The sequence below is a fragment of the Vibrio xiamenensis genome (assembly GCF_900100015.1).
GTDB lineage: Bacteria > Pseudomonadota > Gammaproteobacteria > Enterobacterales > Vibrionaceae > Vibrio > Vibrio xiamenensis.
On sequence record NZ_FNDD01000003.1, the window covers coordinates 1 to 230,686 of the forward strand.

Annotated in this window: 193 protein-coding genes, 2 pseudogenes and 1 riboswitch (1 of these 196 cut by a window edge); of the genes and pseudogenes, 96 read left to right on the forward strand and 99 right to left on the reverse strand. The window is 46.0% G+C overall.

Features of this window, described 5'->3' with window-relative positions; all coding sequences use genetic code 11:
• Window positions 1–363: 363 nt before the first annotated feature.
• On the reverse strand, window positions 364–1,365 hold the full coding sequence (locus tag BLS03_RS03240) for a hypothetical protein (protein WP_093269623.1): 1,002 nt from the start codon (window positions 1,363–1,365) through the stop codon (window positions 364–366).
• Window positions 1,366–1,755: 390 nt separating this feature from the next.
• Between BLS03_RS03240 and BLS03_RS03245 the strand changes: the two genes are divergently transcribed.
• From BLS03_RS03245 to BLS03_RS03260, 4 genes are all read left to right on the forward strand, one after another.
• Window positions 1,756–2,055, forward strand: coding sequence for a hypothetical protein (locus tag BLS03_RS03245; RefSeq protein WP_245696560.1), 300 nt, complete (start codon window positions 1,756–1,758; stop codon window positions 2,053–2,055).
• 204 nt (window positions 2,056–2,259) lie between these two features.
• Window positions 2,260–3,957, forward strand: coding sequence for an RluA family pseudouridine synthase (locus BLS03_RS03250; RefSeq protein WP_093269626.1), 1,698 nt, complete (start codon window positions 2,260–2,262; stop codon window positions 3,955–3,957).
• A gap of 88 nt (window positions 3,958–4,045) precedes the next feature.
• Window positions 4,046–5,449: a sensor histidine kinase gene (locus BLS03_RS03255; protein ID WP_093269629.1), complete on the forward strand. Its 1,404-nt coding sequence runs from the start codon at window positions 4,046–4,048 to the stop codon at window positions 5,447–5,449.
• Window positions 5,446–6,078 (forward strand): response regulator, encoded by a 633-nt coding sequence (locus BLS03_RS03260; RefSeq protein WP_093269631.1) that lies wholly within the window; start codon window positions 5,446–5,448, stop codon window positions 6,076–6,078. Before BLS03_RS03255 ends, BLS03_RS03260 begins: the two co-directional genes overlap by 4 nt.
• A 225-nt stretch (window positions 6,079–6,303) precedes the next feature.
• Here BLS03_RS03260 and BLS03_RS03265 read toward each other — a convergent pair whose 3' ends face one another.
• From BLS03_RS03265 to BLS03_RS03305, 9 genes are read right to left on the reverse strand one after another with little or no spacing between them, the layout of a single operon-like run.
• Window positions 6,304–6,744 carry a F0F1 ATP synthase subunit epsilon gene (locus tag BLS03_RS03265; RefSeq protein ID WP_093269634.1) on the reverse strand — a complete coding sequence of 147 codons (441 nt, stop codon included), beginning with the start codon at window positions 6,742–6,744 and terminating at the stop codon, window positions 6,304–6,306.
• A gap of 15 nt (window positions 6,745–6,759) precedes the next feature.
• Window positions 6,760–8,142, reverse strand: a complete 1,383-nt coding sequence (gene atpD / locus BLS03_RS03270) for a F0F1 ATP synthase subunit beta (RefSeq protein ID WP_093269637.1) — start codon at window positions 8,140–8,142, stop codon at window positions 6,760–6,762.
• A 23-nt stretch (window positions 8,143–8,165) separates the two neighbouring features.
• Window positions 8,166–9,026, reverse strand: coding sequence for a F0F1 ATP synthase subunit gamma (atpG, locus tag BLS03_RS03275; RefSeq protein WP_093269641.1), 861 nt, complete (start codon window positions 9,024–9,026; stop codon window positions 8,166–8,168).
• 32 nt (window positions 9,027–9,058) lie between these two features.
• A complete protein-coding gene (gene atpA / locus BLS03_RS03280; protein ID WP_093269643.1) occupies window positions 9,059–10,597 on the reverse strand; it encodes a F0F1 ATP synthase subunit alpha in 1,539 nt (512 codons plus the stop codon).
• A 12-nt stretch (window positions 10,598–10,609) separates the two neighbouring features.
• Window positions 10,610–11,152 (reverse strand): F0F1 ATP synthase subunit delta, encoded by a 543-nt coding sequence (locus BLS03_RS03285; protein WP_093269645.1) that lies wholly within the window; start codon window positions 11,150–11,152, stop codon window positions 10,610–10,612.
• An 11-nt stretch (window positions 11,153–11,163) separates the two neighbouring features.
• Window positions 11,164–11,634 carry a F0F1 ATP synthase subunit B gene (locus tag BLS03_RS03290; RefSeq protein ID WP_093269647.1) on the reverse strand — a complete coding sequence of 157 codons (471 nt, stop codon included), beginning with the start codon at window positions 11,632–11,634 and terminating at the stop codon, window positions 11,164–11,166.
• Window positions 11,635–11,677: 43 nt separating this feature from the next.
• Window positions 11,678–11,914, reverse strand: a complete 237-nt coding sequence (gene atpE / locus BLS03_RS03295; protein WP_004727739.1) for a F0F1 ATP synthase subunit C — start codon at window positions 11,912–11,914, stop codon at window positions 11,678–11,680.
• 47 nt (window positions 11,915–11,961) lie between these two features.
• Window positions 11,962–12,732 (reverse strand): F0F1 ATP synthase subunit A, encoded by a 771-nt coding sequence (atpB, locus tag BLS03_RS03300; protein WP_093269650.1) that lies wholly within the window; start codon window positions 12,730–12,732, stop codon window positions 11,962–11,964.
• Window positions 12,733–13,131, reverse strand: a complete 399-nt coding sequence (locus BLS03_RS03305) for a hypothetical protein (protein ID WP_093269653.1) — start codon at window positions 13,129–13,131, stop codon at window positions 12,733–12,735.
• Window positions 13,132–14,365: 1,234 nt separating this feature from the next.
• On the opposite strand from BLS03_RS03305, the gene cyoA reads away from it, so the two are divergent.
• Genes cyoA through cyoE form a run of 5 tightly spaced genes read left to right on the forward strand, consistent with a single transcriptional unit; the run spans window position 14,366 to window position 19,083 of the window.
• Complete coding sequence (cyoA, locus tag BLS03_RS03310; protein ID WP_093269656.1) at window positions 14,366–15,265, forward strand: ubiquinol oxidase subunit II; 900 nt, start codon at window positions 14,366–14,368, stop codon at window positions 15,263–15,265.
• Between the two features lie 4 nt (window positions 15,266–15,269).
• A complete protein-coding gene (gene cyoB / locus BLS03_RS03315; protein ID WP_093269658.1) occupies window positions 15,270–17,306 on the forward strand; it encodes a cytochrome o ubiquinol oxidase subunit I in 2,037 nt (678 codons plus the stop codon).
• Window positions 17,296–17,889 (forward strand): cytochrome o ubiquinol oxidase subunit III, encoded by a 594-nt coding sequence (cyoC, locus tag BLS03_RS03320; RefSeq protein WP_093269661.1) that lies wholly within the window; start codon window positions 17,296–17,298, stop codon window positions 17,887–17,889. The genes cyoB and cyoC overlap by 11 nt, the downstream gene beginning before the upstream one ends.
• Window positions 17,889–18,209, forward strand: a complete 321-nt coding sequence (cyoD, locus tag BLS03_RS03325; RefSeq protein WP_093269663.1) for a cytochrome o ubiquinol oxidase subunit IV — start codon at window positions 17,889–17,891, stop codon at window positions 18,207–18,209. The genes cyoC and cyoD overlap by 1 nt, the downstream gene beginning before the upstream one ends.
• A gap of 7 nt (window positions 18,210–18,216) precedes the next feature.
• Window positions 18,217–19,083: a heme o synthase gene (gene cyoE / locus BLS03_RS03330; protein ID WP_093269666.1), complete on the forward strand. Its 867-nt coding sequence runs from the start codon at window positions 18,217–18,219 to the stop codon at window positions 19,081–19,083.
• 71 nt (window positions 19,084–19,154) lie between these two features.
• Here cyoE and BLS03_RS03335 read toward each other — a convergent pair whose 3' ends face one another.
• Complete coding sequence (locus tag BLS03_RS03335) at window positions 19,155–19,766, reverse strand: HAD family hydrolase (protein ID WP_093269668.1); 612 nt, start codon at window positions 19,764–19,766, stop codon at window positions 19,155–19,157.
• A gap of 261 nt (window positions 19,767–20,027) precedes the next feature.
• Here BLS03_RS03335 and BLS03_RS03340 point away from each other — a divergent pair, with 261 nt between their 5' ends.
• From BLS03_RS03340 to BLS03_RS03350, 3 genes are all read left to right on the forward strand, one after another.
• Window positions 20,028–20,615: a TetR/AcrR family transcriptional regulator gene (locus BLS03_RS03340; RefSeq protein WP_093269671.1), complete on the forward strand. Its 588-nt coding sequence runs from the start codon at window positions 20,028–20,030 to the stop codon at window positions 20,613–20,615.
• A 98-nt stretch (window positions 20,616–20,713) separates the two neighbouring features.
• On the forward strand, window positions 20,714–21,739 hold the full coding sequence (locus tag BLS03_RS03345; RefSeq protein ID WP_093269673.1) for an NADP-dependent oxidoreductase: 1,026 nt from the start codon (window positions 20,714–20,716) through the stop codon (window positions 21,737–21,739).
• 9 nt (window positions 21,740–21,748) lie between these two features.
• On the forward strand, window positions 21,749–22,366 hold the full coding sequence (locus tag BLS03_RS03350; protein ID WP_093269676.1) for a glutathione S-transferase family protein: 618 nt from the start codon (window positions 21,749–21,751) through the stop codon (window positions 22,364–22,366).
• A gap of 66 nt (window positions 22,367–22,432) precedes the next feature.
• Here BLS03_RS03350 and BLS03_RS03355 read toward each other — a convergent pair whose 3' ends face one another.
• Window positions 22,433–23,317: an NAD(P)-dependent oxidoreductase gene (locus BLS03_RS03355; RefSeq protein WP_093269678.1), complete on the reverse strand. Its 885-nt coding sequence runs from the start codon at window positions 23,315–23,317 to the stop codon at window positions 22,433–22,435.
• A 103-nt stretch (window positions 23,318–23,420) separates the two neighbouring features.
• A complete protein-coding gene (locus BLS03_RS03360) occupies window positions 23,421–23,888 on the reverse strand; it encodes a 2TM domain-containing protein (RefSeq protein ID WP_093269681.1) in 468 nt (155 codons plus the stop codon).
• A gap of 221 nt (window positions 23,889–24,109) precedes the next feature.
• Between BLS03_RS03360 and BLS03_RS03365 the strand changes: the two genes are divergently transcribed.
• The 3 genes from BLS03_RS03365 to BLS03_RS03375 all read left to right on the forward strand — a co-directional run bounded on the left by BLS03_RS03365 (window position 24,110) and on the right by BLS03_RS03375 (window position 26,765).
• The gene (locus BLS03_RS03365; RefSeq protein WP_093269684.1) at window positions 24,110–24,760 is read left to right on the forward strand and encodes an HAD family hydrolase; all 651 of its coding nucleotides are present in this window, start codon (window positions 24,110–24,112) and stop codon (window positions 24,758–24,760) included.
• Window positions 24,761–24,961: 201 nt separating this feature from the next.
• Window positions 24,962–25,342 carry a hypothetical protein gene (locus BLS03_RS03370; RefSeq protein WP_093269687.1) on the forward strand — a complete coding sequence of 127 codons (381 nt, stop codon included), beginning with the start codon at window positions 24,962–24,964 and terminating at the stop codon, window positions 25,340–25,342.
• A gap of 28 nt (window positions 25,343–25,370) precedes the next feature.
• A complete protein-coding gene (locus BLS03_RS03375; RefSeq protein WP_093269690.1) occupies window positions 25,371–26,765 on the forward strand; it encodes a class II fumarate hydratase in 1,395 nt (464 codons plus the stop codon).
• A 17-nt stretch (window positions 26,766–26,782) separates the two neighbouring features.
• Here BLS03_RS03375 and BLS03_RS03380 read toward each other — a convergent pair whose 3' ends face one another.
• Complete coding sequence (locus BLS03_RS03380; RefSeq protein WP_143015589.1) at window positions 26,783–27,712, reverse strand: hypothetical protein; 930 nt, start codon at window positions 27,710–27,712, stop codon at window positions 26,783–26,785.
• 837 nt (window positions 27,713–28,549) lie between these two features.
• Between BLS03_RS03380 and BLS03_RS03385 the strand changes: the two genes are divergently transcribed.
• From BLS03_RS03385 to BLS03_RS03395, 3 genes are all read left to right on the forward strand, one after another.
• Window positions 28,550–29,845: a GGDEF domain-containing protein gene (locus BLS03_RS03385; RefSeq protein WP_176765508.1), complete on the forward strand. Its 1,296-nt coding sequence runs from the start codon at window positions 28,550–28,552 to the stop codon at window positions 29,843–29,845.
• 69 nt (window positions 29,846–29,914) lie between these two features.
• Window positions 29,915–30,493 (forward strand): mechanosensitive ion channel family protein, encoded by a 579-nt coding sequence (locus BLS03_RS03390; protein WP_093269697.1) that lies wholly within the window; start codon window positions 29,915–29,917, stop codon window positions 30,491–30,493.
• 519 nt (window positions 30,494–31,012) lie between these two features.
• The gene (locus BLS03_RS03395) at window positions 31,013–31,906 is read left to right on the forward strand and encodes a hypothetical protein (protein ID WP_093269701.1); all 894 of its coding nucleotides are present in this window, start codon (window positions 31,013–31,015) and stop codon (window positions 31,904–31,906) included.
• 68 nt (window positions 31,907–31,974) lie between these two features.
• On the opposite strand, the gene BLS03_RS03400 is transcribed toward BLS03_RS03395, so the two are convergent.
• The 3 genes from BLS03_RS03400 to BLS03_RS03410 form a co-directional block, all read right to left on the reverse strand.
• Window positions 31,975–32,532 carry a hypothetical protein gene (locus tag BLS03_RS03400; protein ID WP_093269704.1) on the reverse strand — a complete coding sequence of 186 codons (558 nt, stop codon included), beginning with the start codon at window positions 32,530–32,532 and terminating at the stop codon, window positions 31,975–31,977.
• A gap of 342 nt (window positions 32,533–32,874) precedes the next feature.
• Entirely contained in the window at window positions 32,875–33,999 is a 1,125-nt protein-coding gene (locus BLS03_RS03405) for a M14 family metallopeptidase (protein ID WP_093269707.1), read from the reverse strand.
• Between the two features lie 102 nt (window positions 34,000–34,101).
• On the reverse strand, window positions 34,102–35,007 hold the full coding sequence (locus BLS03_RS03410) for a LysR family transcriptional regulator (RefSeq protein WP_093269709.1): 906 nt from the start codon (window positions 35,005–35,007) through the stop codon (window positions 34,102–34,104).
• A gap of 152 nt (window positions 35,008–35,159) precedes the next feature.
• Between BLS03_RS03410 and BLS03_RS03415 the strand changes: the two genes are divergently transcribed.
• From BLS03_RS03415 to BLS03_RS03430, 4 genes are all read left to right on the forward strand, one after another.
• Entirely contained in the window at window positions 35,160–35,954 is a 795-nt protein-coding gene (locus tag BLS03_RS03415; RefSeq protein WP_093269712.1) for an SDR family NAD(P)-dependent oxidoreductase, read from the forward strand.
• A gap of 102 nt (window positions 35,955–36,056) precedes the next feature.
• Window positions 36,057–37,013, forward strand: a complete 957-nt coding sequence (locus tag BLS03_RS03420) for an aldo/keto reductase (RefSeq protein ID WP_093269715.1) — start codon at window positions 36,057–36,059, stop codon at window positions 37,011–37,013.
• Window positions 37,010–38,419 carry a DHA2 family efflux MFS transporter permease subunit gene (locus BLS03_RS03425; RefSeq protein WP_218121991.1) on the forward strand — a complete coding sequence of 470 codons (1,410 nt, stop codon included), beginning with the start codon at window positions 37,010–37,012 and terminating at the stop codon, window positions 38,417–38,419. The genes BLS03_RS03420 and BLS03_RS03425 overlap by 4 nt, the downstream gene beginning before the upstream one ends.
• 272 nt (window positions 38,420–38,691) lie before the next feature.
• On the forward strand, window positions 38,692–41,049 hold the full coding sequence (locus BLS03_RS03430) for a membrane-bound PQQ-dependent dehydrogenase, glucose/quinate/shikimate family (protein ID WP_093269722.1): 2,358 nt from the start codon (window positions 38,692–38,694) through the stop codon (window positions 41,047–41,049).
• 112 nt (window positions 41,050–41,161) lie between these two features.
• Here BLS03_RS03430 and BLS03_RS03435 read toward each other — a convergent pair whose 3' ends face one another.
• Both BLS03_RS03435 and BLS03_RS03440 read right to left on the reverse strand, forming a co-directional pair.
• On the reverse strand, window positions 41,162–41,536 hold the full coding sequence (locus tag BLS03_RS03435) for a hypothetical protein (protein ID WP_093269725.1): 375 nt from the start codon (window positions 41,534–41,536) through the stop codon (window positions 41,162–41,164).
• A 195-nt stretch (window positions 41,537–41,731) separates the two neighbouring features.
• The gene (locus tag BLS03_RS03440; RefSeq protein WP_245696562.1) at window positions 41,732–42,802 is read right to left on the reverse strand and encodes a glycerophosphodiester phosphodiesterase; all 1,071 of its coding nucleotides are present in this window, start codon (window positions 42,800–42,802) and stop codon (window positions 41,732–41,734) included.
• A gap of 342 nt (window positions 42,803–43,144) precedes the next feature.
• Here BLS03_RS03440 and BLS03_RS03445 point away from each other — a divergent pair, with 342 nt between their 5' ends.
• Window positions 43,145–44,095 (forward strand): SPFH domain-containing protein, encoded by a 951-nt coding sequence (locus tag BLS03_RS03445; RefSeq protein ID WP_093269731.1) that lies wholly within the window; start codon window positions 43,145–43,147, stop codon window positions 44,093–44,095.
• Between the two features lie 2 nt (window positions 44,096–44,097).
• Entirely contained in the window at window positions 44,098–44,556 is a 459-nt protein-coding gene (locus tag BLS03_RS03450) for an NfeD family protein (protein ID WP_093269734.1), read from the forward strand.
• Window positions 44,557–44,775: 219 nt separating this feature from the next.
• Here BLS03_RS03450 and BLS03_RS03455 read toward each other — a convergent pair whose 3' ends face one another.
• Window positions 44,776–46,545 carry a family 43 glycosylhydrolase gene (locus BLS03_RS03455; protein WP_093269736.1) on the reverse strand — a complete coding sequence of 590 codons (1,770 nt, stop codon included), beginning with the start codon at window positions 46,543–46,545 and terminating at the stop codon, window positions 44,776–44,778.
• A 778-nt stretch (window positions 46,546–47,323) separates the two neighbouring features.
• On the opposite strand from BLS03_RS03455, the gene BLS03_RS03460 reads away from it, so the two are divergent.
• A complete protein-coding gene (locus BLS03_RS03460) occupies window positions 47,324–48,439 on the forward strand; it encodes a hypothetical protein (RefSeq protein WP_143015590.1) in 1,116 nt (371 codons plus the stop codon).
• Between the two features lie 48 nt (window positions 48,440–48,487).
• On the opposite strand, the gene BLS03_RS03465 is transcribed toward BLS03_RS03460, so the two are convergent.
• The gene (locus BLS03_RS03465) at window positions 48,488–49,096 is read right to left on the reverse strand and encodes a TetR/AcrR family transcriptional regulator (protein ID WP_093269740.1); all 609 of its coding nucleotides are present in this window, start codon (window positions 49,094–49,096) and stop codon (window positions 48,488–48,490) included.
• 111 nt (window positions 49,097–49,207) lie between these two features.
• Here BLS03_RS03465 and BLS03_RS03470 point away from each other — a divergent pair, with 111 nt between their 5' ends.
• The gene (locus BLS03_RS03470; protein WP_093269743.1) at window positions 49,208–50,410 is read left to right on the forward strand and encodes an MBL fold metallo-hydrolase; all 1,203 of its coding nucleotides are present in this window, start codon (window positions 49,208–49,210) and stop codon (window positions 50,408–50,410) included.
• Window positions 50,411–50,500: 90 nt separating this feature from the next.
• Here the strand turns inward: BLS03_RS03470 and BLS03_RS03475 are convergent, their stop codons facing one another.
• Together BLS03_RS03475 and BLS03_RS03480 are read right to left on the reverse strand one after the other, a co-directional pair.
• On the reverse strand, window positions 50,501–51,868 hold the full coding sequence (locus BLS03_RS03475) for an 8-oxoguanine deaminase (protein ID WP_093269746.1): 1,368 nt from the start codon (window positions 51,866–51,868) through the stop codon (window positions 50,501–50,503).
• A 215-nt stretch (window positions 51,869–52,083) separates the two neighbouring features.
• The gene (locus BLS03_RS03480) at window positions 52,084–52,290 is read right to left on the reverse strand and encodes a hypothetical protein (protein ID WP_093269749.1); all 207 of its coding nucleotides are present in this window, start codon (window positions 52,288–52,290) and stop codon (window positions 52,084–52,086) included.
• A 355-nt stretch (window positions 52,291–52,645) separates the two neighbouring features.
• Between BLS03_RS03480 and BLS03_RS03485 the strand changes: the two genes are divergently transcribed.
• Complete coding sequence (locus BLS03_RS03485; RefSeq protein WP_093269751.1) at window positions 52,646–54,196, forward strand: sensor domain-containing diguanylate cyclase; 1,551 nt, start codon at window positions 52,646–52,648, stop codon at window positions 54,194–54,196.
• 38 nt (window positions 54,197–54,234) lie between these two features.
• On the opposite strand, the gene BLS03_RS03490 is transcribed toward BLS03_RS03485, so the two are convergent.
• The 3 genes from BLS03_RS03490 to BLS03_RS03505 form a co-directional block, all read right to left on the reverse strand.
• Window positions 54,235–56,892, reverse strand: a complete 2,658-nt coding sequence (locus BLS03_RS03490) for an alpha-amylase family glycosyl hydrolase (protein WP_218121992.1) — start codon at window positions 56,890–56,892, stop codon at window positions 54,235–54,237.
• A 712-nt stretch (window positions 56,893–57,604) separates the two neighbouring features.
• Window positions 57,605–58,291 carry a response regulator gene (locus BLS03_RS03500; RefSeq protein ID WP_176765509.1) on the reverse strand — a complete coding sequence of 229 codons (687 nt, stop codon included), beginning with the start codon at window positions 58,289–58,291 and terminating at the stop codon, window positions 57,605–57,607.
• The gene (locus tag BLS03_RS03505; RefSeq protein WP_093269757.1) at window positions 58,284–59,909 is read right to left on the reverse strand and encodes an ATP-binding protein; all 1,626 of its coding nucleotides are present in this window, start codon (window positions 59,907–59,909) and stop codon (window positions 58,284–58,286) included. The genes BLS03_RS03500 and BLS03_RS03505 overlap by 8 nt, the downstream gene beginning before the upstream one ends.
• 259 nt (window positions 59,910–60,168) lie before the next feature.
• Between BLS03_RS03505 and BLS03_RS03510 the strand changes: the two genes are divergently transcribed.
• Together BLS03_RS03510 and maeA are read left to right on the forward strand one after the other, a co-directional pair.
• Window positions 60,169–61,413: a 2-hydroxycarboxylate transporter family protein gene (locus BLS03_RS03510; protein WP_245696565.1), complete on the forward strand. Its 1,245-nt coding sequence runs from the start codon at window positions 60,169–60,171 to the stop codon at window positions 61,411–61,413.
• A gap of 9 nt (window positions 61,414–61,422) precedes the next feature.
• Window positions 61,423–63,003: an oxaloacetate-decarboxylating malate dehydrogenase gene (gene maeA / locus BLS03_RS03515; protein ID WP_093269762.1), complete on the forward strand. Its 1,581-nt coding sequence runs from the start codon at window positions 61,423–61,425 to the stop codon at window positions 63,001–63,003.
• 128 nt (window positions 63,004–63,131) lie between these two features.
• Here maeA and BLS03_RS03520 read toward each other — a convergent pair whose 3' ends face one another.
• Entirely contained in the window at window positions 63,132–64,682 is a 1,551-nt protein-coding gene (locus BLS03_RS03520) for a methyl-accepting chemotaxis protein (protein WP_093269765.1), read from the reverse strand.
• Window positions 64,683–64,934: 252 nt separating this feature from the next.
• Entirely contained in the window at window positions 64,935–66,413 is a 1,479-nt protein-coding gene (locus BLS03_RS03525) for an MAC/perforin domain-containing protein (RefSeq protein WP_093269767.1), read from the reverse strand.
• Window positions 66,414–67,239: 826 nt separating this feature from the next.
• Here BLS03_RS03525 and BLS03_RS26010 point away from each other — a divergent pair.
• Window positions 67,240–68,649, forward strand: coding sequence for a family 43 glycosylhydrolase (locus BLS03_RS26010; protein WP_093269771.1), 1,410 nt, complete (start codon window positions 67,240–67,242; stop codon window positions 68,647–68,649).
• An 81-nt stretch (window positions 68,650–68,730) separates the two neighbouring features.
• Here BLS03_RS26010 and BLS03_RS03535 read toward each other — a convergent pair whose 3' ends face one another.
• Genes BLS03_RS03535 through BLS03_RS03545 form a run of 3 tightly spaced genes read right to left on the reverse strand, consistent with a single transcriptional unit; the run spans window position 68,731 to window position 78,512 of the window.
• Window positions 68,731–69,018 carry a hypothetical protein gene (locus BLS03_RS03535; RefSeq protein WP_093269774.1) on the reverse strand — a complete coding sequence of 96 codons (288 nt, stop codon included), beginning with the start codon at window positions 69,016–69,018 and terminating at the stop codon, window positions 68,731–68,733.
• On the reverse strand, window positions 69,015–76,868 hold the full coding sequence (locus tag BLS03_RS03540) for a two-partner secretion domain-containing protein (RefSeq protein WP_093269777.1): 7,854 nt from the start codon (window positions 76,866–76,868) through the stop codon (window positions 69,015–69,017). The genes BLS03_RS03535 and BLS03_RS03540 overlap by 4 nt, the downstream gene beginning before the upstream one ends.
• A gap of 18 nt (window positions 76,869–76,886) precedes the next feature.
• Complete coding sequence (locus BLS03_RS03545; RefSeq protein WP_176765510.1) at window positions 76,887–78,512, reverse strand: ShlB/FhaC/HecB family hemolysin secretion/activation protein; 1,626 nt, start codon at window positions 78,510–78,512, stop codon at window positions 76,887–76,889.
• 379 nt (window positions 78,513–78,891) lie between these two features.
• Here BLS03_RS03545 and BLS03_RS03550 point away from each other — a divergent pair, with 379 nt between their 5' ends.
• The 3 genes from BLS03_RS03550 (at window position 78,892) to BLS03_RS03560 (ending at window position 82,516) form a co-directional block, all read left to right on the forward strand.
• Complete coding sequence (locus tag BLS03_RS03550; RefSeq protein WP_093269782.1) at window positions 78,892–79,782, forward strand: tetratricopeptide repeat protein; 891 nt, start codon at window positions 78,892–78,894, stop codon at window positions 79,780–79,782.
• 373 nt (window positions 79,783–80,155) lie between these two features.
• Window positions 80,156–82,141: an LTA synthase family protein gene (locus BLS03_RS03555; protein ID WP_093269785.1), complete on the forward strand. Its 1,986-nt coding sequence runs from the start codon at window positions 80,156–80,158 to the stop codon at window positions 82,139–82,141.
• A gap of 18 nt (window positions 82,142–82,159) precedes the next feature.
• Window positions 82,160–82,516, forward strand: a complete 357-nt coding sequence (locus BLS03_RS03560; RefSeq protein ID WP_093269788.1) for a diacylglycerol kinase — start codon at window positions 82,160–82,162, stop codon at window positions 82,514–82,516.
• Between the two features lie 60 nt (window positions 82,517–82,576).
• On the opposite strand, the gene soxR is transcribed toward BLS03_RS03560, so the two are convergent.
• On the reverse strand, window positions 82,577–83,014 hold the full coding sequence (gene soxR / locus BLS03_RS03565; protein ID WP_093269791.1) for a redox-sensitive transcriptional activator SoxR: 438 nt from the start codon (window positions 83,012–83,014) through the stop codon (window positions 82,577–82,579).
• A 92-nt stretch (window positions 83,015–83,106) separates the two neighbouring features.
• Here soxR and BLS03_RS03570 point away from each other — a divergent pair, with 92 nt between their 5' ends.
• Window positions 83,107–84,300: an MFS transporter gene (locus tag BLS03_RS03570; protein WP_093269794.1), complete on the forward strand. Its 1,194-nt coding sequence runs from the start codon at window positions 83,107–83,109 to the stop codon at window positions 84,298–84,300.
• Between the two features lie 151 nt (window positions 84,301–84,451).
• On the opposite strand, the gene BLS03_RS03575 is transcribed toward BLS03_RS03570, so the two are convergent.
• The 3 genes from BLS03_RS03575 to BLS03_RS03585 all read right to left on the reverse strand — a co-directional run bounded on the left by BLS03_RS03575 (window position 84,452) and on the right by BLS03_RS03585 (window position 86,091).
• On the reverse strand, window positions 84,452–84,646 hold the full coding sequence (locus BLS03_RS03575) for a hypothetical protein (protein WP_093269796.1): 195 nt from the start codon (window positions 84,644–84,646) through the stop codon (window positions 84,452–84,454).
• A 155-nt stretch (window positions 84,647–84,801) separates the two neighbouring features.
• Window positions 84,802–85,257: a GNAT family N-acetyltransferase gene (locus BLS03_RS03580; RefSeq protein WP_093269799.1), complete on the reverse strand. Its 456-nt coding sequence runs from the start codon at window positions 85,255–85,257 to the stop codon at window positions 84,802–84,804.
• Between the two features lie 72 nt (window positions 85,258–85,329).
• Entirely contained in the window at window positions 85,330–86,091 is a 762-nt protein-coding gene (locus tag BLS03_RS03585; RefSeq protein WP_093269801.1) for a ferredoxin--NADP reductase, read from the reverse strand.
• Window positions 86,092–86,263: 172 nt separating this feature from the next.
• Here BLS03_RS03585 and BLS03_RS03590 point away from each other — a divergent pair, with 172 nt between their 5' ends.
• The 5 genes from BLS03_RS03590 to BLS03_RS03610 all read left to right on the forward strand — a co-directional run bounded on the left by BLS03_RS03590 (window position 86,264) and on the right by BLS03_RS03610 (window position 91,444).
• On the forward strand, window positions 86,264–86,707 hold the full coding sequence (locus BLS03_RS03590; protein ID WP_093269805.1) for an acyl-CoA thioesterase: 444 nt from the start codon (window positions 86,264–86,266) through the stop codon (window positions 86,705–86,707).
• Window positions 86,708–86,865: 158 nt separating this feature from the next.
• Window positions 86,866–88,167 carry an alpha/beta fold hydrolase gene (locus BLS03_RS03595; protein ID WP_093269807.1) on the forward strand — a complete coding sequence of 434 codons (1,302 nt, stop codon included), beginning with the start codon at window positions 86,866–86,868 and terminating at the stop codon, window positions 88,165–88,167.
• A 162-nt stretch (window positions 88,168–88,329) separates the two neighbouring features.
• Window positions 88,330–89,310, forward strand: coding sequence for an oxygen-dependent tRNA uridine(34) hydroxylase TrhO (gene trhO, locus BLS03_RS03600; RefSeq protein ID WP_093269810.1), 981 nt, complete (start codon window positions 88,330–88,332; stop codon window positions 89,308–89,310).
• 147 nt (window positions 89,311–89,457) lie between these two features.
• Window positions 89,458–90,003: a glutathione peroxidase gene (locus BLS03_RS03605; RefSeq protein WP_093269813.1), complete on the forward strand. Its 546-nt coding sequence runs from the start codon at window positions 89,458–89,460 to the stop codon at window positions 90,001–90,003.
• A 250-nt stretch (window positions 90,004–90,253) separates the two neighbouring features.
• Window positions 90,254–91,444: a sugar transporter gene (locus BLS03_RS03610; protein ID WP_093269816.1), complete on the forward strand. Its 1,191-nt coding sequence runs from the start codon at window positions 90,254–90,256 to the stop codon at window positions 91,442–91,444.
• Window positions 91,445–91,542: 98 nt separating this feature from the next.
• On the opposite strand, the gene BLS03_RS03615 is transcribed toward BLS03_RS03610, so the two are convergent.
• The 4 genes from BLS03_RS03615 to BLS03_RS03630 form a co-directional block, all read right to left on the reverse strand.
• On the reverse strand, window positions 91,543–92,550 hold the full coding sequence (locus BLS03_RS03615) for a LacI family DNA-binding transcriptional regulator (RefSeq protein WP_093269818.1): 1,008 nt from the start codon (window positions 92,548–92,550) through the stop codon (window positions 91,543–91,545).
• 110 nt (window positions 92,551–92,660) lie between these two features.
• Window positions 92,661–94,097 carry a 6-phospho-beta-glucosidase gene (locus tag BLS03_RS03620; protein WP_093269821.1) on the reverse strand — a complete coding sequence of 479 codons (1,437 nt, stop codon included), beginning with the start codon at window positions 94,095–94,097 and terminating at the stop codon, window positions 92,661–92,663.
• A 151-nt stretch (window positions 94,098–94,248) separates the two neighbouring features.
• Window positions 94,249–94,551: a YrhK family protein gene (locus tag BLS03_RS03625; RefSeq protein ID WP_245696567.1), complete on the reverse strand. Its 303-nt coding sequence runs from the start codon at window positions 94,549–94,551 to the stop codon at window positions 94,249–94,251.
• Window positions 94,552–94,669: 118 nt separating this feature from the next.
• Entirely contained in the window at window positions 94,670–95,209 is a 540-nt protein-coding gene (locus BLS03_RS03630; protein WP_093269823.1) for an isochorismatase family protein, read from the reverse strand.
• A gap of 347 nt (window positions 95,210–95,556) precedes the next feature.
• On the opposite strand from BLS03_RS03630, the gene BLS03_RS03635 reads away from it, so the two are divergent.
• A complete protein-coding gene (locus BLS03_RS03635; protein ID WP_093269826.1) occupies window positions 95,557–98,154 on the forward strand; it encodes a pectinesterase family protein in 2,598 nt (865 codons plus the stop codon).
• A gap of 88 nt (window positions 98,155–98,242) precedes the next feature.
• Here the strand turns inward: BLS03_RS03635 and yqfB are convergent, their stop codons facing one another.
• A complete protein-coding gene (gene yqfB, locus BLS03_RS03640; protein WP_093269829.1) occupies window positions 98,243–98,587 on the reverse strand; it encodes a N(4)-acetylcytidine aminohydrolase in 345 nt (114 codons plus the stop codon).
• A gap of 369 nt (window positions 98,588–98,956) precedes the next feature.
• On the opposite strand from yqfB, the gene BLS03_RS03645 reads away from it, so the two are divergent.
• Both BLS03_RS03645 and nhaD read left to right on the forward strand, forming a co-directional pair.
• A complete protein-coding gene (locus BLS03_RS03645; RefSeq protein WP_093269832.1) occupies window positions 98,957–100,261 on the forward strand; it encodes a dicarboxylate/amino acid:cation symporter in 1,305 nt (434 codons plus the stop codon).
• A 289-nt stretch (window positions 100,262–100,550) separates the two neighbouring features.
• Window positions 100,551–101,957, forward strand: coding sequence for a sodium:proton antiporter NhaD (nhaD, locus tag BLS03_RS03650; RefSeq protein ID WP_342720190.1), 1,407 nt, complete (start codon window positions 100,551–100,553; stop codon window positions 101,955–101,957).
• 18 nt (window positions 101,958–101,975) lie between these two features.
• Here nhaD and BLS03_RS03655 read toward each other — a convergent pair whose 3' ends face one another.
• Entirely contained in the window at window positions 101,976–102,461 is a 486-nt protein-coding gene (locus tag BLS03_RS03655; protein WP_093269837.1) for a methylated-DNA--[protein]-cysteine S-methyltransferase, read from the reverse strand.
• Window positions 102,458–103,831, reverse strand: coding sequence for a DNA-3-methyladenine glycosylase 2 family protein (locus BLS03_RS03660; protein WP_093269840.1), 1,374 nt, complete (start codon window positions 103,829–103,831; stop codon window positions 102,458–102,460). Before BLS03_RS03660 ends, BLS03_RS03655 begins: the two co-directional genes overlap by 4 nt.
• A 161-nt stretch (window positions 103,832–103,992) precedes the next feature.
• Here BLS03_RS03660 and BLS03_RS03665 point away from each other — a divergent pair, with 161 nt between their 5' ends.
• From BLS03_RS03665 to BLS03_RS03675, 3 genes are all read left to right on the forward strand, one after another.
• A complete protein-coding gene (locus tag BLS03_RS03665) occupies window positions 103,993–104,193 on the forward strand; it encodes a hypothetical protein (protein ID WP_093269842.1) in 201 nt (66 codons plus the stop codon).
• A 211-nt stretch (window positions 104,194–104,404) separates the two neighbouring features.
• Entirely contained in the window at window positions 104,405–104,986 is a 582-nt protein-coding gene (locus tag BLS03_RS03670; protein ID WP_093269845.1) for an FMN-dependent NADH-azoreductase, read from the forward strand.
• Between the two features lie 341 nt (window positions 104,987–105,327).
• Entirely contained in the window at window positions 105,328–105,762 is a 435-nt protein-coding gene (locus BLS03_RS03675; protein ID WP_093269847.1) for a DoxX family protein, read from the forward strand.
• 104 nt (window positions 105,763–105,866) lie between these two features.
• Here BLS03_RS03675 and BLS03_RS03680 read toward each other — a convergent pair whose 3' ends face one another.
• Entirely contained in the window at window positions 105,867–106,760 is an 894-nt protein-coding gene (locus tag BLS03_RS03680) for a LysR family transcriptional regulator (RefSeq protein ID WP_093269850.1), read from the reverse strand.
• A 139-nt stretch (window positions 106,761–106,899) separates the two neighbouring features.
• On the opposite strand from BLS03_RS03680, the gene BLS03_RS03685 reads away from it, so the two are divergent.
• Window positions 106,900–107,256, forward strand: a complete 357-nt coding sequence (locus BLS03_RS03685; RefSeq protein ID WP_093269853.1) for a MaoP family protein — start codon at window positions 106,900–106,902, stop codon at window positions 107,254–107,256.
• A 95-nt stretch (window positions 107,257–107,351) separates the two neighbouring features.
• Here BLS03_RS03685 and BLS03_RS03690 read toward each other — a convergent pair whose 3' ends face one another.
• The 6 genes and pseudogenes from BLS03_RS03690 to BLS03_RS03715 form a co-directional block, all read right to left on the reverse strand.
• The gene (locus tag BLS03_RS03690; protein WP_093269855.1) at window positions 107,352–107,612 is read right to left on the reverse strand and encodes a DUF3081 domain-containing protein; all 261 of its coding nucleotides are present in this window, start codon (window positions 107,610–107,612) and stop codon (window positions 107,352–107,354) included.
• 537 nt (window positions 107,613–108,149) lie between these two features.
• Window positions 108,150–108,461, reverse strand: a pseudogene (locus BLS03_RS26070) (bactofilin family protein); the annotation flags it as partial.
• Between the two features lie 14 nt (window positions 108,462–108,475).
• The gene (locus tag BLS03_RS03700; RefSeq protein ID WP_093269862.1) at window positions 108,476–109,420 is read right to left on the reverse strand and encodes a M23 family metallopeptidase; all 945 of its coding nucleotides are present in this window, start codon (window positions 109,418–109,420) and stop codon (window positions 108,476–108,478) included.
• A 168-nt stretch (window positions 109,421–109,588) separates the two neighbouring features.
• On the reverse strand, window positions 109,589–110,977 hold the full coding sequence (locus BLS03_RS03705) for an SLC13 family permease (RefSeq protein WP_093269865.1): 1,389 nt from the start codon (window positions 110,975–110,977) through the stop codon (window positions 109,589–109,591).
• 184 nt (window positions 110,978–111,161) lie between these two features.
• On the reverse strand, window positions 111,162–112,013 hold the full coding sequence (locus tag BLS03_RS03710; RefSeq protein WP_093269867.1) for an alpha/beta hydrolase: 852 nt from the start codon (window positions 112,011–112,013) through the stop codon (window positions 111,162–111,164).
• A 101-nt stretch (window positions 112,014–112,114) separates the two neighbouring features.
• Window positions 112,115–112,723 (reverse strand): TetR/AcrR family transcriptional regulator, encoded by a 609-nt coding sequence (locus tag BLS03_RS03715; protein WP_093269869.1) that lies wholly within the window; start codon window positions 112,721–112,723, stop codon window positions 112,115–112,117.
• A gap of 135 nt (window positions 112,724–112,858) precedes the next feature.
• Here BLS03_RS03715 and BLS03_RS03720 point away from each other — a divergent pair, with 135 nt between their 5' ends.
• Window positions 112,859–113,815: an AEC family transporter gene (locus BLS03_RS03720; RefSeq protein ID WP_093269872.1), complete on the forward strand. Its 957-nt coding sequence runs from the start codon at window positions 112,859–112,861 to the stop codon at window positions 113,813–113,815.
• 70 nt (window positions 113,816–113,885) lie between these two features.
• Here BLS03_RS03720 and BLS03_RS03725 read toward each other — a convergent pair whose 3' ends face one another.
• From BLS03_RS03725 to BLS03_RS03750, 6 genes are all read right to left on the reverse strand, one after another.
• Window positions 113,886–114,272, reverse strand: a complete 387-nt coding sequence (locus BLS03_RS03725) for an MAPEG family protein (RefSeq protein WP_093269874.1) — start codon at window positions 114,270–114,272, stop codon at window positions 113,886–113,888.
• A gap of 209 nt (window positions 114,273–114,481) precedes the next feature.
• Window positions 114,482–116,320 carry an acyltransferase family protein gene (locus BLS03_RS03730; RefSeq protein ID WP_093269877.1) on the reverse strand — a complete coding sequence of 613 codons (1,839 nt, stop codon included), beginning with the start codon at window positions 116,318–116,320 and terminating at the stop codon, window positions 114,482–114,484.
• Window positions 116,321–116,325: 5 nt separating this feature from the next.
• The gene (locus tag BLS03_RS03735) at window positions 116,326–117,045 is read right to left on the reverse strand and encodes a GDSL-type esterase/lipase family protein (protein ID WP_093269880.1); all 720 of its coding nucleotides are present in this window, start codon (window positions 117,043–117,045) and stop codon (window positions 116,326–116,328) included.
• A 539-nt stretch (window positions 117,046–117,584) separates the two neighbouring features.
• Window positions 117,585–119,765 carry a 1,4-alpha-glucan branching protein GlgB gene (gene glgB / locus BLS03_RS03740; protein WP_093269881.1) on the reverse strand — a complete coding sequence of 727 codons (2,181 nt, stop codon included), beginning with the start codon at window positions 119,763–119,765 and terminating at the stop codon, window positions 117,585–117,587.
• 150 nt (window positions 119,766–119,915) lie between these two features.
• Window positions 119,916–122,096: a 4-alpha-glucanotransferase gene (malQ, locus tag BLS03_RS03745; protein WP_093269883.1), complete on the reverse strand. Its 2,181-nt coding sequence runs from the start codon at window positions 122,094–122,096 to the stop codon at window positions 119,916–119,918.
• Between the two features lie 102 nt (window positions 122,097–122,198).
• A complete protein-coding gene (locus tag BLS03_RS03750; RefSeq protein ID WP_093269886.1) occupies window positions 122,199–124,652 on the reverse strand; it encodes a glycogen/starch/alpha-glucan phosphorylase in 2,454 nt (817 codons plus the stop codon).
• 520 nt (window positions 124,653–125,172) lie between these two features.
• Here BLS03_RS03750 and malT point away from each other — a divergent pair.
• Entirely contained in the window at window positions 125,173–127,881 is a 2,709-nt protein-coding gene (gene malT / locus BLS03_RS03755) for an HTH-type transcriptional regulator MalT (protein WP_093269889.1), read from the forward strand.
• A 71-nt stretch (window positions 127,882–127,952) separates the two neighbouring features.
• On the opposite strand, the gene BLS03_RS03760 is transcribed toward malT, so the two are convergent.
• Entirely contained in the window at window positions 127,953–128,309 is a 357-nt protein-coding gene (locus BLS03_RS03760) for a YibL family ribosome-associated protein (RefSeq protein ID WP_093269892.1), read from the reverse strand.
• Between the two features lie 154 nt (window positions 128,310–128,463).
• Between BLS03_RS03760 and BLS03_RS03765 the strand changes: the two genes are divergently transcribed.
• Complete coding sequence (locus tag BLS03_RS03765) at window positions 128,464–128,850, forward strand: thiol-disulfide oxidoreductase DCC family protein (RefSeq protein WP_093269894.1); 387 nt, start codon at window positions 128,464–128,466, stop codon at window positions 128,848–128,850.
• A 223-nt stretch (window positions 128,851–129,073) separates the two neighbouring features.
• Here BLS03_RS03765 and BLS03_RS03770 read toward each other — a convergent pair whose 3' ends face one another.
• From BLS03_RS03770 to BLS03_RS03785, 4 genes are all read right to left on the reverse strand, one after another.
• A complete protein-coding gene (locus BLS03_RS03770) occupies window positions 129,074–129,790 on the reverse strand; it encodes a YebC/PmpR family DNA-binding transcriptional regulator (protein ID WP_093269897.1) in 717 nt (238 codons plus the stop codon).
• Window positions 129,791–129,869: 79 nt separating this feature from the next.
• Complete coding sequence (locus BLS03_RS03775; RefSeq protein WP_093269900.1) at window positions 129,870–130,079, reverse strand: DUF3283 family protein; 210 nt, start codon at window positions 130,077–130,079, stop codon at window positions 129,870–129,872.
• A gap of 163 nt (window positions 130,080–130,242) precedes the next feature.
• Complete coding sequence (locus BLS03_RS03780; RefSeq protein ID WP_093270307.1) at window positions 130,243–130,443, reverse strand: hypothetical protein; 201 nt, start codon at window positions 130,441–130,443, stop codon at window positions 130,243–130,245.
• Window positions 130,444–131,062: 619 nt separating this feature from the next.
• A complete protein-coding gene (locus BLS03_RS03785; RefSeq protein WP_093269901.1) occupies window positions 131,063–133,033 on the reverse strand; it encodes a replication initiator protein RctB domain-containing protein in 1,971 nt (656 codons plus the stop codon).
• Window positions 133,034–134,288: 1,255 nt separating this feature from the next.
• Here BLS03_RS03785 and BLS03_RS03790 point away from each other — a divergent pair.
• The 20 genes from BLS03_RS03790 to BLS03_RS03885 all read left to right on the forward strand — a co-directional run bounded on the left by BLS03_RS03790 (window position 134,289) and on the right by BLS03_RS03885 (window position 158,587).
• Complete coding sequence (locus BLS03_RS03790) at window positions 134,289–135,506, forward strand: ParA family protein (protein WP_093269903.1); 1,218 nt, start codon at window positions 134,289–134,291, stop codon at window positions 135,504–135,506.
• A 7-nt stretch (window positions 135,507–135,513) separates the two neighbouring features.
• Window positions 135,514–136,485, forward strand: coding sequence for a ParB/RepB/Spo0J family partition protein (locus tag BLS03_RS03795; RefSeq protein WP_093269906.1), 972 nt, complete (start codon window positions 135,514–135,516; stop codon window positions 136,483–136,485).
• Window positions 136,486–136,603: 118 nt separating this feature from the next.
• Complete coding sequence (locus BLS03_RS03800) at window positions 136,604–138,637, forward strand: GNAT family N-acetyltransferase (RefSeq protein ID WP_093269909.1); 2,034 nt, start codon at window positions 136,604–136,606, stop codon at window positions 138,635–138,637.
• 336 nt (window positions 138,638–138,973) lie between these two features.
• Window positions 138,974–139,246, forward strand: a complete 273-nt coding sequence (locus tag BLS03_RS03805; RefSeq protein ID WP_093269910.1) for an STAS domain-containing protein — start codon at window positions 138,974–138,976, stop codon at window positions 139,244–139,246.
• A gap of 16 nt (window positions 139,247–139,262) precedes the next feature.
• Window positions 139,263–139,625: a response regulator gene (locus tag BLS03_RS03810; protein ID WP_093269913.1), complete on the forward strand. Its 363-nt coding sequence runs from the start codon at window positions 139,263–139,265 to the stop codon at window positions 139,623–139,625.
• 45 nt (window positions 139,626–139,670) lie between these two features.
• Complete coding sequence (locus BLS03_RS03815) at window positions 139,671–141,758, forward strand: chemotaxis protein CheA (RefSeq protein WP_093269916.1); 2,088 nt, start codon at window positions 139,671–139,673, stop codon at window positions 141,756–141,758.
• Window positions 141,759–141,768: 10 nt separating this feature from the next.
• Window positions 141,769–142,302 carry a chemotaxis protein CheW gene (locus BLS03_RS03820; RefSeq protein ID WP_093269918.1) on the forward strand — a complete coding sequence of 178 codons (534 nt, stop codon included), beginning with the start codon at window positions 141,769–141,771 and terminating at the stop codon, window positions 142,300–142,302.
• Window positions 142,295–142,768 carry a chemotaxis protein CheW gene (locus BLS03_RS03825; protein WP_093269920.1) on the forward strand — a complete coding sequence of 158 codons (474 nt, stop codon included), beginning with the start codon at window positions 142,295–142,297 and terminating at the stop codon, window positions 142,766–142,768. The genes BLS03_RS03820 and BLS03_RS03825 overlap by 8 nt, the downstream gene beginning before the upstream one ends.
• 7 nt (window positions 142,769–142,775) lie before the next feature.
• A complete protein-coding gene (aer2, locus tag BLS03_RS03830; protein WP_093269922.1) occupies window positions 142,776–145,169 on the forward strand; it encodes an aerotaxis transducer Aer2 in 2,394 nt (797 codons plus the stop codon).
• Window positions 145,154–146,014, forward strand: coding sequence for a CheR family methyltransferase (locus BLS03_RS03835; RefSeq protein WP_093269925.1), 861 nt, complete (start codon window positions 145,154–145,156; stop codon window positions 146,012–146,014). The genes aer2 and BLS03_RS03835 overlap by 16 nt, the downstream gene beginning before the upstream one ends.
• Window positions 146,015–146,027: 13 nt before the next feature.
• A complete protein-coding gene (locus BLS03_RS03840) occupies window positions 146,028–146,669 on the forward strand; it encodes a chemotaxis protein CheD (RefSeq protein WP_093270310.1) in 642 nt (213 codons plus the stop codon).
• The gene (locus tag BLS03_RS03845; RefSeq protein ID WP_093269927.1) at window positions 146,669–147,739 is read left to right on the forward strand and encodes a protein-glutamate methylesterase/protein-glutamine glutaminase; all 1,071 of its coding nucleotides are present in this window, start codon (window positions 146,669–146,671) and stop codon (window positions 147,737–147,739) included. The genes BLS03_RS03840 and BLS03_RS03845 overlap by 1 nt, the downstream gene beginning before the upstream one ends.
• Before the next feature lie 13 nt (window positions 147,740–147,752).
• Window positions 147,753–148,934 (forward strand): methyl-accepting chemotaxis protein, encoded by a 1,182-nt coding sequence (locus BLS03_RS03850; protein ID WP_093269930.1) that lies wholly within the window; start codon window positions 147,753–147,755, stop codon window positions 148,932–148,934.
• 8 nt (window positions 148,935–148,942) lie between these two features.
• Window positions 148,943–149,242 (forward strand): STAS domain-containing protein, encoded by a 300-nt coding sequence (locus BLS03_RS03855; RefSeq protein ID WP_093269933.1) that lies wholly within the window; start codon window positions 148,943–148,945, stop codon window positions 149,240–149,242.
• Window positions 149,243–149,251: 9 nt separating this feature from the next.
• The gene (locus tag BLS03_RS03860; RefSeq protein WP_093269937.1) at window positions 149,252–150,946 is read left to right on the forward strand and encodes an ATP-binding SpoIIE family protein phosphatase; all 1,695 of its coding nucleotides are present in this window, start codon (window positions 149,252–149,254) and stop codon (window positions 150,944–150,946) included.
• A 311-nt stretch (window positions 150,947–151,257) separates the two neighbouring features.
• Entirely contained in the window at window positions 151,258–152,937 is a 1,680-nt protein-coding gene (locus tag BLS03_RS03865; RefSeq protein ID WP_093269940.1) for a flagellar assembly protein A, read from the forward strand.
• Window positions 152,938–153,219: 282 nt separating this feature from the next.
• Complete coding sequence (locus BLS03_RS03870) at window positions 153,220–155,103, forward strand: methyl-accepting chemotaxis protein (RefSeq protein WP_093269943.1); 1,884 nt, start codon at window positions 153,220–153,222, stop codon at window positions 155,101–155,103.
• Window positions 155,104–155,341: 238 nt separating this feature from the next.
• Window positions 155,342–156,076: an IclR family transcriptional regulator gene (locus tag BLS03_RS03875; RefSeq protein WP_093269946.1), complete on the forward strand. Its 735-nt coding sequence runs from the start codon at window positions 155,342–155,344 to the stop codon at window positions 156,074–156,076.
• A 5-nt stretch (window positions 156,077–156,081) separates the two neighbouring features.
• Window positions 156,082–156,924, forward strand: a complete 843-nt coding sequence (locus BLS03_RS03880; protein ID WP_093269949.1) for an arginase family protein — start codon at window positions 156,082–156,084, stop codon at window positions 156,922–156,924.
• A 736-nt stretch (window positions 156,925–157,660) separates the two neighbouring features.
• Window positions 157,661–158,587, forward strand: a complete 927-nt coding sequence (locus BLS03_RS03885) for a hypothetical protein (RefSeq protein ID WP_093269952.1) — start codon at window positions 157,661–157,663, stop codon at window positions 158,585–158,587.
• A gap of 93 nt (window positions 158,588–158,680) precedes the next feature.
• Here the strand turns inward: BLS03_RS03885 and BLS03_RS03890 are convergent, their stop codons facing one another.
• The 4 genes from BLS03_RS03890 to BLS03_RS03905 all read right to left on the reverse strand — a co-directional run bounded on the left by BLS03_RS03890 (window position 158,681) and on the right by BLS03_RS03905 (window position 161,967).
• Window positions 158,681–159,511 carry an HDOD domain-containing protein gene (locus BLS03_RS03890; RefSeq protein ID WP_093269955.1) on the reverse strand — a complete coding sequence of 277 codons (831 nt, stop codon included), beginning with the start codon at window positions 159,509–159,511 and terminating at the stop codon, window positions 158,681–158,683.
• A 206-nt stretch (window positions 159,512–159,717) separates the two neighbouring features.
• On the reverse strand, window positions 159,718–160,632 hold the full coding sequence (gene folE2, locus BLS03_RS03895; RefSeq protein WP_093269958.1) for a GTP cyclohydrolase FolE2: 915 nt from the start codon (window positions 160,630–160,632) through the stop codon (window positions 159,718–159,720).
• Window positions 160,633–160,720: 88 nt separating this feature from the next.
• Entirely contained in the window at window positions 160,721–161,203 is a 483-nt protein-coding gene (locus BLS03_RS03900; protein ID WP_093269963.1) for a Fur family transcriptional regulator, read from the reverse strand.
• Between the two features lie 44 nt (window positions 161,204–161,247).
• On the reverse strand, window positions 161,248–161,967 hold the full coding sequence (locus tag BLS03_RS03905) for a DUF1826 domain-containing protein (protein ID WP_176765511.1): 720 nt from the start codon (window positions 161,965–161,967) through the stop codon (window positions 161,248–161,250).
• A gap of 397 nt (window positions 161,968–162,364) precedes the next feature.
• Here BLS03_RS03905 and BLS03_RS03910 point away from each other — a divergent pair, with 397 nt between their 5' ends.
• Window positions 162,365–163,153 (forward strand): phosphatase PAP2 family protein, encoded by a 789-nt coding sequence (locus tag BLS03_RS03910; protein WP_093269969.1) that lies wholly within the window; start codon window positions 162,365–162,367, stop codon window positions 163,151–163,153.
• A gap of 86 nt (window positions 163,154–163,239) precedes the next feature.
• Here BLS03_RS03910 and BLS03_RS03915 read toward each other — a convergent pair whose 3' ends face one another.
• The 7 genes from BLS03_RS03915 to BLS03_RS03945 all read right to left on the reverse strand — a co-directional run bounded on the left by BLS03_RS03915 (window position 163,240) and on the right by BLS03_RS03945 (window position 173,512).
• Window positions 163,240–163,788 (reverse strand): GrpB family protein, encoded by a 549-nt coding sequence (locus BLS03_RS03915; protein ID WP_176765512.1) that lies wholly within the window; start codon window positions 163,786–163,788, stop codon window positions 163,240–163,242.
• Between the two features lie 90 nt (window positions 163,789–163,878).
• The gene (locus BLS03_RS03920) at window positions 163,879–165,045 is read right to left on the reverse strand and encodes an oligogalacturonate lyase family protein (protein ID WP_093269976.1); all 1,167 of its coding nucleotides are present in this window, start codon (window positions 165,043–165,045) and stop codon (window positions 163,879–163,881) included.
• A gap of 65 nt (window positions 165,046–165,110) precedes the next feature.
• Window positions 165,111–166,877: a sodium:solute symporter family transporter gene (locus BLS03_RS03925; protein WP_093269979.1), complete on the reverse strand. Its 1,767-nt coding sequence runs from the start codon at window positions 166,875–166,877 to the stop codon at window positions 165,111–165,113.
• Window positions 166,878–167,104: 227 nt separating this feature from the next.
• Complete coding sequence (locus BLS03_RS03930) at window positions 167,105–168,556, reverse strand: pectinesterase family protein (protein ID WP_093269982.1); 1,452 nt, start codon at window positions 168,554–168,556, stop codon at window positions 167,105–167,107.
• A gap of 185 nt (window positions 168,557–168,741) precedes the next feature.
• Complete coding sequence (locus BLS03_RS03935; protein ID WP_093269984.1) at window positions 168,742–170,394, reverse strand: pectate lyase family protein; 1,653 nt, start codon at window positions 170,392–170,394, stop codon at window positions 168,742–168,744.
• A 92-nt stretch (window positions 170,395–170,486) separates the two neighbouring features.
• The gene (locus tag BLS03_RS03940; RefSeq protein WP_093269987.1) at window positions 170,487–172,718 is read right to left on the reverse strand and encodes a right-handed parallel beta-helix repeat-containing protein; all 2,232 of its coding nucleotides are present in this window, start codon (window positions 172,716–172,718) and stop codon (window positions 170,487–170,489) included.
• A gap of 86 nt (window positions 172,719–172,804) precedes the next feature.
• Window positions 172,805–173,512 (reverse strand): oligogalacturonate-specific porin KdgM family protein, encoded by a 708-nt coding sequence (locus tag BLS03_RS03945; protein ID WP_093269990.1) that lies wholly within the window; start codon window positions 173,510–173,512, stop codon window positions 172,805–172,807.
• 848 nt (window positions 173,513–174,360) lie between these two features.
• Here BLS03_RS03945 and BLS03_RS03950 point away from each other — a divergent pair.
• The 6 genes from BLS03_RS03950 (at window position 174,361) to BLS03_RS03975 (ending at window position 181,688) form a co-directional block, all read left to right on the forward strand.
• Entirely contained in the window at window positions 174,361–175,050 is a 690-nt protein-coding gene (locus BLS03_RS03950; protein WP_245696570.1) for a carbohydrate ABC transporter permease, read from the forward strand.
• Window positions 175,051–175,052: 2 nt separating this feature from the next.
• Window positions 175,053–175,964 carry a carbohydrate ABC transporter permease gene (locus tag BLS03_RS03955; protein WP_093269996.1) on the forward strand — a complete coding sequence of 304 codons (912 nt, stop codon included), beginning with the start codon at window positions 175,053–175,055 and terminating at the stop codon, window positions 175,962–175,964.
• 18 nt (window positions 175,965–175,982) lie between these two features.
• Entirely contained in the window at window positions 175,983–177,119 is a 1,137-nt protein-coding gene (locus BLS03_RS03960; protein WP_093269999.1) for an ABC transporter ATP-binding protein, read from the forward strand.
• 19 nt (window positions 177,120–177,138) lie between these two features.
• On the forward strand, window positions 177,139–178,422 hold the full coding sequence (locus BLS03_RS03965) for an ABC transporter substrate-binding protein (RefSeq protein WP_093270002.1): 1,284 nt from the start codon (window positions 177,139–177,141) through the stop codon (window positions 178,420–178,422).
• A 134-nt stretch (window positions 178,423–178,556) separates the two neighbouring features.
• Entirely contained in the window at window positions 178,557–180,212 is a 1,656-nt protein-coding gene (locus BLS03_RS03970; protein ID WP_093270005.1) for a pectate lyase, read from the forward strand.
• Between the two features lie 18 nt (window positions 180,213–180,230).
• Window positions 180,231–181,688 (forward strand): EmmdR/YeeO family multidrug/toxin efflux MATE transporter, encoded by a 1,458-nt coding sequence (locus BLS03_RS03975; protein WP_143015591.1) that lies wholly within the window; start codon window positions 180,231–180,233, stop codon window positions 181,686–181,688.
• Window positions 181,689–181,777: 89 nt separating this feature from the next.
• Here the strand turns inward: BLS03_RS03975 and BLS03_RS03980 are convergent, their stop codons facing one another.
• A complete protein-coding gene (locus tag BLS03_RS03980; protein ID WP_176765513.1) occupies window positions 181,778–182,251 on the reverse strand; it encodes a DUF2798 domain-containing protein in 474 nt (157 codons plus the stop codon).
• Window positions 182,252–182,411: 160 nt separating this feature from the next.
• On the opposite strand from BLS03_RS03980, the gene BLS03_RS03985 reads away from it, so the two are divergent.
• From BLS03_RS03985 to BLS03_RS03995, 3 genes are all read left to right on the forward strand, one after another.
• A complete protein-coding gene (locus BLS03_RS03985) occupies window positions 182,412–182,849 on the forward strand; it encodes a MarR family winged helix-turn-helix transcriptional regulator (protein WP_093270013.1) in 438 nt (145 codons plus the stop codon).
• Between the two features lie 108 nt (window positions 182,850–182,957).
• Entirely contained in the window at window positions 182,958–183,593 is a 636-nt protein-coding gene (locus tag BLS03_RS03990) for a TetR/AcrR family transcriptional regulator (protein ID WP_093270016.1), read from the forward strand.
• A 123-nt stretch (window positions 183,594–183,716) separates the two neighbouring features.
• On the forward strand, window positions 183,717–185,264 hold the full coding sequence (locus BLS03_RS03995; protein WP_143015592.1) for a carboxylesterase/lipase family protein: 1,548 nt from the start codon (window positions 183,717–183,719) through the stop codon (window positions 185,262–185,264).
• A 548-nt stretch (window positions 185,265–185,812) separates the two neighbouring features.
• Here the strand turns inward: BLS03_RS03995 and BLS03_RS04000 are convergent.
• From BLS03_RS04000 to BLS03_RS04015, 4 genes are all read right to left on the reverse strand, one after another.
• The gene (locus BLS03_RS04000; protein ID WP_093270022.1) at window positions 185,813–186,691 is read right to left on the reverse strand and encodes an arginase family protein; all 879 of its coding nucleotides are present in this window, start codon (window positions 186,689–186,691) and stop codon (window positions 185,813–185,815) included.
• 72 nt (window positions 186,692–186,763) lie between these two features.
• Window positions 186,764–187,744 carry a quinone oxidoreductase family protein gene (locus BLS03_RS04005; protein WP_093270024.1) on the reverse strand — a complete coding sequence of 327 codons (981 nt, stop codon included), beginning with the start codon at window positions 187,742–187,744 and terminating at the stop codon, window positions 186,764–186,766.
• 124 nt (window positions 187,745–187,868) lie between these two features.
• A complete protein-coding gene (locus tag BLS03_RS04010) occupies window positions 187,869–188,801 on the reverse strand; it encodes a helix-turn-helix domain-containing protein (RefSeq protein ID WP_093270027.1) in 933 nt (310 codons plus the stop codon).
• Between the two features lie 612 nt (window positions 188,802–189,413).
• Window positions 189,414–189,893 (reverse strand): YehS family protein, encoded by a 480-nt coding sequence (locus BLS03_RS04015; RefSeq protein WP_093270029.1) that lies wholly within the window; start codon window positions 189,891–189,893, stop codon window positions 189,414–189,416.
• 389 nt (window positions 189,894–190,282) lie between these two features.
• On the opposite strand from BLS03_RS04015, the gene BLS03_RS04020 reads away from it, so the two are divergent.
• Window positions 190,283–190,492, forward strand: coding sequence for a cold-shock protein (locus BLS03_RS04020; protein WP_093270032.1), 210 nt, complete (start codon window positions 190,283–190,285; stop codon window positions 190,490–190,492).
• Between the two features lie 203 nt (window positions 190,493–190,695).
• The gene (locus BLS03_RS25610) at window positions 190,696–190,851 is read left to right on the forward strand and encodes a hypothetical protein (protein ID WP_176765514.1); all 156 of its coding nucleotides are present in this window, start codon (window positions 190,696–190,698) and stop codon (window positions 190,849–190,851) included.
• Between the two features lie 472 nt (window positions 190,852–191,323).
• Here the strand turns inward: BLS03_RS25610 and BLS03_RS04025 are convergent, their stop codons facing one another.
• Both BLS03_RS04025 and BLS03_RS04030 read right to left on the reverse strand, forming a co-directional pair.
• Window positions 191,324–191,815, reverse strand: a complete 492-nt coding sequence (locus BLS03_RS04025; protein WP_093270035.1) for a DMT family transporter — start codon at window positions 191,813–191,815, stop codon at window positions 191,324–191,326.
• A gap of 364 nt (window positions 191,816–192,179) precedes the next feature.
• Window positions 192,180–192,950, reverse strand: coding sequence for a helix-turn-helix domain-containing protein (locus tag BLS03_RS04030; RefSeq protein ID WP_093270037.1), 771 nt, complete (start codon window positions 192,948–192,950; stop codon window positions 192,180–192,182).
• Between the two features lie 94 nt (window positions 192,951–193,044).
• Here BLS03_RS04030 and BLS03_RS04035 point away from each other — a divergent pair, with 94 nt between their 5' ends.
• A complete protein-coding gene (locus tag BLS03_RS04035) occupies window positions 193,045–194,322 on the forward strand; it encodes an MFS transporter (protein WP_245696573.1) in 1,278 nt (425 codons plus the stop codon).
• A gap of 344 nt (window positions 194,323–194,666) precedes the next feature.
• Here BLS03_RS04035 and BLS03_RS04040 read toward each other — a convergent pair whose 3' ends face one another.
• The 7 genes from BLS03_RS04040 to kduD form a co-directional block, all read right to left on the reverse strand.
• Complete coding sequence (locus BLS03_RS04040) at window positions 194,667–195,290, reverse strand: bifunctional 4-hydroxy-2-oxoglutarate aldolase/2-dehydro-3-deoxy-phosphogluconate aldolase (protein WP_093270042.1); 624 nt, start codon at window positions 195,288–195,290, stop codon at window positions 194,667–194,669.
• A 10-nt stretch (window positions 195,291–195,300) separates the two neighbouring features.
• Window positions 195,301–196,230 carry a 2-dehydro-3-deoxygluconokinase gene (gene kdgK, locus BLS03_RS04045; RefSeq protein WP_093270043.1) on the reverse strand — a complete coding sequence of 310 codons (930 nt, stop codon included), beginning with the start codon at window positions 196,228–196,230 and terminating at the stop codon, window positions 195,301–195,303.
• Between the two features lie 158 nt (window positions 196,231–196,388).
• On the reverse strand, window positions 196,389–197,300 hold the full coding sequence (locus tag BLS03_RS04050) for an alpha/beta hydrolase (protein ID WP_093270046.1): 912 nt from the start codon (window positions 197,298–197,300) through the stop codon (window positions 196,389–196,391).
• A 132-nt stretch (window positions 197,301–197,432) separates the two neighbouring features.
• Entirely contained in the window at window positions 197,433–198,068 is a 636-nt protein-coding gene (locus tag BLS03_RS04055) for an RpiB/LacA/LacB family sugar-phosphate isomerase (protein ID WP_093270048.1), read from the reverse strand.
• A 104-nt stretch (window positions 198,069–198,172) separates the two neighbouring features.
• On the reverse strand, window positions 198,173–198,496 hold the full coding sequence (locus BLS03_RS04060) for a cupin domain-containing protein (RefSeq protein WP_093270051.1): 324 nt from the start codon (window positions 198,494–198,496) through the stop codon (window positions 198,173–198,175).
• 13 nt (window positions 198,497–198,509) lie between these two features.
• Complete coding sequence (locus BLS03_RS04065) at window positions 198,510–199,031, reverse strand: YgjV family protein (RefSeq protein WP_176765515.1); 522 nt, start codon at window positions 199,029–199,031, stop codon at window positions 198,510–198,512.
• A gap of 33 nt (window positions 199,032–199,064) precedes the next feature.
• A complete protein-coding gene (gene kduD, locus BLS03_RS04070) occupies window positions 199,065–199,826 on the reverse strand; it encodes a 2-dehydro-3-deoxy-D-gluconate 5-dehydrogenase KduD (RefSeq protein WP_093270056.1) in 762 nt (253 codons plus the stop codon).
• A 250-nt stretch (window positions 199,827–200,076) separates the two neighbouring features.
• On the opposite strand from kduD, the gene kdgR reads away from it, so the two are divergent.
• The 3 genes from kdgR (at window position 200,077) to BLS03_RS04085 (ending at window position 203,528) form a co-directional block, all read left to right on the forward strand.
• Window positions 200,077–200,859 carry a DNA-binding transcriptional regulator KdgR gene (gene kdgR / locus BLS03_RS04075; RefSeq protein WP_093270057.1) on the forward strand — a complete coding sequence of 261 codons (783 nt, stop codon included), beginning with the start codon at window positions 200,077–200,079 and terminating at the stop codon, window positions 200,857–200,859.
• A gap of 89 nt (window positions 200,860–200,948) precedes the next feature.
• On the forward strand, window positions 200,949–202,814 hold the full coding sequence (locus BLS03_RS04080; RefSeq protein ID WP_093270061.1) for a DUF294 nucleotidyltransferase-like domain-containing protein: 1,866 nt from the start codon (window positions 200,949–200,951) through the stop codon (window positions 202,812–202,814).
• 3 nt (window positions 202,815–202,817) lie between these two features.
• Complete coding sequence (locus BLS03_RS04085) at window positions 202,818–203,528, forward strand: exonuclease domain-containing protein (protein ID WP_093270064.1); 711 nt, start codon at window positions 202,818–202,820, stop codon at window positions 203,526–203,528.
• Here BLS03_RS04085 and BLS03_RS04090 read toward each other — a convergent pair whose 3' ends face one another.
• The 8 genes and pseudogenes from BLS03_RS04090 to BLS03_RS04120 form a co-directional block, all read right to left on the reverse strand.
• Window positions 203,529–204,932 carry a sensor histidine kinase gene (locus tag BLS03_RS04090; protein WP_093270067.1) on the reverse strand — a complete coding sequence of 468 codons (1,404 nt, stop codon included), beginning with the start codon at window positions 204,930–204,932 and terminating at the stop codon, window positions 203,529–203,531.
• On the reverse strand, window positions 204,922–205,578 hold the full coding sequence (locus BLS03_RS04095; protein ID WP_093270069.1) for a response regulator: 657 nt from the start codon (window positions 205,576–205,578) through the stop codon (window positions 204,922–204,924). The genes BLS03_RS04090 and BLS03_RS04095 overlap by 11 nt, the downstream gene beginning before the upstream one ends.
• A gap of 3 nt (window positions 205,579–205,581) precedes the next feature.
• Entirely contained in the window at window positions 205,582–206,268 is a 687-nt protein-coding gene (locus tag BLS03_RS04100) for a tetratricopeptide repeat protein (RefSeq protein WP_245696576.1), read from the reverse strand.
• Between the two features lie 10 nt (window positions 206,269–206,278).
• On the reverse strand, window positions 206,279–207,139 hold the full coding sequence (locus BLS03_RS04105) for an SDR family oxidoreductase (RefSeq protein WP_093270072.1): 861 nt from the start codon (window positions 207,137–207,139) through the stop codon (window positions 206,279–206,281).
• Between the two features lie 11 nt (window positions 207,140–207,150).
• The gene (locus BLS03_RS25880) at window positions 207,151–207,831 is read right to left on the reverse strand and encodes an iron-containing redox enzyme family protein (RefSeq protein WP_245696584.1); all 681 of its coding nucleotides are present in this window, start codon (window positions 207,829–207,831) and stop codon (window positions 207,151–207,153) included.
• A gap of 552 nt (window positions 207,832–208,383) precedes the next feature.
• Window positions 208,384–209,364: pseudogene (locus BLS03_RS25885) on the reverse strand (AMP-binding protein); the annotation flags it as partial.
• Entirely contained in the window at window positions 209,361–209,981 is a 621-nt protein-coding gene (locus tag BLS03_RS04115; RefSeq protein WP_093270078.1) for a thermostable hemolysin, read from the reverse strand. The pseudogene BLS03_RS25885 and the gene BLS03_RS04115, both read right to left, overlap by 4 nt.
• Window positions 209,982–210,378: 397 nt before the next feature.
• Window positions 210,379–212,106 carry an amidohydrolase gene (locus BLS03_RS04120; RefSeq protein WP_093270081.1) on the reverse strand — a complete coding sequence of 576 codons (1,728 nt, stop codon included), beginning with the start codon at window positions 212,104–212,106 and terminating at the stop codon, window positions 210,379–210,381.
• Window positions 212,107–212,296: 190 nt separating this feature from the next.
• Here BLS03_RS04120 and BLS03_RS04125 point away from each other — a divergent pair, with 190 nt between their 5' ends.
• Window positions 212,297–213,724: a coniferyl aldehyde dehydrogenase gene (locus BLS03_RS04125; protein ID WP_093270084.1), complete on the forward strand. Its 1,428-nt coding sequence runs from the start codon at window positions 212,297–212,299 to the stop codon at window positions 213,722–213,724.
• A gap of 160 nt (window positions 213,725–213,884) precedes the next feature.
• Window positions 213,885–214,050, forward strand: a riboswitch (FMN riboswitch).
• 94 nt (window positions 214,051–214,144) lie between these two features.
• Window positions 214,145–214,801: a 3,4-dihydroxy-2-butanone-4-phosphate synthase gene (gene ribB / locus BLS03_RS04130; RefSeq protein ID WP_093270087.1), complete on the forward strand. Its 657-nt coding sequence runs from the start codon at window positions 214,145–214,147 to the stop codon at window positions 214,799–214,801.
• An 85-nt stretch (window positions 214,802–214,886) separates the two neighbouring features.
• Here ribB and BLS03_RS04135 read toward each other — a convergent pair whose 3' ends face one another.
• From BLS03_RS04135 to ectA, 4 genes are all read right to left on the reverse strand, one after another.
• Complete coding sequence (locus tag BLS03_RS04135) at window positions 214,887–216,314, reverse strand: aspartate kinase (RefSeq protein WP_093270090.1); 1,428 nt, start codon at window positions 216,312–216,314, stop codon at window positions 214,887–214,889.
• 128 nt (window positions 216,315–216,442) lie between these two features.
• Window positions 216,443–216,829 (reverse strand): ectoine synthase, encoded by a 387-nt coding sequence (locus BLS03_RS04140; protein ID WP_093270094.1) that lies wholly within the window; start codon window positions 216,827–216,829, stop codon window positions 216,443–216,445.
• Window positions 216,830–216,839: 10 nt separating this feature from the next.
• Entirely contained in the window at window positions 216,840–218,105 is a 1,266-nt protein-coding gene (gene ectB, locus BLS03_RS04145; RefSeq protein WP_093270098.1) for a diaminobutyrate--2-oxoglutarate transaminase, read from the reverse strand.
• A gap of 68 nt (window positions 218,106–218,173) precedes the next feature.
• Window positions 218,174–218,713, reverse strand: a complete 540-nt coding sequence (ectA, locus tag BLS03_RS04150; protein WP_093270102.1) for a diaminobutyrate acetyltransferase — start codon at window positions 218,711–218,713, stop codon at window positions 218,174–218,176.
• A gap of 489 nt (window positions 218,714–219,202) precedes the next feature.
• Here ectA and proV point away from each other — a divergent pair, with 489 nt between their 5' ends.
• The 7 genes from proV (at window position 219,203) to BLS03_RS04185 (ending at window position 225,560) form a co-directional block, all read left to right on the forward strand.
• On the forward strand, window positions 219,203–220,390 hold the full coding sequence (gene proV, locus BLS03_RS04155; RefSeq protein ID WP_093270105.1) for a glycine betaine/L-proline ABC transporter ATP-binding protein ProV: 1,188 nt from the start codon (window positions 219,203–219,205) through the stop codon (window positions 220,388–220,390).
• 2 nt (window positions 220,391–220,392) lie between these two features.
• Window positions 220,393–221,496 (forward strand): glycine betaine/L-proline ABC transporter permease ProW, encoded by a 1,104-nt coding sequence (proW, locus tag BLS03_RS04160; RefSeq protein WP_093270108.1) that lies wholly within the window; start codon window positions 220,393–220,395, stop codon window positions 221,494–221,496.
• The gene (proX, locus tag BLS03_RS04165; RefSeq protein WP_093270110.1) at window positions 221,496–222,503 is read left to right on the forward strand and encodes a glycine betaine/L-proline ABC transporter substrate-binding protein ProX; all 1,008 of its coding nucleotides are present in this window, start codon (window positions 221,496–221,498) and stop codon (window positions 222,501–222,503) included. The genes proW and proX overlap by 1 nt, the downstream gene beginning before the upstream one ends.
• A 53-nt stretch (window positions 222,504–222,556) precedes the next feature.
• A complete protein-coding gene (locus BLS03_RS04170; protein ID WP_093270113.1) occupies window positions 222,557–223,054 on the forward strand; it encodes a MarR family winged helix-turn-helix transcriptional regulator in 498 nt (165 codons plus the stop codon).
• Between the two features lie 169 nt (window positions 223,055–223,223).
• Complete coding sequence (locus BLS03_RS04175; protein ID WP_093270116.1) at window positions 223,224–224,153, forward strand: Gfo/Idh/MocA family protein; 930 nt, start codon at window positions 223,224–223,226, stop codon at window positions 224,151–224,153.
• A 182-nt stretch (window positions 224,154–224,335) separates the two neighbouring features.
• Window positions 224,336–225,031 carry a sulfite exporter TauE/SafE family protein gene (locus BLS03_RS04180; protein WP_093270316.1) on the forward strand — a complete coding sequence of 232 codons (696 nt, stop codon included), beginning with the start codon at window positions 224,336–224,338 and terminating at the stop codon, window positions 225,029–225,031.
• A 100-nt stretch (window positions 225,032–225,131) separates the two neighbouring features.
• Window positions 225,132–225,560 carry a YccF domain-containing protein gene (locus tag BLS03_RS04185; RefSeq protein ID WP_093270118.1) on the forward strand — a complete coding sequence of 143 codons (429 nt, stop codon included), beginning with the start codon at window positions 225,132–225,134 and terminating at the stop codon, window positions 225,558–225,560.
• A gap of 20 nt (window positions 225,561–225,580) precedes the next feature.
• On the opposite strand, the gene BLS03_RS04190 is transcribed toward BLS03_RS04185, so the two are convergent.
• Both BLS03_RS04190 and glgX read right to left on the reverse strand, forming a co-directional pair.
• Window positions 225,581–226,444, reverse strand: coding sequence for a glycerol kinase (locus BLS03_RS04190; RefSeq protein ID WP_093270121.1), 864 nt, complete (start codon window positions 226,442–226,444; stop codon window positions 225,581–225,583).
• Window positions 226,445–226,564: 120 nt separating this feature from the next.
• On the reverse strand, window positions 226,565–228,541 hold the full coding sequence (gene glgX, locus BLS03_RS04195; RefSeq protein ID WP_093270124.1) for a glycogen debranching protein GlgX: 1,977 nt from the start codon (window positions 228,539–228,541) through the stop codon (window positions 226,565–226,567).
• A 460-nt stretch (window positions 228,542–229,001) separates the two neighbouring features.
• On the opposite strand from glgX, the gene BLS03_RS04200 reads away from it, so the two are divergent.
• Entirely contained in the window at window positions 229,002–230,348 is a 1,347-nt protein-coding gene (locus BLS03_RS04200; RefSeq protein WP_093270127.1) for a carbohydrate porin, read from the forward strand.
• A 79-nt stretch (window positions 230,349–230,427) separates the two neighbouring features.
• A protein-coding gene (locus BLS03_RS04205; RefSeq protein WP_176765516.1) for a MalM family protein crosses the window boundary here: on the forward strand, window positions 230,428–230,686 show its beginning. It continues 569 nt past the right edge of the window; 259 of the gene's 828 nt are visible here — the first part of the coding sequence; its start codon is at window positions 230,428–230,430; its stop codon lies off the right edge, out of view.

Consider the following 230,686-nt stretch of genomic DNA (forward strand, 5'->3'; position numbering starts at 1 on the left):
CGCTCAGTTCGTGGTGGACCAAAATTATCGTCGGCATTTTGCTGTTTGGCTTTATCGGCCTGCAACGTTTGCTCTTGGTGATGGGCGAGCGGCGCAAACAAGTCGCCAGCGCCAGTATGATGAAATCCGTACCAGGTTGATAACCCTTGGCTCAAAGCAATCAAAACTTAAGATCAACAAAGGCTTCCCGCGGGAAGCCTTTTTACTCACTTTAAAAGCATCAGCGATATATACCCAAAGTACTTGGAGTTGCAGGTAGGCGGCAAGTGAGTGAGGCCCCATGAGCATAGATAACTATGTGATTGGGGTGAACAAACGTAGCCAACACCGCTGCAGCTTCAAGTAAGACGGGTATAACTTGGATTAACTCCAAGCATCGCTCACTTCATTAGTCAGCAGCGTATAGCTTTCATCGCCGTAAGTGACCGTCACCGCAGCAAACTCGCTGCTATCAAGGTCATGCTCGCTAAGGTAATTGCTTTGCGCTTGGCTTAAATCGGCCACTTCGATGCTGGTGTAGTCATCGCTAAATTGCGCGCTGACATCATCGAGAATGAAACCGAGCTCGCTTGCATTTTCAGCCAGAAGATCGCTATCAACGCTCAGTGACACGCCAGAGTTCGAGGTGCAGGTGACAAGTTCGAAATCGCTAAAGCTTAAATCGTCGGTATCGGTGCTGAGTGTCAGCGTGTCAAAACCCTCACCGCCTTCAACCAGGCGCTTTGCGCCAGCGAGTTCAGCATCGGTTAATGCGTAGTAGAAGGTATCATCGCCACTGCCCAAGTTAACGTCGAATTCGGTCCAACGTGAAGTGCTGGCAGCTAAGCGATTTGGATTGATAAAGGCATCAAAAGAAATGTGATCGTCGCCTTCGCCAGTTGCAACACTGAAGGTGTTACTCCAGCCTTCACCGTTGCTGTATGGGGTAATTTCGATATGCACATCATTGGTCACACCCGTAACATCAATCGCGCCGCGTTTGGCCTCATAAACGCTGATATCAAGCACTTCATAATCAGGTAGCCATTCGATCATATCGCTGCTATCAATATGTACGTCGACAAAGCCGCTGATATTGATTTGGCTAAATTCACCATCGTTTTGCAATTGACCATCGGTTACCGACACCTCTTTCAAACCAGTTTGATTCCACTCAGCATTATTGGTGACATCCAGTGCAAAGGTCAGATCAACATTTTGGATTGACGCGTAAATATTCTCTCCTTCATAAACAAAGTTATCGTGAAGAAAATAAGCAATGCTGTCGAACTGCCAGTCAAGCAGGCCGATGCTCTCGCCATTCGTCTCGCTAAGATTCGCCGCTGAACCTGTGCCATCGGTATTCGTCTCACCAAAAACAACCATCTTTGTGTCCTTTATTGCCATACATAAAAAGTCATTCATCCATCAACACCACGAATGAGAATATCTGTGACGATGATGAATGGCCTCAATATGCATCAGAACACCTTTCATGTGCAGGCAATCGACAAAGATTGGTACTTTTCTCCACCTTTAAACTAAATGACTAATGAATTTTTGAGCGCAAAAAATTGCTTATAAAAGCTTATATTTGCAGCAAAATTGATAAGCTGATCCAAGCTTTGAATGCATGAATATTCAGCGCTTATCTGCCGATTTATTGGTTTCAGAACCCATGTCACATCGCAAACAATACGTTGTTTAATCCTTGAGGATCTTTGCCGCATAGTAACAACCAAAGGACCAAATAATAACAATAGAAATTCATCAGTTATGGCAAAGAAAACACATCAGTTAGACCGAATTATTATTCAGTTGCTGCAGTTTCAAGGTTTAATCAGAAAGGAAGCTGAAGCGCAGATCCAATCCGAAGTCTATCAACTTAATCACGCAGAGATCACTCAGGTTAAGCAGCATGCGCTCCATTTCGGCGAAGGTGCTAAAGAGCGGCTGATAGAAAACTTGCTTGAAAAGCGCCGCGAAGCGTTTTTCTTTAAAGTGCAAAACCAGCTAAACAACCCGTTGTTTGCTCTTGATGCGCGCCAAGCACCTCAGCCAGCGATGGCGATGTGACAAGGCATTAAAACGCGCGATTACGGGACACTTTGGGCGGCGCGGAATCTTCTTCTCCCCCTTTCTTTGAAGGTTCCGCCCCCCATTTCATCGTGTTAAGTGATGGTGGTACAAAGACGCTGCGGACCAAATACGGCAAGCCAATAGCAATTCGGCGCGATTTATGTACAATCGCCGCCTAAGCTCACTTGACGTTATTTTGCTATGCCACACACAGACCCTTGCTTTATTTCCTTTCAAGCGGATATCAACGCGATTGATCTGCCCGAGCAGTTCACTTTCCCGTTTTATTATCAGCCACATCCATTGTGTGAATTGGCCGCCAAGCAGCTACAAGAACATCTCATCAGCCAAACGGATTGGCAGCATGATTTCGGTGTTGACGCTTTGCAAAGCGGTCAGCCCAATTCGGCGGCGATCGGCAAAATGTTTGGTGTTCTGGTGGTGAAGAATACGCAAGGCGAACTGGGTTATTTAGCGGCATTTTCTGGCAAAATTGCCGATCAAAATTTGCTGCCCGGATTTGTGCCCCCCGTCTTTGATATGTTGGCAAAAGACAGCTTTTTTCGCACTGAACTGAGCGAAATCACCGAAATTAACCACCAAGTGACCACTCTTAGCCAAAGCCAACGGTTTGTCGAACTCACAGAGCAGCTTGCCACTCTAAATGCAGATTATCAGCAAGCAGAAGCGACTCAGCGCGAACAGATGATTGCCGCGCGCGCTGCGCGCAAGCTGGAGCGCAGCCAAGCCGAGCAAACCCTTAGCGGCGAGGCGCTGAATGCAGCGCTAGATTCGCTCGCTAAAGCCAGTGTCGCCGATAAAAATACCCTCAAATATTTAAAACTTGAGTGGCAAGACAAAATCACCGCCGTAACTGAGCAACTTAGCGAACTGCAACGCCAATTAGAAACCCTGAAGGCAACACGTAAACAGCTTTCTCATGCGCTGCAGAAAAAGCTCTTTGATCAATACCAGTTTCTCAACGGACTGGGTCAAACCCGCGGCTTAAACGCTATTTTTGCCCAGACCGGTCTTAACGTGCCACCCGCTGGCGCTGGTGAATGCGCAGCGCCGAAAATGCTCCAGTACGCCTTTGCCCATCACTATACGCCAATCGCAATGGCGGAGTTTTGGTGGGGTGTGTCGCCCAAATCGGAAGTGCGCAAACATGGCCAGTTCTACCCTTCGTGTCACAGTAAATGCCACCCGATCCTCAGCCATATGCTTAACGGCTTGAATGTCGAAGCCAACCCGCTTGAAAAGCCTTGGGCTGAGAACATTGAAATGGCGCTGCTGTATCAAGATGATGCGATGGTGGTGGTCAACAAGCCATCCGGATTATTGTCGGTGCCGGGCAAGACCATCAGCGATTCAGCGTTCACGCGCTTGCAGCAGCAATTTTCAGACGTTGAAGGCCCGTTTGTTATCCATCGCCTTGATATGGCGACCTCTGGACTGCTGGTGTTTGCATTAACTCGCCGCGCCAATAAAAGTTTGCAAAAACAGTTCATCAGCCGCACGGTGAAAAAACGCTACGTTGCCCTGCTTGATGGCGAAGTCCCGTCGCCAAGCGGTGAAATCAACCTGCCAATGCGCGGCGACCCAGATGACAGACCGCGCCAACTGGTGTGTTTTGAACACGGCAAACCCGCGCGTACCGAGTGGCAAGAGATCGAAACCAAACACGGCCAAAGTAAGGTGTTTTTGTACCCACATACCGGGCGCACTCATCAACTACGCGTGCACTGCGCCCATCACCTTGGGCTGAATATGGCGATGGTTGGCGATGGCCTGTATGGCACCCGTGATAAGCGCTTGCATCTGCACGCAGAAACTCTTGAATTCGACCATCCTTACACCAAACAACACATGATTTTTCAACAGGATGCTGACTTCTAAATTCAGCCTTCATTTTTGGAAAATTACTGTGAGCGAATGGCAGTGAAATCTCATTGCTCGGTATTGTGCACTGGCATAGACTGAGCCGATGGACATGCTGATTATTTTTAAGTTTTATCTATTTCATGGCTTAGCACTTTTTGCTATCTCCTTTGCCATATTGTTTAGAAAACTGCAAATCAGTCGCATTGCCATCGCCAAGGTTTTACCGTTTTTAGCACTGTTCTGTTTGCTGCGTGGCTTTCACGAATGGTTTGAGCTCTACACTGTGATGTACGCTCAGCAAGCCGAGCCTCAGCGCTGGCTGGAAACCATTCATACCATTGAACTGTGCGCTTCGATGCTGGCACTGACGCTGTTTTGCTGGCATATGCTGCCGCTAACACGCTGGCGCTTAATGCGCCGTTTGCGACAAGGCGTTTTGGCGCTGACCGCGGTGTTTTTTATCGGCGCGGCCTATCACTACAATGCACTGGAGTATTTTGCGTACCTCAACCAAGTCACATTGCACATGCAGTGGATATTTGGTTTGGTGTGCGGAGTGCTAAGCGGTATTGCCATAATCCGTTACGGCGCCACCATCAGCCGTCAGGGATATAGCAAAGCACTGCCTTTTACTTTAATGGGGCTGGCGGTGGTGCTGTATAGCTTGAGTATTGGTGGCTTGAACACCGCTTGGGGCTCGTCAATTATCGCATTGCGCTGCGGTTTCGCTGTGGTGCTGGCGGTGGCGACTTGGTCTGTGCTGCGGGTGTTTGATGAAGAGCACTCACAACTGATTGAAGAAGCACTGGCGCTATCGCTGCAAAACCAAAAACTTCGAGAACTGGGCGAACTCACTTCTGCCATCGCCCATGAGATTAAAACTCCGCTCAGTAGCGCGTTGATGAGCTGCGATATTCTCAGCCATCACCTGCACCTTCAAGCGGATGAACAACAAAGACAGACCAGCGAACGCCAACTTGATCGCATTCGCCTTGGCCTGTCGCGTGCGGCTGAAATTAGCCAAGAAGTGCTCAATTACGCGCACCAGAGTAACCTTAAACGCGATACCGTGATTTTGTCTGATGTGATTAGATCCGCGTTATCGCTTAATCAATTTCGCTTAAGCGACTTTACCGTGGAGACCGATCTCGACGCAGAGCTTACTATCGATGGCGACGCTGGCCTTATCGAACAGGTGCTGACCAATATTATTGGCAATGCCATCGATGCCAGTACCAACACCAGCGATAAGCTTATTTCGATTCACTCTTTCCAAGCGAAAAAAAACGCGGTCATTCAAATCGCCGACTATGCCGGCGGTGTATCAAACGCGATTTTGGATAAGATGATGACGCCGTTTTTCACCACCAAAGCGGTCGGTGAAGGAACGGGAATGGGGCTAGCTATCTGCAAAAAAATTGTCCTGCAACATGGCGGTGAGATCGTAATCAACAATAATCCTCATGGTTTAACGGTTGAAGTCCAATTGCCGAGGAAACGGTCATGAATTTAAAACTTTTGCTTGCTGAAGACGATCAACAGCTGCGTGAAGCCTTAGTAGAAGCGCTAACCCTCGAATCGTTTGATGTGACCGCCTGTCACTGCGCCGAAGACGCGCTGGACGCCGCTGCCGAGCAAACCTATGATCTGGCCCTGTTTGATGTGGTGATGTCTGGTATTACTGGCATTGACGCCCTCACCTCGCTGCGCCGCTTACAACCTAATATCGGTATTATCATCACCACTGCCTTTGCCACCGTCGATTTGGCGGTCGATGCGATGAAAAAAGGCGCCGATGAGTTCCTCACTAAGCCATTCAACTTACCTTCGTTATCGATAACGCTGAAACGCGTTCACGCTGAACACGCACCAAAAGTAATCATGGATGATGAAGACCGCGATGTGATTTTCAGTTCGCTATCGAACCCGATTCGCCGCATGGTGGTGAAGCAGTTAAAAGTGCATCACAAGCTTAAATTCATGGATTTATGCCGTGTGGTAGGCATTCAAGATCACACCAAATTCAACTTTCACCTTAAACATCTGGTCAATAGCAAACTGGTTGAGAAAGAGGAAGGTCGAGTGTATTCACTCACCGAGCGCGGCTTGCAAGTCTACGCCAATATGCTGCAGTAACGCGATATTCTTCAGTCACGCTATGTGATTCAGTCACGCTAAGACGCGATTTCTACACCATCAATCAATGAAACCAAGCAAGTAAACGCTCACTTCGGTGGGCGTTTTTTATTGCGGCTTAACCGACATATCAACGCCAATACAACAAGTTAGCTCGCCAGATTGCAGACATAAAAAAACCACCCTAAGGTGGTTTTTAGCAGCCGTTTGAGTATCACAACTCGATTAACGACGGGTTTTCATGCTCAATTCAAACGCTTTAAGCTGGGCCAAAGCTTTGGACAACTCGAGCTGAGCCTGAGCAAAGCTAAGGTTGTCATCGTGGTGACGAATGTTCTCTTCTGCCGCTTTACGCGCCGCTTCCGCGCGAGAACTGTCGATGTCTTTACCATGCAAAGCGGTATCCGCCAGCACAGTCACCACATCAGCTTGAACTTCCACCAAGCCACCAGAAACATACAAAATCTCTTCTGGCTTTTGCAGGTCGCCCTGAATACGGGCGACCCCAGGTTTGAGTTTACTGATCAGCGGAGAGTGACCCGGACGAATGCCGAGTTCACCGTCTTGGCCTGCAACAGCAAGGGCATGAGCCGGGCCGGAATACAAATTTCCCTCTGCACTGACCACGTTCAATTGAAACGTATTTTGTGAAACCCCTATTGCCATGATGCCTCCCGCGCGTTACAGCGTTTTCGCTTTTTCAAGCACTTCGTTGATGGTACCGCAGTACAGGAATGCCTGCTCTGGGATGTCATCGTACTTACCTTCTAGCAGCTCTTTAAAGCCAGAGATGGTGTCTTTAAGTGGTACAAATACACCTGGTTGGCCAGTAAAGACTTCCGCTACGTGGTAAGGCTGAGTCAAGAAACGCTCCACTTTACGTGCGCGAGATACCAAACGCTTGTCGTCTTCAGACAGCTCGTCCATACCTAGGATGGCGATGATGTCTTTTAGCTCTTTGTAGCGTTGCAGTGTCATTTGCACTTGTTGGGCAACGTCGTAGTGCTCTTGACCAACAACCAAAGGATCAAGCTGGCGAGACGTTGAGTCAAGTGGGTCGATCGCTGGGTACAAACCTAGCGCTGCGATGTTACGAGACAATACAACCGTTGCATCCAAGTGGGCGAACGTAGTCGCTGGCGATGGGTCGGTCAAGTCATCCGCGGGTACGTATACCGCTTGGATAGAAGTGATCGAACCAGACTTGGTTGACGTGATACGCTCTTGCAGAACACCCATCTCTTCCGCCAGTGTTGGCTGGTAACCTACCGCTGATGGCATACGGCCAAGCAGTGCAGATACTTCGGTACCCGCAAGGGTGTAACGGTAGATGTTATCAACGAACAACAGTACGTCACGACCTTCGTCACGGAAACGTTCTGCGATAGTCAAACCGGTCAATGCAACGCGAAGACGGTTACCCGGTGGCTCGTTCATCTGACCGTAAACCATGGCTACTTTGTCCAGTACGCCCGCTTCTTTCATCTCGTAGTAGAAGTCGTTACCCTCACGAGTACGTTCCCCTACACCGGTAAATACAGATAGACCAGAGTGCGCTTTCGCGATGTTATTGATAAGCTCCATCATGTTAACGGTCTTACCTACACCCGCACCACCGAACAGACCGATTTTACCACCTTTCGCAAAAGGACAGATAAGGTCGATAACTTTTACGCCGGTTTCCAAAAGGTCAGTACTGTTTGCCTGATCTTCGTAGCTTGGCGCTTCACGGTGAATCTCGTAAGACATTTTTTCACCGATTGGGCCACATTCATCGATTGGCTCACCAAGCACGTTCATGATACGGCCAAGTGTTTCTTCGCCGACAGGAACGGTAATTGGGTGACCAGTTGACTCAACAGATAAGCCACGTCGTAGACCATCTGATGTACCCATTGCGATACAACGTACAACACCACCACCTAGCTGTTGTTGTACTTCTAGCATCAATGTTTGATCGCCAGCAGCGACTTGTAGCGCGTCGTAGACTTTCGGACCTTGATTTTGCTCGAACTCTACGTCGACCACCGCACCGATGACTTTGACGATTTTGCCAGTACTCATAATTAAAACCTCAAATTCTTTTCTTAAACCGCTTGAGCGCCTGAAACGATTTCACTCAGTTCTTGAGTGATGGCGGCCTGACGAGCTTTGTTGTAAACCAGCTGCAGATCTTCGATCAGTTGGCCAGCGTTATCGGTTGCGGCTTGCATGGACATCATGCGCGCTGCTTGCTCACAGGCGATACTCTCAACCACACCTTGGTACACCAAAGATTCCACGTAACGTTGAATCAAGTGATCAAGAATGTCGCGAGGCGCTTGTTCGTAGATGTAGTCCCATCGAGCGTCTTTATCGCGTTCGATATCTTCTTTCGGGAACGGCAACATCTGAATCACACGCGGTTGTTGCACCATGGTATTGACGAATTGGTTACACACTAGGTACAGACGGTCGATATTCCCTTCTGAGTAGTGCTCCATCATCGCATTCACGGTGCCGAGCAGATCTTCGACTCGCGGCTTATCGCCTAAACCAGACGTTTGCGCAATCACCTTGCCAAAAGAGCGGAAAAAGCCAATCGCTTTAGAGCCGATTAAGGTGGTATCCACCTCAACGCCTTTTTCCTGCCACTCTTGCATGTCAGCCATCACCTTTTTGAACAAGTTACTGTTCAAACCACCACATAAACCACGGTCAGAGGAGATGATGATGTAGGCCACACGCTTAATTTCGCGCTCTTGAAGCAACGGATGGCTATATTCCAACGTACCCGAAGATACGTGGCCAATTACCTTACGCATGTTGCGCGCGTAAGGTCTGGATGCCTCCATGTTGTCCTGCACTTTGCGCATTTTACTGGCGGCGACCATTTGCATTGCACTGGTGATCTTTTGCGTATTCGCTACGCTGGCGATCTTGGTGCGAATCTCTTTGGTATTTGCCATAACGGACTCCTACTAATGACGCGATGATTGCTCTACGAATGCACTGCGACGAATTTCTCTAGCAGACTTTGCAATTCGCGCTCAATCTCATCGTTGTAATCACCCGTTTGGTTGATCTTGTCGAGTAGCGGCTGAACGTTTTGACGCGCATAAGACAGCAGATCTTCTTCAAACTTAGCGATATCGCTGAGTTCTATATCACCAAGGAAACCTTTCTCAGCTGAGAAGATTGCCAGAGCTTGCTCTGCCACTGTCATTGGTGAGTACTGTTTCTGTTTCATCAGTTCAGTTACTTTTTCACCATGGTCTAACTGGCGACGAGTGGTTTCGTCAAGGTCAGACGAGAACTGGGCAAATGCCGCAAGTTCGCGGTACTGAGCCAGTGCGGTACGAATACCACCAGACAGTTTCTTGATGATCTTGGTTTGCGCAGCGCCGCCCACACGAGATACCGAGATACCTGGGTCAACCGCTGGACGTAAGCCTGAGTTAAATAGCTGAGTCTGCAAGAAGATTTGACCGTCGGTAATCGAGATTACGTTGGTTGGTACGAACGCTGATACGTCACCCGCTTGGGTTTCGATAATCGGCAACGCAGTTAAAGAACCGGTTTTGCCTTTCACTTCACCGTTAGTGAAGCGCTCTACGTAGTCTTCGTTAACGCGCGCAGCACGCTCTAGAAGGCGAGAGTGTAAGTAGAATACGTCGCCAGGGAAGGCTTCACGACCCGGTGGACGTTTCAACAATAGTGAAATTTGACGATACGCAACCGCTTGTTTAGACAAGTCATCGTACACGATTAGGGCATCTTCACCGCGGTCGCGGAAGTATTCACCCATGGTACAGCCTGCGTATGGTGCTAGATATTGTAGCGCTGCTGCTTCAGATGCTGACGCCACCACAACGATAGTGTTTTCAAGTGCGCCGTGCTCTTCTAGCTTGCGAACCACGTTAGCGATGGTTGACGCTTTTTGGCCGATAGCAACGTAAATCGCTTTTACGCCAAGAGATTTCTGGTTGATGATCGCATCGATCGCCATCGCGGTTTTACCGGTTTGACGGTCACCGATGATAAGCTCACGCTGACCACGGCCGATTGGCACCATAGAGTCAACGGCTTTATAACCGGTTTGGATTGGCGTATCTACCGATTTACGGTCGATTACACCCGGTGCGATAACTTCAACAGGATCCATTTGCACGTAATCAACTGCGCCTTTACCGTCGATAGGTTGACCAAGCGTGTTTACTACACGACCAAGCAAACCAGGACCAACAGGCACTTCAAGAATACGGCCGGTGCCTTTTACTTTCATGCCTTCAGACAAGTCAGCGTAAGGACCCATGACTACCGCACCCACAGAGTGGCGCTCTAAGTTAAGCGCTAGGGCATAACGGTTGTCTGGCAGTTCAAGCATCTCACCTTGCATCACGTCCGCTAGGCCGTGAATGGTAATGATACCGTCACTTACCGATACGATCGTACCTTCATTTTGAGCCTCAGTTTGAAGGTCAAAATTGACGATACGGTCTCTGATTAGTTCACTAATTTCATTAGAATTTAATTGCATTTCTATACCCCATTAAACATGCAGGTCAGTGGAGAGTCGGTCAATATTGGCTTGGATACTGCCGTCGTAAACGGTCTCTCCGGCCTTAATCACCACGCCACCTACAAGGGATGGATCCAGCTGCTGTTCCAGTGTGATCGATTTACCGTGTTTGCGTTTTAACGCCTCAGTAAGCCGCTCTAGCTGTTCCTGATCAAGAGGCTCGGAAGCCCACACTGTCACTGTCATCACTTGTTCGTAATCCGCTTTCATTTTGCGGAACTGATCGATTACGTCACTCAGCGCTTTTAAACGTTGATTTTCCGCCATCACTTTAAGGAAGTTCTCAAAGTACTTGTCGAGCCATTCGCCTGCGGCAGATAGGATCAAATCAAGTAGCGGTTGCTCAGAACCATTCTCATCGAGGTCATCAAGAACCATCGCCGCTTTAGGCTGTTCCAGTACCATTTCGATGATGGCAAACATACGTTGCCAATCGTCTAAGCAGTTGCTTTCCTTTGCGAAATCAAACGCCGCTTTGGCATAAGGCTGAGCTACTTCTGTCATCTCAGACATGCGCTGCCCCCTTAAATTTCACTGATGAATTGGTTCACCAGCTCGCGGTTTGAAGCACTGTCTAAGTTGTGACGAATCAGCTTGCTGGCACTTTCAATTACCAGGTCAGCCATCTCTTCTTTCAGCTCTTGACGAATGCGGTTGCGCTCATTGTCGACGTTCGCTTTACCTTCTTCGATGATGCGCGCTTTTTCTTGGTTAGCCAGCTCCACTGCGTCTGCAACCAGTTGGTCTTGACGCTGTTTACCTTGCTCGATTAAGGCTTGAGCCTTTTTGCGCGCGTCAGCAATGATTTGATCGCTGTTCGCTTGCGCAAGCGACAATTCTTTCGCCGCTTTTTCAGTATGTTCAAGGCCTTGCGCAATTTCAGCTCGGCGCTCGTCGAGAAGTTTTACGAGTGGTGGCCAGACGTATTTCATGCATAACCAGACAAAAATCACAAACGAGATTGCTTGGCCTAACATTGAAGCATTTATGTTCATAGCACCCTCACATCTATAACGTGTTGAAAATTAAGTATTCGAATTACGCTACAGCGAAGATGATGTACAAACCGATACCAACACCGATCATAGGTACCGCGTCCACAAGACCCATCATGATGAAGAACTGAGTACGCAACATTGGGGTTAAATCTGGTTGGCGAGCAACGCCTTCTAGGTATTTACCAGCAAGATTACCGATACCTGCTGCAGCACCTGCTGCGCCAAGACCGATCAGTAGTGCACCTGCTACGTATAGAACTGCGCTAACGATATCCATAACAACTCCTAAAAATACAAATTAATTCAAGTATTAAGATTAAAAAATTAATGATGTTCTTCGACTGCCATACCGAGGTAAACCACGGTCAATACCATAAAGATAAAGGCTTGAAGAATTACGATTAGAATATGGAACAATGCCCACGGCACACTGAGTGCCCACTGCATCCACCAAGGCATTAATGCAATCAGGATGAAGATCATTTCCCCTGCATACATATTTCCGAAAAGTCGTAGACCTAATGAAATTGGTTTAGAAATCAGTGTTACGAGTTCTAAAATAAAATTCACTGGGTACAAAAATGGAGTGTCAAAAGGCTGTGTCGTTAGCTCTTTGATAAAACCCATCAAACCTTTGGTTTTTAATGTATAACCGATAACTAAAATAAATACGCCCAATGCCATCGACATGGTGACATTTACGTCAGCTGACGGTAAATCGCGGAAGTGACTAATTCCCATTGCTTTTGTTAATGCCGGAACGAAGTCTATTGGTAACAAATCGATAGAGTTCATTAACAATACCCACACAAAAATGGTTAGTGCTAATGGGCCTATTAATTTGTCTTTTGATTGAAATATTTCTTTGACGAGGTCATCGACAAATTCAAATATCAGTTCAATCAAACACTGGAATCGACCGGGAACACCTTTTGTTCCTTTGCTCACCGCAAAACGGAACGCAAGAATAAAAATAATCCCGAACAACCACACCATAATCATGGAGTCGAGGTTGATTCCGAACCAGCCTTCGCCAACAGTGAGAAAGGTCAGATGGTGCTCGATGTATTCATGAGCAGTTTGAACGTTCGCCATTTAAGCCTTCCTTTCATCCTGGTCTTTAAACAACGGCGTCAAGAAATGACCTAGCATAGTCACACAAAACGCAATCAAGACCACAATGTTACGAAGAGCCATGAATCTAAACGTCAACACAAACATGATAATTGTATATATCAGTTTGATATTTCTACTTAAATTCATTAAGTCTCGCAGACTCTCCGAGGGTTTCATCTTCGACTTCATAGAAGCGAACATCATGCCGATCATCGAAGGAACAATCGCAATCACAACGCCAGTCAAAGCAGATTCAACCCCAATCGCACCGTTAGAGAAGAGTTCATAAACAACAAACGCTAGGCCTAAACCCAGTTGAGTGATCAGAATCCTCTTTCCTGCCAGCATGATTGAATCACTTGTGCTGTTAGCTTCCATAAAATCACCTTACAGTTTCAATTTCTAAATGGTGAATTGAGAAGTTAACTTCACTACTGAAATGTTCCGTCAGATGAAATTTCCCAAGATGAGAAGAAAAATTCACAGAAATATTTCAGCCATGATAATTAATTTTCACGACTTACCTTTAGAAGAGATAAAATAATTTTTATCCGAAAACGCTTTGAAATATACACCCATAAATAAACGATTCGGAATCGGAAAACTTGAAAATTATCATTCCATTTTTGATAGCGTTATTCATTTGTATTTTTTTAATGCCATCTATAAAGTGGACGTTAGTCTTTATCAGCATTTAGACTAAAAAGCTCAGTCACAGGGACGTGGACTCACCTTTCAAGGAATGAAAGTTATTGTCTTCACTTCATTATTTAATGCCATACTTATTAAATAAAAAGTTTGAACCCTATTATCACTTTTAGGCTATGGAATTTAATTTCCATGGCCTAATTGTCGTGTCTTAAATTAATTTAAATTTGGATAAATTTTCTTATTAAATAATTGTAAATAATTTCACAACTATATTTGTGTCATTTTTATTAGCTATATTTTGGTGCAATTGCCGATTTTATGAACGCACATCACAATTGAGATCCCCATCACTTTTTGTAGCCCTAACGAGCAAAAACGTGACACATGCGCCAAGTTCGCCGCTATTCCCTACTAAGTTCAAGGTTTTTGATCCAGTTAACATATTTCCCCAGTTCCAAAATCATCTTTGACAAAATTCATGCCAACTTATCCAATTATTTTTTCAACTTGGTAAAACCGTTAACTAGAATGGTATTCCCCACATGAATGTTAACGAGTGGTTAATTGGCAAAGCCAGAAGTAACACATCCGTAACGTGCCTATATGCCACTAGGGCTGCGGAGGTTTTGCGATAGTCATTCCAAATCAAATACAAGGAAACAGATCACCATACTATTAACCATTATTGAAATCTAAGTTTTCAATTTTAAGTGGTGAGGTTCGTTTACGATCTAAGCATAATTGCAGGATTGTAACATTGCATTCTCAGTTGTAACATTTTGACCATATAAAAAGCAGGGTTTTAACCAGATTTCATATGTGAGAAAGGGATTGCGATTGAAAGTGCGACATTACAATACGCTCAACACATACATATTCTAATGACGATAACGACCTTAGTTTAGACAGCGATGCCCACGCAGGGCTTCTGGACTAGGTCCATAAGACATCGAGAAAGTTAATGGAAGCCTCAAGATATAAAAGCATCTTGCCGCGGGCTGGTCTGGCGTTAGCCGTTCTTATGCTCTCGGGATGCGATTCTGCATTGCTTAATCCGAAAGGCGCTATTGGTGTTCAAGAAAAAGAACTGATTATCACATCACTACTGTTGATGCTCATTGTAGTTATCCCAGTAATTTTGATGACTATCTACTTCTCTTTTAAATACCGCGCGTCAAATACGGATCAAGAGTATGCGCCAGAATGGTCGCACTCAACTAAAATCGAAGTGATTGTTTGGACGATTCCAATCATCATCATCGCGATTTTGGGAACCATCACTTGGCACTCTACTCACGAGTTGGAACCCTCCAAGCCGTTAGTGAGTGATGTCGAACCCATGACGATCGAAGTGGTCTCTTTAGACTGGAAATGGTTATTCATTTATCCAGACCAAAAGATTGCAACGGTGAACTACGTGGCGTTCCCGAAAGATGTACCAGTTCAATTCAAACTGACATCTGACAACATCATGAACTCATTCTTTATCCCTCGTTTAGGTAGTCAGATTTACGCCATGCCTGGCATGGTGACGCGTCTACACTTGATTGCAAATCACGAAGGCGATTTCAAAGGCGTTGCAGCCAGCTACAGTGGTGAAGGTTTCTCTCACATGAAATTCACTGCCACCGCGCTGCCTGACCAAGCCAGCTTCGACAACTGGGTACAACAGGTGAAAGCCAGCCCAGATACCCTTGAAGACCTTGCTGCTTATAAATCATTGGCTAAGCCATCTATCGATGCGCCAGTGACGTATTACTCTAAAGTCGTTCCAGAACTGTTTACTAACGTAGTGACTCAGTATCCAGGTTCGATGAACGCAAGCTTTGACGCAGCATGCCTAGTCTCAGAGGAAGGATAATCCTATGTTCGGAAGATTAACTCTCGAATCGGTTCCATATCATGAGCCAATTATCATGGTCACTCTGACCGTGATCGCGCTAGTGGGTATTGCTGTAGTTGCAGCCATCACCAAAGCGGGCAAATGGCAATACTTATGGAATGAATGGTTTACTTCAGTAGACCACAAAAAATTAGGCTTCATGTACATCGCAGTTGCGATGGTCATGTTGCTCCGCGGTTTTGCCGATGCGGTCATGATGCGTAGCCAACAGCTGTTATCATCGGCTGGCGAAGCTGGCTACTTACCGCAACACCACTATGACCAAATCTTCACCGCCCACGGCGTGATCATGATTTTCTTTGTCGCGATGCCATTGGTTATCGGTCTGATGAACATCATCGTGCCACTGCAAATTGGTGCGCGTGACGTGGCATTCCCATACCTCAACAACTTGAGCTTCTGGCTATTCGTTGTTGGTGTGATCCTAACCAACATGTCGTTAGGCTTGGGTGAATTCGGTCGTACTGGTTGGCTTGCTTACCCACCACTATCAGGTATTGCTGCCAGTCCAGGGGTCGGGGTCGACTATTGGATATGGGCACTACAGATATCCGGTGTCGGTACTACGCTTACCGGTGTGAACTTCTTTGTCACCATCTTCCGTATGCGTACACCAAGCATGCCAATGATGAAGATGCCAGTGTTCACTTGGGCATCACTATGTGCCAACATTCTGATCATCATCTCGTTCCCAATCCTAACCGTGACCATCGCACTGTTAACGCTTGACCGTTATTTAGGTATGCACTTCTTTACCAATGACATGGGCGGCAACATGATGATGTATGTCAACCTGATTTGGGCATGGGGTCACCCTGAAGTGTACATTCTGATTCTGCCAATCTTTGGTGTGTTCTCAGAAGTTACCGCGACATACTCACGTAAGAAACTGTTTGGTTACACCTCACTGGTGTGGGCAACGATTGTTATCACAGTCCTAGCCTTCGTAGTATGGCTACACCACTTCTTTACCATGGGTTCTGGTGCCAACGTTAACGCCTTCTTTGGTATTGCCACCATGATCATCTCGATTCCGACCGGGGTTAAGATTTTCAACTGGCTATTTACCATGTACAAAGGCCGCATTCGTTTCACCACGCCAATGCTGTGGACGGTGGGTTTCCTTATCACCTTCAGTGTCGGCGGTATGACTGGCGTACTGATGGCGGTACCAGGTGCTGACTTCGTTCTACACAACTCAGTATTCCTGATCGCACACTTCCACAACGTTATCATCGGCGGTGTTGTATTCGGCTGTTTTGCGGCAATCACTTACTGGTTCCCGAAAGCAACAGGCTATACACTGAACGAAACTTGGGGTAAACGTGCATTTGTATGTTGGATCGTAGGCTTCCTAATGGCCTTCCTACCACTATACGCACTTGGCTTTATGGGTATGACTCGTCGTATCAGCCAAAACATCGACCCAGACTTCTTCCCACTGCTTGCTGTTGCAGCATCGGGTACTGTGGTTATCGCTCTAGGCGTATTGTGTCAGTTCATTCAGTTCTACGTGAGCTTCCGTGACCGTGCACAAAACCGTGACCTAACGGGTGACCCGTGGGATGGCCGTACTCTTGAGTGGGCAACCTCATCTCCACCACCGTTCTACAACTTCGCTAAGATTCCAAAAGGCGACGAACTTGATGCGTTCTGGTACCAAAAAGAGCGTGGCGAATTCAAACCAATGGAAGAAGAAGAATACGAACCAATTCACATGCCGAAAAATACCCCAACAGGTATGTATGTGTCAGCTTGGGCAACCGTATTTGGTTTTGCGATGATTTGGTACATCTGGTGGTTAGCAGCAATCAGCTTCATCGGTATCGTGGTGACATGTATTCGTCACAGCTACAACGATGACGTCGATTACTACGTAACTGTCGAAGAAATTAAAGCTATTGAAGCGGCACGTCGTGCTCAACTCGCGGAAGCGGCAAAAGCGTCTAGCAAAGACAACGACAGCGAAGACGATATGGAGGCGAACTATGCACGCTGATACTCACGCTCATGAACATCATCACGATGCAGGTGCCAACAAACTGTTCGGCTTCTGGATCTACCTGATGAGTGACTGTATTTTGTTTGCGACTCTGTTCGCGACCTATGCAGTACTTTCTGGCGCCAACGCTGGCGGCCCAATTGGTAAAGACATCTTCGAAATTCCATTCGTATTTGTTGAAACCATGCTGCTACTGTTCAGTAGTATCACGTTTGGCTTTGGCATGATTTCGATGAAGCGCCAAGATCTTGCTGGCATGAAACGCTGGATGATCGTGACCTTCCTATTAGGTCTGGGCTTTATCGGCATGGAAATTTACGAGTTCCATCATCTGATTGAAGAAGGCTTTGGTCCGCAGCGCAGCGCGTTCCTATCTGCATTCTTTACTCTAGTTGGTACTCACGGTCTGCACGTGACTTTCGGTCTTATTTGGCTTGCGGTTGCTTACCAGCAGCTAAGCAGCAAAGGCTTGACCGACACTGTGAAGACACGTTTCCAATGTCTAAGTTTGTTCTGGCACTTCCTTGATATCGTTTGGATCTGTGTCTTCACCATTGTTTACTTGCTAGGAGTGATGTAATGAGTAATCAACACGACACTGCAGACACTGGTAGCCGCGATTATGTGAAAGGCTTTGTCCTTTCACTTATCCTAACCATCATTCCGTTCTACTTTGCTTACACGCAAAGCTTGCCGGAGACCACAACCTACGCAATTCTGTTTGGTTGTGCGATTGTTCAGGTGATTGTGCACTTTACTTACTTCCTGCATATGGAAGTGAAGTCAGAGCAAGGCCAATGGAACATGATTTCCTTGGTATTTAGTGCCATCGTTGTCCTCATTTTGATTGCCGGTTCCCTGTGGATCATGTGGAACCTGCACTCAAACATGATGTTGTAGGTGCAAGATGCTGAAAAGCTACCTGTCTATTACGAAACCCGGCATCATCATCGGCAATCTGATTTCAGCAGCGGCGGGGTTCTTCCTCGCTGCTAAATCGGAAGCCGTAAGTTTTAGTTTGATGCTACCGACCCTTGCAGGCGTTGCGCTTGTGATTGCGTCGGGTTGTGTGGTCAATAATATTTTTGACCGCGATATCGATATCAAAATGGCGCGTACCGCTAAACGTGAAATGGTGATCGGTTCGATAAGCGTTGATCACGCGTTTATCTATGCGCTGGTGTTGTTGGTGCTTGGCACGGTGACGCTCTATCAATTGGTGAACCCGCTGGCGACGGTTGTCGTGCTGCTCGGTTACATCTTTTATGTGTTCTTCTACACCATGTGGTACAAGCGTACTTCGGTGTATGGCACTTTGATTGGCAGTATTTCCGGTGCAGTGCCCCCTCTTGTGGGCTATTTAGCGGTGACTAACTACATCAATATCGATGCCGTATTGCTGTTTGTGCTGTTCTGTTTGTGGCAGATGCCGCACTCATACGCAATCGCAATGTTCCGTATGCAGGATTACCGCGACGCAGGCATTCCTGTGCTGCCGGTAAAAGAAGGCATCAGCAAAGCACATCGTCACATGAAAGCGTATGTGGTGGCTTTTGCAGTAGTGGCTTTTGCCCTATTCGCACTTGGCCAAGCCAGTTACGCTTATCTTGCGGTGTCGTCACTGGTCAGTTTCTACTGGCTAAAAGTGACGTTCCGTTCAGTGGACGATAACAACTACGAAGCGTGGGCAAAATCCGTATTCAAAATATCTTTGGTTGCGGTGATGAGCATTAGCGGTGTACTCGGTTTTGAGCTACTCCCATTTGCTATCTAACTCAAATCAAACCGGCGCTAGCGCCGGTTTTTTATTATCCAAACCTTTTCCTAACATTGGCAAAATCGTCTTTAAGCTTTGACGCCCAAACCCTGTAACGCTTCGTACGCCTGCGCGGCATTTTCAAACACCACCCCTTGCATACCAACTCTCTTTGCACCAGCGACATTACTCGCCACATCATCTAAAAAGACACTTTGACTCGGGTCGAGATCATAACGCTCAAGCAATATCGAAAAAATCGCCTCACTCGGCTTCATGCAGCCCTCTTCAGCTGACACCACTGCGCCCTCAAACAGCGGCCAGAAATCGTATTGCTGCTTTAGAAAAGCCACAATTTCATGCAAATTGTCGGTCAGTGCAAACACCTGATAACCCGCAAGCTTGAGGCGTTTAACTAATTCGACTGAACCATAGAGCGGGCATTGGGTATGTTTTACGTAATAAAACACAGCGTCGGTTTGCGCGGCGCTAAAGCCTAACTCGGCTTGAAACTGCAACGCCGCTTGCGCTTCATTAATCTCACCACAATTGAGTTGACGCCAGGTTTCACCAAGGAAAATATCGCGGCTAAGACGGGGAATATCAGCGTTAGCCCCAAAAGTCAGTTTGATGATTTCCTGCGGTGACCAGCGCACTAACACGTTTCCAATATCAAACACCACATGACGGATCATAGCCATCACTCCTTTATTCTTGGTTAACCAACCTTAACGCGGTTTACGCTATCACAGCGCAATGGTTTGAACATTTGATGGCAGTTTCTTTACGCTAAGACATTCCACAGCGGCTAAAACGCTTTATTTTCGGTTATAAACCTTTATTTGCCGTTACCAACCTTCGCTACGGTTACAAAACCAGCATTCAAACACATTGTTTGTTTGCCTAACCAGCTGATGAATAAATCACTAGACGACTGGTCTAATCTTTTTTATAGTGGCGCCATGAATACAAAACTTCACGATACTCGGCAACACATTTTGGATGTTGGCTACCAATTGGTGGTCAGCAAAGGCTTTACCAGTGTGGGGCTCGCCCAGTTGCTCAACACCGCCCACGTTCCTAAGGGATCGTTTTACCACTACTTTAAATCCAAAGAGCAGTTTGGTGAGGCGTTGATCCAAGACTACTTTTGCAACTATCTGCAAAAACTTGACGAGCTATTTAACGACACTTCGCAAAGCGCCTATCAGCGTTTACTTACCTATTTTACTCGCTGGCAAGAGACGGAAAACGGCACCTGCAATGCTAATCGCTGCTTGGTGGTGAAACTCAGCGCCGAAGTGTCTGACCTGTCTGAATCCATGCGCCTAGCCCTTGCTGATGGTGCCCGTAAAATCACCACAGCGATGGCTCAAGTTATCGAACAAGGCATCAAAGACGGTTCAATCCAAGTTGAAAACAGTCACGACTGCGCCATAGATATCTACAATATGTGGATTGGCGCCAGCGTACTGCACAAACTTTATCAAGATGCACAAGGTTTAGAGCGCTGCCTTAACAGCACCAAAGCGCGCCTTGGCCAAAAATAATTAACACGCGGCAACGTCGCTTAACATTACGCTATTGTGATAGACAATGGCTTTTTTCATCCAAAAACTAGACGACTGGTCTAATGAAGGTAATCACAATGACAACACCAGATAACAATCGACGTATCGTATTGGCTTCTCGCCCAGTGGGCGCACCGACAGCCGACAACTTTCGCTTAGAATCTGTCGCCAAACCGACGATTGCCGATGGCGAAGTGCTGCTACACACCGAATATCTGTCACTCGACCCATACATGCGTGGTCGCATGAGCGATGCCAAATCCTACGCCGAGCCAGTCGCCATCGATGCCGTAATGGTGGGCGGCACCGTCAGCCGCGTTGTGGAATCCAAACACGCCGATTTCGCGGTTGGTGAGTGGGTACTCTCTTACGCGGGTTGGCAAGACTATGCGGTATCGAAAGGCGAAGGGTTACTTAAACTCGGCCAAAATCCACAAAACCCATCTCATGCTCTTGGCGTGTTAGGTATGCCTGGTTTTACCGCTTATATGGGGCTTTTGGATATCGGTCAGCCGCAAGCAGGCGAAACGGTTGTCGTCGCAGCCGCCACTGGCGCAGTAGGCTCTATGGTCGGACAAATCGCTAAAATTAAAGGCTGCAAAGTGGTCGGCATTGCGGGCGGCGCTGACAAATGTGAGTTTGCCAAACAAACGCTTGGCTTTGATGAATGTATCGATCACCGCGCGGCGGATTTCGCCGATCAATTGGCAAATGCCTGTGATAGCGGCATAGATGTCTACTTTGAAAACGTGGGCGGCAAAGTGTTTGACGCGGTATTGCCGCTCTTAAACAGCAAAGCACGTGTGCCGTTGTGCGGATTAATTTCACAATACAACAACACCTCCCTACCTGACGGGCCAGATCGAATGGCAATGTTGATGGGACAATTGCTGATTAAGCGCATCAAAATGCAAGGCTTTATTATCTTTGACGATTACGGTCACCGCTATAACGAGTTTGCCCAAGATATGTCACAATGGGTTGCACAAGGAAAGATTCATTACCGCGAGCACGTCGTCGAAGGGCTAGAAAATGCACCGCAAGCCTTTATCGGGCTGCTAGAAGGGCAAAACTTCGGCAAGTTAGTGGTTAAAACTCAATAAGGAATTCGCATGATCAAACTTCACCATCTAAATCAATCTCGCTCCAAGCGCATCATCTGGCTGCTAGAAGAGCTCGGCGTTGAGTACCAAGTCGTGCCTTATCAGCGTGATAGTGTCACCTTTCTCGCGCCGCCAGAGCTGAAATCGGTTCATCCTCTGGGTAAATCACCGGTAATTGAAGATGGTGAAGAAGTGATCGCCGAATCCGGCGCTATCACCGAATACCTCATCAATCGCTATGGCGCCGATAAACTGGCACCCAAACCCGGCAGCAAAGCGCACCTTGATTATATTCAATGGCTACACTTTGCTGAAAGTTCAGCGATGCTGCCGCTACTGCTGAAGATGTTTGTCGCAAAAGACGGCGCCAAAACCAATTTTCTAAGTGACTATGCGAACGCCGAATGCGTCAAAGTGATCGGCTATTTTGACCAGCGCCTCGAAGGTAAAACCTACTTAGTAGAAGAGCGTTTGACTGGTGCCGACATCATGATGTCGTTTGTGGTTGAAATCGTTGCACGCTTTGGCTTAATTGAACGTTTCCCCAATATTCAGCGTTACGCTAAAACGCTGTCAGAGCATGAGAAGTTCCGCGCCGCCGAGCAGCTTGAAAGCTTATACGGCTAATACCTAAAACCAAAAACCGCTCAGCTGAGCGGTTTTTTTATCACGGTTAGGCATGTTCTGAACGCGTTATTTCTCGCTTTGTTGCTTCACCGCTTTAAACAGTACCGACGTATCCATGCGGCCAAGCCCTTGTTGCTGCAAACTGGCGTATTCTGCATCAACTTGCTCTGTCATCGGTAAACGAATGCCAACTCGTTTGGCTTCTTCAAGACAAAAGCCCAAATCTTTACGCATCCAATCAATGGCGAAACCAAAATCAAATTGATCTTTCGCCATAGTTACAGAGCGATTTTCCATCTGCCACGACCCAGCCGCGCCGTGTTTGAGCACGTTGACCACTTGTTCGATGTCGAGGTTTGACTGCTGTGCCAGCATCAAAGCTTCGCTTAGGCCCTGAAGCACACCAGCAATACAAATCTGGTTAACCATCTTACAGCGTTGGCCTTGACCATTTTCACCTAGTAAATCCGCTTGCTTCGCATAGGCTGCAATCACCGGTTTGATGATATCAAACGCGCTCTGTTGACCGCCGCACATCACGGTTAAAGCGCCATTTTCTGCGCCAGCTTGACCACCGGACACCGGCGCATCGACAAACTGATGACCTGTTTCTTGGCAAATTTGTGCCAGTTCAACGGCAAGCTCCGCGGAAGTCGTGGTGTGATCAACCAAAATCGCATCAGTTTTCAGACCAGCTAAAATTCCGTCTTCTCCGTACACCACGCTGCGCACGTCATCGTCATTGCCAACACATATAAAGACAATATCGCACTCTTGTGCTGCCTCTTTTGGCGTTTTAAATGCTTGGCCGTGGAATTGTTTCGCCCATTGCTGAGCTTTTGGCTCGGTGCGGTTGTATACCGAAGTATGATAACCGGCGTTTTGCAAATGCCCAGCCATCGGATATCCCATGACTCCTAAACCGATAAAAGCGACGCGTATCTGTTCCATGCTCAGTCCTTTTGCTAGCGGGTAGAGCTCACAGTCTCACAATTTATATTCGTAAAATCAATGAGTTTAAGAACTGATGTACGCAAAGTGTCTCATAAATGATTCACTGGCGTGAATTTTTGTCTGCCAAACGCTTTTCGACCTGTTTACGTTCCCAATCGGCGCCAAACAAGTTCATCACTTCAAAGGTATTTAAACCATGAATGGTTAGGCCAATCCCCCACCCCAACATCGGCCAAATCGCCCAAATATAACCTGGCGAAACAATTAAGTTGATGACGAACAACATAGCAATCACCGCCACATAAGAGATCAAATGGGAGTAAAATCCTTTGATCTCTTTAACCTGTTCGTAAACTTGCTGCTCTTCCAGTGACCACGACGATGACGATTCGCCGTGTTTGAGCTGTTCGATATCGACTTCAAATACCGCCGCAAGTGCATTTAGAGACTCTAATCCCGGAGTGGCACCGCGTTCAATGCGTTGAATGGTTCGTACACTTAAGCCACTTAATGTCGCCAACTGATCTTGCGACCAGCCGCGTTCTAAACGAAGTTTTCTTATTAACATTTCAAATTCCTTATCAATGAGCCTGATTATTGTGCGCTAAAATCGCCAATATGTTCACGTCATATACCCGACACCAAAGTGACACTTGTTAGTTTTCAAAGCATTAGAAAAGATGACATGGGCTTTGTTCCAATATTCATTTCGCCAATACTAGCCAACGCTAGATCTCACAACTGGATTTATGTCACAATTTGTCTTTGACCAGCAAATAAGTTGTACCGATGAATTTTCAAGCCGCGATTTTTGATATGGACGGGCTGCTACTCGACACCGAGCGCGTCTGTATGGATGTTTTCGAACAAGCTTGCCTTGCGCAAGGTGTGCCTTTTATTAAAGAGCTTTACTTACAAGTGATCGGTCGTAACGCCGCGGGGATCGAAGAAACCCTGCGTCAAGGCTATGGCCCTGAACTTGACTACCCTTCCCTGCACCAAGAGTGGCGAAAGCGCTATGACGCAGTGGTAAAACACCATGCCATTCCGGTTAAAGAAGGGGTCATCGAACTGCTCGAGTGGCTGAAAAGTCATAAAATCCCAGCCGCAGTCGCCACTTCAACCGCGCGTGAAACCGCGCAAATTAAACTCAAACTTGCTGGTCTTGATGGCTATTTTTCTGGTTTAACCACGGGCTGCGAAGTCAAAAATGGTAAGCCAGATCCAGAGATTTACCTGTTGGCGGCAAGTCGCTTAGGCATTGAGCCGAGCGCATGTGTCGCCTTTGAAGATTCCAACAATGGTGTCAAAGCGTCAATGGCGGCGCAAATGGCCACCTACCAAATTCCCGATTTGGTTGAGCCAAGCCATGAAGTGTTGGCACTGGGTCATCGCGTCGTGCCTTCGATGCATCACGTTCTTGCCGAACTGAGCGCTTAATCCCCAAGCCGATAATCGCTAATAGCGTATAAAAGTGGTCATTGATATGACCACTTTTTATTATTAAGCCCTCAAACACCAGCGTAAATTCGCTCACAACAGCCATTGAGCACAGAATCATTTATAAAATATCACAGAGTAGGGTTTGAATTTCACACTCTTTAATGATAATAATTATCATTACTTATAAAGGAGTGTGCCGTGTCTCCATCAAACTATCTTTACAGTGCTTACTTTGCTGCCCAAGACCGCTTTCGTAACACCCACTCACTGAGCGGTTTTGAACCGGATGTCATCTACGATTACATTCATAGCGCGCACGCTTTAGCGTTTTACTACGAACCGCATACCAAACATGAAAACTGCTTATTGTGTGAGCTGTTTTTACGCCAAGTCTACTTTCATCTGCTCGAAGCGATTCAAGATCCTAATCGCAGCCGCACGTTTCGCCGTGTCTGCCTCGATTCTATTCATGCTCCGCTACTGGCGTTAAAACGCTACTACGCTTACTACGATAACGGCGATATTCAGTTTCTCAGCCTCAAGCACCAACTGCTGCGCATTCAGGCTCCGTTCGATTAATCGATTGTTTATATTAAGGATCTCACATATGACTCAACAATTTCGTATCGAAAAAGACAGCATGGGTGAAGTAAAAGTGCCACGAGATGCTCTCTATCAAGCTCAAACTCAGCGGGCAGTCGACAATTTCCAGCTTAGTAACATCACAATGCCAAGCGCATTTATTCAAGCCGTAGCGTACATCAAACAAGCGGCAGCACTGAGTAATTCACAACTCGGTTTGCTGGAAGGTGATATTGCCGTTGCCATTGCGGACGCCGCGCAAAGCATCGTTGAAGGCCAGCATCACGATCAATTCCCAATTGACGTTTTTCAAACAGGCTCAGGAACTAGCACCAACATGAATGCTAATGAAGTGATCGCCACGCTAGCAGGCCGTCAACTGCACACCGATATCAGCCCCAATGATCACGTCAATATGGGACAGAGCAGTAATGATGTGATTCCAACCGCAATCCAAGTCAGTTGCGCGCTGACGATTGAGAGCCAACTGCAGCCGGCACTTGATCACCTGATTAACGTGATGAACAGTAAACAGCAGCAACTGCAAAATGTGGTCAAAACGGGTCGAACTCACCTGATGGATGCGATGCCGATCACGTTCGGCCAAGAGATCAGCGGCTGGCAGCAGCAGATCCAGCACGCAAAAGCGGCAATTCAGCACAGCTTAAGCGCCGTTAAAAAGCTTGCTCAAGGAGGGACGGCTGTCGGAACCGGTATTAACGCGGATCCACGCTTTGCTAGCACGTTCGCCGCCACCCTATCCCAAGAGACACGTATCAAATTCTCGCCAAGCGACAACCCATTTTTTAATTTGAGTAGCCAAGATGCTATCGTCGCTTTGTCGGGGCAACTTAAAACTCTGGCAGTGGCAATAATGAAGATTTCAAATGATTTACGCTGGATGAATTCCGGCCCGTTGGCTGGGCTTGGCGAGATTGAGCTGCCTGCCCTGCAACCAGGATCGTCAATCATGCCGGGTAAAGTAAACCCCGTGATTCCAGAAGCGGCGGCGATGGTCGCAGCTCAAGTCATTGGCAACGATGCGACGATAACGGTTGCGGGTCAAGCGGGGAATTTTCAGCTTAATGTGATGCTGCCAATCATCGCGCACAATATCTTGCAAAGTATTGAGCTGCTCAGTAACAGTGCTATGGCACTGGCCGACAAAGCAATACAAGATTTTCGTGTGCAACCGAACAATATTGAGGCTGCGCTGGCAAAGAATCCGATTCTGGTCACCGCGCTCAACCCGGTTATTGGCTACGCCAAAGCAGCGCAGATTGCCAAGCAGGCTTATCAGCAAGGCCGGGCAATTATTGATGTCGCAGAGCAAGAGACGGAGCTAGACCGAGAAACCCTGCAAAACCTATTAGACCCAGCGCGCTTAACTCAAGGTGGTATTGTTGCTAGTAAGTCGTAAACAGCAGCATGGTTTGATTACTGAAAGCCAATCACCGTCTTCACTAAGCGATGCAGTTGATCGGCAAACAATGGCTGAGAACTGCGCATGCAGATTCTTCGCCCCGATTGCAACGATTTCAACCATACATGATCAAGGCTCAACATCATAAAATACGGCAGTGGTAAACGACCCAAATGGGTTGGCCAACTCGCCACCGGCGCAGTTTCAAAGCCCGGGAACAACCGGGCAAATCGTGAATTCGTCGCCGAAATGCTAAAGTTGCCAATCACTAAGCTTTCGTCTTGTTCGTCAATAAAGACTTGAGATTCGACCCCACGTAGCAAGGCATTTCTTAAATTCCAACTGGCGTCATCAAACGGATATGGCAGTTGGGCGGTGATGACGGAAATCTGTTTTTGCGGAATCGGATGCCACGTAAACTTCACCGCTTGATAACCGTAACCAATTGGGAACTCCGACACATTACTAAGCATAAAGCGGCTCATAATCCACTGTGAATTACCCGTGGATTTAGGCGTTGAATGATAACGATATGGATATTGAACTAATAGGCTTTGCAGGCTTTCAAGATCTTGTTGCGATGAAATATTTTGAATCACCAACATATCAAGTTGGGCGGCAAGCAATTGCTTAAGCTGCGCCTGCGTCAACGGATTATTAGTGAGCGTAAATTGACCAAATGAAATTGGTGTCGCACAGTGCGCCAGCACTCGGTTTTGATCTGGCTCCGCCATCATCAAATACACCGCAGCAACACCTACCGCCACCACAAAGTGCGCCCAGTAGTGCAAAGCAAACATTAAAATCGCAAGTAGCGCGAAATAGCCTAGGAAAACAAATGGGCTTGAGCTTAGATTCTCCACCCACCAGACTTCGTGGTAGAGCTGTAATCCTCCCCAAGCGATAATCGGCAACGCAATGGCCAACCACAACATCCAACGCAACAATGGCCTCTCCCGCCAAAATCATTCATTAGTAGTATATAGGCGACCAACTTTAGACTTGAGAAAGTTTTTAACGACAAAAACCGCATCGGTTTGCGTCATCGGCATTAGAACCCAATTGCATATATAAATAAATTGTTATAATTAAACAGCTTATATGTGCAAACTATGATTACACAATTAACACTGTTAACAATAAATACACAAATGATAAGTTAACTGAGGTCAAGCTGAAGCGAAGTTTTCCGAACTCTCAAACTTCTTCAAAGCGCAATATGGATTGTTATTTGACCATCTCCAAACATTAAGCATCTTTAGGTGCCCTTTTGGCCCACGTATCCCTCACGTGGGCTTTCTTTTGCCCCAACCTCATACCTCAAAACGGCTCAATTCCAGCCCGCACCCGTTATCTCACTTTTGCGGTCTGACCAGTTGAATATTTGTAACTTTATGATATGTTGCACTTTATAAATCACATATACCAACAATCACTAAAAATATGGTTGTAATGCCCTAAGTGCGCGTTCGCTTTCATCGAGTAACCCAACCCTGATGTCAGCAGAATTTTGCTGATCAGCACAGCAAGCTAAGGCTATCGGATTGACTCTTTAGGGCGAAAAAGTTGCGGCACGTTACATCGAAATGCAGAGCAAGCGAATGGTTTGTCTTGGCGGTTGAAAAGGTGTGTTAACGCGACTTTGATATGAAAATGCAAACGTTACATTCGTACTTTTAAGTTGATCGTAATAAACAATATAATAAACCATAAGTTTAGTATAAATATCCCATGTAGATTCATATACTTAAACTATACACACAATAAATATAATGTTCAGAATGCTAGGAAATCAAGGAAAGCTACTCTTCCTGATTGGTTTTACGGTGACGCTACTGTCGGTGCATTTTTTCTCCCAAAAAAGCATCAACGTTTTGGACTATCAAGGTTCAATTGCTTCGCCTGAGAAATACCAAGACACGAATGCCATCGCAATACCTTTTCCGTCTAATGCGGAAAGGCCTAGCTTTCTATGCCAAATTCCAGAGCGTGGTCAACATGAGTTTTGTACCTTTACTTTCCATTTAGGTGATAGTGCCACCCAAGGTATCGACATCAGTGACTTTAGCGAAATGAGCGTGGATATCGATATGACTCGCAATGGTTGGCCGGTGCAAAACCTCCCAATCAGACTTTATTTGCAAACCTACGACCCTCGCCTCCCCAAACATTGGCAATATAAAACCCATCAAATCGACCTAGATACTTATCAATACCGTAAAGGGTTAACCCTGCCACTTAACTATATTCAGGTCGCCGACTGGTGGCGTAAAAACAGCCAAGCCGATATCAAGAACAGTGTTGTTGACTTAACCAACATTGTGAAACTCTCCATTTTAACGCCCGAGGATGCGCCAGAAGGTGTTTACCAAATAAGGGTCAACGCGATTCGTTTTACAGGCCACGCCATATCCAATTCGATTCTGTTGAGTAGCCTGACACTGGCTTGGCTAGTTCTGTTTCTGTTCCATATTTTTAAATTGGTCGCCCACTCCTCAGCCCAACAGAAACTACTGAGAGAAAAACTGATTCGCCTTTCTGAGCGAAGTGATGCTTTGCAACAACAAGCCATGCATGATCCGTTAACTCAAGCGCTCAACCGTAATGGTGGGTTAGAAAAAATCCAACATTTAAAATTGAATCTCAGCAACTTCTGTCTGATGTATCTGGACCTCGATCATTTCAAACAACTCAACGACCAATACGGCCACCATATTGGCGACCAAGTGTTGCAAGAGTTCAGTGCGATAGTGCAAGGTCGATTACAGACTCAGGGCACCTTGATCCGCTGGGGAGGTGAAGAGTTTCTGGCCATAGTGGAATGTAAAGACACTGAGCCTGCCCATTTTTTAGCGCGTAAAATTCGTAAAGACCTAGCGCAACATGATTGGCCGAATCAAAGCACAGTGACCTGCTCAATCGGCATTGCCCAGTGCGATATTCATCATTCATTTCAAAGCTCGCTTATCAACGCAGATAGCGCCTTATATCACGCCAAAAACAGTGGCCGAGATCGCATTGAAGTGTTTATCGACCATTCACTGCCATCTCCTTCGGTTCAACAACATGCAACTTAAACAAAACGTTGGCGAACAAGCAGCGCTGGCTTACTATGCGTCTATCAAACATTTGAACGCTTATCTACCATGGAATTGATTTCTCACTACCTGTCTGAATCCATCATCAACAAAATCCTCTTATGCATTGGCCTATTTGTTTGTTATCGACTGATTAAACGTGTCTCTAATGTCGCGATAAAACGCCTTGCCGCCAATAAGCAAGTCAAAAAGCCACGTCTGAGTTTTATTTTGCGCTGCTTTAATGTCATGTTGGTATTTGTATTTTTCTCACTACTGCTGATCATCACTGGCATTGGTTATGGAGATGTCACGCTCTTTCTATCATCAATATTCGCAGTCTTGGGCGTTGCATTGGTCGCCCAATGGTCGATTTTGAGTAACGTCACCGCCAGTTTTCTGATTTTCTTTGTCTTCCCTTATCGCGTTGGGGATTTGGTAAAAGTGATGGACAAAGAAGAAGATGTGCGGGGAGAGATTATTGATATCACCATGTTCCACGTCATCATAAAGCATGAAAGCGGCAACATGATTACCTATCCAAATAATTTAATTTTGCAGAAAGGCGTTATCAAACTTTTTGCAGAAAAACGTAAAAACAATAAATTTAAAAGTCGAATTTACACTCGATTAAACAAGAAACACTAAAAATCCCAACCTTGATACAGCCTAACTATGAGCCTAATTTCAGCTTCAATAGCTATATAGGCACAGCATTCATTCGCTCGATGTATTATTTACATTCAAGCAAGTAAAGTTTCGCTCATGCTTGGTTGTAAATATTTTGCTTAAATCTTAATTAAAAACCAGCATATTCCAATATAAAACTAGTCATTTAATCCTTCAAAAATAAACTAAAAAACCAGTCAAAGGCTCAATTAAAATCAAAAAAATATTTTATAAAACAGGAAATTATAACAAATATATATTCACGCAACGCCTGTAAAGGCGCCAATTTATTGATGCGTAAAATACACTTATCATTACACCAAAAAGATTAAATATTTATTATAAATATAACGTCTTAAAATTTACTTAGTACCAAAAAAAGTACCAATTACTAACTAGAGAGTAGGTGATTTGTTGTACGCTTCGCTAAAATACGCGCTCATTTAAGTAACCCCTACTTAATCCGAAAAATTCGTCGACTTTATTAAGGAATTTACGATGAGTGTAATTATTGGTACGACCAACAAAAATGGCTCGGGATCATCGGCAAACCTTACTGCCGACAACGGCTATCTTATCGAAGGTAGCTATCTCAGTGATGAAATTAGCATTGCTGATTACGGTGATAACTCAACTGGGGGCTACAACACTATGTACGTAGCTGCTGACTCTTGGCATGTCGAAACAATTAAAGAAGCTAAAGTCGAAGGTTCGTATGAATCGATCACCGTCGATAACATTATCGATGTCACCATCACCAATCAATCAGATTTTGATGTATCCAACATCGAAGTCTTTAACGCCAAACGTGGCAATATCGATACTTCAGGTAGCGATTCTAGCGACAGCATCTTTATCGGTGTTGAGAGCAACAGCATTAGCTGGAGCAACATGTTCACCATTAATACTGGTGAAGGTGATGACGACCTAACTATGGTTGATTTTGGTGGTTCAAAATGGACCGAATTTAACATCGACATGGGTGCGGGTGACGATGTTGTCGACATCGAAAGCCTAGGCCTATCTTGTTATAGCAACCAAGAGCGCCATATCAATGGTGGCGACGGCGTTGATACTCTTTACACTAATGGCGATTCTCGCTTAGATATCGAAGGCTTCGAAGTCATTGCTGGTTTAAATTCTGAGGCCTTGATCGTTGACGGTGACTTATTGGAAAACAACGGTAGCAGCAAAGGGCTGGTTTTAACGGGTGTTGATATCCAGTTCGCGAGCGATCTTGAATACACAGTTGAAGATATTGAAGTCTCGCAAGCGGCTTATCTAAACGATCTTCATTACGATTTTGATGACTTTAGCCAAGTGATCGTTACTGTTGATGGCGAAGAATACAGCCTACTTGTGGATGATCCAGATTACGCCTACGTGGCTTAATTAAACGAGTCCAACATATTGACCAAACGCCCGCATCAAATGCGGGCGTTTTTATATCAGAGTAAATATTATTCGCCAATTTGGACGATCTCATCCACCAGCAATTTAGAAACTAAGTCGACATCACGAGGTTCATCTTGCGCATCCCAATTAAAACTCGCGATCTCGAGATCGACCGACAAATCTTCTAAATACGCATACTTAGTCAAATAAGGGCCATTTTGGAATGAAGCCAATTTAGTCCCATCTTTGCTCAGCACCACATTGTGAGTCACTTCGGGTTTATTTAGCGAGTGTCCGCCCATATTGAAAGTGCGTTTAAAGCCGATATCGACATCAATAACAGCGTCAGCACTGGCGACGTTTTTGGCTAAATAGCCGCTTTGCTTTAAATAGTGCTGCAAATATTGGTTAAACTCTTGCTGTAACTCTTGCTCTGAAGCAAAGGTACGGTCACCTTCAATAGCGCCATCGCCTAAACTCAGATGCACTGTCACCTTACCTAACGCGTACGTTGACTGCTCCGCTACCAAGGGCGTAGGTTGAACATAGTAGGTGTAAGGAGTGCTTCCTGCACAACCGGCAAGCCATAAAGCGCCAACCAGTAAACTGAGTTTGTATTTCATAGAATGTCCTGATGAATATTGATTTTTATTATAAATTTGCCAATGCATGGAACTAGAAGTGCTGAGTAGCAACCATTTTTATACTAGCCATTGAACTGACGCTGTCTTCCGGTGCGAAGACCCACTGCCTGTTACTACCCAGCACATAAAAGCATTAGGCGGCAGTGCAATGTGATTTATAAAACGGGTGACGAAAAAAGTTAACGTGATCGCAATTATTAAAAAATCACCATAATTCAATATGTAAACTCATCATAAGCCAATCGATTTTAATCTCTCTAGCGCATAAAAAAACCAGAGCTTAGCTCTGGTTTTCGGTGTGATTGATACGCAGAAAAAAAACTACAACTTATCGACAATCGCCCAAACTGCGCCTAGCACATCTTGACCAAATGCCACACTGCGCTCTGGTGACCAGCCATAAAACTCATCGGGATGGGCAATATGATCTTTAAATGGCATCTCGACGGTATAAGACAAACAATTAAATTGATGATTGACCCAGTTCGAACCCACGGTCAAATTCGCTTCTCCCGGCTTGTCTTTGGCGTAGCCGATTTCATCTTGAAATTCAGGTGAAATCGTCAGTAGTGCTTGCTTGAAGGCGTTTTCCAACTCCTGCATGTGAGCATCGTACCCCGGCACCCCTTCGCTACCCGCGACGAAATTGTACGGAATCGCTTCATCGCCATGAATATCCAGGAACATGTCCATACCCGTTGCTAACATACGCTCACGTACCAGATACACTTCCGGGCTTTTTTCCATGCTTGGCGTTTGCCATTCACGGTTGAGGTTAACGCCAATCGCGTTAGTGCGCAGATGACCACGAATACTGCCATCTGGATTCATATTCGGTACCACATAGAAGGTTGCTTTATCGAGCAGCGCTCGGCCAACCGTATCGGTATCATCAAGAAGACGCTGAAGCAAACCTTCGATAAACCATTCCGCCATGGTTTCGCCAGGGTGCTGGCGGCCAATGATCCAGACTTTTTTCTTCGCCTCATCTGGCTCACCAATCGTCAGCAAGCTCATATCGTTACCGTCGAGTGTGTGACCTAAGGTCTCAAGTTTGACGAAATGACTCATCTGCGCCTGATGCAGTAAATCTTGGTGACGATCGTATGAGTAAGGTGCGAAGTAGGCAAAATACATCGAGCCAAATTCAGGAATCACTTTGAAGCTTAATGTGTCACCATCAAATTCGGCCGGGACACGAAACCACTCTTCGCGGTCATATGAGGCGACCACATCGTAATCTTTCCAACCTTCTGGATAAGCGGATTTGGCTAAGTTCAGCAATTTAAACTGGTGCTGAACTTGCGGTTCGCTTTCAAGGCGAAAATGGAACCACTGGGCGAATTCAGACTGATTATCGGCCGGAATCGACAGCTGAATATCCTCAGGGCTTTCGGCTTTTTCGACTTGAATATTGCCACTTTCAAAATTGCTGAATATTTTCATAGAAATTCACTTGTACTCATAACAGGTTAAAAGATTGAGAATAGATAAAATTTAGCAGTAACCGCACTAAGTTGAAAGCCGCTGTTGCCCCGGCACATACGCTTAAAAGCTCCCCGTAGCGCGCTGATCCATCTTCGCCATTTCAGCGACTAAAAATTCCACCAGCACTTTGACACGCGGCGCGAGGTCTTGGCTACGCAAGTACACTAAACTAATCGGCGCATCCACCAGCGCCAGTTTCGGTAGCACTTGAACAAGACGCCCTTGCTGCAAATCCTCGGCCACATCCCAATAAGATTTCATCACAATACCTAGCCCTTGGCGAGCGAGTCGATGACTGGCTTCACCATCGTTACACACAATATAACCGCTGATATGCACCTTTCCATGGACAAAGCGCCATTCCGTTTCACTGTGATAGCCCATCACAATACAGCGATGGCGCGTGAGATCTTGCAGCGTTTCAGGATGGCCAAATTGAGCCAAATACTCCGGCGATGCGCATAAAATGCGTTTGTTGGTTAACAGCTTGCGCGCCACCAAACGTGAGTCTGGCAGTTCGCCGTAGCGAATCGCCACATCAATGCCGTCTTCAATCAAATCTTTGACTTCATCACTAAACACCAGCTCAAGGCGAATATGCGGATATTGGCGGCAAAACTCACTTAGCGTCGGTAACAACTTACGCTGACCAAAACTGTTTGGCGCCGTGATACGCAGCGCCCCTGACAACTGCGTTTTTTGATTACGCAGCGACTCTTCCGCGCTTTCAACTTCCTGCAAGATGCGCCGAATATGCTGATAGAGCACAATGCCTTCATCACTGACCGACAATTTGCGCGTACTGCGATGAATCAATTGAGTCCCTACGCGCTGCTCGAAATTGGCAAGGCGTTTTGATACTGCGCCAAGCGACATACCTAAGTCCGCCGCCGCTGCGGTTAAACTGCCAAGGCTCACTACCCGCTCAAACACGCGCATACCCGATAAATCGGTCAATCCGTTCATTATTTCCCTTTTGGAAAGAGGCTATTGAAACTATCTCCATTTAATCAACTCATTGCCGTGCTTACAATAAATCTTTCTAACCATCCATCTTTCCAACAGTCAAAGTGATGTTGGACAAACACCCACAGTTGAGACGCAAATAAGGAGTCACAATGGAGATTCGTTTAGACGGCAAAACCGCACTGGTGAGCGCATCAACCGGCGGTATTGGCTTTGCCATCGCTAAGGGATTAGCCGAATGCGGTGCGAAAGTCATTCTCAATGGTCGCAGCGAACAAAGTACCGAACGTGCAAAACAAGCACTGCTTGCGGAGTTACCCGATGCCAAACTGGAAACCGTTGCTGCCGACTTAAGTGACGCGCAAGGTTGCCAGACCTTAATTGACTCGGTATCGGATGTCGATATTTTGGTCAACAATGCTGGGATTTATGGCCCGCTCGATTTCTTTGAAACCGATGATCAAACTTGGGAAAACTACTGGCAAACCAACGTGATGTCAGGTGTTCGCCTATCCAAAGCGTTAGTCAAATCGATGCAAGATAAAGGTTGGGGGCGCGTCGTATTCATCTCCTCAGAATCGTCACGCAATATTCCTTCTGACATGGTGCATTACGGCGTGACCAAAACCGCGCAGCTCGCACTGTCACGAGGCCTTGCCAAACGCCTAGCGGGCAGTGGCGTCACCGTCAACAGCGTGCTACCTGGCCCAACCTTATCTGACGGCTTTCGCGCCATGGTCGATGAAGAAGTCAAACGCAGCGGTAAAAGCGTTGAACAAGTTGCCAAAGAATTCATCGCCGCCAATCGCCCTAGCTCAGTGATTCAACGCGCCGCAACCGTTGAAGAAGTCGCCAACATGGTGGTGTATGTGTGCTCGCAACAATCCGCGGCTACCAGCGGTGCTTCGCTACGGGTTGACGGCGGAGTGGTTGACGATATTGCCTAATTCAACATCCCATACACCCTATCTATCCGTCATGAAATGAATCAGTCATAACGTAAATCAGCCTTAGACTGAATTTGCTCAACATAAGCCAAGGAGAATGTCATGACTAAAACATTACTCGGAAATACGAATTTGAATATCGTGCCACTGGTGTTTGGTGGCAATGTATTTGGCTGGACCATTGATGAGAAAACCAGCTTTGAAATTCTCGATGCCTTTGTCGGCGCGGGCTTTAACGCCATTGACACCGCCGATGTCTATTCGGCTTGGGCGCCCGGCAATCAAGGCGGCGAATCAGAAACCATTTTGGGTAATTGGTTTAAAGCGCGCCCAGGTATACGTGACAAAGTCACACTATTTACTAAAGTCGGTTCAGACATGGGCAGCCCTGATAAAAAAGGCCTTTCTAAACGCTGGATCATGCAGGCGGTTGAAGACTCATTGCACCGCTTACAAACCGATTATATCGATTTGTATTTCTCGCACTGGCCTGATGATACGCCTTATGAAGAGACATTAAGCGCTTATGACGAACTGCTAAAACAAGGCAAAATTCGCTCAATCGGTGCCTCGAACTTAAACGCCGTTCAGCTCAATCAGTCGCTAGAAAAAGCGCGAGCGAATAAGCTTCCGACGTATCAAGTTCTGCAGCCGGAATATAACTTGTTTGACCGCGATGGTTTTGATCGTGACTTGCAAGGTTTGTGCATTAAAGAAAATATCGGCGTCGTGACCTATTACAGCTTGGCGTCGGGTTTTCTGTCTGGCAAATACCGCAGTCAGCAAGATTTGAGTAAAAGCCAACGCGGGGATGGGATTGGTAAATATCTCACCGACAAAGGTTTTCGCATTTTAAGCGTCTTGGATGAAGTGTCTGGCGCGCATAATGTGCAGCCCGCTGAAGTGGCGCTTGCATGGTTGGTTGCCCAACAGGCGGTCACCTCGCCGATAGCCAGTGCGACCAAAGCTCACCATATTGAGAGTTTTGCCAAAGCGATGGAACTTAAACTCAGTGAGCAAGAGCTCGCTGCGCTGACTCAAGCAGGGGAAACTGTGTGAGACTAACGCTCACTAGGCGTACCGCCACCTCACTGTTGGTGGCGGGAACCATGTTTATGGAGATCCTTGACTCCACGGTTATCACGACAGCGCTACCCGCGATTGCCAAGGACTTCAATACCGCCGCTGCGCATCTATCGCTCGGCGTTTCGGCGTATCTGGTCGCACTGACGATGTTTATTCCGGTCAGCGGCTGGGCGGCCGATCGCTATGGCTCACGGCGGATTTTTTCTTTGGCGCTGGTGATATTTACGCTCGCCTCAGCGCTGTGCGCGCTGTGCTCAAACCTGACTGAATTCACGTTTGCGCGCGTTCTGCAAGGCCTTGGCGGAGCAATGATGGTGCCGGTTGGACGCTTAGTGGTGCTGCGCGATACTCCCAAACAACAGCTAGTGCGCGCTATTGCTATTCTAACCTGGCCCGCACTCGCCGCGCCGCTAATTGGCCCGGTTCTGGGGGGGTGGATAGCAAGTCACTGGAGTTGGCACTGGATCTTTATTCTCAATGTGCCGCTTGGTGTGATTGCGCTAATCGCGACTCAATATCTGATCCCTATCGGTGAGCAATCGACCCAGGATCACTTTGATTTACGCGGATTTTTGTTAAGCGCCAGTGGCTTTGGCTTGTTTATGGCCGGAATTGAAGCCAGTAGCCGCGAAGACATTACACTTACCCTAGCGCTTAGTTTATTGGTCGTCGGTTTGGTCATATTAGCCATCACCACCCGTCATTTGCTAACAGCCTATAACCCGCTGTTTAATCTCAAACCGTTGGCCGTCGAGACATTTCGCTTATCGGTATTTGGCGGCTCGCTGTTTCGCATTGCGATTTCCACTGCGCCATTTTTGCTGCCGCTAATGTTTCAGCTTGGCTTTGGCTTTAGCCCAGTCGAAGCCGGGGCGCTGCTATTGTGGTTGTTTGCTGGAAATTTTTGTATGAAGCCAGCCACCACTTGGATTATGAACCGCTTTGGTTTTAAGCGCGTGCTGGTGACTAACGGCTTATGCGTTGCACTCGGTTTTGCTGCGATGACGCAATTCACCTCAGACACCCCGGTGTGGGCGATTATCATCGTGCTGTTTATTAGCGGCATGTGCCGTTCACTGCAATTTACCGCCATGAACACTATCAGTTATTCCGATATGCCTAAACGTTACATGCGTGATGCCAATACGCTACAAGCAGTGTTTATTCAGATGAATATAGGTGTCGGGATTGCGGTTGGTGCTCTAGCGCTGGCAATCGCCTGTTGGGTCCATGGAGGCAGCAGTACTCAGCCCGAGCTCGGCGATTTCCAACTCTCTTTATGGTTTGTGAGCGTACTTGCGCTGCTGGCGATGTTTGACAGTATTTTGCTGCCCAAAGATGCGGGATTCTCTGTGCTTAAATCCAAGCAGGCGACTTAAGCGTTAAATTTCAAACCCCTTAAAAACATTAAAAATTATCTCTGTCTTGTGTTTATTTCGGCCCGCTAATGCTAGCCCATTCACGGGCCTTTTTTTGTCTAGCCTCATTTTTGCAATCACAGTTTTTAAATTTTTGTTTACATTTTTTATTCATTTTACACTCACAAAATTGACATTAGTCACATTTTATTCCACGCTAGATCGCGCTTGTCTATGAATTCACACAAATAAATACACACGAGTTTCACGACCGTATGAATTAAGGAGCATTCATGAGGCTATTCGCCGTCTTACTCACATTGATAGGGTTAGCACTGGTAGCGGGAGGAATTTGGTTAGTTTCGCTCGGAGGCAGTATTTACTTCGCCATCGCCGGTGCCGCTCTACTTCTCACCTGTTTTTTTCTGTTCACTGAACGACGTATCTTCGCCAATTATATCTATGCGCTGTTTCTGCTCGGTACCATTATTTGGGCACTAATGGACGCAGGTTTCGACTGGTGGCCACTCTCATCTCGAATGGGAATTCCTTTACTCGCTGCAATTCCTTTGTTGCTTGGCTATCGTCAATCCAATCCTTACTCAGCGGGCTTTTTACTGGTCATCTGGCTGGCAAGTAGCGCGCTAACACTCGGCTCGCTTGCCAACACAACACACGACATCGGCGGCCAACTGCCAACCACAGCCGTCAACGCCACCCCAAATATGGGCGGCATTGCTGACGATGCTTGGAGCAGTTACGGTCGCAGTAACTATGGCCAGCGCTACTCACCGCTAAGTCAAATCACCACACAAAATGTCGCGCAATTAAGCGAAGCATGGCGAGTTGAAACCGGCGATAAAAAAGGCCCAAAAGATGTCACGGAAACCACCTATCAGGCTACGCCGCTAAAACTGGGTAATACTTTGTACTTGTGTACGCCGCACAACTGGTTGGTGGCACTTGATGCCGATACGGGGGCTAAACGCTGGGTGTATGACGCCAAAGTACCTGCCGAAAGTCAGCGTCAGCATCAAACCTGCCGCGGTGTCTCTTACTTACCCGCAAGCGATCCAACTAACGCGGACCTAACTATTCCTGCAAACGCCAAAGCCAACTTGCACACCCAAGATTTGGCGCCAGTGCAGTGTGATGCTCGGCTATTTTTGCCGACCTCCGATGCGCGTTTGCTCGCCATCGATCCAAAAACTGGCGCACGTTGTAGCAATTTTGCCAAAGATGGCGTGCTGGATTTAATGCAGCATATGCCGTTTAAGCAAGCCGGTTATTACTACTCAACCTCACCTCCGATTGTCACACAAGGCATGGTCGTGGTGGCTGGTTCTGTGAATGACAACTACGACATCAATTCGCCATCTGGGGTGATTCGCGCGTTTGACGCTCACAGCGGCAAGCTGATGTGGAACTGGGATTCGGCAAATCCAAGCGATACCTCACCGCTTAAAGACGGTGAAACCTACACCGTCAGTTCACCCAACAGTTGGTCCGTCGCCAGTGCCGATGACAAACTTGGGCTGATCTATTTTCCAATGGGTAACCGCACACCGGATCAGCTGGGTATGTATCGCAATCCAGCCGAAGAAAAATACTCAAGCTCGGTAGTCGCTCTGGATGCAAAAACCGGGCAAGCCAAATGGGTTCAGCAGTTCGTACACCATGACCTTTGGGATATGGACACACCAGCGCAGCCGGTATTGGTCGACTTAACCATTGATGGCAAAACGGTCCCAGCTTTGGTTCAAGCCACCAAGCAAGGGGACGTGTATGTACTTAACCGAGCAACCGGCGAGCCGATTTTACCGATCAGTGAACAACCGGCGCCGCAAGGCACCATCGCTGGGGATTTCGCGTCTAAAACTCAGCCTAGCTCGGCACTGAGCTTTAATCCGCCGAAATTGACTGAAAGCGACATGTGGGGCGCGTCATTGCTCGATCAAATGATCTGTCGCATTAAGTTCAAACAATTGCGTTACGAAGGCCGCTATACGCCGCCATCCAAACAAGGTTCGATTGTCTATCCAGGTAACTTTGGCGTATTTAACTGGGGCAGTGTGGCGGTAGATCCTAAACGCCAAGTGATGTTTGGTATGCCACTGCGCTTTGCGTTTGTTTCCACCATCGTTGACAAAGACAGTGACAAATATTCCGCAGATGAAGTGAATACTGGCGAACACGGCGTTAATGAAAACAAAGGTGCGCCATACGCCGTTGAACTCAATCCGTTTATGTCGCCACTTGGCGTACCATGCCAACAGCCGCCTTGGGGCTTTGTTGCTGGCGCCGAACTCAGTACTGGCAAAGTCGAGTGGCAGCATAAAAACGGTACTATCGAGGATATGACGCCGCTGCCACTGCCAATCAAGATGGGCGTTCCCGGTATTGGTGGGCCAATCATCACCGGAGGTGGCGTTGCGTTTATGGGCGCAGCGATGGATAACTATATTCGCGGTTATGACTTAACCAGCGGCCAGGTGTTATGGAAATCACGTCTTCCCGCAGGTGGCCAAGCAACGCCAATGACTTATCTCAACAGCCAAGGTGAGCAGATGGTAGTGATTGTTGCCGGTGGGCACGGCTCAATCGGCACCAAAACGGGTGACTATGTCCTTGCTTACAAATTAGCCAAATAAGTGTGCATTCTCGCAACACTATGAGTTAAAAGCATAAAAATATGCGTTAACCACTAAAAAAGCAGCCTTGTTAGGCTGCTTTTTTTCAAATGAGAGTCGCGCTATCACTGAGCTAAACGTGCATGCGCAGCTCAATATCATCATCTTGTGGGCCAAGCACACCAAACACAAAGCCAAGCAAGTTTAATGTGGTCGGCGCGAACACCACCAGCGAGAAAAACAGGTCAAAAATGCCAGCGGTCAGGGGCATAAACAGCAAATAGGTGCGCCCAGTTACCGCAGCGCGTTGCACGCAGCAATACACCATCACACCGTACACCGCCAGTAAACACAACTCTGCCGGGGTGAAAAAATTCTCGCCCGCGTAAGTCCCAGCATTAAATGAGTAACCTACCGGTATACCGAAACTCAAAAACAGGTATCGAACCAGATAAGTAAGCGCAAACATCGCGGTGTAAATCAGTACAAATCGTCGAGTTGACATCATCACGTTTCCTTTTAAGCGACTGTAATCCTTGTGCTAAAAGTTGGCGACCCAGATCAACCGACCATTAATTTAAAATTTTTCAAATGAGAGCCACAAGCAAAAAGCCCTGTCACTAATTGCAACAGGGCTCATTCGTTAGTCGCTCAAAATATCAAATATTCTGAGCAAATGATTGATTCTAATAATATTGAGCAGTTAGTAGGAAAGCTTGGTCAACAGGCTTTCAACATCACTAGGCGTTTGACGATGGAACACTTTCGCAGCCACTTCCGGTTTGTTGGTAAAGAAACCGTCGACACCACGCTGACGATACATTTCAAAATCTTTGACCTGATCGACCGTGTAAGCATGCACTAGCAAGCCTTTATCGTGGCTCATTTTCACCATCCAAGGCAGCGCCAGATCCATATAGCTAAACTGGCTGGAAAAATCCCCCGCGTGTTCACTTTGAATCGTTGATGGGCCAACCCCTGCAGCACCATTTTGTTTAGCAAAATCGAGCCAATCAGCAAAGGCTTGTTTTGAGGCGACTTCGACACGTGTGTAGTAATCCGCCCAAGACTCGTCATCGGCTTTTTTCGCCACAGGTTTTTCATCGATATAACCATCGCCTGTCCACAGCAACAAAATTTTCGGCACGTTAGGCATCTCTTTTTGCAGCGCGATTAAGCTTGGTTTTTCAAATGTCTGCAAGATGATCTTTCCTTGCTGAGATTTGTCCAACCAACCGTGACTGGCGAGATAGTTTTTGAGATCCGCTTCAATGCCAGGGAACAGATTTGGCACTTTGGTTTCGATGTATAAGCCCGGTTTTGAGTCGCACGCTTTGGCGATCTCGCTAATTTGATCAAGGCTAACGATTTTAAGCCCTTTAAACGATTGTCGTGCCCTTTCTGGGTAGGCTTGGTTAAACCAGCTGCCCGCATCAAGCTTTTCAAGCTCAGCAAAGGTGAAGGTACTGACCGGATCATCTGCGCGATCCGGATACACAGCGGCGATATTTGTGGTGCGCTTTAAGTTGTTATCGTGCAGCGCAATCAGTTTGCCGTCTTTGGTTCGCTGCAGATCGAGCTCAAGATAATCCGCGCCAGTTTTGCACGCCAGCAAATACGCGGGAACGGTCGATTCTGGTGCGTTAAACGAATCGCCACGGTGAGCGATAACCGCTGGATTAGCAATATGGTCAGCCGCTTGCGCCACATTGAAAGTCGCAGTAAATGTTGCCGCGCTGACGAGCGCTGTCATTAGATTTTTTGAAATATTCAAAATGGACTCCTGTCAAATTGAAACGAAGGTAAACCTCATGTTTACTTCATTACCGTAACAAAAATGCCACATTTATAAAATATTCACGGCGCAAACAGACTCTTCTAAGTCGTTATTGTTATTGGCATTATTCTGTGAACTTTGTTGCTCAATTGAGATTTTTGGCTTTAAATAGCGTTCTGATTCAGCGCATGACGTCACTTACGCGTTTCAGAACACTAAGCAAATTATCAATAAGCCTTATTTATGGACGCCCAACACGAATTTGGCTGCCAACCACACTCGTATAAGAGTTTGGTTGTAGACTCAAAACAATCATAATAACTCGCTAGGAAACCCAGTATGAATAATCTGTTGGACATCATATTTTCTAACATTGTGCCAATCGTTACGCTTATCTTAATCATTGCGATTTTAAAGAGTGGCATCAAATTTGTTCCGCAAAACCAAGCATGGTTAGTCGAACGATTTGGTAAATTTCACTCCACCAAATTGGCTGGCATTAACTTCATTATTCCGTTCATCGACCGCATTGCTGCAGAGCGCAGCTTAAAAGAACAAGCGCAAGACGTCCCTTCACAATCGGCGATCACCAAAGACAACATCTCATTGGTCGTCGATGGCGTTTTATATTTTCGTGTTTTAGACCCATACAAAGCGACCTACGGTGTGGACGACTACGTATTTGCGGTCACCCAACTCGCTCAAACCACAATGCGTTCTGAGCTCGGTAAGATGGAACTGGATAAAACGTTTGAAGAGCGTGATCTTCTCAATACCAATATCGTTGCGGCGATCAATATCGCATCAGAGCCGTGGGGTATTCAGGTTCTACGTTACGAAATTAAAGACATTGTGCCGCCAAGTTCGATCATGGAATCGATGGAAGCACAAATGAAAGCCGAACGGGTAAAACGTGCGCAAATCCTTGAATCAGAAGGTGATCGTCAAGCCGCTATCAACGTCGCTGAAGGTCAGAAACAAGCGCAGGTTTTGGCTGCAGAAGCAGATAAAGCCGAACAAATCCTAAAAGCGGAAGGTGAAGCGCAAGCGATTCTTGCCGTCGCCGACGCACAAGCTAAAGCACTGAAAACCGTCGGTGATGCGGCCAATACCGAAGAAGGTCAAAAAGCGATTCAGCTTGACCTTGCAACCAAAGCCATCGAAGCCAAACACGCGATCGCCAAAGAGTCTTCTGTGGTGCTATTGCCAGATAGCGCTACCGATGCCAGCGCACTGGTAGCGCAAGGTATGTCGATCATTAATTCATTGAACCAGCACAATAAGGGCTAACCATGAATGGATTACTCGATTACCTGCCAGAACTATTAATGGCCGCGGGGATTGTCGCGCTGGCAATTGAAGTCGGGTTATTGGGGTTTTCGACCTTTATTTTGTTTTTTGTTGGCGTGGCGGTGTTTTTAACTGGTCTCGCGATGGAGTTCGGCTGGCTAGAGGCTGGTGTGAACCAAGCGATGTGGTCAAGCATAGTGCTGACGTTTATGTTAGCGCTGCTACTATGGAAACCACTTAAAGCGATGCAAAACCGCAGCGTAACGGACGAAACCCACTCCGATTTTGCCCAGCAGACGTTCGTGTTGACGGGCGACATCGACCGTACTTCAGATGACGTGTTATACGCGTATTCCGGCATCAACTGGAAAGTACGCAGCCAAACACCGCTTCGTCGCGGTCAAACCGTGAAAGTGGTCAAAACGGAAGTCAGCGTGATGTGGGTCGAGCCAGTCGAATAACTTCACTACCCGAAAACTACACGACACAAAGAACGTCACGACTGACCGTGCAGGTGCAAAACAACAATAAAAAAGCGGCTCAACGTATTGGCCGCTTTTTGTTTTTCGTCTCACGATAAGAGGTTTACGCTAAAGAACTGGCTTGCTCAGTGCCCCATTGCTAACCACAAAAACAAGTCCAATCACCATAGCGCAGACCGTTACTTTGCATCACGCAAGTTACTCAACATCGCGTAAATAGAAGCGCTGACAAATGTTATCCAGATCGGCGTAAACACCTATCGCGATGCCGTCATTGAGATCGCAGTTGGTGAGATCCATCACCTTCTCGCTGGCTTTAGAAACCAAACGATAACCGCCCTCGTCGCGTGGACGCAGATACCATTTGCTGGTGTCGTCGCTACAGTTGCCAAATGCCGTGCTGTTGCCACTGACGTTCAAGCAATGGGTTGGTTCACTGTCTGGTACCATGGTCACCGTGCCATCTTGCTGTGGTTGTAGCCACCATTTTTGGCTGGTTTCATTGGTCCATGGCTGCTGCTCGGTAGAGCTGCTAGTCGCGGTCAACACTTTGCCACTTTGACCGCTGACAATTGCCACCGCACTCAGTGGTGAGAGGCCAAATTGGTCACAATCATCGCCGCTACAACCGCTGGCGGTAAACACGCTTTCATCCGCGCTATTGGTAAAAGTTAATAAACCATTGTCGTTAACACTGACTGTCCATCTTTGACAGGTTTTATTTTGCCAAGGTAAAAAGCCCTGCTCACCAGCACATTCAGCGCCAGTTAAGAACTGCCCGGCATAATCCGCTAAACGTACAGTGCCATCGGGTAATTGATCGACAATCAGTGGTGTGCTGCCTTGCAACGCTAAGCTGGTGTCATCATCACTTGACTCTGTGGTGTAGTGATTAACACGCATCATCGGCGCTTCTGGCATCACCCACATTGGGCCATTTTCACCAGATGGCACATCGATTTCGACGCCACTTGCCACCGGCTCACCAAAGTTTGGCGTCCCATCATCATTCCAAGTAAAGGGTTGGGCGCGCATCGAACGTAGCGTACTACAGCCGTCATCTTCACCAGCATTACCGTGATAGACCAACCAATCTTCGCTGCCATCTGGTGAGGTAAAGAAGCCGTTATGGCCTGGGCCATAGACACCATTCGCTTTGGTAAATACGGGTTCATCGGACTTAGTCCAAGCATCAGGATCGAGCGGATCGTCGCCCGTCAATTCAAGCAAACCAAGTTTGTAATCTGGCGTTGCGCAGTAGCTTGCCGAGTACACCACAAACACCCGACCATCGTGAATCAAAGGCTCAGGCCCTTCGTTAACGTTTAAGCCAACGCGCTCCCAGTCTTCACTTGGGCGAGTCAGCAAACTGGCTTCGCCACTCACCGTCCACGGGTTTTCCATTTTAATGATGAAGTTTTTCTGTTCATCGTCTTGCCACTGGGAGTACATCAAATACAACTGATTGTTGATGGTGATGTAACTGCCGTCGATGTTGTAACTATCTGGCATTGGCGAGCCTTTGTATTCATAGGGCCCCATAGGATCATCACCAACACTTTCCAGTACCGACTGATGTTGATAATCATAAGTGCCACTGCGACCACTGGTGTAAAGCACATACCAGCGCCAACCATTTGGACCATTTAAACGATGAAACTCAAATGCCCAAAAATTACAGCAGCGATCTTCGTTAGTTTCAGACCAAATATTCACTGGCGTCGCATCGGCAAGCCCGGCCAAAGTTGGCGATTTGCGCATTTCCAATTGCGAACTCCATGTGGTGGTCGTGGAGTAGTAGTTTCCGTTGTAGTACATCAGCCATGGGTCAGCGCCATTTTCATACACTGGGTTGGTAAACGTCGTCGATTCGGCCTGAACGCTGCAGGTTAGCAGGGTGATCACGGCACTAAACAGCCCAAACAACAGTGACTTAATCACGCGGCAGCGGTTTATTGAGTGCAACATTTTTATTCTCCGCAGGGGTAAGAGGTAAGTTATTGTGATACGAAGTAACCAACCTAAAGCAGATAGAGAGAGGGGGGAGAAATAGATACAGCAGCATGTTAGCTCAATATCATAGTTGGCTACTTCGAGCTCAAACTATATATCAAACTAATAATCCTTAAAATATAACTAATATTATTAGTGATCGAGATCTTAATGGAAATTTAAATTATGTGCCGAGCAGTAAAGAATCATGAAATATTGATAAATTACAGTATTTCATTAATAACAAAATAATCAAAAATATCTCATGCTAATTTTATTATTTTATTTTTAAAAAATAATACTTAGGATAATTAGCACTGAGTTTGTTTAATCTTTCCTATCGACATCCCGTCATGCCATGGTTAATGGCACACCTATAAGCTCATGATTTATATAGTAAGTATACATTTCTTAGGGCCATACAGTCACATTCCCCACTGATTTCAACCGCTTTCTCAAGGTGTAATCAGACAATTCTCACTCCCCATATTGCTCATCAACCAGCGTGCTTTGATAAAATTCCTTTATCATAAAAACACCAAGGTAACCCATGAAAAAAGTTGCTATCACTGCATTAATTAGCCTTTTTTTCGGATTTTTAATTCATTGCGCTTATATCATTTTAAATAGTAACGATCTGACTAATAAAGAATTAAAAGACTTTAATTCTTTTATTTCTGTATTTGAACTTTCAAACCAAAAACTATTTTTAACCACGCAACAATTAGAGACCAGTCTGATCCAAAAGCCGGTCATGCTTGAACAAACATCGACAGCGCTGACGCCGCTATTAAACGAGCAAAAAATTACCGCTCAAGATGCAACTATGCTCAATAGCTTGTTTGCCCTTAGCCAATATTCGGCGCAGTTTTTTACTCATCGCCTTTATGGCGAAATGAGTTTGCATTCATCGTTGTCTAATACGCTGTTTTCACATTTCGGATTCTCACTTGGCAAACCCAATTTTGAATATCGCCGCTGCGATACGACCGTTTTATGCAGTGAAATACCAAAAGCGTTAGGACAAGCTTCGCACTTGTACCACAGTTTGATCATGCGCCAACATCAGCCGTCGCTGATCACCGTCGCAGCTATTGAGCATCAGCAACAAAAAGTGGCGCAGCTAATGTTGGAGATCCCACTGCAAGCATTTTTTACCCAGCCTATCGTTGCAGTGCCATCACGCAGTTCAAATAAGGTTGGCGTCAATATTTTCCTAACTTCACACCAAAGCCTGAATTACGTGAAAGAAGTCGCGATTAATGAGCGTTTTACTCTGCGCGCGCATATTTCCTATCTCGATATTTGGCGACAAAACGGCTATCTCGCTTTGCTGTATGCCTGCGCAATTTTCATCGCGTTAAGTGCAATCAACTTGGCAAAATCACAAGCCAAAGCCACCCGTGTAGAAATCCTTGAGCAAGATTGGTTTGAAGATGAATCGCAGCAGATCTACAACTCGCAGTTTCTTAAATCGGCCATGCTCACTCGCATCATTAACAATGATGTTGAAGATTCGGCGATTTTAGTGCGTTATGGCCATGAGCAAATTACCGCTAAATATGGTCAAGCGATAGCCCAGGATGCCTATAACCATTTGATAACCCAAATCAAAGCGTTTATTCGTAACAGTGACTATTTGATTGATCTGAAAAACGGCGAGCTTTTGATTTACTTGCCAAAATGCTCTACCGATAATGCCGATAAAGTGCTGAAGAAAATTTTCTATAACTTACGTGAGGAGCGCTATAGCAGCGAAGAGTTGCAACTCAAAGCGTTTTACTTCGCGCTGAGCTGCAAAGCAGGAGACAAAATTCAGCATATTCTCGAACTGGCGCGACGTGAAATTGCCAAACAAGCCCAGCAATAATGAATATCGCTCCAGAGGCATACCGCGTCTGGGGCGAATTTTTAACCGTTAAGCCACAGCATAACTGGCGCTAAAGCTGTGCGCTGCGAAATCCACCGCTTGACGAAACTGGGCTTCGCTCGCAGGCTGAGCATGCGCCATCATCATCGGCCAAAATACACTGGCCTTGATGCTACCAACATATTGGTCAATCGCCATCGCAACATCGTCGATACGCAGTTTCCCTGCTGCAATGCCTTGCTCTGCCCACTGATACAAGCCGTACGAATCTTCAATGGCATTAAACTGTGCGCCAAGCTTTTGCGACATCTGTTGATTGCGTAGACACTCGCCAATCACTAAACGCGCCGTGCGTTGAAATTCTTCACTGGTGAGATAGCTCATTTGCAGCGCGGTAATTTCAACAAGCTGCTGCTTGACTGACACACAAGGTTCAAATTGGGGGCGGTGATTGTCATCAAAGCGACAAATTAACTTCCCTACAATAACCTCAAACAACACATCTTTATTGGCAAAATATTTGTATAGAGTGCGTTTGGAGACACCCGCATGTTTGGCAATCCCTTCCATGCTGGCTTGTTCAAAGCCCTTAAGAGAAAAAACGTCAATGGCAGATAGAATGATATCTTCTTGTTTTATTTCACTTCTTTTCGTCATCTCAGCACTTATTAAACATAAAGGTAAACGATGCTGTTTACTTTTTCTGGGTAAGTGCATAAAGTATACACCAACGTTTACTTGTAGCGACAACGCAAAAAGGTCAAATAGATGAGTAAATTCACACAATCCAGTTTGCAGCCCAAGCCTCAAGGCCGTGTTGAACATCACGATCAAAGCGAATCTTTTAGTAGTGAACAGCGCCGCCGGGCTCGAATCGCCGCGTCCGCTCAATTTAACGGCAACAAGGTCATTTCGCGGATGCCAAGCGTACCCAGCGATATCAGTATGATGAACGTGCTGCGCCAGTTTATGTTTGGACGCAAACACTTAAAGCCACAAGTTGAGCTACCCTACCAGCAAGTTGATTGCCAAAAACTGGCGTCTATAAGTGATGAACTGCGTGTCACTTGGCTCGGTCATTCGAGCTTATTTGTTGAATTGGACGGTAAACGTATTCTCATCGACCCGGTGTTTGACTATGCAGCGCCGCGCTTAGCCAAGCGCTGTTTCAAACGTAATGTTCCTGCGCCAATTCAGCGCAGCCAACTGCCGCTACCTGATGTGATTGTGATCTCCCACGATCACTATGACCATCTTGAAGAAAGTACCATTCGCTATTTTGCCCAGCATAAGGTGCGTTTTTTGGTGCCGCTGGCGGTCGGTCGCCACCTTGAGAAATGGGGCGTGGCGGAACAAAACATTCAAGAGCTTGACTGGTGGGAGTCGTACACTCTCGGTGGCATTCACTTTACCGCCACACCCGCCAATCACAACTCAGGGCGTAGCGGCTTTGACTCCAACCAAACGCTATGGTGCTCGTGGGCGATTCGCGGTCAAAATGGCGCGCTGTTTTACAGCGGTGATTCCGCCTATGACAGCCATTTCGCCCAGATCGGCGCACAACTAGGACCATTTGATATCGCGTTTATCGAAGTTGCCGCCAACGTCAAAAGCCAAGCGGGTTATCCAGTGGAAAATTGGGGGCACATGCAGGCCAAACATACACTGCAAGCGTTTAAAGACGTTAACGCGCGGGCGCTGTTTCCAGTACACTGGTCGACCTTTGAACTGTTTACCCACAAGTGGGATGAACCGATTGAAGATTTGATTGCTGGCGCCAAACAAGCCGAAGTGGCGTTGGTGGTACCAATGATTGGTGAGACGTTTGAACCACGGCGCAGCCCAGTGTTTCGCACTTGGTGGCGACAACTTGGCAATGCCAAGTCACCTGTCAATACATTACGCGGCCAAACGTCACGTAACCAAGCGCGCATTACGCGCCCAGATTCGCCTGCCGAGCAATCGATTTAAGCAAGCACGATAACCGAGTAAGCCTTTGGCAGCAAAAGACCAAGCTAAGGCTTGGTCTTTTTTATGGGTAAATATATGAATGGCTTGCGATTACGACTTTGCAGCGGCTGAAAGCGTCGCCAAGCGTTTTGCCGCTGCGCTGTGACGCGCGAGTAACTGCTGCAGATCAACGCCGATCACTTCACCATCATGCACACGCCATTTTCCGGCCACCATCACTCGGTCGGCTTGCTGCGCGCCGCACAGCAGCAGCGCGGCCAAAGGATCATGGCTGCCGGAGAAACGAATATCATCGAGCTTAAACATCGCGACATCCGCTTGATAACCCGGCGATAATTCACCGATGTCATGACGTCCCATCGCCAGTGCCGAACCTTTGGTCGCCCAGCGCAGCGCATCAAAATGGCTGACTTTGGCCGAACCATATTGCAAACGTTGCAGATACATCGCCATGCGCACTTCTGCAATCATATTCGAGCCATCGTTTGACGCCGAACCATCGACGCCAAGGCCGACTTTCACCCCTGCCGCTTCCAGCTCAAGGTTTTTACACATACCCGATGCCAGCATCATATTTGAGGTTGGGCAGTGACTCACCCCAACGCCCGCTTTCCCCAAACGCTGAATCTCTTCACTATTGAAATGAATGCCATGAGCCAGCCAAGTGCGGTGATTAAGCCAGCCCACATCTTCCAAATAATCGACAGGTCGCAGGCCAAACTGCTTAAGGCAGAAATTTTCTTCATCAATGGTTTCGCACAAATGGGTGTGTACCATGACATTTTCTTGGCGTGCAATGTGGGCCGTTTCTTTCATTAAATCGGTGGTCACCGAAAACGGAGAGCACGGCGCCAGCGCAATTTGAATCATCGCGCCATCCCCCGCTTGGTGATAGTCGCGCAGTAAACGCTTACTGTCATCAACGATGGTTTGCTCGGTTTGAATGGTGTGGCGCGGAGGTAAACCGCCCTCATCTTCGCCTAGGCTCATCGAACCGCGGGTAAAGATCGCGCGCACGCCCAGCGCGTTCGCAGCATCGACTTGCAAATCAATCGCATGCTCAAGCCCAGTCGGCAACAAATAGTGATGGTCCGATGCCGTGGTACACCCAGAGCGCATCAGCTCCACCAGCGCCAGTTCAGTGGCAACGCTCATCATCTCTTGATCAAGATTGGCCCAAACCGGATACAAGCTTTTAAGCCAATGGAACAGCTCTTTATTTAGCGCATCAGGATAAGCGCGCGTCAATGTCTGGTAGAAATGGTGGTGGGCGTTAATCAGCCCAGGCGTGACCACATGTTGGTTAGCATCAACCACCGAATCGATGGCGCTGCTTGGCGTGGCATTAAGCGCCACAAGCTCAACAATGGTATTTTCGCGAACCACGATCCCGCCGCGAGCATCCTGCTCATTGCCAGTGTAAATCGCGAGTGGATTCTTAATCCAGATGGTTTCCATTCATTCATAATCCTTAGCCGTTTCAACCATTTCAGGGGAAGCGGACTTATTGTCAAATTCGCCACTTGGCGATGTTTGCACGGTTATAGTGATCGATATGCCGACAAGTCGGCGTAAATAAAGCTCGAAAGCCTTAGCTACCTTAGCATAAGCCAATCACACCCGAATACCATCCGCTGGTCAGTTAAACGATGAAAACCGTCAGTCTTTTATCTTTAGTGCAGCGTTTTCGCCGCGGCCGCCCTTTGACAACGCAGTAGATAGACAATCAAATTACTTGGCAGACGGTGCAAGTCTTCAACCAAAAAATATTGGCCAGACGCTTGTTTGGGAAACACATCGACTAACGGCCAGCGATGGTCAGGAGCGTCGCCGCGGTGAACCTCGGAAACAGTAAAATGCAGTGCGGGAAGTCGAGTCATGGTTTTGCCTCCTATATACCCCATAAAAGACAACGCAAGTGGTATGAGCCAAGCTCACACATACTGTGGTGCTGTTTTATAAATGGGGATCTATTGGTGAAAAAACAACCAGAACCGAGCTAAAACTCCCCTTCATCACACGACATTATTTAACCGGTTTATTCAAGCTGTCCCCCTAACTCTCAATAAACTAGATTTATCAATAAACAGTCACTTCACAAGTGCCGCATTAATACTCTAAATGAGAAAGTAAAAGACAACGCACGGTAAGTCGATATCATAGGGATTTCTTCTAAACTAAAGATGGATCAACCAAGACGTTCAGTCGGTCGTGATGGACAATGAGTAATGTGAAGTGCGTAGACTAAAAAATCTCTCTTTACAGCAGCTGACCTTGCTGATGTCGGTACTGCTGGTCATGCTGTTTCTACTGTTCTACTTTTCGTTCAAAGCTTTTTGGAGCTTTGATCGCGAAGTCAGTGCGGTTGTCAAACGTCAACAAAACGAAGTTGAACGCGTTAGAGTGCTACTCACATTGGCTGAAAACCAGCTAATAACATCGTTGGAAGATTACGCTGCTTGGGATTCAATGATTAAATACACCGAAGATCCCAGTGATGAGTTTGTGATGGATAACATCGGTATAGATGCGACCGAACCAAACTTAGTTGACGGTATCGCCATTTTCGATGACAAGCGGAACTTTATCTGGGGCGGCTGGTATCGCGGCGACACCGTGCAAGAGAAAAATATTCTTGATGAGCGCTCGCAGCCTAAGGTCAACGCGCTGCTCAATCAGGTCAGTGCCTTTCCCGAGCAGTACATTCAATCACTAGTAACTTATACGATTTTTGACAACCAACCGTATTTGCTTGCCGCCTCGAAAATATGCAATAGCCACGAGCGAGATTGCCGCCACGGTTATTTAGTGTTTTTGCGCCAAATTAAACCGATGTTTACCAATGCCATTGCTCTGGCAACGGGTGTCGATCTTTCGATTCAAGTCCTGCGGCAAGGCGCCTTGGCAACGCCTCTTTCCAATCACAGCTTATTATTCAAGCAAGATCCGCTCGGAGACGATCGGCTAACCATCGACATCGGTCATTCGGAGCATCAACCTAAATTCGTCACGCTTTCTGAACTTTCGGCGCTATCGGGTTTTGTCGCCTTGATGATGCTGTTTAATATCGGCGTGGTCTCGATATTGGTGAGGCCGATAAAAGATGCACAAATTGTATTAGAAACCTTTCAGCGTACCGGTGGAAAACTGCCCAATGCCAAAAGCTTCTACTCTAAAGAGATGCGTTCGTTTGCCCATCACATCAATAAACTCATCACCCAATTAGAAGTGCGCGGCGCTCAACTTCAATGGCAGTCATATCACGACCCACTAACGGGCATTGCCAACCGCCGCGGATTATATGACTCCCTTGAACGCTATGTTAATCAACACCATTTTCAGTACATCGCCATTGTGCTGCTGGATATCGACTATTTTAAACCGTTTAACGATAACTACGGCCACTTGCATGGCGATAAGGCCCTCAAGCGCTTAGCTCAAGCACTCAATGATATTGAAACCACTCTGGAATGTTTGGTGTGTCGCTTCGGCGGCGAAGAGTTTTGCTTTGCCTTTGCCAGCGACGCGCCAATTAATATCGAAAAACAGCTGCATATTATTCGTCGCAAAATCGAATCACTGGGCATCAAACATGAATTCTCACCCACCAGCAAATTTCTTACCGTCAGCATCGGCGCTGCAACGCGTAAAGTCACCGACTACGCGCAAGTCGAGCCACTGTTTCAGCGCGCGGACGAAGCGCTGTATGCGGTGAAAAACTCAGGAAAAGACAACTACAAAGTCGACTTTGCTGACACCTATGAGGCGCACGAAAACGCGCAATAAAAAGGGCTGGAAATCCAGCCCTTACATTTATCGACAAGTTAACGTAAATAGGTGCCGTCTTCGCCGATTTTGCCCGGCCCGTTTAGGACATAAATTCCAGCACTGTAGCCTTTGACATCAAAACTGATCGTGCCCCCAGAAACCGTCACTTGGTTGCCCGTCACCGCATCGGTATAGGTGCCATTACGCACGCTACTGACACTGATGGTTTGTCCATCGGCATTAGCAAGGCCAACCACAGCATAACTTTCGCCTTGATTGTAATCACGCACATAGCTAATACCTGAACCCCATTCATTGACTTGGGTGGTCGGCGCTTTTTGCAGCGCTGGCACCGCTTTACGAATCGCGTTCAAACGTTGAATGTGTTTGAACAACGGATAGTTTTCGGTAGTCTGCATATCATCAAGATAAGGGCCATAATAAGCGCGTCCAGTCTGGTCAATGGTGTCGCTGTTACCGGCAATATCTTGTGGCAGCCCGGCTTGGAACATCACTTCTTCACCGTAATAAAGGGTTGGAATACCTCGGTTGGTCCACATTAAGTTGTACGCCATCGCCGCATTGCCTTCCTCTCCGCCATAACGATATTTGAAATCGTTATCAGGGCCGACATCGTGGTTTTGGAAAAACGTCACCAGTTTGGTCGCATCGCCATATACCCAGTCCCATCCAAGCACGCCACCAATGCCACCAAAACTGCCTTTGGTGACGTTATCGCGAAAGGTAGAGAACACCGAGAAATCGAGTACCGAGAAACCAGAATCGCCACCCGCATTTGGATTTGACGGATCTTCCGTGGTGCGCGTGTACCACCACGGACGGATGACGGCGGAAGCATTGTCGTTATCCAGTTCAGAACCAAACCCAGTGCCTTTAACCAAGTTTTCGCCAAACACAAACAGCCCTGGCTTATACGCTTTCCAGTCATTGACGTACTCTAGTAGCTCATTCCGCTCAACGTGCTTGACTGTATCGAGACGGATGGCATCGACGCCCATATCCAAATATTGATGAATCGCGCCATTGATATAGTCCTTAACGTTTTGATTCTCGGTCGCTAAATCTATGGTATCGCCGGCCATGTGTTTATTTTGCAGCGATTCCGGGTTCTCCCAATCACCGCCAGACATAAAGCCATCTTGGTGATACCAATCAGGGTCTAAGGTCGTGGAATCAATACCAAAGAAGCGGTTAGCATCGTAGCCCGCAAGCGGTACCGTGGTGCCAGTTTTTGGATCAACCAGCGGCTCGACACCTTCTGGATCAGAGCTATGTCTTTCTTTAAACCAATCCGGCGCCGCGCTGTTATCGTTGTCATCACGATAATCCGACTGATAATCGCCTAAGTTGCCAAAGTAGGGATCATTGTCAATTTCGCCCTGAGTTGAACCCTCTGGAACGTAGTATTTGATTGGCAAATGGTCGATCCAAACTTGATCACGCAATCCATATTGGCTGGAGTGATTGATCACCACATCTTGAATCACCTTCAAGCCTTTGGCATGGGCCGCATCAATAAAGTCTTGATAGCTGGCGTCGGGTGATTCTAAACGCGGATCAACGGTATAAAAGTCATACGCGTGATAACCGTGATAATCGAGACCAGAACGGTTCTCAACCGGCGGCGTAATCCAAATCGCGCTAAAGCCTAAATCTTGAATGTAATCTAACTTCTCAATCAAGCCTTTAAAATCGCCGCGCCACTGAGGGTCGCCAATTTTGATGCGATCGCGATTGTAGTAGTTATTGCTGCTATCTCCATCGTAAAAACGCGCGGTTAACAGGAAGTAGATGGTCTCTTCACGAAAATCCGTGCTTGAGGTTTGCGTCTCACCGATATAGTAAGTGAAACTTTGCACCTGTTGATTGCCTGAGGCATCCACTGCCAAGGTTTTAATCACTAAGTCAGCGCCATCACCTAAATCGTTAGCCGCAATGCTTTCGCCTTGATAAATATCAGAGCTGCTGGTGGGGTCGCTGCCGTCAATGGTGTAATACAAAGTGGGAGACGCGTCTTGATTATCCGAGACCGTCAGACTGATCGTTTGACCATCTTGGTAGCTGCCTGGCGCTGGCGATGCTGACACACTGGGCGCCTGGGTATCTTGGCTCGAAAGCAAGGTCGCGCTGACTTCTTTGCTGTCGGCGTTGATACAGATTTGATAGTCACTGTCGACATCGACGCGATAATCTTCACTTGGGTAGGCTTCGGTCCAATCGCCATAGTGGTCAACTTTAAAGCGCGGATCGTCGCTACCAAAACTCTGCTCGATGCAATAATTCACATCGTCTGAGGTCGACATTTCTGTGCTAGCCCAATCATTGGGCGTGCCGCGAAAATACCATGTATCGTCACTACTACTGCTATCGTCGTCACAACTGCTAACTTGGGTGACGCTAATACTGGAAGTGCTGCTGTTAAAGATAATTTGATAGCTTTGATTGGCAGTGACCGAGTAATCACTGCTCGGATAGCTTTCGGTCCAATCGCCGTAGCGATCGATTTTAAATCTCGGTCCGCCATCACTATCCCCTTCAGCAAAGGTTTGGCAAGTCTCGAATTCGCTCGAGCTGAGCGTTTCCAATTGGGTGCTTGACCATTGGTTTGGCGTGCCTCTGAAAAACCATTCAGCGTGCGCTGAACCAGCAACCAGAGTCAGCCCAACCATGGTTAATGGAAGTACTTTCATCATTGATTGTCCTTAATTATGTGATGACTTTGGTGCGAGACCGCTCAACACGCATTAAGTCGCAGAAAATAATTCAACGCGTCAGGAGGAAAGCCCTCGCACACGAAGCATTATCTCGATATTGATGACTGTCGATTAACGCTAAGTACTGGGTAATATCTCTCCAGTAAATCGCATTAGAAACATCGCATTCATCAAGCACTGCGGGGAGCAATTATGATGGGGTAGTGAAGCCAACATTGAGGGAGAAGTCTTATTCATATTCACGTTCCGGTTAGGCGTTTATTTCTAGCTTAATATTGTTATGATCAACCACGGGCGAACGTCTCAATGTAACTTTGATGATAAACGTAACCTTGATAATAAACGTTACCTTGGCAGTCAATGTCACTTTGAAAATCAACGTTACCTTGAGAATCTTAAATGGCTGGCGGTGCCGTGTGTGGTTATGACACGAGATATTTGTAGCGACAACCTAAACGATATAAAACAAATATTGTGCTCACAAAATGTACAGACTGATATTTAATCACAATCAAATAGAGTTATTTAGATCGCGATTTGTAGGGGACAAACCGCTTATTTTATGACTTGCACCGTATGTGATGAAGCTGGTCAAAATAAGCGTATTAATTAAATAAAAGAGTAAATAAGGTGGGTGAATAAAAACACCCTTCACCATCGACGAAGAGCATCGGTATTAGCCATCAAAAATTTATTTGTTTAACACAGTGCGATACAAACGCTGTGGGCGACCGCCGGTTTTATAGTTAAGCACTAACTGCACCACACCTTCACTTTCCAAAAACTCAAGATAGCGCCTTGCGGTGACTCGGCTGACATTCATCTGCACGCCAATCTCCTCAGCGGAAAACTCACTTATTTGCTGCTGCTCGAGCAAGGCTTTTAAGCTTTCCAACGTCGTGGCATCAATGCCTTTAGGCGTGTCGCGCTCGGGTTTGAGTGCGCGTTTACGCAGCAGCATATCGATATCACTTTGATTGACTTGCTGCTGGTTAAGCAACTGTTGCTTATAGGCTTTGTAATCTTGCAGCGCTTGAATAACGCGCGACATACGAATCGGTTTAACGAGGTAATCAATCACACCCAAATGCACCGCTTGCTCGACAGTGGTGGTTTCACGCTCGGCGGTGGTCATGATGAAATCGCACTGCGCGCCTTGTTTGCGTAGCCGACGCATAAATTCAATGCCGTTACCGTCGGGCAAAGTGATGTCGACAAAAATCAACTGCGGCTGAAACACCGCATACTGCAGCATGGCATCAGCCACGCTTTCACTTATCGCCAACACTTGAAAATCGCTGTCTTGGTTAACGGTCGACTCCAACAAATAGCTGGCGCGAACGTCATCTTCGACAATCATTACGCTGAAATTAGTCATACTGATTCAAAATTTGTTTATCTAAATAGACACTAAACACTGTGCTCACGGCTTCATTACCATGCGCTTCGCTGCGTTCCCACTCCAAACTGCCGGAGAAAAAATTCACCAATTGATGCACTAGATACAAACCCACACCATGCTGCTCATCACCCGCACTACCCGCTTGTTTGGTCGACACACCGAAATCGAGAATTTGCTTGGCGATCGCACTGTCTACACCGGCGCCAGAGTCGGCGACCTCGACCAGCAAATGTTGGCCACGGTCGCTTAAATACACCGACACCTGTGGTGAATGTTTATCCCGTTGCTGCCAAGCGGCCAGCAATGCGTTATCAATTAAGTTGCCAATAATGGTGATGAGCTTATCGGTCACCAATTTTGGATACTGACCAAGGCGGCTGTCGCTGTCTAACGAGAAATCGACGCCCATATCCGAGGCTTTGTTGAATTTACTCAGCAGCAAGCCAGCAATCGCACTGTCTTGCACATAGTGAACGATATGATTGACGATCGCTTGGTAATTATCGCTCTCTTGCTGAATAAAGCTCACCGCTTGTTGATAATTTTTAAGCTGCAACATGCCAGATAGAGTATTGAGTTTATTCGAATACTCATGGGTTTTACTGCGCAGCAGCTGAGCGTAATTTTTCAAATACATCAGCTCTTTTTCTAGCTCACTGGTTTTCAGGTTGGCAAAAAAGACCACCACATGACCGGTTAACTGCTTAGTTCGATAAATCGGATACAAGTGCGCGCGATACTGAGTTTGCCCGAGTGAAAACTCACCCTGATGGTAGCGACCGCGATTTTCCAACACCAAGTGCGCCAGTGTCGGCGCAAAGTCGCCAAGCTTAAGTTTCTGCTGCTCGCGCTGGGCGATACTTGGGAGCAGTAGCGTTGCCGAGCGGTTTAAAGTGGTGACACTCAAGTCTTGATCGATGGCGATGATGCCATCGCGAATGCTGTCGAGGATCAGCTCGTGCTCGCGAAACTTCGCCACGATCTCTTCGGGCTGATAATCCAAAAAGGTGCGGCGCATTTTATATAGGATCAGCAGCGTCATGGTAATCGCAATTACATACACCAAACCTATCATCAAGCCGATTTCGCGGTACTGGGCCATCACAATGCGCGAGGTTTTTTCAGACAAATAGCCCACGCAGATGGCGCCTATCACTTGACCGTTTTGCATCAGCGGCACAAAGTTTCGAATCGCCAAACCAAGGGAGCCTTTGGCTTCACTGCTATGAATGAGGCCGCTTTGTAGCGTCGGCTCAATGTCTGCGCCAATAAAATGTTTGCCGATACGCTCGCGGTTGGGATGACTGAGGCGCAAGCCCTGGTTATCCACCACCACAATATAAGAGGCATCGGTTTGGGCGCGAATCGCTTCGATGTAATCAACGATGTCTTGCTCGCGATCCTCATTGGCCAGATTGACCGCGGCGACAATATTGCCATCGTGCGCCAGCACTTTCGCCAGCTCAATGCCGCGTTCTTGCAGCCCTTGCTGATACTGATTTTGAAGCAAGAAATAGATAGCGTACAGCACAGTAATCACAACCACGGTTGAGGTTGCGATGGCACTTAACGCTAAATGACTCTTCAATTTCATAATCAGTCACTATTCAAATGTAAACTTAGCGGCGCATTTTCCGTGGTTATCTTTTCCGAGTCAAAATTTATCCAACTTTTGATTAAAAAACCTCAACCTTCCATGAACAAAAGTTACAAAAGGTTTTAATAGTTACATTACCTCAATTCTCAATCTTCCTTGTCGCAAGAGTTGTTAAACTTCGCAAAATTTTTAAAACAACCCTACAAGCGAGTAATATATGTTTAACAATGATGTCATATCTTCACGCGATAAACTCATGATTAATATTGTGTTTGCGCTTTCCGCTGTTGTCATCATGGTTGCGACCATCGAGAACAAAATGCCAAGCGGCCTGATTGGCGCCCTCGGCGTGATGGCTGTTGTCGGCTACATCCTAAACTTGGTCGGTAACAAAACCCCAATCATCAACCAGTACTTTGGTGGTGGTGCGATTGTGGTCATTTTCGGCTCTTCTTATATTTTCCACTCAGGTTTGATTCCTGCTGACACTGTCACCACAGTGACTACGTTTGTTAAAGGTGGCGGATTCCTGTCGTTCTTTATTGCAAGCCTTGTGACTGGCTCGATTTTGGGCATGGAAACCGAAGTCCTTAAGAAAGCAGCACTTAAATACATTCCGGTTATTTTCGGTGGTGTAGCCTGCGCATTCCTGTTTGCAGGATTGGTTGGCGCGATTCTAGGTGAAGGCTTCTTCAACTCTATCATGCTGATTGCACTGCCAATTATGGGCGGCGGCATGGGCGCAGGCGCAGTGCCTTTGGTTGAGATCATGAAAGGCAGCACCGATATGTCAACCGAAGCGCTGATGTCAAAAATGGTTCCAGCACTGGCGATTGGTAACGCGGTTGCGATCGTGATGGCGGGTCTGTTAGACAAACTTGGCAACGCCGTTCCGTCTCTCACCGGTAACGGTAAACTTATGCGTGAGCAACTTGATAAACCAGCACAAGAAGAACATGACGCACCGGCTTCTGTTCAAGCACTTGGTGTTGGTGCCCTGCTTGCAATCACAATGTTTTTGGTCGGCACTTTGCTGAGCTCAGTGATTGAAATGCACCCTTACGCATTAATGATTCTTTTTGTGGCGTTCGTGAAAATCTCTGGTGTGATGCCACGAGAACTTGAGCGCGCGGCACACGCATGGAGCACGTTCGTGGTCAACAACCTAACGCCTGCTCTCCTCGTAGGTATCGGTGTGGTTTACACCAACCTTGACCAAATTGTTATGGCACTCACATGGACCAACCTTGCAATGGTAGTTGCAACGGTAATGGGCGCCATAGTCGGTAGCGCTCTTGTTGGGCGTTTAATAGGCTTCTATCCAATTGAAGCAGCCATTACTGGCGGTTTATGCATGGCAAATATGGGTGGAACGGGTGATGTCGCCGTTCTCGCGTCATGTAAGCGAATGAGTCTGATGCCATTTGCACAGATTTCATCCCGCCTCGGTGGTGCCTTCATGTTGATTCTGGCCACTTTTATTTTAGAACTTTTCTTATAAGGCCTTGTTATGTCACAGATAAACGAATTTAATATTAATTCAAATGCGGGGCTTGCCCCGCTTTCTTCCGTCGACATGTCACTGCAAAATCTTCAGAAAAAGACCGCTCAGATCCGCTTTTCTCTCGATTTGGCAAACAATAACCTGTCGAAGTACTTAACGCTTCGTCATGTTCAAGATCAAAACGAGCGACTGTTTTACCACTACATTCGTGAAAATATTCGCGACAGCCTGCCGTACATTTACACGCCATCGGTTGGCGACGCGTGTCAGAACTACAGCTACCTTAACTTTTCACCACGTGGTTTGTACCTCACTTACCGCGATGGTCAATCGGTAGCGGAGCAAGTTAATCAAATCAATCAAGACATCGATATCATCGTGGTTACTGATGGCTCTCGCGTGCTGGGTCTTGGTGACCTTGGTATTGGCGGCATGGGCATTTCGATTGGTAAATTGTCACTTTACACTGCCGTAGGCGGTATTCCTCCAGAGCGCACTTTGCCTGTGTGTATCGATGTAGGTACCAACAACGAAGCGCTTAAAAATGACCCTCAATATTTAGGTGATAAACAAGCACGTATCGAAGACGATAAGTTTTACCGCTACCTTGATGAAGTGATGAGTGCGCTTGCCGCGCGCTGGCCAAATGCCATCATTCAGTTTGAAGATTTCAGCAACAACCACGCCTACCCGCTGCTGAAAAAATACCAGCATCAATACCGCTGCTTTAACGATGATATTCAAGGCACTGCCACTGTTGCTGTCGCTTCAATCAAACGTGCGCTGACCAAAGCCAACAAACAAGCCAAGAATGCCAAAGTGTTTGTCGTCGGTGGTGGTTCAGCCGGTTGTGGGATTGCGGATCTTATCAATCGCAGCTTTGGATTTGAGCAAGGTGCTGTCTACCTTGTTGACCGTGACGGCGTGTTATTTGCCGATGACCCTCTGAATGAAATGCAAACGCCGCTGGCGCGCCCGACATCTGAGCGCCCTGTAGCCGGCGAACCACTAGCGCTGCTTGAAGCGGTTAAGCACATTCAACCTGACGTGATTGTTGGTGTGACGGGTGTGACGGGCTTGTTTAGCGAAGCGGTAATTCGCGCCATGGCAGAAGGTACTCATATGCCGGTTATCATGCCACTCTCAAACCCAGTTAGCGCTTGTGAAGTAACGCCACAACAAGTTTTCGACTGGATTGGTGACCAAGCGATTGTGATGACGGGCAGCCCGTTTGCGCCAATCGAATTTGAAGGTCGCAGCCATGTCATTTCACAGTGTAATAACGTCTATGTGTTCCCAGGCATCGGCCTTGGCGCACACGTGGTTAATGCCACCACGATCACCGATACTATGCTGCAAAAAGCCATGGATGCACTGGCGAGCTTTGAATGCGCACGCAACACTGACTACGAAGTGTTACCAGCGATTGAATCAACGCTGGATATTTCCAAAGCAATTGCCCACGCGGTTGCCATTCAAGCGATTGAAGAAGGCGCAAGCGCCGAACAAAACCTGACGCTTGAACAGCTGACCCAGCGCATCGACAAAGCATTCTGGAATCCGAACCTAGACACGTTCCACGCCTAAGCGGCTTAAACTGTCACACGCCAATTTCTGCCCGGTGAGAAAAGGAACCTTCCACCGGACAGTCACCCAGCCAACGCCCTTTTTTACTCCACTTTCTTTACTCAACGCCTGCTTACTCAACAAACTGGCTACTCAACAAACTGCTGCATTAGCCGTTTTAACGCTTCGATACCGTCCACCAACTGGCGAGTACGCTGCACTGAGCTTTGCGAATGCTCAGAGGTATGATTGGCCAAACTCTGGATATTGGCGATATTACTGTTGATCTCGCGAGTCACGCCTGCTTGCTGCTCAACCGCGCTGGCGATTTGATGGCTGTTGTCAGCCACTTGCGTGAGTTTATGGTTGATGTCTTTGAGCACCTCACCGGTACTGCCTGCTCGTTGCTGGCACTGGTTAGAAAGCTCAATACCATGCTGCATTGAATCAAACGCGCGCGTCACCGTACCTTGAAATTGGTTGAGCATGGCCTGAATCTCATCGGCTGAATCGCTGGTTTTGGCCGCCAATTGGCGCACTTCATCCGCCACTACCGCAAATCCACGCCCTTGCTCACCAGCACGCGCCGCTTCAATCGCCGCGTTGAGCGCCAGCAAATTGGTTTGCTCTGAGATTTGGCTGATGACGGTTAACACCTGACGAATGTCTTGAGTCTCGGTTTGCAAGGTATCGATGATCTGCTGCGACTCACCCAAAGCACTGACCAGCTGATTAATCGCTTGGTCAGTTTTCGCCAAACTTTGCTGACTCTCAGCAGATTGCAGCGCCGCAGCTTGAGTCAAACCATGGGCATCAGCAGCCGAGTTCGCCACATCTTGAATCGAATGTGTGAGCTCTTCCACCGCCGTTGCCACGCTTTGAGTTTCTTCACACTGCTGCTCTAAGCTACGACCAATGGTTTGAATATTGGCAAACTCTTTCTCAGCCGAGTGCAATATCTGCCCCGACGTCTCTGTCGCTCTGGCAGTCACCGCGCGAAGCTCCGCTTTACGCATCAATAACGCCAGCTCTAAGCGCGAGTAATCATCAAAATGTCCGGTATACGGTTTCTCCATCAATGGATTGACGTACGCTTGCTGTGCCAACTCGCTTAAATGCCGATAACGCTGATGTTGATAAATGGAAGTCGTAAGTAAGCCGGTGCTCACTATCGCCACCAAAGAAGCCAACCATGACGGCGCAAGCACCAATTCCGCGCCGCAGCCCACCAAGGTAAGCGACGATAACCCCACCAATATTTGATGCAGTGGAAAACGCCATTGACGTGATGTTTTCCCGGCTTGCAACGTTTGGTACAACTCCTCGGCGCGCTCGGTTTGCTGCTGGCTTGGCTTTGAGCGTACCGATTGATACTCCACCACGCGGCCTTGCGCATCGCGAATCGGGGTGACAAACGCTGACACCCAATAATGATAACCGCGATCTTTACACTGATTCTTAACCAGCCCCATCCAGCTTTTACCTTGGCCAAGGTAGTGCCACAACTGAGCAAACGCCGCTTTGGGCATATCATGGTGACGCACGATATTATGCAACTCACCGTCGAGTTCCTCGGGCTGATAGCCAGCGATCTCGCAAAAATCCGGATTGGCGTAAGTGATATGGCTTTGCGGATCGGTTGTCGAAATCAGATTAGCGTTCGCTGGGTAAGTTTTATTGCGAGTGATGCGGCTGGTCATTAAAAATTCTCATTCATCCATAAGTGCTAAGTTAACTGCCAAGCCATTTTATAAACGCATTGGGCTTTCTATACATGACACTTATCAATGAAAGCCAAATTATATTCTTATCACTAACAAAATGTGACCCTGTACCAAAGTCAGTGGCGATGTAGGGACCGTAAAAGCAAAAACCACCTTACGCCTGTGCATACAAGACATAAGGTGGTTTACTTAAAAAGCAGTCAAAAGTTGGCAACAAAAAAAGAACGACTACTCTTTTTTGGAGATTGGTAACATAAAGTCCGCTTGCAACAGTTTCAATGCCACCACACTTTTGGCGCGGCTGGACGAGCTGACTTTGATGCCCTGAATTACTTTGCCATTATTGTTTTCTGGTTCATACACCACTTCAAACCCGCCGCCGCTACTATGTGGCGCGTGCATATGGGAGACCAGCGGCTCTAAAGCCGAAACCGACTGATTGAATTTGTCTTTAACCTGAGTAATCAACTGGTAGTAAGCCACTAAACGGTTGAGGTTATTACTTTCTTCTCGCAGACCAAGTCCAGTCAGCGCGCAGCCTTCTGGCACTTCAACCAGGCGTTCATAATCTCCCGGATTAAAGCTGTTTTTGTCACCGTCGACTCGCCATTCTCTAAACCCAGTGGCAGCGTTTTCAAACTGCACGGCGCAGCGGGTAAAGTGGCACTTACTGTTAATCCGCGCGCCAAAACCGGTAACAAATTCAAGCGGATCCACGGTAAAACATCCAACTTGAATGCCATGATCACCTGGCCGAGAATAATCTTTCCACACCGGATCATAGCAGCGCGGCGTATACAAACGCGTAAACTCCATCTCAAGCGTATCTCTGCGAGTACTGTCTTTACATAGCTCCCAAACAGGCAGCAGCCCTTTATCGGTAAACGCCATCCAATCTGGGTTATCTGCAACGGTACTCACCCAATCATCCCACTGCTGATCATTGAGTAAGCTCGGATCGCCACCGAGAATCTGCAAACCTGTTTGCGAGTAAACATCGCTGGTGTTGACCTCAGTGCTAATACCAAATTCCGCAAACCCCGACACCCGCGCATACTTGGCTTTAGCTTGGGTGCTAAATTGCTGCAAACTTGAATAGTGTTGACTGCTGCCAGAACACATATAAGAGGCTCTCCCCCCTAAACGCACCCCTGCTACAATATGGGTTCCCCACTCATTGAACAGCGTTTTAGCTGGCACTTCAGGCGAATTAAGCGCGTTATCAAACTCTGGTATCAGAGCTAAATCGCGATAATTGGCCAGACGAAGCGTCCCGTACTGACACATCACATTAATAGCGACAAAATGGGTGCTCTTTTCGGTGCGAACATTTTGACTGTATTCCATAGTCAGTGAGCCCGAAAACGCGCCATAACGGCCCCGAACCCCGGCACGCGTGGAGATTTCCTTCTCAAAACTTCGAAATGAAGTTTGTTCTATGGTGTCTTTTTCACTCAAACTTTGGCCATTATTGAGTTCGCAAATTTGCGGATAGACGTAATACTGATTGCCCACCTTAACCGGTTCACTCGCCATCACATTGATATCTTGAAACACTGCTGGGCGTGACGAATTGCACGATTCCGCACTCGCCATCAGCCCTTGAAAGTCATACAGTTTGCCAATTGAATGGGCGCCTGAGACTAATTCGGCCTCGATATCTGCCCCAAAAGTTGGGACGGATTTGATTGCTGTCTGTTCAGCCATTGTGTTTATTTCCCTATCTTATTTAACTCAATTGAGAATCACTTTCTCAACCTCAATGCGTAATAAATTCGCCCAACCGAACAAGGTTGAGCGATATTCATTCGCAACGCTAAACATTGGACGAAAAATCTAGCCACGACAAACAAAGCTAAGTGATTGATAATTTATATTATTCATATAAAACAGAATGTTAAGAGAATGTATTAACCGCAATGTAAAGGTTAAATAATTCAAGGCTTATTTATAATAAATAAAGCAAACTATTCTTGGATTTAATAATTCGGCGCAGTTTCTGTCCAAGTCGCCTTGTGAACACAGACGCATTTCAAGGTAAGTTTTTCTATATGCTTCATTTTTCATATTCCGCAATTTTCTAATCCGACCAGTCGACCAAAAGCACTACGCAGCACTAGCCACTTTTCAGCAACACCCAAAACCATCACCCGCCATCAGAACTGGTGATATCGCGCATTGAAAATAAATAACGTGCTGCAGATTGCTCACTTTATTAATTTAATTACCAAAATAAATTGTCACATAAAATATAAACAAAACAATAACTAGTTAAACTTAAAATAATAGAATTAACGATAAATAAATATCACAAACAAAAAACAGCCTAATCAGTTTGTTATATTATTAAAAAACTAAGTTGTTGTTTTTACATTTTATTTCATGCAGAACATCACTTTTTATATTGGCAAAACGCTTATATATTCATCAAGCAATTATGAAGTTATAAAACACTTATACAGTTGTGGAACAAATGTCGTTTAGAACATTACCGATTATATATCGTATCCAATAATGCAAATAAGGAAACACAATGAAAAAACATCACACGGGTTTATTACTTTGCTCTGCCGTGCTCGCCAGTCCACTGGCTCTGGCATTAGATAACGGGGTTTACACCATTACCTCAAAACACAGCGATAAGTTGCTCGAAGTCACCAGTTGTTTGAGTGATGATGGCGACAATGTCGGCGTCTGGTCTGATACTGGCTACGACTGCCAAAAATGGTTAATCACTAACCAAGGCGATGATCAGTACGCGATCATCAACCTAAACAGTGGCAAAGCGTTGGAAGTTTACGAGTTTTCTAGCGACGATGGAGCTAACGTCAGCCAGTGGGAATTTAACTACCAAGACGGCCAGTTATGGACCATCGAGGAAAACGACGGTTACTACAGCTTTATCAACGTCAATAGCGGTAAAGCTCTCGACTTATATGATTTTGATACCTCCGATGGCGCCAACGTCGACCAATGGGAATACACCGCCAATGATGCTCAGTTGTGGACGCTTACCAAAACCGCCAGCGTTGAATCTGAGCCCTACGATCCATCCGTCACCGGCGGCAGTGAAGACCACTGGGAGTTGTCGGGCAACTTAGTCACTCACGATCCAACCTTAACTTATGAAGACGGTATTTGGTGGGAATTTCAAACCAGCGAAACCGGTATTGCTGGTAAATACTCAACCGACGGGCTGACATGGCTTGCTGCCGACAACATTTTCGCTGACGGTTTAGATTGGTGGACCGACTATGTACCCGAGAACGACGGCCTTAACGTTTGGGCGCCAGACATCAAATTCTATAATGGCACCGCGTGGATGTATTACACCGTGTCCACTTTTGGTTCAAATACCTCTGCGATTGGCTTAACCTCAACTGACAGCATCGTTGGTGGCGGCTGGCAAGATGACGGCTTGGTACTCAATACCACCGAAAATGACGATGATTATAATGCGCTCGACCCGGATTTGGTTGTTGCCAAAGATGGCGCGCCATGGCTGGTATTTGGCTCTTGGTTCTCAGGCATCAAGTTAACGCGTATCAACCCAGAAACCATGAAACCATTTGGTCCGTTATATGATTTGGCGGCTCGCTCTGGCGGCATTGAAGCGCCAAGCATCATCTATCGCCAAGGTTATTACTACCTGTTCGTTTCTGTCGGCGTGTGCTGCCAAGGCACCGATAGTACTTATCAAATCGCCTATGGCCGCTCTGAGTACATCACTGGCCCTTACGTGAATAAATCTGGCGAAACCATGCTCGATGGCAACGTCGAAATCTTTGACTCAGGTAATGACCGCTGGGTTGGACCAGGCGGCCAAGATATTCTCAACACCGATGTGATTATCCGCCACGCCTACGATGCCGAAGATGACGGAACCCCCAAAATGCTAATCAGTATTCTTAACTGGGATTCAGACGGCTGGCCAACTTATTAACCCCACCAAACGACAAGAGCTAAGCGCAGGCTTAGCTCTCTTCATCTCTGATAAAATAAAGTCAAAGAAAATGCAAATTCGTTATTCTGACCAACCATCATGAATAATAATTTTCTCACATTCATCTGCTAAATTCGAAAATCCTGTAGACATATCCAACAACGACGCTCTAATTAGAATTAAAGAATTTAGTAGTGCGACCTCTTCATTTTCGCTGAGCCTCTCTTGAAGCTCATCTATTCTCTGTTTAAAACTCTTTATATCCTCAGATAAGTCATCGATTTCTTGATTAATACTCCTAACGTCAACAGCAGGTTCTAATGGTAAACGTTCAAGATACTTGGATAAGTTGTTTAAGTTTTCAATCATTTTGGTAAAGTTCTCCCCTGTTTTAAAGCTACCTTAGTTTTTTTCTCATTAACAGTACCATCAAGGTTTAAAACAACTTTTATTTTGTTTTGTTTATTGAAAACTTCAAGATGGTCTTTATGCTTACCATCCAAATAGACTTGATCTCCTACTTTTAATATATTTCCTTTTTTTTCAGTAACTTCATAAACTCGCTGACCTTGATATTTTTTGGGACTCTTTTTCGTACTATTTGCTACAATTTCTCCAAATCCCGGCTGATTTAGGAAATCCTCCATTTTATCGACGGCTCCTTGGTTGGGCTCATAGTCAGTAGAGCTAGAGGTCACATCCAATAATGGATCAACACCCGAATCTGATGGGCTTTCTGTGCTACCCAACCCTTGTTCGTTGGTTGCCGTCGTCTCTGTTGACGGAGCTATCGGCTCTGCTGACTCGGTTACCGTAGTCGGATCATGGCTGTCTTGAACAGGTAATGAAGTCGAAGGATCTATTGAGTCGGCTTTCTCACTATTACTGCGCAACTCTTCAGCTTTAGCTACAACTTCCGCAGAAAATTGGGGCTGCTGTAAGTATTCATAAGAGGCTCTACGATCTCGGCTTGTGTCAGCTGATTTATAATCATCTAAAGATTGATTATACAGTTGCGCTAACTGCTGAATTTCCTGGTCTGAATATTGGGGTTCGAAATTCCAATTAAGTACTCCAGAACCATGAGAACTTCCAAACGAGCCAAACACCATGTCGCTACTAGCAATACCATAAGAAATACCTGCGCCTGCAACTAAAAGCGATGCCCCACTAACCAATTCAGGAGAGATTGCTGGGATCAGCAACCAAACAAAGTTGTCTCCTTTGCTTTTATCTAGTCCATCATATTCAGAATTATTCTGAATAACTCCAAATTCTGTATTACCAACATGGTTATTACTACTAGCCAAATCACCATAGCCATTAATACCTAATCCAACATCTAGATAATCCCCTATATTGCTTCCAAAATGGTCTGCATAGGTTTCGTTTTCCGTATCAGAGTATTGCTGACCACCGTTGGCGACATCCTGAGCGATCATCTCATGAACAGCTTCATGTACAGCAACTTGATTCAGTAGCTTAGTATCTCCGATCCTAGCATCGTTGATGTACGCATCACCCGTTTCATCAGAATGGAAACCTAGGCGAACATCGTCTGATTTGTCGATAATCTTGTTTTCATACCCATCCGTTTCATAGCCAAGCTCTACCATTACCGTATGAGTAACATCATCAAGCATCGCTTCTTTTTCTTGAGCGGTTAAATCTGGGTTTTGTAATGCAGCGGCCAGTTGAGGATCATTGGCAATTCTGGCTTTCACCGCATTATACGAATCCAATTGTTTCTGTGTTTCAAACACAATGTCTTCAACACCAACACGCTCTGTCATTATCGCCAGCGCAATACTTTCACGAATCATATCAGTGACCATCACGTCCTCTGATATTTTGTTGCGCCCAGTTTCTGAGAAGAATCGATGATCCACTGTAAAATCAAAATCGCCTTGCTGGCGTGTTACATCGTAAAGATCTTTATCAGATTGAGTAATATCGCGATTTAAAGAAGTCAGTTGCTCGTCATCAGTTTGAGTAACTTGAATATCACCCGAGCCAATGGTTGCGAGTGATTTAGTCTTTTGATAATTCGACTCATCGCTATACTGAAGGTTTGACGATCCCTCAGAGAGATCAAACTGACCTGTCTTATCTGTTCCGATATTGCCACTTACATTGGCGCTCTGATTACTTTGGTAGCTGGTATTACTGAGGTCAGAATAAGTCAACGTATTAGTGGAAAGCGATAGCGCCCCTAAATCTTCCCCCTGCTCATTACTTGTAGCGAGCACAGCACCTTTTAAGTCGGTATTCCCAGCAACAGTAATATCAGCACTGCCCCCAGAAATAATCGATGTAGTAATGGTATTTCGGTTAGAAGAAGTGCCACTCCCTAAGTTAAACCCACCATTAACCCCGTTGATGTCAGTTCCACTCGCAGAATTCGACGTGCTGGTCGATAGTCCGCCACTTACACCTTGATTGTGACTGCTGCTAGTATTCAGATTTTGTACCGATGCGACATTAAGGTCGCCGCCGACATTCACCTCCAATTCAGAACCTGCGCTAACATTAGCGCCGATAATATTTGTATCTTGCTGTGAGGAAAGAGTAATGCGGTTACTCGACAATGAGCTGTTGGTATAACTCGTTGAATTAGATTGGCTACCAGAACGACTTAAATTGGCATTAATATTTGCCCCGGTCGCAGCACCATGAGCTGATAAAGAAAGCGAAATGGAGCCAGATTGCCCTGAATTCTGACTCTGAGTTTCATCTTCAGACGCCGTTACGTTGATGGTATTACTCGAAAGAGCAAGAGTATCCGAAGCGGAAATAGTCGACCCTTGGACAGTAATCTCGTCCTCGTCGTTTAATCCAGAGCTGATTGTGACATTTTGACCTGAAAGCGCAGATGCAACGGAAGCTGTACCACTATTGGTCGTGGTATTTTTCGAAACACTCATATTAACGTCAAGGGAAGCGTTAAATCCTTGAGTAACACTGCTGTCCATTGAAGTATGAATTTGCTGAGCAAGAAGAGTAGATTTGGATGCCACATCTTCCGTAGCCAACGCAATGCCTGCGGTATACCAAGATTCATCGGCTTTAGACGCGGAAATCAGGTTGCTTAATTCGGTTAGATCTTCCTGTGAAACACCCGCGACGTTGTTGTCCAAGTCTTGCTGAAGCTTAGCGTAACTCTCTTCTAACTCTGATAATTGGTCTTTGTAATCTTGATAATCATCTTTTGCTTGTTTAAGCGCTTTAACTGAGTCTTTGAGTGCCACCGAGGCATCGTAAGTATCTGCTATTTGATGTTTAACGGTAAAATTAACCGCTGCACTACCATGAGTTTGGTCGGTTTGAGTTTGATAAGTATCTTTAACTTCTTGAACTAATACATCGCCTTTTGCACTGAGCGATAAATTGCCTTGGGCATCAGCATCGTTGTCAGCAGCTAACTGAGAACCTTCAATGACAATATCCTGCTGGCTGTCCAACGTGACATCATTTTTCGCAATAATAGACGATGCTGTATGCGACGTTGATTGAGTTTGAGTATCGACTTTGTCATAACTCGCCTGCGCAATCTGCATCGAAACGCGACCATCTTTTAGATCCTCTAAACCACCGAGCAATCCAGTAAAGTTACCCAGTGCAAGTGACGCAAAATTGGCAGCATTCGCTACATCGCCAAAACCGATCGACATCTGTTCGTCGTTCGAATAGGAACTGGTTTGGTTTTCTGCCGCGAGCACTTGAATATCGCCCGATTGACTGCTTAAGTTGGCGCTGCCATTGGTCGCGAGGGTTGAACCCACTAAAGTGACGTCACCGCCAGAAATGTTTAAGTCACTGCCAGATTGAATTTGGCTACCTTGTGCGGTGGACGAAGTCACCCCTTCGCGGTGGGAGCTCATCGAATAGATATCGCCGCCGCTTAGCAAGCTGCTTTCTTCACTCCATTGCTGACTGCTGCGCTGCGCATAATCCGCGCCGACCACCACTTGGTTTTCAGCTTCGAGGTCAACTTGACCACCGGCACTGATATTACTGGCGATCACCCCAATATCATTGCCCGACTGGATAGAGACATCAGCACCGGTAATCACGTTAGCGCTGCCAAGTAACGTAGCATCATCAATGCTACCGGTATTCTTACCCGTTAAACCACCAAAGCCACTTTTTTGCGTTTCATGACGTTCATATTCACGGTAGCTTTGCGCGGCAAGTACCACATCGCCATCGGCTGCCAAATTGACGCTGCTATCTGCATTAAGTTGGGCACCAACTAAGGTCAAATCGCTCGCTTGGCCATCGGCGTCCGTTCCTGCACTGATGGTAATATTGCTCGCCGCTATCTCAGTGGCATTCACGCTTTCCGTTAAGCTTTCATCAATCGTGGTTTTTTTGCGGCCAAATGATTTTTTCTTAGTGGTTTTGTCATAGCTGTAAGTGCTGTCATTTGCAGCCAATAAGCTTACATCACCATCTGCAGCAAGGCTTACCCCTTGCTGTGCATCCAACTTGGCTGATGTCATCGCTAAATCGCCGCCAGCGGCAATGCTAATGTTATCCGCGCTAAGCCCCACCCCTTGATGGGTGACCGAAGAGGAAGACTCCTGATGACCTCGCTTGGTCAGCGTCTGTGATAATTCATCCACCGCCGTGGTAAAACTAACGTCTTGCCCGGCACTGAGAGCTAAATTGCCAAGCGCAGCAAAATTGGATCCGGCGGCGTTAATATCTTGCTGCGCCGTAATGACCAAGTTGCCATTTGAACTGATATCGGAAGCAATATTGGTTACAACGGATGTCGTTTGCACTGCGTTGCCATCAGTTTGGAAGTTAGTGGTTTGATTCCGAGCAGCGCTTACATTAACGGAACCACCAGCATTCAATGCAATATCACCCTGCGCGGCAAGGTTCGCGGCATCAATGTTAATGTCTTTACCTGCATCAATATTCAGCGTATTACGCGCTGTGATTGAAGCCGTGCTGCCGACATTGGTCAACACGTCAGATGCATTGCTGGCTGGCGAATTTTTTACCAAATGACCACCAGCATCAACGCTGAGCGTTTCTACCTGAGTCTGATTGAGCACATTGCCTTCAGTACTGACTAAAGACACTGCGTTACCTGAGATACTTGCACCAATATTGGCGATATCGTTTTGCGCGGCTAATGACACGTCACCTTGCGCGTCAATCGCCCCATTTTGGTTGGTAATACTATCTTGCGCACTAAGGTCAATATCCCCTTCTGCAGTGATTGAACCGTTTTGGTTGGTGATGGTATTGGCGGCGATTTCAATATCATTACCTGAAATTAACGCACCACCTTGTGCAAGGCTTTGCTCTGTCGCCGACGCCAAATACAACTTCGGTGCCAAGACTTCTTGACCATCAATAGTGATTTTTTCATACCAAATAATGTCTTGGCTTAAGTTGGCGATTTGCTCTGATGTCAGAGCCACTCCAACTTGCAAATCAAGCTCTGATTGCGCCTGCGCTGCTGCATCCATTAACGCCTGCATTTGCGCCAGATCACTGCCCACCTCATCGCTTAAATAGCGCTGGCCTGTCTGCTCAAAAATGGCTTGGGTGATGGTGCGCGTGTCGTAATACGCATCGCCGAGGAATTTGATGTCTTGCTCTGGCTCATAATCGAGCTTATCAAGGAAGTAATCCGAGCCAATGAAATTGCCAATATCCGTTAATAATGGATTCGTTTCAATAACATAATGACTTTGCGGATCGGTACTAGGGACGAATAGTCCGTTTGGCGACTCAGGAATCGTGTAATTTGGAAACGCAACATCGTTGTCACTAATAAACGCGTTGTCAGCTTGATCGTCAGGCAGAGTCACCACGGGCGCTCCCGGCAGTGCTAAATCGGAGCCTTGTGCATTCGCTTGGGTCGTGCCGTTGTCAACAGAATCCGTCGCATTAATACTGATGTCACCATTGGCAATGATTGATGCGTTGTAGAGCTCACCTTGCTCGGTTTCGGTTGTGATCTTACGATTTGCAGTAAGCTTTGTTCCCTTTATATAAGTGGAGAAACCAGCCGCTTGATAATTTGCATAAACTGTATTTTTGGTCGCTTGAAGCGCTCGGTTGGCAACAGTAGTGGCATCAATAGAAAGCGCATTTTCACTAAAAATCAGCGACGCGATATTAGAAAAAGAATCCGCACCGATATGAATATTATTACCGGCTTTAATACTGGAGGTATCACCTTCAATATCGACAATCGTTTCATCAGATGACATGACTCGCTGCTCAGCAATACCGGAATAAACATACTTGGTACTGCAGGTTTCGTGACCGCCTGACGCACTACCACCACCGGCATCATGACAAGATTCAGTTGCCGATAATAAAGTTGTTGTCTTGGTTATTTTACTCGGAGCACTATTAGAAATACTGGCGGTCGTTTCTTCAGCCTTTACGCGAGTATTTTCAATCGTATCCGCGTTAAGAGTGATATCCCCTTGCGCTTCGATATTGCCCGAACGGTTATAGAATCCGGCACTGCGTTCACCATCAGTCATGCCTTGGGAGACAAAATTACCACCAATCAGCATATCGCCTTGCTGGTTCACTACATCGCCATCGACATTCAAACGGGTATCTTGCCCGCTATAAAGTAAACCACTATTGGTCACATCTTGCGTCGCACTAACTTGAATATTGTTCCCAGCAATCAGTGAACCTTGGTTCGTAACATCCGTACCCGTAAGATCAATATTTTTTGCCGACTGTAAAACGCCTTGGCTGGTCAGCGACTGGGCGGTTAAATCCAGTGCTTGACTGGCGTTAAGATGCCCTTGTTCACCCACAGCCAGGCTATCGAGTTGAGAGCTGATATTCGAGCCTTGTAATTGAGCATTAATATCTGCTGCGCCGCCCGTAAGTGAAATACGCTGCGCGCTAATGCTTCCATCACCAGCTAGCTGATAGGAGTCTCCAGAGAATGCAACTTGCTGGGCAACTTGAATCTCGCCTTGGTTCGTTAAAGAAGAAAGGCTGGTTAACTCAGCTTGAGTCGCTTGAATTTGGCTTGTTTCATTAAGGCTCACTTGCGATGCGTTCGTCGTTAACTCATCGCTAGAGACCACTTGAGCATCCTCTAACGTCAATGATTGTGCACTGACGTTTAGCTTACCTTGCTGAGTAATCGTGCCATCACTATCAAGTCCGGCATTAACGCTCGATTGTGCGATCTGAATATCTTGTTCAGCACTTAAGCTCAACTCACTTTGCGCAGCAAGGGTTGCGTTTGTCACCGCGATCGAGTTTGCTTGGGCGTTAAAATCATTCCCTGCATACTGCTGACCAGCGAGAGTAAGCTGTTTAGCAGTAGTAACAGAAATATCTTGAGTGGCACTCGCACTGCCAAGGGTGATTTGCCCGTCTGCCGAGATCTGAATGTTGCCAGCGCTTGCAGCAAGATTGCCAACGTTAACGCCAACACCACTGTCTGTTGAAATCAGTTGAATGCGCCCTGCGTACATGCCACCTAGCGCAGCAGCATCAATAGCAACCTCTGGCTTAACTGCACCAGTGGTATTTTGATGAGTAACATGATTGGTTTGATAATCAACTTGGTTATCACCAGCGACAACCGTAAGATCTTTGGCATGAATATCCGCACTGACTTTGGCCGCGCGCGTAATAATATCGAAGTAAGTTTGGTTACTCCCATCAAGACCAAGCCCTTCAATACTGATATTACCTTGTGAGACATCAAATCCACTCAAACGCCCATCGCTAATTTGCGGCGTACCCGTTGAGAGCGTGACTCGTGGCGTATTGATAAATCCACAACCATCACAAGTGATCCCGTAAGGGTTCGCCAAAATTACGTTGGCTTGGTTACCCAAAACCTCAGTATATCCGTTGAGCTGACTGCGATTAGAGCCGGTCACCTCGTTGAGAATGACGCTCGCGGCTTGTCCTTTAAGATTGGAATTGCCTTCAACAATACCAGCCAATTGCGATTGAGAAAGCGCTTGGGTGGCGTTATTTAATATCAATCCCGAGGCGTCAACATTGAACATCTCGTATTGGTTGTGCGACAAGCCTTTGCTATTTGGAGCCGCGATATTAACCACTTCAACACCGTTGGCGGCTTGAGAAACTTGAGTATTGCTGTTACTCACCACGACATTTGCGAGTACCGGTTGAACGTTAATCGTCCAACATAACGTGTACACCATTAAGCGGTTAAATCGAGTTTGCCAAGAAGTCATGTTGCTTTACCTTGTGCTCTATATCGCAAAGCGAATTTGGTAGTTGACGACATAGTCATCAGCGGATAATTGATTTGGGTGTTGGATAGGAACGCCTATCGAAACAGAACTGGAATAGTAGCGATGAGCCATTCGTATGATGAGGGATGAGCCAAGCAAAGACCCACGCTCAAGCTCATCTTGTTCATCGGTTTTAATCGTGCCGGTATCGAGCGCGAGTACGCTACTCACTTGCCCAACCACTGGCCATTGACCGATTTGATACGTCAGATCATTACGCCAGTAATAACCTTCATCACCAGAGATCGAGATGTTCTTAAACCCTCGAACCGAATATTCACCACCAATGCTCAAACGCTGGTTACTGTATAAAGTGTCATTGCTCCATTGCCCGTATAATGTCGTGGAATAACGAAGCTTGGGTGACAGCGGATAGGTATAACTTAGCGTTAAATCTGCACGGTCAAATTTTGATATCGGAGCGCTTGATGACTGACCGGTATCACCAATCGCGTTAAACCATTCAGTGCCTTTACTGTATTTGGGTTGCGCCGTGACAAACGCATTACCTAGACGAGAGCTCCATTCCACACCGATGCTAAAATGGGTTAAATTTCGGCTGCTACTATCAAGTTTGGTTCCAAGCAAATAATTACGCTCACGACGGTGAGTCACAGAGGTCGTCAATTTCGCTTTGGTTTGACTATCACGAAAAAATAACCAATTCGCCCCAAGCTGATAGACATTCGTGTGACCATCGGTAGAAATATTAAAACCATTATTTTCAAAGCTATTCTCGTAACTGGAATAGGTCATCTGAGAGCTGTAATTCCAATATCCCCAAGGCACATCAATGTTCAAGTTGGCACTTTGCGAGTCAAACGCAGTTGAAAATTCACTGCTTTTGCTGCCCGAAATCGACACAGATTCAAGACCGCCTAAGCCGTTTTCTCCACTTAACGACACCGATAATTGTGTCTCACCGGTACTGGTTGAACCACCATTATTGAATCCCAAAGAACTGCCCCAAAAAGCAGCTTCTGGCGTCGTTATTTCAACGATGGTGTAACCCTGATTCTGTGAAGGAACCAATTTGATTTGAGCGTTATAGCGCTGTAAACGATTAATTTGATCGAGTCCTTGCTCAATGTCTCTCAAATTTAAAATTCGTCCGTTGAGTAAAGGAAAGGCAAAATCAAGCAAGCTATTAGACTGACCATTCCAGCGAATGCCTTCTAAACGGCCTTCAAGAATCACGATATTGAGATGCCCAGACTTAAGATTTTGTGGTGTTAGATAAGCTCGTGATGTTACATAGCCATTCTCAATATAGAGGTTGGTGATTTTACGTAGCATTTCATTGATCCCCGCCAAACCTAAGCATTGAGGCTTATAGTTAATCAATTGATTTAGCTCATCATTATCAAATATCGTATTTCCTTGATAGCCAATCGAAGCAATCTCAAAGCATGATCCATCCTCCCGAATTGGAGATTCAGGAAGCGTGGGTAAAGGAGTTAACGTTTCAAGTTGCTGCTCTTGTTGCTTAATCGCTTCAAGACGCTGTTGCTGACTTTTTTCAATTTCATTTTGCACGCTAGGAGGGAGAGGCGCAGAAGACACAAAAAAAGAAATTGATGACACCAACAAGCCGAAAAGGTGTTTTTTCAATATCAAATATAACTAACGCTTTAGTTTATAAAATTGAGCGTTTTTTTAATTCAATTCAGAATAAAAGTTCACCAAATAAGCACAAAAAGGTGACGCATATCACAATAAAACACAATGTAACCGATTGCATAAAATTTATTTAATATTTTTAGAAAATGGTCGCCCCTAACTTAACAACATAGCTTCCTGTAAACTTCTTCGCCTAAAATTTACAGAACGGCACGTTTTAGCAGGTAAAATCCAATTTAGATTCCGAAAAGGTCGTTTTGATATGGCGATTTTTGCGCTTACCCTTAACATTTTGTTATCGTAAGCGGCGACAATTTTTAAATATTCACATAGGTTTAGGTTAATGCGTCCATTGTTAGTCATACTACTCGCCTCTCTCCTCGCGGTTTTTTCGGTGCATGCCGAAGACGCCAAAAAGTATTCGCAAACCGATATGTTAGATAGACCGCTGATGGAGCGCTATATCCTTGACGAGCTCAAGTCGCTGCGCCAAGACCAGCAAGATCTCGAGCGTAAGCTGACCGTTGAAATCACCGACCGCGAATTAGCGGTGGCGGATAAATCTCTCAACTACGCCAACGTCACTGTCACTTACTTCTTTTATATCATTGCTGGCGTTGCCTCGATGGTTGCTTTGTTCGGTTGGCAATCGCTGCGCGATATCAAACACAACACCAAAGAAATGGCCGATAAACGCTTGAACAAAATCGCCCAAGACTATGAGAAGAAATTTTTGGCTTTGGAGCGCGATTTGAAGCGTAAAACACGCATCATCAGTGAAAACAACAAAGAAATCGAGAAAATCAACGAAATCCATAACTTATGGCTTCGCGCTCAAAGCATGCCGACCCCAGAACAACGTATCGAAGTCTACGATGAAATCTTGCGTATACGCCCTGGTGATTTAGAAGCGCTGACGTACAAAGCTGACGCCGCAATGGAAATAAACGAATATCACTGGGCGATGAGCATCTGTAACCGCGTACTAGAAGTGGATGATGCTAACGGTCCAGCGCTTTACCAACGAGCCTGCGCCTATTCACGTCTTGGCGCTGAAGATCAAGCAGTCGAAGATTTAGAACGCGCAATTGAAGCAAGCCCTTCAGTGCGTGATTTGATTGCTGATGAAAGAGACCTCGAGCCACTGCACGGTCATCGTCGTTTTGATGCCTTGATTGCCGGAGAGCATCTTGACAAAAATATTGATAAAAGCGGCGAAAACACCCCGAGCTAATATCCGCAAAGCACTCTGCTAAGCAGAGTGCTTCACCCACCCATGATACTTAAATCGTACCTGCGAACTAAGCATCATGGGATTTCAAACAACGCCTTTGCTTAACGCTTTGCATCACTAGTACTTTGGGTTCCTAATCAAAACCTCACGCTCTCACACTTCACCGCTTCGCTCACAATAAAATCGCATGCAATTCAATATGAAAATCAACGACCCACAAACAGAATGAAATATTGTTAAACAACTCAAACTTTGGCGGTATGAAATTCGATTTATTAAGCCATTCTTAAGTTCAGTTCGTTAGACTCGCACTAAAGGTTGTTATCGCCACCATATAGGCATCTAAAGTGCAGCAAAGGAATGAACTTAAGTTATGACGAATTTTAAAAGACGATTAGGCCCGCTTTACCCTATTGCGATGGCCAGCATCGCTGTTGTTTTAATTTTCACCCTATCACGGATCGCTCTATCACTGTGGCAAGCAGAACGCATCGACTCTTTCTCATCATGGTTTTCTATCTTTGCAAGCGGTTTACGCATTGATATCGCCTCGATCTGTTTCTTATTTATTCTGCCTGCGTTTTTGTCGCCACTGCTAAGCGGCGAGCACCGACTTGGCCAAGTCTGGCGCTGGGTACTGCGTGTTTGGATCACCGCAGGGCTTTGGCTTGCGGTCTACATGGAAGCAGCAACGCCGCCGTTTATCTCGGAATATGACCTTAGACCTAACCGTTTGTTTATAGAGTATCTTGTCTACCCCAAAGAAGTGTTTGGCATGTTATGGAGTGGCTATAAGCTCGAATTACTATTGGCCACGATGGTAACCATCGCAACGCTCGTTATCGGTTGGAAATGGAGCCGTTCAATCACTCGCGATTTGGCTATGCCGAAATGGTATTGGCGACCGGTTATCGCGGTTGTGGTGTTGGCGATTGGCATTCTCGGTGCTCGCTCAACCTTGGGCCATCGACCACTCAACCCTGCAATGGTGGCATTTTCTAGCGATCCTCTGGTGAATGATCTGACTCTAAACTCGTCATATGCGGTAATTTTTGCTGCCAAGCAGATGGGCAGTGAAGCCAACGCTTTTGAGTTTTACCCGAAAATGCCGCAACAAGATATCGTGGCACAAGTGCGCGCTTCAATGAATGTCAGCCCTAATGATTTCGTCAACGGAGAAGCGCCGACACTTGCCAAGCGTTACGCCAGTAATCAGCAATCGCAAAAGAACATTGTCATTTTACTGCTTGAAAGCCACGGCGCTCGCTATGTTAAAAGCTTAGGAGGCATTGATGTATCGCCAAATATCGACCAGTTGATCAACGACGGTTGGGCATTCACTCGCATGTACGCATCAGGGACGCGTTCAGTGCGAGGTTTAGAAGCGGTAACGACAGGCTTCTCACCAACGCCTGCGCGCTCGGTGGTCAAACTCGGTAAAAGCCAAACCAACTTCTTTACCATTGCCGATCTGTTGGCTCACAATGACTATCACACCCAGTTTATCTACGGTGGAGAAAGCCATTTTGACAATATGAAGCGCTTTTTCCTCGGTAACGGCTTTACCGATATCCAAGACTTCCCGACCTTCACCAATCCGAAATTTGTCGGCTCTTGGGGAGCGAGCGATGAGGATCTGTTCAATAAAGCGGATCAGCAGTTTACTCGCTTGAGTAAACAAGGTAAGCCTTTCTTTAGCTTGGTATTTACCTCATCAAACCACAGTCCGTTTGAATACCCAGACAATACCATTAAGCCCTACAATCAGCCGAAAAATACCGTTGAAAATGCGGTGCATTATGCCGATTATGCCCTTGGTCAGTTTGTTGCCAAAGCCAAAGCGTCAAGCTACTGGAATAACACCGTATTTGCGGTGATTGCCGACCACGATGCGCGATCTTTTGGATCGTCACCGGTACCGATTGGTCACTTTCATATTCCAGCGGTCATTTTCGGCGGCGGAATTGAAGCTCACAAAGATGATCGCTTAGTCAGCCAAATCGATTTAGCACCGACTCTACTCTCTTTAGCTGGCATCAACAGCGTGAACCCTATGATAGGTTTTGACCTCACCAAACCCGTGCCCGTTGAAAAGCAGCGCGCACTCATGCAACGTGATAAGAACTTTGCTTGGATGACGGCAAATAACCAAGTGGTCACACTGCTGCCCGGCCAAGGTATCGCTACTTATCGCTATGATTCAAACGTCGATAAACTCTCACCAGCACCGGTGGCACAAAATGTTATCGACCAAGCCCATGCGAATGCGATGTGGGGCAGCCTAGCGTTTGAAAAAGATTACTATACCGCGCGAAACAGTTATAAAGTTGGCGACAGCGTCAACCACACACAACCCTAAAATCAGGAACTATTCGTAATGAAAACAGGTCACACTGGGATTAAGCGTATCGTTTACGCCACCGGGTATTCATTTAAAGGATTGAGAGCTGCGTGGTGCAACGAAGCCGCTTTTCGTCAAGAGAGTGTCGCAGCCTTGGTGTTAATCGTTGTGGCGTTTTTTCTGCCAGTCAGCAAACTTGAGCAGTTGGCAATGATCGGCAGTTTAGCCATCGTATTGATTGCCGAGTTAATGAACTCAGCGGTTGAAGCTGTGGTTGACCGCATCAGTGATGAACACCATGAATTGAGTGGACGTGCGAAAGACATTGGCTCTGCCGCAGTATTTGTCTCATTGGCACTAGCCGCATTTACTTGGGGCTATATTCTGATCTAGAACACCAAGAACCCAAGGTTTAGTCACCGTAACTCGGTGGCTAAAACCAATATTGAATTATCACGGTTTTGATGGCACCACCAAATTGCTTCCTGGGCGCACCTCGCCCCATTTATCCTGCGGATTTTGCAACGCGCAGCGCTCAAGAGATAAACACCCACAACCAATGCATTCACCAAGACTGTTTTGCAGTTTTCTCAGCGCTTGAATTCGACGCTCAAGAAGTTGATGCCACGAACTCGCCATCGCTTGCCATTCACTTTTATTCGGCGCCTGATGCTTAGGCAGGTGCACAAACGCTTGGCTTATCTCTTCAAGAGTTAAACCTACTTGCTGCGCGGCTTTAATCACCGCGACCCGCCTTAGAACACTGCGCTCATAACGGCGTTGGTTCCCCGCATTACGACCGCTAAAAATAAGCCCTTTCTGCTCATAAAAATGCAGCGCGGATACTTTAACATTAGCGCGCTTCGCCACTTCTCCAACACTTAATTCCATCGCCATTCCCTTGGTTAAAAAACCGCTTTACCTCAAGTTAACTTGAGGTTTTAGAGTAGCAATAAATACCGCAATTGACATGGATAATTTCAATGAAAAACAAAACTCTCGCGTATTTAACCGGGCGCTTTTTTGATGGCATCTCATCGGGACTGTTTATGATGGCCCTGCCTTGGCTGATGTTACAAAGCCCCAATATGGGCACCTTTGTCGCCCTAGTGGCGCTAAGCTGCACCCTAATTTCATTTGTTGCAACGCCGTATTTCTCGCGCCTGATTGACCGTTATTCCCGTAAGCAACTGCTCATCGTTAATCAAGTGCTGCAAGCTTCAGTCGCGCTGATTGTCACTTTGGTTTATGCCGCAGGATTACAGTCAAACTGGCTACTCGCCGGAGCACAATTGCTGTTTTGGGTCTCAAGTAATTTAGCTTGGAATACCAACAACGCATTCACTCAAGAAAACTATACCCAAAATGAGTATGCGCGTATTTCCGGCCAGCAAGAGGTGGTGATGCAAGGCACTACGCTTGGCGCTGGCGCACTTGGCATTGTGCTACTTGAGCATTGGGGGATGTTCGAATTTGCTCTGTTTGCCACTTTGGCATCCACCATCGCAGCTATCGCTTACTGGCTAACTCCGTACACCAGAAAATTCATCGCCAGCAAACACCATTCTCTCGTCCAAGATTTGGGGTTAGTTCGCCAAGAACTCGGTGCGCAAAAGCGCTTCTATACGCTGGTTTTTCTGTCGTGTTTGACTTATCCAATGCTGACTTACTTATCCAAACTGGTACCGATTTGGTTTGCTGAGCACAATGTCTCTGGGCAATGGTTTGCCGCTTACAATCTGTGCTTTGGCTTGGGTTCGTTAGTGACAGGTTTAGTGGTTAGCCGATTGTTAGCTCGCTGGTCATCCCCGACCTTGATTCAATTCGCTCTTTTTGGTGTTAGCGGATTGTTGGTCGTCATGAGCCTATCCACACCGCTGTATTTAGTTACCTTCACCGCTGGATTTGGCTTTTTTAATGCGCTCAATCGCATCGCTAGAACCAACTGGATGCATCATCAAGTGGACATGAATATCCGCGGCAGAATCGATGGTGCGATGGGAATGCTCAGCACCCTGACTCAATCGCTGGGCTATGTGTTAATTGCGCTACTCAGTTACGCGAATATGACATTATGGGGCTTTTATATCGCTGCCGCATTGATGCTACTGGTGTCGTTGTTTGCGCTGCGTTTGAATGTGGCTAAAAGCGCAGAACCGCTACTTAACGCTCACTAGGTACTATTCTCCTTGTCGCTACTCTTGAACTCTTCGTAGGGCTGAGGCAGTACAGAAGGTACAAAAAAAGCCGGACTCTCGACCGGCTTTCATCAAGTGGCTATTGGATCAAAGCTATCACTCACAGTGGCAGCTCGAACGAAATAGCAGGCTATTTTTCTAAGCTCATCCCAATGTCGCTGAGTTTGTCACGAAATGATTCAATGGTGTCGGCTTTGTAGGTTGGTGAGCCGTTAAAGTAGCGGGGTTTTTCGGGAAGCATTGCATTTTTTAACTGTTTTTCTTGTTCAAGATCATCGTGATAGACAGTGACTCGATTGGGAATATCCTGCTTAAACGTTGCCATTAGCATCTCCTTTTACTGACGTTGTTGCCTATTTAAGCGTAGTGTAACGAGTCAAGCTGTCAAAAAACTGGGCCGTGCTCTGACCAAAATTTTACATAACTAGATGTAATTCAAACCGTTAACCGAATGTTAAAGGGTAACGTAGCCACAAACCGTTACACCTCACGGGTCATAAACAAACTGTAAGGATCAAGCTGATAATCCCCAAAAGGTCCGCACTCGACAAAGCCGTACGATTGGTACAAGCGATGCGCAGGATGGAAAAATTCCATCGAACCAGTTTCTAAACTCAAACGTTGGTAACCTTGCTGCTTGGCATGCTCAATGATGTGCGCGAGTAATTTCGATGCGATGCCTTGTTTGCGCGCGCTGGTTGCTGTGCGCATGGATTTAATTTCACCATGTTGATCATCGAGGCGCTTGAGCGCGCCACAACCAAGCAGTTGGTCATTATTCCATAGGGTCCAAAAGGTGACCGATGGGTGCTGCAGACCTGAAACGTCCAATGCGTGCACGCTCTCTTCCGGCGAGTTGCTATTCATATCTTGCAGATGTTGATTGAGCAGTTCGAGTACTTGTGGGTGGGTAATAGGGTCGACTTTGATTTCCATCGAGACACATCCTGATTGTTAAAAAATCCTTTGCTACAACATATCAGATGTTCCAGTCGTTATTAATCAAAATTACCAGTAGCGCTCGTAGACGATATTGCCACCACTCGCCGCGCGATATTTTTCAAGACCAAGTGCCTGCAGCGGCGCCAGAGTGGATTTGATCATTTCAGGATTACCACACAACATCACAAAGCTTTGCTCTGGCGTCATCGTGACACCCGCTTGTTCAAACAATTGCTCGTTTTCAAGCAGCTCGGGAATGCGCCCTTGCAAATATGGCGATTCTTCGCGGCTGACGATCGGCACATATTGCAGACGCCCTTCATAAAAGGCCACGAGTTGCTTAATCAAATATTGATAAACCAAATCGGCCTGATAACGCACCGCGTGGACTAAAACGATATTTTCACACCGCGGACGCAGATGAATATCATCAAGCAACGATAAAAATGGACCGATTCCGGTGCCAGTCGCCAACAGCCATAAGTCATTGGCGCATTTAGGCACAATATCGCCGGTCAAATCGCCATTGGCGCGCTCACCAACATAAATGCTATCGCCGATCGCAAGTTGCTGGAGGTTGGGCGTCAGTTGTCCATCGGTATTCGCCACCACCAAAAATTCCAACATGTCGTTGGTACTCATAGGGGCATTAACGATGGAATACGCGCGACTGATGAGTTGGCCGCTTGTATCCGGTAAGGCGAGTTTGGTGAATTGACCTGCTTTGAAATCCAATTTCGCGCCACTAATGCGCAAGCTAAATAGCTCTGAGGTCCAGTCTGTTCGTTGTGCAACGGTCGCAGATTGAAAGCCCGGATAGTTCAACATCTTAACGCCTCCACCAACTCAGAATAATTCCCAAAGTAACGCCGCTTAACCGTTAAGTAAAGCGAGCCGATTACAACCTCAAGTATGATCACATTTTTATAACAAGTCTCATTTTTCGCACACAATTCGGATTAGAATAAAAACTCAAACTTCAATTCAAAGAGGAACGCTAATGACCGATTCTAGCTTGCTTAGTGACTATCCCGTGCATACTGAAATCGAAGTCGCATGGGGAGAAATGGATGCATTACAACATGTTAACAATGCGGTCTATTTCCGCTACTTTGAAACCGCACGAATTGACTACTGCCAAGCACTTGATTTGATGAAAATTCTTTCCGCAAGCAACATAGGTCCCGTTGTCAGTGAAACCAGTTGCCGCTACAAATTGCCTGTGACATTTCCGGATACTTTAGTGGTTGGCTCGCGGATCATTGAAGTGAAAGACGACCGCTTTACCATGGAATACGCAGTGCTGAGCCGTAAGCATCAGGCTATCTCGACGCTCGGCAAAGCCACCATAGTGATGTTTGACTTTAAAACCGGACACAAGGCGCCGCTGCCACAATCGGTGATTGAACATATTGACGCGGTTGAATCGCGCAGCAATCGCTAATCCAAACCGTTTAAGCCGCTGATTCACAGTGTAAATTGAATATATTCTCGCTCACAGCCATCGCACGCTCGGCGAGCAAAAGGCTTTTGCTTTGCCAAAAGATGCTTCACAATGACGGCGAAAATGGAATGCCAAAACTTTCGTATTAGCGAGTCACTATGCACACAGTCAGCCAATCCTTTGTCGAACAAGGGATCAAATACACACCAAAATTTTATACTCTGCCCCTTAACTACTCAGACGACAGCCTAGGCAACATCACCGTATTTTGCCGCGAACTGACTCAAGCCGATGACAGCGACAGTCACAAACCGTGGCTGGTCTATCTACAAGGGGGGCCAGGTTTTCCCTCACCGCGCCCGAATGGTCACAGCGGCTGGTTAAAGCGCGCGCTGCAAGACTATCGCGTGTTGCTGCTTGATCAACGCGGCACCGGCCATAGCAGTGTGATAAGCCATCAAACGTTAGCACCGCTTACCGCGCAGCAACAAGCCAACTATTTGAGCCATTTTCGCGCCGACAATATCGTGCGTGACGCGGAGGCCATCCGCCAACAGATGGGCGTGGAGAAGTGGGCGATTTTAGGCCAGAGCTACGGCGGCTTTTGCTCACTGACGTATCTGTCTATGTTCCCAAGCAGCCTGTTACGCAGCTATATCACCGGTGGCGTACCCTCGATTGACCCAAACCCAGATACAGTTTACCAAGCCACTTTTGAGCGCACGATGGATAAAAACCAAGCGTTTTTTACCCAGTTCCCACAGGCGCAAAGCCTTTGCCAACGTATCGCCGATCACTTGCTCAGCAATGAGGAATATCTCCCGAATGGTCAGCGATTTACCGTTGAACAATTTCAGCAGATTGGCATTAATTTCGGTATGAGCGATAGCTTTTTGCCCACTTACTATGCGCTGGAAAATGCGCTTATCGAAGTGGATGGCAAAACCGTGATGCGTTATGAATTCCTCGATATGATGTTTAAGGAACAAGGTTTTCAAACCAACCCGATTTATGCCATCTTGCACGAATCCATCTATTGCCAAGGTTTTGCGTCCAATTGGAGCGCTGAACGTGTACGTCAAACTCGCCCAGAATTTAATTACCAAAGCGGTAACCATTTCTACTTCACTGGCGAAATGGTGTTCCCTTGGATGTTTGACCAATACAACTGCTTAAAACCGCTGAAACAAGCCGCGCAGTTATTGGCCGAGAAACAAGATTGGGGGCGACTCTACGACCGCGCCGTATTGGCGAAAAATACTGTGCCGGTGACCTGCGCGATGTACGCGGATGATATGTTTGTTGAAATGGATTTAAGTCGTCAAACGCTCAAACACATTCCAAACAGCAAAGCTTGGATCACCAATCAGTACGAACACAATGGCCTTCGCGCCGACGGCGAGCACATTCTCGATACACTGATTGCGATGGGCAATCACATCGCTTCGACGCAATACTAACCTCGCGTTAATACTCTTTCCCGCCAATCCTTATCGTGGGCTAGCGCTTGAAAGCTTAATTTCAAGCGCTCTATTATCCTTAAATCCTATAGGTATTTGTCGCCATCAAGCTCGGCTATAATGCGCGCGTTATCACCTCAACCCTAAGTTTAAGGATCTGTTATGAGTCAATATGTCGTTTGTGCGCTGTACAAATTTGTCGAGCTCAAAGACTTCCAAGCACTGCAAGCACCACTACACGAGCTAATGGAACAGCACCAAATTCGTGGCACACTGCTATTGGCCCAAGAAGGAATCAACGGCACGGTTGCCGCAAAACGCGCGGGCATCGATGCCCTACTTGCGTGGCTAGAAGCCGAACCGCGTTTACAAGGCACGGTAAGCAAAGAGTCCTACGCCGAACAACAGCCCTTTAACCGCAGCAAAGTGAAACTTAAAAAAGAGATTGTCACTATGGGTGTTGAAGGCATCGATCCGCGTCACGTGGTAGGCACTTACGTCAAACCCGAGCAATGGAACGATTTGATTTCTGACCCAGAAGTGCTGGTGATCGATACCCGCAACGACTACGAAATTGAACTTGGCACATTTAAAAACGCCGTCAATCCTCATACAGAGACGTTCCGCGAGTTTCCTCAATACGTGGCGGACAACCTAGATAAAAACCAGCATAAGAAAGTTGCGATGTTCTGCACTGGCGGTATTCGCTGTGAAAAGTCCACCGCTTATCTAAAAGAGCAAGGCTTTGATGAGGTGTACCATCTTGAAGGTGGCATTTTGAAATACCTTGAAGAGACACCACAAGAGCAAAGCCTATGGCAAGGCGACTGCTATGTTTTTGATGGCCGAGTGGCGGTCAATCACGCGCTCGAAAAAAGTGCTTTTGACGTGTGTAACGCGTGCCGCTTACCTATCACCGAGCAAGACAAGCAGTCTGATAAGTTTGAGCAAGGGGTGAGTTGTCCGAAATGTCATGGCACTCATAGCGAAGAGCAAATCGCCCGTTTTCGTGAACGTGAGAAGCAGGTGCAATTGGCGAAACAGCGCGGCGAAGATCACGTCGGCGGTGATGTCAACAAAACCATGGATTCGCGCCGCCAACAAAAATTGGCCCATAAGCAACAGCAGCGCCAAACCAAATAATCCACACCTTTAATAATGATATAAAGCCCTCATTTTGTGGGCTTTTTTATTTTAAGCCCACCAATAATTCACGCGATTAGACGGTTTATTTTCGTGGCAGTTTGTGCCATCTTGGTAATACACAACAAACCTAACAAAGGAAGTTCCATGAGTGCTATTTACGATATCGAAGTCACTTCAATCGATGGCAAACCGCTAACGCTTGCAGAGTACCAAGGTAAAGTCTTACTGGTTGTTAACGTGGCCTCTGAATGTGGTCTCACACCACAATATGAAGCTCTTGAAGCGCTGTATAAAGAAAAGAAATCTCAAGGCCTTGAGGTTCTTGGTTTTCCTTGTAACCAGTTCGGTGCGCAAGAGCCTGGCAGCGAAGCGGAAATTCAAAGCTTTTGTACCAGTAAATTTGGTATTGAATTCCCGATGTTTTCCAAAATTGACGTCAACGGTGACAACCGTCACCCGCTCTACACTGAGCTTTTAAATGCGATTCCTGAGCGTACTTTCGCACCTGATAGCGGCTTTGTAGAGAAACTTAAAGGCTACGGCATTGAAGGTAAAGAAGGCGATATTTTGTGGAACTTTGAGAAATTCCTGATCAATAAACAAGGTGAAGTCGTGGCGCATTTTGCACCCGATATGGCGCCGGATCATGAGCTGCTACAACAAGCGCTCAATAAAGCCCTTGCTGAATAACCGCCATAAGTTAGACAAGCGAAGCATCATAAACAACGCTTTTAAGCTTTAAAAAAGGCGCCCTAAATGGGCGCTTTTTATTTGATCAATTTATCATCAACCCCAGTACAAAATCCCGCCACTCTCACCAAATGAGAAAACCCATCGATACATAAAATAAATTAACGTTGGGCTCACAAATTTGTTTTACTTATAATAAAAAAACGAGATAATCGTCACACTATCACCTCCTTTATATTCTGTAACTTTTATGACTCAACCTGTTTCTGTGGCGGACGGCGCTTCTCGTCACGTTCAATATTTGCGCGTGTTTGCTTTAGGCTTCAGCGGCTTTATTTTTAACACCACCGAATTTGTCCCGGTTGGGTTGTTGTCTGATATCGCCCACGATTTTGGTATTCGCCCAGCGTCTGCAGGTTGGATGCTGACTATTTACGCTTGGATTGTGGCGTCGATGTCACTACCAATGATGATGCTCACCAGCAAAATCGAGCGTAAGAAATTGCTGCTTGGCGTCTTTACGCTGTTTATCGCCAGTCATATTTTCTCGGTGTTTGCGTGGAGCTTTGAGTCACTGATCGCCAGCCGAATCGGAATTGCGTTTGCCCATGCGATCTTCTGGTCGATTACCGCATCGATCGCGATTCGTGTCGCGCCTCCTGGGAAAAAAACCTTGGCACTGAGCGTATTGGCAACAGGTACATCACTGGCAATGGTACTGGGCGTACCCATTGGGCGCATTATCGGTCAATGGATGGGATGGCGTGCAACGTTTGCCGTTATTGGCGTGTGTGCATTGCTGATCATGTTGGCTTTGATGCGCTTGTTGCCGAATTTGCCTAGCCTATTTTCTGGCTCAATGAAAAAACTGCCAGAGCTTTTGAAAAATCCGATGCTGATGGGCATGTACTTATTCATCTTCATCATTTTTAGCTCGCACTACACGGCTTACAGCTACATTGAACCGTTTATGAAAAATATCGGTCAGGCTAGTGATGGCTTCACCACTTTATTGCTGCTGCTATTTGGCGGCGCGGGTATTTTAGGAAGCATTATATTTGGCACTTGGGGCGATAAAGCCAACACCAAACTGCTGCTTGCAGGTACGGCGATTATCATGGTGTGTATGTGCCTGATGCTCGCCAGCGTGAATCTGCACTGGGCGGCGATTAGTGTGGTACTCATTTGGGGCACCGCGCAGATGATCGTAACCCTAGCGATGCAAAGTAAAGTCCTCAATATTGATGCCAACGCCTCAGATATGATCATGTCGATGTTCTCTGGCATCATCAATTTAGGGATTGGTGCGGGCGCTTTGATTGGCAGCCAAGTGATTCATTTTAGTTCGCTGAATAACGTTGGTTATACTGGCGCTATTATCGCTCTTATGGCTCTGATTTGGGCGAGTTTGCTGATGCGTCGTTACCCGATGATCCGCTAATTCTGTCAAGGTCTCATTATCAAAAAAGGTCGCCAGCGCGACCTTTTTTATTGCCTGTAATACCGTCAATGTCGCCGCAACAAACCCCTTGATGCGAGTTACTCACTAAGCTGACGAGTTGACTCTCGCGCCACCAATTCACCACAATAACATTGGTGTGTAGCGGGCGCTGAGAGTTTGTTTGCCAGACGAATCGCCAAACTTACCGCTTGTTCCGTAATCTCGGTGATTGGTAACGACACCGTGGATAAACTCGGAATTGCATAGGCCGCGGCAGGTTCATTATCAATTCCAATCACAGACACATCTTGCGGTACGCGAATGCCGCTATCGTACAGCGCGCGAATCGCGCCAATCGCCATGTCATCGTTACACGCAAAAATGGCGCTAAACGGTTGTTTGCTGGCAATCAGCGTCTGTGCCGCGCGATACCCGGCGAGCAAGGTATTATCGCCTTCCACCACCCAACTTGGATGCGGTGTTTGACCTAATTCCTCAAGTGCATGCTGATACGCTGAATAACGAATCGTACCGGTATCGCTATCCAGCGGTGAGGTAATACAAGCGATATTGCGATGGCCAAGCTGACACAAATGTTGCATCGCAGTACTGGCAAGTTGGTATTGATCCAACCCGAAGCTGTGAAGGTTGTTCGCCGATAACTGGCGATTAAGAATAATCAGCGGGACGTCCAAGCGAGTTTGTAGCTCGCTCAAATCGGCTTCAGAAAGGTGGCGACTGTAGACCAAAATGGCGTCGCAGCGCTGCATCATCAAAGTATCCAACGCTTCGCGTTCACCACTTGCGCTGTTTTTACTGTTCACCACCAGCAATTTCTTCTGCGCTTGCTGAGCACCAAGCTCGGCAAAGTGCAGTACAGAGCCAAAATAATCGCTACGAAAATTTGGCAACAGCAGACCGATCGCATTGGACATTTTAGTCGCCAATGCCTGCGCCAAACTATTGGGCTGATAGCCAAGCTCTTGCATCGCAGCTAACACCGCATCACGCGTCGCGGCTTTGACTTGCCCAGTTTGATTGATTACTCGTGACACGGTCGCTTTTGATACGCCCGCTAATTTACATACATCGTTAATATTCGCCATCACAACTTCCGATATGGACCGCCCGGCACCAGATACCGGACGGCGAGTTTAGCGAAAACGGCTCACGAAATGAAATCCTTCACCAAATAGTGAGCGCCAGTTGGCAAAGGTTAGAGGCTTTCCCCATTGCTGGAAATAACGCTTTGATACCAGAAAAAGCTCTTTTTCTTTGAACGCGCCAACGTACCGCTGCCATCGTTGTGTTTATCGACGTAAATAAAGCCATAACGCTTTTTGTATTCACCGGTGGTGAAAGAAACACAGTCAATACAGCCCCACGGCGTATAGCCCATCACTTCAACGCCATCAAGCGTAATCGCTTGTTTTACCGCTTTAATATGTGCGCCAAGATAATCGATACGGTAGTCGTCATTAATGCTGCCATCGGCTTCAACTTGGTCAACCGCACCTAAACCATTTTCAACGATAAAGATCGGTTTTTGGTAGCGCTCGTACAACTCCGATAGCGCAAAGCGCAGACCATCTGGGTCGATTTGCCATTCCCAATCCGAAGCAGGTAGATACGGATTGAGGCGGCTACCTTCAAACAATGACGGTGTATCACCTTGCTTAGGCGGCTCGGCAGAGACGATGTTGGTCATGTAATAGCTGATCGCCAGATAATCCGCGCAGCCTTGGCGCAGAATTTCGTCATCGCCCGGAAGCATCTCAACTTCGATGCCTTTGCGCTGCCACTCTTTGAGTAAGTAGCTTGGGTAGTAACCGCGCACTTGCACATCACTGAACAAGTATTTTTCCCGCATCGCCGCTTGCGCCGCGAGTAAATCTTCAGGGCGACAAGACGCCGGATACAGCGGCATCATGTGAATCATACTGCCGATTTTAAATTCCGGATTGATCTCATGGCCCAGCTTGACGGCCAAGGCACTGGCGAGAAATTGGTGATGAAGTACTTGGTACAAGGTCTGTTCAGGATGTTGATGCTCAGCGTAGATCATACCTGAGTTGCAGTAACCCCAAATCGGCAACTTCCAGTTACGCTGGTTGTTGATTTCGTTGAAAGTAATCCAGTATTTAACTTTGTTCTTGTAGCGCTCCATGACCGTCTGACTGAATTTCACAAAGAAATCCACCAGCTTACGATTGGTCCAGCTACCATATTCCTTAACCAAGTGGTTAGGCATTTCAAAGTGCGATAAGGTGATGACAGGTTCAATGCCGTATTTAAGTAGCTCATCAAACAGATCATCGTAAAATTGTAATCCAGCTTCGTTTGGCGTGTCTTCATCGCCATTCGGAAAAATGCGTGTCCACGCAATCGACGTACGAAAACACTTAAAACCCATTTCAACAAACAGTGCTACATCGCTTTTGTAATGACCATAGAAATCCACCGCTTCGTGGTTAGGGTAGACTTTGTCAGCTTCAACGCTGTCGGTAATCTCGCGTGGCACGCCGTGCTCGCCTTTGGTCAACACGTCAACAATGCTGACACCCTTGCCGCCTTGATTCCAGCCGCCTTCAACTTGATGAGCCGCAACTGCGCCGCCCCACAAAAAATCACTTGGAAAACCTTGCTGTGACATCGTAATACCCCTTGTCGCTCACTAAATCATGAGCAGATTGAATTGAATGATGGTGACTCACTGGCGCTCATTGTAGATCAATCAAACTCAAAATGTAACCGGTTTCAGAAACCGGTTACATTTTGTAATAATTATCATCGAACAGAAGTGATTATAGGTGAGAAGGTGAATTGGGATTATGGCGATCGTAAACGCGTTTGACGTGAACAAGGCTAATCAATTTAATCGTCGGCTTAATTAGAAATTGCGCGCTGCCGAGAATAAATAACCAAGTGCCGATGCGCATCAGATCCTCAAACAAGAAAAAGCAACTACCAACAAAAAACCATATCGCAATCAGAAAATCGTTGAGTGCACCCAGCGCTTCATAACGGCGCTGAATGACTACATGCTCTTGACCCAAATCCAACTCAAGTAAAGCGCTGTGCTGCGTTGAGATATTTTGCATTGCCATAGTGCCTCCGTTTCAATGGATGAAGTTTCCACCTTAACGCGAGAGAAACTAGCAATGCAAACTTAACCAATTTTAAGTATGGATTTCATTACGTTATGAAACAGACAATCACAGCAAGCTATTTGACCAACGCCAGTATCGACTTAAATTCTGGTGACAAGCAATCCCCCAAAATTTCATACAAGCTCATTTCGACGCTGGTTAAACCGATGCGCTGCAGAGCACATTTATTGAGCGCGAGAATTTTGTTGTCTTCGTCGCGAGATGATACCGCGTCACTGACCACTTCGACGTAATAACCCAATTTGATCATACTTTGCGCGGTTTGATAGACACAGATATGCGCCTCCATGCCACAGATCAACCAAGATCGCACATTGGCCGCTTTCACGTAACTAAGAAACTCAGCACTCGAGCAAGCATCGAAAGTGTGTTTGGCAAGCGGCTTTTTTCCCGCCATCAAATTGGCCACCGCATCAACGCTCGGACCGAGTTTACTTGGCGTTTGTTCCAACCACAAAATCGGCATCGCTAGCGCTTGTGCGCCTTGAATCATTCGGCACACATTACTGATAGTGCGCTCGCTTTGGTGAACCTGTTTGGCTAAATTGCCTTGTACATCGATCACCACAAGCCCCGTATTTCCTTTCACCAACATCGGCTGCATCCTGTTGTGGATAGTTATCGCTTTAAGTAAAGATCAACATTCACAGCGCGGCGACCAAGTCATAACGATTCAGGAGTATGCGCTAATAATCGTTAGAAAATTTGCTAAATAACCGGGGAAGCCGCAACTTAAGGTAATTTTCCGCCGCCAGAGCTCACAGAAATCGCAAGCGATAATTCTCTCAGCATAAATAGGAAAAAAGGTGCGTAAGCTCATAATTTCAAACCAGCAGTGGCAGGGCTTTTCTTAACCGGATCACGGTTTATTCGAAGTGAAATTTCTATAATGAAACTGCGTTTCTAATTTAAAGATCCGTCATTTCATAAAGGAATAATAACATGAATAAGTCTGTAACTAGAGGACTTGGTCTGACCGCCATACTCTACTTTTCCTCTGCCGCCGCAACACCCTTATATGACGTGAAGGTTTCACAAGATGGTTCTGCTGATTACGCCTCGATTCAACAAGCGATCGACAGCGCTCCGCAAACCGAGCAACCTTATGTTATCTATATTCGTAACGGTGTGTACCATGAAAAGCTGCACATCACTCGCCCAAACATCTATCTGATCGGTGAAGATCGCGATAAGACCGTCATTACCGCGACCACGGCCAACAGCATGTTAGACGAAAACGGCAAAAAATTTGGTACGTTTGGGAGCCGAACCGTGAGCGTGGACGCCACGGATTTCAGCGCTCGCTCACTCACGATTGAAAATGGCTTTGATTTCCCTGCTAACCAAGCCAAGAGTGAAAATGATCCAACCCGCCAACGCGGTACTCAAGCTGTTGCCCTGCTGGTTTCCCACAACGGTGATAAAGCGCAGTTTAAAGACGTAAACCTCAGCAGTTACCAAGACACCCTCTATTTACGCGCCGGACGTTCCTATTTTGATAACTCGAGAATTGAAGGCACCGTGGACTTTATTTTTGGCCACGGCACCGCGCTGATTGAAAACAGCGAGATTGTTGCTCGTTATCGCGATGATGGCAAAGCTGGAGAACCTCTGGGTTATCTAACCGCGCCAGCCACCAATATTGATTCGCCATTTGGTTTGGTGTTTAAGCACTGCCATCTGACCAAAGAAGCCAATGTGCCTGCTGGAAGTTATGGCCTTGGTCGCCCATGGCACCCAACCACCAAATTTGCTGATGGCCGCTACGCGGACCCTAATGCCATTGGTCACAGCGCGTTTATTGATTGCCAAATGGATGATCACATCTACGGCTGGGACAAAATGAGTGGTAAAGACATCAAAGGCGAAAAAATTTGGTTCTACCCACAAGATTCACGCTTTTGGGAATACCAAAGCAGTGGCAGCGGCGCAGCTAAATCCGATACGCGTCCTGAGCTAAGTTCCGCACAAGCCGCCAAATACACCACGCAAAACATTCTTTCAGGCTGGGCCCCCGATATATCTCTAGGCGAGAAAAGCGTGCTAAGTGGCCAAGTCACCCATGCCAGCATGGCATTCCCAGCGGTGGTGACGGTTAAAGACAGCCTAGGCAAAACCACCACGACTCAAACCAACGATAAAGGCCATTACCAAGCATCGATCGCAGCAATGACACCGCCACTATTGGTCTCCGTTGATGATCGCAGCGGCGCATCATGCCTGAAAAGCGATGGCAAACGTTCGGTATGTGCGACCTCGCTTGTCGTCGACGTCAACAATAACCAGACCACTGTGGGTAACGTAAACCCGTTCAGTGATTTAGTGGTTTCAAGCGTCGCCGCGCAAGAAAATATCGACGGACCACAAGTGCTCGCCGCCGAAACTAAGCTGCCTGCACTGTCTCACCAAGCTTGGCAGCAAGCCAATCAAAATTTCACTACTGCGTTTGCAAGTGTGGTTAAAGCGCACGGCCTCGATCCACAGCAAGACTGGGATCCGGTCAATTATGCAGACAGCTATCAAGACGTGATGGATGAACTGGCATCGCAAGTGATTCACAACCTTGGCCACAACACCAAAACTGGTTTGTTAGCCAAAACCTCACTGTTCGATTTGACCTTCAAACCGATTGTCAGCCTCGATACCATTCCTCGCTATGAGTTGAGTGATGGCCAACTCGCCAAAGCCGATAAAGCAGTTCACAACGCCAAAACCAGACTGTTTATTGTCGGTGATTCAACGGCCTCGAATTACAGCCAAGACGTGTATCCACGTATGGGTTGGGGCCAGGCGTTTGCTAATAAATTCAGCAACGACGAACTGTTAGTGGTCAACGCGGCGCAATCTGGTCGTAGTTCACGTGATTTTATCAATGGTCGCTGGCTAAGCTACGTGGAGCCGTTGGTTCAACCTGGCGATTACATCTTCATTCAATTTAGCCATAACGATGAAAAATGTGATGGTTCAAAAGCCGGTCGTGGCCCGTTGGATGTTGCAACGCTCTGTACCTATCCAAACAGCGCAGATGGCAAAATGCAGTACCCAGCTGGACACAAAGATTTTTCATTCCAGTATTCACTTGAGCGTTATTTGGCGTTTGCGAAGCAGCATCAATTAAACCCTGTAATGCTGACCTCAGTGCCACGCGCTAAAACTGCTGACAACAAGAACGGCACGCCGATTTCTGTGCTTCAACACACCACCAAACAGAATAAAAACAACGGCTTCCAATTCTTTGGTGATTACACTGCAACGGTTCGCCAAACCGCGTTGGAAAACCAAGTTCCGCTGCTCGATATGCAAACTCGCGTGTTAACCATGGCCAATCAAAAAGCGCCGGATGAGTGGAAAAACTTATGGCTGGTGGTCGACCCAAGTCAGTACCCATATTATGAAGGTCGCTCGGGTACATTGGTTAAACCGGATGTGACTCATTTTCAAAAAGATGGCGCGGAAGCGGTGGCGGACTTAGTGGCTGAAGCACTAAAAGCGCATAAATCGCTATCCAAGTTAACCGATAAGCTCACTCCTGCATCTTAAACCAAAGCGTTTGATGACCCTCGTGTCCGCTCAACTAAGGCGGACAATATTCAAACTTCCCCTTAATCCTCGTGGTTAAGGGGCTTTTTCATCCGTTCAAACTGTGGCTAGCTAAACCCTTTATTAATTCAAACTGAATTTCGTAGAGCTGCTCAATGCCGGGATAGATATCTGCAATCACCTGTTTAAGCTGCTCTAGGCTCATATTTTCCTGCTCGGCATGCTGGTGATTTAACTCGCTAAAGCCCACCGCTGTCACCGCCAAAATACGCAATTGGCAAAATTGGCGGTCGGTTTCAAACGTCGCAACGTCGACAATCGAGCCGATCACGAAATCTTTTTCACTTTCATCACGCAGGGTAATGGTCTTTTTCCCGGCCAGAATATCGGCTTCAAAACGTTCAAAGAACGTCATTTTGCTCAGTCCAGACATATTTTTGCTCTCAATGGGTGTGCGGCTATTGGAAGAATGCTCAAAGTAAGATACTGAAAAGTGAGTGAAATACAACGTTGAACGGTTTTTTATTCATCGACATAGCTATAGGGTTTACTGTTCGAATCGATGAAAAAAGCCACAAAGTGGTTATAATTCATAAATATTCTGTATAACTTGCTAATAGCCAGAGAATAAACCTAATACTTTTGGTTTATTTGGTGTTAAAAACCAGCATCACATAGTGATCTAGATCACATTAGAACATAAGTTACACGCTTTTGTTTTCGCGTTTTTCGTTTCCCCTGCTAACCTCCTGCTCGCTTCGCAATGACGCCGAAGTGCATAAAACTATAAGGAGTGTTCTCTATGAATACTAAAAAAACCTTGTCTTTAACCAGCCGAGTAATTATCGGTATGGTCGCGGGGATTTTGACAGGCTTTATTATTCGTAGCCTTTTTGCCGACAACGGATTTGTCGATGCCTACATAGTTAATGGACTGTTTGACGTAGGCGGTAAAATTTTTATCGCAAGCTTAAAAATGCTAGTTGTGCCGTTGATTTTCGTCTCACTGGTATGCGGTGTTAGCTCACTAAAAGACATGTCAACGCTGGGCCGCATGGGCGGTAAAACCCTTGCGTTCTATATCACCACCACTGCCGTTGCGATTACTCTGGCACTGACCATGGGGACACTGTTCCACCCAGGTGAAGGTGCAGACTTGACTGCAGCCAGCAATTTCCAATCTGCCGAGGCGCCCTCTTTAGGACAAGTCCTTATCGACATGTTCCCAACCAACCCTATTAACGCCATGGCGGAAGGCAAAACGCTGCAAGTATTGGTGTTCGCGATTCTATTTGGGGTGGCGGTAAGCGCATCAGGTAAAGCCGGCGAGCGTATCGCAGGTGTCTTTTCCGATCTTAATGAAGTGATCATGAAACTGGTCGCGCTGCTGATGTTGGTTGCGCCTTACGGCGTGTTCTTCTTGATGGCGAAGCTGTTCACAAGCCTTGGCTTAGACGCAATCATTAACCTAGCGGCCTACTTCTTAGTGCTCACCGCGACGTTACTTATCCACGGTTTTGTCACTTACGGCGTGATGTTTAAAATCTTCACTGGCCTAAACCCAATGACTTTCTTCCGCAAAATGGAAGATGCCATCATGTTTGCCTTCTCGACCGCATCATCCAATGCCACCATTCCGGTGTCGATGGAGACGGCGAAAAACCGCATGGGCGTTGACAACAAAATCGCCTCATTCACCATTCCGCTAGGCGCGACAGTGAATATGGACGGTACCGCAATCATGCAAGGTGTGGCGACCGCGTTTATTGCGCAGGCGTTTAACATCGACCTATCGATGGGCGATTACCTATCCGTCATTCTAACCGCAACCTTGGCTTCTATCGGCACTGCGGGCGTACCTGGTGTTGGTCTGGTCATGCTGGCAATGGTACTCAACCAAGTCGGTCTGCCGCTTGAAGGTATTGCACTGATCATGGGTGTTGACCGTCTTCTGGATATGATTCGTACTGCGGTCAACATTACCGGTGATAACTGTGTGTCTGTGATTGTTGCCAAATCTGAAGGCGCACTGGATGAGAGCCGCTTCTTAGACCCAAATGCCGGTGAAAAAGAAGAAGAGTTTACCTTGAGCAACCAAGACGCTTAATCACTCTCAGAAAACTGTCATCGACGCGTGGCAATTCACGCGTAAACAATCACCGCCGCCCAAGGCGGTGGTTTGGAACTGACAATAAAAAAAGCTCCTTCGGGAGCTTTTTTATTGCCACCCGTGGTACAACTGAGAACTTTACACAAAACAAATCCCAGCATTTCAATTAGATCCAACCTACCTCACACCCCAGTCGAATATTGCTTCTTACACTCATTGAGCACTGCGGCGAGTTAGGGAGGAAATCATCATGCGTCGAGCAGCATTCTTTTGGCCATTTATTATTATGATTGTCTGCCTTCCCAGCGCGGTGGTGGCAAGCGAAAGCCATATTATCGACCTTACCGACTCCTTTTCCGGTTACGCTTGCATCATCATTTTTCTCATCGCTTATCTTCTGGTCACCATGGAGGAGTATTTGCAACTGAGAAAATCCAAACCGGTATTGCTTGCCGCCGGACTTATCTGGGCAATCATTGGCTTTACTTACCAAGCTCAAGGTAGCACTCACGTTGCCGAACTGGCGCTTAAAGATAATCTATTGGAATACGCCGAACTGCTGCTGTTTCTTTTGGTGGCGATGACTTACATCAGCGCCATGGAAGAGCGGCGCCTGTTTGATGCGCTGCAAGCGTGGATGATTGGCAAAGGCTTTGATTTTCGCACTCTGTTTTGGCTAACCGGTTCGCTGGCGTTTGTGATTTCGCCGATCGCCGATAACCTCACCACCGCCCTACTAATGTGTGCAGTCGTCATGAAAGTCGCGGGCGACAATGCAAAGTTCATCAACCTCGCCTGCATCAATATCGTCATCGCTGCCAACGCAGGCGGCGCGTTTAGCCCATTTGGCGACATTACCACCCTGATGGTTTGGCAGGCAGGCCACGTGACCTTCTCCGGCTTTATGCCACTATTTCTGCCCTCAGTTGTCAATTATCTAGCGCCGGCGCTTATCATGTCGATGTTTGTGCCCAGAGCCAAACCGCGAGTGGAGCATCAACAAGTGGAACTTAAACGCGGTGCAAAACGAATTGTTGGCCTATTCATGCTCACCATCGTTACGGCAGTTGCGTTTCACGCCTTGCTACACTTTCCACCGGTAATGGGCATGATGATGGGGTTAGCTTATTTGCAGTTCTTTGGCTTTTATTTACGCAAGACCCTCGATCGTTCGCTGGCACGCAAGAAAGCGCTCGCGATCGCCAATGGTGATGAGAACGCCTTGCGTAGGCTCGGCTCTGTGGTGCCATTTGATGTATTTCGCCGTATTTCCCATGCCGAATGGGACACCTTGCTGTTCTTCTATGGCGTGGTGATGAGCGTTGGCGGTTTAAGTTTGTTGGGCTATTTATCGGTGATTTCCCATCTGATGTATAACCAGTGGGATCCGATTTGGGCCAATATGATGGTTGGGGTGTTATCGGCGGTAGTCGATAACATTCCGGTGATGTTCGCGGTGTTAACCATGGAGCCCAATATGGCGGTAGGAAACTGGCTGCTGGTGACGCTGACCGCCGGGATCGGCGGCAGCTTATTGTCGGTGGGGTCAGCTGCAGGCGTTGCGCTGATGGGGGCATCCAAAGGCAATTACACCTTTATCGGCCATTTGCGTTGGACGCCTGTGGTCGCGATAGGATATTTCGTCGCGATTGGCGTGCACTTAATACTCAACGCACACCTGTTTGGTATGTAATTGAGGGTAAGTTAATGCTCACTTACTTTTACATTCAATGCCTTCAAGTTTCAGTAGTGCTGCTTTGCGCTCAACCCCGCCCGCATAGCCAGTTAAGCGACCGCTTTTACCAATCACGCGATGGCATGGAACGATAATAGAAACCGGATTTTTGCCATTCGCAAGCCCGACAGCGCGTACCGCTTTCGGATTACCGATCGCATCGGCAAGTTGCTGGTAGCTCCACGTTTCACCAAACGGAATGGTGGTTAACGCGCGCCAAACCTGAGTTTGAAATTCGGTACCTTTGGCGGCAATCGGCAGAGAAAATTCAGTGCGAATGCCTTGAAAGTATTCTTCTAACTGCGACTTCGCCCGCATTAATAGCGGATGATCATTTGAGGCTTGCCCCAACGAGTCAGGCTGAGTGGTGTGGGTTTCAAACCAAGCACCTAAGATGCCGTCGTCGCTGGCTTGTAACGTCACTTTACCCAGTGGCGTATCAAATTGGTGGTAATAGTTCATGAGCTGTGGCTCCAAAGGTGAAACGTGGCATAACTGCCCCAAGGCGACGCCGACTCAACGGTGACAGTAGGAAAGTTCACCAGCATCTTCTTTACGATCAAATCATTATTCAGCAGTCGGTTGGGCGCCGATAATCCGCGTAGTGCCGCATAATTTATCGTCCACGGACCAATGCCTTTTAGTTCAAGCCAAGCGTCTAGATCTTCGCGCTGCTCGGTTAAATAGAATTTGGCAAAGCGGTGCAAGGTGTCTTTGCGGCTTTGTGGCATACGTAAAAAGCTCAAATCGGCATTCGCGACTTGCTCTGGGCTTGGAAACTGGCGTAACCCTGACTCGCCTTGCGCTAGGTTTTCAACCAGAAAATTGAGTTGAGTAATGGCGCCTTTTACCGACACTTGCTGGCCAAGAATTGCACGCACGCCGGCTTCCCAAGCATTCCAAACCCCAGGAATACGCATTCCCGAATGTTTCACCAGCCCTGGCGCAATGTGATTCAAATGCCCTTCTACCGCCGCCAAGTCGGTGTTGAGATCAAACATCACGCGCAGCTTTTCGACCAGATGTTTTAGCTGGCGAATGTCTGAAATCTCAAACTCAATGCTGAGTTTATCGCGCTGCACCCGTTTTGCTTCAAACCAACCGACGGCGCCATTGAGCGTAAAATGACGGCGATAGCTGTCTGCGGTGACCCACTCAATGCCCTCAATAGCACGCAATGCATAAAAGTCGCACATTCGTTGCCAATCTAGCGGACCGTGGAAAGTTAACTCGAAACGGTTGGCAATCTCGGTGGTCATATTCTGCCTCACTCGGCTGGGGGTTAAATTCAGCACTTTACTAAACGCATCATTAAAGCGTCGTGTGCTATTGAAGCCGCTGGCAAACGCGATGTCGGTGATACTCATGGTACTGGAATGCAAAAGCTGCTTGGCGAACATCAGCTGATGATACTGTGCGTAACGTTTGGGTGACATCGACAGATAACGCTCAAATAGCTGGCGCAAATAACGATCGCTAATACCAAGCTTGCTGGCCAGCGTGGTTACGCACCCCTCTGCTAACTCGCCTTGTTCAATCAATTTGATCGCGCGCTGAAACGTGGTTTCGGTGCCTTTCCATGCCCAGGAGCCCGGAGCGCTATCTGGGCGACAACGCAAGCACGGCCGATATCCGGCATGCAGCGCCTCAGCTTGATCAATAAAATATTCGACGTTTTGTTCTTTGGGCAAATTCGCCGGACAAATCGGTCGACAAAAAATTCCGGTGGTTTTTACCGCAATATAGAACTGACCGTCAAAACGGCGATCACGAGCGAGACGAGCGTGATGGCAATCTTGCTCAGTCAACACGCTGTAGGAATTCAGGGCCATAAATCGTATCCAACTAGGCTTTGTGCTTTCAGTGTAGCGACTCGAATCACAATGACTAGCCATTTTCGGAAGTGAAGGTCGACAAAATCACAAAAGAAATTTGGCGAACGTCATACTAATACACTAGATTTAGTTTCAGTATAAAAAGACAGGACGTTGGCATGAAACTACACGCTTGCACGATAGTGCTAAAAAACAATCACACCTTTACTCTCGATTCAGTTGAGCAATCCCTTGGTATTCTCGAAGAGTACAACCAGAATAATATCGAAACCGTCACTATTGACGCTTTGGATGGTCAGCAGCTTCATACCTACAAACTCTCGTTTGAAGAATCACTCGAAAGTTTAATGAATCTGTAGCTTAGCACCTCGTTTCAAACGCGCTGTTATTTCAAATGACAGCGCGTTTATTGTCTGACTTTCCCTATCCCGCACAGCCTTTACTCCCTGAGCAACCATTCATCAGCTTCAAAAACTTCGAACAACTTGCTCAAAGACTTCGCATTCTGTTATTGCCAGCATTGCTATAGATTGTTGCGATACAAATTTACGTCTTTTTATGGGGGACACCATGTCAAACACTCTCGTTCTTAAATCTAGCATTCTGGGTGAGTACTCAAGCTCAAACCAACTTATCGATCAAGTTTTCCAAGCCAACGCAACCACCACAATTCGTGATCTTGCCGTTGATACTCTACCAGTATTGGATATGAGCGTTGCGACCGCACTTCGCGGTAGCGCTGATGATTTGTCTCCTGAGCTGGCTGAAATCCTTGCTCTATCTGACAAGTTAGTTGCGGAGCTAAAAGCTGCAGACACTCTGGTTATCGGCGCACCAATGTACAACTTCATGATTCCTACTCAGCTTAAAAACTGGATCGATTTGATCGCTCGTGCAGGTGTCACTTTCTCTTACACTGAAACCGGTCCTGTTGGCCTAGTAGAAAACACCAAAGCCATCATCGTGACTACCCGTGGCGGTATTCATAAAGATACTGACCGTGATTCTATTTATGGTTACCTAACTACCCTGCTTGGCTTTATCGGTATCACTGACGTTGAGTTTGTGTATGCAGAAGCGCTAAACATGGGTGATGAGCCAGCTCAACAAAGCCGTGCAACAGCACAGCAACAACTGGCTGCGCTAGTGTAATATTGCATTAAGCAATGAACTGTTTGAAAAGAGCCGTTAACGGCTCTTTTTTTTTGCCCTCAATTTAGTTCAATTTTTTTGTTTAAGTCCTTTAAAAATCAAACTTTGTTAGGTTGATATGTGTACGAACATTTTATCTAAATAAGTTTATTGTCTTTATTTCAGCCATTTAAATGCACAACTGGACAATAAATGTGCATAAAATCTTATTCAATTAATTCGAACATCTATATCGAGAACATACTGTGTTCGTTCTGCCACTTCAGTCCTAAACTTATTATCAATCGCTGACGCAATACCAAGTAACCACGTCAGATATTCATTCTATTGAGGTAAGTACAATGAACGCACTAATTAAAAAAATCACTGCAACTAGCGCTGGATACGCACCTTTAGTGCTACGCATCCCAGTTGGTATCATTTTGATGGCTCACGGTTCTCAAAAATTGTTTGGCTGGTTTGGCGGCTACGGCTTACAAGGCACTGGTCAATGGATGGCGTCAATCGGTATCGAACCAGGCGTGCTAATGGCAGGTCTTGCGGGTGGTGGTGAATTCTTCGGTGGTCTACTACTGTTGATCGGTCTGTTGACTCGTCCAGCAGGTATCGTGACTGGCTTTACAATGTTAGTGGCTATCTTCTCTGTGCATATTTCAAACGGCCTGTTCCTGACTAACAATGGCTACGAATACGCGCTTGCGCTTCTCGCTGCTTGTGTGTCTTTAGCTGTCTCTGGTGCAGGTAAAGTGTCAATTGATCAATCACTAAGCAAATAATTGCCCCATATTGAAAAAGCCTCGGTATTCACCGAGGCTTTTTTTGTTGCGATTGACCCATTCTGAAATGTATCCACGTATTAAAGATGAATGACGACCATCGATTATTCATCACCTGGTGATTGCGCCGACTTTTGTAGACTGTATGCGGTGATCGGATCAATATCTTTTACTAACTCTTCAACTTGTTTAATCGCCTCAACCGAAGTGCTGGCTTTGCGATAGCTTAAGTAAATCGGGCGATGCCACTCTTCAACGCCTGTAACCAAAAACAGCTTGCCACTGGTGATAAATGGTTCCACCAGCGAAATCGGCAAATAAGCGCTACCGCCCTTTTCCAAAATGAAATCCAGCGCAATACGTGCGGTCGAGGTGCGCAAATAAGGCGCAGGAACTTTGGGGTGACGCTCAGCGTATTCGGAAGAAAACTTCGTGCCCCAATCCACATACACATATTTATCTTCAAACACGGTTTGAGCATCGGTGAGCTGTGTTGAGACCAATACCAGCACAGTATCGGCCACTTTTTTACAATTCAGCTCATCAGCTTTGATTTGGTCAAAAGCAAACGCCATATCCAACGTGCGCTCTTGTAAGCAGCGTACGAGCGCTTCTCGCCCCATCACTTCTGCCATAAAGCCGTAGCCGCTGAAAGCGCCGGTAACGACGCTCAGACAGTTTTGCAGATAGGAATCCCACACATTAGGGGTTCCCCCCATAGTCAGCTGCAAGGCTTTGCCATTTTCCATCGATAATTCAAACTTAGCTTGCTGCAGTGTGGTCACCATCACATCGGCGTAATTAACCAATCGTTCACCGGAAGAGGTCAGTTTGATGTTGTTTCGGTCACGGATAAAGAGTTGAGTGTCAAAATAGCTTTCCAGCTGTTTGATTCGCGCACTGACGGCAGCTTGCGTAATGTAGAGATTTTCGGCTGCTCGACCAAAATGACGAACTTTTGCTAACTCTAAGAATGTTCTGAAGACTTTTACGTCCATTCCACTGTTTCCTTGGCCACTGAATCGCCAGAATAATAATCAGAAATTATCAAGACGATAAAAAAAATTTGTTTTTCTTTTGCTGAAATTACGCCTAATTTTCGCAATGAATCATTAATACAGATATAGAGGCTGTGACATGTCTGACATCGAATTTCGTCCAGGCAAAAAACGATTTTACGACAATGTAAAATTCCCACGCGGATTTGCAAAGTCTGGAGATTTTACTCTTGGTGAAGAGGAAATCCTCGTCACCTACGGTGATACTATGCTTGCTCTTGAATCTGGTCAACTTGAACCAGACAATGCGGAGGAAAAGCATTTTATCAAAGTGGTTGAAAACCCAGGTAAAGCGAAAACCAAACTTGAGCGGACATGGTTGAAATATACTCAGCTAGCCCGTGGTCGCAAACGCTTCCATACCCTAAATGGACGCAGTAAGCCTGACGCGAATGAAGATTTTTCAGAAGACGAGAGCCTAGTCGAAGAAGACTAAACGCAGCGGATACTTAAGAGCAGCTCTATTTGAGCTGCTCTTTGCCTTATCTTTCTCCCAAAGCCTAATGGCTAAAGTTGGCTAACAGGCTTTGTTTAGCTTTTCTCATCAGCCAGCAACAGCACTTTTTTTATAAACGCCTCTTTCAAACGCTCCTGCTCATATTCGAGATGGTAAGTGTTATGGAAACCCATTTTTAGCTCAACGCCATTACCTTTCATATACACGGTATATCCGTCGTAATCGGAATAAGCTTCTACGCCTTGATAAATTTTTCCGAACTCGGTTTCAGTGCCATTTTTGATAATTTTTTCATAGGCAAGCAGGACTTTAGCGGGTTCAAGATCGTTTTTCATCTCTGACTCCTAAGGTTGATAAACCTTTCAAGTAAATGTTATTCAGGCAAGCACCGCATCATTGCGGTTGCAATGAACTCGCTATGACGGTATCCGCAGCGGTTGCACTGAATTCGAACCAACGACTGCAAACCATCGTTACAGGCCGTATAGCGTAAACGATGGTTAATGAACGACTTTTAAAGTATTGATGATACAGACAGTTTAAGCCATAGCAGCGTTGCAAATGGAGCACGATTTTTCGCCCTTTTAACTGAGCTGTGATGGGCAATAAGATGGTCGAGGAAAAGAAGACACTAGCTTGCCAAGCAACTGACGCAAAACAGCCGACAACAAAAAAAGAAGCCAAAAGGCTTCTTTTTACTGATAAGAACGTTGATGAATGCAATGTTTAGCTCGCGGTAATTAACCTTTTACCGCTTGCTTTTTGACCTCAGTCGGCGCGACTTTCGCACCCGCTGCCGGTTTTATTGCATCTTTCGCCGTCGTGGCTGTAGAAGAGACAGAAGATGGTGTGCTCGACGGTGCACTTGCCGTTGACGCCGCTGAACTGGTGGTGGATTTAATCTCTACCACGTGCTGTTCAATCGGCTGCTCTTTAGGCTTTGCCGGATGCGTAACACCATTGAATTTACCACCTTGCTCAATGCTGAGATCATCGGTGTAAATCGTCCCGCTCACACGACCTTTGGCGAGAACTTCAATTTTATCTGCATGGCACGTGCCTTCAAAAATGCCGTTAATCACCACTTTTGATGCAAAAATGTCGCCTTTCACTTGACCGGATTCACTCACCACCAATGTCTTGCTGACGTGAATTTGTCCTTCGATAATTCCATCAATTTGAATATCGCTTTCGAGTTTTAGCTCCCCGGTGACAAAGCAACCTTTTGTGATGAGAGTTGTAGCTGATTGCTGACTCGTAACTCCACTTTGTCTACTAAAGATTCCCATCGGATACCTCTTACGCTAAATATTGATTCAAAGTCATTGACGCCCCAATGAATAAACGGTTTGGGGTCTAACGCTCTACCTAAAAAACGCACTTCATAATGAAGATGCGGACCAGTGGATATTCCGGTATTGCCAGAATAAGCAATCAGATCACCTTTCTTCACAAACTCGCCCGATCGAACGGCAAATTTACTCAAATGCAAAAACGAACTTGAGAAGCCGTAAGAGTGTTGGATGCGCAGAAAATTCCCTGATCCCTTTGTACTTGGACGAACCACTTCCACGACCCCATCTGCGGGTGAATAAACCGGCGTACCGACATTCACAGCCCAGTCTTGGCCACGGTGCATGGTTCGTTTTCCAGTGACGGGGTGAATACGCATTCCATAAGGAGACGATAATCGCCCGCTTGTCACAGGAGCGCCACTCGGTATTTGAGTCAACATCTGCATTCGAACCGAAGAAGTGATCGCAGCCGTATCAAGCCGTGTTTCTAACTGGTTCTGTCCTTCGGTGTCGTCCATACCGAGCACTTTTTCTAGTTCACCCAAACGATCGGAAACTAAGTTGATCCTCTCTTCCCTTTCCAGCAGATCGCTTTCTAGGTTCAATTTAAGATCCCTTAGTGAGCCCAATTCTTCGGTTAAACTGGAAGATTTCTTTTCTAATTCATGCTGCTTTAGTTTAGCAAAATCCACCTCATCTTTGAGGTAGTAGATGGTGCCGCCCGTTGTACAGATAACTGCAAACGTAAGAATTCCAAGGCCTTTTAGGCACTTGCGCAGCATTTTACTAACATGAAAGTGTCTCGTTCCGTGAATAGACGAGACGGATATCACGAGCGTTTCTTTCATCTGATTCTTTAGTTTAGCCAAACTCCTAGAAATCGATACTATCAAGAAAAGCCATAAACACTAGCGTTTCTCTGCACTATTTACCGTATAATGTGGATCAATCTCTCAATCAAAAAAAGGGAGGCTTAGCGCCTCCCTTTTACGTTTAATGTTGTCGATTTTTGGTCGTTACGCCCAAAATGACATGGCAATAAATGTCAGTACCACACCGCAAATCATATTCAGTACTAATCCGACTCTGAGCATCTCATTTTGCTTGATGTGACCAGAGCCAAACACGATCGCATTGGGTGGGGTTGCGACGGGCAGCATAAACGCGCATGACGCCGCGACCGCGATCAAAACAGAAAGCACCACCGGCGATAAACCAAATGCCTCAGCAACGGTCGCGAAGACCGGAATCAGCAGCGCAGCACTGGCTGTATTACTGGCAAATTCGGTCAAGAACACCACAAAAAATGCGATGATGGCGATGATAAATACCATCCCCATATTGGCAATGTGTTCACTCAGTACATTGGCTAAAAATAAACTGGTGCCTGTCGCTTTGAGGACGTTGCTCAAACAGATACCACCGCCAAATAGCAATAGCACGCCCCAATCCGCCGTTTTTTCAATATCTTTCCAGTGTACGACGCGAGCAAAGCTCACCGCGATGATCGCACCTAGAGCAATCAGAGTGTCGAATTTGGCGTAACCACCAAGCATGGCATTAATGGGTTTACTGAAGATCCAAAAAAAGACTGTCAGTGCGAAGATGCCTAAGGTAACGACTTTGCCTTTATCCCAGTCAACCGCTTGGTGATTTAACTCAAACTCACCGTCCAAGTTAGGCTTAACCACAAAGTACAACACCAAAATCGCCACTGGCAGCAAAATCACAGCAGTTGGAATGCCAAATGCCATCCAATCGGTAAACGTTAAACCCACTTCTGCGGCCGCGATCGCATTCGGTGGGCTACCGACCATGGTGGCGATCCCGCCGATACTGGCGCTGTATGCGATACCAAGTAACACAAATACATAGGTTTTGTGCCCGCTTTCTGAATTGACTTTACTCAACACGCCGAGCACCAGAGGCAACATCATCGCTGCAGTGGCGGTATTACTGATCCACATAGACAAGAATGCCGTCACACCAAACAGCATAAACACAGCGACACTCATTTTACCGCGGGCCATGAGCAATACTTTATCGGCAATGACTTTATCTAAGCCTTGCTTGTGCATCGCGGCGGCAAGCGCAAAACCACCTAGAAACAGAAAGATGATCGAGTTAGCGAAACTATTTAACGCGGTTTGAGTGTCAAACACACCAAACAGGACGGCCATCACGGGCACCAGTATCGCGGTCACGGTGACGTGCAGCGCTTCGGTTAACCATAAGATGGCGATAAACGTCAGCATGCTCAAACCCAATACGACTTTAGGTTCAAACGGTAGGGTAAAGTAGAGAACAAAGAACAGCACAATGTCGGCAATCACTATTATGCTGTTACGGTTAAACAACCATTCACGGGTATTCGAGGGCAAGGGGACACTATCATTTCTATTCATTATTATGCTTCCTTATGAAGGCCATATGGGCGTTAACTATGATCCCATATGTCTTCACCAGTCGATAATAATCATTGCAATTTTGTTACCCTTATCAAACTTATGGTTTTACATTTAACACCATGATAACAATGGAAATATATTAATAATCAAATGGCATTATGACCTATGTCATTACTCGGTATTAAGACTTGGTCAATGCATCAAACGCTTGCATCACTTGCGCGCAGGTCATCACACGGCCATGACCCTGACCTTGAGTTGCGACCAAATTCACCGCCGGCATTTCGTCCGCAGCGCGCTGTGACACATCAAATGGCGCAAATTTATCCAGTTGATCATGCACTATGGTGGTCGGACAATGGCGCGCCGCCAATTTACGGTACGGATCAATGGACTGCAGTGGATAGTGGTACTGCTGCTCGAGTTGTTGCGCGACGGCGTTAAACAGTTTCATTGAATAACCAGAGCGCTGTAAGCTGCCAAACAGATTCTCCAAATACTCCAAAACCGGCGCAATCAGTAACAAGGGACAGTCATGCAATTTTTGATGGCGACATTCCAGCAATGCCGCCGTCCCCATACTGTGACCGACCACCCCGGCTAAATCGTCAATGCTATCAATCACCGATTCAAGCCCGCGCACGAAACTTGGAATATGCCCGTATACGCCTTCGCTAGAACCATGAGCCGGATGATCGTATGCCAACGCAGTAAACCCTTGCTCAGCGATGTGTTCCATTAGTGGCAGAAATTGATTGGCGCTTCCCGACCAACCGTGGATCAACAGCCACACAGGCCCACTCCCCAGTCGATAGGTCGTCAAGCGTCCTTCCGAGGTTTGTAATTCCCCTTTAACCAGTCCACTAGGCTCTGAATTTTTTGGTTTAGAACGTACAGGCGTCAGCAGCAGTTTTCGTGCGACTTTCTCCGCATGTTTAGGGGCAACAGTATGATGTAAGCGAGTACTCACATTAACCAGAGTTCTTTTCAAACTGAACTTGTTAGAAGTATTGAAATAGATTTTCTCACTCATGGTCTTTCTCCTCATCACGCTCGTCATTTTTCGAACGAACGTGCTTTTTTTCATTAAAACATCACCAAGTCGCTAAGATGCTCTCGCATCTAAACTGTGACTTAGTCACTGGATTCGAGTATTGATTGCCAACGCTGAAGCAATTGCTCCACTGCGGTCCAAAAATAGCGATCACTTTCAGATTTGCCATGAATGGAATAAAACAGATGGGCGCTAAGGTACAGACCGTAGAGCTCAAAAGCGGCTTGCTTTGGGTCAAGAGCCTGATTGAATTCGCCGTTCCTGATCCCTTTTTCAATTTGAATCACCAAATAGTCAATCCACATAGCGATGGTGCGTTTTAACGCCGCTTGCAGTGGACAACGACCAGATTGAGCATCTTTCCACGCGTCTAAAAATAGACAACTGCCTTGAAACGAATGGTTCCAGTTGAGCCAGTTCTCCAGCAGACAACGTAATTTATGCTCAATTCGCTGTTCATCAAGATCGCGTGCTGGGTCGATGACCCGCGACACAAAGGTGTGATGAGTAAATTCCACCAGCGCCAGTTGCAAATTTTCCTTGGATTGAAAATGGGCAAACAAGCCACTTTTAGACAAGCCGCAATGCTTGGCCAAACCACCAATCGTGAGGCTTTCTAAACCATTAACGCTCGCCAGTTCAAACGCCTGCGTCAAAATAAATTCTCGAGTGATTCGGCCTTTAGTCATTGATTGCACTTATTTATTCAAACTGAACGATTATTAGCACGAACGTTCTTTTTTGTAAAATTAATTTCTTTCCCAGCGAAATCAGCGCACAATGGCGTGCTTTGCATGAAAAGGACACGAATTCAAGGAGTTGATATGGCAAACATGGTTGAGCAATTGGCGTTTTCAGCCTCAATAACGGGCCCCATTTGCTTAATGTTATTACTTGGTGTGATTTTAAAACGCACCAACGTCATCAATGAAAACTTCATTGATATCGCCTCAAAATTGGTCTTTAAAGTCACGCTACCAGCGTTACTGTTTCTTAGTATTATCAAGTCCAATCACGACTTTGGCTCAAGCGCACCGCTGATCGGTTATGGCTTACTTGCGAATCTGGCTTTCTTTCTATTTTCCACATTTGCAACCAAGCGCCTGTTTCCAGACCCGAAAGATCAAGGCGTGATCATTCAAGGTGGTTTTCGCGCCAATACTGCGATCATCGGCCTTGCATACGTTGCTAACGCCTATGGCGATTCAGGCGTTGCATTAGCGGCAGTGTATGTCGCCTCAATGACGCTGCTGTATAATATCCAAGCCGTTATTTGTTTAAGCCCGAAAGGCGAAACTTCAGGTAAGCAGGCCGCTGGTGTTATCGCTAAAACCTTAACCAAAAACCCACTCATTATCGCCATCATCATCGGTATGGTGTTTTACTTCCTAGCCATTCCAGTGCCTAAAGTGGTACTCGATGCAGGTCAATACTTCGCTAATATGACGCTGCCCCTTGCCTTACTATGTACAGGCGGCTCACTAGATATTGGCTCGCTCAAACACGAAAAGCATTCCACTTGGTTCTCTACAACGCTCAAACTGGTCATTTCGCCTCTGGCTATCACCGCAGGTGCCATCGGGCTTGGTTTTCGTGGCATTGAGTTAGCGTTGGTATTTTTGATGAGTTCAGCGCCCACAGCGGCGGCCAGTTACGTGATGGCTCGCGCGATGGGCGGTAATTCCACGCTGGCGGCAAACATCATCGCGCTCACAACCGTTTGCTCGCTCGTCAGCTGTACGATTGGTATTTTTTTATTGTCTACCTGGCAATTGATTTAAACCTATCGAAAGGATCGAAAAAGGCGAGCTTTGAGCTCGCCTTTTTTGTTTGTGAATATTCGAACTTTGCTTAAAACAGCTCAGAGTAAGGCAGATATACGAGGTTAAGAATCACCAGTAACACCATAACAAAAAATGTCATCAGCATGCCTCTCACCCGCCATTTTAACGTTGCTGATAAAATCGCTTTCGCATGCGCAACTCGACCGATACAAAACACCACACCAGCCAAATGCAGCCATAAATGTGCCGCACCGTTATATTCCGCTAACATCATCATGATGAGAGTAATGGGAATGTACTCCATTGCGTTGGTCTGGGCACTACGCGCCATTTGTAAGCTCCCCACGCCTCCGTCCCCTAAAGAGATCTGGTGACTCTTGCGCTGCTTAATCACACCTATTGACAGAGCGACCATCCATGCACCCAATAATGCCGCATACAAAGCAGTAATCATGTGTTTCTCTCCTATCGGCCTGTTGGCATGGTTCGGACAACTTTATCTAGTTAGAACGGTTTCACCTAGTTAGAACAATTTCATCTAGTTAGAACAATTCCATCTAGCAACAGGCACCATTGCCGTTAATCGATCAATTTAGCGTATAAAAAAAGGACCTGATATCAGGTCCTTTGTCATTTTTGAAGTCGGAGGGATTTCGCGCTCAATTATTGAAATATTGATGCGCCAGCTCCTGAGCCTTCATAAGCTTTGGCTAACCATTTCGCACCGTAAACCGATAAATGGTCGTCATCGGAATAGTACAGGATATCGCCATCACGATAAGCTTTCTTATCGGAAACATAAGCATATGGGTCGACAAACTCGCCACCATTACTGATGACAATGTTCTTAACCAATTCATTGTATTTTGGATACTCATCGCTAATGGTGATATTGGTATCACAATGAACACCAAGACGAATACAGTTGCTGACTTTCGCTGGGTTAACGGTTAGAAGCGGCGGCTGCGCCAAAACCACAACCCGTTTACCTTCTTTGACTAAACCAGAAATCATATCGCCAAGCCCTTTCGGTAAAGTATCCCAGCGGAAGGCAATGAAGATCAGATCCGCTTGATCTGCGACCTTATCAAAGGCTTTTCTCACCATTTGGCATTTCTCAGATGAACCTTTCAAACCCAGGCCACAACCACCGGAGGCGTATAATTTCACATCGTAATCGTATTTGTTGGCAAGCTCTGAAACGTACTCGAAATAGTGTTCAGCGTGGCTATTACCAAAGAACGCGATTTTCTTATTACTGTCAGTACGACCACCTTCACAACCCAAGTTAACCAAGTCTGGACACTTGTTTTTATCAATGTGGCTGTACTGGAAGTTTGCATCAACTAAGTTGGTCGAAAGGCGTTGCGGCACACCTTTGTTGTACACTACATACGCTGCGATTGAGCCCACAATAATGGTTGGTAGCAGGAAGTAGTAACAACCCACATAAATCGGTTTTAACGATAACTTACGTAGCGGGCGCTCAACGATAAAGAACGAGATCAACGCCAACGAGAACATTGCAATAGCGGCAAGAACTTGAATATTAAACGGTAACGAATAACCGTCACCCTTGATATCAAACACGTAACGAATATATGCCAGCACAGGCCAGTGGAACAAGTACAAAGAGTACGAGATCAAACCAACAAACACTAACACGCGATTCGATAGCAGTTTATTGACCCAAGTGTTGTCACTGTTGATCAAAATTGCAATCGGTAGACAGATTGCTAACGCAATGAAGCCTGGGAACGGCGAAGAGTTATCCACCCAAACCATCAACAGAGCGATTGCCGCAAGAGCAACCGTTGCCAGTCCATTTGATCGAAAGCGTGGCAACTTACCGCTGACCGACAGCAATGCAAGCAACGAACCCACCAACATCTCACCAAAACGCGTAAACAGCAGATAGTAGCTAAGAGATTGATACTGAGGCGTTCTTGACATGTATTCAGCTAATACAAAACTGGCGATACAAAATACAATCAGAACGGTAAATTTGCGCTTATCAAAGAACTTAATTAAAAGGAATAAGGTTATCGGAAACGTAAAGTAATATTGCTCTTCAACTGCCAATGACCAAGTATGCAGTAGCGGCCACTCAGATGAGTCATTAGAGAAATAATCCCCTGTGCGCAGTGCATATTGCATATTTGAAGCAAAGAACAATACACTTAACGTTGAGATCCCGACCTTATAATATTCATAAGGTAGCGAGATAAAGTAACCAATACCTAATACTAAAATCAATAGTAGAAATAGTGGAGGAAGAATACGCTTGGCACGGCGAACATAAAAATTCGCAAAGCTAAATGTATTATCCAATTTCTCTTTATAGATAATCCCGGTTATCAAAAACCCAGAGATAACGAAGAAGATATCGACGCCTAAAAAACCGCCACTTAGATACGACGGTTCGATGTGAAAGAGGACGACCGAAAGAACAGCTATGGCTCTCAGTCCATCTATGTCTGGGCGGTAACTTTTTGTTTTCAATTAACTTATCCCTTGATCATCGCATTCAAGAATACGTTTATTACATGAGCCCACGCGTTATAACCAGCTGCATTCAAATGCAAGCCGTCATAAGTAAACTCAGGGTTTAACTTGCCATTCTTCACCATAAAAGGATTTAAATCTAAATAGGTAACACCCGATTGTTTAGATAATTTAATTAATTCCTGATTGAGAAGAAAAATATTATGGTTGTCACGTTTTCTGCCATCGGTTAGCAAAACAGATTGAATCACAATGTATAAGCCTTTACTCTTCAAATAATCAATAATACTCGTGACGTTATTTTTGATATTTTCAAAAGATTCGTTTATACCTAAGTCATTCACACCTATCATTAAAAACACGATACTATTTTTATTTTGACTCAACATTTCGATTCGATTTAAAACACCATATGAAGTATCACTAGAAATACCTAAATTAACTAGATTACGATGCTTAATATGATTTTTTAGATCGAAGCCTTCTGTCAGACTGTCACCCAAAAATATGATATCGGCGTTTTTAATGTCTTTTTTAAGCTTAGAAAAACCTTCCATCTTTCTTTTATAGTAATTCGTATCATAAGACCCACCATAGTACAGACGCCTTAACTCTGCTTGTGCATAGTGGAAGCCTGGCCATATATAGATCCATGAAAGAACGCCATAAATACCCGTAAAAAGCGCTAATACGACAACAATTTTTATGGGGCGAATGCGCATATTGTCTTTTTTAAATTGGTTTAAAGCCTACTGACTAAAAAATAAATATGCTATTAGCCACCCAAATCAACGTAAATATGACCAAAAATTTGGCCTTACTTGCCAACTTTACAAGTTATGATTACGGTTTAAAACCACTTGAGCGTCTTATTTTTTGGACAACAAACATAAACTTAACCTTTATAAAAAAGTATAAAAGTGCTCAGTTACGGTCTAAAAATCATTAGCTTAAAAATAATTTCCAAGTTGAATGTTTACTAAATCACGTGATCCATTACAGGTTGATAAATAAAGACTTCTATTTGTTTTTATTAACAACAAAAATGCAACAAGATTCATAAATTAGGAACAAAAATAGAAGACAGTTCAGGAAAGGAAAAGACAGAGAGTATTAATATTTAATTGCAAATTTTTTGTTTATTGTTGAATTTTCCCAACATTGAGAAATAAGTGCTTGGTATCACCTAAACCTATACCAAGCACGGTACTATTCGAATACAGTGTTCACTGGATTTATCGCTAATTTATACTCATCGAATTTAACTAAATTTGTAAAAAACCGTCGCTAAGGGCGGTAAAACTAGTTCTATTGATTGAGCTAATCCTTCACTTGCCACTTTTTCCGTTTGAACTTTTTCAGCAATACCATAATCACTGCCGTGATAGCGTTTATCATCGGTATTCAATAACAGTTGGTATGTTCCCACATACGGTACTCCTAAACGGAACCTATCATGCGGCACTGGCGTGAAGTTAGTAATCACCAGAATCCGTTCACCTTTATCGCTCAAACGCTCATGAGCCAACACGCTGGCGTCTGCTGCATCTTGCAAGCGCCACTCAAAACCTCGCGGTTCACTGTCTAGTTCATAAAGCGCAGCTTCGCTGCGATATAAATGGTTTAAGTCACGAATCAAGTTTTGAATCCCCTGATGGCGTTCAAACTGCAACAAGAACCACTGCAGTTGATCGTCATGATTCCACTCAGCCGTCTGACCAATTTCCGCGCCCATGAAGTTGAGCTTCTTGCCCGGTTGGCCATACATATAACCGTAATAGGCGCGTGCGTTAGCGGTTTTTTGCCACTCATCGCCGGGCATTTTGTCTAAAATCGACGCCTTGCCATACACCACTTCATCATGGGAGAGTGATAATACGTAGTTCTCACTGTGCGCGTATATCAGCGGGAACGTCACGGTATTGTGGTGGTATTTGCGATGTACCGGGTCCTCTTTAATATAAGAGAGACTATCGTGCATCCACCCCATGTTCCACTTGAAACCAAATCCGAGCCCACCAGCAAAAGTAGGTGCCGAAACGCCAGGATACGCGGTTGACTCTTCAGCAATCGTCATCGCATTCGGGAACCATTTATAGACTTCTTCATTCATCCATTTAAACATCGCAATGGCATCGTAGTTTTCGTTACCGCCATCGATATTTGGGATCCACTGGTCATGGCTGCGCGAATAATCCAAATAAAGCATCGAAGCCACTGCATCGACACGCAAACCATCAATATGGAACATCTCAAACCAATACAGAGCATTGGAAACTAAAAATCGGCGCACGTGTTCACGGCCTAAATCGTAAATGTACGAATTCCAATCTTGATGCCAGCCGCGGCGCGGATCCGGATCATGAAACAACGGCGTTCCATCAAAATTCGCCAAACCATGATCATCAGAAGGAAAATGGGCCGGAACCCAATCCAACACCACGCCGATACCTGCTTGGTGGCACGCGTCGACAAAGTATTTAAAATCATCTGGCGAGCCGTAACGGCTGGTCGGCGCAAATAGTCCAACCGGCTGATATCCCCAAGAACCGTAAAACGGATGTTCTGACACTGGCATCAGTTCAACATGGGTGTATTCCATATCGACCAAATAAGGCACAAGTTGGTCGGCAAGCGCTCGATAATTTAAGAATTCCCCATCCGCGCCACGTTTCCAAGAACCAGGGTGCAACTCATAAAACGACAGCGCTTGTTTGCGCTTTTCGGTAACCGGCCTTGCTTGCCACTTTTGATCTTGCCACTGATAAGCGCGGTGATCATAGACCACAGAGGCAAACGATGGGTACTGCTCAGCAAAAAATCCCCACGGATCGGCTTTATGTGGTAATCCTTCCCCACTTGGCCCTTTAAGTTCAAACTTGTATTGAGTACCCGCTCCTAACCCTGGAACAAAAATGCCCCACATGCCGTAGTCCAGACGCTGCATCGGTAAACAGCGGCCATCCCACTGATTGAACGGTCCGATCAAACTGCAAGATTGCGCATGGGGTGCATAAACCAAAAAACGCACGCCAGATACATGGTCACCGCCACGTTCTAGGGTGATAAATTGCGCTCCCATGTTCTGATACATGGTCTTAGGGGTGTGAAGATCTTCGTACTCAGCGTAGATATTGTGATACTGGTATGGATCATCGACCTCTTGTTGGAAATCCCCCCAATCCACAAGTAAACGATAATGGGTCGATGATAAATCAGGACCGTTTTGAAGGAAAAATGCCGAATCGCCCTCGCGTGAAAGTGCTAGAGGCTCTTGTTGGTCAATAAGCAGCGATACGTTATTCGCGCCTGGCATCCACACTCTAAGCGCTCCTTGCTTAGCGTCGATAAATGGCCCAAGAAATGAAAATGGGTCTGAAAATGAAGCATGTGACAGCTGGTTATGTATGTAATCAATCTTAGTAGCTTTCTTTTTGCTCAACTGTTTCTCCCTAACCGAACGTTGCCAGTTTGACCTAGTCTTAAAACTATAAAGCCCGCTATCGCGGGCTTTATCACGTGATTAAAGTGTAGCGAATTCAACTCTGATGTAGAGTGACCAACGCCCGACTTTTTACACTATATCATACGGTTATTTACTGGCAGTAGCGCGTACTTTGGTTAATTGTGCCGCGATTTGGTTAACGCTTTCAGTGGCAAACACCTCGTCTAAGTTCATCGACAGTTTACGACGCCAGTTTGGATACTCATCCACAGTACCTGGAATATTGACCGGCTTGTCCATTTCCAACCAATCTTCCAATTGCACACTCAGCAGTGCAGACGAACCAGCAGCAACGTGCAGTTGCAATGCCTGAGCCAAATGGGTATCCATAGGTACGAATTGTGCGTCGCGCCCAACCCCTTCAGGTAAGAAGCCGTGCCAAGCGACTGAATCCAATATTCCCTGTTTTGCTTTAAGGCGGTCAGCAAACAAACCTTGTAACTGCTCTTGGTTTGGATACAAGCCAAGTTCCGCGCCCATTTTTAAATCATCACAATGCCAGAAACCACGTAGCGTCGGCATGTCATGAGTACATAGCGCAGACATGGATTGCTGTGCATAATGAGCTGGCGATAAAAATCCGCCATCTTCTTTAGAGGTTTCAAAGAAAAACACTTTGTATGAATGTACGCCCGCATCACGCAGAATTTCGACAATTTCATCAGGCACTGTGCCCAAATCTTCACCAATGACGCTACATTGATGGCGGTGCGATTCAAGTGCCAAGATCGCCAGCATATCCTCAACCGGATAATAGATGTACGCCCCTTTGGTTGCGTTCTCACCCTTAGGTATCCACCACAGGCGCAATAGCCCAAGTACATGGTCGATACGCAATGAACCACAATGCTTCATATTGGCGCGTAGCAGCTTAATGTACGCATCGTATCCCGTTGCTTGCAGGGTTTGCGGATTAAGCGGCGGCAAACCCCAGTTTTGGCCCAATGGTCCAAGGATATCTGGTGGCGCGCCAATGCTGGCATCTAAGATCAAATTGCCGTCATCGGCCCAAGTTTCCGAACCTGAATCGGCGACACCAACGGCTAAATCACGGTAAAGACCAACCGCCATACCCTTTTCTTCCGCGAGTGCTTGCGCTTCGTTAATCTGGCTGTCTGCCACCCACTGCAGATACATATACAGATGAACCAAGTCTTGATTGGTCTGAATAAATTTCTGCACACCGCTGTTTTCAAAACGGCGATATTCTTCAGGAAATACTGGCCCCCCCCACATATTGCTGTCTTGAGCATGCAACGTGGCATGAATCGCATCAAACGCCGCTTGGTGCAGTAAGCTATCTCCGCCTTGTTCAACAAACGCCAAGAACGCTTGAGCGCGGTCAGTATTTTTATCTAAGTGGCGTGTTTTGAACTCGTTAAACAGCAGCGGTAACACGCTCATTTTAAGGTCTGCCACTTCGGTATAATTGACCCAATGCGCATCACGCGCTTTTTGAAGGCGCTGCTGGAATTCGGCGCTGCCGACTTTTTGCTGAGCTTTCGCACTTAAGGCAAACTCTGGCACTGAACTAACATCAATGTATAAGATGTTGAGCCAACGGCGCGATGACGGGCTATACGGGCTCGCCCCCTCAGGGTTGGCTGGGAATAAAGAATGAATTGGGTTAAGACCCACAAAGTCCCCACCACGCGATGCGATATCTGCAACCAGTTGTTTAAGATCGCCAAAATCGCCAATCCCCCAGTTATGTTGAGTTCTTAACGTGTACAGCTGAACACTTGGGCCCCACATTTTCTTATTCGCCAGCATTGCTGGTTGTTTGTAGCACTGCTCAGGCGTAATGATAAGCATCATTTCGTAAGGCGATTTACGACGTTTACGCAGTACGCTTAACTTGTGGTAACCCCATTCCAGATCCTTGGGTAGTGCAAAAGTCAGTGGGCCGCCATTATCACGCTCATCCGTAACGATTTGCGACTGTAAATAGCCTTCAAGAATTTGCCCCTGCTCAGTTTCAAGGCGCCAGCTAAACTCGCTCTCACGAGCACTGCTGCCCAAATTCAATTCAACGTGTACAGGCTGGCCTTCACGCAATACCAAAACTGGCTCAAGGACATCTTTTCTGTGCTTTTTCTCTGCAGATTTCAATAGCGCGTCGTCACTACTGGTATCGTACCCCAAAGACGCCAAAAGACGACGAATCGTCTCATCTTCAACTCTCGCTTCGTCGCCCCAGGCGCTGACGTAGCGATCGGCAATTCGTGCCATTTCAGCGACTTGTTTTAATGCATTTTGTTGTTTCATCGCTCTCTCCGAAGGACTGCTCACACCTTCAAAAATTAGTAGGGTTGTGTGATCAAAAAGAATCAAGCCAAGGCTCGCTGGCCTTGGCTATTGTGAACTGACTTAACGTTTGACCGCTTCCAGTTTCCAAATGTTATTAACGTAATCTCGAATACTACGGTCGGAGCTAAATTTGCCCACTAACGCGGTATTGAGGATGGCTTTCTTCGCCCAACCGGCTTGGTCTCGATATTGCTTGTCCATCGCTTCGTGCGCAGCAACATAAGAAGCAAAATCAGCCAACACTAGGTATGGGTCACCACCATCAAGTAAGCTATCGTAAGTGGCACGTAATGCACCTGGCTCACCCGGAGTAAATTCATCGCCTAGTAGAAGATCCATCGACGCTTTTAGCAGAGGGTCTGCATTGTAGTAGTCGTATGGGTTATAGCCATTGGCTTTCAGCGCTTCTACACCGTCCACTTCAAGACCAAAGATGTAAATGTTGTCATCGCCAACTTCTTCACGAATTTCAACGTTAGCACCATCCATCGTACCGATCGTCAGCGCGCCATTTAGCGCCATCTTCATATTACCGGTACCCGATGCTTCCTTACCTGCAGTTGAGATTTGCTCAGATACATCAGCGGCTGGAATGATGATTTCCGCCATGCTGACGCGGTAGTCAGGAATAAACACCACTTTAAGCTTATTGCCGATACGCGGATCGTTATTCACTTTCTCGGCGATCTTATTAATCGCGTAAATGATCTCTTTCGCTAGGTGATAACCCGGCGCCGCTTTCGCACCGAAGAAAACCACGCGAGGCGCCATATCAAAAGTAGGATCGCTCACCAAGCGGTAGTACAGAGACAGGATGTGCAGCATATTGAGGTGCTGACGCTTGTACTCATGCAGACGCTTGATTTGCACATCAAAGATAGCGTTGGTATCTAGCTCGATACCCATGTTGTCTTTGACCCAAGTCGCTAAACGCGCTTTGTTGTGTTTCTTGACTGCCATAAAGTCCTTTTGGAACTTAGCGTCATCAGCAAAATTAGCAATCGCTTCAAGTTGGTCGAGATCCGCCGGCCATTGGTCACCAATTTTGTCAGTGATCAACGCAGACAGTGCTGGGTTACAGAACTTCAACCAACGACGAGGCGTGATACCGTTGGTCACGTTTTGCAGACGATTTGGGTAAAGCTCGTTAAATTCAGGGAACAGATCACGTTTGACCAATTCTGAGTGCAGCGCCGCCACACCGTTCACGGCGTAAGAGCCAACCACACATAGGTTCGCCATGCGCACCATGCGGTGGAAACCTTCTTCGATGATGGAAAGCTTTTGCTGCTTGGCAACATCACCCGGCCATTTCGCGCGAACTTCTTTTAAGAAGCGGTGGTTGATTTCGTAAATGATTTCCATATGGCGTGGCAATAGGCGCTGAATCAAAGATTCGCTCCACGTTTCCAACGCTTCTGGTAGCAAGGTGTGGTTGGTGTAAGCAAAAGTTTGCGAGCTTATTGCCCACGCATCTTCCCAAGACAGACCTTTTTCGTCGATCAAAATACGCATCAGTTCAGGAATAGCGATGGTCGGATGGGTATCGTTAAGCTGAATGGTTTCGTATTTTGGTAGTGACGCCAGAGTGTGTCCAGCCAGTTCATGGCGACGTAGAATATCGCGCACAGAAGCGGCACTGTGGAAATACTGCTGCATTAAACGCAGTGTTTTGCCTTTTTCATGGTTATCGTTTGGATACAACACTTTAGTGATGTTGCCAGAATCGATCAGCGCGTGCTGCGCTTCAAAATAGTTACCGTTGTTGAAGCTTTCCAGCGAGAAAGGCGCGATCGCTTGGCATTCCCATAAACGTAGCGGGTAAACTGTATCACTTTCGTAGCCTACGATTGGCATGTCCCAAGGCATCGCTTTTACTTGCATACCTGGAACCCAGCGGCGACGCTCTTTACCTTGATCCTCGTAAATTTCAACGTGGCCATAGAAGCCGATCTCTTGCGCCAATTCAGGGCGAGCAACTTCCCAAGGGTAACCTTCCACACCACACCATGCATCTGGCGCTTCTTGTTGACGACCGTGGTCAAAGGATTGTTTGAACAAACCGTATTCGTAGTGCAAACCATAACCTACGGTTGGAAATTCTTGAGCAGCTAGAGAATCCATGAAACACGCAGCTAAGCGACCAAGACCACCGTTACCAAGCGACGGATCGCGTTCTTCTTCCAATAGGTCCGTCAAGCTCTGGCCTAGCTCTGCCATCGCTTCGGTAATTTGCTCATAAAGGCCCATACTGATCAGGTTATTGCCCGTCAGACGACCAATAAGGAACTCAAGAGATAAGTAGTTCACGCTTTTAGCGTGAGTGATTTTCTCATCTTGCTCAGTTTCTAATAAGTCTAGCGTGGTCAGTTCAGCCAGCGCTCGGCCCATTGCCAAATACCATGCACGAGGCGTCGCATGTTCAACCGTCGTCGCGTACGTTGCCGATAAATGCTTTTTCACATTGGCTTGGAAGGCATTTTTATCGAAATCTTTTTGCTGCGTAGGTTTCATAACAGAAATCTCACTGATTGGTTTAATTCATCTGAGTCATATCGTGCACCTACAATACAAGTGAAACATCCTCCTATCTTAAGGGTGGATTAGGAGGAGGAGTCAGGGCGTAGACTACGGATCGCTCAAAGCTCAGTGATCGAACTCTCAAACAGTGCGCTTGGACGCATCATCGCGGTGAGAGAGATCACACCACTAACAAAATAAACTTAGTTGCCGCACAGATAACGGCGATGAGTATCTCTACTACCAAATCGCCAATATGTATTCCATGTCACACTGGAGCGCATTGGTTTTCATAATTTACAGGGGTTATTGTGCAAATGTAGGTTTTAATCTCAGTTACGCGACCCACCAAAGGTGACAAAAATCACAAATATGGGGCGTAGCTGGTTTATAAATGTGAATCAGGTGAAAATCGAGTTGTTGATCAATAACGGTAGAGGATGACTTACAGTACCATCGGCCCCTAGATACTCGATTTTAATAAATAACACGTTATAGGGACTGATTTAATAAGATGTGGATTCCCTCGAAACTCACCCGTCCAGGCCGATTACATAATGCCATCGTGCGTCCCAGAGTACTTGACCTACTCCTTCAAGCGCCTTGCTATAAATTGGTGCTGTTCCGCTCTCCTGCCGGCTACGGAAAAACCACCATGGCAGCGCAATGGTTGGCGGATAAACCCAATGTCGGTTGGTACAATATTGACGAGAGTGACAACGATTCGTTTCGTTTTATCAACTATTTACTGCAGGCGCTCAACAAGGCGACCCATTTTTCTATGCCCAATTCCCTGAAATTGGCAGAGAAGCGTCAATTTTCCAGTTTTCACAGCCTATTTGGAGAAGTGTTTGCAGAAATGGCGGATTTTCATCAAGAAGCCTATTTAGTGCTTGATGATTACCACTTGATCTCAGATGACGATATTCATGAAGCGATGCGCTTTTTTATCAAGCACATGCCGGATAATCTCACTTTGGTAGTCACCAGTCGCACAGCCCCGCCACTTGGCACCGCGAACTTGCGAGTCCGCGATTTGATGATCGAAATCGGTAATGATTTACTGGCGTTTGATACCGAAGAGACCACCCGCTTTTTCAATCAACGCGTCGCCGATGGTATTGATGACACCACCGCAGATAACTTACGTAACTACGTCGAAGGCTGGCCGTCGGCATTGCAGCTCATTGCGCTGCAAGCTCAGCATCAGCGTCGAACGCTCGCCCAATCGGCTGAGTCGATGTCGCAATTCAATCACGCCCATTTGTGGGACTATCTGGTTGAAGAAGTATTTGACCTTTTAGATCAAGAAACACGCGTATTTTTAATGCAATGTTCCGTGTTGGATCATTTCAACGATGCACTGGTGACGGCGCTGACTGAACGTGACGACGCACTGAGTATGATCGAATCACTCAATCGTTATGGCCTCTTCATTCACCCTCTTGAGGGAGAGCAAAACTGGTACCGCTTCCATAATTTGTTCGCCGAATTTCTCACCCATGAACGTCAAGCCAGAATGCCACAAAAAGAGCACGAGCTGCACGAAACCGCGGCCAAAGCCTGGCTATCTCAGTCGGTTCCTCATCAGGCTCTGCGCCACGCCAAGATGTCTAACAATAGCCAATTGACCGCCATCATTTTGCTCGAACACGGCTGGACCATGTTCAATAGCGGTGAATTACAGAGTTTAGAAAAAGCCATTGCCCTGCTAAGCGCCGAGCAGCTGTATAGCCAACCTAAATTGTGCATGCTGCAAGCATGGCTCGCTCAAAGCCAACATAGGTACAATGATGTTGGAGACATGCTAACTAAAATCGACGCTGAAATGGCCGCGCTTAATGTGGTGTTATCGACTCAGGAGCAAGGTGAATTTAACGCACTGCGCGCGCAAGTGGCCATCAACCAAAATGAACCGGAAAAAGCCTTGGAGCTTGCTGAACTGGCACTGAGTCAGTTAGATAATACCGTCTATCGCGGCCGTATCGTGGCAACATCCGTGGTCGGCGAAGTCAATCACGTGCTTGGCCATTTAAGCCGAGCACTGCCGATGATGCAGCAAACAGAAAAGTTAGCGCGTCAATATCAGGTTTATCATCAAGCGCTTTGGGCCATGCTTCAACAGAGCGAAATTCTTATTGCTCAAGGGTATGTTCAAGCCGCTTATGAAGTGCAAGACAGCGCGTTTAAGCTAATTGAAGAACACCAGCTCCACCAAGTCCCTCTGCATGAATTTTTGCTGCGCATTCGAGCGCAAATTCTGTGGTGCTGGAACCGTTTGGATGAAGCAGAGGAATGCGCTTATAAAGGGTTAGCCGTACTTGGCAACCATTCAGGCAGCAAAAACTTGCACAGCTATTCGATGTTAGCTCGAATTGCCGTCGGCCGCGGGGAGCTAGATAAAGCCGCCAAGTTTATCGACCAAATTGTACATTTGCTCAAACAATCAACCTACCACGTTGACTGGACGGCCAATGCCTCATTGTCGCTGATTCTATTTTGGCAGGCACGTGGCGATCTCGATGCAATGCGCCATTGGCTAGAAAGTGCCAATCGACCTAAAAAAGCGTGTAACCATTTTACTCAATTGCAGTGGCGTAATATCGCTCGAGCTCAAATCAACCTTGGTCAACTCGATGAAGCCCAAGCGACACTCGACTTCATTCAAACTCAAGCGCGTAAAAAGCAGTTGGTTACTGACATCAACCGTAACTTAATCGTTCTGAGTGTGTTAGCAGCAACCAAAAAAGATGATGAGGCAGCTCGTTTGTATCTAAAAGAAGCCCTTGAGATGACCAGCCAAACAGGCATCATGGGCAACTTCCTTATCGACGGAGCCAAAATCAGCCATGTCCTGGAGAAACTCGGCCATAAGTCTGAACTTGGCGATCTTGAACGTCACCGAGCTCAACAGCTGACCAAAGCCATTTCTACCACTCAGCGCAGCCGCTCGATTCACTTTGATGAAGAGTTCGTGGAAAAACTGATTAATCACCCGAACATTCCTGAACTGGTGCGTACCAGCCCACTCACTCAGCGTGAATGGCAAGTACTTGGCCTTATCTATTCCGGTTTTAGCAACGAGCAAATTGCTCAGGAATTGGATGTCGCGGGTACAACGATAAAGACCCATATCCGTAACTTGTATCAGAAGTTGAATATTGCGAATCGCAAAGAAGCCATTCACACCGCAGAAAACCTGTTGCAGTTGATGGGCTATTAAATCCAGACACTGCGTTTTGGTTTAAACAAAAAAGGGGCAACCAATGTTGCCCCTTTTCTATCACGTCAAATTTAAAACGGTTTTGGCGCAAAGCCGGTCATGGCGTCCAAGCGCAATTCCTTACCGATCTTAGTGGTAGGATGAACAATCACTAAGCCTTTTACTGACTTTTTCAATTTGCCTAAATCCGCTTGCTCGGCTTTGGTGATTTCCCGAGAAAATGGCATATCCTGCAAGCTCTTGCGCTCTTTATTTAGATCATAGCTCTGCTTGTGCTTGAGTTGGTTCGCCTTTTTAGTCAAGTTTTCAATTTCGTCGGTGAACTTTGAGATCATCTCCTGATCACCACGAGACTTGGCTGCATTTAATTTGTGGCGACAGGTATCCAAACGGTTATTTAACTGCTGGATGTCATTTTTTAAACTCATGATCGGAAATCTCATTTAATAAATAAGCTGATATTCTAACACACAGGTCGAAAAAGCTCGCCTGTTCACAGCGATTTAATCTGTCGTTGATCATCTTATTGGCGCACACGTAATATGTTTCACATATGATGAGCAACACTGCTTTGGAGTCGATATGCATCGCTTAACGCTATTTTATGATGGCCAATGCCCTTTGTGCGTAAAAGAAATGACACGCCTGCGTCATGCAGACAATGAACATTGTTTGGCACTCATAAACATTCATTCACCGGCTTGTAGCGCGTATCCAGAGATTAATAAGCAGCGAGCAGCGCAGATACTGCATGGCATCACTGAAGATGGAAAACTGCTGCTGGGTTTAGATGCAACTTGTCAGGCTTGGAAGGTTGTCGGTCGAGGGCGTTGGATTGGCCTATCGCGCTGGCCCATCATTCGCCCTATCACAGACAGGTTCTATTTACTGTTTGCACGTCACCGCTACACATTATCAAAATGGTTAACCGGTAAGTCACGCTGCGATAATGACCGCTGTAATAAGTAACGCTTGGGTTTATTTACAGTGTAAATGAACACTTTTCATCCACAGTGAAACGTCATGCTTGGCGTAAACTGCGTAAAACGGCCTCTAGGCGATTTTAAGCATGAATGCGGCGAATCCAAATTAGCTAGTCGTATTTGTCGATAAAACACAGTACTGACGCTTACAGACAGCAAAAAGCCGAGTATAACGACTCGGCTTTCTAATACTAAGAAATCGCTAGCAATTACAGCTCGGCGTTATGATAAACCTGCTGAACATCGTCACAATCGTCTAGAAGATCTAGGAACTTCTGGAACTTCTCAGCATCTTCGCCCGCAACTGGTGTATGAGTTTGAGGTACGAAGGTGATCTCTTCTACGTCGATCGTTAGATCTGGGAATGCGTTGTTAAGCGCAGTCTTAGTCTTAAAGAACTCAGTGTGAGGCGCAAATACAGTGATGACGCCATCCTCAAGTTCGACGTCAGTTACGTCAACATCATCCATCATTAGCGTTTCAAGAATGACTTCATCGTCATCGCCTTTGAACTGGAATACCGCTTGGTGATCGAACATGTGAGAAACAGAACCTTCAACACCGATTTTGGCACCAGTTTTAACGAAACATTGGCGCACATCCTGGAACGTACGGTTACCGTTATCTGTTAGGCAGTCAACGATAACGCTTGTACCGCCAGGACCAAAACCTTCGTAGCGCGCAGGTTGGTAGTCTTCACCGCCGCCGCCATTTGCTTTATCAATGGCTTTATCGATAACGTGCGCTGGCACCTGATCTTTTTTCGCTTTTGCGATCAGATGTTTAAGTGACAAGTTCATGTCTGGGTCACTACCGCCATTTTTCGCGCACATGTAAATTTCTTTACCGTATTTGGAATAAACTTTAATTTTTGCGCCTGCAGTTTTTGCCATAGAGGCCTTGCGCACTTCAAAACTTCTTCCCATCGGGATGTCTCTCTATTCAATTTAACGCGGGGATTTTAGCAAAAAGTGAGTTGTTTTCAATTTCCTTGCTGAATGAGGTTTAACTGACACCCATCACACGCTTGTACTTGTCAATTGACTGCACAAAACATTCACGTTCACTTTCATCAATCAACTTACTTAACTGAGCGTCGATAACCTCAGGACCCGCTTTTGCCTGCTTCAACTTCCATACAAGGAAAGATGCTTGTTTATCCAGCTCGATACGATTCTTTTCGTCGGCTGGCAAAAGAGATAGGTTAATCGACATTGCTTGTTCCACTCACCAATTCAAAGTGTGGCAATATAGCACAATCTCTGCGAGTAGTGAGCGATATCATTTATCAGACTCTTGAAGTTGAGAGGTGCTCACAAAACAAAAAGGGTGGCATTCTCGCCACCCTTTTCACATTAATAGAGAGTTGTAGCCAGGCCTAATGCAATAAACCGAGCTCTTTTGCTTCTTCAATGGTTAAACCACTCTCACGAATTTCCCGAAGTGTTTCAATGCGACGGCGAGCTTCCGCTGATTTCATATTCTTCAGCGGCTTCTCTTGCATAGCGTCATCTTCCGTGAGATCCCACTTGGTTGAAAAGCCTGTGATTTGGTCATGGTCAATAGAATTAATGGACATAATACCCTCCGAAAAAACCATGTCTGGGACGCCTAATCTGTAGCAAAGCGCCTACCCCTTGTTAAGAGATTTTATTTCAGAGTGTGATTTCTATAATAGATCGTAAATTTGGTGGGGTTTTCGATAAAATTAGCTTTGCATAGCGAAAAAACTCGCAGTACATTTAAAAAATTGTCCCTACGGAAAGTAAGTGGATCCAACTCTCATTTTCTACCCGTTAAAACCTGCCTCAACGCCTTAATTTCTCCAGCGCGCCTTCGCAAACTGATTTTATTTCTTTCTCAAATGAGTCTATTGATTCAACGAAATGCGCTCTGTTTACCACTGAGGCTACTTAATACGGAACGATGATCAAGGAATGAAACGGTGAAATTTAGACAAAAAAAAGCGAGCTCTCTGCAGAACTCGCCAACAATTCAAAGTGATGTAACAATATGAGCCAATCTATCAGGGATAATCTAATCCCGAATTCATCAGAAAGGACAAAAGGTTGTCTATTCGTGATTAAGCATAGTGGCTATCGTGCCTTATAATGTCAGTCCAGTGTCAGCGTAATGTAGTAGATTTGTTCATTCACACGTTGAGATCACATATCAACTTTTTAACCCGCTTGGCGAACTCAGATTGCAACTTCGTCTAACACTCGAAATACCGATTCATCGATGTGGCCTTCCAAGACTTGCTTGCAGACTTTACGTCGCACCGCCAAACCAGAAATTAAACGTTCGATTGAAAGATGCTTATTGTTATCTTGCGCATTATACAACTCGATCACTTGACTGAGTGTTTCATAAGGAATGATCTCACTACCGACTTTGAGCCAGTCAAGCTTGTCTATGAGCTCCTGACACTCTTCTCGAATAGATCCATGTGAGTGCCCTGTCATTGCTGCTAAAGCCGTTATACTGCGTTCTAGAGCCTCTGAGGAGGTATATTTAGATAAGGTAATAGTAATTTCATCAGCATTGATCTCGACAAGATGCTTACGCTGTTTAACACGACGCCCCAATTTGCCCCGTGGGGTGGAAGGTTTACGCTGAATTGGTTCAAATTCACCATCAATAATCTGAGATAATTCATCCAGTTGCTGACGAGAGACCATTTCGTTACGCAAAGGGTTCGGTAACGTCGGTGCCATGTTACGTTTCCCTGCATTGGTAGTACGTGCACGCGAGTAACGTAGTACTTCTTCCGCATCGCATTTGATATCAAATTGGTAATCTTGGATCTTATCATTCTCGATCATTGCGGTGATCGTTAAGTGATACCCCCACAAGTTCACTACGAAAAATTGATCATTTCCTTTGCCATCCGACAAACGCTTCAATTCGCGGATCAAATCCATCGAGAAACGGCGCCATTCAATATTGCGAGCCAATTTCTGATTTAATTCAGTCAGTAACATCACATCGGTGTGGCGACGGGACATACGCGTTCTGAAATAGGAATAGAGCTGAAATACCAAGGTATGCTGTTTCAGAATCTCTGGCGGGAACAGGAAAAAGTAATCGCGAGTGATCAATTCTTCGTAAAACGATGGTTCCCAAACCAAGATGTACAGATTTGGTTTGATGCGAATTTCGCCGTCAGCCCCTTCTACCGGAGCCTCTTCCGACGCGGTAATTGTGCGAGCAATAAAACGGAAGCGATCACTTTTAAACCCTTCCGGCATGTTTTCGCTCAGCCAACGTCCTGTCAACTCGTGCAATTGGAAATCGGTAAATTCGATTCGATCAATGCTGTCACGAATAGAATCACGCGCAGGTCCACTGTCTTTTTTGCCACGCAGTGACAAGATGTCAGTGATGTAGAGTGGTGTTTTGTTCGGAATATGCATGCCATCAAGATGATATTGATCCTGATGATGTTCATGATATTGAACCGTAAGCGTGAACAGCGCAAACAACGTCATCAGATCATCTACCGTCATGATGTTTTTAGATGATCGCGTTTCAATCACCGCACGAGTGCCAGAAATGGACACCATTGTTTTCTGATAACTTTTTCTTGTGCGAGGTGGCGCTAACGCTTGATCAATGATCCCGGCCCAATTGGTTGGTGAAACTACGAATTGGTCCGCTTCATCTTTCATCGCTGGTGGCGTGTTTAAACCGTGTTCGTTGAGTAAACGTTTATTGACTTGAGTCTGAGCAAGCGCTTTGGAACGTTTTTGCTTTTCGCTTTGTTTGACTGACTCTGTAACCAAACTTGTCGAGCCTAGAACCGAAATTAACTGGCTGGGATTCACAAAGCGATGCAGCATCGTTTTACCTGCCAATCCTTCTTCAAAACGGACTGACTCTTGTACAAACAATCCGATATTAACCGCAGCTCTCAAACGTTGTTGGATCGCAGCACGGGTTAATTGACCATCTGTTGCTTCAATCAGTTCTGTCGTCGATACAAAACCATCTTTGCTGCTAAAACCGCGTAGCGAAATCAAATTAAGGAGTTCGACAATACTTTTCGTTACTCCCTTAAAGTGTTGATATTGCTCGATCCAATCAATGGCCGTTTCAGTGACTTCAAACAAGTGGCCGTCTTTGTGGCTTCTTGGCGCTTTAATTAGTATTTTTTGTTCAGAGCTCATTAATTATGATCCATATCACGCTAGCCGTAATTTCGCTATAGTTCCAAGAGAATAAAGAAAAAAAGATCATAAATAAAGAAAAAATTGTGTCTTTTAAATAACTGATCTTTTTGATTTATCTGATCTTAATTGATTATATGATCTATTGATCCGAGCGTAACTTTCCTTGTAAGTGGTTGTTTTAAAGTTACTATTTTTTTTATGCTTGGAAAGCATGATCATAGTGAGATCGAAAGCATGATCATTAACTTATTGAAAGCATGATCAAATTTTATCAAAAGCATGATCAACGTGATTTAGAATCAATGATCATCAATCGCTCGAAAACATGATCATCGTATCGACACAGGTTATCCACAGACGGCATGATTGCTGTTTACTTTGCTATCGAATTTTATCGACGATGTTGGATTGATTTCGACGGAACGATGATCAAGTGATAACCAATTTTGGATGTTTTTTAGTCATTACCGTATTGAATTGTAAATTGAAATACACGCTGTGTTTGTTAGGTCTCATCGCTTGTGGACAATATATGCTGAAAGCATGATCAAGCAGTCGTCATGTTTCCGTCTATTTACAGTACTGCTTTTCGATTCCACGCCAATAATCGCTCAAATTTAACTGAATTATAGAGTCCATCTACATTCAACCGTAAATTGGCGCCAAATATTCATGCTTCCGAGAGCGTTAATCACTTGATCATTGATCCGAATAAAGATCATTTTATGCTGATCCGATAAACAGCCAATTAAATTTCCTCCTGTCCTTGATCATGTTTCCCTATCCTGAATATTCTCCGGAACAATGATCAAGTCATCCGCCTTGATCATTGTTTCGTAAATCTTTGCGATAAGTTCTATTGCGACGTTAAAAATTTAAATTGCTGGCTACGGTTGTACTTTTTTGGCCAGGTTTTGATTTTAGGTTGTTCCAAGTTTCATTGTCCGTAATTTAGCCGGATAGAATAATCGTTCCGGAAAAATAATTGGCTATTTTACTTTACATTGTAAATAAGTGATGACGTAACATTTTAAATGTGATGAAGTTGGCGAGGGATTTACAGGTAAAATTTACGCGCGTTTTTGTTAAGCTCTCTGACATATAATTTACTTTTAGTGATTAAGTACATTATTTGGTCAAAATAATTCTCTTTAATGTGATTTTTGTCGTTTTGTGAATGTTCACCTTTTGGTTGTTTTTAGTATTGATTGCTGTACAATTGTTTTCAACTTACTAATAACGGAAATTGGCAATGACAAGAGAACAGACCATTGAACATCTCAATCGCCTCGCTGAGCAAACTGCTCAAGTACAAGCTGACCGTATTGAGATCGTATTGGAAGAGCGTCGTGATGAGCATTTTCCAGCAATGTCTAAGGCATTAATGGAAACCCGTTCAGGATTAACTCGTCGTAAGTTGGACGATGCGATTTCTAAGATGGAACAAGAAGGCCATCAGTTTACGAAAAACAATGCCAACCATTACTCAATTACCTTGTCTGAAGCACATATGCTTATGGACGCAGCCGGTATTCCTAAGTTTCATGAGCGTAAAAAAAACCAAGATAACCAACCTTGGGTTATAAACGTTCAAAACCAAAAAGGTGGAACGGGTAAATCGATGACTGCTGTGCATTTGGCGGCTTGTTTAGCGCTCAATTTAGACAAGCGTTATCGTATTTGTCTGATTGACTTGGATCCACAAGGTTCACTGCGTTTATTCCTTAACCCGCAAATTAGCCTGACCGATCATGACAATATTTATTCAGCGGTTGATATCATGCTTGATAACGTCCCTGAAGGTGTCGAAGTTGATAACCAGTTTTTACACAAAAATGTGTTGTTACCGACTCAATATCCGAACTTAAAAACCGTATCGGCCTTCCCAGAAGATGCGATGTTTAATGCCGAAGCTTGGCAGTATCTGTCGCAGAATCAATCTCTTGATATTGTTAAACTCTTGAAAGAGAAATTGATTGATATAATTGCCGATGATTTCGATGTCATCATGATCGACACCGGTCCGCACGTCGATCCCTTGGTGTGGAATGCCATGTATGCATCAAACGCATTATTAATACCATGCGCAGCGAAACGACTGGATTGGGCATCAACCGTCAACTTTTTCCAGCATCTACCAACCGTATATGAAATGTTCCCAGATGATTGGAAAGGGCTTGAGTTTGCTCGCCTTCTTCCGACCATGTTCGAAGACGATAACAAGAAGCAGGTTTCGGTGCTGACTGAGATGAATTATTTGTTAGGTGACCAGGTTATGATGGCAACCATTCCACGTAGCCGAGCTTTTGAAACTTGTGCAGACACCTACAGCACAGTATTTGATTTGACTATCAGCGATTTTGAAGGTGGTAAGAAAACCTTAGCGACCGCTCAAGATGCGGTTCAGAAGAGTGCGTTAGAGTTAGAGCGCGTGCTGCATAGTCATTGGGCATCACTGAATCAAGGGTAAATGAGAAATGGCCATTAAAACGTCAGATTTAAATGCAAAATTGTTTGGTAAGGCTGATAAACGTCGTGCCACCACACCTCAAGAGGCGCAAAAAGCAGCAAAAGAACAGGCTCAAATTATTGAACTTGCGGTTGCAGGTGAAGAGTTGGTTGCTTTTGAGTTGATGCGGATTCCGGCAAATCAAGTTGAAAAAGAAACCGTGGTATTTGCGGAAAATGCGCGTGAGCAGTCTTTCCTCAATGAACACGCGTTATCGGATGTGTTGTCTACGTTGAAAGAGCGTGGTCAGCAATATCCAGCCGTTGGGCGTCGCCGCGCTGACGGCAAAATCGAAGTACTCGATGGTAGTCGTCGCCGCATGTCTTGTATTTTGGCAAACAAAGAATTTTTGGTTTATGTCGCGGAAAACATCAATGCAGAACATGCCAAATTTCTTTCTGATGTCGCGAACGCTCATAAGCCTCTTTCGCTCTACGAGAAAGGGAAAGAGATGCAGTCAAAACTCGACAGCGGAGAAGCTGAAGATCAAAAAGCGTTAGCCAAAATGTTCCAATGCAGCGAAGCATTAGTAAGTGGTGCGTTAAAAGCGGCGGCTTTGCCTTTAGAGTTATTGCAAGCATATCCGAATGTCGCAGATTTAGGGCGCCCAACGATTGTAAAACTGCACAAACAGTTCAGTGAATTGGATACCAGCAAACAAGCGAAATTGATCGAAAAATGCCATGATCAAGGTCGTTTGGTATGGCAGCGCAGTGAAGCTCAAGGTGTGGCGCGAATTACCAAAGACGTATCTGAAACGCTAGAGGAATGGATCGAAGAACTCGCACCTCGTAAACGTTCTGCAGTTAATAAAATTGACTTGGTAAAAGGACGCGTGAGTTACACACGTAAAGGCAATAATCTAGCGCTGAATATGAAGAAAATTGACGATAAGACAATGAAAGAAATCCTTCAATTCGTTGAGAGTAAGCTTCAATAGAATTTCTTCTAATCGTTAAGGCCGCTAATCAGCGGCCTTTTTTATGCTTGCAGTACGAATGTTAAATCGAGCAAGTGTTGTTATAATCGCGCTATTCTCCTTGGATTGTTTGTCGCCTATGTCTCCTGTTCAACATTTTCTATCTGCATCTCTTTTGCAGTTACGCCGTGCTCGGCACCGCCTCGGGTTTGTGATTGATGGTGATGATGTTTGGCAAAGTGAGTGTCTAGATTCACTTAGAAAGTTGTTTCAAGAGCAAACTGTTTTTCAATTAGGAGGTGAACCTCTTGATTGGGTTTCTCAATATGTTTCAGCAAAGCGCGGCCAATACTTGCTTGGTCAGCAATGCCAACTGCTCATTTGTGATTGGGAAAACGATTTTGATGCCAATAGTTTTAGCGCGGCATTAGGAACATTAAGTGGGGGAGGCATGCTAGTTTTCACCTCTACTCAAATCAAACTTGAAGGTTTAGCCTTGCAATGGGCTCAACAAGCGTTGGAAAAATTGTGCTGGCTTTCTTCCCACAAAATGCTTCCTCAGGTATATCAGCCTTCAACTTTCGCCGCCAACAATCAAGCGAATGAGAATTTTTCTGAGCAAGAACATGCCATCGAATTGATTAAAAAAGTGCTGACGGGACATAGAAAGCGCCCACTGGTTTTAACCGCCGACCGCGGACGAGGGAAAACCAGCGCGCTCGGATATGCTGCTGCAGAACTCATGCGTGAACGTAGTATACGTATTGTGGTGACTGCACCGAATCGTGCTGCGGTGAATCCACTTTTTCAACATGCCAGTGAAAGTTTACGCTTGGCCGACAAACCTAAAAACCAACTCTTGTTTGAAGGTAGTCAGCTTCAGTTTATGGCAACGGATGAGTTACTTTCGCAAAGACCTGAGTGTGATTTGGTTTTGGTTGACGAATCTTCGGCGATTCCAATTCCACTTCTTCAACGTTTAGTAGAAAGTTACCATCGCCTGGTGTTTTCGACCACGATTCATGGTTACGAAGGGTGTGGTCGAGGCTTTAGTGTGAAGTTTTGTCGTTGGTTGCAACAACATCGTCCGCAAAGCCGTTTTTTTCATATTCAGCAACCGATCCGCTGGAACGCAAACGACCCGCTCGAGCAATGGCATTATCAGAGTTTTCTCCTTAACGCAGAATTGGATGATATTGGTGATTGCTCTGTTGAACAAGTGACAATCGAACCTTTGAATAAATCAGAGTTGATGTCATCTCCCGATAGATTCGAGCAGCTGTTTGCTCTATTGGTTCAAGCTCATTATCAAACTTCTCCTAATGATTTCGTTTCGCTACTTGCTGATGACGCGATCTGTATTTATGCCGCATTGGTTGAAGACCGTATTGTTGGGTGCTTAGTGACTGTTACAGAGGGCGGCTTGGATTGTGAAAGAATTCGCGATATTCAGCTAGGGAAGCAACGTCCTCGCGGGCATCTTGTGCCTTCTATTCTGGCTAATCATCTAGGCTTAACCGAGTTCGGCGAAACACTCAGCGACCGAGTGATGCGTATTGCAGTTCATCCGGCTTTGCAAGGAAGAACGATCGGAACTCAGCTGGTTCATCATCTTATCGAAACTAGCCCTCGTTCGCTTTTTTCGACAAGTTTTGGCGCCACGTCAGAACTCATTTCATTTTGGCAAAATTTGGGCTTTGTTGCTGTTCGTTTAGGTAGTCAACGCGATCAAGCAAGTGGTTGTCACTCTGTTATCATGCTCAAATCAACACAGCTATCAGATTCTATTAACGAAGCGAAGAACGTATTTCATTTACAAAGTAGCTATTTATTAACTAGCCAATTCTCGAAACTTGAAACGGACATAGTGCGTAAATTATTCGGTTGTCATCATGCTTCCGAAATCGAGCCTTGCTCTGTCATGCACAACTACGTTAATGGGGGAGCCTCTTTTGATGCCGCTGCGGGTTATTTTTTTCAATTCATACTGAATGATTCTACGGTTTTAAAAGCGTGCTCTGATTTGGTAGTGAGAAAAGTTTTGCAGCAAAGTGCTTGGAGTTCTTGTGCTGCTGAATTTCATCTTGCAGGAAAAAAACAAGTGGAATCACAACTCAGGTTTGATCTCAAAAAGCTGTTGGTGACCAATTTACACTGTAAAAGCGAATCGTAATTTACAGTGTAAAAATAAAATTTATTGTCTGGTTTTACACTGTAAATCGAACTAAATCCTCTCCCTTCTATATCGCGAAATCCTTGTTGTTGGAGTTACCGATAAATCTCTGTATTTAAAGTAACTCTGTTTTTTCGTCGGCAAACAATCACTGCTGATAGTTAATTCACAAATCTAAGCAAATCATATGAATACATATTGCTTGCATTCTAGTGTGATTATTGACAGAAAAAACACTATGCACTTTATTTGATAATTAATTATTTCTTCCTACACTCAATCAAAAGACCTAATGCTTTATGAGGGTTACACAGCAGATGAAGGAAGAGGGTGTAGATGGACTGCGTGCTTAATGAATCTCTCGACATTTCAACCGTATTAGAAAGTGTAGAAGTTTACAAATCTTGGCTTGAGAAATCAGAGTCTTCGGTTGTTTTAGATGCTTCGAAAGTGCAGCGAGTCGATGCTGCAGGCATTCAAGCGTTAGCATCTCTCATGGTCACCGCGCAACACAATAAGCTTTCCATTCATTTAACTAATCCTCCCAAAGTACTGAGTGAAGGGATCACGATTTTGGGACTCCAAAAAATTTTTGACGTTATTGATTAAGTGAGAGAGGGATGCAATGACTAAACGAATTTTAGCTGTGGATGATTCCGTCTCCATTAGGCAAATGGTGAGTCACACGTTAAAGGATGCTGGGTACGAGGTTGAAACCGCAAATGATGGCAAGGATGCTCTGCTTAAGGTCAACTCGATGAAATTCGATGTGGTTATTTCTGATGTCAACATGCCCAATATGGGGGGCTTTGAATTGGTAAAAGCCCTGAGAGAGAAACCTCAATATAAGTTCATTCCTATTTTGATGTTAACGACGGAAACCAGTGTCGATAAGAAACAACAAGGTAAATTGGCAGGTGCGACGGGATGGCTAGTTAAACCATTCAATCCTGACACGCTGCTTAAAACGTTAAAACGAGTTATCTAAAAATCGTAATACTTGGTACGTTCAGTTTTGGCTAGGGAATAGAGTATGGCGCTTGATATGGATCAGTTGCGCAAGATGTTTTACGAAGAGTGTCGTGAAAATCTTGAGGTGCTGGAAAATATACTTCTTCATTTAGATGTTGCTGATGTCGATGACGAGTCGATAAATACGATATTTCGCGCTGCGCATTCGATCAAAGGTGGCGCTGGAACATTTAATTTACTTGATATCAGCGAATTTACCCACTCTGTAGAGGCCTACTTAGATTTAGTCAGAAATCACCAACGTCAACTGACTTCTGATACTGTCGATTTGCTTTTGAAAAGCTGTGATTGCATCTCAGCCATGCTCCAAGCGCATGAGTCCGGTATTGAAGAAGATGTAGAACAAAAAGTTCAAGTCAGTGAGCAACTCGCCAAGCTACTCGACAGTCCTTCCTCTTCAAATTGTACAGAAGCGCTGCCTGTCAGTTCTGACACTGTTTCCCAGCTAGGCCGCTGGAAAATTGAATTCCGCCCTCACCGAGAAATGTTCTTTAGTGGCAACGACCCTCTGAGAATTCTTCGAGAAATTCTTGAGTTAGATAGTGACGCTCAAATCGAGGCTTACATTGCTCCATTACCTGAACTGGTCGAAATCGAAGCGGAACTGTGTTATCTCAACTGGTCGATAATCATCAGCCATGAAGTTGATGAACAGCAAATTAAAGAAGTGTTTGAATGGGTAGAGGATGAGTGTGACTTAGCGATATCCAGAGAACAACAGAACGCGATTGAACAACCGACAGTTGTGACAGACGCGTTATCTGTACCTGCAGAAAAATCGTTACCGACAACGAATGATGAACACACGCCAACTGAACAGCCTCAACCTGTTGCGGTCCATTCTAAGAATGAAAAATCCACGCCGAAAACCAGCAAAACAGAATCCAGCGTCAGTTCCATTCGAGTAGATATCGACAAAGTGGACGGGCTGATCAATTTGGTTGGTGAGTTGGTGATTACCCAGTCAATGCTGACGGAAATAGGTAATGACTTCTCAATCGACAAGCTAGAGAAACTCAAAGCCGGGCTCGACCAACTTTTGCAGAATAGTCGCGACCTTCAAGAAAATGTGCTCAACATTCGCATGTTGCCGATGAGTTTCGCATTCAGTCGCTTTCCACGTTTAGTTCGGGATTTAACTGGACGTTTAGGAAAGAAAGTTGATTTGCAAATTCTGGGTGAGCAAACCGAACTCGATAAAACGGTACTAGAGCGTATTGTCGACCCGCTTGTTCATTTGGTTCGAAACGGCATCGACCATGGTATTGAAATGCCAGAAAAACGTCTTGCGGCTAATAAGCCAGAGCAAGGCACAATAAAACTCAATGCTTTTCACCAAGGTGGTTCGATAGTTATCGAAATCGAAGACGACGGTGCGGGACTTGATTGCGACAAGTTATGGAAAAAGGCATTGGAAAAAGGGGTATTACCTCAAGATGCGCGGCGCGATGAAATGGATGATAAGCAGATCATGCGTTTGATATTCGCGCCCGGTTTTTCCACAGCAGAGCAAGTTTCTGACATCTCGGGCAGAGGGGTCGGGATGGATGTGGTTAAGCGTAATATTCAAGAGTTAGGCGGCCATATCGAAGTCGAGTCAGAGCTGGGGAAAGGGAGCCGATTCATCATCAGCTTACCTTTGACGTTGGCGATTCTGGATGGGCAATTGGTTAAAGTCGCGGGAGAAGTCTATGTCATACCGTTATTGACGATTGTCGAGTCAATTCAAATCGATGCTTCTTGTATAAAGCGTGCATCTGGAGGTGTCGAGCTGTATCGATTACGTAACGAGAATATCCCTATTTTACGTCTGCAAGACGAACTTGAAATGGGAAAAAGCGGTGCGCTAGATAACTTAATTCTGTGTTTTGTCGAAGCTGCCGGTAATCGAGTTGGGCTGTTGATTGAAGAGCTATTGGATCAACAACAAGTGGTCATTAAGAGCCTTGAATCTAATTACAGCAAAGTGAAAGGCATATCCGGTGCGACAATTCTTGGTGACGGTTCGGTATCTTTGATTCTCGACATTCAAGGTTTAATCACTCTGTTTTTAAATCGCTCGAAAGAGCAAAACGGGATAGCGGCGTAAGGGCATCGATATGGAAAGTTCAGCCTCTGTTGAAGCAAATACAAAATCAACCTTACCAGCGAATGCTGACATTCATAACAGCAGTGGCGAACGAGCTGACTTCTTAAGTTTTTGCCTCGATCGAGAACTGTATGGTGTGGAAATTAATGATGTTGAAGAAATCCGTGTTTGGGAAAGACCGACACCTATACCACGGGCTCCCTCTTATGTTAAAGGCGTGATTAACATTCGTGGGTTGATAGTGCCAGTGGTTGATTTGAGAAGTCGATTTGACCTCGGCGCTTGCGAATATTTGACCACCACAGTGGTCATTATTCTGCGTTATCAAGGAGAGGACCAAGACCGCATGATGGGGCTGGTTGTTGACTCCGTGAGTGATGTTATTGAGCAAGGCGAAAACGAAATTTATCGCTCGGTTGGTGAGTCTAAAGTGACGCCTTATTTGCAAGGACTGATCAATGTTGGCGATCAGGTTATGTCACTGTTTGATACTGAAACATTGCTCGATATTGAACGGTTATTGAGGAATAAGAGTCATGATTGAACGCCAGGAGTTTCTTAGTTTTGTATTAGGGGGCGATGAGTATGCGGTTCCGATCCTTGATGTTAGAGAGGTCCGAGGCTGGAGTGAAATACGCAAGGTTCCTAATTCTCCACGCTATATGTTGGGGGTTCTAGAGATTCGCGGTGAATATGTCCCGATCGTTGATCTTCGAATGCGGTTTTCTCTGGAACCTGCGCAAATTGGCGCAACAACGGTTGTGATTGTTCTCAACGATTCTTGTGGGCAACCGCTAGGCGTGATTGTCGATGCGGTATCTGAAGTCTACGACATCCGTTCTGAGGCGATAAAACCGGCTCCAGCACTATCTGTCAATATCGATGAAAGTTATATCAGAGGTATTGTTTCCATCGATAACAAACATCTAATTTTAATCCATCTTGAAGCCTTGTTTGATGTAGCGGCGCTTAACAAAACTTCAGCAAAAGAAGCACTATGTGAGAGGTAACTCGGTAATGGCATTTTGGAACAGAAAGAAACAATTAGCAGCATCTTATTCTGCAGTAGCTCAAGATTCATTATTAGACGATGTTCCTGAGCAAGGCGGTATTTCAAAAGACCAATTACTCTCGGCGTTAGACGCTGCAAAAACGGCGTTAATGATGATCAATCGAGATTTTGAGATTACTTATGTAAACCAAACGTCGATAGCCTTATTACAAAAACATGAGGCGCTGTTTAAGCGCTTCTGGCCAAATTTTAGGGCAGATGAAGAGTATTTACTCGGGTATTGCATTGATGGTTTTCACCGTAATCCAAGCCACCAGCGCAAAATGTTGTCGACACCAAGTAATTTGCCTTACACCACAACCATCGACATTGAAGATGTAAAAATCGAATTAAATGTTGGGGCAATTATTGATGAACATGGTAATTACACCGGTAACACTCTTGAATGGTCAGATGTTACCGAATCGGTAAAAACTGAAAATGAAATTGCCCGATTAAAAGCTGCTGTCCATCAGGCTCAAACCGCGATGGTTATGATTGATCGTGATTTAAAAATTACCTACGTGAACAATGAAACTATTAGCTTGTTTGGTCGTCATGAAGCAACGCTTCGTTCAGTATGGAGTAACTTTACTGCCTCTGAAGATTGGCTGCTTGGACGCTGTATTGATGAATTCCACCGTGACCCTCAGCATCAACGAGGTCTGCTTGCTAACCCTGCCAACCTACCTTACAAAACTGACATTCGAATTAAAGATTTAATTATCGAACTCAACGTTGCATCAATTCATGATGCGAAAGGGGACTACATTGGTAACACGTTAGAATGGCGAGACGTCACTCAAGAACGCGCTAACGAAGAGCAGGTGAGCCGCTTGGCATCGGCAGTCGAGGGAATGACAACCAATTTAATGATGGCAGATAAGCAAGGCGTGATTTCTTATCTCAACCCTTCTTTGTTGACCTTACTAAAATCACGAGAGGCGGAGTTACGTAAGGCGATGCCAAGCTTTGATGCTAATGGTTTGATCGGACAAAGTATGGATATTTTCCATAAAAAACCGAGCCATCAGCAAAGTATCATCGCGAATCCAGATAATTTGCCGTTCTCGTCAAACGTTAGGGTCGGCAATCTAGAGTTCAACTTGACTTGTATTGCTATGAAAGACCGGAAAGGACACTACATCGGACCTGCACTGCAATGGGTGGATATTACCGAGCAGCAAGATGGTCAGCGTCAGGTGGAGTCTTTGTTGCAAAAAGCGATTCAAGGCCAGCTTAATGACCGCATTGATACTTCCGTATACAGTGGGTTTATGCGTGAGTTGGGTGAGGGCATCAATAACTTGCTCGACACCATTGTCGATCCACTTGGTCAATGTATTGATGTGATGAGCATGGTTGCTGATGGCGATCTGAACCGAGATATGGATGACAACCGACAAGGCGAGTTTGGACGCTTAGCCAATGCGGTTAACACTTCGATCATTAATATTCGCTCGATGGTTGAAAAAATCACTCATTCTTCTGCTCGGGTTGCTACGGCGTCTAACGAAATTGCAGATGGTAATAACGACCTCAGTCAGCGTGTGGAAGCACAAGCCTCTAACTTGGAGCAAACCGCTGCGAGCATGGAAGAGATGACGTCGACAGTTAGACAAAACGCCGAAAATGCAAAAGGCGCGAGTGAGCTTGCCAACGACGCAACCAAAAAGGCGAGTAAAGGCGGTGAAGTTGTTGGGCTCGCGGTTTCAGCGATGTCAGAAATTAATTCCGCGAGCAAAAAGATCTCCGACATTATTGGTGTGATCGACGAAATCGCGTTTCAGACTAACTTGCTGGCTCTGAATGCGGCCGTGGAGGCTGCTCGCGCTGGGGAGCAAGGTCGAGGCTTTGCGGTTGTTGCTGGAGAGGTGCGCAATCTTGCGCAAAGGAGTGCCGCCGCCGCCAAAGAAATCAAAGGCTTAATCAAAGACAGTGTCGAGAAAGTCGAAGAAGGTTCACGTCTTGTCGATGAGTCTGGTGCGACTCTAGGAGAAATTGTTGACGCCGTCGAAAAAGTGTCTCAGTTAATCGCTCAAATCGCTTCTTCGAGTGCTGAACAGTCGACAGGAATCGATGAAATCAATCGAGCGATTGCCATGATGGATGAAATGACGCAACAAAACGCATCCTTGGTTGAAGAAACTTCGGCAGCAAGTCAGTCGTTGAAGGACGAAGGTAAACAACTCATCAACTTGATGAACTTCTTTGCGACCGATAACAAAGTGACGACGTTTGAAGAGACTAAAGCTCCTGCAAAGGTAAAGAAAGACAATGTTAGGGAGATTCGTAAGCCTCGCATTGCTAATGCTCGATTCAACTCGAGTGAGGATGGAGATGAATGGGAAGAGTTCTAATGCGCTCTAGCGACATTTCCCGTCCAGGCGGGCAAGAATTCGAATTCACTGAAAAGGATTTCAAATATATTCAGTGGTTTCTACATAAGAATGTAGGGATATTTTTATCGGATCAAAAACGGGCGATGGTTTATGGTCGCATCAGTCGTCAATTACGCGCTCTCAAGCTACGTAGCTTCGAAGAGTATCAAAAGAAAATTGAGAGTGATACCGCCACCAGAATTGATTTTATTAATAGCTTAACGACCAATAAAACTCATTTTTTTCGAGAATTTCATCACTTTGAATATTTCGAAAAAGTCATGCTTGATGAGTGGCGACATATGGGGAAAAAACGTATTCGTATTTGGTCTGCAGGCTGTTCGACCGGCGAAGAGCCATACAGTTTTATTGCTTCTCTGTGTAAAGAAGGGGCGTTGGAATGGTGTGATGACCTTGAAATATTAGCCAGTGACCTAGACACAAGCGTCTTAAAAAAAGCGGCGTTAGGTGAGTACACCAATGATGCGTTGAGCTCCATTCCGCCTCAATATTTAAGGCCTTGTTTTCTAAAAGGTGTAGGGAACAATGAAGGCAAGATTAAGTTCGCCAAAGCGTTTCAAAGGTTAGTGCGGTTTAAACAAATAAACTTATTAGAGAACTGGCCGATTCACGACAAATTTGACCTTATCTCATGTCGCAACGTGATGATCTACTTTGATAAACCAACTCAGGAGAAATTAATTCGTCGTTACCACGAACAATTAAACCCGCAAGGGGTTCTATTTATTGGTCATTCTGAAACTATCGGTGAGTGTGCAGAGCTATTTCATAATCTTGGTAACACGATTTATGTTAAGCAGTGACGTGTTAGCAACAATGGTTAGCGATCGTTATTCCTCACAAAATGACAGTGACCATTTTTGCCGCTTTCATCATCCCTATCAAGGGACGACGATGGTTAAGCTGCAACCGGGCGGTATTTATTGTACCGATCAAGCAGAGATCATTTGTACTGGCTTAGGTTCTTGCATCTCTGCGTGTATATGGGATGAAAGAATCGGTGCCGGAGGCATGAATCATTTCCTACTGCCTTTCGTTAATCACAATCAGGAAATGCATTGGCACCCAGATAACTTGACCACAACGCCTGCTCGTTACGGCATTCACGCGATGGAAATGCTGATCAACTATTTGCTGCAGCGGGGCGCAGAGCGGAATCGACTCAAGGTGAAGTTATTCGGCGGAGCACAAATGATGGGGCGAAATTCGCGAATAGGGGAAAAGAATGTTGAATTCATTTTGTCGTATGCGCAAACCGAAAAGTTAGACGTGATTTCTCATGATCTCGGTGGATTAGAACCGAGAAAAATTATGTTTGACCCGCTCTCTGGACGAGTCTGGCTTAAAAGAATTCCGTTTGCCGAAGTTCATCAAATTAAGGCTCAAGAGACTCAATATGCAACGGAGTTAGAACGCAAAACTCGTCGAGATAAAAACAACGATGTGGAGCTTTTTTGATGCGAACAATCAAAGTGTTAATTGTTGATGACTCACCAGTCTTTAGAGCGTTACTGACAGAAATTATTAGTTCCGACCCTCTGCTTGAAGTCGTCGGACAAGCAGAGGATCCATATGCCGCACGTGAGATGATTAAACGATATAACCCTGATGTTCTCACGCTTGATATCGAGATGCCTAAGATGAATGGTGTTCAGTTTCTCAAAAACATCATGCGATTACGTCCGATGCCAGTGATCATGATTTCCACTCTGACTCAGCATGGTGCTGGGGCCACACTTGCCGCGTTAGAATACGGAGCGGTCGATTATTTTCCTAAGCCTAAAGTCGAAAATGCGGCAGAAATGATCGACTATCGTTCGTTGGTGAACGAAAAAATTAAGATGGCGGCAGAAGCTAACGTTGGTTCGTTTACCCAATTATCGGCTGCTCAATCTGTAGCCAATGACGATAATCTTCCTAGCCTTACTATTCCCAAACGCAGCCATATTGAATTAATTGCGATTGGCGCTTCAACGGGGGGCACCGAAGCGGTTAAGCAAGTTCTCGCTGCTTTACCAGCAGGAATGCCTCCTATCGTGATTACTCAGCATATCAGCGCGTTGTTTTCTCCATCATTTGCCAAAAGGCTGAATGACACTAGCCGAATTAATGTCCAGCAACTTGACGCTAATAGAGCACCGCTTATCCAAGGAGGGGCATATTTAGCTCCAGGAGATAAACATTTGGTGGTTAGCCGACGGGGCCCGCACCTTTATGCTCAGCTTGATGACAGGCCTGCAGTAAACAGACACAAGCCTTCAGTTGATGTGATGTTTGATTCAATTGCCGAAACGGTAGGCAGTAAGTCAATCGGCGTGATTTTGACCGGAATGGGACAGGATGGCGCTCAAGGTCTACTCAAAATGAAGCAGCAATCAGCAGTAACTATCGCTCAAGATGAAAAGTCTTCAATTGTTTGGGGAATGCCTCGGGTCGCGATTGATGTTGGGGCCGCGAAATATATCGCCAGCTTGAACGATGTAGCAGCGCTAATATGCAAGAACTTATCGAAATCAGCCGACCAATAATCAAGGATGTTTTATGAAAAAATTGACGATGAGTAATCGAAATAGAGGCTTGATAGCGATACAGGTTTTGTTGCTAGCGATGGTATTTGTTCTTTCCGTTTCCTGGGTTGTATTTGTTTTGGCTGTAGTGGCTTGCGTTCTACCGTGGGTGAAAATAAGCGCTAAAGCAACGAGTGAACCGGTTCATAAGCCAGCTAAGCCGTTAAAGGTTCAGCCTAACCATCAAGAGCCTGATTCATCACTTTTCCCATCGTTAAATCTGATCAACTCGATATTGGATATGAGCAAACATCAATTAACCGAACCACTTGATAATCAACGCAGTGTGGTCGACGAGTCTGCAGAGACGCTTAATGAGGCATTCTTTGAGCTTGAGAAGTTATCTACAGCGCAAAATGCAGCTACCAATCATATTGCCGAGTTACTGGTTAGCAATCGGGGCAGTGAAAGCGATATCGCGCAAGTGCTTCCTAAGACCGAAGCGGTGATTGTTAACTTCGTCGATATGTTGGTCAAGATATCGGAGAAAAGCATTTCGGCTGTCCATAGTATTCACGATATGTCCGAGAAACTCGATGTGGTTTTCCAACTGCTTGAGAAAGTTCGCGGGTTGTCGGAACAAACCAATTTATTGGCACTTAACGCTGCGATAGAAGCGGCGCGAGCGGGTGATGCCGGACGCGGATTTGCAGTTGTCGCTCAAGAAGTTCGCAACCTCTCCGTGGAAGCATCGAGCTTAAACCGTCAGATCGAATCAGAAATCAGTGTTGCTCAAGCGACCGTAAAGCAGGCCAACAAAACCGTTGGTGAAATGGCATCGTTCGATATGGCACATGCGATTGAATCAAAAAATCACGTTGATGAAATGTTGCGTGGTGTACAAAAAGTCAGCTCGGAAGTGGAGTTGGAAGTGAATCGGATCCATGAACTGGGGGGGCGATTAGGCACACAAGTTCAAAATGGCATTCGTGCTTTGCAATTTACAGACATCATCGTGCAGCAAGGGGATTACGCCAAAGGTTCTCTCAACTTTATTGTGCAACTCAATGAATTGATGCGCCTATTTGGCGCTAATCAGGCCTCGGTTGAAGAGGTCGATGCTGAATTACAACTGCTACTCGAAACCATTGAAAATCGTGCTGCGCCAGCGGCAAATCAAGTCAGTATTGACGAAGGTGAAGTGGAACTATTTTAGAGGAAATTATGAGTATAAACACCCATGTAGATAGTAATAATAAACAAGTCACAATCAGTATTGAAGGCGCGTTCGGCTTTAGCTTAGTGCAGGATTTTCGTCGCTGCTATGTAGACAGAAAAGATCACTCGTTCACCATAGATCTGCGTTTGGTGAATTACATCGACAGTGCTGGGCTCGGTATGCTCTTGAACATGCATAACTATTTGGAACAACCAGATGGCATGATCAAACTGATCAATGTTCTACCTCAAGTTCGCAAAATTTTGATTATTTCACGCTTTGATAAAAAATTTAAAATTGAATAGGCCAATATCATGCATGTGATAATCATCGATGATCAGGCCACGAATCGAGAGCTATGTCGGTACATGTTGTCTGGTATCGCTAGGCAGATCGAGACTTTTGAAAATGGAGTCGGCGTTGTTGAAGCCATCCGCAACATGTCAGTGATGCCTGACGTCATTTTGCTTGATGTGATGATGCCTGAAAAGGACGGCTTTACGACTGCGTCAGAGATTCGTAAAGAGTTTGTCGGCCAGCATTTACCGATCATTTTTCTAACCGTTCTTGACGATCATGACTCGTTTGAGCGTTGTCTATCCCTAGGTGACGATTTCATTTTAAAGCCTGTCGATAGAAGTGTGCTGGTTGCCAAGGTACTGGCTCATTGCCGAATAGCGCGCATGCACAAAGAGTTAAAAACTCAGCGTGATCAGTTGTGCCGATTTCGCGATCAAGTCCAGTACGACTACACGATTGCTGAGTCTATTTTTTCCAATTTAATGGATAGAATGAGTTGTAAGGCGAGTAATATTTATGGCTTAGACTACCTTTCAACGCCTTCAACGGTTTTTAATGGTGACGTCATATTGGTGGCGAATCGACCCCATGGTGGAGTATATGTGATGATCGCCGATGCGACCGGGCATGGGTTACCAGCAGCGATTTCAGCCATTCCTGCTTCTCGAGCTTTTTTCGCCATGGTCGCTAAAGGACTGTCTCTTGGCGACATTGTCCTAGAGATGAACAACGCGCTGTACGGGTTCTTACCGATGGGAATGATGCTCGCGGCGAGCGTGTTTGAAGTGCGGGCTAATGGTTTCGAAGTGTCTTGGTGGGGCGGTGGATTACCCGATGGTTATATTGTCGGCCCAGATGGATCGATCTTACGCCATTTAGTTTCTACGCATATGCCCCTTGGCGTGTTAAAGCCGAATGAGTTTGAGGCGGATATTGTGCATTTAAAAATGGCGCCGGGGCAGCAAATTCTTTGTTACACCGACGGTGTCATTGAGGCGCAAAATCAGGAGGGGGAGCAATTTGGTCAAGAGCGATTAGAACAGGTCATTTTGCAAGGGAAAGACATGATTCCAAATCTTTTTGATTCGGTTAAACAGTTTGCCAACAAAACGGCTGGTGACGACTTATCGATTCTTTCGATGGAATTTCCTATTTCAAACAGTAATCAAGTCACTCTTCCTTCAGAGCAAGGTTATTTGAGTAGCGTGCCTACTCACACCACACTGCATTTTGATGCTGGACTCATTCAACAAGTCGCTTTGATGAATCAAGTTCGCCAGTTTCTCAGTGGGTTGTTTTATGGCGATGCGCACTTAGATTTGGTGTGTTCGCTTTTATCTGAACTGTTTGCTAATGCCATAGACCATGGTTTATTGAATTTGGATTCAAAGATAAAAGAAAACCCAGATGGCTTTTTTCAGTTTTATCAGATGAGAGAAGAGAAATTACAACAGTTAGACCCACACGCTTGGCTAAGGTTAGATATTGATTTTCTACCCCAAAAGCACCAAATTATCTTCCAGTTAGAACATAACGGTAAAGGGTTTGATTACCACAAAGTGGTGTCAGCAAGTGAAAGTATGACTCATGGGCGTGGTATCGTTTTAGCCACCGAGTTATGCGATAAATTGCAGTATTCAAAACAAGGGAAATGTGTGGAGGCTATCTATAATTTTGATACCCAGCATCGTTTTCCTAGCTCTCAATAAGCGATAAGTTTTCATCCTGATTTACAATGTAAATCTATCGTCTCTCCGCGTTGTCTTTTGTCTATTTCGACGTGATTGGCAGCATTGTAGGCGGTAAATTTAACGGGCATTATTCGAATTAATGTTGATTTTCCTCCATAAACCACACATCTTTCTTAATATTTTATAGAGCGAGCTCTAAATTTAATCGTATAGTTTGATTTCTACTATTTTTGAGTGATACGTGCCTTAATTTGCGTATTTATCAATGGGGTTATACGTAGAAATTTTATAAACTGGGCTGATCAAATGCATGTGTAACAGGTTGTAATATGTGGGCAAAATTCGTTGCGCTAACGGATGATAATCAAGGAGTTATTGCTAAATTAACGCCAGATATTCATATTGATGGTAATTTTAGTGATAGAGGATTAATCGAAGCGCTTCAAGGTATTAAAGCGGAAGATTACTTTGTCATTGAAGATGAAGTAAATCGCTTTTTGAATTGTGCCAAAGAGGGAAAGAGTGAAGCCTTTATTGGTATTACTATCGCTCAAATCCGTAACGCCAGCGTAGATGTTGTACTCAGTGACAATGACATGATCGCTTCCATGGTTGTGACTGGTGCTTATAAAGGACGACCTCTAAACGGCCCACAGATCGTTCAAGCACTTGCCAACGCCAAAGTGACCAAAGGCATCAACAAACTAGCGCTAAAAAAAGTATTGGCGGTGAGCCATCAGCTTAAGCCGGGTGAAACGTATACACAAGCTGTGGCTGCAGGTAAGAATCCGGTTCAAGGGCAAGATGCCAAGTTCGTCCCGTTAGTGAAGGACGTGACAAAACAAGTTTTAGCGCCAAATTCAGGAAGTGAAGCTGATAAAGTCGATCTGCTCAATCTTGGTGAAACGATCACTGTCGGCGAAAATGAACCGTTAATGAAGCGTATTCCGGCGACGAAAGGTACTCCGGGAATGACGGTATTGGGTGAAATCATTAAACCTGCAGCAGGTAAAAATTCGCCATTAAAACCCGGTAAAGGTTCACATGTCTCTGCAGATGATGCTGATATTCTGCTTGCCTCCATTCCAGGAATGCCAATCATCAAATCGACCACGGTTGACGTTGAAGACGCCTTATATTTACCAAATGTGGGTGTCGCCACAGGTCATGTGAAGTTTAAAGGTAATGTGATTGTTGCGGGAAATATTGAGTCCGACATGATCGTTCGCGCAACGGGGTCGATTACCGTTGGAGGTTTTATTGAGTCGGCCGATGTCCAAGCTCAGGGCGACATTGAAGTAGGTAAAGGCATTATTGGACACACGGTTTCTGACGGTGACGAATACAGTTGCAGTGTTAAGTCTGGGGCAAGCATTCGAGCCAACTATGCCCAGTATGCTCAGTTGCAAGCTGGGCAAAATATTGAATTGGCAGTGCATGCTCTCAACAACGAAATTCGTTGTGGACAGAACTTAATTGTCATGGATAACGCAGCCAGACAAGGCACCTTAAGTGGTGGTAAAGCGAAAGTGGGCGGCAAAGTTGTTTGCGTTAACCTGGGTGTGGAAGGCGATACGGCGACTTACATTCATGCTTTTGCGCGTTTTCAGCTTTATAAAGAGCGTCAGGCGAAATACAAAGCCATTTATCGCCGAGCTCAAGAAGGCACCATGCAGGTAATTCGGCAAGAGTTGGAGTTTAAGAAGAAGCCTAAGTCAGAGCGCTCTGCTGAAGAAGAGGCCAAAATGGAACAGGCTAAACAGCAAGCCAATCAAAGGCTAGAAAAAGCTAAGCAAGCGCGTGATGAACTTGAAATCGAATTTGAAAATGCCTTGGCAGATAACAGCATCGAAATTAAAAACAAAGTCTTTACGCATGTGACCGTTCAATTTGGGTCAGATAAAGTGACGACACGCCGCATCCACGGCCCAACTTATTTCACTTTTAATCAATATGAGATTAAATGCTCGTCTATGCTGGGTGAAGGTGCGGTTGAAGAGAGCATTTGATCTCTACCCATCATTTTTCAGCACGTCTTTTGTCGCGTTACTTTTGTGAATTAACCGCCTAATGATCCGTCATTAAGCGGTTTTTTATTTGCGCATGAGCTAAAGCACGTTTTGGACGAACACCATTTTGCAAACTGTGCCTTCTTCGACACTTTTCAACAAATTAGCTAAACCTAATAAATAATATCCAGATAATAAATAAGTATTATATAAATTACGTGGCGGCACTTAGGTTACGTAGACAATTAAAATAATTATCTAGGACTAGGGGGAAGGGTTGATATGTTGAAAAAACTCTCACTGAAAAACAAACTGGCGCTATCAGCCAGTGCTGCCATTATCATCGGCGGCATCTGTGTTAAAACTATGGCGTTTAGCGATTCGCTGAATCGAATGGAGCATGATGTTGCCCAAAGCTTAACCAGTTCACTGACATCTTATAACCAATATGTAGCGGATTGGCTTCACTCAAAAGAGCGAGCACTTGCTTCGCTGTCAAGCCAATCAAATCCAAGCGAAATTAAAACGTATCTCAACCAACTCAAACTGTCTGGCGCATTTGATAACGTATTCGTTGCATATCCCGATGGCAGCCAAGACAACGCAAATGGCGTGGTATTGCCGCCAAATAACAATGACCCGCGAAAGTGGGGCTGGTATATCAACGCCAGTGCCATGAATGGCGAGGTGTTTATGGATAACCCAACCGTCGCAGCGGCAACGGGGGCGAATGTGGTGTCACTAGGTAAATCGATGAAACTCCAAGGTGACTCAGTTGTGCTTGGTGCGGATGTTGAAATCACCGATATTGTCAGCACCATGACGAAAACCATTTTGCCTGGTCAAGGGTTTATGTTTATCGCTAATAAACAGGGCAATGTTTTCACTTACAGCGATGCCAAGTTACTAAATCAGCCGACAACCAAGTTGGATATAGCGTTTAGTGACATTCAGCAAGCCGCAAGCACAGGCGAAGAACTGCGTATTGAGCGCCAAGGCGTTGATACGGTATTGATGGCGAAAGCCATTTCGGGCACAGAGCTTATCAGCGTAGTTGCCATCAATTACGACTCATTGATAGCACCTTTATATGAAGGCTTATGGGGGCAGTTTTTGGCCACTGTGGTGGTGGTTGCGATTTGTATCCTGCTGTTCAGTGTACTGTGTAATATCCTATTCCGACCGCTAAATAATGTCGCTGCAGCATTGGATAAAATTGCCAATGGTGATGGTGATCTCACTCAACGTATTCGCGTAGAGAGTAATGATGAAGTTGGTCGTCTTGCTCTGAGTTTTAATACCTTTGTAGAAAGTCTACAAAAATTGATTTCACAGATTCGTGAGCAAGCACAAGAGCTGAACTCACAATCCGAGTTAAGTTCTGGCCAAGCTCAGCAGTCGGCACGTGACCTCAATGTGCAGCAGCAAGAGATTGCGATGGTCGCTACTGCCGTCACCGAAATGGCATCGGCGACCCAAGAAATTGCTTCCCATGCCGAACAAACGGCTCAGGCGTCGCAAGAGTCGGCGCAAAGTACTCGTAATGGTCACACTCTGGTGCTTAAAACCAAGCAGTCCATCCATAACTTGGAGAGCGAAGTTCAAGGCGCCAGCGCCGTCATTCAAGAGCTTGATAAGCATGCCCAAGAGATCTCTCATGTACTAGAAACCATTCAAGGGGTGGCGGAACAAACGAACTTGCTTGCCCTTAATGCGGCGATAGAAGCGGCGCGAGCCGGAGAACAAGGACGCGGATTTGCTGTGGTTGCCGATGAAGTGCGAGTTCTATCGCAGCGCACTCACGCATCGACTGAGGAGATCAAAGCCACGATTGATGTATTACAGACCATCACTCAAAAAGCGGTGACCTTTATGGAAAGTAGCTCAAGCCTTGCCTCAGGTTCAGTTGAGGATGCGGATCAAGCGACCCAAGCGCTGGATGAGATCAATCGCGCGGTGGCAGTGATCAGCGATATGGCAACTCAAATTGCGACCGCGGCAGAGGAGCAAAGCCATGTAACCGACGAAATCACGCAAAATGTCACGTCAATCAAGGATGTCTCTGATCAAATGGTTTCTGGCTCTCAGCAAGCGTTACAACAGTCTGAGTCATTGAAAAAGCAAGCCGGAGCGCTCAATCAGCAAGTGGCGGCGTTTACGGTGTAATTCAATCAGGTTGGTGAAAAAACGGAGCTTACTGCTCCGTTTTTTTTATGTTCAGAGATTCTATAAGCATGCGTTAGGTATAACGAAAGGTTTTTATTCATTCGCAATGCCGCGCCAATATTCAGTTAATTTTTATTGGTTCTCATATAGTGAGAAATTAATAAAATGAAATGCATTAAATTCTCTTTAAATGGGAATATGATTTGTTTTGAACACAGTCAGACGGTACAAATAATTTATGACGCAAGCGAATTCTAAATCGGGTTTTGTGAATGAAAAGCTGCTGCAACTGCTGATGCAAGTTGCAATCGCTGATGAACCTCTCAGTGCTAAGCAGCTCAGTGCCATGCTCGGTGTGCCATTAAGCAGCCTATATAGGCAGCTTAAGTTACTGAGAGAGTGGAATTTGATCGAAGAAAGTCCAATCGACAAAACCTTGATCATCGGTCCGGCAGCACTGCTTCTGATGCGCAGTTACGAAAGTAGCCAGCATGATTTGGAAGAGATTGATGCGGTGCTAAATCGCTTGCAGAAACAGACAGGTGAAATGGCTGCATACATGGTCCCCGTTGGGTATAGAGCCTTGTGTGTGAGCCGTAAAGAGAGCATGCAGGCACTCCGTTGCAGTTATGTCCAGGGTCAGAGCCAACCATTGTTACGGGGTGCCTCATCCACAGTTATGCTGGCGTATCTTCCGGAATCGCGCAGAGACAAAATTTTGCGCCATTTTGGCCAAGATCCCGCCAGCAAAGTGTGGTTAGAGAAGTTTGAACGGATTCGAGATCAAGGCTTTGCGATGAGCAGCTCTGAAATCGATCCGGGTGTGTCGGGGCTTAGCGCTCCGGTGATGAAAGGAACTAAGCTGGTGGGGGCGGTTTCGGTAATGGCACCGGCTGATCGCATCGATAGTCACCAGAATAAAATCATTTTGCATCTACAACAGGCAGCAAGGGCGCTGCCGCCAGAAAGGTAAAGACTATGCTAGGGCTATTTCGACGTAACACATACCACTCAGTGTCAACACTGACTCAGCGCATGGCGCTACTTACGCTATGTGAACGAATTCAGCCCTTGAGTCTACCTCAGTACGAACAGGCAGAGCAGAGTTTAGAGAGCTTTTATGATTGGCTGTTTGATCTCTCAAGTATCAAAGCGCCTGCGTATGCTGGTCACTATACTTTACTTAATAGTGATAAAACCCGCTTTTCTGAGCAGCTTGAACTGCTGTCGACTAGTCATCAATTACCTGTGATCGTGACCAACTGTCACGAGTCAATTCTGAGTGTGTTGAGTGGTTTCGTTGGCAGAAATCGTGATGTTGGCATTGTGAGTATCGGTCCATCTTTTCAGCTTAAAGCGACGTTAAATGTCGAACTGGGAAGCGCGTTTCACTTTGCTTTGTCTCGTTACAACGAATGTCGCTTGCTGTGCCTTGGTATTGATGACACCAATCAAGACAGTAAAACGTTCGAGTATGCGGAAGATCTTGGCTGTAACTGGCTACTGAACCAAGAATGCGATTTCCGTCATCGCCTGACAGTAAAGCAGAATGTTGCGACGTATCTGTCGCGTTGTGATGATGTGGTGGTGGACATCGACTTGGCGAGTTTATCGAAAGAACCACGTTGGGATGGTGAAAAATCCCTTGATGTCGATATGGTGCTGCGCATGGTTGGTCAATGCCTTGAGTCGAAAAAAGTTCGCGCCATCCAATTGACTGGTTTACGTGATAGCCATTGGTATTCACGCCATACCAAACATATTCTCCATGAATTGTGTCAGCGCTTTGCGCGCAGCGACAACGAATTTACCAAGTCCTAAGAATCAAAAAGCTGGCATCTCAGCCAGCTTATTTTCCCTAATGGGATTTACTATTGAGCTTTGTTGCTCGGAGTTTTATTCGATTCTTTCCAATATTGAATTCGAATTCGATGCAACTGAGCTTTTCTAGTTTTTTTCATAATGAATACCTCACTATTACAACGTCGTTCCCTAACAGAACGGCTTATTATTGTCTTGGCGTTTATAACAGCTAGTTTATTTTTCGATTGATACAACAAGTTCAATCTACCTATGGCTCGAACCGCGAGCGAGGATCCTGATCACGATATGATGCAGGTTTATGTATCGGTTTTAAGCCTGATAACGATCATTATCTCAACTTGACTTAAAACTCAATCATTTCAGTATAGACCAGTTTTTTCCAATATAGTTCATAAACAATATCTTAATACGCATATTTAAGACGATGATCCAAAAAGACTCGGATCTGACTATTGACAGCTGATCCTAAATCTTCATGTTTCTTCACTCTAACGATGAATTGTGAAACTAATACGACAAATTTCGCAGCGAAATACTGAATAGCCGGGGATAAGTGTGTTGGCATCATGCTATGCGTCCCACCAACTAGCAAATTAGTTAACTATTTACACTGGGTGTAAAAAAGTACCAAACAAGGACGACTCGCGGCTATTGGCTTGAGATGAGAACGGTATTCGATAAAATTCCATGCTTCTATTGATTATGTTTAATTTGAAAATAACAAGGAGCGTTTATGGACGTTATTGTGGGTAGCACCAACACCGATGGTACCGGTTCTTCTGTGAATCTTAGCGAGGACAACGGCTATTTGGTGGATGTTCCAAACGTCGATAGCGACGATTATTATTATGAGTTTTCTCTGGATAATGGCCTATATATCTCGAGAGATCTTATCCTGAGCGGTGGGTACGACTACACCTTAGTCAGCAATACCTCTATATGGAATACCACCGGGCTCAAAGAGGTTGAAATCATCGATAATGATTCGTGGCTTCTACGTGTTTACGATTTTGTGGATGTGAATGTGGAAGGCGGTGCGATGAATCTTTCGATTATTGACGCTAAGCGCGGCGTGATCGACACCAGCAGCGATACTGCAGGCGGTGGCAGCATCATCACAATCAACCCGTACAGTAACGGGGATAGTTGGAGCAATTTGTTTGAAGTGACCACAGGAAGCGGGCGAGATAAGGTCTATTTCGGCGAAAGTACTGTCTTTTTCGATACCAGTGGTGAAACCGATCCAACCAGCCGTTGGACGGAATTTGAAGTCGATTTGGGCGACGGTGACGACTATTTCTATTACAACCTCAACAAAGAAGCTTCGAGCGATCAAACGCGTTATGTCGACGGCGGAGACGGTTACGATCGGCTGTATATTTACCAAGAAAGTGATGTGTTGCAGTTTGAGAATTTTGAATACATCAGTGGCGTAAGTGTCACGTTAGATGCGTGGTTGCTTGAACACAATGGCTCAGCAGAAGAAGGTTTAACGGTCTATACCAATGAGGTTTATCTTTCTGATGAAGTGGACAGCGTGTCGATTGTGGAAGGTGAAACCGACAGTTCACTCGATACTGTGACGGTCAACATTGGCGATGATAGCTACATCTTATTAATGGATTCGGACGACCTTGTCTTTGATGGTGAGTACGTATAGTTTTACGCAGCGTTACATCTGAAATCGCTAAATCAATGAATAAAAAAGCTGGCCTACGCCAGCGTTTTTATTGGAGCTCGTGCAAGCATATCACTAAGCCGCGAGCATCTGTTTGGCCAGTTCTCGTCCATGCCCTCGATGCGCATCTATGGTCTGCGCAAAGGTTGCCGAAACGCTCAGCAAGCGAGAATCTGCATGTTCAGCCAGATAGAGCGCTTTATCTTTGTCTGTGGCGAAATCATCCCATTTACTATGGATATCTTTAGCAAAATGCAAGATTGCGGCTAATTTTGGCGAGATATCGGCATCTCGTGGATCGGGGTAATGTTCGATAGCATCGACCATTTCGTCTGGAAACTTCCAGCTTTTGGCTAATATCGCCCCCAAGGTCGCGCCGCAGACATCGAGAACGTCTTCTTGCGCCGAAATAATATCTTGTCCACCAAGCACTTTACTGTTGATGATCAGTGCTTTTTCCGGCTCTAATGTATGAATCATTAACTCGCCAATATTATGCAGCACGCCAGTGGTAAACACTTCATCAACATCCATTTTGACCGCGCGAGCGATTTGGCTTGAAATGACTGAAATCTCAAATGTGTCACTCCAATACTGCTCCATATCCAAAGTTTCAATATTCGGAAAAGCGCTGGAAAGCACCGAGGCAACAACTAAGGTTTTTACTGGACCAGATCCGACACGAATCAATGCTTCGTTGACCGAAGTGACGGTTTTATTACCCCCAAAATGGGCGGAGTTTGCCATGCGTAGCAGGCGCGCGCTTAATACTTGATCCATAGAAAGTTTTTGCGCCAGGAGTTTAAAATCCACTTCGTCTTGATTGACCAACTCGAGAAGCTCTTGCAATATTTTTTGAATTCTAGGTAATTCGTTAAGGCGAGAAATTAACGGCGCATGATTCATTATTATTCTCCTTATTATACGGGTACCTATTCACTATAGATGAGGTTAAATTATTCATGCAAAAGTTTGATCTCAGACTTTACGCTAACAAGGGAAGTGGGATTGATAAATGTGTTGGTGTGAAAAGCGACTGCCTAGCAAAAGAGCTAGGCAGTCGATCATTGTGGGTAGTGTGAAGAATTTTACGATTTAGCCATCAAGGTCATTCAGCCATCAAAACCATATTGATCAAACGCTACAGCGTTATGTGCGTGCAAACTTTCTTGATGATCCACTTTAAAGCGATAGCCAATAAGCCCGCTAAATTCATTTAGTGCGTTCTTAAGCCGTCTTGCGGCATCTTCACAAAACAGCAAGTTCTCTGCGTTTAGCTTGGCGAAGGCTTGTTCGTCTTCGCGTTTGACGGCAGTTTGTACTGGCGTACCGATAGCGGCTTCAAAATATTCAATCAATTCGCGAAGATCTGGGCAGACAATACCATTCCAACGCAGTTGTAGGTTGGCAAAAGAACGCTGACTATGAGGCGTTGCGATTGATCCTTGCGCGGATTCGATCCACTTGAGTAAGGTCTCTTTATCAATCGCATCTTGATCAAATTGCTGGTCGATCGCTTGAGCGAGCAACTGCTGAGAGAGTGACGCCGAACATGGGCAAGTACTCGAATAAGGAATGGTTATCTCAACATCGCTAAAGCTGGCGTTTGGTGTTTGTGTGAAGGTTAGTGCGACATGATAGGCTTGATAACCTGCTTGTTGGCTGAGTAGTGATGTTTTTCTCAGCGTAAGATCAAAGCTAAGTTTGAGCTGCGCGCTTTGGCTGATGCCATGTTGGGTTTTGATTCCCGTGTCTAAAAGATCCGTTATCTGCCCTGCGCTCAAGTGGGAGTGGGCAAGTTGTTGATACAGCAATCGGTATAAGCGTGACATATGAATGCCTTTGGCGTCGGCTTTATCCAAACTTACATAGATATCGGCTTTGGCGGCAACTTGAGTTGAATCAACGGCACTAATGGCAACAAAAAAAGGCACGGCGATATCAGACATGCCTACCCACTGTAGGGTGCTCGGGTTACGAGCTTTGTCCGCCATTGTGATATCGGGCAACGAGTGTGATTGGTTCATAGCGTGTATAACATTACTTATTGGTCAGTGTAAAAGCTTTGCGGGGTCGCTCAGCCTTGAAAGATGCAGCGCTTCGGCGGCGCTGCGATTAGTGTTTGGTATGTGTGGTTTGCTCACGACTGCGACAGCGTTTGCACAGACATTCTAATTCTATCTGTGGCGCGATAACTTGAAAGTCGTCATCTTTTATCTCGCTCTTAAGCGATTCAATCACCGATCGGCTGACATGTTGTTCTTTGATTTGATGGCACTGTTTGCAGATCAGAAATACCACGCCGCTATTGGTTCCGTCATCGTCAAGTAGGTGAGTGCACAGAGCAAATTTGTTGATTGAATGCAGCCGATGAGCAATGTGAATGCGCTGAAAAAAATCCAGAATTCGGTATACGGAAACTGCAGGAATTGATTCACCAAACTGTTGCTGACAGAAATCGACTAACTCGTAAGCCGATAAGGCGCGTTTAGAGTGTAATAAACTCAGCAAAATGGTTTGACGTTTTGGTGTTAGCGTCGAGCCATGTTGGATACACAAGCGCTTCGCTTGTGCGATTGTCCGTTCGATATTCGTCATGAAAACACCCTTAATCGCAATAGTGGGGAAGGTGAAACGACACTTTAGTCGGCAATGACATCCAGTGAGAGAAACAGACGCCGAGTGTGGTTTTTCGGCGTAGGCGACCGATGGACAACGGCATGCTCCTCATTACCTTCCCAGAGGCTGCCTTTGAGTAACACCACGTCTGCACGCCGAGCCGAATTAATCTGTTCAGCGTGATGGAAAAGCCCGGCTTCGATGTCAGTGATATTGGCGTCTCGTGCTCCAAGCTTTGTGCGGTCAACGTCTGAATCATTCAGCCATTCGGTTCCAAAGCCGCTATAGGCTGTGACTAATCGACAGCCAACGCGGTCGACATGAAAACGAGGGCACATCGCTTGATCCATGGTTGCTAATCGAAGTCCGACTGTTTGGCACTCAAACAGTACCGTGAACATATCGACAAGTTGTGCAATATCGGCGCTAAGCATTGCGCCGCATTGGTATTGTGCAAGTTTTTCACCCAGCACTTGTTGCGCCTCTTCGGCGCTCACTTGAGCGGCAATTTGCAATTGCATACCTTGGCTTAAATCAGCGTCAATTTGCTTGGATAGGGTGTCTTGCAGGGCTCGCTGCCATACCACAATGTTGTGCTGAGGCTCGAAAATACCAGTGAGTATCAGCGGTGAATCTGCAATGGCAGAGCGACAGTTGGACGTTTCAGCATGGTCGACTGATGCCACTTGCGCTGTTGTCGTCGCGTTCTGGTCTTCACTGCTATTGACTTGAGTCCGCTGCATTCTATGTTCCATGGATTCGCCGTTGAAAAAACTTATTTATAAAATGTTATAACATAACAAAATGGGTTGCATCAAATAGATCGATAGATTTGCAAATTGGCGAGAAAAAGGCAGTTTTGGTGCAAATGAGGAGTGGAGTGGGGTGGACGCGTAGAAAATCGACAACGGCAGTGTCGGGCATAAACACACCGTTATCACGCGCGTTCAGCGAGTATCTGTTTGCATCTCTCTCATGCCTATGGCGCAGGTTAGGACGCTTTTCTCTTGGCTTAACGCTGAGGGTTTGATGGTGCATCTCTTGACATTTTACCGAACGGACATCTGTTATCTTTCATCAAATTGACCTGCTGTTGATGAAATTATTGGTCTATCTCCTCTACTATTTAGTTCATGGTTAATGATCAAAATAGGTGTTGAGAATATGGACAAGAAGGAAATCCAGCACACAATTGCGGATATAAGTTTATTAGCTGCGATGACCGCTCTGGTGACCCCTTTCGTTCTGAGCACCTCGTCCAGTGACTTATATCGGCCGGTGAGTGATTCGTCTGGGCAAGTCATGGCGATCATTTCTGATTCTGCTGCTTATCCTGGCGGCTGGATAACCTTTACTTTGCTAAGCATGGTTGCGTTGTTTCGCAATAATCTTCCTAGTCAGGTTCTGCTTAAACGTATTGCCTTATACGCGCTGATTTTTTTGATAGGTTTCTTGGGCAAAAATGCCATTAAGCAATTAACTGAATCCCCCAGGCCTTACACTGAAGTTATGACCCAAGAGTTGTTGCTGCCAAACCCGATGCATTTCTACAAATTAGATAAACGTCAGCAGCAGGAATTAATTGAGCGAATCGATGGCAAAATCAGTCACTGGCGCACGGATTTCTGGCAGGATGAAAAGAACTTTGCATTCCCATCTGGGCATACCGTATTTGCTGCCACTTGTTTGCTGTTTTTTGGTGGCATATTCATTCGCCAGCAACGTTTTTTACTGGCAAGTTCGTTGGTAATTTGGGCTTCGCTGGTGGCCTATAGCCGCGTATGGCTTGGCATGCATCGCCCAGCAGATTTGTTTGGCGGCATCGTTTTTGTTGCCATTTTGGCACTGTTTTTACCCCTGCTCAGCAAAAAAGCTTTTGAGTGGCTTCCTGTTCAATACCGTCGTCATTGGTTTAAGTTATCTCTCTAACCGTTATTTCTGGATAGCGGTTATCTCACCAAGGGTTCACGATGTAATCTAGTTGCTCGACTAGATGTATTCCCACCGATTCTCTCTCACACCTTCTCATTCCAAACCAATGCCAATTGTTGATGAGTTTGGATAAAGTCATTTTTCAATTCGCAATAGCGCGTGATGTCATTGTTGCAGCGTTTCGCCGCTTCGCGTTTTAGCTCGCCGTAAGTTGCGGCAATGTCAGGAAAAGCTCGTAAATAATCACGAAATGCCAAATGACGCTGCGCTCCGAACGACCCCGCCAAAAACGCGTGAATTTGATGGCTACGTAAATTCCCGCCCTTGTGAAAATATCGTCGGCCTGCTATTCCACATTCACCTAATGCGACATAACCCAGTGTTGCGAGCTTTGGCGTTTCCCTGTCCAGGACTTCTAAGCTCTCGACTTCAAGCAAAATATCGATAACGGGTTTGGCGCACAATCCCGCAACCGACGTACTGCCGATATGATGAATGGCAACGAGATTGGTCGTGCTCAATGCCAACTGCAGTGAACTGTGTTCTTGCTGATAACGTTCGAACCAAACTAATTGGTAATCCATAACCTCGATAATTCGCTGAGTTGGTTGGGGTGGTGTAGATGTCGGCATCTCGATTGACCTTTTAATAAAGTGCGATAGTACACATAAAAAAAATCCCCCGCATTAGCGAGGGATTATCTTTAACGTCGAAGCGAGGAATTACGCTTTGAACTGAGCAGGAAGGTCTGCAATATAAACCGCAGGTACGCCTTCGAAATCACTGGTAAATAGCACGCCGTCATCACCTGGTGTGAATGATGGGTGTGGGTGAGTGATTTGACGGTCGCCGTCAAGTACGTCCCAAGAAGTGCTGTGTTTACACAGTTTCTGCGCCGTTTTCGCTTTGGTGTTCAGTACGTACAAGAATGGGTCATTCTCGATGTCGTAGCTTTCTGCGTCTGCAACGTCAACCGGAGCATCACAGCCATCACCAACCATTAGCGTGCCATCAAAGTTACTCATTAGGTGAGAACATGGTGGCATAACCATCACTTCTTCGTTTTCTAGTGTCTCTGGGTTCGCTTTGTAGATTACTCGATCCGATTGACCTTTGAAGTAAGAAACGTAAGCCATTGCACTACCATCTGGAATCCAGAATTCGTGAGTACAAGATTCGCCTTCTGCGTGTTCTTTGATCTTACGAACATTGCTGCCGTCTTCGTTCACTAGCCACATACGCGCGTCAACGAGGTCGTGAGGACCCTCGTGACAGAAGCCCACAGTGCTGTCATCAAACGGACGGTAGATTGGGTGACCAAGCCATGCTTTGTCTTGGTGAACCACTTCTAGATCGCCAGTTGCGATGTCAACTTTGATTAGGCGACAAGTTGGGTTGGTGTGGTAGAACTCCGCAAATTTTTCCCAAGAAGTCAGTGGCGCCCAATCCGCTTTAAGGATTTCGATGCCCACAAGCTTGGTGCAGTCTGAGTTAGCAACCCAAGTACCGTAGCCTTTCCATTCTGCATCAACGGTGTAAACCACGCGCTCTTCAAGAGACTCAAGGTCAACTTGCATTAGGTTCAGCTCGTTTTTCACGTAGAAGAACGATTTGTCGTCAGTTGCGATGAAACCACCAAAGGTGTTGTCGCCAGCGCCTTCAGTAAGCTGAGTCGCTTTTTGAGTGTTCAGGTCAACAAGGTAGTAGTTGCGGTTACCGTCAAAGTCGCCCGCAAGTAGGAGCTTTTGTCCATCCTGAGTAAAGCATTTTTGGTAAAAGTAGTTACGGTGACAAATCACATCTTTTGGTGTGATTCGAGTCACTTTCACTTGTGTATCGCTATCAACAAAAGTTTCAAACTCTAGGTTGATAATATCGCCTTTCGCCATGGAAAATCTCCTGTAAATAAAACAAGGCTGCTAACGGGGGTTAGCAGCCTATTCATGAATCAAGTTTATCGAACTGTCGCTGTTTTACTGCTGATCTCACCGATATTGGCACTGCGCTTCAACGCGTAACCAACCAGGAAGACGGCGGCGGCACAGCCAAAGAATACTAAGCGTCCCCACATTGGGTTTGGAATCAGTACCATCAAGCACAGACCCGCAGCCATGTAAATTACTAGCGTACCCAGTTTCGCACGTTGCATACGGTCAACGATGTCTTGGCCTTCTGCAGCAACAACATCAGTATTAAGATCTTTAAAGAACTCATCTGATTGTACTTTGTTGCTATCTGCTTGCTCTTTGTAGAACAGAGTGGTCAAGCAGTAGAAACCAGCGGTTAGGAATAGGTGCGCTGCGATAGTGATCATGGTTTTCATCTCGCCCGCTTCGCGTGCAGTGATGTTTTCCATACCAAACCAGTTAGCAACGGTTTGTGGAGTGAATACAGTAACCACTAGGTAAGAAACGAACATACCGAATACAACCGTCGCCCATGGTGCCCATTTTGGCGTCTTACGGATAAGTACGCCTAGGAATAGTGGCACTAGGATTGGTGATTGAAGTAGTGTTGCTACTTGCATCATCAAATCAAACAAGCTTAGGTGCTTCAGTGAGTTGAAGAACTGAGCCATCAGGATAACTAGGATACCGTTAACAAGACATGCGATTTGACCAGCGCGTAGCTGCTCTTTATCAGTTGCTTGACCTTTACGCATGATAGGTGCGTAGAAACTACGTACGAAGATACCTGAGTTACGGTTAAGTGCTGAGTCCATAGAAGACATGGTTGCAGCAAATAGACCAGCCATTAGTAGACCAACAGTACCTGTCGGCATGGTCTCACGAGCAAATACTAGGTAAACCGCGTCACGTGCTTTTGCGCCAAGTGCAGGGTATGCAGAAGCCGCGTCTGGGTACATGATTGCCGAAGCCCATGGTGGGATGAACCAAATGATTGCACCAACAACCATCATACCAAGAGCAAGTAGCGCAGCTTTTGATGCGTTGTTTGAGTCTTTTGCGTTAAGGAAACGGTAAGACTCCTGCATGTTGTTGATACTTTGTAGTTGCTTCACGATGAAGAACACAAAAGAACCGACAAGCAGCAGTGGGTAGTTCATGTCTGGGCCAGTAACGAAGCCGCCAGGGAACTTGTTGACGATTTCAGCTGGGCCGCCAACGAAGTACAGAGCAACTGCCGCACACGCTACAGAAATAACCGCAACCACAAGCGTCTGAATAAAGTCAGATGCAACTACGCCCCATGCACCACTCAATAGAGAGATGATAAGTACCGCAGCACCGGTTACGTAAATCGTGGTGATGATGTCAGCGTTAAATACAGCAGACGCAAATACGCCCAGACCGTTTAGCCAAACACCCGCGTTGATCACACTTAGTGGGATGATTACCCATGTGAAGAACTGCTCGTTACCATTGCCGTAACGGCGTTTAACCGCTTCGGTTGGTGTATCTACACGCATGTTGCGGAAACGGCGTGCAAAGAAGAAGTAGGCGAATACATACGCCACCATGTTACCAACGAATACCGCAAGAACTGCGAAACCGTCGTTAAATGCTTTACCAGCTGCACCGGTGAAGGTCCAAGCGGAAAACTGAGTCATAAAGGCAGTCGCCCCGACCATCCACCAGAGCATCTTACCGCCCCCGCGGAAGTAGTCACTGGTACTATTGCTAGCCATCTTCTTAAATATCAGACTGATCGCCACCATAAGGGCGAAATAGCCTGCAATGACAAGGTAATCATATTGCATAACGTCATCTCATAACTTAACTAAATTCGTTCGGCGTATTTTCTACGAAAAAATTAAAAACTTATGTGATTAATATCAAAACAGTGGTTCACTTTTGCCTGCCATTCTATAAATGTGACCACTCTCTCGTTCCTGATACGCGAAACAAGTTGGAATTTTTAAAGTATAGTGGTTGCATATTCTCGGCAGGCCTTTATTCACCGAGTCTCATAGACAATAAAGCTTAACTAGGCAAGTTCTCTTAAAGCGTGGAATGTTTGATGATGGGCTTGTAACCAAGCCGATTTTGAGATAACAGGCGGGGTTGAATGCAGCAAGATGTTATCTACTTGACCGCCAAGTAACTGCTGAGTCAGCACTTCGGTGACTAAGCTCAATTCAATACTGGAACCCAGCTGTGGTTGGTGAGCAACGAATGTGTGGACGGTTAACTCTTGGCTGCGATCATAAGCTTCAATGATCAGTGGCAGCGTCAGTCCGGATAGCGAAGCGGCGATCTTACCTTTCTCGTCACTGCAAAAGTAAGCGCGATTACCGACTCTATCCAGCACAGTGAACTGAATTGGAAAGCGCATTAATGGCTGGTGGACATGTAAAGTAATATTCAAGTCTTGAGCGATAGATAAGTTTGGCTGCCAATCCGAAAATATTTTCGCAAGTGTGTATTCACTTACCTCTTTCGCGCTGATTTGGTATGGCTCATCAACCAAACGCTGGGTGTTATGCTGCTGATTGTTGGCTTCGATAAATCGTGACTCGTGCGGGTAAAACCATTGCGGGTTACCGTCAATATCGCGGCCAGACATTTTGTCCCACTTGGCAATATGTGAGTCAAACTCACAGTCGATGTAAGCGCAGTGGCCAATCGTATTTGGATCGGCGTAAAAACCATCGTCAAATTGAGTGGTTGGGTGCCAAGGTCTGCCGAGCGCATAACTGTTGGCTGGCACATTCGCTTCTTTAGTTAAGCGGCAGTGCTGAAACACCAAGCCAAATTTCTGGGTGATCGCCGTGCAAGGCGCGGCAACATAACCCATAGGCTCAGCGCTGGTTGTGCCGATGCGATGGCGAGCAATGATGTCACAATCCCAAAACAGCGCGGTGCCGCCGCCAAAAATAAAATCCACCGTGCCCATGATGGTGCACTGCTCAAAGTAGCTGCGACCTGCACTGACGTACAAAGTATCGTGATAACTGTCTAGCGTGACGTGCTTGAATTGTGCTTTGTCGCCATGTTCGCCGATCAAAAGTGCCACCGCTTGAGTGTGAGTCAGTTTGCTTGGATCATCGGCGGGTTTGGCAAAATTCGCTTCATAATCAAAAGCGTTTTTAATCGTCAATGAGGTGGCGGAGAATCCGCAGGCATCGATATTGACGGTTCGGCTGCCGTAAGTGCCAGGAATTTTGCCATCATGACGCAACATGCCGTTGGCACAACTGCCAACAATGATGGTGTTTTGTTGCTGTTCGCCGATCAAATGGACATTTGGGCGAGTAATGTTAAGACGTTCTGAATAAATGCCACTGCGCAGGTAAATAACATAATTACTGTCGTCATCTGGCGCAGCGCTTAATGCCTCACCTATGGTTAAAAAATCGCCGTCACCTTGAGAGTCGACGACCACATCATAAAGTGCCCATTCGGCAGGTGATTGGGCAAAATGTTTTTGATAAGGCATTAAGTTATCTAACAATAATAATGAACCGTTGTTTTATTTTAATGTTTTTGGTTTATAAAACCGTGACGTGCGAGGACTTTATCGACAGTGAATGCTGAGAAAGTGTCGCAAAAACAAAAAGAGCCTCAAAAGAGGCTCTTTCCTATTGTGGGCTGACGTGTTTTGTTACCACGTTTTGGTGCAATTTACTGGGTTAACTTACCCGCGCCTGAGTTGTCGATAACTTGTTTTTCTAGGTTATCGGTTGGTTTCAGCAAGTAGCTGTATGTTTTGTTTGGAATCCAGTAGCTGGCGTTTGAGTTAGGATCCAAAATTTCTAACTTAGCATTACTTTTGCTTTTTTCGGCTTTTTTCGTGGCGACATCAATTAAGTTCACCGCTTTGCCATTGAGCACCATATTTTGCGCATAGTAGTAAGAGCCACATTGCGCTTCGCTCCAGCCTTGCTTGATGCATTTGTTTTTATTGCTTTGCTTTGAGCTAAAACCAATCATTTTATTGATGATGTCTTTCTCTTTACCCGGTACGTTAAACACGTTGTTCTCAGCAAAGATTTTACCAGCTGTGCCTACCATCATTGCATCGCCCAAACGGTATTTTGGATATGGCGATTTGCGGTAGTCGACGTTATACACGTTGTTGTAAACGTGGACGCGGCCAAAGCGGACTCGCGGCATTCGTTGACCTGTGGTGTCGTAAAAATTGTCGTGCATGGTGACATCCAGTGCACTCGGGCCATAACCGGTCAATTTATTGGCTGAGTCCGAACCGCCAATCAAGCCAACTTTGTCGTGATGTTTGAACTGGTTGTGGGAAATGGTGACTTTGGTTGATGCGCCAACCACATCAAGTAGGGCATCGTGGTGCTGAACTTTTTGGGTTTTTTCGTTGTATGGCGCTTGCCAAACCGGCGGGAATTTATCGTCGGTGCGGTCACCATCGCTAAAGCTGTTGTGATCAATCCAAACTTGGCTCGCGTTTTCCACTGTGATGTTGTCGTATTCCGAATTCCAACGTCCACCACGAATCTTACATCCGGTCGGATTGGTTTTATCGTCGACATACACATCGCTGCAGTTGCCTTGGCCGAACTCTTTTTTGTCGACTTTAAATGAGTCTCGTGGCCCCCAACCTGGGAAGTCATCAAACGCGTCAGTGAAGTGAATATTGCGGATCACGATATTTTCGGCTTTGAAGTTGTATGGCTTCTCTTTATTAGCTTCGCGATCAAAGCGCAGTTGGCCTAAACGTAATTGACCATGTTTGATTTCTGCGTCAGCGCCAAGGCCAATAATTGACGTGTTTGAACCTACGCGCAGCACAATGTGTTGACTCTGTTTTTTACTAAAACATTGGCGCAGCGATTCCAACTCGCCGCTGAGTTCTGGTGGTCGGCCATTAACCAAAGATTGTTTATTCCACTCATGTGGCAGATAGGTTTTTAGGTATTGGTCGAAAAATACATCGTAGGAGTTAAATTTATTTGAGCACATCGCCATGTAGTGCTCAGGCTTGATCGCGTTGCCATTTTCATCGGCGTTAAGATCAATACTGCCTTTCACATAAATGATTTTTTTTTGATGAGAAGGTTCTACCCACGCGCCATCGGCGGTTATCGCAGGTTTGCCATCGTATAAAGCATCCAGCAGTTGCTGGCGGTTAGTGACGGTATAAACGCGCTCGGCAGGCGCGCCGCATCCGCCCGTTGCACCTTCGGCCCAGCCAGTTGCGCCAAGGGAAGAAGGGTTAGAGTCTGTGGCTTTGGAACAGCTATTGTCAGCGGCCATGGCTGGGAAGGCCATCACCAATGGCAGCGTCAGCAGAGGAAATGTTTTCATAAATAGGCACCTAATGTGTTGTTATTATTCAATCATCATGGAGCAAAAAAATAAGGCTTAGCCAATGTTGCGCTAAGCCTTAAATATCAAGATTACTTGGTGGTCAGTGCTTTGAGTTGTTGCACTTCACTTTGACCTGGTACGGTTTCAGTGGAAGAGATTTTCGCCGCTTGTTTTAGTTTCAATAAGTTAGCTGAATCAACCGCTTGGCCTTTGTCGTTCACGGTTTTGCCGTTTTCAACCAAGTAGTTGTCTTGGGCGGTATCGGCATTCACTACATCGCTGTACTGGCTTGGTACATAGAAGCGGTATGAGCGGTTACCTGTAAACGTACCTTGTTTCACTTTTTCAGTGTAAGGGCTCTTACGCAGTAAGAAGTTGAAACGAGTGTTGTCGATAGAGACGTTATTCTCTAGCACCAAAGCGCCTGGGTTGAAGTTATCGGTAAAGCCATCCATGTTGTTTTGGAACGCGAGGTTGTTCTTAACAATATGAGCAACCGGTAGGCCTTCGCCGCCGAGTTTAAAGCCGTTACCGCGAGTACCGCCTTTCTCATGAACGGTCAAGGTTTGGCCGTTTTTGTACGAGATCGAATCTAAAATGGTTACCGCACCGTTAGCGCCGTCTTCCACTTTGTTAAACAGATCCCAGCCGTCATCGATGTTGTGGTGAGAAACACAATGAATGAAGGTGTTGCCATCGCCAACTCGCATCTTGGCGGCAAAGCCGTCAGCGTTAATTTGCGAATCATCCATATTGTTGTAGCTTTCGCTGTTTTCTACCACGTTGTAGCTTGCCCACAATGCGCGGCCAATGCCGGCATTTGAGGTAATTTGGAAACCGGTGTCGGGCGCATCGTGAGTGAGCATGCTATCGAAGTGGTTGTGACTGCCGTGAACAATATAACGTGCGCCGTCCACCTCGATGTTTTCAACATTCCAGTAGCTCGCTTCGTGCATCACATCGCCAGTAAAACGCACGCCATCTTTGGCGATCAGGTTTTTGGCTTGCTCTGGTGTGCCGCTGGCGCTAACCGGTAGAGTGATACCGCTGTAAGTGCCTGGTTCAAGCGTGATGGTGCCGCCAGGTGCAACCAGCTCAACCGCTTGAGCTAAAGTCATACGACCATTGCTGCCGGTTGGGTTGACCACAATGTTCATTGGATCTTTGAGCGAAACTTTAGTGACGGTTTGAGAATAGGATTTTGGCGTTAAATCTGGGCCTTCGGCGGGCGTGTAAGTTACATCAAATTGCTGTTGATTGGCTTTGAGTGTGGTGTCAAAGCTAAACATTTCGCCAGCGCTGACCGCCGCGCCATCGAGCAGTTTGGTACCATTTTGGCTGACGCTGTAAGTGCCAGAATAGTTAGCGCGAGATTGCAATGTGTAATTGGCAATCGCAGATTTGTCTGGCGATGCTTGCTGCAGCACAACGTCATCTAAGGTCGCTTTATATAGAGGCGCATCTTCGGTGTTGGCTTTGGTGAGCGAAATTTGCACATCGCTAACGGTGATTTTGGCGTTACGTGAAGCAAAGAAGCCTACGTATTGGTAGTTCGGATCTTGAACTTCGACGATATTCGCGTGAGCCCCTTTTAGCTCTTCGGTTTGCTGCTGTTCACCGTTGTCGTAAGACACGATGTAGCCGGTATCGGTGCGAGTCAAAGACATTTTGTACGGTTTGTCACTGCCAAACGGTACGCCTTTAACAAACTCATCGCGACTCATGCGGTTACCGCCGGTTCCCCAAGGTTCGTAAATCCCTTCGCGGAAGTTCGCGTTGACATTCACAAGGCCATTGGTGGCTTTTTTATTGGCGCGCAGCACGTTCATCACCATGTTGGATGCAGAAGGGAACTCTTCAAGGCCTTCTGGCTGCGGATTCAAGCGTGGTTCACCGATAATGTCACGCACCATAATGCCAGCGCCTTCTTGACGGTTCGGTTTGGAACCGGTTTCAGGACCAAGCTGATCAAGGGTAACGGTGGCCGAAATGGTGAAATTCACATCGGTTGGTAATTTGGTGTAGTAGAAAGTCACCCCTTCATGGGAGTTGGCTAACTTGCCGCCGCGGCTTTCAACCGTAAAGGTTTTTGCCAATGGGCCTGGTGTGGCAGGTTGACCGTTGACTAACACTTCGTTAGTGCCGATTTTGTTCGGCAAAATGGTGGAGCCAAAATTGAGGTCAGTGGATTGACCAAAAGTGATCGCTTGCCAAGTTAAATCGCTGGCATCAAGCGAAGAAGAAGCCGTGGTTGACGTATTTGTACATGCAGAAAGCATTAGAGCAGAAGAAATGCACAATGCAATGTTGGTTTTTTTCATTATATTGATCCTCGAATAGGCCTATTAGGAAGCAGTGGATGACTTTCCCCAATAGGCCTGGTGCTTTTATGATTTAAATCGTGTTATTAGAAGCTGTATTTCATACCAACACGGTAACGAGGTTTCCAAGTGTCTTTCTCTGAACTACCTTCTTTCTTCTCTGGAGTTACACCGAATTCCGCAAATGGTGACCAACCGTTACCCCATTTGTATTCAGCTTTAAAGTTGATCTCAGTGAAGCCATTCTTATTGCCTTTCCAAGATTCATCGCCTTCTTCTTTAAAGGTGTAATCGGTTGAACCACTTAGAGACCAGTCTTCAATGCCTTTATAACCTAGGCCAACGGTCCAGCGGTTGTAGTGCGAATCATATTCGCCATTTTTGAGTTTGTAGTTGTAACGATGACGGAACGAAGTTGACCAATCGTCGTTAATTTTGTAACCCAAAGTTAGGTTTAACTGGTGGTTATGGCTGCTTGAGTCATTTTCAATTTTATATTGAGGAGTCAGATCGAAACCGTTACCGAGTTTCATCTTATAGCTGATGTTAGCTTGGTTACCTGCATCAACAAATTGGTCAAAATCAAAGAAACCGTCGCCGCTTTTATATTTAGCTTCAACTTCAAAGCCAACGCCATTAGCGAAACGATGGCTAACCGCAATACGGTCTTTATGTACTTGATCATTTCCTTCGAATTCAGGCGTCCACTCGTGACGCATGTTGATGGAAACCGCGTGAGCCGCTGTGCTGGTCACTGCTAGTAGAATGGCAGAGGTAAGTAATTTAGTTTTCATATCGAAACACCGTTTTGTTATTGTCTGTTCGAGTTCTAATCTATGCGTAAAGGTTCCCCATTTGAAGTCACTTTTGACCAAAGCGTGATCTATGAAATGGTGTTTCAATAAAATAGCTACAATTATTGTGATCTTATTAATAATTTGATGATTGCTATTATTAATAGAATTTAGATAGCTTTAGGAAAATATTTGATTTAGATCAATTAGACGAAAGTTTAATATATATTCTCAGTTGATGTCTGTATTTATTTTCATTAGTGAAATTATTAATTTATCATACTTTTTGATGAGTTAAATGGCTCGGTGTTCCCATTCTTACGTAGGTATTCATTAGTTCCTAATCAAACTTATCATTCCGTAAATAATGTGATTTAACGCACGATTTTATTTTTCCTATTTTAAATTTTTTATTTTAAGCTTCGAAATTAATGGTGATAAATAAACGTATTTTAATTTTAATATTCAAAATGAAACTGCATTTCACATTTTTTAAGTTTTTATTGATAAAAGAATATTCAAGATCACATTTACGCGAAGATGGGCTGGTTAGAAATATTTAAAAGCGTTTAATAAAAGGGCAAGCCGACAGGGCGTCTTAGGGAAAGCTTCTAACCCATCGGCAATGAATCTTATATATAGAGGACGAGAAAATGTATGAAAATCGTAAGCTTGGATTAGCTTATCTATCTCCCTTCATCATCGGGATGATAGTGTTTACAGCTTTTCCATTCGTGTCGTCATTTTTAATGAGCTTCACCGATTACGATCTAATGACTTCACCAGAATTCGTTGGGATCGAAAACTATCGGTATATGCTTGCTGAGGATGACATCTTTTGGAAGTCAATGAGCGTTACATTCTTGTACGTTTTCTTGACCATTCCAGTAAAACTGGCGTTCGCTCTGTTTATCGCCTTTATCCTTAACTTTAAGTTAAAAGGTATCGGCTTCTTCAGAACGGCTTATTACATTCCTTCGATTTTGGGTAGTAGTATCGCAATCGCTGTATTGTGGCGCGCACTATTTGCTATCGACGGTGTACTTAATGGCGCACTTGGTTTTATTGGCCTTGATCCTATCAACTGGTTGGGTGAGCCGTCATTCGCGCTCTTCTCTATTACGCTTTTACGTGCGTGGCAGTTCGGTTCAGCAATGGTTATTTTCCTAGCTGCACTACAGAACGTTCCTCAATCGCAATATGAAGCTGCGATGATTGATGGTGCGAGCAAATGGCAAATGTTTATGAAAGTAACTGTGCCTTTGATTACGCCAGTTATCTTCTTTAACTTCATCATGCAAACCACTCAAGCGTTCCAAGAGTTTACTGCACCTTACGTAATTACGGGCGGCGGCCCAATGAAATCTACATACTTGATTTCACTATACATTTACGAGACTGCATTTAAATTCTTCGACATGGGTTACGCAAGTACACTTGCCTGGGCTCTATTTATTGTGGTTGCTATCTTCACATCGATTACGTTCCGTTCTTCGAAGTACTGGGTGTTCTACTCAGGTGATAAGGGAGGTAAATAACTATGTCAGAAACTATGACTGCACAAGATAAAGCCGCTGCGCTGAAAGGCAGTAACCTTGAGAATGATCGCACCCTACGTCGTGAGAAAATCAACGCTTTCATTCGCTATACCGTACTGATTATCGTTGGTGCCTTGATGCTGTATCCATTGCTTTGGATGTTTACCGCAGCAATGAAACCAAACCACGAAATCTTCTCTTCAATGAGTTTGATTCCAAGCGAATGGAGCATGGAAGGTTTCATTAACGGTTGGAAAACCGGTACTGAATTTACTTTCGGTCACTATATTTACAATACGTTCGCTTACGTAATACCAAAAGTGATTCTGACGGTGATTTCGTCAACTATCGTTGCTTACGGCTTTGCCCGCTTCGATATTCCTTGGAAACCATTTTGGTTCGCAATGTTGATTGCCACCATTCTGCTTCCACAATCTGTATTGCTTATTCCGCAATACCTAATGTTCCGTGAAATGGGCATGCTTGATAGCTACCTACCACTGTACTTACCGATGGCATTCGCAACACAAGGTTTCTTCGTGTTCATGTTGATTCAGTTCCTACGTGGTGTGCCAACTGATATGGAAGAAGCAGCGATGATCGATGGCTGTAACTCTTTCCAAGTATTGTGGCATGTAGTGGTTCCAGTGATTCGTCCGGCGATTATTTCCGTTGCTCTGTTCCAGTTCATGTGGTCAGTCAACGACTTCCTAGGCCCACTTATCTATGTGTCTAGTGTTGATAAATACCCAATCGCTCTTGCTCTGAAAATGTCTATCGACGTTACAGAGGGTGCGAAGTGGAATGAAATCCTAGCAATGGCTTCTATTGCCATCATCCCTTCAATCGTCGTGTTCTTTATGTCACAGAAATACTTTGTTGAAGGCGTTACCAGCAGCGGTATCAAAGGTTAATTTTTTGGAGTAAGTAAAATGGCTGAAGTTAAATTTAATAAGCTAGAAAAAGTATATTCAAACGGTTTTAAAGCAGTACACGGCATCGACCTAACTATCAACGACGGTGAGTTCTTGGTTATCGTTGGTCCATCAGGCTGTGCTAAGTCAACCACACTGCGCATGCTAGCGGGTCTGGAAAACATCTCTGGTGGTGAAATCACCATCGGTGGCAAAGTGGTGAACAACCTGGCACCAAAAGATCGCGGCATCGCGATGGTGTTCCAAAACTACGCACTGTACCCACACATGACAGTGGCAGAGAACCTAGGTTTTGGCTTGAAACTGCAAAAACTGCCAAAAGCTGAAATCGAGCAACGCGTAAATGAAGCGGCAAAAATCCTTGAGATTGAAGAGCTGCTAGACCGTCTACCACGTCAGCTTTCTGGTGGTCAGGCGCAGCGTGTGGCTGTAGGTCGCGCCATCGTTAAGAAACCAGATGTGTTCCTATTTGACGAACCACTATCAAACTTGGACGCCAAACTTCGTGCATCGATGCGCGTGCGTATCTCTGACTTGCACCGTCATCTAAGAGAAGAAAATCGTCCTGCTACAGCGGTTTACGTAACCCACGACCAAACCGAAGCGATGACCATGGGTGACCGTATCTGTGTGATGAAGCTTGGTGAAATCATGCAGGTAGATACACCAGATAACCTTTATAACAACCCAGTAAACATGTTCGTAGCCGGCTTTATCGGCGCGCCAGAAATGAACTTGCGTGATTGTGACATCGTGGAACAAGACGATGGTATGTACGTCAAGCTAGGCGAACAGTTACTGAAACTGCCGGAAGAGAAAGCACAAAGCGTTCGTTCAAACGGCTTTAAGAAAGCGGTATTTGGTATTCGTCCAGACAACGTCACGCTTTCTTTATCTGAAGACGAAACGGCACAAACCATCACAGGTGACGTGATTCGTATGGAGAACATGGGGCACGAAGTGTTCGTTTACTTCTCTGTTCTTGGTCATGAATACACAGCTCGCGTGCCAATCGATGACGTGCGTGAAAAGCTAGATATGAAACTGCAAAAAGGTGTGAAATTTGTTGTTGAAATGAGCAAAGCGCACGTGTTCGACAAGGAAACCGAGAAAAATATTTCTCTAAAACTATAAATAATCTGGAGACTTATCCATGAATAAAAAGGTACTGACTACATTTATCTCTGCCGCCATCGCCGCAACATCTGCGTCTGCGTTTGCCGATACTGAACTTCGTATGTCTTGGTGGGGAGGTAACTCTCGTCACCAAGCAACGCTGAAAGCGATTGAGAAGTTCCAAGAGAAATATCCGGATATCAAAGTGAAAGCTGAATATACCGGTTGGGACGGCCACTTATCGCGCCTAACCACTCAGGTTGCAGGTAACACTGAGCCGGATGTGATGCAAACTAACTGGAACTGGCTACCGATTTTCTCTCGCGATGGTAATGGTTTCTACGATATGAGCAAACAAGCGAATGCGCTACATATCGACAACTTCCCTAAAAACGCGATTGATATGACAACGGTTGACAGCAAAATCAACGGTCTGCCAGTGAGTATGACGTCGCGCGTGTTCTACTACAACAAACAGCAGTGGGACAAAGCGGGTGTTGATTACCCGAAAACTTGGGATGACTTGATGGCTGCAGGTAAAGCGTTTGAGAAAAACGTTGGCCCTGATGCATACCCACTTGTGATTGAAGCGCGTGACGTGTTCGCGATGAACCGTTCATACATGCTACAAACCACAGGCAAAGACATCATCAGTCACAAAACTAACCTACTGGATTACACGCAAAAAGAAATGACAGCGTTCTTCCAATTGTATGCGGATCAAGTGGCTAACCACGTGTTCCCATCAACCAAAGAGTTCGCGTCTTACGGTAAAGGTAACCTTTACGAAATGCGTCCTTGGATCGACGGCCGCTTCGCTGGTTTGTACATGTGGGATACCGCAATTGCGAAATACACAGCGAACTTAGATCCTTCAATGAACCTAGAACTTGGTCCATACCCAATGGCACCAGGTGCGACGGATTCAGGTCTATTGGCTCGTCCATCAATGATGTTCTCTATTGGTCGTAACACAGAACACCCAGAAGAAGCGGCGAAACTGGTTAACTTCCTATTGAACGATCCAGATGGTATCCACGCTCTAGGTCTTGCTCGTGGTATTCCACTGAGCAAAGAAGGTCTATCAGTACTGAAAGAGTCTGGTGAAGTGGATCCAAGCAGCTTGTCATTCCAAGGTTATGAGCAAGCACAAGCTCTACCTAAAGTGATTACGCCAACTACTTACACTGACAACGCTCAGTTGATGGAACTGTTTAGCGAAAACATGCAGAAGATCGACTACGGTCAAACTGATGCAGAAGGTGCGGCCAAAGACTTTATCCGTCGTGGTAACCGTATCCTGAAACGTATTGCTGGCTAAGCCTATTTACGTCATACAAGCACCCCCTCGGGGGTGCTTTGTCGGTTTAGGGTTAAGCGCAAATAAGCCTTTTATCAGCCTGATTTGCGATTGGTCTTAAGGCCTTTTTCTACCGCTAGTAATGGAGAATGTTTATGTCTGCTACGCGAACGTCACGACTTTCGACACTGACCGAGTTTTATCAGCGCGCATTGGAGCTGGGAAAATCTTCCTCAAGCCCGATGTTGGCAGATGGGCTTGATGCTGCAAGCCTCAAGCCGATTGAATGGACCTACCCAGATGGCACCGAAGTGCCGATGAGCAATTTTGCCAGCCAACAAAACTTGATGCGCGGTTTGGTTGCGCTGTCGATGATTACTGGCGATAACGACTATTTTCATCAAGCCCAGTTAACGACTGCGTACTTTCTTGATAACTTTACCGACCAAAAAAGCGGTTTATTGCAATGGGGCGGGCATCGTTTTATTCATCTAGAAACCGGCAGTATTGAAGGCCCGGCGAGCAAAGAGTGCGTTCACGAGCTTAAACACCATTTTCCATTCTACGATTTACTTCATCAGATGCGCCCCGACATCACCGAAAAATACCTTAAAGGTTTTTGGGCGGCACATGTGATGGATTGGCAAAAGCTCGATCTGAGCCGACACGGCGAGTACGGTAAAACCTTCCCGGAGAATCTCTTCCAGCACTACACACCAAGCCCGGTGGTTGACCCAAGTAAATGGCCAGAATTGCCCCAAACAGTCGGCTTAACCTTTGTTAATGCGTCGACCGATCTTATTTATGCGGCGTGCCATTATTACCGTTACACCGGCGATAAAGACGCGCTAAAATGGGCGAAGCACTTATATCATCAATTTGTGCTGGCTCGTCATCCGCAAACCGGTATGCCTGTGTATCAATTCTCGTCACCATTGCAGCGAGAGCCAGTGCCTGATGATGATCGTTTGACCTACTCGTGGTTTGGCGATCGTGCGAAACGCCAGTTTGGCCCTGAATTTGGTGATGTGGCGCGTGAAGCCAATGTACTGTTTCGTGATTGTTGGCCGGTGATTGTAGATAACCCACTGGCCATGCTGGAATGCGTGAAAAAACTCGACGATCCTGAGTGGCTCGGCTGGGTAGTGGATGGCATCAAAGCCTACTTTATTCACGCATGGGATGAGCAAACCAACCAAATCATTCCAATGTGGAACAGTGGTCAAGATATGACAGGTTACTCTTTCGTGCGTGACGGGTATTATGGCGATAAAGGAACCACCTTAGCGCGGCAAGCAGCGAATCCCGCTTACTTACTTACGTTAATGCGGGCCTCGATTGCCAGCGAAGATCCAGAACTGCATGATCTAACTGCACGTATGTTTGCCCGCTTTGGATTGGGTCAACTCGATTCTGAAACCTTAGCGCCAAGGTCTGTGGCGAGTGAGTCCTCACTCTCATCGGCTTATCTCGTATTTGCGCTGTTGGAACTGCATGCCGAACATGATGATCCCAAACTGCTGACCCTTGCTGATTGTATCGCCGATAACCTAATGGCCGATCACTTTGATGCAGACAGCGGCCTGTTTGTGACCACCATGGACAACAAAAAGTCACGCCTTGACGATCCAGTGCCTTACGCACTGCTTGCCATCGAAGCGGCTCACGCTGGTGTTTATGATCAAATTCCGGTCGCGTTATCAACGGGGGGCTATCTTCACGGAGAACAATTGATCAACGGAGAGATCAAAACCGTTTATGACCGCGATGTGATTTATCGCCAGTCTCATGTCGAGATGGCGATGTCTTGACTGTTATGAGGTAGTAAGGTGAGGGAATCCTTTCCTGATGATTTAGACAAGCCGAAGCCTGGCAACAGGCTTCGGCTTCGTTATAGACACAAGGTGCTTTTACAGCGCCGCGTTTGGCCGTTTGCTTGGCCGATTTTTCTGGAGCTATTTTGTGTTGTACTGATGGGGATCATCAGTACTGTGCTGGTTAGCCATTTAGGAGCAGCGCAAATTGCCGCCGTTGGGATAACCGATGGCGTCACTTGGATCATCATTTCGGTGCTCACCGCCACCGCATTGGGTGGCTCAGTGGTGATAGCCCAATCTTTTGGTCGTGTTGACCGTAAAACCGCGTTAGACGGCGCCGGACAAGTCATGAAATTGGCGATGATGGTGGCTTTGGTGGCGCTGATTTCCATCCTGTTCTTTGCCCATTTGATTCTCGGTGTGGTTGCTTATGGCGCTGAGCAAAACGTGATAGACATGGGCGAGATGTATCTCAAAGTGGTGGCGCTGGGCTATCCGGCTCTCGCCATCACGCTCGCGGGTAGCGGGGTTTTGCGCGCGGTGGGCAATTCGCGGTTACCGGCGATGAGTAATATCATCATGAGCGTGCTGGATCTGGTCATCAGTTACCCGCTGATTTACGGCTTTGTTGATATTGGCATCGGCAGTTGGCAAGGGCTTGGATTGCTCGGCTCTGCGTTGGGGATTACCTTGGCTCGCTGGGTTGGCGCGGCGATCATTTTGCATTGCTTGGCGACCAACTCGACCATGCAAGTTGGCTGGTCGCAATACTTTAGCCGTTTCAATCGCGAAACGCTGTTCGACATTTTAAGCGTTGGTGTGCCAGCCAGTGTTGAATCGCTGATGTTTAACTTAGGTAAGCTATTGACGCAAGTGATGGTCGCGGGGATGGGCACGGTTGCGATGGCGGGCAATGTGGTGACGTTTTCTATCGTGTTGCTGCTGAATATTCCCGGCAATACATTGGCAATGACCTCGACCATTTTAGTTGGTCAGCGCTTAGGTCAAGACAGTACCCGCAAAGCTTATCAAGAGATGAAATTGATTTTCTGGGCGGCAACCGGATTGATGACCTTATTGGCGCTTGTGTTTATGGTCGGCGCCGACTTTGCCGCGCGTTTGTATACCTCTGATGAGCGAGTGATTGAGGTGGTCAAAGATCTGGTGCGTATCAATGCAGTGATGACGCCGGTTTGGGCCGCATCGTTTGTATTACCGGCAGCGTTTAAAGGTGCTAAAGATGCCAAATACACTATGTGGACCGCGATCGCCAGCATGTGGGGTTGCCGAGTGGTGCTTGGTTATCTGCTGGGTATTTACTTCGATTTGAACGTTTATGGCGTGTGGCTGGGAATGTTTGCTGACTGGTGGGTACGCGGCGCTATATATTACTACCGCTTGATTCACCGTGGCTGGCTTAAAGTCTATTACCGTAAAAAAGCGCGTCAACAGGCCATCAGCGCAGCTTAGCTTTTTTGCACCTAGTTACTTTAGACAAAATAGAAAAGCCGCCAACAGTATTATGCTGTTGGCGGCTTTGTCGTTCTAGATGCTTTTAATTAACTGGCTGCAGCAAGGGGTTGTGGTTGAAACAGCTTTAAGAAAATTAGTCTGGCAACGGGGCCGACGAGCAAAAACTGCAGCGGTAGAGCAAAGATGATATTGATCGCGAAGGTATGCAGATAAGCAGGCAATAAATCGCCTTCAAAACCTTGAAATAGCGTAGCGACTAACGACATGGCGCTACACATGAACAGCACCATCAAACCTGAAATCATCAATACTTTTTTAATAAATGGCGTTTGATCGTTGGTCCATTTTTTGACCAGTGATTTAACGATCGGTGCGGCGATAAACCAGTCAATCACAAACGCGATCGCAAAAATGCCGACGAAAGAGAGCGAAAGTAAGTGGTGAGCAATAGCATTGCCTGAGTGGGATTGTAATACCAAGTTGTAGATCGTCATGCCTGTCACCATAAGTGCGCAAACCATAATCGAGAACACGAAGTTTTCAAATTTATTCTTACCCATTGATTCCTCAATAATCTGTGTGTGATGGTATTTACTCATTAGAGTATATTGTGCGTTATTTTAGATTTATCTTGAAAATTGTCAACTAAGTTGACAATAATAGTGGCGTCAAGATCGTAGATTAGTGTGTCAATGTGCCAGTACACAGAGTGGGAAGATAATGAAAAGCATTGAATTTATTAATAAGTTGGGGCTTGTAGATCTTATCAGTGAAATGCACCAACAGCTTAGGCAGCAAACCATGCTGCGCATTAATGAGCAGCTACCGAGCGCCTTGTCTGAAATGGAAGTGTATATGTTGAGTTTGGTTGAGCATCAGGCGCTGAGTGTCAGTGAAGCGGCGCGCTATATGAATATTAGCCGTCAGGCAGCGCATAAACACGTCCAGCGTCTTGTCGCTCAGCATTGGCTAACATTGACTACATCGGAAACCAATCGCCGAGACAAACTCATCACTTTGACCCCACAAGGTCACGATGTTGCTGAGCATATTCAGGCGGTCAAAGCTGAAGTTGAACAAGAGCTGCAAAAGCAAATAGGCGCGGAGCAATATCGGTTACTTAAAGAGAATTTTCAGCGCTACTTGGCGGCTGAATAACGTATTGGCTGTTTTGTTCAGGGAAGGGGATTGTTGCTTACCTAATAGTCAGCCAATAATATAGGCTGATTGATGATATCTATTAACTTGCTGATAAATTGAACTGTCATGACCAAACTACCTAATAAACAACGTGGCCGCCCGTCTCTGCCTGAGTCAGTGTTACTTGAAAAAATTCATAATGCGGCCATTAGTCTTCTATTAGAAAAAGGTCATGAGGTATTTAGCATGGATGAACTCGCCATCACGGCGGGTGTGGCAAAAAAAACCATTTATCGGTTTTATACAAATAAACATGCGGTATTGGATAAAATTTTCACCTTATGGACGGATCAGCAAATCCATCCCAAGCTTGACAGTGTTCGTACCCGAGCAGAAGCGATGAATACTCTCGAAACCTTTTTTGTTGAACTCTCGGCTGAAATTTTAAATCCACTTTCAATTGGCATTTTTAAGTATCTTCAATCTAACCATCCGGGGAAATCGCAATTATTGGCTTATTATCAACAGCATGGAATTGGGCAAGTTGAAATGAGGCTCAATAATTGGTTTGAGACACTCAAGGAAAATCATCTATTAAATCCACAATGTCCTGAACAACCTGCGCAATACTTACAGTCGTTGATTCTTGCCCCGTTATTGCGTGATATAGCATTAGGGCTGCTTCCTCCTGTACCTGACTATGATATTCGTCCGAAAGTCTCTCAAGATCTCAACTTTTTAGCGCCGATTCTTTTTCGTTAAGCCAAATAGAAGCTTCTTCTGATTCGCTGAATTTACATTGTTTAAACATTGAGCTAATATGCTCCAATTTAGGAAACGAAATTCGTTTCCTAAATTAATGTAGACATAAACAGGAGTACCAATTTGCTACGTATTTCGCTTACACAACTTATGAGCACATTGCTTTATATTGCATTAGGCTCCGCTTTATTCACTCAGCCTCTTTATGCCGCTGTTAATGATAATGACCTTATTGTTAAGACCCAGAGCGGGACTGTTCAAGGGGCTTCAACAAGCGTGGCTAATCGCTGGCTGGGGATGCCTTACGCACAACCTCCTGTCGGGAAACTGCGTTGGAAAAGTCCGCAGCCAGTGATGGCATGGCAAGGCATTAAACAGGCAACACAGTTTGGCGACTCATGTATGCAAACTCCGCCGCCTAAAGGCCCTGAAGCTCAACTTAAAACTCAGCCAATGAGCGAAAACTGCTTAACACTCAATGTATGGCAACCGAAAAAAGTGTCTGATAAGGCCAAATTGCCAGTAATGGTCTGGATTCATGGTGGGGCATTTCGTCTTGGTGCGAGCTCTTTACCACTTTATGACGGTTCACATCTGGCTCAGCAGGGCGTGATTGTTGTTTCATTAAACTATCGTCTTGGCGTCTTCAGCGTCTTACCTGTTCCTGCGATCGTAAAAGAGCGTCACAATAAGCCGTTAAATCTGGGATTACTGGATCAAATAGCAGCGTTAAATTGGGTCAATAAAAACATTGCCCAGTTTGGTGGGGATCCTGACAATGTGACCATCTGGGGCGAGTCAGCCGGAGGTGCTTCTGTTGGCTATCTGTTACAATCGCCGCAAAGCAAAGGACTATTTTCCAAAGCGATTATGGAGTCTGGCGCTCTTGCGCTACCTGAATTCACAACTTCTCAGGCGATGGCGCACATCACAAAACAACTGCCTAAATCGATACTGAATGCATCGTTTGACGAGCTTCAGGGCATGTCGGCCCAGCAATTATTAAAACTGCCAGTGGCAAAAACAGCGACAATGCCCGTGGTTGATAATATCTCGCTAAAGGAAAGTACCCAAACCGCGATTGCTCTTGGGCATTTTCATCATGTACCACTGTTAATTGGCAGTAATAATTACGAAGCTGGATTTTTTCCGCCAGCTTGGGTGAATTCACTTCCTAACAAGTTGGGGACGCTATGGAATGAAGCGCAGACACTGACTGATGGCTATGGAACGGAGACTAAAACACTCAAAGCGGCTCAACTTGCGACTGATATTTTTGCGACATCACCAACACAACGGTTTGCTGCCAGTGCGAGTCAGTATACGCCAACTTGGCGATACTATTTTAGTTACGTAACACCCACTCATCGTGAAACTCAGCCAGGAGCAATTCACACGGGTGAAATACCCTATGTATTTGGTAATCTGGCTACACAACTCAATCCTGTCACTAAACAAGATGAACAACTGTCTCAGAGGATGACCGCTCGCTGGGCGCAATTCGCTAAAACCGGCAATCCGAATCCACAAGGTTTGCCTAAATGGCCACAATGGCAAAAAGATGTTGCGACTTTATGGTCGTTCAATAACCAGCAAGATAAGGTCATTCACGAGCCAAGCAAGGAGCGTCTAGATTTTGTTAGTCGCCACAAAGATATTCAGATGAATTAATCTATCTGAATATTATCTGACGTAATAGAGTGATTCTCACTCGCGCGAAGGAAGTTTTCTTGAAGAAAGCTTCCTTCCACTTGTGGAGAGTAATTTTAGAAACGGAATCTATTCGTATTGATCTCAGTAAATATCACAACTCTTCCGGTGATATGACCGATTTGATTAAATAATGCAGATGTTGTGTGAAAGGTTCTCGGCGAAGACTTTGCTTAAAGAATGATGAGACCTCATACTCTTTGCCTACGGGTAAGATGTTGTTTGATGTCTTTATTCGTTTCCAAATCGCTAAAATGAACGCCAATATCTACCTCTCCTTGAACAATACTATCAAGCGTATTTTTCCCCAATGTTGAACATGAAATGTGGCTTAGGTATGTGGTCTGAACACGATTATTATCTAGGTGAAAAACAGATGAAAGATTCTGTGCACTTCATCGGCGAAAATGCCAGCTTTGACTTTGCTCGAATAAACGAAGCCACTCACTGGGTGCAGATTATAATTGTGTCAGTGAGATCGCACTGACACATTGATGAACAAAAACTACTCATTTTCTACCAAGTAAAGGTAATTTTCCGAGCATGTTCTTAAGGTTCAACGAATCCCACGGCAGGTGTTCAGCAATACCCAAACCCACAACTTCAGTTTTTTCACTGGCTACATTGATAACCTTAACGACATCTTCCATCGTGATTTGTCCCTGAGCGATACCTTCGTAAGCATCTTCTGGAACGTTTGGATTTTTAAACAGCAGTGAGCCAAAGTTAGCAATGCTTAGAACATCAAGGTCCAAGTGAATAGCAAGTACCTTAATATTTTCTTCTTCAACCCATTTTTGAATAGAAGTGATATCTGTCTTAATTTCTTCAGGGCGACATACACGCATGTTACGCTCTTTCAGTAAGTCAGCTTCAAACTCACTTTCGTTGTTAACACCAGCATACATAACTTTGCTAGCTTTAATCGGCGTGCTCACGAAGCTCGTCAGATCACTGTCACCTTCTCCCATCAACGCACGTAACACAGATGCATGAGAGTGTTCAAAGTCTTCTGATGTCATAATATCAGGGTGAGCATCAACCCAAAGAATACCTAGATCATCGCCATACTTCTCTTGCAAATATGCAAATGGCGCTAAATCAACCAGACAGTCACCACCTAGCACAACAAGACTTTCAGGGCTGTGCTTTTCGATCAGTTCTTTTGCATGCTGAATCTGGGGAATGATTTCTGAACGACCAACAATACCATTTTCATTTTTTAACTGACGACTTTCATCAAAAGCGACATTCACTTCTTCTACCGGGCCATTCGTTTCCGGAGCTAACCAAGCCAATAACTGTGCACCAAAATGATAAGCGTGATTGTTTCCGCCCTGCCATTGAGGCATTAGCAATCGAAGTGTTTTGTTGTTTTCTACAGACATATTAAATTACCTTAAATTGAGATACGGACTAACCACTACATCACTCACAAGCTGTTACCGCGAATCGTGAAACTAGCTAATGTTTAGCTGAAGTAAAATTGTTCCCTGAGCCTTACGAGATATTAGATGTTGATAGGCTTCATCGTACTCTTCTAACGGAAATACACTGTCGATTCGTGGCTTAATTTTCCCATTTTCCAAAAGAACTTTTAGCACTTCAAAAACCTGTTCCACGTCTTCATCTGTTTCTAAATGAGCGTCAAATCCCAGTAGCTTTTTCTCATAAACGACGACATCAACAATATCAATTTCCGATGTAAAACCACCCGCAAAGCCTATAGATACAACTGCGCCACGAGTTTTTAAACATTTCATCAACTGGCCTAGGACTTGCCCTGCAACAGTATCAAAGGCTAAGTCAACGCCTTGACCTTCCGTAAGGTCCATAACCGTAGAAATCATATCTTGGGAAGACAGGTCCACCACATGTTTAGCGCCAGACTCCAATGCATTAGCGATTTTTCGACTGGTTGATACAACACCGATCGGGGTCGCACCTAACGCGTTAACAAGCTGTATCAAAGCGTGACCAAGAGAACCAGTCGCTCCTGAAATCAATACCGTTTTCCCTTTTTTTAACTGTCCAACTCGACTTATCGCCTGATACGCAGATACGTAATTAATTGGCAGTGCAGCGGCAACATTCAGGTCAGTATCTACTGGGAGTTCTACAACCCATTTATTTTCGACCAAAGCATATTCTTGCTGTAAGCCATCTTCTGTGATGCCTAAAGCCCCACCACCGTAGATAGCAACGGGAATATCTTGTTTGAACTGGTCACTTTCGACAACGATACCTGATCCGTCATTACTTAAAATTAACGGGGCTCTTGCTGCTGGCACTCCCCCTAATCGAATCTGATTGGATAGCGGGTTAACGGTTGCGGCATGCATTTTAACCAGAGTAAATCCTGGTTTTACCTGAGGGATAGAACGGTCTTCGATTTGAAGTACAGGTTGAGTTCCGAACTGCTTGGCGACTAATGCTTTCATTATTATTCCGACGATATTCATACGCTACACACAGGCAACGTCGTTAAAGACATGTGTAGTATGAATGGCCGAGCATGAAAGCGTTACTCTCTAAAGGACAACCGGTTTGTTCTGAATGACAAGCTTAGACTTGCCGAAGCTGTGATGGAGTGACACCGTATGTTTCTTTAAACATCTTGCTAAAGTGAGAGATATTTGAAAATCCGTTTTGATGTGCAATCTCACTGATAGGCACATCTTTGTTCGTCATTATCAACTTATAGCTCACTTTAATTCTTTGTTGCCATACCCAACGCATAACAGAAGTGTTCTCTTTACTAAACAGACGACTCAACGTTCTTGAAGACATGTGAAACTGCTGGGAAATTGATTCGACAGATAAAGAATGCTCACCGATATGCTCAATAATGAACTGCTGGACCAATGTCAGGCTATCTTTTTTATCACGTTGGACAGCGTGATTACCTTCTGGCGAAGCTGCTTCAAAAGCACTTCTTAACATAGTCAAAATAGCAGAAAGCATTTTGTCACCAAAAATATCTTCCTGTTCTTCAGTTTCCCATGCCTGTTGTATCATAGAGCCAACAAAGCGCCCTAATGGAGAACCACATTTCAGCGTTTTATTTAACAAGGTCTCCGCGTTGTTCACTTTTGCGTTAAACACGATATGGGGAACAGAAATTACGATTTGATTGTCCCCTTCCGGAAAGCGGTAAGAAAATGGTTGGTTATTATCGTAAATAACCATATCCCCAGAAAATTGTTCCGTGGTAGTACCATTCTGGGTTAACTGTGCATACGGGCATAAAGACAAACAGATAAAGTAGTCATCTGTATAACTCGCTTCTTCTTTTTCATGGTATTCCATAGGCGTTGAAAGTATACGAGTGATCAGAGCACTTCGCCCTAAAGATTTCACTGACAATTCACCCTGAAAATCACCTTCAGTCAGATTGGTATTTCGTGTAAAAGCAGAATAGGTTGAACCGACCAAATTCTGCCAGTACTCGAAACTTTCTTGCGCTCTAACGTCCCGTGTGGAATAGCTTCTACCCATTGATTAGACCTATGTTCTATAGTTCTGATTATTAATATTTTCTTGTTTAGTATTGTGAGAGATAGAACCAATACATACAAATTTTTAGCCATGCTTTACTCAATAATACGGCCAAAAAAGTCTCTAATGATAGGCTGATACACATCATAGTTAAGGAATGATGACCTATGTTGATTGTCATGAGAAAAAGTATCGAAAATTTGGTGGTGTCATTCATCACTGAGAATTTACGTTAAAGCATAAAGGGGCAAATTCGTGTTACCAATGGCGTCAGTCGTAACTCTGCACGCATGACCAAAAGCATGGAAAAACTCTATATACGTGGCCAGTTTTAGTTAATCACTACAAGATGTCTGGAACATCTTGATCAGAATAGTGGCCCCTAACTGGCTTAAGGGTTTAGCTTGGTAGGGTCATAGGGGGCGGTGGGTGTCTTGATTCTAAAAGCCGACCAGATTTCAGCGTGGTTTGATAGGTATCTACTGAAGAAAGACAAAGAGTAGACGTGATTGTGAGGCTCTGATATCGGTCTTTAGCATGATAAAAGCGAGTAGCCAAATAAAATGGTTCTCGCTTTTTTAATCAATTACCACGTTCGATTCGAGATAAAAATTACCCAGTAAACTCTTCAGAATCGGGACGATTGGTAAACTGCACACCATTTAAGAACTCGCACAGCAGTTGGTCTTCACACTGTTTGTAGTTTTTGTTGTTTGGCTTGCGGAAATACGCACCAATTTCGTATTTACTTAAACTAGTACCAACCACTTCTAATACGTCCAACACATCTTCTGCTTTCATGTCTAGCGCAATGCGCAGCTTCATGAGAATCATGTTGTTGGTCAACGAGACTTCTGGCTTAGGTTGTTCGCCGTCTTTTTTTCCTCGCTTGAGATTAATAAAGCCATTTAAGAATACCGCTAACTCTTGATCCTTCATCTTAACGCAAGATTTGTCGCTTTCATCTTTTAACCAGTTTGCCACTTTATCGTGAGCCACAGTGACTTCGGCCAGCCCGAAAGCTTTCATTATCTGTGCGTTTTTAAGGTTTAACGCGTGTTGGATACGACGTAAAATTTCGTTGTTAGTCACTAGGGATTCCTAAAATGAGTTCTAAGGGTGAATAAAAATCCATCAATGACATGCGGTCTGTGGGTGTCTTTATTCAATAGCGTAGTTGGCGGTGACTCTAACAGAGAACACGTTTCTTCGGTAGGTTAAAAAATAGAAATAAGACGGCCTATTCGAACTAGTTGGCTAAGTTGGTAAGATTAACTAAATTGAAAATAAAGGTATCTTTACTTAAATAAGTCTGTATAGTGGTTCTTGCTCTGACAAAGAGTTGTTTCAAGATAAAGTATAAAGAAAGTCTTCCAGCGTCATTCCTAGCAAGTTTCTCTCTGTAATCTCCCTTAATTCGCTATCCTAAAATAATACCTATGTTCAGTGCACCTTAATTTTAATTTTATAAGGGGCATAATATGTCTAATCAAGTAATTGGCACAGTAAAGTGGTTTAACGAAACTAAAGGTTTCGGTTTTATTTCTCAAGAAAATGGCGATGATTTATTTGTTCATTTCCGAAGCATTTTAGGCGATGGTTTTAAGAAGCTTGTTGAAGGTGATAAGGTTTCTTTTACTGTAGGCAGAGGCCCAAAAGGTCTTCAAGCTGAAAATGTAACGACTATTTAGTCTTACAGTTGAATTTTAGCTACCTTGCCATATGTGTGGCAAGGTAGTTGCTCTGACAAAGAGTTGTTTCAAGATAAAATATAAAGAAAGTTTTCCAGCGTCATCCCTAGCAAGTTTCTCTCTGTAATCTCCCTTAATTCTCTATCCCAAAAATAATACCTATGTTCAGTGCACCTTAATTTTAATTTTATAAGGGGCATAATATGTCTAATCAAATCGTTAATAATAAGAATAGAATTAATAAAAATAATGATATTCAAAATGCAGAAGCTTCAATCAATAAAAAAACACAAGTTAATAGCCTTGTCCAAAGAATTGCCAATGGTGAAAGTGGTGTTGTTTTGGAGGAAATACTTTGAAAAATAATGGTCGAAAGAAGCTCTGGTTTAAATTGAAAAAGTTCGAATCAAACACTAAAAAAATTAATTAAAATGATTATTCTGTTTGTAAAGGGTTGCCATCTGGCAACTCTTTCTCGATCTATGCTATAGCCAAATTGTTTAACTGGAGATAGCGTTATTGTCATCAGAGAAATATTAGCATAGAGGCCTATACCTAAGCTTCTAACAAACTTAGGGGCAAGAGTGTTTTATAAAAAATAAAGCAATTACCAATATATTAGGTAAAAATTCAGGGATGAATTTTTAGGTTTTTCGCGTCGGGAACGCGTAAAACCGTGCCGGTCAGCGGGTGCGGACAAAAGGCATTTCTGGTTACTCTTTGTGCCAGCAAAGAGTGACTGGTGCGCTGTCGAAGAGGGCAAAGAAAGCGAAAACGCATGGCGCATCATATAAACCTATTCATCAAACCAACCCAAAAGGCATCGGGGCATCAACTACTTTGAGCCAATGCCCCAGCGCCTAAACCAAACATCAACGAAACGGATGTGTTACTTGCTTTGGTTTGATTTTTTGAACTCAACTGGCTTATCGCAACAATAACGACGGCTCCCCCGATTAAGGTTTGCAGTGTTACGTGTTCCCCTAATATCAAAACCGCAAGAAAGGTAGAAAGTATCGGACCAGAGGCTCTTGCTATCGGGTACACAACCGACAAATCCCCTCGACGGTATCCATATTGAAGAAATAGAAAATAACCAAGATGTAGCATCACGCTACCAACAACGAAAATAGCAGTACGGAAATCTATTACGATTGGGTTAGCAATGAAAATAGCTACTGCAACGGGTAGATAAATGGTAATGGAGCAAAAGGAAAATAGCCAAATCAGCTCAGGTCCAGAATTTAATTTTTTAACGCAAAAATTCCAGATGGCATGACAACAAGCGGCAAGAAGAACTAAAGCGAAGCCAAGTAAAGACATATAATTACCTCGTAGACGAATTTAGGGTGCACATAGCTATGCTCTTCTATCCCCCCTAGTTTTTTCGTCTTTAAGGTGTCTGCCCAAAATGGCTCATAACGACGCTCGGTCCGAACCTTTGATAACAAAGTGGAACCCTAGTCGCACATAGATTAGCCCTTCAACACTACCAAATAGCATCCTTGGTGACGATTGTTTTTTGACCGCATATTGGTCAATATCCGTCTTTAGAAATGACGCCATTAATTTTTAACATAAGAAATTTTAAGGCAAAGTAACGATATTGCCCTAGGCGTGGATTCTGTGGCTGAAACAGAGTAGGACACGCAGTTTGTTACTCATTCATTGTCTTTGATTTTAAATCTTATTCATTACCTGTAAGGTTTGGTATTGATGGCAGTGTATCGTGAAAAGCCCCTTTGGCCGCCATTAAACCAAATGTGTAAGGTGCGACCGTTAACCCTTCTCGCGCTCCTAGATCTTGGCTCTCGCGCAGTTTATCAAACATCCAGTCATCGAGCATATTAGTAATCTCGATGAACTCCTCATGAGTCAGTTCTGCTTTTAAAGTAATAAGAAACGCTTGGTTATCTTCTGCTGGTAAATCGATGACTCTATCTTGAAGTCGATTCAGTACTTGGCGAGTAAAAAACTGTGGATATTTCGAGCCTTTTTCAAATGAAGTATGTGTGGGCACTAATAGCCTGCAGGCGTTATGCTGTTGTAACTCTATTAGCTTGAGCTTCTCAAGTTGTCTCAGATATAGGTGAGTTGAGGCTTGATTGAGATTATGCCGCTTAGCAATTTCGTTCGCCGTTCGATGCTCAGTCAGTTCTGTCCAAAAGGTAAACAGAGGTGGGTGCTCAAAAAATGCGTTATCTTGTTCTTTAGTAAATACAGGGATGGCATAGAGATTCTTTTCAGCCTCGCCAAGAAGCTTTGAAAGTGGCAAATTAATCAAATGAGCAATATTAATCAGCCTTTGCATCGAAAGAGGCTGAGAATTATTCAGTAATCTTTTAATACTCACTTCGGAAACACCGAGTTCGATGGCTAAGTTTCGATAAGAAATATGACACTTCCTTAGCTCCTTTTTTAAAATGGCACATACTTCTTGCGCTAATCGGTCATCCACATTGTTCTCTCCGCATCACAATTAGACCTCTAGAGTATCATATAAATGACCTTTTTATTATTTGGTAGACAATAACGGTCTATATGAGATTCTTTTGGAATTAAGAATAGTCAAAATTACTATCATGGACTCAAAAGAGCTAATCAAACGCTTCGGAATTCAGCAAGGTTTACATTGGTTGATTGTTGGAATAATGATTCCAGTGATCACACTTATATTTCAATCAAGAGGACTAAGCCTACGCGATATTGGCTTTGTTATGGCGGTGTGGATTGGAAGTACTGCAGTATTTGAAATACCTCTGGGAGGCGTGGCGGATAGGTATGGACGCAAAAATACTTATTTAGTTTCCCTTTTGCTCAACAGTTTCGCTTGTATCGTACTTTATTTTGCTTATCATCTCGCACTAATCACTTTGGCCGCTGTGCTATTAGGTGTTGCTCGAGCCGTATATTCCGGCACTCTTGATGCGTGGTTTTATGACCGCTTTCAATACACCCAGGGTAATGGCTCCTATCATTCCGCTCTGGCTAAAATCAATGTGGTTGTCACTTTAGGTTTAGCGATTGGCTCACTTATTGGCGGATGGTTACCTGACATCGCGAAAAATTCTCCTTTCCATTTAACCAGCATATATGACCTTAATATTGTCATTGTTTGTATTGCGAATATCGGGCTAATTTTCGTTACTTGGATACTGGTTAAGGAAAAGACGAAACAGGTCAAAGCATCATCTATTGATGCCAAAATAAATATTGTTAAATCTAGTCTAGATGTACTCAAAAAGTCGTTAAAACATAGTGTGTTAAGTCGGTTGATGCAGGCCACGTTGGTATTTGGAATGGTTTTGAGTAGCGTCGAAAATTACTGGCAACCTTATTTAGCAAACGTGCTTCAGCAAACGTCTTATGGTGTTTTCGTCTTCGGGGTGATTTCTGCTTGTTATTTTCTGATGTCCGCAGCGTCGTCGCTATTATCGGTGCCACTGCTGGCGTTATTTAACTCCTCACATAAATCCCTGATGTTCACGACTCGAGTGTTAGCAGGCATCTTGTGCATTTGCTTAGCTTATACAACACACTTATGGAGCTTTACCATGTGTTATCTAGGTTTCTTTTTCTTCTTTACCCTAGGTAATAATTCAGAAAGTGTGTTGTTACACGAAAATACCGCAGAGCAAATACGTTCCACAATGCTATCGATCAGCTCTGTTATGGTCACTTGTGGTGGTGTTTTAGCATCTTTGCTATTTGGAGTTTTATCAGAGGATTACGGCATATCAGTGAGTTGGACGGTTGCCGGAGTGCTACTCATTATTTCATCGCCTGTTTTCGTTTTTATGCCGGAAAAACAGAGCTTGAAAACAGCGTAAGCAAAAATGTTTTACCCACGGCTAAGAAACGCCAATTACTAGGCAAAAATTCAGGGAGGAATTTTTAGGTTTTCCGCGTCGGGAGCGCGTAAAACCGTGTCGGTTCATAGCGAAGAATTTGGTTCCTTTTGAGCCAGAAAAAGGAACTGGTGCGCTATCACAGATGGTAAAGAAATCGCAGCAGTATTAGCGCATCATACAAATCCACTTAATAAATCGAATCAACATGACATCGCGATGACATCGCGCAGCGAAAAGCTAAGGGCATAAAAAAAGCGCCCGATCGGGTCGGGCGCTGGCAAAAATAAAGCCATCAAAATAGGACTTTATGAACCGAGTAGGGGTTACTCGATAATATTTGCGACTTCGCGAACTAGGGCTGCAAGCTCATCCCATTTTTCGCCGTCAATTAGGTCATTTGGCACCATCCAAGTACCGCCACAAGCAAGTACCGCTGGGATGCTCAAGTAATCTTTTACGTTTTTAGGGTTTACACCGCCAGTAGGCATAAAGCTTACTGGGTAAACCGCAGTGAGTGCTTTCAGCATGTTAACGCCGCCTGATGGCTCAGCTGGGAAGAATTTAAGGGTTTTTAGACCCATTTCCATTGCTTGCTCAACTAGGCTTGGGCTGTTAACGCCAGGGACGATAGTCATGTTGCGTTGCTGACAGTATTTCACTGTTGTTGGGTTAAAGCCTGGGCTTACAACGAAGTCAACGCCAGCTTCAATCGCTTCGTCAACTTGTGCTGAAGTCAGAACAGTACCAGCGCCGATAAGCATTTCAGGGTAAGCTTCACGCATGTTTGCGATTGCTTGTGCCGCTTGTTCAGTACGGAAAGTGACTTCGGCACATGGTAGGCCGTTTTCAATCAGTACTTGCGCCAATTTAACCGCTTTATCAGCGTCTTTAATGGCAATCACGGGTACGACTTTAATTTCTTGTAGCTGTTGCTCTAGAGTTTTCATTGTTGTCTCCTTAAATGCTTGGCATGGCGTCGCTTGGAATGATAGCGCCGCGATGTTTAATGACTGTACCGGCTACGCTGTGGCCTGCTGCTGCTGATTGTGCGCCGCTGCCACCAAGAATGCGTTTTGCTAAGTAGCCTGCGCTAAATGAGTCGCCTGCTGCTGTGGTATCAACGATGTTGCTGACCGGTGTTGGCGCGACTTCACTACGAGTACCGTTTTCAATCACGATACAGGCATCGCCACCACGCTTAATGACAATCTCAGTGACGCCAAATTGAGTGGTACGCTCGATGCTTTGAGCTTCAGCAGTGTCGCCCCATAGCATCTCTTCATCTTCATAAGTAAGGAAGGCCATATCGGTAATCGCGAGAACTTTGGTATACCAATGCTGAGCTTGTTCAGCGTTTTGCCAAAGTGCAGGACGGTAGTTGTTGTCAAAGGCAATTTTAACACCGTCTTTGCGACACAAAGTAAGACACTCAATCAGTTTCTCACGGCAATCGTCTGGCAGGATAGCTAGGCTAATGCCGCTTAAATACACCAGGCCGTTGTTTGACAACTCTGCAGCCACTTTGACCGGATCCATATCACGCAGCCAATATTTTGCTGCGGAATCATTACGCCAGTAGAAGAAGCTACGCTCACCGTCATCGGCGGTTTCAATTGCGTAGATGCCAGGCAATTTGTCGTCAGACAGATAAACCATATCGGTATCGATGCCTTCTGATTTCCATGCGTTAAGCATATCGGTACTAAATGGATCGTGCCCTAAACCAGTAACATACGAAGTGGTCACACCTTGCGACTGAGTTAAGCGAGATAAATAGATCGCGGTATTGAGCGTATCGCCACCAAAACCTTGTTCAACTTGTCCGTTGACCTTTTTAAGTTCAACCATGCATTCGCCAATGATGGCCACTCGACCAATAGGGTTCATAAAAACCTCCTGAAAATAACTGCCGCTATTATCCTCTTCACAAAACTTCAAATCAATAAAAATAAAACAGTGGTTTAAAGATTGTGATTCCGATCCGTATGGAAATAAGCATCCAGTTAACTATGGCACATGGCTTGTCGCAAAAAATTAACTCAAGCTTAACTTAATTGCATCGAAAGCCATTGGTGGAACAGCTCTGGCCACTGTTTTGCAGGTAAGTTCTCAACTTTGCGAATTCCGAAACCATGGCCGCCTTGCTCAAATAAATGCATTTCCACTGGCACTTGGTGCTGTTTCAACGCCTGCCACATCAATACGCTGTTATCGACGTTGACCGCTAAGTCATCGCAAGCGTGCATTAAAAAGCACGGCGGCATCGCGCTGTGAACATTGGCCTCGACTGAAAAGGCGCGCAGCTGTTCATCGCTGGGAGTAGTGCCGAGCAGTTCGGTAAACGAGCCTAAGTGAGTTTGGTCTTTGAGCATGGTGATAACCGGGTACATCAGAGCGGTAAAGTCTGGGCGCGCGTCAAGGCTGTCGATATCATCTACTGCGGTGCCAATCGTGTGTTGATAATGCGTGGCTAACATACCGGCAAGATGGCCGCCTGCAGAGAATCCCATCACACCGATTTTATCGAGTTGCCACTGTTTGGCGTGATGACGTACCCAGCGAATGGTGCGCTGCGCATCGGCAAGGGAGGTTTGTGGCCCATATTGATGACCTTCTCCCGGCATGCGATAGGTAGTGACAAATACGGTGTAACCCATGCTATTGAGCTTCGCTGCCACCTCGCAGCCTTCATTGTCCATCGCGATGCGCTGATAACCGCCACCTGGAAAAATAATGATCCCGATGCCGTTACTATTTTGCGGGGTATAAACCATACATTCTGGGTTATGTACACCGCACACGATGCGATCGTGAAATGCAGTGGTATCGGTGCTGCGCTCGATAAGTGTGGGTTCGAGTTTGCCTTTGGCTGGTGGTGTTGGCCAAATTGAGTACACATCGCAAGGCTGGTTAAATTGCGTCACAGAGTGAAGGGGTTCAGGAGTGAAGTCTGTCATGCTGATGTCTCGCATAGTCAGTTGGGGGGAAGCTAGATTATGCGCTGCGGAAAATAAAAAAAGCCAGCCCGATCAAAGGCTGGCAAAAGATTCACTTATTCCCGATAAGATAATCTAAGATGAGCAACAAACTTATTTCAGTAGGCTGTTTACGTATTCAGCGATTTCTGGAACTTGGCAGTTCGCGAAGAAACACTCTTGGAAACGAGCGCCACCAACAGCAGTTTTCACTAGTTCTTGATCGATTGAACGTAGGCCTTCAAGTACGTCTTTAGATACTGCTGCTTTCACGTTGTTTAGGATAGCTGCGTTTGCTTGTTGAGGAGCAGCACGCTCGATTGGGTAACCTTCACCACGGTTGCCTGTGAACGCTTTTTCGAAGATGTAACGAACGTTCAGTTCACCAGCCCAACCAAAACCTTTAGCAAATGCTAGAGAGATAGCGTTGCCGTTGTTGATTTGGTTGAATAGGAACGCGTCAGATGGCTCTAGGCAGTAACCACAAACAACACCAGGGTGCATGTTGCTAGACATTAGAGCGCCTTGGCCAGTACCACAACCAGTTACTACGAAGTCAACCGCTTTAGAGTTAAGCAGGATGCTCGCCATGATACCTAGGTGGATGTACGTTAGGTGGTGATCGTTTTCGTCGCTCATACCTACGTTAAATACATCGTGACCAAGACCACCTGCAACGGTGTTTAGTTCAGCAGCAACCATTGCGTTTTTACCAGCTTGGCTGTTTTCCATCATTAAAGCGATTTTCATAATTTGTTCTCCATCGGCGTAAGCCGACTTAAGGGTTAGGATAATTCGGGTTGTTTTTACTCAAGAGCTCTGTTTTTCAGCAAAGCTCTTGTACAACAAAGCTTTTACGCAACGAAATCTTTACGCATTGGCGTAAAGTTATCGAGTAGTACGCCTTTTTCTAGACATACACAGCCGTGCATAACGTTTGGCTCTTTGTAAAGAGCATCGCCAGCTTTTACGATTTTGGTTTCGTCACCGATAGTAAATTCAAACTCACCAGATAGGACGTAGGTAAGTTGTTCATGTGGGTGGTTGTGCATCGGGCCAACAGCGCCTTTTTCAAAATGCACTTCTACCGACATGATGTTGTCGCTGTACGCCATAATTTTGCGTGACACGCCATCGCCGAGATCTTCTAATTTCACGTCTTGATTATAAACAAACATGATGTCCCCTTGTTTACATTGCTTGGGTCGGACATGCGCTTTTCTTTCTGTCTTTAAGTAGACGATAAATCGTGGTGCAGTTTACGGTTAATAACGTCATTTCCAACAAAGTACCGCCGATTGAACCGACGATGATGTTGTTAATTAACCAGCAAATCGCGCCGACGATAAAAGCCACACGCATTGCAATACCTTGCAGCATAAATACCGCATAGGTGCCGATTACTGTGCCAAAAATTGGCCACATATCCCACCAGTTATCCGCTAATTTCAGTCCAAAGCCCAAACCTAAGACTATAAATGCAGCGGCTACGTACTTCGACGAAGTATAGATAGCACTTCCGGTACGCAACGCCGACAACGCCGCGCTTAACGCCGACGTCATCGAACCAAGTAAAAAATAATGCAGGAGGTGGTTGAGATTAAAAATCAACATAATGATTTTTAATTTACGATCGTCTTTCTGATAGAAAGTCGATACTCCTAAACCAAAGCTCACAAAGCCGAGGGCTTGAGCAATAAATGGTACGTCCACTATGCTACCTGCATTTTTAGGTTAAATTCGTGATTAACGAGCTAACCAACCGCCGTCAACTGCGATGGTGTAACCACTGATGTAGTCAGACGCAGGAGAAGCTAGGAATACACATGGACCAGCAAGGTCAGAAGGAAGACCCCAACGGCCTGCAGGGATACGCTCAAGGATTGCAGCGTTACGCTCTTCGTCTGCACGTAGAGCAGCAGTGTTGTTAGTTGCCATGTAACCCGGTGCGATTGCGTTCACGTTGATGTTGTGAGCAGCCCATTCGTTTGCCATTAGACGAGTCACGCCCATTACGCCGCTTTTAGAAGCAGTGTAAGAAGGAACACGGATACCGCCTTGGAAAGAAAGCATAGAAGCGATGTTGATGATCTTACCGCCAGTGCCTTGAGACATGAATTGTTTTGCAACAGCTTGAGACATGAAGAACACAGACTTGATGTTGATGTTCATTACGTCATCCCAATCTTGCTCAGAGAACTCGATTGCGTCGTTACGACGGATGATGCCTGCGTTGTTAACTAGGATGTCTACTTTACCTAGTTCGCTAACCGCGCGGTCAACGATTGAAGGGATGTCATCCAATTTCATCAGGTTAGCGCGTACGTCGATGAATTTACGGCCAGTTTCAGCCATTTTTTCGATCGTTTCAGTTGGTTCAACAATGTTAACGCCAACGATGTCACAGCCTGCTGCAGCAAGGCCTAGTGCCATGCCTTGACCTAAACCAGTGTCACAGCCAGTAACGATTGCAACTTTGCCTTCTAGGTTGAATGAATCAAGAATCATATCTATTTCCTCAGTGGTATCTAGGTTGCGAACAGCGTGTGACTGTTCACCTGTTAAACGCAACATTACAGAAAAAGATTTTGGCTTGCAATTTTTTTTGAAACGCCTTTTCATAAAAGATGATGAAGATCGGAATTTTCCCGCAAACTGTGCATGGTTCTAAAATTTTGAAATGCCTTTTTTAAATAACTGGCTCTGAGACTTTGGTTCGCTATAATGAGGCGAAATGAATAAAAAAGGTTGATATTTAATGCAGAAATCGACGCAACCGGAAGCCGTTTCCTCGGTATTAAAAGTTTTTAATATTCTTCAGGCACTGGGCGAGCAAAAAGAAATCGGCGTGTCTGAATTATCACAGCGCTTAATGATGTCTAAAGCGACCACGTACCGCTTCCTTCAAACCATGAAAACACTGGGTTATGTCTCTCAAGAAGGTGAGGCAGATAAGTATTCTCTGACCTTGCGTTTGTTTGAGCTTGGCTCTAAGTCACTTGAGTACGTGGATCTTATCTCTATTGCAGATAAAGAAATGCGCTATATCTCAGAAAAAACCAATGAAGCCCTGCACTTAGGCGCTTTGGATGAGAACGCATTTATTTACATTCATAAGATCGATTCAGGTTATAACCTGCGTATGCAATCGCGTGTAGGACGTCGTAACCCACTCTATAGTACTGGTATCGGTAAAGTGCTGTTGTCGGGTCGTGACGAAGCGTTTGTTCGCGATGTACTTAAAGATGTCGAATTTACCAAGCACACTGATAAAACTTTGGAAAACGTTGACCAGTTATTGGCCGAGCTTGAGCACATCCGTGAGGTGCACTACGCCGAAGATAACGAAGAGCAAGAACCAGGTTTGCGCTGTATCGCGGCGCCAGTTTACGACCGTTTCGGTAACATTATCGCTGGGTTATCTATCTCTTTCCCGACCATTCGTTTTGATGAAAAGCGTATGTCGTACTACGTGGGCTTATTGCAAACGGCAAGTAAGAACATTTCAAAAGAGCTTGGATATCACAACTATCCAGTGTAAAAAGTGGCTTACTATCAGCAGCCGAAAGGCTGCTTTTTTTCATACTTAAGTTGTAAGTAAAACGTTGTTTTAATTTTATTGAGGTTTGCATGGGCACTTCGGTTACTCCCAACATTTTTGATTTTCTGATTCGCTTAGACCCTTTTGATAAGCTGCCGCAGGAGTTGGTGAGCGCTTTGTCCAATACAGTGAAAGTCAAGTATCTCACTGCAGGCGAAGAGATCGAATTTAGCTCAGGTTGTGAACAACGTTATCTTTACATCATTCGCACTGGCGCCGTTGAGCAACGTATGCCAACTGGCGAACTTAGGGCGCGTCTTGGTGAGGAAGACCAATTCGGTTTCACTTTTCTCGAACCTCTTACCAATGCGGAAAACGGTTATCGCGCGGTGTCGATTGAAGACTCGCTGCTGTATCTGATTCCTCACCAAGAGTTGCACCAAGTGTGCGCCGCGCATCCTGAATTTGCTGATTACTTTGCAGTTAAAGCGCAAGTGCGTTTGAGTTCGGCGGTAAAACACGTTGCCAGTAAAGAAGAGAAAGGGCTGTTCTTTCGCACCGTGGGTGAAATTGCCAGTGAAAACATCGCCATCGTTAACCAAGATATGTCGATTCGCGAAGTGGCTTACGCCATGTGTCACGATCAGCGCAGTTCGTGCGCGGTGGTCAAACGCGGCGATGAAATCGTTGGCCTCGTCACTGACCGGGATATGACGCGCGGCGTCTCGGCAGGTATTGATATGTCGCTGTCGGTGTCGCAAGTCATGACGCCAAATCCGGTGCTGATCCAAGCTGAAGACAAAGTGATTCAAGCGGTGTCATTGATGCTTGAATACAACATTCGCTGCTTGCCAGTGCTCAAAGGCAGCGATGTGATTGGCCTGATAACCACCACTCACTTGGTGCATGGTCACCGTACCCAGTCACTGTTTTTGATTGAGAAAATAAAATACGCCGGCTCGGTGAATGCACTAGCGAATTTAAAAGATGAACGTCAGGCGATTTTCCAAGCGCTGGTGGAAAGTGGCGTCAGCGCCGAAATCCAAGGCCGAGTGATGTCGATGATTATGGATGCGTTTACGCGCCGATTGATTCAGCTCAACCAAGAGATCCTTGGCCCCGCGCCGTGTGAATTTGTGTGGATGGTGGCCGGTTCCCATGCGCGAAACGAAGTACACATGCTATCGGATCAAGATAACGCCATCGTACTCAGCGACGAAGTGACTGACGATCAGCGTATGTACTTTACCCATCTTGCGATGCGAGTGTGCAACGGTTTGGCGGCGTGTGGTTATCCTCTTTGTGATGGCAAATACATGGCGGCTACGCCGAAATGGTGTCAGCCCATTTCACGTTGGAAAGAATATTATCAAAAATGGGTCTCAAGCCCAGAGTACAATAAGCTGCTAAGTATCAGCGTATTTTTAGAAGTGCGCGCCATTTACGGTAACGCCGATTTTGTTGAACAAATTCAGCAGCACCTGCATCAGTGCATTCAAAACAGTTCTAACTTCTTGCCTGCGCTCGTGAAAGATGCCATCGATACTCAGCCGCCACTCGGCATTTTCAACAACTTGGTGCTTGAAAAGGGTGGTGAGAACAGTAACACATTAAATATTAAGAAATATGCGCTCAACTTAATCATCGATTTAGCGCGTATTTTTAGCCTCTCAGCGGGCGGTTCACTGACCGGAACCGAAGAGCGTTTTCGCTACGCTGCAGAGCACGGCAGTATGTCACAAGACAGTTGTGACAATATCATCGGTGCCTATCGTTTTATTACTCAAGTGCGTTTTCGTCATCAACTCGATGCGATTAAAAATGACCGCGAGCCCAATAACCACATTAAGCCCGACAGTTTTAGTAGCTTTGAGCGCAAACACTTAAAAGATGCGTTTAAGATCATCAGTGAAATGCAAGATGTCGCCAAGCTGCGGTTTTTGAAAGGAAATTAATCCATGTTAGGCAAGCTGTTTAAACGCTGGGATAAAAAACCATCGCCAGAGGCGATTCGCCAGCGTACACCTATCCAGCCAGAATGGCGTGATGGGTTAAAGCGTTATTTCTCGACGCCGCTGCCTAATATGCATTCCTCACTCAAAGAAGTGGAATTTGTCGCGCTGGATTTTGAAACCACCGGACTTGATCTCAGCGAAGATAAAATATTATCGATTGGATTTGTGCCGTTAACGGTGCAAGGGATAGATATCGGCCAAACTGAAGAGTTGCTGGTTAACCATGGCGAGTTTGTCAAAGCGGCAAGTGCCGAGGTCAACCAATTGATGCCTAAGCGTTTAGCCACCGGCGCAAGTTGTGTCGATGCGATGGACAAATTCTTTCACGCGGCGGCGGGAAAAGTGATCCTTGCTCACAGTGCCAATATTGAGCGTGCGTTTATCGAGCGTCATATTCGCCAAAACTATCAATTTGAAACTTTTCCGGCTTATTTTCTCGATACTTTGCAACTGGAGAAACGCTTCAGTTACAAAGGTCGAACCGGGGCGCACAGCAGTTATCAACTTGATGATTTACGCGAGTTTTATGGCTTGCCGAGCTATCACTCTCATTCGGCAGCCAGCGATGCGCTGGCCTGTGCCGAGCTGTTTACCGTGCAATTTAAAAAGCTCCTTTGCACCACCAATCTCGAACTCAAAGATTTAGTGGTTTAGTTAGCCGTAAAAACGCACAGCAAAGGTATTACGCTGATTTGCCCTTGGTAATAAGGTGATTTGCCCTTGATGCAGATTGGCGATGTCTTGACAGATTGCCATGCCAAGTCCGGCGCCATCGCCTTGTTCAGTATTGGCGCGATAAAAACTGTCGAATAACTTTTCTCGCGCTTCGGCAATTAAGTCTTCGCCCGTGTCGCTGACAAATACCACAATGCCTTGTGTATCTTGCTGAATTTCTACCGAAATTTGACTGTTTGCTCCGGAGTAGCGAATCGCGTTATCGAGCAGGTTTTTAAACAGCACCTCAAGTAAAATCTCATCGCCCTCTATCTCGGCTTGGCCGCCGATAAACTCAAGTTCTTGCTGATGTTTGAGCGCAAAGGGCGCCAACATCGCCATCAAACGTTTGATCAACAGATCCAAATTTACGCGTTTGCCGTCAATGTGCGATGTGCTTTCGACTTTGGCCAGCGTCAGCAATTGATGAATCAAGCGGTCAGTGCGGTCAATGCCGCGCAAAATATTATTTAAATCGTTATCGAGCTGTTCACGGCTTTGGCTACTCAGGGCATTTTCGGCGTTAAGGCGTAAAATGGTCAGTGGAGTTTTAAGTTCGTGCGCCGCCATACGAGTAAAGCGCCTTTCGCGCTGCCAGGCTTTTTCAAGTTGCTCAAGCATATCGTTGAGGGTGGTGACCAGCGGTGACAGCTCTTGAGTTTCGTTACTGACGACGATTTTGTCCAAACGATGCGCACTGCGCTGGGCAATCGCTGAACGCAATTCTGAAATCGGCTGAAAGTTTTTGCCAATCAATAGCGTGACCACAAACGCCAAGCAGGGGATCAGCACCAGTTGGGGCAGGGCGGTGGAAAGCGCGATTTCATCAATGATCTCATCGCGAATGCTCTGTTTTTCCGCGACGATGATATTCGTACCAAGCCCGTCTTTAAGCGGCAACTGAAACGAGCGCCACAGCAAACGCTGGTTATTAAAATAGCCAAAGCCTTGATCATCCGGGCTGTGTTCGACCTCGCCCATTTTCGGATCAGAACTCCACAGCAGTTCGCCTTGCTGATAGAACTGAAATACGATGTTTTGCTCGTAAGGGTGACCGTAGCGAGTTGGGCCGTCATCATCATCGGGCGCTAAGCGGTGAATGTTACTCATCCACTGTTCAAAAGTGGCTTGATAGGCATCGCGGTCGGATTTGGAACTTAGCAGGCTGTAATTGAGCAGCAGCAGTTTGGCCGATTGCCCAAGCCTGGCGTCGTAGACTTCTTTAATCTCGCGGCGCGCAGAGGCAAAACTAAACAGCAGCGTGATTAAAATCAGCGCGGTAGACAGCAGTACCACCGAAATGGTGAGGCGGCGTTTTATCGAGAAAGCGCGTTTATTTTTCAATGATATACCCTATGCCGCGGATATTTTTAATCACATTGCCGGCGACTTTTTTACGTAGATTATGAATGTGCACTTCAATCGCGTTATCGCTGCCGGAGTCATCCCAACCATGCACCGATTGTTGCAGCTGTTCTTTGCTCATCACTCGCCCAGCGTTGGTGAGTAAACTGGCAAGAATCTTAAATTCATTTTTGGTCAGTTTGAGCCGTTCACCATGGTGTTTTACCGATTGTTCGGCAAGGCTTAAAGTCAGATCGCCAATCACTATCTGCTGCTGCGCGCTACCGGATTGGCGGCGAATCAACACTCGCAGCCGCGCCAACAACTCTTCCAAGGCAAAAGGTTTACCGAGATAATCATCCGCGCCGCCATCAAGGCCGCGCACTCGGTCGTTGATGTCATCGCGCGCAGTTAAAATCAGCACTGGTAGGGTAAATTCAGCGCTGCGCAGGCGTTTGAGCACTTCCAAACCATCGATATCGGGGAGGGTGAGGTCGAGAATCACAGCGGTAAACTCTTCCATGCGCAGCGCTTCAACGACGCCGCCGCCTTTTTCCAGCCAATCAACCGTGAATCCATGCCGATTTAGTGATGTCAGCATGGATTCACCCAGTAATTTGTCGTCTTCAATCAGCAGTAGACGCATTGATTATTCCAGTTCCTTTAAGCGCACTGCAATCTCTTGCTGCCGACCTTGGTCCGCCACGGGGCGACCCGGTCTCGGCGCGGCTTGCTGCGCGATGGTTAAGTAGTGAATTGCTTCTTTTTTACGGCCATCTTCAGCCAGAAAATCGCCGTAAAAGTAATTTGGGTCAATGCCTTTGGGGTTGAGCGCCAAGGCTTTTTTCAGCATTTGCTCGGCTTTGTCATCGTCGCCAAAGCCAACTGGCCACCCCGGCACTTTGTAGTATAGCGAACCTAAACTGGTATAGGCGGAGCCATCTAACGTTTCTGGAGCTTGTTCAATAACTTGCTCTAAAAGTGCTTTGGCCTCTTTGACTTTGGACAGCGCGCCTAGGCCACCTTCCACGCCGGCCAGTGAGCTCTTATTGATCGCCAGCCACACTTTTAGTTCGGGCCGATTGGGCTCGGCATCGAGGGCTTGTTGGTTACGTTTAATCAACTGTTCAAAACAGTAGCTTTGCTGATCTTCATCTTGGCGCTGGTATTGGCAGACCGCCCATTTTTTTTGAATCGTAACCAGTGGATCGGCGGCGGCTTTGACCTGAACGGAAAAGAGCGCAGCGGCGGCGCATCCTCCGAGCAGCAACGCCTGTAATGGACGAATGAATTCAGCGTTCAAATGGGTAACTGATGGCTTAATTTGGCGATTCATAGCCGCCTCCTTATAACGGTTTTGACGATGTAGGAACCTCGACATCATGGTCGTTGGTTCGGCGGTGGCTAAGGTTTTTACCAAGACTGTGGTGGATTGCGATTTGTTGTTTACGAATCGATTGCGACACCAAGCTTGGAAACCATTGATTGATTTTGGCAAACAGCTTTTCCGGCCAACCAATCCAGCGCGCAGTGATCTCTTCCTCAAGCATTTCAATCACATGGTTGGCGACCACTTGCGGTTCGTCACTGCGATTGCCAAGTTTTTGGTTCAATTCATTCACCGCTGGGCTGTTGAGCTCGGTTTTAGTGGCGCGCGGCGCGAGGTAGAGCACGCGAATGCCCGAACCGTCGAGTTCGCGGTCCAGCGCCTCACTAAAGCGATGCAAACCTGCTTTAGCCGCGCAGTAACTTGCATAACCGGGATAACCTATCGAGCCAAACGCCGAGCCGACGTTAAGAATGATTCCCGGACGCTCAAGCCAGTGCAGTGCTGCTTGGCTGAGCAAAATTGGTGTGGTCAGATTGAGATTCAGTTCATTTTGTAGCGACTCTTTGCCGCGTTGGGACAAAAATTGAAACTGATTGGTCCCCGCATTGTTGATCAGCACACTGATGCGCTGTCCCTGCTGGCGATAGCTTTCCAGCCAATGGTTAAGCGCTTCACGACCCGCATCGCAAGTGAGATCGGCGCTTAACAATGCGTGCTGCTCGCTATTTTGTAACTGCTGCTGCAATTTTTCCAGTTTGGCGGCGTTACGGCCCACGAGTAACAGATGCGCGCCGCGCTTAGCAAGGCTTTGCGCCAGACAAGCGCCAATGCCGCCGGAAGCACCCGTTAATAACACCAGCTTATTGTTAAGATCCATCTTGGCTCTCCTTACGCTGCAATGCGGGTGTTATCGGCGGTTAAGCCGTGAAGCATCTGGCCGTAAAGTGCAAACACCATGTTGGCCGACTCGATAATCGCGCGTTGATCGCTTGGGTCCGTGACTTGATTCATCAAGCGCTCAAAAAATTGAATGTGGTCGCCATCAAGCACACTGTGGGAGGTGAGATAACTCATCGCTTCATTGGGCAGTTGCAGATGCTGTTGTACCAGTTTCGCCATTGTGCCGCCCACGCCAACACTGGTGCCTTCAAGTACCCAAACCATACCAAACAGTGCCAGCGGATTACCGCGATCAATCTGGTGGTAGAGGTATGCCACCATCAGCTCAATGGCGCTGGAAACACGTCCTTGCTGCTGGTTATCGCGCACCAGTTCGGCATTGGCGCCGCAGGCTCGTAGGTCGTTAAGAATCCACTCATGATGACCTTGCTCTTCGCTAATATATTCGCCAATTGCCGCGCGCAGCCATTCGTATTGCAGCGGCAAACGTGAACCACACGCCATCAAAAGTGGCACTGTGTGTTTAACGTGATGAAACGCTTGAGTCAGAAAGTCGATGTACATTTGGCGGCTGATTTCACCGTTTTGGCAAGCCGAGAAAATGGGCGCGCTTAACATCTGCAGCTGCGCGGATTGGGTTTGAGTTTTTAACGTGTCAAAAAAGCGCATGTGGCGTTCCTCGAGGTTAGATGACGCATGGTTAGAAGGCGCAAGGTTTGCTGAACAAACGTTAGTCTGTGAGTTGTCGCGGCTGATATGAGTGATGGTCATAAAATCGCTTGGTGTTTGTGCCCAATGTTCAATTAAGGCGCGAATCGGGCGACCATTACTGGTAAATAGTTGGCGCTGCGTCATAAATTGTGCGCCGTTTAGAATGCGGCCGATACGAGCGTAGTCAGGCAGTGTTTGGTTAAGCTGGTGCACCGCGTCGCTGACATCGTCATCACTGGCGATAATCGCGCTTAGATAGGGTTGGCCTTCGCCAATCACCACCATCGGTGTACCGAGTAGCCAACGCTGAGCTGCGGTTTCAACCCATTCTGGGGAAATGTTACGGCCAAAACTGGTGATGATCTGATTCTTTTTGCGGCCAATAATGGTGACAAAACCCTGCTCATCGATGGCGCCTAAATCGCCGCTTGGGTACCAATCGTCATTAAACGCTTCGCCAATGTATCCAAGTGCAGTATTGCCCTGTAGCCAAATTTGTTGCTGGTCGTCGATGCGCAGTTTGACGTGAGAGAGCACTTGACCACACGAGCCAGCCTTGTGTGCTTGCGGCGTGTTTAAACACACCACTGAGGCGCACTCGGATAACCCGTAACCTTCATAAGCTGGAATGCCAAGTTGATGGGCTTGTTCGATAAGTTCTGGGGCGATTCGCGCGCCGCCAACGGCGACAAAGGTTAGGCTTTGCGCCAGTTTCGGTTGGTGCTGAGTGAGTTGAATCAGCGCCATCAACAGTGCTGGTGTCAGCACTAAACTGTGAGGCTGAATTTGCGCCAGTTTGCTGGCGAATAAGCTGGCATCAAAGCGGCTGGAGCCAATTAAGCCGACTTCGGCGCCGGAATAGATGTAGCTGGTGGCGCCAAGCAGCAAAGGCACGTAAACCGCGGTGATATTTTCCAGCAGCGTGGACAGCGGCAACATGGTGAGGTGCTTTTTCAGCGGTAAATTGATCGCGGTTGCCAAGCTTTGCGCTACGTTGTCGAGTTGCTCTTGGCTTAAACATACCCCCTTTGGAGTGCCAGTGGAGCCAGACGTAAACGTCACCTTGGTGGTTCCGGGTAATCGTTGATGGTTGGGTGCTTGCCTGCGCATTGCACAGGCATAGCCGCAGATGGTATCGATGGCTGTCCAGTCATCCTCTTCACTTGGGATATGCCCAATGATTAAGTCGACACCGGCGCTTGCGATGGCATGGCGCTGCTGCTCGGCAGTGAAAAATGTCGGCATTGGTACACAGGCAATGTTGGCAGCCATAGTGGCTAAATCGACCACCACCCAGTCAAGGCTGTTTTCGGCGCTTAGCGCGATGCAACTTGGGGCTAACGCTTCAAGCTGCGTTTTGACTTGCTGCACTTGCTGATTGAGCGCTTGATAGCTCAGCGAGTGCGGTGCGCCGCTGGCGCTCACACCGACTAACGCAAGTGCATCAGGTGTTTGACGGGCAAATTGGCTTAACGCATGGACAATGCTCATAGAGAATCCCCCATCGCTTGCGAGTCGTTGTCAGGCATCAGCTTGCTTAAACGCGCTAAGCCTTGAATCAGATTGCCGGCAACAATGCGCGGTTGGTGCTGATAATAAGTGCCCCAAATTTCGCTGGCGTTGGGAATGCGATTGGGGTCGGCATCAGCGATGATTCGCAATGGCAAGCCAAAGCGTCTCATCATGGCGTAAAGAGGGTCAGTTGCGGTAAAAATGCACCATTGATAATTGCGCTTGACCAGAGCCTCAGCAATTAGAAAAAAATGCACCAGAGAGAATCCCTTGTTGAAGGAGGCAAGCTGACCAAATTCGACCAGTTGATGACGCTCAATGTGCGTGGCAAATTGCGCGCTTAATAGCGTGCTCGCGTCATCATCTAGGTATTGTTCTAAAAAAAGAGTGCCTTGTTCTGCGCCGCGAAAACCGCACAGCGATGCGAATTCGTCGCCTTGCATCAAAGCCATGAACGCTGGCATATAACCATTGAGCCGCGCGTCAAATGCGAGTTGGTAACGCTCTGAAATATACTGTTTGGCATTTGGCCATTTAGCATGTTTGGCGTCGATCACTTCCAGATACAGCGCATTGAGATTTAAGCGATTGTTCATACAACTCTCCTTTGTGAGTAATGAACAATTTAAGAGATCAAACTTAAGAGAAACTTAAGAAGCGATACTTTGCCTGTGATGCTTGTTTGGCATGGGAATATTTTGAGGATATTCGCGCCTTGAGCGGTTCCTCTTTTGAGAGTGGCTAGCGTGAGATTTATTGGTTGCGCACCGAGATTGTGTTAACGAGCTTGCAAAAAAATGCCAAACCCGGAAAAAATAAATCGCAAAATTGACGTGTTTGTTTGTCTGTTTTCAAGGCATGATAAATACCGCAGCCCCAAATGCTCCTGACCCCCTACATAGGCATGATTGGATACGTTGCAAAACAGAAAAAGCCAGCATCTGTGCTGGCTTTTTTACGTATGATAGTCTTGTTTACATTGTAAATTCGGCGCTACATCGCCATTTTTTGCCAAATTGGGTGACCATCTTTAATCGTGGTTTCGACGTGAATATCACGCAGATCTGTCGGCTCTACTTTAAGCGGGTTTTTATCCAAAATAACAAAGTCGGCCACTTTACCGTTTTGAATGGTGCCTTTGTATTTCTCTTCAAAGTTCTGATAAGCCGCGTAGCTAGTGATCGCTTCTAAGGCTTGATAAACAGAGACTTTTTCTTGATTACCTAACAGCGCGCCAGCGCGGGTCAAGCGATTAACGCTGCTCCAGATGGTCATCAACATATCCGGTTGCATCTCTGGCGAGTCGGTATGGAAAGTGGCGTGCAATCCGGCATCAAACGCCGATTTAGCCGGGTCAAGGTGCTCTGTCATTTCATCGCCAAGCGCCGAGTCATGGTAATAATCGCCAAACAGATAGATATGAGTCATTTCAAATGACGGAATAATATTCAGCGCTTTGAGCGTTTTGATTTGGTCCGGACGTGTCAGCTGGGCTTGAACCATCACCGGGCGCCAATCTTTCTTAGTTGAATGTTTAATCGCCTTGACGGCGCTAAGGAACTGATCGCACGCCGCATCGCCATTACAGTGAGCCTGAACCTGAAGATTCTGATCCCAAGCCAACTTCACCAACTGCTTGACTTGTTTATCGGTGTAGTTAGGGCGGCCTTTGTATTCGCTGTCTTCACCGTGTGGCGGCATATGATACGGGTGAGTTAAATACGCGGTTTGTCCGGCAATCGAGCCATCTAAATTCAGTTTGACACCGCCAATTTTTAAGTTGGATTGGTAGTGGTGATAATTGCGAAAATCCGGTTGCCACTTTTTACCGATTTGATCCAACAGCGGGTAGGTGATCACATCAATAAACAAGCGGTTTTTAGCCGCCGCGCTGCTTAGCAGATCCAAATCTGCAGGAGTCGTTGAACTGTCTTGCGCAGTGGTGACGCCTTGGCTAGCATAGATGCGCTGCGCGTTATCAAGCAGTTCAAGTCGGTCGCTCTCAGTGCTCATCGGCAAGTTAAGTAGTACTGGCCAAAGCGCCGTTTCTTCAATAATGCCGTTGGGGTGATTTTGACCATCGCGTTGAATCACGCCGCCATGAGGATTAGGCGTGGTATCGTTAATTTTGGCCAGCTCCAGCGCTTTAGAGTTGAGCGCGCCGATGTGCCCTGATGCGTGGATCAGGACAATCGGATGCTCGGTCGAGACTTCATCCAGTATTTGTCGAGTTGGATGAGAGGGCAATACCGTCGTGTCGTAGCCCGTTCCGACCACCCATTCACCCGGTTTGATATTTTGCTCTTGAATGTAGTCTTGCAAAGTCTGTTTGAGGCTAGAAAAATCATCGCTGCTGCCGTATGGCGACGCCATCACATTCGCCATACCAAGGGAAATGCCATATTGGGCAATTTGACCTTGAGTATCGATAAAGCCCGGCATCAGGGTTTTACCTTTTAAGTCGACCAGATTTGTGGTCGCCAAACGATAAGACATGGCTTTTTCATACTCACCGGTAAAAATGATTTTTCCATTTAAAACTGCCACGGCTTCCACATATTGTGGAATCTCGCCTTCCATAGTGAGTATGTCACCACCAAAATAGATGGTGTCCGCGGAAGTGACTTGAGGGGCATGACTTTGGCTTTGGGGTGACGATTCGTGATTACAACCGCCGAGTAAAGTCATAGCGATACTCAAAGCAACAACGCGCTTGTTCATTGATGTTTATCCTCATGGTAGATTTCGGCGCTACTCTAGACACAGCATTAAGCAAGCTCTAGTTCAAAACTGAGAATTTGACGCAGGCGGACCTGTTTCTGACATTTATGACGCGTTTCGGACGTGTTGTAAGAAGCGGACTACTATTAAAAAATATCTTCAACCAACATTTTACTTTGGAAGGGTGGACATGGAACGTGTGGTAAATTTAAACCGCTGGCAAAGAGAGCATGTACGTACTCAAGTTGAGATGAGACAACTGTTTTCTCAAGTAAAAACGCTCTATTCCAGTGACCCTTTCCCGCATTATCGACAGCGTATTCAACGCTTAAAAACCTTAAAACAGGCGTTGCTGGAAAATCAGCAAGCTTTGGTGGATGCGTTAGCCCAAGATTACGGCCATCGTAGTGAGTTTGATTGCCTGATCGGCGATGTCCTCCCATCGCTGCGCCATCTCAATTACTCCTTAAAACATCTGCGTGGCTGGATGAAAGCGCAGCGCCGCCGAGCGGGCAGCTTGTTAGCGCCTTCCAAGGTGAAGGTTGAGTACCAGCCGCTTGGGGTGGTGGGCGTGATGGTGCCGTGGAACTTTCCAATTTTTTTAAGCCTTGGCCCGATCATTACTGCGCTGGCCGCAGGAAATCGCGTGATGGTGAAACTCAGTGAGCACACGCCGAAAACCAATGCGATTTTGCGCGATGTGTTTGCCGAGCTTGAAGATGATGTGTTCCCCATCGAAGGGGATGCAGAAATCGCCAGCTACTTTAGCCAACTGCCGTTTGATCATCTGTTGTTTACCGGTTCGACTCGAGTCGGGCGCATTGTCGCCCAAGCGGCGGCGCAAAATTTAACGCCAATCACACTTGAGCTAGGGGGTAAGTCGCCGGTGATCATCGCCCATGATGCCGACCTTGATCAGGCGGTGGATGCGGTGATGCTCGGTAAGTCGGTGAATAATGGTCAAGTGTGTGTGGCGCCCGATTATGTGTTTGTGCCGCATGGCCAAGAGATGGCGTTTGTGCATCGCTACTTAAAGCGTTATCAGCATCATTTCAAACGTCAGGGGCAATCGGCGACGCATATCATCAATGAGCAGCAGTGGGTGCGATTGCATGCCTATTTGCAAGATGCCAAAAGCAAAGGCGCGCGTATTCATACTCTGGGTGATGAGCCGCAGCCACACTCGATGATGCCGCATTTAGTCACCGAAGTGACCAGTAATATGCTACTGATGCAACAAGAGATTTTCGGGCCGATTTTGCCAGTGCTTGGCTATCAGCAGTTAAGCGATGTGCTCAGTTACATCAACAGCCGTCCGCGGCCGTTGGCACTGTATCTGATGACCAAAGATAAAGTGCTTGAGCGTCAGGTCATCGAACAAACGCACAGTGGCACAGTGGCGATTAACGATACGCTATTGCAAGTGGCTGCCGATGACGCGCCTTTTGGCGGTATTGGTGAGTCGGGGATGGGTCACTATCACGGCATCGAAGGTTTTCGCACCTTCTCAAAAGCCAAAACAGTGCTTTCGACACCCGCTTGGCTGCCGCGCAGCCGAATTCTTTTGCGCCATCAAGCGTTAGTGACCAAGCTGATGCGCTGGCTGTTTTTGCGCTAGCCTCGTTTTTTTACCCGCTCTATCGAAGGGCGGCAGGGTATGCGACGGTATACGGCCTAATCGCGACCTGTTTGAACATTGACACTCAGTGCCCGCTTTTCAGTTTAGGTGGAAAGGAGTACACTGATTTGGCTCGCGATGGCGGGCCAAATTTTTTGTTTAATGTTCTCAGGGCGGGGCGAAATTCCCCACCGGTGGTAGGTTTGCTGGATGTAACGTTAAGTGACACCAAGCAAACAAGCCCACGAGCGCTCGATTCGTCGAGGTCAGCAGATCTGGTCAAACTCCAGAGCCGACGGTTACAGTCCGGATGAAAGAGAATAGCGCGATCGCCAGACTGCTTTGGGAGTGTGGCGATTGCGCGTTGAAATCACTTCTCTGTTAAGTCGCCCTGATTCTGGTTGTTAGCAGGAGTTCACCATGAATCAGTCATCACTACTTGCCGAATTCGGCGATCCTATTACTCGGGTTGAAAACGCGCTTGCTGCGCTTAAACAAGGCCGAGGTGTATTACTGCTCGATGATGAAGATCGAGAAAACGAAGGCGACATTATCTGCGCCGTCGAAACCCTTACCAGTCAACAAATGGCACTGATGATTCGCGAAGGTAGCGGCATTGTGTGTTTGTGCTTGACCGACGAACAAGCCAATCGCTTGCAACTGCCACCGATGGTCGAAAACAACAATAGCGCTAACCAAACTGCGTTTACGGTATCGATTGAAGCCAAAGTTGGCGTGACCACAGGCGTGTCTGCCGCTGACCGCGTCACAACGTGCAAAACCGCGGCAAATCCCAATGCTCGCCCAGAAGATCTTGCCCGTCCGGGGCATGTATTCCCCCTTCGTGCCCGTGCTGGTGGCGTGTTAACTCGCCGTGGTCACACCGAAGGGACGGTGGATCTGATGCAAATGGCCGGTCTGCAATCGTCTGGTGTTTTGTGTGAAGTCACCAACCCAGATGGCACTATGGCCAAAACGCCGGAAATCGTCGCGTTTGGTAAGCTGCACAATATGCCAGTTCTGACTATCGAAGATATGGTGTTGTATCGTACTCAAAATGAGCAGCTTTCCGCTTAAGCTGGACCAGCGATTTGGCGATGCTGAAATGCAAAAAAACCGCTCAATGATGAGCGGTTTTTTTATTGCCTATCTAACGCTTGAACTAAGCCGCGCAACTTGTGCTTGCTTTGATAAAGTCAGGCTCAAAGAAGGCTTCATGTAATGCGCAAATCGCCGCTTCATAGCTTTCATCACTGACCACAAACTGGACATTCACATTACGCATCGATGAGTGAGCCGCAATCGGTGACACGCCTTTGTCGACCAGCGCCATCATCCCTTTGCTGAGCGCCGTATTGGTATTGATCGCCGCGCCAATTGCCGAGATCATCGCTACCATACAGCCGGTAATGGTTGAGTTTGGAAACGCTTTTTCGGCTTTGCTCAGCAGCTTGTTTAAGCGTTCGGTATTGCCGCTGACATAGTAAGTCATCGAGTTGGCATTCATTTCTTTACCCACCAATTGCACGTCCGAGTCGGCGATCATCGCCATCATCTCATGGCTGACATTTTCCACTTCACCGACCATGGCTTGATCAAACAGATGCAGCGCAAACACTTTGCTCTTACCGGCAATGATCTCAATTTTTTGCTGCTTTTCCGGTTGGTATTGTCCGGAGATCAAAGTGCCTTGATGTTCGGGCTCAAAGGTGTTTTTGATCTGCAGTGGAATATCACGCTGGCGTAGGCCTGATGCGGCGTTAGGGTGAATTGCTTCCATGCCCAAATTGGCCAGTTGATCGGCGACATCAAAGTTGGTCTGGCCGATAGGTAATACGTTTTCAGGGCCAACGACACGTGGATCAGCGCTGCTCAGGTGGTATTCCTTGTGAATGATCGCTTGGTCTGCGTTGGTGATGCACGCGACGCGGCTGAACGTCATTTCGCTATAGCCTCGATCGTAACTTTTCATCAAGCCTTCATCACAGTACGCGTAACCAGTCACGATCGGCAGTTCGCGGCTAACATCGATAGGCTTAAACGCGTGTTCGATGACCGAGTCCAGATCGCCAGTCAGCTTGTCATCCCAGCCAGATAAATCCACAAACCGCGCATTGATACCAAGAGTTTTTAGCTTCAGCGTTGTATTGTACGCACTGTGTACTTCACCAATTGAAGATAAAAACTCTCGAATTTGCGGCAAGTATTGACGCAATGAAAATTGGCCGTATTGGCAGGTATCCAAAATGTTGCTGATGCAGCTTTGTGCTTCGCTGATACGTGAGCGAATGAATTTGTCGGCGCGAATCCGATTGACCGGATCGGCAAACAGGTTTTCATTGATCATCAGCATGCGCTGCTCAAGGTCGGCAAGCGCTTGTTTCCATTGCTCATCGCGTTTGGCGATGTAGCGATAGACACCCGGTTTACCGGTGCGTTTGCACTCGAGTAGTCCATCGGTAATGCCGCCATAAGCGGAAACTACAAATACGCGATTATAGGGATTGTTAGGGCGCAAAATAATGTTGTCGAGTACGGCGTCAAACGCCGACATTGAAGTACCGCCAATCTTTTCAACGGTATAAGCCATGTTAGATTCCTTGTTTTAAACAGAAAGGTTTTAAGCAGAAAAGTTTCAAATCGAAACAAAAAGCCAAAAAGAAGGCTGAATACTCAGCCTTACTTATCAGAGCGCTTAGGCTCGTTTATTGTTGATGATCAGTCGACAAGCGGGTACACACCGCTGGCATCATGTGTTTCGGCGCCTGTCAGTGGCGGATTGAACACACATGCCATCACCATGTCGGTACCGGGCTTAGCACGCAAATAGTGTTCATCATGTTGGTCAAGGACATACAGGGTACCCGGTGCAATCGGGTAGGTTTCACCACCGACCACCTGGATCTCGCCTTCACCGGACATGCAATACACCGACTCTAAGTGATTTTTGTAGTGAATATGGGTTTCTGTACCCTTGTAGATGGTGGTGATGTGGAACGAGAAGCCCATCTTGTCATCTTTGAGTATCATGCGAACGCTTTCCCAGTTGTCGGCTACCACGCGGCGTTCACTGTTTTGACATTCTTTAAGAGTTCTTACGATCATTTGGGGTTCCTTAAGACGCTTTTTGAGTGAGTTTTTCAGCAACCGAATCAACGGCTTGTTCAAAGATATGCAAGCCTTGCTCAAGTTCGGATTCGCTGATGGTCAGTGGGCAGAAGAATTTGACGACTTGGTCGTCCGGCCCTGCGGTTTCAATTACCATACCCTTATCAAAGCAGGCTTTGGAAATGGCACTCGCCAGATCACCACTTTGACATTCAATACCTTGCATCATGCCGCGGCCTTTGCTGCGTACAAACAGCGATGGATAGCGGCGTAGCGTACGTTGAATCGCTTTGTTCACTTGTTCTGAGCGCGCGTGAATGTGCTGCTCAAATTCGTCATTCGCCCAGTAATTTTCTATCGCTTGAGTCGCGGTCACAAAGGCGTGGTTGTTACCACGGAATGTGCCGTTATGTTCGCCAGGCTGCCATTGGTCAAGCTCCGGCTTAAGCAGCACGACGGCCATTGGCAAGCCATAACCACTTAATGATTTAGACAGCGTTACGATGTCTGGTTTGATGCCTGCTGGTTCAAAGCTAAAGAAGGTACCGGTGCGGCCACAGCCCGCTTGAATATCATCGACAATCATCAAGATATCGTGTTGGCGGCAGAGCTTTTCGAGACGTTGTAACCAAGTTTCACTAGCAGCATTCAGACCACCTTCACCTTGTACAACTTCTAATAATACCGCTGCGGGTTTGTCTAGGCCGCTGGAGTTATCGCTAAGCATGGTTTCAAACAGCGCTAGGCTGTCAATGCCGGCATAGCCTTCATAGGGAAGGCGCATGGTGCCATTGAGTGGTGCGCCCTGACCGCCGCGGTGATGTTGGTTACCGGTGGCAGCGAGTGCGCCAGCAGTACAGCCATGAAAGCCATTCGTGAAAGTCACGATGTTAGTGCGCTTAGTCACCTTACGTGCCAATTTCATCGCTGCTTCTACGGCGTTAGTGCCCGTTGGTCCTGTGAATTGGACTTTATAGTCGAGCTCGCGCGGCGCCAAAATATGGTTATTAAAAGCATTCAAAAATTGCGCTTTGGCTTGGGAGTGCATATCCAAGCCGTGAGTAATGCCATCGGCATCGATGTAATCAAGCAGTGCCTGCTTAAAGATGGCGTTGTTGTGGCCGTAGTTGAGCGACCCTGCGCCGGCGAGAAAGTCGAGATAGCGCTCGCCCTCCTCGGTGTGCAACCAGCAGCCTTTTGCGGTTGAAAATACGACAGGAAAGTTATTTGAATATGAACGAACATTTGATTCTTTCTGGTTGAAGATATCCATGTTGAGGCCGTTGTTATCCTATTTTTTGAGTGAATTTTTGGTGTCGTTAATTAGTGAGATGCTGTTAGTTACTGCGAAGCAATCGGGATGCGATACAGGTATTCCGTATCGTGTTTACCTTTGAAATGCTTCTCTTCGTCTAAAAAGGTGCTCACTTCACCTTGTTCGCCATGCGCTTTATCTAACTTCTTAAATAGATTCCAAGATCCTTGGTTGTCATCAGTGATGGTGGTTTCGACCACGTCGATGTCACTGAGCGCATCACGCATCAGAATTTCTTGCAGCATGTGAAAGGCGAGACCTTTACCACGATGCTTAGGAGAAACCGCTACTTGCCAAATAAATAGCTCATTGGGATGTTGTGGCTTGCGGTAGCCAGAAATAAACCCGGCAATTTCATCGTTACACAGTGCAATCACGCAGGTCTGATTAAAGTGCAGTGACTGCAAAAAGTTGCAATACGATGAGTTCACGTCAAGCGGCGGGCAACTGGCAATCAAACCATGCACATCATCGCCGTCTTTTTTGTTTGGAGTTCGAAATACCCACTTTTCTTCATCCTTTGCAAGTATCTCTGGGTACATGACCCATGGCGCGGCAGTAATCATAACTCGACTTTTCCTTTAGAGGTCTAATTAAAATTCTGGGTAAAGGATACATGTCTGCTGGATATGATCAAGGTGTTATTTTGAATTTTTTGGCTAATTGTTATTTATGTAGTTGATTTATATGTATTTAATTTATATTAATCTTATGTGAAATAAATATTAGAGGTGTAATGTATTTATCGGTCACAAAAAAGTATGAAATGATGATGTTTGTAAAATTCAGCCAGTGATAAGTCGCCCATTTTTTTCGTGTGACGACAAATTAGCTGGATCGTCGATAGTTAGATAAAACGCATAATATTTAGTATCCGAAATTATAATTGCATTAAAATATCAATAAATAATATTTATTTAAATCAATTAGTTATTAATATTTACTGTATTTTTCATGACATTGAAGTTTGAAAAATACTCAATTAAAGGTTAGGGTACTATTGTTTTCATGTGTAAATAACAGGGCATATGAATTTTGCTCAAGGATGTAAATGGATGTCGACCATACTCGAAGTACAAAACCTCTATAAGGTATTTGGCGAAAAACCCGAAGAGGCTTTTTCGCTAATCGAACAAGGCAAAAACAAAGACCAAATATTTGAACAGACATCGCTAACCGTGGGTGTTAAAGACGTGTCGTTGTCGATCAACGAAGGTGAAATATTCGTCATTATGGGGCTATCCGGTTCAGGTAAATCGACGTTAGTGCGCTTGCTGAATCGTTTGATAGAACCGACCCGCGGCAGTGTATTGCTGCGCGATAAAGATATCGCCCACATTTCAGCCGAAGAGCTGCGTGAAGTGAGGCGAAATAATATCTCTATGGTGTTTCAAAACTTTGCCTTGATGCCGCATATGACGGTGATTGAAAACGCCGCGTTTGGCTTGGAACTGGCAGGGATGGATGTGAGCGAGCGTAAAAAATTGGCGCTGACGGCCCTTGAGCGAGTTGGACTTGATAGTTATGCCGAGTCTTATCCTGATGAGTTATCGGGCGGGATGAAACAACGTGTTGGGCTTGCGCGCGCACTTGCATGCGACCCTGATATCCTATTGATGGACGAAGCATTTTCTGCTCTCGATCCACTTATTCGTACCGAAATGCAAGACGAATTGATTCGTCTGCAAAACGACGATAAACGCACCATTGTGTTTATCTCACACGATTTAGATGAAGCGATGCGTATCGGCGATCGAATCGCGATTATGCAAGATGGCGTGGTGGTGCAAGTCGGTACTCCAGATGAAATTTTGCATCAGCCTGCCAATGAATATGTCCGTTCATTTTTCCGCGGCGTGAACGTTGCCAGCGTCATTTCTGCCAAAGATATCGCTCGCAAACAGCCAGCGGCGGTATTTAAAAAATCCGATACCGACGGTCCTGCCTCGGCGATGCAAATTCTGCTTGAAAACGACCGCGAATACGGTGTGGTGGTGGATAAGGCCAACAAATACTCCGGGATTGTCTCAATCGATTCACTGAAAAGTGCTCACAAACAGCAAGGCTCGCTCTCGAGCGCTATCTTGCCCGATACCGTGTGTTTATCTCCCGATGAAACGGTCAGCGATTTAATCGGTCAAGTGGCCAATCAACCTTACGCGATTCCAGTAGTGGATGAACAACGAAATTACTACGGTGTGATCACCAAATCTCGCCTGTTACAGACTTTAGATAGGGAATAATTATGTCGACAGAAAGTAATGCAGCAGCAAGCGATCCTTGGGGTCAAGCCGCCACAACTGCGACTCAAACCAGCGACCCTTGGGGCACTGGTGAAGCCGCTGGACAAGCGTCATCCAATGCCGATTGGTTAAACAGCGTGCCAGTCGAGCAGCATCATTTTAGCTGGTTGCATCCGTTTCAAGATGCTCTGATTCCGTTTGATCACTGGGTGGAAACTGCGCTCAACTGGTTGGTGACTCACGGTCGACCAATTTTTCAGGCTATCCGCGTACCAATTGACTTCATACTTACGTCATTTGATACCGCGCTGACGTCCACTCCTGCACCAATTATGCTGCTGATTTTGTTCTTATTAGTTTGGCAATTTGCCGGCGCAAAAATGGGTGTGTCGTCTCTGGTCTCGCTGATTGTAATTGGCCTTATTGGGGCGTGGAGTCAATCGATGACGACGTTGGCGTTGGTGTTGACCTCGGTGTTTTTCTGCTTGTTGATAGGTTTGCCACTCGGTATTTGGCTGGCGCGCAGCGATACCGCTGCCAAAGTGATACGGCCAATACTCGATGCAATGCAAACCACGCCAGCATTCGTTTATTTGGTGCCAATCGTCATGCTGTTTGGTATCGGTAACGTGCCTGGGGTTGTGGTGACCATTATCTTTGCTTTGCCGCCAGTGGTGCGCTTAACCATTCTCGGTATTCAGCAAGTGCCTGAAGAATTGATTGAGGCTGGTCATTCCTTTGGCGCTAGCCCAAAACAGATGTTGTATCGAATTCAATTACCGCTGGCGATGCCAACCATTATGGCCGGGGTAAACCAAACTTTGATGTTGTCACTGTCGATGGTGGTGATTGCGTCAATGATTGCAGTGGGTGGTTTAGGTCAAATGGTACTGCGTGGTATCGGACGTTTGGACATGGGCTTAGCCGCCGTTGGCGGACTTGGCATCGTGATTCTGGCGATTCTTTTAGACCGTATTACTCAAACGCTTGGCGCGGAATCTCGCGATACCAAAACACGTTGGTATGAGACCGGACCTGTGTCTCTGATCCTGCGCTTAACCTCATCAAAATCAAACCAACTTAATAAAAAACTAGGAGAAAATTAATGGATCTCTCATGGAAGAAAGTGCTATCGACCAGTCTTATTGCTACCGCAGCTCTGAGCGGTTCTGCTTATGCTGAATCACTACCAGGTAAAGGTATTAGTGTGCAACCGGTGCAGTCGACCGTATCTGAAGAGACATTTCAGACTCTGATCGTTAATAAGGCGATGGAAGCACTTGGCTATGACGTTAAGCCAACCAAAGAAGTCGACTACAACGTCGGCTACACCTCGATTGCTGAAGGCGATGCGACCTACCTAGCGGTCGGTTGGGACCCGCTACACAATGACAAGTACGCCAAAGCCGGTGGCGATGACAAGTTTTATCGCAAGGGCGAGTATGTGAGCGGTGCTGCGCAAGGTTACTTGATTGATAAGAAAACCGCAGAAAAATACGGCATTACCAATATCGGTCAACTGAAAGATCCAAAATTGGCCAAACTGTTTGATGCCGATGGCGACGGCAAAGCCGATTTAACCGGTTGTAACCCAGGTTGGGGTTGTGAAGGGGTCATTGAACATCAGCTCGATGCGTTTGATCTGCGTAAAACCGTTGAACACAACCAAGGTAACTACGCTGCGATCATCGCCGATACCATTTCACGCTACAAAAAAGGTGACCCAATTCTTTACTACACTTGGACGCCTTACTGGGTAAGTGGTGTATTGGTCCCAGGTAAAGACGTGGTGTGGTTAGAAGTGCCGTTTTCATCACTGCCAGGCGATCGTAAAGACGTAGATACCACTTTGCCAAATGGCAAAAACTACGGTTTCCAAATGAACTCAATGAAGATTGTTGCCAACAAGAAATTTGCTGAGGCAAACCCAGCGGCTGCGAAACTGTTTGAGATCATGAAGCTGGATATCAACGACATCAGTGCTGAAAACATGATGATGAGCCAAGGCCATAACTCATCAGCTGACATTGAAGCGCATGCGCAAGGTTGGATTAAAGCGCACCAGAAAATGTTTGATGGCTGGATCGCTGAAGCGAAGAAAGCCGCGCAGTAAGCACAACCGGAGCCGACGTGTTCGGCTCCTTAATCAATGATAGGGAGAAGGCATTGGACGCTCATGAAGAGGTGCTGGTGGCGCTTCGTCAAATTATCCGTGCGGTAGATTTACACTCAAGAAAGCTCAATAAGGATCTCGGGTTAACCGGGCCTCAGCTTATCCTGATGCGCGCAATTCGTGATTTGGGCGATGTCACCATTAAGCAACTGTCGATCGAAACCAATATGAGTCAGGCAACCGCGACCAGTATTATCGACCGGCTGGAAAAACGTCAACTCGTCGAGCGCGTGCGTAGTCAACGTGACCGGCGAATCGTGCACGCCAAACTCACCGACAGTGGCCGCACTATGCTCAGCACCGCGCCTTTGCCATTGCAAGATGGTTTTATTCAGCGTTTTTATGGGCTGGATACCTGGGAGCAAACGCAGATGTTGTCTACCGTGCAGCGTATTTCTGCGATGATGAATGCACACGATATCGAAGCAGAACCGGTTTTGCATATCGACCCTGATCCCAAGTCGAATTCAAGCGATTCCCACCATCATTGATCGCGTTATCAACCTAATGAAAAAAGAGCCTAACGGCTCTTTTTTGGTTTTCGTGCGGTGGGTTATGAAAATTGCGCGCGTCACTGTAATTTCACTGTTATCAGCGTAGAGTGGCCAAATCTTGGGGTGTAACTATCGCCTCTGGGCTTTTTAAGGGGAGTGACAAAAAATGAAAATTGCCATTATCGGACTGGGTGATATCGCGCAAAAAGCCTATCTGCCAGTTATCACCGCGCGTGCTGACCTTGAATTGGTGTTTTGTACTCGCAGCGCTGATACCTTAGCTCAGCTCGCAAAGCAGTATCGTGTCGCCCAAACCTGCCAAGATTACCGCGATGTACTGAACATGAATGTTGATGCGGTGATGATTCATGCAGCGACCAAAGTGCATTATGAAATGGCGGCTTTTTTCCTCAATCATGGTATCGCAACCTTTGTTGATAAACCGTTGGCGGATAACGCCACTGAGGTTGAACGCTTGTACACTCTTGCCACACAAGTGAACCAGCCATTGTATGTTGGGTTTAATCGTCGCCACCTGCCGCTACTTAACCAAGCGGTGCCGGAATTCGCCAAGCAGCAGCTTGGACAACTGCGCTCATTGCGCTGGGAAAAGCATCGTTTTGCCCAGCCCGGTGATGTGCGCACCTTTATCTTTGATGATTTTATTCACCCCCTCGATAGCGTAAACCTTAACGCTCAGGCTGACCTTGATAGTGTGGACATTCGTATTCAGCGTCAAGGCTCGCAACTGGCACGTTTGGATGTGACTTGGCAAAGCGGCGAGACCTTGCTTGCTGCATCGATGAACCGCCAATTTGGTACCACTTCTGAGCGCGTCAGTGTGGTGTATGAGAATCGCGCGCTTGAGTTTGACTCGTTTGTTGAAGGACGTGAATGGCGAGAAAGTCAGGAGCGCCGCTTGGCACTTAAAGATTGGACACCAATGCTCGGCAGTAAAGGGTTTAGCGCCATGATTGATGACTGGATTCATTGTGTGAGTCGTGGCCAAGTGCCTATTGAAGTTATCGAGCGCAATATTGCCAGCCATCGTTTGGCAGAGGCTCTTTGCCAACGGATAGAAAATGCCAACGGATAGAAAATGTTAATGGCTAGAAAGTGTTAATGGATAGACAGTGTCAATGGGTAGAAAATCGTCTTTAACGGGTAGCCGGTAAATCGACACAAGCCATTTATTGGCTTATCGCTTATCATGGCGTTTTTGCTGTTTAGTTAGGATGTTACGTGTCTGAATGGATAAGTTCGCCTGCGCTAATTGCCATGCTACTGATTTTCCTTGGCTCTTTTGTGCAGACCGCGATTGGCTTTGGCTTAGCGGTGGTTGCCGCGCCGCTGCTGTTTATGATTTCTCCCGATTATGTACCTGCACCAATCACCATTACCGCGCTGTTTATTTCGCTGCTCAGTGCGTTAAAGCACCGCAGCAGCGTTGAGCTTGGCGGTTTAAAAATGGCGTTAATTGGTCGAATTCCCGGTTCGCTTGCCGGCGGCGTGTTACTGGTGATGGTGTCGACTCAGCTATTATCTCTGTGGCTTGGTTTATTGGTGCTATTTGCGGTCGCGGTGAGTCTATTGCCGTTTCGCGTTGAGCCGACGCCAAGACGTATGGCGATCGCTGGGTTCTTCTCCGGCTTTTTTGGCACCAGCAGTGCCATCGGCGGGCCACCTATGGCGCTGCTCCTGCAGCACCAAGAAGCCAATCAACTGCGGGGCAATTTGTCGGCATTCTTTGTGTTTAGCTCGATTATTTCGCTGTTAATTCAGTGGCCGGCAGGGCATCTAACTCTTCACCATCTGTGGCTGACTATTCCGTTGATTCCGGCGGCGTGGCTTGGCTATAAACTGGCAGTTCTGACCACGCAAAGCTTACCGAAACAGAAAATTCGCTACGGCGCATTAGGATTGTGTTTAATCAGTGGTATTACGGCGGTGTACAACGGCGTTATCAACGGATAATTCGTTCGAACGGCTGCGAAATAGAGCAATTATGACACCATCTTTACTCCCAGCGCGGGTTTATCGCGCATGATAAGCGAGTATTCGAATAGGAGATAATATGCGTACGATTGCGAATATAATCTGGTTTTTATGCGGCGGTGTCGTTATGGGGCTGATGTGGTGGTTTTTCGGTCTGTTGGCGTTTGTCACCTTAATTGGTATTCCGTGGGGACGTGCCTGTTTTGTGATGGGAAATTTTTCGTTTTTTCCGTTTGGCAAAGAGGCGATTTCACGCAGCGAACTGAGCGGCGAAATGGACATCGGCACCAGCCCGTTTGGGTTTATCGGTAACGTGATCTGGTTTTTGTTAGCCGGTATTTGGCTGGCGATTGGTCATATTGTTTCGGCGGTAGCGTGTTTTGTTACCATCATCGGTATTCCATTTGCGCTGCAACACCTTAAATTGGCTGGTATCTCTTTGGCACCAATTGGTAAAACTGTGGTATCAAAAGAAGAAGCGGCCGTGGCGCGTTATTCACGTCGCTAAATTGAGTCGTAGCTTGGCCTTTAATAGGCTTTAATGCCGTAAGGGCGCAAACGGTGGGGAAGTAGTTCATCGAGTTTATCGATCTCTTCCTCACTCACTTCAATCATCTCAAAGCCGTGGCGCTGATAAAGTTCGCGTAGGCTTTGACGCCTTGCTTCATTTTGCATTTCAGGTGTTTCCCCCCAATACTGCAAATACACCTTGCCACCGGGTAAGTAAAAATCACACACTACGTCCTCTTCAATCGGCAGTTGCCGCGCATAGGCGTGAACAATACCGTTCATGTACAACCAGTTATCGATACGTAGTTCGCCAATGGTACGTACGTAATGACCATCTAAAGTGCGGTGTTTGGCTTCGAATTTATGGCGAAAACTGGAGATCGATTTATCGGTTGCTTGCAGCTTAGCGTCTTGGCCGAGAAATTCAGTCACCGATTGACGCAGACGCTTATTTTTAACCAGTGACGCATGCCACAGTACGAATTGCTGATTGGAACCTGAATCGGTTTTTTGCTTGCCAGCGACGGCTGCGCCAGCATCAGTCAATTGCCACCCTTGGTCACTGCGCGTAATCCAGCCCAGCTCGCTAAGCAATTGGTTGATCTTCTTGGCACTTAGCTTAAAACGTTCGCCAAGTTGCGTGGCGCTGAGGTGATTATTCGCCGATGTTTCATCGATGAGTAGGTTACTTGGCCAAACAATGAACTGACCAAATTTTGGGTGCTGAACGTATTCTCCGCCAAATTTAGTGCCAAGTTCGGTCAATACCCACTGCTCTTGGTAGCGATTGATATACCCAGCCAGTGCCAGTTGCTCGAACAGTTGTTTGGCCACTAAGCCGCGCTGCTTAGCCAGTGCAGAGGTTGACAGTTTATCAGGCATAAAAATTCCAAATCGGCGAAAGTTAGTGGCTATTTTGCGCAGTTAAGTGATGAATTGGCAATGAAAATACAAAAAAATTGAGTCATCTTCACAAGCTGAAAAATGACTCAAAGGTAGGTATTAGGCACAGGTTTTGGGTGCTTGTGGCTCGGCGTAAAAAATCGCCATTGAACCGGGTGCGATCAGCACCTGTTTATGATCGATGGTTTGGTGCACTTGATGGTGGTCAGTGTGGCAGATCATCAACCACTCTTGCTGATTTTCATCGGGCAAAGTAAAACGCGCAGGCGCTTTGGTCTGGTTGATGCAGTAAAACAGTTCTTCTCCCGCTTCATCGATGCCAAGATGCAGCGCAACTGAGCTCAATTGATTCCAATCCTCATGTTCCATCATTGCGCCGTTCACCCGCCTCCAGGTGATGCGATTATGATTGCGCCTTTCACCACTGAACGCGCGAATAAATGGCACCATGTAACGCTGGCGTGCGGTGATCATCTCTGCCATCCATTGCTTGAATGCTTCTTTACGCGGTGTCATCTGCCAATTGAGCCAGCTTAATTCGTTGTCTTGGCAATAGGCGTTGTTATTGCCTTGCTGAGTGTGAGATAGCACGTCAGCGGTGAGAATATGCGGGATGCCAAACGCAAACAGCAGGCTTGCCATAAAGTTACGTTTTTGTTTTTCGCGTTTCTCGATAATAAAGGTATTTTCAGTTGGGCCTTCAACGCCATAGTTGTCAGAGCGGTTATCGCCGTGGCCGTCGCGATTTTGCTCGCCATTGGCTTCGTTGTGCTTGTGCTTGTACGAGACCAAATCCTGCATGCAAAACCCATCGTGGTACGTGATGTAGTTGACCGTCATACGAAACGGCCAATTCGAGGCGCTGTATAGATCGCGCGAGCCCATTAGACGGGTCGCAAACTCTTTCAAATAGCCATGGTCACCGCGCCAAAAGCTGCGGGTGATATCACGTAATCTATCGTTGCATTCGTTCCACCCAAATGGGAAGTTGCCGACCTGGTAACCATTCGGACCGATGTCCCAAGGTTCAGCAATCAGCTTGACCTGTTTTAAAATTGGGTCCTGTGCGATGGCTTTAAAAAACGCCGAATTACGATTGAAATTATCGCCTTCACGGCCAAGTGTGGCGGCCAAATCAAAACGAAAACCATCGACCTGATATTCGCTGACCCAGTGGCGCAAGGTATCCATCACCAAATTGAGTGACGGTTGATAGGCTAAATCTAGTGTATTACCGCAGCCGGTGAAGTTAGCAAAGTATTTGCCGTGTTTGATGTAATACTGCTCATCAAGCGCTTTGAGGTTGAAAATCGGACCATCTTGACCACCTTCGGCGGTGTGGTTGTACACCACATCCAAAATCACTTCGATACCGTTACGATGTAATTCACGAATCGCGGTTTTAAGTTCAGTGACGGCATCTTTAGCTGCATAGCGTGGATCTGGCGCCATAAACACATACGGGTTGTAGCCCCAGTAGTTGACCCGTTCAGCTTGAAGTAAGTGCGGTTCGTGCATGCAGGCGGCGATGGGCAGCAGTTGCAACGTATTGATATTTTGTTGGCGGTAGAATTTGAGCATCGCTTCACTTACGAGGCCAAGGTAGCAACCTTGGTCTTGCTCATCTACCAAAGGGTTAAGTTTTGAAACGCCTTTGACATGAGTTTCAAATAAAATCATTTCATCGCGCGCCCGATTGGGCTTTGGCACATTTTGCCAATCAAAGTCGTCGTTGCTCACGACGCATTTGGCCAGCTGAAAACTTTTTTCACAATCAAACGGCAGTTTGTAATCTAGCGCGGCATCTAAGCTTTTGGCGTAAGGGTCTGCGATGTAGTGGGCGAGACCATCGACTTCAACAATATAGCCGTACTTTTGATTAGCGCGGATGTTAGGTACATAGGTATAGCGAATACCAGCGTATTCTTCATTGAGCGGAATACGCTGATGGTTGCCATTATCGTCAAATAGCGCCAGTGAAATTTCATCTTTTCCCGGTGCGTGGATGGCAAAATTACACCCGTTAGTATCGAGTGTGGCACCTAGAGGAAAAGGACGTGAGCACTGCGTATTCATCGGTATGGAATTCTTCTTTTTAACTTACTAAATACTAAGTAAAAGGCTTCAAGGAGTTTCGGTCAAGCGCCTTAGGGAATATTTTTTCAGTGTAATTTTATTTCATTTCTATTTCAGCATAGGCGAAAAAAGTGAGCCGACTATCACTTTGTCCATCGCTTTGTGATCTTTTAGCCAGATACTCCTCCTTAAATCTGTGATTAAGCCCTTAAAAAGGCAGGAGTTGAAAATTTCTCCTCCTTTCTCATCCCCCCAAAATTAGTATTGGGTGGAGGAAGTCAAGTTCCTCGTCCTTGGGTAATCTTCTTAACGTTGAAACAAAACAGAGTCTCCTAACCGATATGGTAGAGCTCTTGCCTAGCGGCTCATTCCGTTGTCACTCAGTTTCTGCCTTGTTGGGTGCCAGTTTTATGAGCTAGAAAGCGCAAATAGAATAAAAAACCCTATAACGGAGTTAACAATGAAAAAAGTAAGTGTAATTGCTGCCGCAGTGGCTGCGACTCTCGCTGCAGGTTCCGCGTTCGCAGAAGATAAAGTTCAGCAAGGATGGCAAGTTAATGGTTATGGTCACCTTTTGTATAACGTAGGACAATCATTAGCTTTAAATGAAAGCTATGAGCATCGCAGAGATTACCGTGCTGCGGGCACCGCGTTTTCTGGAAACCCGAACCAAGTAGAATTCACCGTTACACGCGGCGACAATTATGAAAATGGCGCATGGTCTAAGTACGTCCTGAAGACGGAATATGGTAACAACGAAGGTGGCAATGGTCGTGGTTTCTATGGTTCTTCATCTGGTAACGAAGGTCATCTAGAGACTGGACAACTTGAATTCAAAGAGGCCTATGTTGAGCTTGGCGATCTTTCTTATTTAAGCGAAGGGACGAGTATTTGGGCGGGTAAACGATACTTGAACCGTCAATCAGGTATTATTACGAAAGAATTCTGGAAGCAATCTTCTGGTGTTGGTGGCGGTGTCCAATACAACAATACGGGCTTGGCAGTTGTTTCTGCAGACTCTGGTGAAGGCAGCTGTACATCTACGAATGGTAGTGAAGATTATTACACTAGCTGTAAGAATACCAACTTAGATGATCAGCAACGTAGTACCACAATGACCTCTGTTGATCTCTATTACTACGGTATGGAAGCGCTCGGCGGCCGCTTTGATTTTGATGCGAAAATCATGACACGCGCAAATGTTGATGATAGTGATACAGCAGATAGCGGCTATGGCTTAGGTGTTACATACAGCCGTGATTACTATGGTTTTGATGGTTGGACTCTAACTGCGGTTACTTACGGTAAAGGTGTTGCAGCTAACCGCGGTATGAACTTCGGTCAGTGGAGTGGCAACTGGCAAAAAGATGATCAATCTATTTTTGTGACGTCTTACGGTGTTGCTAATGTAACGGATAAGCTTCAATTAGGTACAGAAATCACTTATTGGAATCTTGATAACAATGAAACCAACAGTGTATGGGGTTCTGAAGATGGTTTATCTCGCCTGATTGTAGGTGCGACACCTTCTTATAAAGTTAACGATAATTTCCGTATGGAAGCAACCTTCTCTTATGCGCTAGAAAGTTTAGGAAATGCTTCGGATTGGGGTCGTGAAAGTGCTGACACGAGTTTCTACTCAGCGACTGTTGCACCAGTATTTACAGTGAATGCTGATTACTGGGGACGCCCACAGATTAAGCCTTACGTAGCTTATATGTCTTCAAGTGAAAGCAGCTATAAGTGGAGTAACGGCGGTGATGATTCTGAAGTACGCTTTGGTATTGAAGCTGAGATTTGGTTCTAACCAATATCAAGCTACTTCGGGGGTTTGATAATTTAGGCAGCCATATGGCTGCCTTTGACTTTTTTTGTAGGAAATGTATATGAGACGTGTTTTCTTAGCTTTATTGTCAGGGTTTAGTCTGGCCGGATGTTCTTCTCTAGCTACTGATCCATATGCACAATCCGCACAATATTTGCAGTCCATTCCAGTCTGCTGTGAACACATAAATGAATTTAAATGGTCACAACTAACAGAAAACGAAAAACTGAATTTTGAAATTTCTGAGGCTTCCTCAGTGGGTTTGTTTGGACGGGATAAAAGTTATTTCTCAGCATTTGAGTTATCACCTAAGTCTGGAA

Coding starts and splice junctions, on each gene's coding strand:
- BLS03_RS03240 (WP_093269623.1), bottom strand. CDS start 1,365: ATGGTTGTTTTTGGTGAGACGAATACCGATGGCACAGGTTCAGCGGCG.
- BLS03_RS03245 (WP_245696560.1), top strand. CDS start 1,756: ATGGCAAAGAAAACACATCAGTTAGACCGAATTATTATTCAGTTGCTG.
- BLS03_RS03250 (WP_093269626.1), top strand. CDS start 2,260: ATGCCACACACAGACCCTTGCTTTATTTCCTTTCAAGCGGATATCAAC.
- BLS03_RS03255 (WP_093269629.1), top strand. CDS start 4,046: ATGGACATGCTGATTATTTTTAAGTTTTATCTATTTCATGGCTTAGCA.
- BLS03_RS03260 (WP_093269631.1), top strand. CDS start 5,446: ATGAATTTAAAACTTTTGCTTGCTGAAGACGATCAACAGCTGCGTGAA.
- BLS03_RS03265 (WP_093269634.1), bottom strand. CDS start 6,744: ATGGCAATAGGGGTTTCACAAAATACGTTTCAATTGAACGTGGTCAGT.
- atpD (WP_093269637.1), bottom strand. CDS start 8,142: ATGAGTACTGGCAAAATCGTCAAAGTCATCGGTGCGGTGGTCGACGTA.
- atpG (WP_093269641.1), bottom strand. CDS start 9,026: ATGGCAAATACCAAAGAGATTCGCACCAAGATCGCCAGCGTAGCGAAT.
- atpA (WP_093269643.1), bottom strand. CDS start 10,597: ATGCAATTAAATTCTAATGAAATTAGTGAACTAATCAGAGACCGTATC.
- BLS03_RS03285 (WP_093269645.1), bottom strand. CDS start 11,152: ATGTCTGAGATGACAGAAGTAGCTCAGCCTTATGCCAAAGCGGCGTTT.
- BLS03_RS03290 (WP_093269647.1), bottom strand. CDS start 11,634: ATGAACATAAATGCTTCAATGTTAGGCCAAGCAATCTCGTTTGTGATT.
- atpE (WP_004727739.1), bottom strand. CDS start 11,914: ATGGATATCGTTAGCGCAGTTCTATACGTAGCAGGTGCACTACTGATC.
- atpB (WP_093269650.1), bottom strand. CDS start 12,732: ATGGCGAACGTTCAAACTGCTCATGAATACATCGAGCACCATCTGACC.
- BLS03_RS03305 (WP_093269653.1), bottom strand. CDS start 13,131: ATGGAAGCTAACAGCACAAGTGATTCAATCATGCTGGCAGGAAAGAGG.
- cyoA (WP_093269656.1), top strand. CDS start 14,366: ATGGAAGCCTCAAGATATAAAAGCATCTTGCCGCGGGCTGGTCTGGCG.
- cyoB (WP_093269658.1), top strand. CDS start 15,270: ATGTTCGGAAGATTAACTCTCGAATCGGTTCCATATCATGAGCCAATT.
- cyoC (WP_093269661.1), top strand. CDS start 17,296: ATGCACGCTGATACTCACGCTCATGAACATCATCACGATGCAGGTGCC.
- cyoD (WP_093269663.1), top strand. CDS start 17,889: ATGAGTAATCAACACGACACTGCAGACACTGGTAGCCGCGATTATGTG.
- cyoE (WP_093269666.1), top strand. CDS start 18,217: ATGCTGAAAAGCTACCTGTCTATTACGAAACCCGGCATCATCATCGGC.
- BLS03_RS03335 (WP_093269668.1), bottom strand. CDS start 19,766: ATGGCTATGATCCGTCATGTGGTGTTTGATATTGGAAACGTGTTAGTG.
- BLS03_RS03340 (WP_093269671.1), top strand. CDS start 20,028: ATGAATACAAAACTTCACGATACTCGGCAACACATTTTGGATGTTGGC.
- BLS03_RS03345 (WP_093269673.1), top strand. CDS start 20,714: ATGACAACACCAGATAACAATCGACGTATCGTATTGGCTTCTCGCCCA.
- BLS03_RS03350 (WP_093269676.1), top strand. CDS start 21,749: ATGATCAAACTTCACCATCTAAATCAATCTCGCTCCAAGCGCATCATC.
- BLS03_RS03355 (WP_093269678.1), bottom strand. CDS start 23,317: ATGGAACAGATACGCGTCGCTTTTATCGGTTTAGGAGTCATGGGATAT.
- BLS03_RS03360 (WP_093269681.1), bottom strand. CDS start 23,888: ATGTTAATAAGAAAACTTCGTTTAGAACGCGGCTGGTCGCAAGATCAG.
- BLS03_RS03365 (WP_093269684.1), top strand. CDS start 24,110: ATGAATTTTCAAGCCGCGATTTTTGATATGGACGGGCTGCTACTCGAC.
- BLS03_RS03375 (WP_093269690.1), top strand. CDS start 25,371: ATGACTCAACAATTTCGTATCGAAAAAGACAGCATGGGTGAAGTAAAA.
- BLS03_RS03385 (WP_176765508.1), top strand. CDS start 28,550: ATGCTAGGAAATCAAGGAAAGCTACTCTTCCTGATTGGTTTTACGGTG.
- BLS03_RS03390 (WP_093269697.1), top strand. CDS start 29,915: ATGGAATTGATTTCTCACTACCTGTCTGAATCCATCATCAACAAAATC.
- BLS03_RS03395 (WP_093269701.1), top strand. CDS start 31,013: ATGAGTGTAATTATTGGTACGACCAACAAAAATGGCTCGGGATCATCG.
- BLS03_RS03400 (WP_093269704.1), bottom strand. CDS start 32,532: ATGAAATACAAACTCAGTTTACTGGTTGGCGCTTTATGGCTTGCCGGT.
- BLS03_RS03405 (WP_093269707.1), bottom strand. CDS start 33,999: ATGAAAATATTCAGCAATTTTGAAAGTGGCAATATTCAAGTCGAAAAA.
- BLS03_RS03410 (WP_093269709.1), bottom strand. CDS start 35,007: ATGAACGGATTGACCGATTTATCGGGTATGCGCGTGTTTGAGCGGGTA.
- BLS03_RS03415 (WP_093269712.1), top strand. CDS start 35,160: ATGGAGATTCGTTTAGACGGCAAAACCGCACTGGTGAGCGCATCAACC.
- BLS03_RS03420 (WP_093269715.1), top strand. CDS start 36,057: ATGACTAAAACATTACTCGGAAATACGAATTTGAATATCGTGCCACTG.
- BLS03_RS03430 (WP_093269722.1), top strand. CDS start 38,692: ATGAGGCTATTCGCCGTCTTACTCACATTGATAGGGTTAGCACTGGTA.
- BLS03_RS03435 (WP_093269725.1), bottom strand. CDS start 41,536: ATGATGTCAACTCGACGATTTGTACTGATTTACACCGCGATGTTTGCG.
- BLS03_RS03445 (WP_093269731.1), top strand. CDS start 43,145: ATGAATAATCTGTTGGACATCATATTTTCTAACATTGTGCCAATCGTT.
- BLS03_RS03450 (WP_093269734.1), top strand. CDS start 44,098: ATGAATGGATTACTCGATTACCTGCCAGAACTATTAATGGCCGCGGGG.
- BLS03_RS03455 (WP_093269736.1), bottom strand. CDS start 46,545: ATGTTGCACTCAATAAACCGCTGCCGCGTGATTAAGTCACTGTTGTTT.
- BLS03_RS03460 (WP_143015590.1), top strand. CDS start 47,324: ATGCTTGAACAAACATCGACAGCGCTGACGCCGCTATTAAACGAGCAA.
- BLS03_RS03465 (WP_093269740.1), bottom strand. CDS start 49,096: ATGACGAAAAGAAGTGAAATAAAACAAGAAGATATCATTCTATCTGCC.
- BLS03_RS03470 (WP_093269743.1), top strand. CDS start 49,208: ATGAGTAAATTCACACAATCCAGTTTGCAGCCCAAGCCTCAAGGCCGT.
- BLS03_RS03475 (WP_093269746.1), bottom strand. CDS start 51,868: ATGGAAACCATCTGGATTAAGAATCCACTCGCGATTTACACTGGCAAT.
- BLS03_RS03480 (WP_093269749.1), bottom strand. CDS start 52,290: ATGACTCGACTTCCCGCACTGCATTTTACTGTTTCCGAGGTTCACCGC.
- BLS03_RS03490 (WP_218121992.1), bottom strand. CDS start 56,892: ATGATGAAAGTACTTCCATTAACCATGGTTGGGCTGACTCTGGTTGCT.
- BLS03_RS03500 (WP_176765509.1), bottom strand. CDS start 58,291: ATGACTAATTTCAGCGTAATGATTGTCGAAGATGACGTTCGCGCCAGC.
- BLS03_RS03505 (WP_093269757.1), bottom strand. CDS start 59,909: ATGAAATTGAAGAGTCATTTAGCGTTAAGTGCCATCGCAACCTCAACC.
- BLS03_RS03510 (WP_245696565.1), top strand. CDS start 60,169: ATGATTAATATTGTGTTTGCGCTTTCCGCTGTTGTCATCATGGTTGCG.
- maeA (WP_093269762.1), top strand. CDS start 61,423: ATGTCACAGATAAACGAATTTAATATTAATTCAAATGCGGGGCTTGCC.
- BLS03_RS03520 (WP_093269765.1), bottom strand. CDS start 64,682: ATGACCAGCCGCATCACTCGCAATAAAACTTACCCAGCGAACGCTAAT.
- BLS03_RS03525 (WP_093269767.1), bottom strand. CDS start 66,413: ATGGCTGAACAGACAGCAATCAAATCCGTCCCAACTTTTGGGGCAGAT.
- BLS03_RS26010 (WP_093269771.1), top strand. CDS start 67,240: ATGAAAAAACATCACACGGGTTTATTACTTTGCTCTGCCGTGCTCGCC.
- BLS03_RS03535 (WP_093269774.1), bottom strand. CDS start 69,018: ATGATTGAAAACTTAAACAACTTATCCAAGTATCTTGAACGTTTACCA.
- BLS03_RS03540 (WP_093269777.1), bottom strand. CDS start 76,868: ATGACTTCTTGGCAAACTCGATTTAACCGCTTAATGGTGTACACGTTA.
- BLS03_RS03550 (WP_093269782.1), top strand. CDS start 78,892: ATGCGTCCATTGTTAGTCATACTACTCGCCTCTCTCCTCGCGGTTTTT.
- BLS03_RS03555 (WP_093269785.1), top strand. CDS start 80,156: ATGACGAATTTTAAAAGACGATTAGGCCCGCTTTACCCTATTGCGATG.
- BLS03_RS03560 (WP_093269788.1), top strand. CDS start 82,160: ATGAAAACAGGTCACACTGGGATTAAGCGTATCGTTTACGCCACCGGG.
- soxR (WP_093269791.1), bottom strand. CDS start 83,014: ATGGAATTAAGTGTTGGAGAAGTGGCGAAGCGCGCTAATGTTAAAGTA.
- BLS03_RS03570 (WP_093269794.1), top strand. CDS start 83,107: ATGAAAAACAAAACTCTCGCGTATTTAACCGGGCGCTTTTTTGATGGC.
- BLS03_RS03575 (WP_093269796.1), bottom strand. CDS start 84,646: ATGGCAACGTTTAAGCAGGATATTCCCAATCGAGTCACTGTCTATCAC.
- BLS03_RS03580 (WP_093269799.1), bottom strand. CDS start 85,257: ATGGAAATCAAAGTCGACCCTATTACCCACCCACAAGTACTCGAACTG.
- BLS03_RS03585 (WP_093269801.1), bottom strand. CDS start 86,091: ATGTTGAACTATCCGGGCTTTCAATCTGCGACCGTTGCACAACGAACA.
- BLS03_RS03590 (WP_093269805.1), top strand. CDS start 86,264: ATGACCGATTCTAGCTTGCTTAGTGACTATCCCGTGCATACTGAAATC.
- BLS03_RS03595 (WP_093269807.1), top strand. CDS start 86,866: ATGCACACAGTCAGCCAATCCTTTGTCGAACAAGGGATCAAATACACA.
- trhO (WP_093269810.1), top strand. CDS start 88,330: ATGAGTCAATATGTCGTTTGTGCGCTGTACAAATTTGTCGAGCTCAAA.
- BLS03_RS03605 (WP_093269813.1), top strand. CDS start 89,458: ATGAGTGCTATTTACGATATCGAAGTCACTTCAATCGATGGCAAACCG.
- BLS03_RS03610 (WP_093269816.1), top strand. CDS start 90,254: ATGACTCAACCTGTTTCTGTGGCGGACGGCGCTTCTCGTCACGTTCAA.
- BLS03_RS03615 (WP_093269818.1), bottom strand. CDS start 92,550: ATGGCGAATATTAACGATGTATGTAAATTAGCGGGCGTATCAAAAGCG.
- BLS03_RS03620 (WP_093269821.1), bottom strand. CDS start 94,097: ATGTCACAGCAAGGTTTTCCAAGTGATTTTTTGTGGGGCGGCGCAGTT.
- BLS03_RS03625 (WP_245696567.1), bottom strand. CDS start 94,551: ATGGCAATGCAAAATATCTCAACGCAGCACAGCGCTTTACTTGAGTTG.
- BLS03_RS03630 (WP_093269823.1), bottom strand. CDS start 95,209: ATGTTGGTGAAAGGAAATACGGGGCTTGTGGTGATCGATGTACAAGGC.
- BLS03_RS03635 (WP_093269826.1), top strand. CDS start 95,557: ATGAATAAGTCTGTAACTAGAGGACTTGGTCTGACCGCCATACTCTAC.
- yqfB (WP_093269829.1), bottom strand. CDS start 98,587: ATGTCTGGACTGAGCAAAATGACGTTCTTTGAACGTTTTGAAGCCGAT.
- BLS03_RS03645 (WP_093269832.1), top strand. CDS start 98,957: ATGAATACTAAAAAAACCTTGTCTTTAACCAGCCGAGTAATTATCGGT.
- nhaD (WP_342720190.1), top strand. CDS start 100,551: ATGATTGTCTGCCTTCCCAGCGCGGTGGTGGCAAGCGAAAGCCATATT.
- BLS03_RS03655 (WP_093269837.1), bottom strand. CDS start 102,461: ATGAACTATTACCACCAATTTGATACGCCACTGGGTAAAGTGACGTTA.
- BLS03_RS03660 (WP_093269840.1), bottom strand. CDS start 103,831: ATGGCCCTGAATTCCTACAGCGTGTTGACTGAGCAAGATTGCCATCAC.
- BLS03_RS03665 (WP_093269842.1), top strand. CDS start 103,993: ATGAAACTACACGCTTGCACGATAGTGCTAAAAAACAATCACACCTTT.
- BLS03_RS03670 (WP_093269845.1), top strand. CDS start 104,405: ATGTCAAACACTCTCGTTCTTAAATCTAGCATTCTGGGTGAGTACTCA.
- BLS03_RS03675 (WP_093269847.1), top strand. CDS start 105,328: ATGAACGCACTAATTAAAAAAATCACTGCAACTAGCGCTGGATACGCA.
- BLS03_RS03680 (WP_093269850.1), bottom strand. CDS start 106,760: ATGGACGTAAAAGTCTTCAGAACATTCTTAGAGTTAGCAAAAGTTCGT.
- BLS03_RS03685 (WP_093269853.1), top strand. CDS start 106,900: ATGTCTGACATCGAATTTCGTCCAGGCAAAAAACGATTTTACGACAAT.
- BLS03_RS03690 (WP_093269855.1), bottom strand. CDS start 107,612: ATGAAAAACGATCTTGAACCCGCTAAAGTCCTGCTTGCCTATGAAAAA.
- BLS03_RS03700 (WP_093269862.1), bottom strand. CDS start 109,420: ATGAAAGAAACGCTCGTGATATCCGTCTCGTCTATTCACGGAACGAGA.
- BLS03_RS03705 (WP_093269865.1), bottom strand. CDS start 110,977: ATGAATAGAAATGATAGTGTCCCCTTGCCCTCGAATACCCGTGAATGG.
- BLS03_RS03710 (WP_093269867.1), bottom strand. CDS start 112,013: ATGAGTGAGAAAATCTATTTCAATACTTCTAACAAGTTCAGTTTGAAA.
- BLS03_RS03715 (WP_093269869.1), bottom strand. CDS start 112,723: ATGACTAAAGGCCGAATCACTCGAGAATTTATTTTGACGCAGGCGTTT.
- BLS03_RS03720 (WP_093269872.1), top strand. CDS start 112,859: ATGGCAAACATGGTTGAGCAATTGGCGTTTTCAGCCTCAATAACGGGC.
- BLS03_RS03725 (WP_093269874.1), bottom strand. CDS start 114,272: ATGATTACTGCTTTGTATGCGGCATTATTGGGTGCATGGATGGTCGCT.
- BLS03_RS03735 (WP_093269880.1), bottom strand. CDS start 117,045: ATGCGCATTCGCCCCATAAAAATTGTTGTCGTATTAGCGCTTTTTACG.
- malQ (WP_093269883.1), bottom strand. CDS start 122,096: ATGAAACAACAAAATGCATTAAAACAAGTCGCTGAAATGGCACGAATT.
- BLS03_RS03750 (WP_093269886.1), bottom strand. CDS start 124,652: ATGAAACCTACGCAGCAAAAAGATTTCGATAAAAATGCCTTCCAAGCC.
- malT (WP_093269889.1), top strand. CDS start 125,173: ATGTGGATTCCCTCGAAACTCACCCGTCCAGGCCGATTACATAATGCC.
- BLS03_RS03760 (WP_093269892.1), bottom strand. CDS start 128,309: ATGAGTTTAAAAAATGACATCCAGCAGTTAAATAACCGTTTGGATACC.
- BLS03_RS03765 (WP_093269894.1), top strand. CDS start 128,464: ATGCATCGCTTAACGCTATTTTATGATGGCCAATGCCCTTTGTGCGTA.
- BLS03_RS03770 (WP_093269897.1), bottom strand. CDS start 129,790: ATGGGAAGAAGTTTTGAAGTGCGCAAGGCCTCTATGGCAAAAACTGCA.
- BLS03_RS03775 (WP_093269900.1), bottom strand. CDS start 130,079: ATGTCGATTAACCTATCTCTTTTGCCAGCCGACGAAAAGAATCGTATC.
- BLS03_RS03780 (WP_093270307.1), bottom strand. CDS start 130,443: ATGTCCATTAATTCTATTGACCATGACCAAATCACAGGCTTTTCAACC.
- BLS03_RS03785 (WP_093269901.1), bottom strand. CDS start 133,033: ATGAGCTCTGAACAAAAAATACTAATTAAAGCGCCAAGAAGCCACAAA.
- BLS03_RS03790 (WP_093269903.1), top strand. CDS start 134,289: ATGACAAGAGAACAGACCATTGAACATCTCAATCGCCTCGCTGAGCAA.
- BLS03_RS03795 (WP_093269906.1), top strand. CDS start 135,514: ATGGCCATTAAAACGTCAGATTTAAATGCAAAATTGTTTGGTAAGGCT.
- BLS03_RS03800 (WP_093269909.1), top strand. CDS start 136,604: ATGTCTCCTGTTCAACATTTTCTATCTGCATCTCTTTTGCAGTTACGC.
- BLS03_RS03805 (WP_093269910.1), top strand. CDS start 138,974: ATGGACTGCGTGCTTAATGAATCTCTCGACATTTCAACCGTATTAGAA.
- BLS03_RS03810 (WP_093269913.1), top strand. CDS start 139,263: ATGACTAAACGAATTTTAGCTGTGGATGATTCCGTCTCCATTAGGCAA.
- BLS03_RS03815 (WP_093269916.1), top strand. CDS start 139,671: ATGGCGCTTGATATGGATCAGTTGCGCAAGATGTTTTACGAAGAGTGT.
- BLS03_RS03820 (WP_093269918.1), top strand. CDS start 141,769: ATGGAAAGTTCAGCCTCTGTTGAAGCAAATACAAAATCAACCTTACCA.
- BLS03_RS03825 (WP_093269920.1), top strand. CDS start 142,295: ATGATTGAACGCCAGGAGTTTCTTAGTTTTGTATTAGGGGGCGATGAG.
- aer2 (WP_093269922.1), top strand. CDS start 142,776: ATGGCATTTTGGAACAGAAAGAAACAATTAGCAGCATCTTATTCTGCA.
- BLS03_RS03835 (WP_093269925.1), top strand. CDS start 145,154: ATGGGAAGAGTTCTAATGCGCTCTAGCGACATTTCCCGTCCAGGCGGG.
- BLS03_RS03840 (WP_093270310.1), top strand. CDS start 146,028: ATGGTTAGCGATCGTTATTCCTCACAAAATGACAGTGACCATTTTTGC.
- BLS03_RS03845 (WP_093269927.1), top strand. CDS start 146,669: ATGCGAACAATCAAAGTGTTAATTGTTGATGACTCACCAGTCTTTAGA.
- BLS03_RS03850 (WP_093269930.1), top strand. CDS start 147,753: ATGAAAAAATTGACGATGAGTAATCGAAATAGAGGCTTGATAGCGATA.
- BLS03_RS03855 (WP_093269933.1), top strand. CDS start 148,943: ATGAGTATAAACACCCATGTAGATAGTAATAATAAACAAGTCACAATC.
- BLS03_RS03860 (WP_093269937.1), top strand. CDS start 149,252: ATGCATGTGATAATCATCGATGATCAGGCCACGAATCGAGAGCTATGT.
- BLS03_RS03865 (WP_093269940.1), top strand. CDS start 151,258: ATGTGGGCAAAATTCGTTGCGCTAACGGATGATAATCAAGGAGTTATT.
- BLS03_RS03870 (WP_093269943.1), top strand. CDS start 153,220: ATGTTGAAAAAACTCTCACTGAAAAACAAACTGGCGCTATCAGCCAGT.
- BLS03_RS03875 (WP_093269946.1), top strand. CDS start 155,342: ATGACGCAAGCGAATTCTAAATCGGGTTTTGTGAATGAAAAGCTGCTG.
- BLS03_RS03880 (WP_093269949.1), top strand. CDS start 156,082: ATGCTAGGGCTATTTCGACGTAACACATACCACTCAGTGTCAACACTG.
- BLS03_RS03885 (WP_093269952.1), top strand. CDS start 157,661: ATGGACGTTATTGTGGGTAGCACCAACACCGATGGTACCGGTTCTTCT.
- BLS03_RS03890 (WP_093269955.1), bottom strand. CDS start 159,511: ATGAATCATGCGCCGTTAATTTCTCGCCTTAACGAATTACCTAGAATT.
- folE2 (WP_093269958.1), bottom strand. CDS start 160,632: ATGAACCAATCACACTCGTTGCCCGATATCACAATGGCGGACAAAGCT.
- BLS03_RS03900 (WP_093269963.1), bottom strand. CDS start 161,203: ATGACGAATATCGAACGGACAATCGCACAAGCGAAGCGCTTGTGTATC.
- BLS03_RS03905 (WP_176765511.1), bottom strand. CDS start 161,967: ATGCAGCGGACTCAAGTCAATAGCAGTGAAGACCAGAACGCGACGACA.
- BLS03_RS03910 (WP_093269969.1), top strand. CDS start 162,365: ATGATCAAAATAGGTGTTGAGAATATGGACAAGAAGGAAATCCAGCAC.
- BLS03_RS03915 (WP_176765512.1), bottom strand. CDS start 163,788: ATGCCGACATCTACACCACCCCAACCAACTCAGCGAATTATCGAGGTT.
- BLS03_RS03920 (WP_093269976.1), bottom strand. CDS start 165,045: ATGGCGAAAGGCGATATTATCAACCTAGAGTTTGAAACTTTTGTTGAT.
- BLS03_RS03925 (WP_093269979.1), bottom strand. CDS start 166,877: ATGCAATATGATTACCTTGTCATTGCAGGCTATTTCGCCCTTATGGTG.
- BLS03_RS03930 (WP_093269982.1), bottom strand. CDS start 168,556: ATGCCTTATCAAAAACATTTTGCCCAATCACCTGCCGAATGGGCACTT.
- BLS03_RS03935 (WP_093269984.1), bottom strand. CDS start 170,394: ATGAAAACATTTCCTCTGCTGACGCTGCCATTGGTGATGGCCTTCCCA.
- BLS03_RS03940 (WP_093269987.1), bottom strand. CDS start 172,718: ATGAAAAAAACCAACATTGCATTGTGCATTTCTTCTGCTCTAATGCTT.
- BLS03_RS03945 (WP_093269990.1), bottom strand. CDS start 173,512: ATGAAAACTAAATTACTTACCTCTGCCATTCTACTAGCAGTGACCAGC.
- BLS03_RS03950 (WP_245696570.1), top strand. CDS start 174,361: ATGAGCGTTACATTCTTGTACGTTTTCTTGACCATTCCAGTAAAACTG.
- BLS03_RS03955 (WP_093269996.1), top strand. CDS start 175,053: ATGTCAGAAACTATGACTGCACAAGATAAAGCCGCTGCGCTGAAAGGC.
- BLS03_RS03960 (WP_093269999.1), top strand. CDS start 175,983: ATGGCTGAAGTTAAATTTAATAAGCTAGAAAAAGTATATTCAAACGGT.
- BLS03_RS03965 (WP_093270002.1), top strand. CDS start 177,139: ATGAATAAAAAGGTACTGACTACATTTATCTCTGCCGCCATCGCCGCA.
- BLS03_RS03970 (WP_093270005.1), top strand. CDS start 178,557: ATGTCTGCTACGCGAACGTCACGACTTTCGACACTGACCGAGTTTTAT.
- BLS03_RS03980 (WP_176765513.1), bottom strand. CDS start 182,251: ATGGGTAAGAATAAATTTGAAAACTTCGTGTTCTCGATTATGGTTTGC.
- BLS03_RS03985 (WP_093270013.1), top strand. CDS start 182,412: ATGAAAAGCATTGAATTTATTAATAAGTTGGGGCTTGTAGATCTTATC.
- BLS03_RS03990 (WP_093270016.1), top strand. CDS start 182,958: ATGACCAAACTACCTAATAAACAACGTGGCCGCCCGTCTCTGCCTGAG.
- BLS03_RS04000 (WP_093270022.1), bottom strand. CDS start 186,691: ATGTCTGTAGAAAACAACAAAACACTTCGATTGCTAATGCCTCAATGG.
- BLS03_RS04005 (WP_093270024.1), bottom strand. CDS start 187,744: ATGAAAGCATTAGTCGCCAAGCAGTTCGGAACTCAACCTGTACTTCAA.
- BLS03_RS04010 (WP_093270027.1), bottom strand. CDS start 188,801: ATGGGTAGAAGCTATTCCACACGGGACGTTAGAGCGCAAGAAAGTTTC.
- BLS03_RS04020 (WP_093270032.1), top strand. CDS start 190,283: ATGTCTAATCAAGTAATTGGCACAGTAAAGTGGTTTAACGAAACTAAA.
- BLS03_RS25610 (WP_176765514.1), top strand. CDS start 190,696: ATGTCTAATCAAATCGTTAATAATAAGAATAGAATTAATAAAAATAAT.
- BLS03_RS04025 (WP_093270035.1), bottom strand. CDS start 191,815: ATGTCTTTACTTGGCTTCGCTTTAGTTCTTCTTGCCGCTTGTTGTCAT.
- BLS03_RS04040 (WP_093270042.1), bottom strand. CDS start 195,290: ATGAAAACTCTAGAGCAACAGCTACAAGAAATTAAAGTCGTACCCGTG.
- kdgK (WP_093270043.1), bottom strand. CDS start 196,230: ATGAACCCTATTGGTCGAGTGGCCATCATTGGCGAATGCATGGTTGAA.
- BLS03_RS04050 (WP_093270046.1), bottom strand. CDS start 197,300: ATGACAGACTTCACTCCTGAACCCCTTCACTCTGTGACGCAATTTAAC.
- BLS03_RS04055 (WP_093270048.1), bottom strand. CDS start 198,068: ATGAAAATCGCTTTAATGATGGAAAACAGCCAAGCTGGTAAAAACGCA.
- BLS03_RS04060 (WP_093270051.1), bottom strand. CDS start 198,496: ATGTTTGTTTATAATCAAGACGTGAAATTAGAAGATCTCGGCGATGGC.
- kduD (WP_093270056.1), bottom strand. CDS start 199,826: ATGATTCTTGATTCATTCAACCTAGAAGGCAAAGTTGCAATCGTTACT.
- kdgR (WP_093270057.1), top strand. CDS start 200,077: ATGCAGAAATCGACGCAACCGGAAGCCGTTTCCTCGGTATTAAAAGTT.
- BLS03_RS04080 (WP_093270061.1), top strand. CDS start 200,949: ATGGGCACTTCGGTTACTCCCAACATTTTTGATTTTCTGATTCGCTTA.
- BLS03_RS04085 (WP_093270064.1), top strand. CDS start 202,818: ATGTTAGGCAAGCTGTTTAAACGCTGGGATAAAAAACCATCGCCAGAG.
- BLS03_RS04095 (WP_093270069.1), bottom strand. CDS start 205,578: ATGCGTCTACTGCTGATTGAAGACGACAAATTACTGGGTGAATCCATG.
- BLS03_RS04100 (WP_245696576.1), bottom strand. CDS start 206,268: ATGAATCGCCAAATTAAGCCATCAGTTACCCATTTGAACGCTGAATTC.
- BLS03_RS04105 (WP_093270072.1), bottom strand. CDS start 207,139: ATGGATCTTAACAATAAGCTGGTGTTATTAACGGGTGCTTCCGGCGGC.
- BLS03_RS25880 (WP_245696584.1), bottom strand. CDS start 207,831: ATGCGCTTTTTTGACACGTTAAAAACTCAAACCCAATCCGCGCAGCTG.
- BLS03_RS04115 (WP_093270078.1), bottom strand. CDS start 209,981: ATGAACAATCGCTTAAATCTCAATGCGCTGTATCTGGAAGTGATCGAC.
- BLS03_RS04120 (WP_093270081.1), bottom strand. CDS start 212,106: ATGAACAAGCGCGTTGTTGCTTTGAGTATCGCTATGACTTTACTCGGC.
- BLS03_RS04125 (WP_093270084.1), top strand. CDS start 212,297: ATGGAACGTGTGGTAAATTTAAACCGCTGGCAAAGAGAGCATGTACGT.
- ribB (WP_093270087.1), top strand. CDS start 214,145: ATGAATCAGTCATCACTACTTGCCGAATTCGGCGATCCTATTACTCGG.
- BLS03_RS04135 (WP_093270090.1), bottom strand. CDS start 216,314: ATGGCTTATACCGTTGAAAAGATTGGCGGTACTTCAATGTCGGCGTTT.
- BLS03_RS04140 (WP_093270094.1), bottom strand. CDS start 216,829: ATGATCGTAAGAACTCTTAAAGAATGTCAAAACAGTGAACGCCGCGTG.
- ectB (WP_093270098.1), bottom strand. CDS start 218,105: ATGGATATCTTCAACCAGAAAGAATCAAATGTTCGTTCATATTCAAAT.
- ectA (WP_093270102.1), bottom strand. CDS start 218,713: ATGATTACTGCCGCGCCATGGGTCATGTACCCAGAGATACTTGCAAAG.
- proV (WP_093270105.1), top strand. CDS start 219,203: ATGTCGACCATACTCGAAGTACAAAACCTCTATAAGGTATTTGGCGAA.
- proW (WP_093270108.1), top strand. CDS start 220,393: ATGTCGACAGAAAGTAATGCAGCAGCAAGCGATCCTTGGGGTCAAGCC.
- proX (WP_093270110.1), top strand. CDS start 221,496: ATGGATCTCTCATGGAAGAAAGTGCTATCGACCAGTCTTATTGCTACC.
- BLS03_RS04175 (WP_093270116.1), top strand. CDS start 223,224: ATGAAAATTGCCATTATCGGACTGGGTGATATCGCGCAAAAAGCCTAT.
- BLS03_RS04180 (WP_093270316.1), top strand. CDS start 224,336: ATGCTACTGATTTTCCTTGGCTCTTTTGTGCAGACCGCGATTGGCTTT.
- BLS03_RS04185 (WP_093270118.1), top strand. CDS start 225,132: ATGCGTACGATTGCGAATATAATCTGGTTTTTATGCGGCGGTGTCGTT.
- BLS03_RS04190 (WP_093270121.1), bottom strand. CDS start 226,444: ATGCCTGATAAACTGTCAACCTCTGCACTGGCTAAGCAGCGCGGCTTA.
- glgX (WP_093270124.1), bottom strand. CDS start 228,541: ATGAATACGCAGTGCTCACGTCCTTTTCCTCTAGGTGCCACACTCGAT.
- BLS03_RS04200 (WP_093270127.1), top strand. CDS start 229,002: ATGAAAAAAGTAAGTGTAATTGCTGCCGCAGTGGCTGCGACTCTCGCT.